Annotated in this window: 161 protein-coding genes, 3 tRNA genes, 1 other RNA gene, 2 pseudogenes and 2 riboswitches; of the genes and pseudogenes, 63 read left to right on the top strand and 104 right to left on the bottom strand. The window is 63.3% G+C overall.

Going from position 1 to position 174,454, the window contains the following annotated elements; translation table 11 throughout:
* Nucleotides 1-475: pseudogene (locus tag ABD059_RS13560) on the bottom strand (hypothetical protein); the annotation flags it as partial.
* 165 nt (nucleotides 476-640) lie between these two features.
* Nucleotides 641-2,344 (bottom strand): dihydroxy-acid dehydratase, encoded by a 1,704-nt coding sequence (ilvD, locus tag ABD059_RS13555; protein ID WP_343880898.1) that lies wholly within the window; start codon nucleotides 2,342-2,344, stop codon nucleotides 641-643.
* Nucleotides 2,345-2,460: 116 nt separating this feature from the next.
* Between ilvD and ABD059_RS13550 the strand changes: the two genes are divergently transcribed.
* A complete protein-coding gene (locus tag ABD059_RS13550) occupies nucleotides 2,461-2,952 on the top strand; it encodes a hypothetical protein (RefSeq protein WP_343880896.1) in 492 nt (163 codons plus the stop codon).
* 34 nt (nucleotides 2,953-2,986) lie between these two features.
* Here ABD059_RS13550 and ABD059_RS13545 read toward each other — a convergent pair whose 3' ends face one another.
* Nucleotides 2,987-3,937, bottom strand: coding sequence for a 2-hydroxyacid dehydrogenase (locus ABD059_RS13545; protein WP_343880894.1), 951 nt, complete (start codon nucleotides 3,935-3,937; stop codon nucleotides 2,987-2,989).
* A gap of 132 nt (nucleotides 3,938-4,069) precedes the next feature.
* On the opposite strand from ABD059_RS13545, the gene ABD059_RS13540 reads away from it, so the two are divergent.
* The 4 genes from ABD059_RS13540 (at nucleotide 4,070) to ABD059_RS13525 (ending at nucleotide 6,046) form a co-directional block, all read left to right on the top strand.
* Nucleotides 4,070-4,204: a hypothetical protein gene (locus ABD059_RS13540; RefSeq protein ID WP_343880892.1), complete on the top strand. Its 135-nt coding sequence runs from the start codon at nucleotides 4,070-4,072 to the stop codon at nucleotides 4,202-4,204.
* A 9-nt stretch (nucleotides 4,205-4,213) separates the two neighbouring features.
* On the top strand, nucleotides 4,214-5,341 hold the full coding sequence (locus ABD059_RS13535) for a PQQ-dependent sugar dehydrogenase (RefSeq protein ID WP_343880890.1): 1,128 nt from the start codon (nucleotides 4,214-4,216) through the stop codon (nucleotides 5,339-5,341).
* 87 nt (nucleotides 5,342-5,428) lie between these two features.
* Nucleotides 5,429-5,504: transfer RNA gene (locus ABD059_RS13530), tRNA-Lys, on the top strand.
* A gap of 113 nt (nucleotides 5,505-5,617) precedes the next feature.
* On the top strand, nucleotides 5,618-6,046 hold the full coding sequence (locus ABD059_RS13525; RefSeq protein WP_343880888.1) for a hypothetical protein: 429 nt from the start codon (nucleotides 5,618-5,620) through the stop codon (nucleotides 6,044-6,046).
* A gap of 47 nt (nucleotides 6,047-6,093) precedes the next feature.
* Here the strand turns inward: ABD059_RS13525 and ABD059_RS13520 are convergent, their stop codons facing one another.
* Entirely contained in the window at nucleotides 6,094-6,603 is a 510-nt protein-coding gene (locus tag ABD059_RS13520) for a MarR family winged helix-turn-helix transcriptional regulator (RefSeq protein WP_377959671.1), read from the bottom strand.
* Nucleotides 6,604-6,744: 141 nt separating this feature from the next.
* On the opposite strand from ABD059_RS13520, the gene bcp reads away from it, so the two are divergent.
* The 7 genes from bcp to ABD059_RS13485 all read left to right on the top strand — a co-directional run bounded on the left by bcp (nucleotide 6,745) and on the right by ABD059_RS13485 (nucleotide 15,838).
* Nucleotides 6,745-7,215 (top strand): thioredoxin-dependent thiol peroxidase, encoded by a 471-nt coding sequence (gene bcp, locus ABD059_RS13515; RefSeq protein WP_343880886.1) that lies wholly within the window; start codon nucleotides 6,745-6,747, stop codon nucleotides 7,213-7,215.
* Nucleotides 7,216-7,272: 57 nt separating this feature from the next.
* Nucleotides 7,273-7,357: transfer RNA gene (locus tag ABD059_RS13510), tRNA-Leu, on the top strand.
* A 328-nt stretch (nucleotides 7,358-7,685) separates the two neighbouring features.
* Nucleotides 7,686-8,390 (top strand): fasciclin domain-containing protein, encoded by a 705-nt coding sequence (locus tag ABD059_RS13505; RefSeq protein WP_343880884.1) that lies wholly within the window; start codon nucleotides 7,686-7,688, stop codon nucleotides 8,388-8,390.
* A gap of 218 nt (nucleotides 8,391-8,608) precedes the next feature.
* The gene (locus ABD059_RS13500; RefSeq protein WP_343880882.1) at nucleotides 8,609-10,333 is read left to right on the top strand and encodes an ABC transporter substrate-binding protein; all 1,725 of its coding nucleotides are present in this window, start codon (nucleotides 8,609-8,611) and stop codon (nucleotides 10,331-10,333) included.
* 96 nt (nucleotides 10,334-10,429) lie between these two features.
* Nucleotides 10,430-11,926 (top strand): malate:quinone oxidoreductase, encoded by a 1,497-nt coding sequence (locus tag ABD059_RS13495; protein ID WP_343880880.1) that lies wholly within the window; start codon nucleotides 10,430-10,432, stop codon nucleotides 11,924-11,926.
* Between the two features lie 49 nt (nucleotides 11,927-11,975).
* Nucleotides 11,976-15,125, top strand: coding sequence for an efflux RND transporter permease subunit (locus tag ABD059_RS13490; protein WP_343880878.1), 3,150 nt, complete (start codon nucleotides 11,976-11,978; stop codon nucleotides 15,123-15,125).
* 239 nt (nucleotides 15,126-15,364) lie between these two features.
* Nucleotides 15,365-15,838 carry a MarR family winged helix-turn-helix transcriptional regulator gene (locus ABD059_RS13485; RefSeq protein ID WP_343880876.1) on the top strand — a complete coding sequence of 158 codons (474 nt, stop codon included), beginning with the start codon at nucleotides 15,365-15,367 and terminating at the stop codon, nucleotides 15,836-15,838.
* Here ABD059_RS13485 and ABD059_RS13480 read toward each other — a convergent pair.
* A complete protein-coding gene (locus tag ABD059_RS13480) occupies nucleotides 15,832-16,635 on the bottom strand; it encodes a transglutaminase-like domain-containing protein (protein ID WP_343880874.1) in 804 nt (267 codons plus the stop codon). The genes ABD059_RS13485 and ABD059_RS13480 overlap by 7 nt on opposite strands.
* 104 nt (nucleotides 16,636-16,739) lie before the next feature.
* Between ABD059_RS13480 and ABD059_RS13475 the strand changes: the two genes are divergently transcribed.
* On the top strand, nucleotides 16,740-17,657 hold the full coding sequence (locus tag ABD059_RS13475) for an oxidoreductase (protein WP_343880872.1): 918 nt from the start codon (nucleotides 16,740-16,742) through the stop codon (nucleotides 17,655-17,657).
* A gap of 13 nt (nucleotides 17,658-17,670) precedes the next feature.
* Here ABD059_RS13475 and ABD059_RS13470 read toward each other — a convergent pair whose 3' ends face one another.
* Nucleotides 17,671-18,453 (bottom strand): hypothetical protein, encoded by a 783-nt coding sequence (locus ABD059_RS13470; RefSeq protein ID WP_343880870.1) that lies wholly within the window; start codon nucleotides 18,451-18,453, stop codon nucleotides 17,671-17,673.
* A 106-nt stretch (nucleotides 18,454-18,559) separates the two neighbouring features.
* Here ABD059_RS13470 and ABD059_RS13465 point away from each other — a divergent pair, with 106 nt between their 5' ends.
* A complete protein-coding gene (locus ABD059_RS13465) occupies nucleotides 18,560-19,486 on the top strand; it encodes an alpha/beta fold hydrolase (protein ID WP_343880868.1) in 927 nt (308 codons plus the stop codon).
* Nucleotides 19,487-19,563: 77 nt separating this feature from the next.
* On the opposite strand, the gene ABD059_RS13460 is transcribed toward ABD059_RS13465, so the two are convergent.
* The 7 genes from ABD059_RS13460 to ABD059_RS13430 all read right to left on the bottom strand — a co-directional run bounded on the left by ABD059_RS13460 (nucleotide 19,564) and on the right by ABD059_RS13430 (nucleotide 26,850).
* Nucleotides 19,564-20,508, bottom strand: a complete 945-nt coding sequence (locus tag ABD059_RS13460; RefSeq protein WP_343880866.1) for a DUF368 domain-containing protein — start codon at nucleotides 20,506-20,508, stop codon at nucleotides 19,564-19,566.
* A 42-nt stretch (nucleotides 20,509-20,550) separates the two neighbouring features.
* Nucleotides 20,551-21,699, bottom strand: a complete 1,149-nt coding sequence (locus ABD059_RS13455) for a cysteine desulfurase family protein (RefSeq protein ID WP_343880864.1) — start codon at nucleotides 21,697-21,699, stop codon at nucleotides 20,551-20,553.
* Complete coding sequence (gene nadC, locus ABD059_RS13450; protein ID WP_343880862.1) at nucleotides 21,696-22,613, bottom strand: carboxylating nicotinate-nucleotide diphosphorylase; 918 nt, start codon at nucleotides 22,611-22,613, stop codon at nucleotides 21,696-21,698. Before nadC ends, ABD059_RS13455 begins: the two co-directional genes overlap by 4 nt.
* Nucleotides 22,610-24,172, bottom strand: a complete 1,563-nt coding sequence (nadB, locus tag ABD059_RS13445; RefSeq protein WP_343880860.1) for an L-aspartate oxidase — start codon at nucleotides 24,170-24,172, stop codon at nucleotides 22,610-22,612. The genes nadC and nadB overlap by 4 nt, the downstream gene beginning before the upstream one ends.
* Nucleotides 24,169-25,467 (bottom strand): quinolinate synthase NadA, encoded by a 1,299-nt coding sequence (nadA, locus tag ABD059_RS13440; protein WP_343880858.1) that lies wholly within the window; start codon nucleotides 25,465-25,467, stop codon nucleotides 24,169-24,171. The genes nadB and nadA overlap by 4 nt, the downstream gene beginning before the upstream one ends.
* Before the next feature lie 16 nt (nucleotides 25,468-25,483).
* Nucleotides 25,484-26,251, bottom strand: coding sequence for an NUDIX hydrolase (locus tag ABD059_RS13435; RefSeq protein WP_343880856.1), 768 nt, complete (start codon nucleotides 26,249-26,251; stop codon nucleotides 25,484-25,486).
* 107 nt (nucleotides 26,252-26,358) lie between these two features.
* Nucleotides 26,359-26,850, bottom strand: a complete 492-nt coding sequence (locus tag ABD059_RS13430; RefSeq protein WP_343880854.1) for an Lrp/AsnC family transcriptional regulator — start codon at nucleotides 26,848-26,850, stop codon at nucleotides 26,359-26,361.
* 298 nt (nucleotides 26,851-27,148) lie between these two features.
* Between ABD059_RS13430 and ABD059_RS13425 the strand changes: the two genes are divergently transcribed.
* The 5 genes from ABD059_RS13425 (at nucleotide 27,149) to ABD059_RS13405 (ending at nucleotide 31,456) form a co-directional block, all read left to right on the top strand.
* Nucleotides 27,149-28,180, top strand: coding sequence for a thiamine pyrophosphate-dependent enzyme (locus tag ABD059_RS13425; protein WP_343880852.1), 1,032 nt, complete (start codon nucleotides 27,149-27,151; stop codon nucleotides 28,178-28,180).
* A 64-nt stretch (nucleotides 28,181-28,244) separates the two neighbouring features.
* Nucleotides 28,245-29,210: an alpha-ketoacid dehydrogenase subunit beta gene (locus ABD059_RS13420; RefSeq protein WP_343881085.1), complete on the top strand. Its 966-nt coding sequence runs from the start codon at nucleotides 28,245-28,247 to the stop codon at nucleotides 29,208-29,210.
* Entirely contained in the window at nucleotides 29,203-29,532 is a 330-nt protein-coding gene (locus tag ABD059_RS13415) for a biotin/lipoyl-containing protein (protein WP_343880850.1), read from the top strand. Before ABD059_RS13420 ends, ABD059_RS13415 begins: the two co-directional genes overlap by 8 nt.
* Nucleotides 29,533-29,557: 25 nt before the next feature.
* The gene (locus ABD059_RS13410) at nucleotides 29,558-30,358 is read left to right on the top strand and encodes an alpha/beta fold hydrolase (protein WP_343880848.1); all 801 of its coding nucleotides are present in this window, start codon (nucleotides 29,558-29,560) and stop codon (nucleotides 30,356-30,358) included.
* Between the two features lie 129 nt (nucleotides 30,359-30,487).
* A complete protein-coding gene (locus ABD059_RS13405) occupies nucleotides 30,488-31,456 on the top strand; it encodes a serine/threonine-protein kinase (RefSeq protein ID WP_343880846.1) in 969 nt (322 codons plus the stop codon).
* Between the two features lie 119 nt (nucleotides 31,457-31,575).
* Here ABD059_RS13405 and ABD059_RS13400 read toward each other — a convergent pair whose 3' ends face one another.
* A complete protein-coding gene (locus ABD059_RS13400) occupies nucleotides 31,576-31,731 on the bottom strand; it encodes a hypothetical protein (RefSeq protein ID WP_343880844.1) in 156 nt (51 codons plus the stop codon).
* 129 nt (nucleotides 31,732-31,860) lie between these two features.
* Here ABD059_RS13400 and ABD059_RS13395 point away from each other — a divergent pair, with 129 nt between their 5' ends.
* A complete protein-coding gene (locus ABD059_RS13395) occupies nucleotides 31,861-32,313 on the top strand; it encodes a PGPGW domain-containing protein (RefSeq protein WP_343880842.1) in 453 nt (150 codons plus the stop codon).
* Between the two features lie 27 nt (nucleotides 32,314-32,340).
* On the opposite strand, the gene ABD059_RS13390 is transcribed toward ABD059_RS13395, so the two are convergent.
* From ABD059_RS13390 to ABD059_RS13375, 4 genes are all read right to left on the bottom strand, one after another.
* The gene (locus ABD059_RS13390; RefSeq protein ID WP_343880840.1) at nucleotides 32,341-33,237 is read right to left on the bottom strand and encodes a DNA-formamidopyrimidine glycosylase family protein; all 897 of its coding nucleotides are present in this window, start codon (nucleotides 33,235-33,237) and stop codon (nucleotides 32,341-32,343) included.
* Nucleotides 33,238-33,329: 92 nt separating this feature from the next.
* Nucleotides 33,330-34,661: an MFS transporter gene (locus ABD059_RS13385; protein ID WP_343880837.1), complete on the bottom strand. Its 1,332-nt coding sequence runs from the start codon at nucleotides 34,659-34,661 to the stop codon at nucleotides 33,330-33,332.
* Nucleotides 34,662-34,799: 138 nt separating this feature from the next.
* Nucleotides 34,800-36,254, bottom strand: coding sequence for a 4-hydroxyphenylacetate 3-monooxygenase, oxygenase component (gene hpaB / locus ABD059_RS13380; RefSeq protein WP_343880835.1), 1,455 nt, complete (start codon nucleotides 36,252-36,254; stop codon nucleotides 34,800-34,802).
* Nucleotides 36,255-36,313: 59 nt separating this feature from the next.
* Nucleotides 36,314-36,865, bottom strand: coding sequence for a flavin reductase family protein (locus ABD059_RS13375; RefSeq protein ID WP_343880833.1), 552 nt, complete (start codon nucleotides 36,863-36,865; stop codon nucleotides 36,314-36,316).
* 131 nt (nucleotides 36,866-36,996) lie between these two features.
* Between ABD059_RS13375 and ABD059_RS13370 the strand changes: the two genes are divergently transcribed.
* Entirely contained in the window at nucleotides 36,997-37,722 is a 726-nt protein-coding gene (locus ABD059_RS13370; RefSeq protein WP_343880831.1) for an IclR family transcriptional regulator, read from the top strand.
* A gap of 96 nt (nucleotides 37,723-37,818) precedes the next feature.
* Here the strand turns inward: ABD059_RS13370 and ABD059_RS13365 are convergent, their stop codons facing one another.
* From ABD059_RS13365 to ABD059_RS13350, 4 genes are all read right to left on the bottom strand, one after another.
* Nucleotides 37,819-39,093: an MFS transporter gene (locus ABD059_RS13365; RefSeq protein ID WP_343880829.1), complete on the bottom strand. Its 1,275-nt coding sequence runs from the start codon at nucleotides 39,091-39,093 to the stop codon at nucleotides 37,819-37,821.
* A 78-nt stretch (nucleotides 39,094-39,171) separates the two neighbouring features.
* Nucleotides 39,172-42,390 carry an AAA family ATPase gene (locus ABD059_RS13360; protein ID WP_343880827.1) on the bottom strand — a complete coding sequence of 1,073 codons (3,219 nt, stop codon included), beginning with the start codon at nucleotides 42,388-42,390 and terminating at the stop codon, nucleotides 39,172-39,174.
* Nucleotides 42,387-43,553 carry an exonuclease SbcCD subunit D gene (locus tag ABD059_RS13355; RefSeq protein ID WP_343880826.1) on the bottom strand — a complete coding sequence of 389 codons (1,167 nt, stop codon included), beginning with the start codon at nucleotides 43,551-43,553 and terminating at the stop codon, nucleotides 42,387-42,389. The genes ABD059_RS13360 and ABD059_RS13355 overlap by 4 nt, the downstream gene beginning before the upstream one ends.
* Nucleotides 43,554-43,628: 75 nt before the next feature.
* Nucleotides 43,629-44,669 carry an aquaporin gene (locus tag ABD059_RS13350; protein WP_343880824.1) on the bottom strand — a complete coding sequence of 347 codons (1,041 nt, stop codon included), beginning with the start codon at nucleotides 44,667-44,669 and terminating at the stop codon, nucleotides 43,629-43,631.
* Nucleotides 44,670-44,850: 181 nt separating this feature from the next.
* Here ABD059_RS13350 and ABD059_RS13345 point away from each other — a divergent pair, with 181 nt between their 5' ends.
* Together ABD059_RS13345 and ABD059_RS13340 are read left to right on the top strand one after the other, a co-directional pair.
* Entirely contained in the window at nucleotides 44,851-45,903 is a 1,053-nt protein-coding gene (locus tag ABD059_RS13345; protein ID WP_343880822.1) for an ADP-ribosylglycohydrolase family protein, read from the top strand.
* A 65-nt stretch (nucleotides 45,904-45,968) separates the two neighbouring features.
* Complete coding sequence (locus tag ABD059_RS13340; protein WP_343880821.1) at nucleotides 45,969-46,889, top strand: SDR family NAD(P)-dependent oxidoreductase; 921 nt, start codon at nucleotides 45,969-45,971, stop codon at nucleotides 46,887-46,889.
* A 39-nt stretch (nucleotides 46,890-46,928) separates the two neighbouring features.
* On the opposite strand, the pseudogene ABD059_RS13335 reads toward ABD059_RS13340, so the two are convergent.
* Nucleotides 46,929-47,925 (bottom strand): annotated as a pseudogene (locus ABD059_RS13335) (3'-5' exonuclease).
* 90 nt (nucleotides 47,926-48,015) lie between these two features.
* Here ABD059_RS13335 and ABD059_RS13330 point away from each other — a divergent pair.
* Nucleotides 48,016-48,612: an HAD family hydrolase gene (locus ABD059_RS13330; RefSeq protein WP_343880819.1), complete on the top strand. Its 597-nt coding sequence runs from the start codon at nucleotides 48,016-48,018 to the stop codon at nucleotides 48,610-48,612.
* A 1-nt stretch (nucleotide 48,613) separates the two neighbouring features.
* Here the strand turns inward: ABD059_RS13330 and ABD059_RS13325 are convergent, their stop codons facing one another.
* From ABD059_RS13325 to clpS, 10 genes are all read right to left on the bottom strand, one after another.
* Nucleotides 48,614-49,300: a hypothetical protein gene (locus tag ABD059_RS13325; protein ID WP_343880817.1), complete on the bottom strand. Its 687-nt coding sequence runs from the start codon at nucleotides 49,298-49,300 to the stop codon at nucleotides 48,614-48,616.
* Nucleotides 49,297-50,217 (bottom strand): ABC transporter ATP-binding protein, encoded by a 921-nt coding sequence (locus ABD059_RS13320; RefSeq protein ID WP_343880815.1) that lies wholly within the window; start codon nucleotides 50,215-50,217, stop codon nucleotides 49,297-49,299. Before ABD059_RS13320 ends, ABD059_RS13325 begins: the two co-directional genes overlap by 4 nt.
* Nucleotides 50,214-50,588 carry a GntR family transcriptional regulator gene (locus tag ABD059_RS13315; protein ID WP_343880813.1) on the bottom strand — a complete coding sequence of 125 codons (375 nt, stop codon included), beginning with the start codon at nucleotides 50,586-50,588 and terminating at the stop codon, nucleotides 50,214-50,216. Before ABD059_RS13315 ends, ABD059_RS13320 begins: the two co-directional genes overlap by 4 nt.
* Before the next feature lie 116 nt (nucleotides 50,589-50,704).
* Complete coding sequence (locus tag ABD059_RS13310) at nucleotides 50,705-51,388, bottom strand: DedA family protein (RefSeq protein WP_343880811.1); 684 nt, start codon at nucleotides 51,386-51,388, stop codon at nucleotides 50,705-50,707.
* A 55-nt stretch (nucleotides 51,389-51,443) separates the two neighbouring features.
* Nucleotides 51,444-52,094 carry an RdgB/HAM1 family non-canonical purine NTP pyrophosphatase gene (gene rdgB, locus ABD059_RS13305; protein WP_343880809.1) on the bottom strand — a complete coding sequence of 217 codons (651 nt, stop codon included), beginning with the start codon at nucleotides 52,092-52,094 and terminating at the stop codon, nucleotides 51,444-51,446.
* Nucleotides 52,087-52,860 carry a ribonuclease PH gene (rph, locus tag ABD059_RS13300; protein ID WP_019481205.1) on the bottom strand — a complete coding sequence of 258 codons (774 nt, stop codon included), beginning with the start codon at nucleotides 52,858-52,860 and terminating at the stop codon, nucleotides 52,087-52,089. The genes rdgB and rph overlap by 8 nt, the downstream gene beginning before the upstream one ends.
* A 91-nt stretch (nucleotides 52,861-52,951) precedes the next feature.
* Nucleotides 52,952-53,755, bottom strand: a complete 804-nt coding sequence (locus ABD059_RS13295) for an MBL fold metallo-hydrolase (RefSeq protein WP_343880805.1) — start codon at nucleotides 53,753-53,755, stop codon at nucleotides 52,952-52,954.
* A complete protein-coding gene (gene murI / locus ABD059_RS13290; protein ID WP_343880803.1) occupies nucleotides 53,752-54,687 on the bottom strand; it encodes a glutamate racemase in 936 nt (311 codons plus the stop codon). Before murI ends, ABD059_RS13295 begins: the two co-directional genes overlap by 4 nt.
* 100 nt (nucleotides 54,688-54,787) lie before the next feature.
* Nucleotides 54,788-55,348, bottom strand: a complete 561-nt coding sequence (locus ABD059_RS13285; RefSeq protein ID WP_343880801.1) for a DUF2017 domain-containing protein — start codon at nucleotides 55,346-55,348, stop codon at nucleotides 54,788-54,790.
* A 50-nt stretch (nucleotides 55,349-55,398) separates the two neighbouring features.
* Complete coding sequence (gene clpS, locus ABD059_RS13280) at nucleotides 55,399-55,707, bottom strand: ATP-dependent Clp protease adapter ClpS (protein ID WP_343880799.1); 309 nt, start codon at nucleotides 55,705-55,707, stop codon at nucleotides 55,399-55,401.
* 69 nt (nucleotides 55,708-55,776) lie between these two features.
* On the opposite strand from clpS, the gene ABD059_RS13275 reads away from it, so the two are divergent.
* Entirely contained in the window at nucleotides 55,777-57,126 is a 1,350-nt protein-coding gene (locus ABD059_RS13275) for a nicotinate phosphoribosyltransferase (protein WP_343880797.1), read from the top strand.
* Nucleotides 57,123-57,746 carry an isochorismatase family protein gene (locus ABD059_RS13270; protein WP_343880795.1) on the top strand — a complete coding sequence of 208 codons (624 nt, stop codon included), beginning with the start codon at nucleotides 57,123-57,125 and terminating at the stop codon, nucleotides 57,744-57,746. Before ABD059_RS13275 ends, ABD059_RS13270 begins: the two co-directional genes overlap by 4 nt.
* Before the next feature lie 97 nt (nucleotides 57,747-57,843).
* Here the strand turns inward: ABD059_RS13270 and ABD059_RS13265 are convergent, their stop codons facing one another.
* The 8 genes from ABD059_RS13265 to ABD059_RS13230 form a co-directional block, all read right to left on the bottom strand.
* Entirely contained in the window at nucleotides 57,844-59,625 is a 1,782-nt protein-coding gene (locus ABD059_RS13265) for a DEAD/DEAH box helicase (RefSeq protein ID WP_343881083.1), read from the bottom strand.
* A 14-nt stretch (nucleotides 59,626-59,639) separates the two neighbouring features.
* Nucleotides 59,640-61,106: an MFS transporter gene (locus ABD059_RS13260; RefSeq protein ID WP_343880793.1), complete on the bottom strand. Its 1,467-nt coding sequence runs from the start codon at nucleotides 61,104-61,106 to the stop codon at nucleotides 59,640-59,642.
* A gap of 69 nt (nucleotides 61,107-61,175) precedes the next feature.
* On the bottom strand, nucleotides 61,176-61,490 hold the full coding sequence (locus ABD059_RS13255; RefSeq protein ID WP_019481196.1) for a DUF3039 domain-containing protein: 315 nt from the start codon (nucleotides 61,488-61,490) through the stop codon (nucleotides 61,176-61,178).
* Between the two features lie 49 nt (nucleotides 61,491-61,539).
* Nucleotides 61,540-62,322 carry a glucosamine-6-phosphate deaminase gene (gene nagB, locus ABD059_RS13250; RefSeq protein WP_343880791.1) on the bottom strand — a complete coding sequence of 261 codons (783 nt, stop codon included), beginning with the start codon at nucleotides 62,320-62,322 and terminating at the stop codon, nucleotides 61,540-61,542.
* Nucleotides 62,323-62,342: 20 nt separating this feature from the next.
* The gene (locus ABD059_RS13245; RefSeq protein ID WP_343880790.1) at nucleotides 62,343-63,914 is read right to left on the bottom strand and encodes a transporter; all 1,572 of its coding nucleotides are present in this window, start codon (nucleotides 63,912-63,914) and stop codon (nucleotides 62,343-62,345) included.
* Complete coding sequence (locus tag ABD059_RS13240) at nucleotides 63,896-64,708, bottom strand: ABC transporter ATP-binding protein (RefSeq protein WP_377959670.1); 813 nt, start codon at nucleotides 64,706-64,708, stop codon at nucleotides 63,896-63,898. Before ABD059_RS13240 ends, ABD059_RS13245 begins: the two co-directional genes overlap by 19 nt.
* Before the next feature lie 87 nt (nucleotides 64,709-64,795).
* Nucleotides 64,796-65,797 carry a tetratricopeptide repeat protein gene (locus tag ABD059_RS13235; RefSeq protein WP_343880789.1) on the bottom strand — a complete coding sequence of 334 codons (1,002 nt, stop codon included), beginning with the start codon at nucleotides 65,795-65,797 and terminating at the stop codon, nucleotides 64,796-64,798.
* 34 nt (nucleotides 65,798-65,831) lie between these two features.
* Nucleotides 65,832-67,553, bottom strand: coding sequence for a DUF8094 domain-containing protein (locus tag ABD059_RS13230; RefSeq protein ID WP_343880786.1), 1,722 nt, complete (start codon nucleotides 67,551-67,553; stop codon nucleotides 65,832-65,834).
* A gap of 313 nt (nucleotides 67,554-67,866) precedes the next feature.
* On the opposite strand from ABD059_RS13230, the gene ABD059_RS13225 reads away from it, so the two are divergent.
* Complete coding sequence (locus tag ABD059_RS13225) at nucleotides 67,867-69,180, top strand: AI-2E family transporter (protein WP_377959669.1); 1,314 nt, start codon at nucleotides 67,867-67,869, stop codon at nucleotides 69,178-69,180.
* Between the two features lie 38 nt (nucleotides 69,181-69,218).
* On the opposite strand, the gene ABD059_RS13220 is transcribed toward ABD059_RS13225, so the two are convergent.
* Both ABD059_RS13220 and ABD059_RS13215 read right to left on the bottom strand, forming a co-directional pair.
* Nucleotides 69,219-70,010 carry an alpha/beta hydrolase gene (locus ABD059_RS13220; protein ID WP_343880784.1) on the bottom strand — a complete coding sequence of 264 codons (792 nt, stop codon included), beginning with the start codon at nucleotides 70,008-70,010 and terminating at the stop codon, nucleotides 69,219-69,221.
* 32 nt (nucleotides 70,011-70,042) lie between these two features.
* Entirely contained in the window at nucleotides 70,043-70,375 is a 333-nt protein-coding gene (locus tag ABD059_RS13215; protein WP_343880782.1) for a hypothetical protein, read from the bottom strand.
* Between the two features lie 128 nt (nucleotides 70,376-70,503).
* Between ABD059_RS13215 and nucS the strand changes: the two genes are divergently transcribed.
* Entirely contained in the window at nucleotides 70,504-71,199 is a 696-nt protein-coding gene (gene nucS / locus ABD059_RS13210) for an endonuclease NucS (protein ID WP_343880780.1), read from the top strand.
* On the opposite strand, the gene ABD059_RS13205 is transcribed toward nucS, so the two are convergent.
* On the bottom strand, nucleotides 71,196-72,212 hold the full coding sequence (locus ABD059_RS13205; protein ID WP_343880778.1) for an NADPH:quinone reductase: 1,017 nt from the start codon (nucleotides 72,210-72,212) through the stop codon (nucleotides 71,196-71,198). The two genes, nucS and ABD059_RS13205, sit on opposite strands and share 4 nt — an antisense overlap.
* A gap of 96 nt (nucleotides 72,213-72,308) precedes the next feature.
* On the opposite strand from ABD059_RS13205, the gene ABD059_RS13200 reads away from it, so the two are divergent.
* Both ABD059_RS13200 and ABD059_RS13195 read left to right on the top strand, forming a co-directional pair.
* Nucleotides 72,309-73,538, top strand: coding sequence for an N-acetylglucosamine-6-phosphate deacetylase (locus ABD059_RS13200; protein ID WP_343880776.1), 1,230 nt, complete (start codon nucleotides 72,309-72,311; stop codon nucleotides 73,536-73,538).
* Between the two features lie 263 nt (nucleotides 73,539-73,801).
* Nucleotides 73,802-74,005, top strand: a complete 204-nt coding sequence (locus ABD059_RS13195; RefSeq protein ID WP_019481284.1) for a cold-shock protein — start codon at nucleotides 73,802-73,804, stop codon at nucleotides 74,003-74,005.
* A 98-nt stretch (nucleotides 74,006-74,103) separates the two neighbouring features.
* On the opposite strand, the gene ABD059_RS13190 is transcribed toward ABD059_RS13195, so the two are convergent.
* From ABD059_RS13190 to ABD059_RS13130, 13 genes are all read right to left on the bottom strand, one after another.
* Nucleotides 74,104-74,535 carry a DUF2550 domain-containing protein gene (locus ABD059_RS13190; protein ID WP_343880774.1) on the bottom strand — a complete coding sequence of 144 codons (432 nt, stop codon included), beginning with the start codon at nucleotides 74,533-74,535 and terminating at the stop codon, nucleotides 74,104-74,106.
* A gap of 11 nt (nucleotides 74,536-74,546) precedes the next feature.
* Nucleotides 74,547-74,831: a F0F1 ATP synthase subunit epsilon gene (locus ABD059_RS13185; protein ID WP_343880772.1), complete on the bottom strand. Its 285-nt coding sequence runs from the start codon at nucleotides 74,829-74,831 to the stop codon at nucleotides 74,547-74,549.
* A 5-nt stretch (nucleotides 74,832-74,836) separates the two neighbouring features.
* Nucleotides 74,837-76,300: a F0F1 ATP synthase subunit beta gene (gene atpD, locus ABD059_RS13180; RefSeq protein WP_019481287.1), complete on the bottom strand. Its 1,464-nt coding sequence runs from the start codon at nucleotides 76,298-76,300 to the stop codon at nucleotides 74,837-74,839.
* Between the two features lie 78 nt (nucleotides 76,301-76,378).
* Nucleotides 76,379-77,272 (bottom strand): F0F1 ATP synthase subunit gamma, encoded by an 894-nt coding sequence (locus tag ABD059_RS13175; RefSeq protein ID WP_196865774.1) that lies wholly within the window; start codon nucleotides 77,270-77,272, stop codon nucleotides 76,379-76,381.
* A gap of 90 nt (nucleotides 77,273-77,362) precedes the next feature.
* Nucleotides 77,363-78,997 (bottom strand): F0F1 ATP synthase subunit alpha, encoded by a 1,635-nt coding sequence (atpA, locus tag ABD059_RS13170; protein ID WP_343880767.1) that lies wholly within the window; start codon nucleotides 78,995-78,997, stop codon nucleotides 77,363-77,365.
* Between the two features lie 100 nt (nucleotides 78,998-79,097).
* Nucleotides 79,098-79,913 (bottom strand): F0F1 ATP synthase subunit delta, encoded by an 816-nt coding sequence (locus ABD059_RS13165; RefSeq protein WP_343880765.1) that lies wholly within the window; start codon nucleotides 79,911-79,913, stop codon nucleotides 79,098-79,100.
* Nucleotides 79,913-80,461 (bottom strand): F0F1 ATP synthase subunit B, encoded by a 549-nt coding sequence (locus ABD059_RS13160; protein ID WP_343880763.1) that lies wholly within the window; start codon nucleotides 80,459-80,461, stop codon nucleotides 79,913-79,915. The genes ABD059_RS13165 and ABD059_RS13160 overlap by 1 nt, the downstream gene beginning before the upstream one ends.
* Nucleotides 80,462-80,511: 50 nt before the next feature.
* Entirely contained in the window at nucleotides 80,512-80,727 is a 216-nt protein-coding gene (locus ABD059_RS13155; RefSeq protein ID WP_019481292.1) for an ATP synthase F0 subunit C, read from the bottom strand.
* Between the two features lie 105 nt (nucleotides 80,728-80,832).
* Nucleotides 80,833-81,654, bottom strand: a complete 822-nt coding sequence (gene atpB, locus ABD059_RS13150; RefSeq protein WP_343880761.1) for a F0F1 ATP synthase subunit A — start codon at nucleotides 81,652-81,654, stop codon at nucleotides 80,833-80,835.
* Between the two features lie 85 nt (nucleotides 81,655-81,739).
* On the bottom strand, nucleotides 81,740-82,081 hold the full coding sequence (locus ABD059_RS13145) for a hypothetical protein (protein ID WP_343880759.1): 342 nt from the start codon (nucleotides 82,079-82,081) through the stop codon (nucleotides 81,740-81,742).
* Nucleotides 82,062-82,565: a hypothetical protein gene (locus tag ABD059_RS13140; protein WP_343880757.1), complete on the bottom strand. Its 504-nt coding sequence runs from the start codon at nucleotides 82,563-82,565 to the stop codon at nucleotides 82,062-82,064. The genes ABD059_RS13145 and ABD059_RS13140 overlap by 20 nt, the downstream gene beginning before the upstream one ends.
* A 127-nt stretch (nucleotides 82,566-82,692) precedes the next feature.
* Nucleotides 82,693-83,700 (bottom strand): MraY family glycosyltransferase, encoded by a 1,008-nt coding sequence (locus ABD059_RS13135; RefSeq protein ID WP_343880755.1) that lies wholly within the window; start codon nucleotides 83,698-83,700, stop codon nucleotides 82,693-82,695.
* A gap of 1 nt (nucleotide 83,701) precedes the next feature.
* Nucleotides 83,702-85,531, bottom strand: a complete 1,830-nt coding sequence (locus ABD059_RS13130) for a polysaccharide biosynthesis protein (protein ID WP_343880753.1) — start codon at nucleotides 85,529-85,531, stop codon at nucleotides 83,702-83,704.
* Nucleotides 85,532-85,699: 168 nt separating this feature from the next.
* Between ABD059_RS13130 and ABD059_RS13125 the strand changes: the two genes are divergently transcribed.
* Genes ABD059_RS13125 through ABD059_RS13115 form a run of 3 tightly spaced genes read left to right on the top strand, consistent with a single transcriptional unit; the run spans nucleotide 85,700 to nucleotide 88,540 of the window.
* Nucleotides 85,700-86,599 carry a glycosyltransferase gene (locus tag ABD059_RS13125; RefSeq protein WP_343880751.1) on the top strand — a complete coding sequence of 300 codons (900 nt, stop codon included), beginning with the start codon at nucleotides 85,700-85,702 and terminating at the stop codon, nucleotides 86,597-86,599.
* A gap of 1 nt (nucleotide 86,600) precedes the next feature.
* Nucleotides 86,601-87,572, top strand: a complete 972-nt coding sequence (locus tag ABD059_RS13120; RefSeq protein ID WP_343880749.1) for a glycosyltransferase — start codon at nucleotides 86,601-86,603, stop codon at nucleotides 87,570-87,572.
* Between the two features lie 2 nt (nucleotides 87,573-87,574).
* Nucleotides 87,575-88,540: an NAD-dependent epimerase/dehydratase family protein gene (locus ABD059_RS13115; RefSeq protein ID WP_343880747.1), complete on the top strand. Its 966-nt coding sequence runs from the start codon at nucleotides 87,575-87,577 to the stop codon at nucleotides 88,538-88,540.
* Here ABD059_RS13115 and ABD059_RS13110 read toward each other — a convergent pair.
* From ABD059_RS13110 to argS, 9 genes are all read right to left on the bottom strand, one after another.
* Complete coding sequence (locus ABD059_RS13110) at nucleotides 88,464-89,186, bottom strand: L-threonylcarbamoyladenylate synthase (protein WP_343880745.1); 723 nt, start codon at nucleotides 89,184-89,186, stop codon at nucleotides 88,464-88,466. The genes ABD059_RS13115 and ABD059_RS13110 overlap by 77 nt on opposite strands.
* Before the next feature lie 4 nt (nucleotides 89,187-89,190).
* Complete coding sequence (gene prmC / locus ABD059_RS13105; protein WP_343880743.1) at nucleotides 89,191-90,084, bottom strand: peptide chain release factor N(5)-glutamine methyltransferase; 894 nt, start codon at nucleotides 90,082-90,084, stop codon at nucleotides 89,191-89,193.
* Nucleotides 90,085-90,098: 14 nt separating this feature from the next.
* Complete coding sequence (gene prfA, locus ABD059_RS13100; RefSeq protein WP_343880741.1) at nucleotides 90,099-91,175, bottom strand: peptide chain release factor 1; 1,077 nt, start codon at nucleotides 91,173-91,175, stop codon at nucleotides 90,099-90,101.
* Nucleotides 91,176-91,325: 150 nt separating this feature from the next.
* Nucleotides 91,326-93,584, bottom strand: coding sequence for a transcription termination factor Rho (gene rho / locus ABD059_RS13095; protein ID WP_343880739.1), 2,259 nt, complete (start codon nucleotides 93,582-93,584; stop codon nucleotides 91,326-91,328).
* 354 nt (nucleotides 93,585-93,938) lie between these two features.
* Nucleotides 93,939-94,949: a homoserine kinase gene (gene thrB / locus ABD059_RS13090; RefSeq protein ID WP_343880737.1), complete on the bottom strand. Its 1,011-nt coding sequence runs from the start codon at nucleotides 94,947-94,949 to the stop codon at nucleotides 93,939-93,941.
* Nucleotides 94,942-96,069: a threonine synthase gene (thrC, locus tag ABD059_RS13085; protein WP_343880735.1), complete on the bottom strand. Its 1,128-nt coding sequence runs from the start codon at nucleotides 96,067-96,069 to the stop codon at nucleotides 94,942-94,944. Before thrC ends, thrB begins: the two co-directional genes overlap by 8 nt.
* Nucleotides 96,070-97,389 carry a homoserine dehydrogenase gene (locus ABD059_RS13080; RefSeq protein WP_343880733.1) on the bottom strand — a complete coding sequence of 440 codons (1,320 nt, stop codon included), beginning with the start codon at nucleotides 97,387-97,389 and terminating at the stop codon, nucleotides 96,070-96,072.
* Between the two features lie 49 nt (nucleotides 97,390-97,438).
* Complete coding sequence (gene lysA, locus ABD059_RS13075; RefSeq protein WP_343880731.1) at nucleotides 97,439-98,887, bottom strand: diaminopimelate decarboxylase; 1,449 nt, start codon at nucleotides 98,885-98,887, stop codon at nucleotides 97,439-97,441.
* A 2-nt stretch (nucleotides 98,888-98,889) separates the two neighbouring features.
* Nucleotides 98,890-100,539 carry an arginine--tRNA ligase gene (gene argS / locus ABD059_RS13070; RefSeq protein WP_343881077.1) on the bottom strand — a complete coding sequence of 550 codons (1,650 nt, stop codon included), beginning with the start codon at nucleotides 100,537-100,539 and terminating at the stop codon, nucleotides 98,890-98,892.
* A 149-nt stretch (nucleotides 100,540-100,688) separates the two neighbouring features.
* Between argS and ABD059_RS13065 the strand changes: the two genes are divergently transcribed.
* Nucleotides 100,689-100,761 (top strand) — tRNA-Arg (locus tag ABD059_RS13065).
* A gap of 44 nt (nucleotides 100,762-100,805) precedes the next feature.
* Here ABD059_RS13065 and ABD059_RS13060 read toward each other — a convergent pair.
* Nucleotides 100,806-101,438, bottom strand: a complete 633-nt coding sequence (locus ABD059_RS13060; RefSeq protein WP_343880729.1) for a DinB family protein — start codon at nucleotides 101,436-101,438, stop codon at nucleotides 100,806-100,808.
* Between ABD059_RS13060 and ABD059_RS13055 the strand changes: the two genes are divergently transcribed.
* Together ABD059_RS13055 and hrpA are read left to right on the top strand one after the other, a co-directional pair.
* The gene (locus tag ABD059_RS13055; protein WP_343880727.1) at nucleotides 101,437-102,405 is read left to right on the top strand and encodes a helix-turn-helix transcriptional regulator; all 969 of its coding nucleotides are present in this window, start codon (nucleotides 101,437-101,439) and stop codon (nucleotides 102,403-102,405) included. The genes ABD059_RS13060 and ABD059_RS13055 overlap by 2 nt on opposite strands.
* Nucleotides 102,406-102,419: 14 nt before the next feature.
* Complete coding sequence (gene hrpA, locus ABD059_RS13050; protein WP_343880725.1) at nucleotides 102,420-106,367, top strand: ATP-dependent RNA helicase HrpA; 3,948 nt, start codon at nucleotides 102,420-102,422, stop codon at nucleotides 106,365-106,367.
* A gap of 13 nt (nucleotides 106,368-106,380) precedes the next feature.
* On the opposite strand, the gene ABD059_RS13045 is transcribed toward hrpA, so the two are convergent.
* Nucleotides 106,381-106,812, bottom strand: a complete 432-nt coding sequence (locus ABD059_RS13045; RefSeq protein ID WP_343880723.1) for an HIT family protein — start codon at nucleotides 106,810-106,812, stop codon at nucleotides 106,381-106,383.
* Nucleotides 106,813-106,933: 121 nt separating this feature from the next.
* Nucleotides 106,934-107,782, bottom strand: coding sequence for a sulfurtransferase (locus ABD059_RS13040; protein WP_343880720.1), 849 nt, complete (start codon nucleotides 107,780-107,782; stop codon nucleotides 106,934-106,936).
* Between the two features lie 135 nt (nucleotides 107,783-107,917).
* Between ABD059_RS13040 and ABD059_RS13035 the strand changes: the two genes are divergently transcribed.
* Together ABD059_RS13035 and ABD059_RS13030 are read left to right on the top strand one after the other, a co-directional pair.
* Nucleotides 107,918-109,012, top strand: coding sequence for a PLP-dependent cysteine synthase family protein (locus tag ABD059_RS13035; protein WP_343880718.1), 1,095 nt, complete (start codon nucleotides 107,918-107,920; stop codon nucleotides 109,010-109,012).
* 32 nt (nucleotides 109,013-109,044) lie between these two features.
* On the top strand, nucleotides 109,045-110,703 hold the full coding sequence (locus tag ABD059_RS13030; RefSeq protein WP_343880716.1) for an alkaline phosphatase D family protein: 1,659 nt from the start codon (nucleotides 109,045-109,047) through the stop codon (nucleotides 110,701-110,703).
* Between the two features lie 21 nt (nucleotides 110,704-110,724).
* Here ABD059_RS13030 and ABD059_RS13025 read toward each other — a convergent pair whose 3' ends face one another.
* On the bottom strand, nucleotides 110,725-111,465 hold the full coding sequence (locus ABD059_RS13025; protein ID WP_343880714.1) for a helix-turn-helix transcriptional regulator: 741 nt from the start codon (nucleotides 111,463-111,465) through the stop codon (nucleotides 110,725-110,727).
* Nucleotides 111,466-111,538: 73 nt separating this feature from the next.
* On the opposite strand from ABD059_RS13025, the gene ABD059_RS13020 reads away from it, so the two are divergent.
* Nucleotides 111,539-112,279: an alpha/beta fold hydrolase gene (locus ABD059_RS13020; RefSeq protein ID WP_343880712.1), complete on the top strand. Its 741-nt coding sequence runs from the start codon at nucleotides 111,539-111,541 to the stop codon at nucleotides 112,277-112,279.
* A 24-nt stretch (nucleotides 112,280-112,303) separates the two neighbouring features.
* Here ABD059_RS13020 and ABD059_RS13015 read toward each other — a convergent pair whose 3' ends face one another.
* Nucleotides 112,304-112,981 carry an MBL fold metallo-hydrolase gene (locus tag ABD059_RS13015; RefSeq protein ID WP_343880710.1) on the bottom strand — a complete coding sequence of 226 codons (678 nt, stop codon included), beginning with the start codon at nucleotides 112,979-112,981 and terminating at the stop codon, nucleotides 112,304-112,306.
* Between the two features lie 111 nt (nucleotides 112,982-113,092).
* On the opposite strand from ABD059_RS13015, the gene ABD059_RS13010 reads away from it, so the two are divergent.
* Nucleotides 113,093-113,527, top strand: a complete 435-nt coding sequence (locus ABD059_RS13010; protein WP_343880708.1) for a Fur family transcriptional regulator — start codon at nucleotides 113,093-113,095, stop codon at nucleotides 113,525-113,527.
* Here ABD059_RS13010 and ABD059_RS13005 read toward each other — a convergent pair.
* The 6 genes from ABD059_RS13005 to guaB1 all read right to left on the bottom strand — a co-directional run bounded on the left by ABD059_RS13005 (nucleotide 113,524) and on the right by guaB1 (nucleotide 120,673).
* Nucleotides 113,524-114,411: a metal ABC transporter permease gene (locus tag ABD059_RS13005; RefSeq protein ID WP_343880706.1), complete on the bottom strand. Its 888-nt coding sequence runs from the start codon at nucleotides 114,409-114,411 to the stop codon at nucleotides 113,524-113,526. The genes ABD059_RS13010 and ABD059_RS13005 overlap by 4 nt on opposite strands.
* 2 nt (nucleotides 114,412-114,413) lie before the next feature.
* Nucleotides 114,414-115,199, bottom strand: a complete 786-nt coding sequence (locus ABD059_RS13000; protein ID WP_343880704.1) for a metal ABC transporter ATP-binding protein — start codon at nucleotides 115,197-115,199, stop codon at nucleotides 114,414-114,416.
* A 105-nt stretch (nucleotides 115,200-115,304) separates the two neighbouring features.
* Nucleotides 115,305-116,345 (bottom strand): metal ABC transporter solute-binding protein, Zn/Mn family, encoded by a 1,041-nt coding sequence (locus ABD059_RS12995; RefSeq protein ID WP_343880702.1) that lies wholly within the window; start codon nucleotides 116,343-116,345, stop codon nucleotides 115,305-115,307.
* A gap of 111 nt (nucleotides 116,346-116,456) precedes the next feature.
* Complete coding sequence (locus tag ABD059_RS12990; protein ID WP_343880700.1) at nucleotides 116,457-117,551, bottom strand: hemolysin family protein; 1,095 nt, start codon at nucleotides 117,549-117,551, stop codon at nucleotides 116,457-116,459.
* Nucleotides 117,548-118,894, bottom strand: a complete 1,347-nt coding sequence (locus ABD059_RS12985; RefSeq protein ID WP_343880698.1) for a hemolysin family protein — start codon at nucleotides 118,892-118,894, stop codon at nucleotides 117,548-117,550. Before ABD059_RS12985 ends, ABD059_RS12990 begins: the two co-directional genes overlap by 4 nt.
* Nucleotides 118,895-119,209: 315 nt before the next feature.
* A complete protein-coding gene (gene guaB1 / locus ABD059_RS12980; RefSeq protein WP_343880696.1) occupies nucleotides 119,210-120,673 on the bottom strand; it encodes a GMP reductase in 1,464 nt (487 codons plus the stop codon).
* A gap of 197 nt (nucleotides 120,674-120,870) precedes the next feature.
* On the opposite strand from guaB1, the gene ABD059_RS12975 reads away from it, so the two are divergent.
* On the top strand, nucleotides 120,871-124,770 hold the full coding sequence (locus tag ABD059_RS12975) for a multifunctional oxoglutarate decarboxylase/oxoglutarate dehydrogenase thiamine pyrophosphate-binding subunit/dihydrolipoyllysine-residue succinyltransferase subunit (RefSeq protein ID WP_343880694.1): 3,900 nt from the start codon (nucleotides 120,871-120,873) through the stop codon (nucleotides 124,768-124,770).
* Nucleotides 124,771-124,914: 144 nt separating this feature from the next.
* Nucleotides 124,915-125,514 carry a GDSL-type esterase/lipase family protein gene (locus tag ABD059_RS12970; protein ID WP_343880692.1) on the top strand — a complete coding sequence of 200 codons (600 nt, stop codon included), beginning with the start codon at nucleotides 124,915-124,917 and terminating at the stop codon, nucleotides 125,512-125,514.
* A gap of 138 nt (nucleotides 125,515-125,652) precedes the next feature.
* Here the strand turns inward: ABD059_RS12970 and ABD059_RS12965 are convergent, their stop codons facing one another.
* On the bottom strand, nucleotides 125,653-126,621 hold the full coding sequence (locus ABD059_RS12965) for a zinc-binding dehydrogenase (RefSeq protein WP_343880690.1): 969 nt from the start codon (nucleotides 126,619-126,621) through the stop codon (nucleotides 125,653-125,655).
* 140 nt (nucleotides 126,622-126,761) lie between these two features.
* Here ABD059_RS12965 and ABD059_RS17775 point away from each other — a divergent pair, with 140 nt between their 5' ends.
* On the top strand, nucleotides 126,762-126,836 hold the full coding sequence (locus tag ABD059_RS17775) for a 50S ribosomal protein bL37 (protein WP_116778527.1): 75 nt from the start codon (nucleotides 126,762-126,764) through the stop codon (nucleotides 126,834-126,836).
* Nucleotides 126,837-126,940: 104 nt separating this feature from the next.
* Here ABD059_RS17775 and rsrA read toward each other — a convergent pair whose 3' ends face one another.
* Together rsrA and ABD059_RS12955 are read right to left on the bottom strand one after the other, a co-directional pair.
* Nucleotides 126,941-127,201: a mycothiol system anti-sigma-R factor gene (gene rsrA, locus ABD059_RS12960; protein ID WP_019483104.1), complete on the bottom strand. Its 261-nt coding sequence runs from the start codon at nucleotides 127,199-127,201 to the stop codon at nucleotides 126,941-126,943.
* Entirely contained in the window at nucleotides 127,198-127,977 is a 780-nt protein-coding gene (locus ABD059_RS12955) for a sigma-70 family RNA polymerase sigma factor (RefSeq protein ID WP_377959668.1), read from the bottom strand. Before ABD059_RS12955 ends, rsrA begins: the two co-directional genes overlap by 4 nt.
* 195 nt (nucleotides 127,978-128,172) lie before the next feature.
* Here ABD059_RS12955 and ABD059_RS12950 point away from each other — a divergent pair, with 195 nt between their 5' ends.
* The 11 genes from ABD059_RS12950 (at nucleotide 128,173) to ABD059_RS12900 (ending at nucleotide 138,392) form a co-directional block, all read left to right on the top strand.
* Nucleotides 128,173-128,751: a DoxX family protein gene (locus ABD059_RS12950; RefSeq protein WP_343880689.1), complete on the top strand. Its 579-nt coding sequence runs from the start codon at nucleotides 128,173-128,175 to the stop codon at nucleotides 128,749-128,751.
* 7 nt (nucleotides 128,752-128,758) lie between these two features.
* Nucleotides 128,759-130,087, top strand: coding sequence for a 3-phosphoshikimate 1-carboxyvinyltransferase (aroA, locus tag ABD059_RS12945; protein ID WP_343880688.1), 1,329 nt, complete (start codon nucleotides 128,759-128,761; stop codon nucleotides 130,085-130,087).
* 58 nt (nucleotides 130,088-130,145) lie between these two features.
* A complete protein-coding gene (gene rsgA, locus ABD059_RS12940; protein WP_343881073.1) occupies nucleotides 130,146-131,222 on the top strand; it encodes a ribosome small subunit-dependent GTPase A in 1,077 nt (358 codons plus the stop codon).
* A 102-nt stretch (nucleotides 131,223-131,324) separates the two neighbouring features.
* Entirely contained in the window at nucleotides 131,325-131,528 is a 204-nt protein-coding gene (locus ABD059_RS12935; RefSeq protein WP_019483099.1) for a cold-shock protein, read from the top strand.
* A gap of 201 nt (nucleotides 131,529-131,729) precedes the next feature.
* Nucleotides 131,730-132,539, top strand: a complete 810-nt coding sequence (gene hisN, locus ABD059_RS12930) for a histidinol-phosphatase (protein WP_343880687.1) — start codon at nucleotides 131,730-131,732, stop codon at nucleotides 132,537-132,539.
* A 53-nt stretch (nucleotides 132,540-132,592) separates the two neighbouring features.
* Nucleotides 132,593-132,706, top strand: a riboswitch (SAM riboswitch).
* A 36-nt stretch (nucleotides 132,707-132,742) separates the two neighbouring features.
* Nucleotides 132,743-134,107: an aminotransferase class V-fold PLP-dependent enzyme gene (locus tag ABD059_RS12925; protein WP_343880686.1), complete on the top strand. Its 1,365-nt coding sequence runs from the start codon at nucleotides 132,743-132,745 to the stop codon at nucleotides 134,105-134,107.
* 83 nt (nucleotides 134,108-134,190) lie between these two features.
* Nucleotides 134,191-134,949, top strand: coding sequence for a class I SAM-dependent methyltransferase (locus tag ABD059_RS12920; protein ID WP_343880685.1), 759 nt, complete (start codon nucleotides 134,191-134,193; stop codon nucleotides 134,947-134,949).
* 48 nt (nucleotides 134,950-134,997) lie between these two features.
* A complete protein-coding gene (locus ABD059_RS12915; protein ID WP_343880684.1) occupies nucleotides 134,998-135,906 on the top strand; it encodes a metal ABC transporter solute-binding protein, Zn/Mn family in 909 nt (302 codons plus the stop codon).
* Nucleotides 135,903-136,712 (top strand): metal ABC transporter ATP-binding protein, encoded by an 810-nt coding sequence (locus tag ABD059_RS12910; protein WP_343880683.1) that lies wholly within the window; start codon nucleotides 135,903-135,905, stop codon nucleotides 136,710-136,712. Before ABD059_RS12915 ends, ABD059_RS12910 begins: the two co-directional genes overlap by 4 nt.
* Before the next feature lie 8 nt (nucleotides 136,713-136,720).
* Nucleotides 136,721-137,650, top strand: a complete 930-nt coding sequence (locus tag ABD059_RS12905; protein ID WP_343880682.1) for a metal ABC transporter permease — start codon at nucleotides 136,721-136,723, stop codon at nucleotides 137,648-137,650.
* Nucleotide 137,651: 1 nt separating this feature from the next.
* Nucleotides 137,652-138,392, top strand: coding sequence for a metal-dependent transcriptional regulator (locus ABD059_RS12900; RefSeq protein WP_343880681.1), 741 nt, complete (start codon nucleotides 137,652-137,654; stop codon nucleotides 138,390-138,392).
* On the opposite strand, the gene ABD059_RS12895 is transcribed toward ABD059_RS12900, so the two are convergent.
* Nucleotides 138,389-138,775, bottom strand: a complete 387-nt coding sequence (locus tag ABD059_RS12895; RefSeq protein WP_343880679.1) for a fluoride efflux transporter FluC — start codon at nucleotides 138,773-138,775, stop codon at nucleotides 138,389-138,391. The two genes, ABD059_RS12900 and ABD059_RS12895, sit on opposite strands and share 4 nt — an antisense overlap.
* Nucleotides 138,772-139,263 (bottom strand): fluoride efflux transporter FluC, encoded by a 492-nt coding sequence (locus ABD059_RS12890; RefSeq protein WP_343880678.1) that lies wholly within the window; start codon nucleotides 139,261-139,263, stop codon nucleotides 138,772-138,774. Before ABD059_RS12890 ends, ABD059_RS12895 begins: the two co-directional genes overlap by 4 nt.
* Nucleotides 139,264-139,286: 23 nt before the next feature.
* Nucleotides 139,287-139,358, bottom strand: a riboswitch (Fluoride riboswitch).
* Nucleotides 139,359-139,486: 128 nt separating this feature from the next.
* On the opposite strand from ABD059_RS12890, the gene ABD059_RS12885 reads away from it, so the two are divergent.
* Nucleotides 139,487-140,587 (top strand): carboxylate-amine ligase, encoded by a 1,101-nt coding sequence (locus ABD059_RS12885; protein WP_343880677.1) that lies wholly within the window; start codon nucleotides 139,487-139,489, stop codon nucleotides 140,585-140,587.
* Here ABD059_RS12885 and ABD059_RS12880 read toward each other — a convergent pair.
* From ABD059_RS12880 to ABD059_RS12830, 11 genes are all read right to left on the bottom strand, one after another.
* Nucleotides 140,584-141,075: a YdeI/OmpD-associated family protein gene (locus ABD059_RS12880; RefSeq protein ID WP_343880676.1), complete on the bottom strand. Its 492-nt coding sequence runs from the start codon at nucleotides 141,073-141,075 to the stop codon at nucleotides 140,584-140,586. The two genes, ABD059_RS12885 and ABD059_RS12880, sit on opposite strands and share 4 nt — an antisense overlap.
* 22 nt (nucleotides 141,076-141,097) lie before the next feature.
* The gene (locus tag ABD059_RS12875; protein ID WP_343880675.1) at nucleotides 141,098-142,825 is read right to left on the bottom strand and encodes an alpha-glucosidase; all 1,728 of its coding nucleotides are present in this window, start codon (nucleotides 142,823-142,825) and stop codon (nucleotides 141,098-141,100) included.
* A gap of 4 nt (nucleotides 142,826-142,829) precedes the next feature.
* Nucleotides 142,830-143,054, bottom strand: coding sequence for a hypothetical protein (locus ABD059_RS12870; RefSeq protein ID WP_343880673.1), 225 nt, complete (start codon nucleotides 143,052-143,054; stop codon nucleotides 142,830-142,832).
* 104 nt (nucleotides 143,055-143,158) lie between these two features.
* Nucleotides 143,159-143,529: a transfer-messenger RNA gene (ssrA, locus tag ABD059_RS12865) on the bottom strand.
* Between the two features lie 99 nt (nucleotides 143,530-143,628).
* Nucleotides 143,629-144,000, bottom strand: coding sequence for a hypothetical protein (locus ABD059_RS12860; protein ID WP_343880671.1), 372 nt, complete (start codon nucleotides 143,998-144,000; stop codon nucleotides 143,629-143,631).
* Nucleotides 144,001-144,003: 3 nt separating this feature from the next.
* Nucleotides 144,004-144,477, bottom strand: coding sequence for an SsrA-binding protein SmpB (gene smpB / locus ABD059_RS12855; RefSeq protein ID WP_343880669.1), 474 nt, complete (start codon nucleotides 144,475-144,477; stop codon nucleotides 144,004-144,006).
* An 87-nt stretch (nucleotides 144,478-144,564) separates the two neighbouring features.
* Entirely contained in the window at nucleotides 144,565-146,076 is a 1,512-nt protein-coding gene (locus tag ABD059_RS12850) for a peptidoglycan DD-metalloendopeptidase family protein (protein ID WP_343880667.1), read from the bottom strand.
* Nucleotides 146,077-146,104: 28 nt separating this feature from the next.
* A complete protein-coding gene (gene ftsX, locus ABD059_RS12845) occupies nucleotides 146,105-147,019 on the bottom strand; it encodes a permease-like cell division protein FtsX (RefSeq protein WP_024476767.1) in 915 nt (304 codons plus the stop codon).
* Complete coding sequence (gene ftsE, locus ABD059_RS12840) at nucleotides 147,016-147,720, bottom strand: cell division ATP-binding protein FtsE (RefSeq protein WP_343880663.1); 705 nt, start codon at nucleotides 147,718-147,720, stop codon at nucleotides 147,016-147,018. Before ftsE ends, ftsX begins: the two co-directional genes overlap by 4 nt.
* A 159-nt stretch (nucleotides 147,721-147,879) precedes the next feature.
* Nucleotides 147,880-148,998 carry a peptide chain release factor 2 gene (gene prfB / locus ABD059_RS12835; RefSeq protein ID WP_343880661.1) on the bottom strand — a complete coding sequence of 373 codons (1,119 nt, stop codon included), beginning with the start codon at nucleotides 148,996-148,998 and terminating at the stop codon, nucleotides 147,880-147,882.
* 58 nt (nucleotides 148,999-149,056) lie between these two features.
* Complete coding sequence (locus ABD059_RS12830) at nucleotides 149,057-150,193, bottom strand: carboxylate-amine ligase (RefSeq protein ID WP_343880659.1); 1,137 nt, start codon at nucleotides 150,191-150,193, stop codon at nucleotides 149,057-149,059.
* A 290-nt stretch (nucleotides 150,194-150,483) separates the two neighbouring features.
* Between ABD059_RS12830 and ABD059_RS12825 the strand changes: the two genes are divergently transcribed.
* Nucleotides 150,484-151,623: an FAD-dependent oxidoreductase gene (locus ABD059_RS12825; RefSeq protein WP_343880657.1), complete on the top strand. Its 1,140-nt coding sequence runs from the start codon at nucleotides 150,484-150,486 to the stop codon at nucleotides 151,621-151,623.
* Here ABD059_RS12825 and ABD059_RS12820 read toward each other — a convergent pair.
* The 5 genes from ABD059_RS12820 to ABD059_RS12800 form a co-directional block, all read right to left on the bottom strand.
* Nucleotides 151,558-153,156 (bottom strand): FG-GAP-like repeat-containing protein, encoded by a 1,599-nt coding sequence (locus tag ABD059_RS12820; RefSeq protein WP_343881071.1) that lies wholly within the window; start codon nucleotides 153,154-153,156, stop codon nucleotides 151,558-151,560. The genes ABD059_RS12825 and ABD059_RS12820 overlap by 66 nt on opposite strands.
* A gap of 80 nt (nucleotides 153,157-153,236) precedes the next feature.
* Nucleotides 153,237-153,713, bottom strand: coding sequence for a pilus assembly protein TadG-related protein (locus tag ABD059_RS12815; protein WP_343880655.1), 477 nt, complete (start codon nucleotides 153,711-153,713; stop codon nucleotides 153,237-153,239).
* Nucleotides 153,710-154,153, bottom strand: coding sequence for a hypothetical protein (locus ABD059_RS12810; protein WP_343880653.1), 444 nt, complete (start codon nucleotides 154,151-154,153; stop codon nucleotides 153,710-153,712). Before ABD059_RS12810 ends, ABD059_RS12815 begins: the two co-directional genes overlap by 4 nt.
* Nucleotides 154,119-154,568, bottom strand: coding sequence for a TadE family protein (locus ABD059_RS12805; protein ID WP_343880651.1), 450 nt, complete (start codon nucleotides 154,566-154,568; stop codon nucleotides 154,119-154,121). The genes ABD059_RS12810 and ABD059_RS12805 overlap by 35 nt, the downstream gene beginning before the upstream one ends.
* A complete protein-coding gene (locus tag ABD059_RS12800; RefSeq protein WP_343881099.1) occupies nucleotides 154,540-154,671 on the bottom strand; it encodes a hypothetical protein in 132 nt (43 codons plus the stop codon). The genes ABD059_RS12805 and ABD059_RS12800 overlap by 29 nt, the downstream gene beginning before the upstream one ends.
* Before the next feature lie 248 nt (nucleotides 154,672-154,919).
* Here ABD059_RS12800 and ABD059_RS12795 point away from each other — a divergent pair, with 248 nt between their 5' ends.
* From ABD059_RS12795 to ABD059_RS12785, 3 genes are all read left to right on the top strand, one after another.
* Nucleotides 154,920-155,492, top strand: a complete 573-nt coding sequence (locus ABD059_RS12795) for a hypothetical protein (protein WP_343880649.1) — start codon at nucleotides 154,920-154,922, stop codon at nucleotides 155,490-155,492.
* 389 nt (nucleotides 155,493-155,881) lie between these two features.
* A complete protein-coding gene (locus ABD059_RS12790) occupies nucleotides 155,882-159,811 on the top strand; it encodes an NACHT domain-containing protein (RefSeq protein WP_343880647.1) in 3,930 nt (1,309 codons plus the stop codon).
* A gap of 126 nt (nucleotides 159,812-159,937) precedes the next feature.
* Nucleotides 159,938-160,711 (top strand): DUF4145 domain-containing protein, encoded by a 774-nt coding sequence (locus ABD059_RS12785; protein ID WP_343880645.1) that lies wholly within the window; start codon nucleotides 159,938-159,940, stop codon nucleotides 160,709-160,711.
* Between the two features lie 409 nt (nucleotides 160,712-161,120).
* Here ABD059_RS12785 and ABD059_RS12780 read toward each other — a convergent pair whose 3' ends face one another.
* Together ABD059_RS12780 and ABD059_RS12775 are read right to left on the bottom strand one after the other, a co-directional pair.
* On the bottom strand, nucleotides 161,121-164,858 hold the full coding sequence (locus ABD059_RS12780; RefSeq protein ID WP_343880643.1) for a hypothetical protein: 3,738 nt from the start codon (nucleotides 164,856-164,858) through the stop codon (nucleotides 161,121-161,123).
* 395 nt (nucleotides 164,859-165,253) lie between these two features.
* Nucleotides 165,254-165,517 carry a hypothetical protein gene (locus ABD059_RS12775; RefSeq protein ID WP_343880641.1) on the bottom strand — a complete coding sequence of 88 codons (264 nt, stop codon included), beginning with the start codon at nucleotides 165,515-165,517 and terminating at the stop codon, nucleotides 165,254-165,256.
* 75 nt (nucleotides 165,518-165,592) lie between these two features.
* Here ABD059_RS12775 and ABD059_RS17770 point away from each other — a divergent pair, with 75 nt between their 5' ends.
* From ABD059_RS17770 to ABD059_RS12765, 3 genes are all read left to right on the top strand, one after another.
* Nucleotides 165,593-165,949, top strand: a complete 357-nt coding sequence (locus ABD059_RS17770; RefSeq protein WP_377959665.1) for a helix-turn-helix domain-containing protein — start codon at nucleotides 165,593-165,595, stop codon at nucleotides 165,947-165,949.
* A gap of 136 nt (nucleotides 165,950-166,085) precedes the next feature.
* Nucleotides 166,086-166,469, top strand: coding sequence for a hypothetical protein (locus ABD059_RS12770; RefSeq protein WP_343880639.1), 384 nt, complete (start codon nucleotides 166,086-166,088; stop codon nucleotides 166,467-166,469).
* 94 nt (nucleotides 166,470-166,563) lie between these two features.
* A complete protein-coding gene (locus ABD059_RS12765; protein ID WP_343880637.1) occupies nucleotides 166,564-166,920 on the top strand; it encodes a hypothetical protein in 357 nt (118 codons plus the stop codon).
* Between the two features lie 372 nt (nucleotides 166,921-167,292).
* Here the strand turns inward: ABD059_RS12765 and ABD059_RS12760 are convergent, their stop codons facing one another.
* The 4 genes from ABD059_RS12760 to ABD059_RS12745 form a co-directional block, all read right to left on the bottom strand.
* On the bottom strand, nucleotides 167,293-170,613 hold the full coding sequence (locus ABD059_RS12760; protein WP_343880635.1) for a type I restriction endonuclease subunit R: 3,321 nt from the start codon (nucleotides 170,611-170,613) through the stop codon (nucleotides 167,293-167,295).
* Complete coding sequence (locus ABD059_RS12755) at nucleotides 170,613-171,851, bottom strand: restriction endonuclease subunit S (protein WP_343880633.1); 1,239 nt, start codon at nucleotides 171,849-171,851, stop codon at nucleotides 170,613-170,615. The genes ABD059_RS12760 and ABD059_RS12755 overlap by 1 nt, the downstream gene beginning before the upstream one ends.
* Nucleotides 171,848-173,398: a type I restriction-modification system subunit M gene (locus ABD059_RS12750; protein WP_343880631.1), complete on the bottom strand. Its 1,551-nt coding sequence runs from the start codon at nucleotides 173,396-173,398 to the stop codon at nucleotides 171,848-171,850. Before ABD059_RS12750 ends, ABD059_RS12755 begins: the two co-directional genes overlap by 4 nt.
* 165 nt (nucleotides 173,399-173,563) lie before the next feature.
* A complete protein-coding gene (locus ABD059_RS12745; protein ID WP_343880629.1) occupies nucleotides 173,564-173,944 on the bottom strand; it encodes a hypothetical protein in 381 nt (126 codons plus the stop codon).
* Nucleotides 173,945-174,050: 106 nt separating this feature from the next.
* Here ABD059_RS12745 and ABD059_RS17765 point away from each other — a divergent pair, with 106 nt between their 5' ends.
* A complete protein-coding gene (locus tag ABD059_RS17765; RefSeq protein WP_377959664.1) occupies nucleotides 174,051-174,392 on the top strand; it encodes a metallophosphoesterase in 342 nt (113 codons plus the stop codon).
* Nucleotides 174,393-174,454 lie beyond the last annotated feature (62 nt).

Genomic DNA, 174,454 nt, shown 5'->3' with positions numbered 1-174,454 from the left:
CGGTCTGCAGGTCCAGGATCCGGGTGACCAGTTTCGCTTCCTGGGCATCAAGCCACGACCGCGCCTCGGCGACATCATTCAAGACCTGGGACGAGTCAAGGCCCGCCGGAGCAGCCAACCCGAGCTGGCCGGTCAAGGCGGGAGGTTCCTCACTGGACCGCACCCGTTCGCCGGGCACAGAGACCAATCCCCAAAAATCCGAGGCCTCATCATCCGCAACGGGCGACCCCTCAGCCCCCGGCTCAGACTCCGAATCCGGCTCCGGGGATTCACTGGTGGGCGGCTCAACAGTGGGTGCTTCCCACACCGCGTCCGCGCCCAGCGGTCCCTCCGGGCCATACCCCGCAGAAGACCCCGCCGAAGCCCCTGCGGGAGTTCCCGTGGAAGTGTTCGCTAGCCCGGAAGTCGTGGCAGAATCAGCGTCGGATTCGGGTGGGATTCCCGCTCCGGTAGCAGAAGCGTTACTGCTTTTCATACCTCCATTCCATCATCGAGCACCGACAGTATCGACAAAAAAGGAGCCCGATTCAGGGCCCCCAGGAAAACTTTTTCAACTATTTTTCAGCACCGGAATTCAGGCACCGAAGACCCAGTCCGGGCCGCCCCTCCCAGGCGTGGGAGAGGCGGCCGGGTGGAGGGGCTAGCCGCAGTACGCACCCTCGGAGGCCGAGTGCACCAGCTTGGCGTACTTCGCGAGCACTCCCTTGGTATAGGTCGCCGGCAACGGCTCCCAGCCGATCTTCCGGCTTTCGAGTTCGGCTTCGTCCACCAGCAGGTCGAAGCTCTTGTTGGGGATGTCAATACGGATCCGGTCACCATCCTTTACGAAGGCGATGGGTCCGCCGTCGACCGCTTCCGGCGCAACGTGCCCGATGCAGAGGCCCGTGGTGCCGCCGGAGAACCGTCCGTCGGTGAGCAGCAGCACATCCTTGCCGAGGCCCGCACCCTTGATCGCGCCGGTGATCGCGAGCATTTCGCGCATTCCCGGGCCGCCCTTGGGTCCCTCGTAGCGGATGACGACGACGTCGCCAGCCTGCACGACGCCGTCGGCGAGCGCTTTCAATGCACCCTGTTCCCGCTCGAAGACGCGGGCAGTTCCTTCGAAGACCTCGGTGTCGAACCCGGCGGTCTTGACGACTGCACCGTCAGGGGCCAGCGAGCCCTTGACGATGGTGATGCCCCCGCTGGCGTGGATGGGGTTGTCGAGTGCGCGCAGGATCTTGCCATCGAGGTCCGGCGGATTGATTGACGCGAGGTTCTCGGCCAGGGTCTTGCCGGTGACGGTCAGGACATCCCCGTGCAGCAGCCCGGCGTCGAGCAGCGCCCGCATGATGACGGGCACGCCTCCCACCTTGTCGACGTCGGTCATCACGTAGCGGCCGAACGGCTTCAGATCGCCCAGATGCGGGATCTTGTCACCGATGCGGTTGAAGTCATCGAGCGTCAAATCAACTTCGGCTTCACGCGCAATTGCCAGCAGATGGAGCACAGCATTGGTGGACCCGCCGAAGGCCATGGTGACGGCAATAGCGTTCTCGAACGCCTTGCGGGTCATGATGTCCCGTGCGGTGATCCCGAGGCGCAGGAGGTTGACCACTGCCTCACCCGACTTGCGGGCAAACTCGTCACGACGGCGATCGGCCGACGGCGGCGCCGCCGATCCTGGCAGCGACATCCCCAGGGCCTCGCCGATGCAGGCCATGGTGTTGGCCGTGTACATGCCACCGCAGGCGCCTTCACCCGGGCAGATAGCCTTCTCGATGCGGGTGAGGTCCGCTTCGCTCATCTTGCCGGCGGCGCAGGCACCCACCGCCTCGAAGGCGTCAATCAGGGTGACTTCTTTCTCGGTGCCGTCTTCCAGCTTCACCCAGCCCGGCATGGTCGAGCCGCCGTAGAGGAAGACACTCGCCAGGTTCAACCGCGCGGCGGCCATCAGCATCCCGGGCAGCGACTTGTCGCAGCCGGCCAGCAGGACCGAACCGTCAATCCGCTCGGCCTCCATGACTGTCTCCACTGAATCGGCAATCACTTCACGCGAAACCAGCGAGAAGTGCATCCCGGAGTGACCCATTGAAATGCCATCGGATACAGAGATGGTGCCGAACTGCATCGGGAACCCGCCGCCCGCATGAACGCCCTCCTTGGCGCTCTGTGCAAGCCGGTTCAGTGACAGGTTGCAGGGGGTAATCTCATTCCACGAACTCGCGACGCCGATTTGCGGCTTCGCAAAGTCGTCATCGCCCATGCCGACCGCACGGAGCATTCCGCGGGCTGGCGCCCGCTCAAATCCATCGGTAACGGCCCGGCTTCGCGGCTTAATGTCAGGGGTAGTTTCCAGGCTCATGGGTCAAAGTCTAGGCGCACCCGCATTCCCCGCAACTCCATATGACCGGCCTGTTACGGGATGCCGGAGTTACACGGACTCTCATCATCGGAGCGATGGCACGTAAACTCGGTCCTATGTCGACGCCTCCACCGGACCCTGTCCCGCCAGAAGTGCCCGACCAGGCTCCCGATAGTGACCAACTCAAGGATGACCTGAGGAAAGTCTTCGACTCACAGATCCCTAACTACGGGGACTACAACCTGGTGTTCGCTGCCAATGAGCGCTACCAGCAGCCGGAAACCGACGGCGCCCGCCTGACCATGCCGAAATATTACGTCCTGGGCTACCGCTGGAAACCAACCGAAATCATGATCGCTCCTGTCGACTCGCATACGTTGGCAGGCACCGGCATCCCGGTGGAAATCAACATGACCAACCTCTCGCACGTCCACCGTCTGGCCAGCGGCCAGTACGAAGTAGGCACGAGCACCGGAAAGACGTTCCAGTTCGGTGTGCAACCGGAGGCTCGCTTCAGCTCAGGTCCACACTCGCAGTTGGTGATCGATCAGCGCGACGATCATCAGGATTTCGACGCGTTCATGGCGGCCTTCATCGCGATGGCCTAGCGCCCACCCTCCAGGCACCCGCCGTCGGGACCCGTTAGCGGTAGAGGGATCCTCGCTGCACCAGGTTGATTGGCTCCTCGCCAGCGGCAAAGCTGACCAGCTGGCGCTGCAACAACTTGATCATCCGCGGCCAGAAGGCGCCGGTGTTGCCGCCGCTATGGGGGGTGATCAGCGCCCCGGACGCCGACCACAAGGGATGTCCTTCGGGGACGGGCTCCGGATCGAACACATCGAGAGCGGCCGACAGGCGACCGGCAGTCACTTCCGCTGTCAAGGCATCGCTATCCACCACCGCGCCACGGGCCACGTTGACGACCAGGGACCCGTCGGGCATCGCTGCCAGCACCTCGGCGTTGATCAGCCCCCTGGTCGTGTCGGTGAGTGGTGTGATGACGATCAGCACTTCGGCTTCCCCAGCAAGCGCCACCAACTCGTCGCTGCCGTGCACGTGCCCCCACTCGTCGTCGCGGGCTGAACTGCCGACCCGGGTCAACACCACCTCAAACGGCTCGAGGCGCCGGGCAATCTCGACGCCGATTCCCCCGACACCCACCAGCAGTACCTTGCGGTCGGCGAGGCCGAGGTAGCGCCCGGGCCGCCACTGACCTAGAGTCTGGTTGCGGACGGCGTCGTCAATGCCTCGGAGCGAGGCGATGGTGAGGCCAACCGCGAGCTCAGCGGTCGCGGCGGCGTGGACCCCCGCAGCGCTGGTGACGGCGACGTCGTCGCCCACCAGCTCGGGGATACCCTCATAGCCGGTGGACTGGGTGTGGACCAGCAGCAGGTTCGGCGCGCTCGTGACCGCGGCACCGAAGCTGTCGGGCGTGGACATGTACGGCAACACCGCAGCGTCGATCTCCGCCAGCTCTGCACCCACCGGATCGGCCTCGAAGTCCCACACCACCACCGAGATTCCCTCCGGCGCTGGCTGCAGCGCATCGAGCATTTCAACACTGGGCACCGACACTGTTTTGATCCTGTCCATCCCGAAAGCCTAGCGTCCAGTTGCAGTCAGCGCCCTCCCACGGCTGTGGACACTCGCGCGGGTTGGTCGTAACGTCGAAGCAGTGGGTATCCCACCAAGTGCGTGTCCCACCAAGTGCGTAAGGATCGTTTCATGGACGTAGTTCTCTGGGTGCTGCTGATCGTCGTCATCGTTGGCGCTGTCTGGTGGTTCCGGTTCCACGGCGCCGCCGCCGTCGTCGACACCCATTCCCGCGCTGATCCACCGACCGCCCGGAACAAGGACTAGACCGTTTCGATGACCGGCCAGCGGCTCCCGCCCACTCTGGCAACCGCCGTCGCCGTGCTCCTGTCTCTCGCGGCGTGCACGGCCGATGAGCCCAGCCCAATTGTCGGCGGCAGTCCGGCGCCACCACCCAACACCTCGGTCGCGTCGCCGCCAGCGACAGCGCCGGCCAGCCCTCAACCCAGCCGACTTCCTAACCTCTCCCCCGGCGACCTGCGCGCGGAAGGGCTCAACATCCCGTGGGCGCTGGCCACGCTGCCCGACGGATCGCTGCTGGTCACCGAACGCGAGACCGGGGACATCAAACGGGTGGCTGACGGTGAGACAACCACCATCGGAACCCTCGGCGCTGAGGTGGCAGCCGCCGGCGAAGGCGGCTTGCTGGGGTTGGCCATCGGCCCGGATTTCGACGCGGACCCGCGCTTGTTCGTGTTCTATACCGGCCCCACCGACAACCGGATTTCCAGCCTTACCTACAGCGAGGAGGGCCTGGGTCAGCCCGAAGAGGTGCTGACCGGCCTGCCGAAGGCCAATATCCACAATGGCGGAAGGATCAAGTTCGGCCCGGACGGATACCTGTATGTGGGCACCGGCGACGCCGCCCAAGCGGACACCGCACAGGACCCCGACAGTCTGGCTGGCAAGATCCTCCGGATCACCGCCGACGGCGAACCGGCGTCAGGCAACCCCATTGCGGGGTCACCCGTCTACAGCCTCGGGCACCGCAATGTACAGGGCCTCGCCTGGGATTCAGCCGACCGGTTGTGGGCCAGCGAGTTTGGTCCCGAGGTCGACGACGAGCTGAACCTCATCGAACCCGGCGGGAACTACGGGTGGCCAGCAGTCACTGGCGCGCCCGGAACTGCCGGCTTCATCGACGCCCAGGTGGTGTGGCCCTCCACTGCCACCTCCTCGCCGAGTGGAATGGCAATCGTCGACGACATCGCCTATATCGGTGGACTACGTGGGGAGCGGCTGTGGCAAGTCCCGCTGATAGCGGGGACCGCCAACACACCGGTAAGCCACTTCGACGGCGAGTACGGACGCCTACGCGATGTGATCCAGGGAACCGACGGGGAACTGTTGATCGCCACCAACCAGGGCACCGAATCCCGGGTGATCACCGTCGACGCCTCATAGCCGTCTAGCGAACCAATTTCAGGTTTCGGCAAAAGTGCTGGTAGAGTTTCATGCTGTTGCGGTTGGCCCGATGGGCCCAGTCAACATGCACCTCTAGCTCAATTGGCAGAGCATCTGACTCTTAATCAGAGGGTTTCGGGTTCAAGTCCCGAGGGGTGCACCACCGCTAAACCGTCCGACCGGCGCCACCGCCGATCGGACGGTTTTTTTGTACCAGTTTGGTTGCGATCGTCGCTCGCTCTTCCCGTTTCGTTCCGCCCAAAGTAGCTTGGCGCCATGGAAGGGATGCCATCCCTCGGGGAAATTCACACCGGAGAAATGAACCGGCGGGTGGCACGCGGTCGATGGGCGTCAATTGCCGCAGAATTCGGCATGCTGACCGGCCCCGAGGTGGACGCGAAGGTGGGCCCAAACTCCCCGCCGGCCGGATGCCTCGCGGCGAAACGACAGATCCTTGGGGTGGTTACCCGAGCAGGGCGGGTCCTCTATCCGGGGTTCCAGTTCGATCCCGAGTCTGGGCGTGCCCGACCCATGATCGCCGTCATCGCCTCGATCGGCCTGGCCGGCGGATGGAAGGACCGGCACCTACTCCAGTGGTTCTGCTCGCCCAACGGGTATCTCAGTGGCGACCGGCCAGTCGACGTCCTCGACGACCCGGACCGTCTCATCTTCGCAGCGCACAGCGATCTGGACCTCGTCTGGTGAATGACTGGTGACAGGCCGGGCCCGTGGGCGGCCAGTCGCGAGTGGTCCTAGTTGTTTGACGGCAGCGGGCCGTCGGCACCCGATGCGTTGGGAACCGTTGTGGCCCACCGGGGGGCTCCGAGTTCCCGGATCACACCCTGCAGGTGGTCACGGAGTTCATCGGAAATCAGCCCCTCACCAGTCACTAGAGTGCGTTCGATATCTTTCGACTGAGCGAGGACGCCCCTGCCAGCATCCGTTATGGAAACCATATGGCTGCGCCGGTCCAGGTCATTTCGAGTCCGTGAAACATGCCCCCGGGTTTCCAGCCGTGACAGTGTCTTTCCCATCGTCTGCGCCTGGACCCGGACTATTTGGGCGAGATTCGCCTGAGTCATCGGACCCTGGTTTTCAAGAACACCCAACGCAATGACTCCGGCGTGGGTGACACCGAGGGTCACCAGTCGCTCATTCCACGCGTGCTCGACCAGTCGGGCAGCGGTGGTCAGCAGTCGGCCGGTGGGCCATTGCTCCAGGTCCGGCATAAAAGAAAGCACTTCCTCTCGCCGCATAGACATGCGGCGTTGATCACGGTAACGCCGACCGGTGTAGTTTCAAACGTATCGACCTTATTTACTTATGATAGCTACGGATTTGCGAAAAGTGTCAGCGCCACCAGGGCCGACTCAACTAACAAACAAGCAGAAGGAATACAGAAAATGGCTGAACGTCTATTGTCGGGCGACGTAGCCCCGGACTTTTCCCTGCCCGCAGCGGACGGTTCCACCGTGTCCCTGAAGGATTTTGCGGGAAGCAATGTAGTGGTCTATTTCTATCCGGCGGCGTCGACTCCCGGTTGCACCACCCAGGCGTGCGACTTCCGCGACAATCTGGCATCCCTTGCTGCTGCGGGGTACACGGTCCTTGGCATCTCACCCGATAGCGTGGCAAAGCTCCGTAAATTTGCCGACGCCGAAGAGCTCACCTTTCCCCTCCTGTCCGACGAAGACCACGCCGTAGCCGAGGCGTGGGGTGCCTGGGGAGAAAAGAAGAACTACGGCAAGGTCTACGAAGGCCTGATCCGCTCGACGGTCGTCGTCGGACCCGATGGCCTCGTGCACCTCGCTCAGTACAACGTCAGGGCCACCGGCCACGTCGCGAAACTTCGGAAGGACCTCGGCGTCCACTAGATTCGCGTACACTGGAGGCTGATGTTTTCGGCAGCTTGGCTGCCCTGGGCATCGAACGCGCGAGTGGCGGAATTGGCAGACGCGCTGGATTTAGGATCCAGTGTCTTCGGACGTGAGGGTTCAAGTCCCTTCTTGCGCACCATTGTTATGAGTCGGGACATGGACTACATGTGAGTCGCGACATCGACGACACCCCCAGCTTCGGCTGGGGGTGTCGTCGTTTAACGCCCCGGCGTGACCATCCAGTTACCCGGACGGGGTCCCAGGACATGCGACGTGGATCACATTCGGGCTCCACAATCCGCGGATCTACGCGGATCGGAAACCACTCGAAATATTTCAGGAATCGCTACCCATCCTCGCCCGGCACACGACCGAAGTACCTATGAGACATCGACACGATGTGTTCGACAAGTTAGTTAGCTGATCGGCAGAATACGCCCGGTCACACCAATGAAGGAGAAAATTCAATGGGAAACATCAAGAGCCGTAAGCTCTCCATCCTCGGTGTTGCTGCAGTGGCCATGTTCGGCCTCGCAGCATGCGGTGGCGGCGACACCGCAGCCGAGTCCACCGGTGAGATGACCAGCGAGGAAATGACCACTACCGAAGCCGCTCCCGAGTCAACTGAGTCGGCAATGGAAGAGGAAATGGGCGAGGACATGGACCCAGCCGCTAACCTGGTTGGCCCAGGTTGCGAAGGCTACGCCGCGGAGGTCCCAGATGGCGACGGCTCAGTTGCCGGCATGGCCCTGGACCCCGTAGCAACCGCTGCGTCGAACAACCCGATCCTCACCACGCTCACCGCGGCAGTCACCGGTGAACTGAACCCGGACGTTGACCTCGTTGACACCCTGAACGGTGACGAGTTCACCGTCTTCGCACCGACCGACGATGCCTTCGCCAAGATCGACGAAGCCACCATCGAAGCCCTCGGAACCGATGCTGACCTCCTCAGCGGCATCCTGACCTACCACGTGGTCCCCGGCCAGCTGTCACCGGACGAGGTCGCCGGAACCCACACGACCGTCAACGGTGCAGAGCTGACCGTTGAAGGCATGGGTGACGAAATCACTGTTGGGGAAGACGGCTCAGCCGTTGTCTGCGGTGGCGTCATGACCCAGAACGCAACCGTGTACATGGTTGACACCGTTCTGATGCCTCCTAGCGAGTAATTGACTCCCTGGTTCGAATCCTCTAACTCGAACCAAGGCGATACAGGCTGGGACCCTGAACACCGCGACGGTGCTCAGGGTCCCAGCCTTTCCTCGTATCAGGGGTCCCGCGACAGATGATGGTCGGGACCTGTCCGAATACCACGGGCATCATCATTTAGACTGGGTATCCTAAACAATTTCCGCCGTGTGCGGGTACGGCTGAGGGGATAATGGCAATGACCGCTGCTGCCAGAGACTCCTATTGGGCCCGCGGGACGCTCAGTGCCGTCGCGATCTCCCTGTGCGTGACTGTCGCTGGCTGCACCGGGGCAACGCCCTTGCCGACCACGACTCAGTCGTCGACTCCTGCCCCCTCGGAGACCAGTCCTGCCCAGGACCCCGACGCGGTCTTCACCTTCGGTACCGCCGCTGATCCGACCGGACTGGACCCGGCACTGGTGGCCGACACCGAGTCGTACCGGATTACCCGCCAGGTTCTTGAAGGTCTGGTGGGCATCGATCCGCTCACCTCCGAACCCGTCCCGCTGCTCGCAGAGTCATGGGATGAGCGCGACGACGGCCGCGCCTACGCGTTTAGCCTCCGCGACGACGTCGAGTTCCACGATGGCGAACCGCTCAACGCCGAGGCAGTCTGCGCGAACTTCGACCGCTGGTACACGTTGCCCGCCGAGACTCGCCCCTCGGATGGCACCGTCGCCTTCGGCTCGGTCTTCAACGCCTACTCGGACTCCCCCGACCTCTCCGTCTACTCCTCCTGCCAGCCCCTGGGCGAGTTCGAGGTCCTGATCCAGCTCAATAGCCGCTTGACCGGGTTCATCCCGGCCTTGGCGATGCCCTCCTTCGCGATGTCCTCGCCCCGGGCGCTTGAGGAACTCGCCGCCGATGAGCTAACCGAGGAAGTCAACGACATAGCGCTATCGAAGTACGCTCTCAGCCCCGTCGGCACCGGACCATACACCTTCGACAGCTGGGAACCAGGGGAAGTGCAATTGTCCTCATTTGAGAACTATTGGGGGGCTCGGGGCGAAATCGGCACCGTCGCGTTTACCACCCTCACCCTCACCGATGAGCGGCTGGATGCGCTCAACAGCGGGCAAATCGATGCCTACGACTTCGTGACCGTCGACAACGCCGGCGCCCTGGTCAGGGAAGGCCAGCAACTCCTGCAGCGCGACCCCTATTCCATCCTGTACCTCGGCATGAACCAGGACTTCCCCGGTGTGGATAATCTGCTGTTCCGCCAGGCCGTAGCCCACGCGATCGACAAACCGGCCATGATCGACGGCCAGTTCCTCAACGGCACGGCGCCCGCCGATCAGTTCATCCCGCCCAAGCTCGCGGTCACCAACGAGGAGATCACGCAGTACGACTACGACGTCGAACTGGCCCAGGAATTGCTGGCGGAATCAGGGTACGACGGCGAACCCCTACCCTTCCACTACCCGACCGATGTGTCCCGGCCCTACCTGCCGGCACCTGAGGGGGTGTTCGCCGTCCTCCAGGAGCAGCTCGAAGCCGCGGGGTTCATCATTGACCCGGTGCCCACTGCCTGGTCAGACGGGTACCTTGAGGCCGTCCAGAATGACGACGATCGGGCGTTCCACCTCCTCGGCTGGAGCGGCACCTACCAGGACCCCGACAACTTTGTCGGCCAGCTATTCGGCTCAACCACAGTCGAGTTCGCCTTCGAAGACAACCAGCTTTTCAGCAAGATCGACCGGGCCCGCACCCTTCCCAACGGCGAGGACCGGGTAGTCGCCTACCAGGACATCAGCGACCAGCTGGCCCGGCGGCTGCCAGCGGTACCCCTCGCCTTCCCGATCTCCGCCCTGGCAGTCTCGGAGCGGGTAGCAAGCTACCCCGTCAGCCCCGTGATGAACGAGGTGTTCAACCTGGTTGACCTGACCGACGTGGACCTGGAAGCCACCGGGAGCGACTGATGACCGACCACCCCCGCCACGACGGCGGACCAATTACCCAAGGAACCCACCAGACGCTACGCTCGAAGCTCAGCGCCCTTGCCACTGGAGATGAAGTTGACTGCTAAGAACCAGGCGGAAAATCCCGCGGAACACACCGACGTTGTCCTGATCGGTGGAGGAATCATGAGCGCCACCCTTGGCGCCTTCCTCAAACAGCTGCAGCCTGACTGGAGCATCTCACTGTTCGAGCGCCTCGACCGGGCCGGACTGGAAAGCTCCGACCCGTGGAACAACGCCGGAACCGGCCACGCGGCACTCTGCGAGCTGAACTACACCCCCGCAGGACCGGACGGGACAGTTGATCCCGCCAAGGCTGTCGCCATCAACGAACAGTTCCAGGTGTCACGCCAGTTCTGGGCCCACATGGTGGAGAGCGGCCAGCTGGGCGATCCATCCGGATTCATCAATCCAGTACCGCACATGAGCTTCGTCTGGGGCGAAAAGAACACCGCCTACCTGCGCCAGCGTTATGAAGCCCTTCGGAGCCAGCCCCTCTTCGAAACCATCGAGCATGCCGAGGACCCTTCGGCCATTGCCGACTGGGCGCCGCTGCTGATGAGCGGCCGCACCGCCGGCCAGCCGGTAGCAGCCTCCCGCGTGGCCGGCGGGACCGACGTCGACTTCGGGTCCCTGACCCGCGGCCTGACCAGTTACCTTGAAACCAACGGCGTCGACCTCAACTACAACCACGACGTCGCCGATCTCTCCCGTGGCTCGAACGGCCGCTGGGAGGTCAAGGTCCGTAACCGCGCCACCGGACAGGCCCGCACCGTCAACGCCCGCTTCGTGTTCATCGGGGCTGGCGGCGGTGCCCTGCACCTGCTGCAGCGCACCGGCATCCCCGAGGGCAAGGGATTCGCGGGCTTCCCCGTCTCGGGTCAGTTCCTGAAGTGCGGCGATCCGGACATCGTCAACCAGCACAACGCCAAGGTCTACGGCCAGGCGTCGGTTGGCGCACCCCCCATGTCGGTGCCGCACCTCGACACCCGGTATGTCAACGGCGAACGGTCGCTGTTGTTCGGCCCCTACGCCGGGTTCTCCACCAAGTTCCTCAAGCGCGGCTCGTTCTTCGACCTACCCGGGTCCATCCGGCCGACGAACCTGGTGCCCATGCTGGCGGTAGCCAAGGACAACGTCCCGCTGACGAAGTACCTGATCTCCGAGGTCCTGAAGAACCGCGACGCGAAAAACACCTACCTCAACGAGTTCATCCCCGACGCCGACGGCGACAAATGGGACCTGATCACGGCCGGGCAGCGCGTCCAGATCATCAAGAAGGCTCCGGGCAAGGGCGGGGTGCTGCAGTTCGGCACCGAGGTCATCACTGCGGCCGACGGATCGGTCGGAGCCCTGCTGGGCGCCTCCCCTGGCGCGTCCACCGCCGCACCGATCATGCTTGAGATCCTGAAGCGTTGCTTCCCTTCCCAGCTCCCGGGGTGGGAGCCGAAGCTCAAAGACATGATCCCCGGCTACGGTGTGAAGCTCAACGAGAACAGTTCCCTCGCCGCTGACATCCTGTCCCATACCGACCGGGTCCTAAAACTCCAGTAACCACCGCCAGAGCCGTCGACCCGGCCGGCAGAAGTAGAAGGCGCGGCATATGTTCCGTCTGGCTCAACTTTCCCTGGGAAACCGTGCACTGATTGCGCTGATCACCATCCTGGCGTCGGTGTTCGGTGTGATCACGATGGGCTCCCTTAAACAGGAACTCATCCCGTCACTGGAGTTCCCGCAGATCACCGTACTGTCATCAGTCCCGGGCGCCTCACCGGAATACCTCGACCAGCAGGTGAGCGAACCGCTGGAGACGGCGCTGAGCGGGGTAGAGGGGCTTGAGTCGTCGTCGGCCACGTCCCGTACCGGGGTCTCGACCATCAACCTGATGTTCGCCTACGGCACCGACCTCGACCGTGCCCGCGGCCAGGTTGACCGTGCGATCTCGACGGTGCGGCCCCTCCTGCCCGAGGACGTTTCGCCACAGTCCTTGGCCGGGAGTATTGCCGACCTCCCGATCGTGTTCATGGCCGTCTCTTCCGATCAACCACTGAGCGAGCTCAGTGGGGACCTCACTCGACTGACCGTTCCCCGGCTGCAGCAGTTGGAGGGGGTCCGCGCGGCAGAGGTCAGCGGTGGGGCCGGGCAATACATCTCGATCCTGCCCGACCAGCAGGAGCTCGCAGCCAACGACCTCACCGTCGCCGATATTACTGCGGCGCTGGAAGACAATGGCGACCTCATCGCGGTGGGGACCCTTGAGGACGGCGACCGTTCCCTCACCATCCAGGCGGGCAGCCCCATTACCTCGCTCGAGGACATCCGGGGCTTGCCCCTCCTGCCGGAGGACGGTTCCCCCGACGCCGGCGCGACACCTCCGACACTCGGCTCTGTCGCCGAAGTGTCAGTGGCCGACGACGACGCCACGTCGGTGACCCGCACCAACGGTGTTGAGACCCTCGCCCTGACCGTGACGAAAATCCCTGACGGGGATACGGTTGCGATCTCCAACCTGGTGGAAGAGCTGCTGCCTCAGCTGGAAGCTGAGTTGGGCAACGGTGCCGAGATCACCGTGATCTTTGACCAGGCACCCTTCATTGAACGCTCCATCAGTGACCTGACCACTGAGGGCATCCTGGGCCTCGGCTTTGCCGTGCTGGTCATTCTGGTGTTCCTGCTCTCGGTGCGGTCCACCCTGGTGACGGCGATCTCGATTCCCCTGTCGCTGCTGATTACGTTTATTGGCCTGTGGGTTACCGGCTACTCGTTGAACATCCTCACGCTGGGCGCCCTGACCATCGCGATCGGTCGGGTGGTCGACGACTCGATTGTGGTCATCGAAAACATCAAACGGCACCTCAGCTACGGCGAAGACAAGCGCGAGGCCATTCTCACCGCCGTCCGTGAAGTGGCCAGCGCGATTACCGCATCAACACTGATCACCGTCGCGGTGTTCGCACCGATCGCCTTCGTCGGTGACCTGGCGGGTGAACTGTTCAGGCCGTTCGCCCTGACCACCACGATCGCACTGCTGGCTTCGCTGGCAGTGTCCCTCACCATCGTCCCCGTGCTGGCGTATTGGTTCCTGCCTGCCGCGGCATCCGATGTGGATCCAGACGTGATCCGCGAGCAGGCACATCAGGCCGAACGGAAATCCTGGCTGCAGCGCGGCTATCTTCCGCTCCTCGGGGCAACCCAACGGCACCCGGTCTGGACCCTGACCGCCGGTGGCCTCGTCCTTGCAGGCACTGCCGCGATGATCCCTCTCCTCCAGACCAACCTGCTGGGGAACACGGGACAGAACAGCTTCAGCATCAACCAGACCCTTGAACCGGGATCCAGCCTGGACACCACTGTTGCTGCTGCTGCGCAGGCCGAGGAAGTGCTCACGGGCTTTCCTGAGGTGGAAGAGATCCAGGTGACAGTGGGTAACGCGTCAAGTGGTTTCGCTGCCCGGCTGTCTGGTGGCACCTCGGTGGCCGCCTTCACCGTGATTACCGCTGAGGACGCCGACCAGGAGCAGCTACAGAACGAGGTGCGGCAGGAGCTGGAGTCGTTGACCGGCGTCGGGACCTTCGCCCTCTCCACCCAGCAGGGCGGGCTGGGCACCTCCAGCACCATTGATGTGAACATCACGGCACCGGGCCCGGAGGAGCTGCAGGCAGCCAATGACGCCGTCGTCGACGCCATGCAGGGCCTCGAGGGCGCCCGCGACGTGACCAGCAACCTCTCCGCTGCCCAACCCCAGATACAGATCAGCGTTGACCGGGCCGCCGCCGTCGCCGCCGGGCTCAGCGAAGGGCAGATCGCAGGCTTGCTCGGTGGAAGCATCAGCCCGATCCCCGGCGGGCAGGTACGGCTGGAAACCACCGACTACCCGGTACTTATCGGTGAGGGCACCGAGGTGACCAGCCTGGACCAGTTGGAGGAGCTGAATCTTCCGACCCCTGCGGGCCCGGTACCGCTGACCTCCATTGCATCGGTGGTGGAAGTTCAGGTGCCGCTGACGATCACCAGCGCCAATGGGGAACGGACCGCCCAGGTCTCCATCACGCCGTCGGGACAGAACCTGGGGGCGCTGACCACCACGGTGACCGAACGCCTGGACGGTGTCGAGCTCCCCGCGGGGACCACGGCGACCCTGGGTGGAGCGTCCGCTGAGCAGGCCGAATCGTTTGCTCAACTGTTCCTTGCCCTGTGGGCGGCTGTGGCGATTGTGTACGTGATCATGGTGGCCACCTTCAAGTCCCTGATTCAGCCGCTGATCCTGCTGGTCTCGGTGCCATTCGCCGCTACCGGCGCCATTGCCCTGCTCGTCATCACCCAGATTCCGCTGGGGCTGCCGTCGCTGGTTGGCATGTTGATGCTGGTGGGCATCGTGGTGACGAACGCTGTGGTGCTTATTGACCTCATCAACCAGTACCGGCGCCCGCACGACGGAAATCCGGGCATGAGCGTGGAGGAGGCGATCATCCAGGGTGCACGTCAGCGACTTCGTCCCATCCTGATGACCGCGCTGGCAACGATCTTCGCGCTGACGCCGATGGCTCTCGGGTTCACCGGTGAGGGTGGGTTCATCTCGCAGCCGTTGGCGATCGTGGTGGTCGGTGGCCTGGTCTCCTCCACAGCGCTCACCCTGATCCTGGTGCCCGTGCTGTACCGGCTGGTGGAGGGGCGCAGGGAGGCCCGGGCGCAGGCCCGGTCACAGAACCGAAGCGGCGAACCCGTCACCGGTCGGCGTGCCCGGGCTCACTGACCTGGAACTGTCTCCCCTGTGAGGAACAGAATGCCAGCCGCCCCGGTTGCACTTATTATAGATGCAGATGCATCTACTTGAAGGGGGAATCATGCAGAACGGTATCCTCACGGTGGGGTCCACGTTCGAAGAGCCTCCGACCTTCCAGCACCGACACTCAACGATGACCGGAGCTCACCGTGACTAAACAAGCCGGGACCGAAAACACCGGGCCTGAAACTACTGTGTCTGAATCAACTGTGTCTGAAACTACAGAACCGGCGATCCGGCTGACTGCCGAAGCCTGGGAATCCCTCTTCAGGGCGCAGGTGGCGGTGATGCGACGGCTGCGCAACGACCCGTCCTTCAAGAAGCTCGCTATTGGCGAGTACGACGTCCTGTTCAACCTCACCCGCTGCCCCACCGGCTGGACCCGCCTCAACGAGCTGAACCGCAACCTGCTGATTTCCCAGCCGAGCCTGAGCCGCATGGTGGAACGGCTAGAAGCCAAGGGCCTGGTCCAGCGAAAACAAGCCCCGGACGATCAGCGCGGTGTCATGGTGGCCCTGACCGATACGGGCCGTGAACTGCAACGCGAGATTGGCGCCGCGCACGTCCGGGTGATCCATACTCTGCTCGGCCCGATCCTGCAGACCGGGGAGCTGAAACAGCTGCTGGAACTGACCCAGCGGATCCGCGAAGGTGTCGACGACGCCGAGCACGCCGACTACTGAAGCTGGATCAGCGCCCCCGGCTGATCGACCGGTAGGGAGTCCACCACGGCTGTCACCTCAAGCGTGTCGAGTTGCAGGCTGCCTCCCACGGTGGAGAGGAAGGCCGTATCCGAGGCGTCACGGCCGGTAGCCACCCGCAGCAGGGACTCCCTGGGAGCCAGGCCGGTGGCGTCGACGACATGCCAGGCACCGTCCACCCAGGCCTCAGCCACGGCGTGGAAGTCCATCGGGCTCAGCCCCGGCGCATATACGGCGGCGAGCCGGGCGGGGACGTCCTTGGCGCGCAACAGGGAGATCACGAGGTGGGCATAGTCCCGGCACACACCGCGCCGCCCCAGCAGGGTTTCGACGGCACCGTCGGTGGGACGGGAGGAACCCGACACGTAGGCGAGTTCCTTGCCCACCCACTCCCGTACCGCGTTGAGCAGCTCTGCTCCTGCCAGGGTGCCAAATTCGGCGTACGCCGTCGGCAGCAGCCGGTCCGATTCGCAGTAACGGCTCGGACGAACGTACCGGATGAGATCCGCTTCGGACGCCTCTTCGGCGGAGGCGGTACCGGTGACCGTGGCGCTGTACTGAAGGGAGATGTTTGCCTCACCCTCAACTCTGAGGGTGTGAAGCCGCCCACCATGGATATCCCCCACCTCGCCTGGGACCACCGGCGCACCATCGACCAGCACCACCAGGTGCTCTTCAAAACTGCTGTACCCGGGGTTTCGCACCGGCGCCAGGGCAAAGACGAGTGACGAAGTGGAACGGGTCCGCGCGGTGATGCGGGCAGTCACTGAGCGCTGCATGAGGGTACTCCTGATTGAGGGTATAGGGTGCCGGGTGCGGTAGGCCCATGGTGCGGACTCTATGCTGAAAGCTACCACCACGTTAGAACAAGGAAGGCCCCTTAGTGAATTCCACTGACCAGCACCAGCTCCAGGACCTTGAGGGTCGCGCCGTCGTCATCACCGGAGCCAACAGCGGTCTGGGCCTACAGACGGCCATAGCCCTGGCACGGCGGGGAGCCTCGGTGACGCTCGCCTGCCGGAACGAGGCACGGGGAACTACGGCTGTGGAGACGGTCAGGTCCCGGGTCCCTGGAGCCACTGTTGAGCTGCGGATCCTCGATCTGTCATCGCTGGCTTCCGTACGGAGGTTCGCCGCCGGTTGGACCGCACCGCTGGACCTCCTGATCAACAACGCCGGGGTGATGGCCACGCCGAGGATCCTCACCGAGGACGGGTTCGAGCAACAGCTCGGCATCAACCATCTCGGCCACTACGCGCTGACGGGCCTCCTGCTGCCGCGCCTCCGCGAAGCATCTTTTCCTCGCGTCGTCTCGGTTTCCAGCCTTGCGCACAAGCGGGGCACCATCAACTTCGACGACCTCAATTCCTCCACGCGGTACCGCCGGTGGACCGCCTACAGCCAGAGCAAGATAGCCAACCTGTACTTCACCATGGAACTCGACCGGCGCGTCAGGGCCAACGGAGAGCAGCTTCTCGCTGTCGCTGCCCATCCCGGTCTGTCCAACACCAACCTCACAGCAGGCATGGGCACCACACCGGTACTGGACGTGCTGGGCGGCTTCTTCAAACTCTTCGGTCAGTCTGATATCGCCGGTGCCCTGCCGATCCTGCGGGCAGCAACCTCTCCTACAGCGAGCGGTGGGGACTACTCGGGCCCCGATGGTCCTGGCGAAACGCGGGGAAACGCCGTCCTGGTGGCACCAGCACCGCGGGTACTTGACCCACTGGTGGCCGGAAAGCTGTGGGAGGTCAGCGCCGCGATGACTGGCGTCACCTTCCCCGATCTTCCAGCTGCCTGAAAAAGGAACCGGGCTACTCCGCCACCTGAAGGGAGGCGATCATGCGCCGAATCTTGGTGAACTGCTCCGCGTCGAAGAACTTTTCGGCGTCGGCGATGGTGTCAAACGAGGCGGTCCCAGAGCCCACCTGTTCGGGGGCCAGGGCTGTCAGCGCGATCGCATCCCCGAAGGAATACAGTCCAACGTGCTCCGGGCCCTGCACGGTGTTGGTCAGCGTGCACGCTGCGCCGCCCGCGCCGCCCAGCAGATCGGTGACACCGTAGGAACTGAAGAACCGGTAGCCCTCGATCAGCCGGACCACCAGCCGCGGCTCGATCGACTGGTCGGAGGCGGCGGTCGACGGCAGATCCACGGGCTGGCTGAGGATCACCGTGTAGGGGCTGGCGTCGTCGGGCGCGCAGTCCTCGTCCGTGGGCGTGATGCCCGTGTGCAGTTCGGCCACCGGACCGCCGTCAGCATTCTCGACGGCAATGTGAACTGATTCCGGCTCGAAACCTTCACCGGGGTCCTCGATCGGCTCGGCGGTCCAGTCCGGTGGCAGCTCAAAGCTCACCAGGGCCTGCGGGTCGGTGAAGACCTGCCAGTCGTCGTCGGGAGCCGGGCGGTCTGCCACCGTGGGCTTCGGCGCCGGTGGGGTGGTCGCGGGCGCTGCGGAGCTGGCGCCCGACGACGGCGTCGCCGACTGAGCGGGCCGGTCGCCGATTTCCACCCCGGTACACCCCGACGCTGCCAGTGCCACGCCCACGGCCAGGACCCCCGCCGCAGCAATCGAAACCGGTGACCGTGATCGACTCATCTGATGTGTCCTCTTATCGTCGGTTGGCGGGCCTCTGATCTGAGTCTAATCAGTGAAGCACCTCACCAGGAGGCATCCACACCGGTCTCCGTGGAGAATTACTGTTATGGCCCCTGATCTGTCCGATGCGATTGTTTCCCCTACGGCACGCGTCTCCACGATGCGGTATCCCACAGCGCTGGGGCCCGTCCAGGTCAGGATCTCGCGGACCGCCGGGGTCGCAGCTCCGCCCTGGGTCCTGCTGCATGGCGCTGCGGGGTCCTGGCGGACGTTCAGGGAGTTGCAGTCAGCGCCGAACTTCCCCACCGGCGTCGACACCGTGGTGATCGACCTCCCCGGTTGGGGCGACTCCCCCGGTGTGGGGACTTTCACGATCAAGTCGCAGGCCGCAGCCGTGATCGAGGTCCTGACCCTCGCGGGCTACAACCGGTGGCGACTCTTCGGTCATTCGATGGGTGCTGTTCCGGCACTGGAGATCGCGGCGCTGGAACCGGACCGAACCTTGGCGGTGGTGGTCCTCTCTCCCACCTCGGTAATCGCTTCCGGTGCGTTCCGTCGCCCCTGGCGGAACCTGCTGACGATGGGACCACTGATCGGAATGAAGGCGATCATGCGGTTTCTGCAACTCACCGGGGTGCTGGCTCCACGCCTGGTGGCGGTTGCCCGGCGCACCGGATTGCTCCGACTGGTGTTGCGGCCCTTCGTCGTCGACCCTGCGGCCTTGACCGGACCAGTTGTTGAAGCCCTCGCCGTCGATGCCCGTCCTGCCGCCTTCGCCGTCGCCGCCCGTGAGCTCAAGCACTATGACTTCTCCCACTGGGCCCTGGCCGGGGGGACCCACCTGGTGCTGCGGGGCGAGCGCGATGTCTTCACGCCTGCCACGGAGATTCGGGAGCTGGCACGGTTACTGCCCCACGCCCGTGCCCACGTGCTGCCGGGGACGGGACACTTCGCGCAGGTGGAAGACCCGGAGGCCGTCGCAGGATTCCTGGCCCGGGAGACCGTGTCACCACCGGGAACGCTGGGGTCCTGAGAGGAAGAGTCGGCGGCGTAAAGGTCCTGGTCGAGTGACTGTTCTGCCCGAGTAACAGTCCTGGCCGCGTGGCGCTCCTACAAGGAAGCTGCCGCCGCGATGCCGCGCCGCTCCCGCAGCCAGAGGAGCAGGACCACTGTTGCCCCGCCCAGAGCGGCAAGGAGCGGGCCGAGCCAGTCGCCGTCGGGCGGGAGCAGTGTCCCGTTGTCCTGCCAGGGCCAGAGCGCCCGCAAGGACCCGAGGATCAGGCCCGTCGCGACCAGCAGCACCGCACGCCGATGCACCCGCAGGAGGTAGGCGAGCAGTTGGACGATTGAGGCGAGTCCCAGGACCGCGCCGCTGGCGAAGAGTGCCAGGTAGCCGAAGTCGCGCTCGCTGACCGCCTCAAGGGTCGGTTCGTACATGCCGAAGGTCAACAGGATGAACGATCCGGAGAGCCCCGGCAAGGCCAGCGCGCACACGGCAGCGGCACCGCTCAGGACCAGCACCCACCAGGCGGGGTCCTCGACCTGCATTGACGGCAACCCCAGCAGCCAGAAGGCGGCACCGGCGACTGCGAGGACCACGAGCGGTCCGGCGATCAGGGTGCGCCGAGTGACTGGTCCGGCTTCCCTGGCCATTGAGATGGGGACCAGCAGGCTGGCCGAAACCATGCCGAGGAACAGGGCACTGGAAAGCGTGGGCTCACCCTCGACAAAGGCGTGGAGCGGACCGGAGAGCGCAAAGAGGGCGAAAAACATGCCGACGAGGAGCGGGATCACCAGCGACCACTCGACCCCGCCGAGGTGATGGGATACGCCCTGTCCGCCACGCTTGAAGGCGAGCCGGACCACACCGCGAATCAGGTGATTTGCCGAAGTAATCAGTCGATCGAAAATGCCCAGCACCAGGGCGACGGTCCCACCGGAGACACCGGGCACCAACTCGACAATGCCAATCAGTGCCCCACGAACGGCGTGGGCAAGACTGGAACGGACGGTGGGGGCGGCGGGCTTCACGGGGAGCGGCGGAGAGGACGTCACCTCGTCAACAATAGTCTGCCGACGGCCAGGGCGGGGACTCCGTTAAGCAGGACGGCCCAGCGCCCTGACCGAGGCAACCGCCGCAGTGACGGCACGGGATGCCAAGGCAATGTCGCGTTCGGTGGTGGCTGCGGTCCATGAGAATCGGACCGCCGTCTGGGCTGTTGCACTGTCGATTCCGAGGGCCAGCAGGACAGCGGACGGCTCGTCGCTTCCCGCAGCGCACGCCGACCCGCTGGAGCACACCACGCCGCGGCGCTCGAGCTCGAGCAACACCGATTCGCCGCTGGTTCCCGGGAAGCAAAACGACGCGAGATTCGGGAGGCGTTGTTCCCGGTCCCCAGTCAGTACGGCGCCGGGCACGGTGTCCAGGACGTGGTTGATGAGATAGTCCCGTTGGGCTCTTGCAGCCGGGACCGCGACCTCCCGCTCGCCCTGCGCGAGGGTGAGCGCCGTGGCGAGCCCCACCGCTCCGGCGACGTTCTCGGTCCCGGAGCGCCGTCCACGTTCCTGGCCGCCGCCATGGATGAGAGGCTCCACCGGGATCCGGCCCTTGAGGTAGAGCAGACCGGACCCCTTGGGCGCACCCAGTTTGTGACCGGACAGCGTGAGTGCGTCCACCCCCAGCTCGGCGACGCTCAGTGGCAACCAGGCGCCCGCCTGCACTGCGTCGGTGTGGAACGGCACCGATGCCGCCGAGCAGAGGTCAGCGAGGACCCGCAGCGGCTGGACCGTCCCGACCTCGTTGTTGGCGTACATGATTGAACACAGCGTGGTGCCCGGCGCCAGGGCCTCCCGGAGAGCCTCCGGCTCAACGAGACCGGCAGCCGACACTGGGACAACAGTGATCCGGAACCCGTGAAACCGGTGCAGGTAGTCGAGGGTTTCCAGCACTGCGGGGTGCTCGACGGCGCTGGTCACGAGGTGGCGGTCGCGGGGGGCGGCAAGCGCCATACCCTTCAGGGCCAGGTTGTTGGCTTCGGTGCCACCCGAGGTGAAGGTGAGTTCGGAGGGGCGGCACCCCAGCACTGTGGCGGCCTGCTGCCGTGCAGCTTTCAGGGCACCCGCTGCCGCCTCCCCCAGCGCATGGTGGCTGGAAGGATTACCGAACTGGGTGCTCAGCAGCGGCCACATCGCCTGCAGCACTTCCTGACGCGGCGGGGCAGTGGCGGCTGCATCCAGATAAATCACTGGGCCACCTCCGGGGCACGCCCGGCGGCGGGTGGCTGAGCGGAGGTCAGATCGAGGTCCAGCCCCAGATCGAGTGAGTGGACGCTATGGGTCAGGGCGCCAGAGGAAATGAGGTCCACCCCGGTGCGGGCAATGGCTGCCACGGTGTCCAGCCGCACGTTCCCGCTGGCTTCAACCAGGGCACGCCCGGCCACCAGCCGCACTCCCTCAACCAACTGGACCAGGCTGAAATTGTCGAGCATGATCGTGTCCACCCCGGCCGCCAGCACCGGCTCGATCTGATCGAGCCGGTCCACTTCGACCTCGAAGTGCACCGTGTGGGGAAGCCGGGCCTTTGCGGCGGCGAGCGCCGCGGTGAGTCCGGTGGTCCCCCCGCGGGTCAGAAGGGCCAGGTGGTTGTCTTTGGCCATCACCGCGTCCGAGAGACTGAAGCGATGGTTGAACCCGCCCCCGCAGCGGACCGCGTAGCGTTCCAGCACCCGCAGGCCCGGGGTGGTTTTGCGGGTATCGACGATCCGGGCCCGTGTACCCTCCACGGCCTCCACGAACTGGGCGGTCAGGGTAGCGATTCCGCTGAGCCGCTGCGCCAGGTTCAGGGCCACCCGCTCAGCGGTGAGCAGGGACCGGGCGGGCCCGGACAGGACGGCCAGAACGGCGCCGACGTCGAACACGTCCCCATCCTTCACCGGGAACCGCACCGTGAGGCGTTGGTCGGTCAGCCGCATGGCAGCCTCGATGACCTGCTGACCGCAGAAGATACCCGCCTCGCGTGCCACTATCGACGCGTCGGCTCGTGCCGACACCGGGATCAGGGTCTCCGACGTGATGTCGCCCCAGGGTGCGTCTTCGGCGAGCGCCGCGGCAACGATGCGGTCGACATCGGTCTGTGCCGGCTGCCCGGTCGGCTGGCTCATGACCGCGCCCTTCGATAGGAGGTGAGGTGCGGGGCGTGGTCCGCCGGGCTGGGTCCCGGGAAATCCGTGCGGTAGTGGGCACCGAGAGACTCCTCGCGCGCACTGGCAGCGTGCACGAGCAGGCGTGCGGCAACGACCAGGTTGGCGGTTTCGCGCTCCGCGACGGTAGCACCGGAGGTGGGGTACTGGTCGAGCTGTTTGGCGGCCACCCGTAGTCCGGCAGCACTGCGCGTCACCGCTGCGTGATCGGTCATCAAACGCTGCAGGGTCCGGCGATCGCAGGCCTCGGACCCGTCGGGGTCGGGGAACTCGAGCCCGACGGCCGAAAACGCGGGCCAGTCGCCGTCGTCGGCTGGTGTGCGCGCGGCGAGGGCGTCAACTGCCCGTGCGGCGTACACGAGCCCTTCCAGCAGGGAATTGGACGCCAGCCGGTTGGCGCCGTGGACGCCGGTGCAGGCGGTCTCACCGACGGCGTAAAGGCCGGGCAGGGAGGTCCTCCCCCAGAGATCGGTCTGGATTCCGCCCATCCAGTAGTGGGCTGCGGGGACGACCGGCAGCGGGTCAGCAGCCCAGTCAAAGCCGTGGGCAGCGGTTTGCCGGTGCAGGGAGGGGAACCGGGTGGCAAGGAAGTCAGCGCCGCCCAGCCCGGTGGCGTCGAGGTACACCCGGTCCTCGCCCCGCTCCCGGAGGTGCAGGGCGATGCTCCGGGAGACGACATCCCGGGGGGCCAGGTCCGCTGCCGGGTGGTACGCGGCCATGAACCGTGCCCCGGACCCATCGAGCAGGATCGCACCTTCCCCGCGGACCGCCTCCGAAATCAACAGGTTGCCGGGGACATCGAGGGCCGTGGGGTGAAACTGGAAGAACTCGAGATCCTTGACGACGGCGCCTGCCCGCCAGGCGGCAGCCAACCCATCCCCGGTGGCGACCAGAGGGTTCGTATTGTGAGTGAACAGCTGCCCGGCCCCACCCGTCGCAAGGATGACCGCATCGGCGTCGACGGCGGTCAGGACCCCGGCACGCAGGATCAGCGCACCGGTGACCGTGGGCGCTGCAGCCTCGTCGGTGCGCAGGTCGGCGAGGAACGCGTGTTCCAGCACCTCGATCCCGGGATCCTGCCGGACCGCGGCAATCAGCGCCTGGGCAACCGCGGCGCCGGTCGCGTCGCCGCCGGCATGCAGGATGCGCGACGCCGAGTGCGCCCCTTCCCGCCCCAGCGCCAGTTCTCCGCTGGCCGTGCGGTCAAAGGGCGTGCCCAGGGCCAGGAGTACCCCGATGTGGTCCGCAGCAGCAGCACAGAGGACCTCGACCGCTTCGGGTACGCACAGTCCATTGCCTGCCAGCTGCGTATCTGCCACGTGGCGGGAAACCTGGTCACTGGCGCCCGGCAGGACCGCCGCGATGCCGCCCTGGGCATGCCAGGTGTTGCTGTCCGCCAGTTCCCCCTTGGTGACCAGGGTAATCGCGGTGCCGGGGAGGGCCTGCCGGAGGCGCAGCGCCGAGTACAGGCCGGCGATGCCGCTGCCCGCAACGAGCACATGCGCCGGCGAGGTGATCATGGCTGGACCGGTCGCGGCTGCACGGCGAGCATGCGCTCCAGCGCAACCCGGGATGGCGACGCAACCGATTCAGCCACGGTAATGCGGTTCAGCACTGTGCCGGCCACCAGCGCCTCGAGGACCCACGCCAGGTATCCCGGGTGGATGCGGTACATGGTGGAGCAGGGGCAGATCACCGGGTCGAGGCAGAAAATGGTGTGTTCGGGGTGCTCGCTGGCAAGCCGGTTGACCATGTTGATCTCGGTGCCGACGGCGAAGGTCGTGCCAGGCGCGGCGGCTTCGATCGCTTTGCGGATGTAATCGGTGGAGCCGGACTCGTCCGCGGCATCAACTACCTCCATCGGGCATTCCGGGTGGACGATGACCCGGACACCGGGGAAATCCGCCCGGGCCTTGTCAATCTGGTCCACGGAGAAGCGCTTGTGCACCGAGCAGAAACCGTGCCACAGGATGACCCGGGAGTCCTGCAGCGTGGCCTCCTCGTTGCCTCCCAGCGGCTTCCGCGGATTCCACAGTGGCATCTGCTCCACCGATACACCCATCGCCTTGGCCGTGTTCCGGCCGAGGTGCTGGTCGGGGAAGAACAGCACCCGCTGGCCCCGTTGAAAGGCCCATTCAAGGACGGCCGCGGCGTTAGAGGACGTGCAGACGATTCCGCCGTTGCGACCGCAGAAACCCTTCAGCGCGGCCGAGGAGTTCATGTAGGTGACGGGGATAACGGGGACGCGGCCGTCGTCGTCGGGTTCTGTCCCGAACAGCTCGGCAAGATCTTCCCAGCAGTCGGTCACCGAATCGATGTCGGCCATGTCCGCCATTGAACAGCCTGCCGCGAGGTTGGGGAGGATCACTGCCTGCTCTGGCCGGGAGAGCATATCGGCGGTTTCGGCCATGAAGTGGACGCCGCAGAAGATGATCGCTTCCGCCCGCGTCTTTTCGGTCGCGGCGCGGGCGAGCTGATAGGAGTCACCGATGAAGTCGGCGTATTGGACCACCTCGTCGCGCTGATAGAAGTGACCCAGGATGACTGCCCGGTCGCCGAGCGTCGCCTTGGCCGCGAGGATGCGGAGATCGAGCTCCTCGTCGGTGGCGAGCCGGTACTCCTCGGGCAGCTCCCCCTGCCGCGGCGAGGACAGCGGCGCCGGGTCGGCCATCGAGGCGCCGGGGCCGTAGGTGGGCTGGACCTCCCGGTCAATCACCCAGGGGTCTTCGGCGAGGGCCGACGAGCACGTGGTGACCCGCTGGTTCTGGGCCTGCTCGCGGGTCACAAGCTGGATCGCAGTGGTGACACTAGTCATGGGAAACTCCTGGATCTTAGTCGGTGGAGGCGCTGGTGGAGACGGAGGTGCTGGCGGCCTGGGCTGGTTGAGCCTGGGCCGGTTGAGCCTGGGCGCCGAGAGTGCCCGCGGCCCCCGTATAGCGGTAGAGCCGGGGTGGCCGGTGACGCACGCCCTGGAGGTAGTCGTCGGTCGGGGTGATGTCGGGCGTGGCCCGAAGCTGGCGGCGGAAATTGGCGGGATCCAGGTGCCGGTCAAGGACCGCCTCATAGACTTCCCTGACCTGCGCCAGGGTAAAGGTCTCGCCGAGGAAGTGGTAGGCGATCGAGCCGTATTCCACCTTGCTGCGCAGCCGCCAGAGGGCGTAGTCCACGATGGAATTGTGGTCGAAGGCGAGAGCCTCGAGCCTGTCGGCGCGAAACCATTTCACATTCTCGGATTCCCGGGTCAGGGCGGCCTCATCGGGTTGCACCAACGCCCAGTAGACGATCGAGACCAGGCGTTGAGTGGCGGCCCGGTCCAAGCCGCCAAAGGCGTAAAGCTGCTCCAGATAGTTGGGGACCAAACCGGTCGTCTCCCGCAGGTTGCGCGACGCGGCGTCCTGGAGCGACTCCACCTGGGCGAGCGGGCCACCCGGCAAGGCCCACTTGCCCAGATGCGGCTGCCTGATCCGCCGGACCAGCGGCAACCACAGGGTGGGCCGACCCGACGTCGCACTCGGCCGGAGCGCGAAGATCACCGTTGAGATAGCCAGCGCAGGAGGCTGCAGCTGCCGCTCGGAGACGTTTGCTGCGTCTGCGTACATCGGATCCCCTCGCCCTGTGCTTCACTTGATCAGTTAATGTCAGATTGACTTTAACTGATTCTAGCGGGTACTCCGCGGTTCTCCAACCCACCCCCTCCCGGGGTGGCTTAGGTACGGGGCCCGGTGGGGGCGTGCTCGGCGGCGGCACGCATCAGTGGCAGAGTCCGACCCTCGAAGTGGGTGTTCAGCACGATGACGGTCGACGAACGCACCACCGTCCGGGTGGCGATGATGGCGTCAATCACCCGCTGCAGGTCCGGGTTGGACCGGGCCGCCACCTTGGCGAGCAGATCGCTCTCCCCCGAGACGGTGTGCACCTCCTGGATTTCCGGAATCTCCGCCAGCGCGGCGGCGACGGCGTCGTGCCCGGAATCTTGGTGGATAGTCAGCGAACAGTAAGCCACCACCGGGTAGCCCAGGCTGCGTGGTTCAATCCTTGGTCCCCAGCCGGCGATTACCCCGTCGCGCTGCATGCGGTCGAGTCTCGCCTGGATGGTGGCTCGGGCAACGGAAAGACGCCTCGACGCTTCGAGCACGCTCATCCGCGGATCATCGGTGAAGAGCTCAGCAATTCGTGAATCGAGCGGATCAACCACCATGAAGGACCTTTCGTGTGCCCGGAAGACGTGCCGGTGTTGTGTCTTAACGAAATAGTGACTACTGTCACAGACGTTGGTCTATTCGACCAAGCGGCAGGGGTGGGTTCGACGGCGCACGTGCTCCTGTCGCTTTTTTTGTGTCGTCTTTTTCCCAGCTTACCGAACACTTTGTCTAGCAATAGCCCGAATGACTCGGCATTTCGAGACATACTGCGCACCTCCGACCAAACAGATTGCAGAGACTGCGTTTTGGACGTAGCGTCGCTCGGGCAGAGTGACTTCGATCATAAGGATGGCAATGAACTCCACGCCCACCCCTCCCGAGGAGGAACTGAAGAGGCTCTACCGGCTTCTGGTGACAGTGCGTCAACTGGATATTGCGGCCGTCCGCTGGCAGCGGCAAGGCATCATTCCCGGCTACGCACCCCTGCTGGGGCAGGAGGCGGCACAGGTAGGCAGCGGCTTCGCCGTCGACACTGCGCTGGACTTCGTTTTCCCCACCTACCGGGAGATGGGAGTGGCTCGGGCCATGAACATCGACATGGTGCAGTACATGGCCACCCACAAAGCCACCTGGCATGGCGGGCTCTATGACCCGGCCGCCACACATCTCGCACCCATCCAGGCGGTAGTCGCCGGATCGGTTCTTCACGCTGTCGGATGGGCCCACGGCCAGACCCTCGCCCGGCACGAGCGTCAGCCCGGCACCGGCAGCGGCGTGGCGCTGACCTACTTCGGCGACGGAGCCAGCTCCCAGGGCGATGTCCATGAGGCCATGAACTTCGCTGCGGTCATGAAGGCTCCCGTGGTGTTCTTCGTGCAGAACAACGGTTGGGCAATCTCCGTCCCCACGGCCGCACAGGTTGCCGGGGGCACCGTGGCAGCCCGCGCCGCCGGTTATGGGATGCCCTCCCTCGCCGTGGACGGCAATGACGTCGTCGCCGTCCTGGCAGCGACCCGCCAGGCGGTGGAGCATTGCCGCGCCGGGAACGGCCCCATGCTGATCGAAGCCACCACGTATCGCCTGGGCCCACACTCCACGAGCGATGACCCGGGCCGTTACCGCTCCCTCGCCGACGAGCAGGCAGCCCGCAGCCTCGATCCGGTACAGCGCTGCGCGGACCTGTTGCGGACCGCCTACGGAATGGAGAGCGACTACTTCGCCTCCGTCCTCGCCGACGCCGAGGCCGAAACCGAGCGGGTCCGGGAGGGTCTGGAAGCCCTCGAGCCGCGACCAGGATCCGACATGTTCACTTATGTCTTCCAGGAAAGCACGCCCGCCCTGCAGCAGCAGGAGAAAACATGGAGAGAGGAATCAGAGCATGTCTGAGCAGACAGCGGAGATCACGGCTCCGGTCACAGTCGATCCCGAGTCGCACCTCGACCACCTCTCCATGCAGCAGGCGCTGAATCGGGCGCTGGCAGAATCGCTGGACGAGAATCCCAAGACCCTCATCTTCGGGGAAGACGTGGGCCAGCTCGGCGGCGTGTTCCGAATTACCGACGGGCTGCAACAGCGGTTCGGTGCGGACCGGGTATTCGATACCCCCCTGGCCGAATCGGGAATCCTCGGCATGTCGGTCGGACTGGCGATGGCAGGTTTCCATCCCATCCCCGAGGTGCAATTCGACGGGTTCGCCTACCCCGCCGTGAACCAGATCGTATGCCAGATCGGACGGATGAATTACCGGAGCCGGGGCACTCTCCCCATGCCGATTACCCTAAGGGTTCCTTCTTTCGGCGGGATCCGTGCGCCCGAGCACCACGGCGAAAGCCTTGAGAGCCTCTTCGCCCACGTGCCTGGGCTGAAGGTGGTCTCGCCGTCGGACCCCCATCAGGCCTACCACCTGCTCAAGCATGCCGCGCAGCGCCCCGACCCGGTGATCTTCATGGAACCCAAGGCCCGCTACTGGCAAAAGGGACAGGTCAACACGGCCGACGGCGGCACACTTGAGGGCTCCCGCGTCGCCCGCAGCGGTCGGCACGTCACCCTGATCGCCTGGGGCGCGATGGTCTCACGCTGCCTTCAGGTCGCCGAGCTCGCGGCCGAGGACGGGATCGACGTTGAAGTCCTCGATCTGCGCTGGCTGAAGCCGATCGATGCTGCAGGCCTCGCAGCGTCAGTGCTGAAGACGAAGCGCGCCGTCGTCGTCCACGAAGCGCCGCGCACCAGCGGACTGGGCGCCGAAATAGCGGCATTGGTGACCGAGCAGTGCTTCAATGTTCTGAAGGCACCGGTGGAACGAGTGACAGGGTTTGATGTCCCGTATCCTTCCGGCGATCTGGAAGACGAGTACGTCCCGAACATCGACCGGATCCTGTTCGGCATTCAACGAGTATTGGAGCATCGCCGTGGCTGAACTGTCCTTTCCGCTACCCGACCTGGGTGAGGGCCTGATCGAGGCGACAGTCCTGGAATGGTTGGTCGCCGTGGGTGACACTGTCGAACGCAATCAGCCGCTGGTTGAGGTGGAAACCACCAAGTCTGCCGTGGAGTTACCCTCACCGCAGGCGGGAACAGTGGTTAGAGTTCATGGTGAGCCCGGAGAGGTGGTGAAAGTGGGGGACCCCCTGATTGTGTTTGAGGTCCCCGACAACACGGCCGGCATTGTGGGGACCGTGCCCGAGGAACGCGCCCCTAAACGGCGGGTGCGTCTGAGCCTCGGATCCGACGACGACTGACACGCCTAATCTGAGGGAGATCGATATGGGACGCCACCGGGACCACCTCGTGGAGGGCATTGACCCGCACCTGTTCGTTGAGGAGCACCGCCCTGCGCAGGAGTCCGGCACACGCCCCGTGCTGTTGCTGCACGGATTTGCGTCGTCGTCGAAGTTGAACTGGCATGATTCGGGGTGGGTCAGGGCGTTGACCGACGCCGGTCGTCGGGTGATCACCGTAGACCTGCCCGGCCACGGGAACAGCGCCTCCCCCGAGGAACGTGATGCGTATGCACCGAGCCGGATCCGCGCCGACCTGTTGCAGCTCCTACTGGACTACCAGGTGACTCCCCTCGACGAGGCCAAGCCCGCGAGCGGCGTGGACATCATCGGCTACTCGCTGGGATCAAGACTTGCCTGGGAGTTTGGCGCCACCCAGCCTGAACTGGTGCACCGGATGGTCCTCGGAGGGCCGGGCGTCACTGACCCCCTGGCTGATTTTGACCTCGCTGCCGCCCAGCAGCACCTGACCGACGGGACCCCGATCGACGACGCCTCGACTGCCGGCCTGTTACGGATGGCACGGTTGGTGCCATCGCACGACGTGTTCGCGCTCCTGACCATGGTGGAGGCGATCAAAGGTGAGCCGTTCAACGCTGCCGAGGCCGTGCCACACATGCCGTTGCTGCTCGTCGCCGGCGACAAGGACGACCGGGCCACCACCATGCCCGAGCTGGCCGCGTTGAGTCCGCGCGCGGAAACTGTATGGCTCCCCGGCCGGACGCACACCAATGCGGTGACCTCCAGGGCCTTCAAAACAGCTGCGATCGACTTCCTCAACGGTTAGCACCCAGCGCTGATCGCCGGATCAGTGCGGCGCGTCACTACTCGCGCCAAAGTACGATAGCGTGGCATAGTCAGCGGGCTTAGTAACAAGTGCTGATCTCTGTCAATCTCTCGTACGGTGAGGACCCCCGTGAACCAACTGCTAGCGCAGCGGTATCAGACCGCTGAGCTCCTCGGCACCGGGGGCGCGGCGGCGGTGTACCGTGCGGTAGATCAGAACCTGGGCCGCGACGTCGCAGTCAAGGTGTTCAATCCCAGCACCTCCGACGACGACGACTACCGCCGCCAGCACACCGAAACACTACTGCTCGCCACACTGAATCATCCGGGTCTGGTCACCCTCCACGATGCGGGGCTGCAGCAGGATGAGTCAGGCCGGACCACCAGCTTCCTCGTCATGGAGCTGGTCGATGGGCGTGACCTGAGGAAGCTGCTGAAGGCCGAACGTCTCGAACCTCTCCAGGTGGCCCAGCTCGGTGCGGACCTGGCCGACGCGCTGGCCTACGTCCACTCTCAGGGGGTCATCCATCGGGACGTCAAGCCTGCCAACATCCTGCTGTATCGTTCCGGCGAGCAGGACACCCGACTGTATTCGAAGTTGACCGACTTCGGCATTGCGCGGATGGTCGACGCCTCGATGGCTACCGCCACCGGGGCGACCATCGGCACCGCCAACTATCTCAGCCCCGAGCAGGCGCACGGCACGGCTGTCGACTACCAGTCCGACATCTATTCTCTCGGCCTGGTACTACTTGAATGCCTGACCGGCAAGAAGGCCTTTCCCGGCGCTGTCGTTGAGGCCGCCGTCGCCCGGCTCCTGCGGGACCCCGAGGTTCCCGACGACCTCGGACCCTTCTGGGCCCCACTCCTGACCAGCATGACGGCGCGCAGCCCCCAGCAGCGCCCGGATGCCCACGAGGTCGCCCTGGCCTTGCGTGAGTACGCCGCGGCCGACGACGACCTGCTGGTGGCGAGGCCCGCCGGGGCTGCACCGACGGATGAGTCTTCCAGCGAATCGCCGGGGGCGATCACCGGCGGGATCACCACTGGCAACGTCTACATTCCAGCGCCTCCGACCCAGGCCCCCACCCTGGGCTAGCTCTCCCGCTCCCCTGCCCGCGGGCGACCCGGACGACCCAGGTACTGGCGCCGCGCAGCGTGCCGCGCGGCGCGGCCCGCTCCGGGGCGCTCAGTACCTGGACCAGTGGTCCCAGTGACCTAGTTGGCCTCGTCCGAGGGTTCCTCGGGCTCAAAACTGGTGGCCTCTTCAGTAACTCCTGCCCCTACCCCGTCCTCGGACTCAGGAATAGTGCCGTCGGGGCCTTTCGACTTTTCGTCGGCGTTCGCGTTTTCGTGATCAGGCTGCTCAGTCATGGCGTTCCTTCTGGTTGCTGTTCAACTCGTCCTGTCATCCTAACGAGGTCCTGGCGGCGCTGACTCATCCGATGACCCAGGCTTCAGGCCTGGACGCAGATTCCCGCCCGAATATGGCAAGCTGATCAAATGATGAAGGCGGACCGCGTGCACCCCTGGATACGGCGAGTCGCCATTGAAGTGGGCGGGTGGACACTCGTGGTGCTCGGTATTGCCGGGTTGGTCCTCCCCGGCCCGGGGCTGCTGCTGCTCGCCTCCGGGCTGGCGGTGCTGTCCTTCCGTTATCCCTGGGCGGAACGGCTGTTGCACCCGGTGATGGCACGGGCCATGCAGGCGGCCGAGTTGGGCATGCTGACCTGGCCCCGCATTGTGCTCAGCGTGCTGGGCGCGCTGACGCTCATGACCACGGGAGTGATCTGGGGATTGCAACCCGATGTCCCCGGATGGTGGCCGCTGGAAGAACGGTGGTGGCTCCCCGGCGGCTGGGTCACCGGTGGCACCATGATCGGCTCAGGCATCGTCGCGCTCGGCCTGATCGTCTATAGTTACCGACGGTTCAGGCCCAGCCGGTCAGAACACTAGGCGCACGGCGCCGGGCAGGCCCGCCGGCTACTTCAGGAACTTCGAGGTACGCCGGTCGGCCAGGGGTTTCCCCCCGGTCTGGCAGGTGGGACAGTACTGGAGCGAGGAGTCGGCGAAGGAGACTTCGCGCACCGTGTCACCGCAGACCGGGCAGGCCTCGCCCGTGCGGGCGTGGACGCGCAGTGCCTGCCGTTTGGTGTCCTTGAGGTCCTTGGCGGGCCGCCCGGACGCCGCGTCAATCGCTGTCCTGAGCAGGTGGTGCATGGTGGCATGAAGGGTGGCGACGGCGTCGTCGTCGAGCTTGTTGGCCAGGGCAAACGGCGAGAGCCGTGCGGCGTGCAGGATTTCATCGCTGTAGGCGCTGCCAATCCCCGCGATCTTTGACTGATCCCGCAGCAGCCCTTTGATCTGGCCACCGTGGACGTGCACCAGCCCGGTGAACGTCTCCAGATCCAACTCCAGCGCGTCCGGTCCCAGCCGGGCAATTCCCGGAACCTCGTCAGGGCTCTCAACCACGTAGGCGGCCAGGGACTTGCGGGTCCCGGCCTCGGTCAGGTCGAACCCCGGCTCACGCCCGGGTCCGGGTTCGGTGCCGGGGTCCGCGAACCGGACCCGCAGCGCGATGAGCCCCTTGCCCGGCTTCAGACGTGCCGTGCTGAGACTGTCGGACCAGCGAAGCCATCCGGCACGGGCCAGATGCATCACCAAAAAGAGCCCGCCGATCTGAAGCACCAGAAACTTGCCGCGCCGGTCAACTGATTCAACCTGCAACCCGGCCAGGGACTGCACCGGAACCTTGGCAGTCTTCAGCACCGAGAAGGACGCTACCTCCAGTGAGGCGACGACGGCGGGCGGACCGTCCTCGGGGATGAGCTTCCGTCGAAGGAAGTCGACGAGTCCCTGCACCTCAGGCATCTCTGGCATGGACTTAGGTTAACACTGCTGTACAACGGGAGGGGCCGGAAACGGCGGGAAACGTCCCGCCGTTTCCGGCCCCTTTGATGCAGTGTGACCCGCTAGTGGTGTGACACGCCCAGTGGTGCGCCCTTGGTCTCCTTGACCAGGCTGACGCCGATGAAGGAGATGACGCACAGCACCATGATGTAGATCGCCACGGAACCGGACCATTCGTACGCCTCAAGGAGCGCCTGCGCCACTGTGGCAGCGAACGCTCCACCGAGGATTGCACCCAGGGCGTAGCCGATCGAGATGCCCGAGTACCGCACCTGGGCGGGGAACATCTCCGCATACATGGCCGACATGGGGCCGTAGGACAGGCCCAACCCGATGGTCAGGACGAACAGTGCCACCCCGTAGAGCACGATGTCGCCGGTGTCGATCATCAGGAACATCGGAATCATCCAGACGAAGACCCAGGCATAGCCGATCTGGAAGGTGCGGACTCTGCCGATCTTGTCGGAGAGCCAGCCGCCCACCATGGTGAAGATCAGCCAGCCGAAGGAGGCCAGCACTGTTGCCAGCAGCACCTGCTGGATGGGAAGTTCCAGACGGCCGGTGGCGTACGAGATAAAGAAGGCGATCAGGAGGTACCCGGCGGCGTTGTTACCAATGAAGATGGCAGCAGACAGCAGCACGTTCTTGGTGTGGTTCCTGAAGAGTTCCCGAAGTGGCGCCTTGCTTTCGGCCTTGCGCTGAGCCATCTCCTTGAACACTGGGCTCTCGGCGACCGAGCGGCGGATCAGGTATCCCACCACGATCAGGAGCACTGACAGCAGGAACGGAATCCGCCAGCCCCAGGCCAGGAACTCATCTTCGGTCAGCACCGTCCGCAGCAACAACAGGAGGCTGGTCGCGAGGATCATCCCGATGGGGACACCGATCTGCGGGTAGGCCCCGAAGAGTCCGCGCCGGTGGACCGGTGCGTGCTCCACGGCCATGAGGGCTGCACCGCCCCATTCACCGCCGGCGGAGAAGCCCTGGATGATGCGGAACAGGATCAGGAGGATGGGCGCCCAGATGCCGATCTGCGCGTAGGTCGGCAGGAGCCCGATCAGAGCGGTCGCCCCACCCATCAGCAGCAGCGTCATCACCAGCACGGCCTTGCGGCCAATCCGGTCACCGAGGTGACCGGCGACGATCGCGCCAAGCGGGCGGAAGAGGAAGCTGATGCCGATCAGGGCGAAGGACAGGATCTGGGCGAGGCCCGGGTTCGAATCAGACAGGGGTGTCAGGAAGAGACCGGCGAGCACTGTTGCGGTCAGCTGGGCGAAAATGAAAAAGTCGTACCACTCGATGGTGGTTCCGACCAGGGTCCCCGCCAGAACCTTGCGTTCCTCGCGGGTCACGCGTTGTTTGGGCTGGCCAACGCTGGTTGAAGAAGACGTCATTGTGTACTCCAGAATGGGACGGACTAATTACTGACAGAACGTTCGGTTTGTGACGCTGATCATACTACCCCGGGAAAGCCAAATAAAGGCTCCCCTGCGCCGACTTTCCGGAAGACCCGCCGGAATGCGTCGGTGCTGCTAGTCCGTCCGAGCCAGGAACTCGCGCACCCGCGCCTGAACGGGGGTGGTGTCGTAGCTTTTGACCAGCGCCCCGGCCATCCGAACCGGGTCGCCGAAAAAAAAGTACTCGTAGAGAGCCTGCCGCCCCGAGAAACCGGAAATTGACGCGTCGTGTGCCAGTTTGAATAGCTGCACCCGTTCAGGCCCGGTGAGCGTTTTGGTCTGGAGATACCGTTCGATATCCGGCAGCGCCGCACTGGCCAGATCGGCCTCCCCCGGGAGCGCCATCAGGCCACTGGCTGACAGTTTGCGGATAATCTGGGGAAAGCGTTGGGCCACCTTCGGATACCAGTTGCGTGCCGCGTTCAGTGTCGCCCACCTCGGCAGCATGACGCCGTCGTCGTTCAGTGTGGCATCGACTTCGGACGCCCGCATCAGGGCTTTGCCGATTTCGACCGTCTGGATGAGTTCGGCGAGATCCTCCTGGATATGCTGAAATCCGCCGATGCCGATGGCCTCCGATAACTCCGCTGCCAGGCCGAGGAAGAACTCGCTCTTGGCTAGGGTCCGCGTGACCACCTGGTGGGTCATCAGCGCCCCGGCGCCGGTTTCGGAGTAGAAGCCGTTGCAGAGCTCGGGGTGCCCGAGCATGAAGATGCGCTCGTTCGGCACAAACACGTTATCGAAGACGACGACGGCATCCATTTCCTCGAACCGCGAGGCCAGCGGCTCGTCGTGGATCGACCCCCCATTGTGGAGGGAGGTGCGGCACAGGTACCTCAGGCCCTCGGTATCGTTGGGGAGCGCGAACGCGAAGGAATACGGCGCATCCTCGGGGGTTCCGCGCAACAGGGTGGACGGAAAGACGAGCAGTTCATCGGCGATGGGGGCGTTGGTGGCCAGCATGCGGGCACCGTTGATGATGATTCCGTCGTCGCGCTCCTCGGTGATGCGGGCCGACAGCTGACCGCCCAGCTGATCCGATCCCGACACCGACCGATTGACCTGCGGAGGAATCAGCGTGTGGGTGGTGAGGAGATCATTCTCCCGGCAAAACTCGTAATACCGGCGAATGTTCTCTCCGAACAGGGGATCCGCCTGGGCAAACCACTGTTCGGCAGCGCTCAGCGCGGTCAGGCACCCATTCATGTAATCCCCGGTGCGGCCCAAAAAGCCCTGCGAGTACTCGGCCCAACAGGTCGTCGCCGCACGACGACGCTCAAGGTCCGCGACAGTGCGCGGCACGAGGAAGGAGGCGTTGACCCGGTCACCGCTCGACGGCGACGGGTACGTCAGCCGATCCGCATACTCGGGATCGTGCTGCAGATCGAATAGCCGGGCGTAGGAGCGCGCCACATTCCTGAATGCCGGATGATCGGCGATGTTCTCGCTGACCACCTGACCGTCGATGACCACGTGCGGTCGCATGGAATTGAGTTTTTCCAGGTACTGCGTGCCGGATCGGATGCCCATTGTTCTTCAGTCCTTGAGGAAGTTGTGCGGTTCAGGTGCCAGGGTGGTGGTGGGCCCGGTCAGAGCAGGTCTTCCATCCCCAGTTGATCTTCCGGGATGGTGGTGAAGCTACTGTTGGCGTACGCCAGTGCATCACCCTTGCGGTAGTTGAAATCCTGGACCTCGCCGAGGTACAGGGTGTGGTCGCCGCCGTCGTACGCCGCCCACGGGGTGCACTCGAAGTAGGCCAGAACGTTTCCCAGACGTGGCGCGCTTACCCCCTCGACCCACAGCGGCTCGTCAACAGGTCGACCAGCGAAGTGCATGGCCAGTTGGCGCTGTTCGGCACCAAGGATATTGACGGTGAACGGCCTGCCAGCCAACTCGTCGTGGGCTGTGGTGCTGCGAGCGATGCTCACCAGCACCAGCGGCGGATCCATGGACACCGAGGTAAACGAATTGACGGTGATCCCGTGGCGCTTGGTGGTTCCGTCGAAGGTGACAATCGCAACGCCGGTAGCGAACCGGCCCAGGCTTCCCCTGAAATGGTGGGACCGCGGTACGTTCAGGGAGCGCCGGCGTGCGGGTGTGCCGCCGCTGGCTGCACCCCCGTGATGCGGTGAACCGGTCATGGTCAAACTCCCTTGACGTGCCGTACTAGCGTTAATGACAGCCTAGCTGTTCTATAGTTGAACAATTCATTCTGATAGTGAAATATTGTCGGAAGTGATGAAGACAACAGCCGCCCACCCGAGAGGACCCGATGGACAGCGTGCAGGCTAGCCCCAGGGTGGCACCGTCCTCACATTCCCAGACCCTTTCACGGGGCATCCGTGCCCTGGAGATCCTGGCCGAAGCGCGCACCCCCTTGTCGATCGCTGAGCTCTCCACGCAACTCGGTGTGCACCGCTCCATCGCCTACCGCATCCTTCGAACCCTTGAAGACCATTCGCTGGTGGTCAGAGATGCTGCGGGTCGAGTCCAGGCTGGCCCCGGCCTCGCGGCGCTGGCTCGCGGCGTCGCGGGCGATCTGCAGTCAGCGGCACTGCCGGAACTGACCCAGCTGGCCAACACGCTCGGCATGACCGCCTTCGTTGCCGTCCTGAACCAACAGGACTGCGTCACGCTGGTCACGGTGGAGCCCCGGCACACCGGTGCCACCGTTGCCCAGCGCCCTGGCACCCGCCACTCGGTGAGCGCCGGAGCGCCGGGAATTGCCATCCAGTCGGCACTGACCGAACAGGACTGGGAACGTTTCGCTCCTGGCCAGCAGTACCGGGAGGCTGCCCGCACCGCGCAGCGCACCGGCTTCGCAGTGAGCCACGATGAGGTGATCGAGGGCGTTTCCTCGGTGGCAGTACCGGTCCGCATCCCCGGCCAGCTACCGGCAGCAGTGGCAGTGGTCTACATCCGAAGCCAGCACACTCCGGCGGAGCTTGGTGCTCATCTCGCGGACTGCGCGCGGACCATCGAACAACAGTTGCGCTAGGGCCGCCCCCACCCCGGATCGAGTCAACAGATATAACAGGTTCGCGCCCGAAAACCCGTCATATCTGTTGACTCGATGAGGAGTGTTGGGTGCGGGCTAGTCGGATTGGTGCTGACGCGGCACCGCTAGCGAAACGAATCCCAGCACCAGCAGCGCACCGGCGGCGGCTACCGGCACCACGAAAGCGGCACTGAAGCCGTTCGCTTCCGCCAGGGTCCCCGCCACCGCGGCCCCGATCGCCGTCCCAGCGACGATTCCGCTGGCCAGCAGGGTCATGACCGTTCCCATCAGCTCCTTCGGGGCCACCAGGGAGCCGATGCTGAAAATGGTGACCATCGTGGGTCCCACCGGAATGCCCAGCACGAACAGCACCAGCAGCATCAGCGGGACCTCCTGCGGAATGAAGAGGAACAGGCTGAGCAGGCTCATGCCGCCCGCTGAGATGATCCAGCGAAACGACGCCGATAATCTGGCTGGCCAGTAGGCCACCGACAGCGCCGCGGCCGCTGAGCTCAGACCCATTACGGCGTACAGCAGCCCCGCTGACGTCGCAGCCCCGAACTCGCCGGCGAACGCGATCAGGGCGGTCTGCGTTGAGCCGAAGAAGGTACCCATTGCAACCATGCCGAGCACCGGGAGCGGAACCAACAACCAGAACCGTCGGCTGCCGGGCTCCCGCCGGTGGACGATGGGCTCCCCCTCCCGGGCAGGGTGAGGACGACGACTGAGCGGCACCACGGCCTGGACCGTGGGGTGAACCGCGAACGCGCTCACCATGATCACGGTCAGGACGGCGGCGAGGGTCAGCGGCAGCCAGGGAGCAATCACACTCGCCAACAGGCCCACAAGTGCTGGCCCGAGGACGAAGGTCAGTTCATCGGCGGTGCTCTCATACGACAGCGCCGTGTCCAGATCGCCCCGTTGGGTTCCGCGAGTCAGGGCGATCCACCGCACCCGGGCCAGTGGCCCGATCTGCGGGCAGGTCAGTCCCATGCCGAAAGCCGCCCCGAGAATCAGTGCGGTGGAGGTCGCCGTGAAGTCAGGCACCGTATAACTGGCGGTGACCACCAGGGCAATGGCAATAGTGTTCAGGATGGCCGAGATCAGCAGCACGGGCCGTTGCCCGGTGCGGTCGGCAAGGTACCCGAGAAGAGGTGCGCCCAGCGCCGAGCCGACGCCGACTGCACCGGCGGCGAACCCTCCGGTTGCTACTGAGCCACTGACCGCGGTGACCAGGGTCAGGGCCCCGACGGTCAACATGGCCAGGGGTAGCCGGGCGAAGAAGCCGATGGTGAGGAAGGAGGGGCCAGCGAGGGCCGGGAGCCGGCCGTAGCGTCCCAACCGGCTAGCGGGTACTGCGGGGAGTGTCATGGTGTGGGTCTTTCCGGATACAGCTGATTGCGCATCGTCCCCCCTCCCGATGCGCCCAACCCGGTGACAATCCCCAATTTACACCGTCTGCAGCCCATCCGTCTGACGCGGGCCGGCGGGCTGGTCCTCGCCAGGTAGTTGATCAACAGGTAGTTGATCAATAATGCGCAGGGTTGATCCGTTTCGTTCCTTGACCACCTGGAGCTGGGCAGTGATGCGCTGCTTGAGTTCGGCAACGTGGCTGACCAGCCCCACCATGCGGCCGCCGTCCCGCAGGCCTTCCAGAGCGTCCATGACCTGTTCCAGGGATTGGTCATCGAGACTGCCGAAGCCCTCATCAACGAAGAGTGTCTCGATCTCGATCCCCCCTGACTCGGCCTGCACGACGTCGGCCAGGCCGAGGGCGAGCGCCAGGGCTGCCATGAAGGATTCGCCCCCCGAGAGGGTTGCCGTGTCTCTGGTGTTTCCGGTCCAGCCGTCAATGACGTTCAGTCCCAGGCCGGACTTTTTGTTGCCCGACAGCGCGTCGCTGTGCACGAGGGCATAGCGGCCATCTGACATGGCCAGCAGCCGTTCGGTCGCTGCCTCCGCTACCTGCTCCAGGCGGGCAGCCAGCACATAGGTGCCAAGACTCATCTTGTACGAGTTGTCTCCGCCCCCGGCCGCGGTGTCGGCCAACGATTTCACGAGTTCATACTCGCTCCGCAGCGGCAGCACCAGCTGCTCCTGGCGGCCGACGTCGGCCGCGTAGCGTTCCAGCTGTGCCGCTGACTCCTCGATCATCCGACGCCTGAGCTCGCTTTTCGCCGCCCGTGCAGCCGACTCATCCTCGGCAGCCGCGGCTGCGTCAAGCACATCCCTGGTCACTGCTGGCAGACCGGTCGCCTCGTCCTGGAGCGCCCCGGCAAGCTCCGGCAGGTCCTGATCAGCTTCGAGCCGGTGCGTGGTGCGCTGATAGCCACCGAGAAATTCCTCGGCGCGGCGCAACTCAGCCGACGGTAGTAGGGCTGCACGCACCTCATCCGGGTCCTCGAATGACGAGTTCGCCAGTTCCTCGACGAGCGAGCCGAACGCCTGGGTGTGGCCGTCGCGGGCGCGGATCAGGCTGTGTAGGGCGTCCCGGCAGGCGATGACAGCTGCGTGCCCCGCTGACAGCTGGGCAATCCGTTCGGCCAGGGTGTCATACCCGTCGCGGAGCGTGACCAGCCGCTCTGCCACTTCCCCTCGCTGTTCCTGCAGCCCTGTCATCAGTGACCCCAGTTCAGCGAGGGACGTCGCTAACTCGTGGTAGGTGGCAGTGAGGTTTTCTTCCCGTTCGGTCAACTCGGCCAACCGGACCGTGACGCGCTCCAGCGCCTCTCGCGCTGCGACTGCTGCCGCCAAGAGGTCAGTGTCCCGCGCCAGGTCCACCCGGACAACTGTGACATCCCGGTCACCACCCTGCGCCTCCAATCTGGCGGCGTCCAGGACTGCCTCGTCCCGCACTCGTCGGATCCGGTCCAACTCCTGCTCAGCGGCGTCCTGCGTCCGGTGTGCAGCCTCCTCCTGGTCGTGGGTGACCAGGGTGTCCAGCTCGGCCGAGGCCGGCCGGGGATGCGACCGGCTGCCACAGACCGGGCATTCACTGTCCTCGGTGAGGCGGTCAGCCAACTCGGCGGCAGCCTGCTCCAGGCGTTGCCGGAGGGTATCCAGCCAGAGACCCTTGAGTTCAAGGAAGTGTCGTTCGGCGGCCGTGTACTTCTCCTCCTCGCTCAGGACCCTCTCACGCGCGGTCTCGAGAGCCGCGATCGTGGTCAGGAGCCGCTTGCCCTCCGCCACCCGCTCCCCCAGGGTTGATTCCTGATTGACCTGCCGTTCAAGCTCACTACGCTCGGCGCGGGCTTCGGCGGCCCCAGCACGGACCGCCGTCTGGGCGCCCGAACAGTCCGCCAGGGCTGCCTCCATCCGTTCCTGCTCGGCCGCCGCTTCGGCGAGCCGGTGCTCCAGTGACTGCAGACGCTGTTCCTCCGGGAGCGCCGAGCGCAGTGCACCGAGATCTGCGGTGGTGCTGGTGCAGGCAGCATCGAGCACGCCGATCGTTGCGTCCAGGCTGCCCCCGGCGCCGTCGACGTCGGCCGCGTTGTCGGCAGCGTCGTCGGCAGCAGCGTTGATTTCGGTAATGACAGCGTCTGGATTGAGGCCGGACACCAGGGATCCGGCCACCTCGGATTCGGCGATCCGGAGCGTTGCGGCCTCCGCCCCTGCGGTGGCGTCGCTGAGCGTCCGCGTTGCCTGATCCAGAGCGCGAAGGCCACCCTCAAGGATGCGGGCCATCCGGTCACGTTCAACTGCAGCCTGGAACGCTGCAGCATCCTCACGCTGGGCGAGATGCGCCGCCTGGGCCGCCCTGAACTTCGCCAGTGCACCCTGGCGCCCATGGAGGGCCGACGTCTCCTGGCGGGCCTGCCGAAGTGCAGCGAGTTCAAGCGAGTCCCTGGCCGAGGTCTGTGTTGCAGCCTCCAGTGCACCGGCGAGACGCAGCTGCAAACCGCTGATGGTCTCCGGCCCGGCTTCCTGGGTTTCCGGGGCAGCGTCGGATCCTGGCTCGGAATTGGCGGCCGGGTCCGAGTCTCCCTCCGGGAGACCATGACGCTCCACCTCGTCCAGGGCCCGACGGAAGATGTGGGTCAACCCGGCTTCGGCGTCGGCGACCCGGCCGCCGAGTGCCCTGGCTCGTTCAGCGAGGACCTGCTCCACCTGTTCGAAACGGTCGGTGGAGAAGAGCCGCTGCAGCAGTTCCCGGCGGGGTTTTGCATCGGAGCGAAGGAATGCGGCGAACTCGCCCTGTGGCAGCATCACGACCCGGGTGAACTGCTCGCGATCCATGCCGAGCAGGGCCTGGATCTCGGCGCCAGCTTCATCGTTTCGTGCGGATTTCTGGACCCATGCGCCGTCGATCTGTTCCCTCAGCAGGGTGCGGGCAGGCTCGGAGGTGGTCCCCTTGCCCCGCTTGGCCGGGCGATTCCATTGCGGGTTGCGGATCACTTCCAACCGGCGTCCGCCCACACTGAACTCGCAGGTCACCTCAGGGGCCAACGACTCCGGTGCGTGGTCGCTGCGGAGCCGCTTCGCCCCCTGTCGGGCGCCGGGCACCGAACCATAGAGGGCATAGCAAATCGCGTCGAGTACGCTCGATTTTCCGGCACCCGTGGGACCGTTCAGGAGGAACAGACCGTGGGCGCCCAATCTGTCGAAGTCAACCTGCTGGCGTGCAGCGAAGGGGCCGAATGCCTGAAGCTCAAGGCGATGGATCCTCACCGTTCGACCTGTGCCGAGCGGACTGCCTCAAGCGCGGTGGTGATGACAGTGCGTTCGCCCTCGTTCGCTGCACGGGAGCGGACGTGGTCAAAGAAGCCACAGCACACCTCCACATCATCAGTGGCCGTGGCGATGCGCTGGCTGTAGGTCTGCGCTGCACGCTGCCGGTCCCCTGCCGGTTCGAAATTCAATACCAGGGTGGTGGGGAAGCGGCTCCGCAACCGCTCCATAGCCTGGGCGGGTCGGTCAGCATCGGTGAGGGTGATGTGGCAATAGGCGTGCTCGGCCCAGTCGTGGCGCGGGTCCACCAGCAGGTCCTCGAGTTCCCCAGTCAATACCGCCAGCTCGCGGTGCCCGGGCCAGTTGATTGCGCTGACCTCGCCCAGCCCGTCGGCGCTGATGTCCAGCAACCAGGCACCCTTGGCCTGGTTGGCTTCCGAGAACGAATAGGGCAGGGGCGAACCGGAGTACCGCACGTTGGGTGCCAATTGCTGCTGGCCATGAAGGTGTCCCAGGGCTGCGTAGTCGAAGGACTCAAAGAGATCGAGGGGCACGGCACCAACCCCTCCCACGCTGAGATCGCGTTCGCTGGCCGAGGTGATACCGCCGCTGGCGAAGGTGTGGGCCATGACCAGGGACCGCACCGTCCCTGCCATCCGGCGATGCGCCAGGTCGGATTGGACCCGCTCCAGGGCTGCCCTGGTGACGCTGGTATGTGTTGGGGCCTCGGCTCCGAGCGCGCCTGCGACCAGCCGCGGCTCAAGGTAGGGCAGGCCATAGACGGCCAGCTCGGCGCCGTCGTCGTCAAGAGGAAAAAGGACCGGCCGCGCAATATCCTCAAGCCGGGTGCGTAGGTGCACGCCGCCGCGTTCCAGGATGCGACCGCCGAATCCCAATCTGGTGGCGGAGTCGTGGTTGCCACTGGAAACCACGACCTGCGCTCCGGCCCCGGTGAGACGATCCAGGGCGTCGTCGAAGAGGCCGACGACGTCCACGCCGGGCAGTGCACGGTCGTAGACGTCGCCAGCGATCAGCACTACATCGACTTCATGCTCGCGAACCGATTTCTCGAGGTGATCGATGAAAATCCGTTGCGCCTGAAGGGTACCCACACCGTGGAACGACCGTCCCAGGTGCCAATCGGATGTGTGCAGGAGCCTCATGATTCCAAGCTACCGGCCCCCACTGACATTCCTGGGGAGGGTTCCCGGCGGTGCGGACTTTGGCCGGGTCTCGGCCTATTTTTCGTCGCGGCGATCGTCGGATCCGTCAAAGAACGTCCGTGCCTCGTCGGTGCCGGCGGATCGGTCAACCTGACCCTCCTCGGCCGTATCACCGGTGCGTGCATGGCCGGCCGGGTAGCGGTCAGCCGACGGCGCCTCGGTGGTCTGCGAGGAAGCGCTCACCCCGGTGGCCGCCGGTGCCTGGGCGGAGTCCTCGTCGGCAGATGCAGCGACGGATCCGTCACCCGACTCAGCCACCCCGGCTTCACTCTTGCGGCCACCGAACAGGTCGGTGCTGCGGTAGATCAGTCCGGCGATCGCTGCGCCAAGCACCGGTGCTACCCAGAACAGCCACAGCTGTTCCAGGGCCCAGCCCTCGGAGAAGATGGCGGCGGCAGTTGACCGGGCGGGGTTCAGCGACCCGTTGGTGATGGGGAGCAGGAAGGTCAGCAGCGCGGCGTAGACCAGCCCGATGGCGAATGGTCCACCGGCGTTGCGCAGCGCACCCGTGGCGGTGCGGGAGGTAGCCCCCAGCACGACAGCGACAAAGATCGCAGTGCCGACCACCTCGGCGAGGAGAGCGCTACTCAGGGCGAACTGGGTGGGCGAATTGTCTGCGAAACCGTTGGCCGAGACGGCGAACAGGGCCTGGACGCTACCGGCAAACTGCTGGTTGGCGCTCAGGAGCAACCAAATGAATACTGCTGCGACAACGCCGCCGACCACCTGCGCCACGATGTAGGGCAGGACCGAGGCCCACGAGGTTTTGCCGGCGATTGCCGAGCCGAGCGTGACCGCCGGGTTGAAGTGACCACCCGACACATAGCCGAACGCGACCATCGCCCCGATCAGCGCCAGGCCGAAGGCGAGAGTCGGTTGGACACCCGTCTGGGTGTTCAGGATGGTGACGCCCAGTCCCGCGAGGACCAGCAGGAACGAGCCTGCCGCTTCGGCGAGGGACCGGGCCACCAGTGGGAAGTCTGTGATCGCGGCTGCGCGCCCGGAGTGTTCCGGATCCGCGTGCAGATCGTGGCTGGGCAGAGATGTCTGCGTCATGGTGAACGTATTCCTTCAAGCTGAGTGGGAGAGTCGAGCTGGGGGTCGACACGATGGTCGGGACCGTACGATCCGGTCGGGCAAACCCATCCAGCGTTCCACTTGTTGCTGGATGCCCGCTGGGAGCGGGCGACGCCGGTGGACGGAGCAGTAGCACCATACCCGACACTAGACTGTTGGGGTGCCTGCTGCCCTCACCTTTCCCGACCGTGTTCATGGCTGTCTGCTGGGCGGTGCTCTCGGCGACGCCCTCGGCTATGCCGTCGAAGAACTCGATCTGCAGTCCATCCGGACAGCCTACGGTCCACCCGGTGTGACCGGCCCCGATGCTTTGCCGGACACCTTCCGGTTTTCCGACAGTACCCAGCTCACGCTGTTTACGGTCGACGGTCTCGTTGATGCCATTCAATGGGCCAACGATGGGGTGGCGGCCGACGAGACCGCCTGCCTGTGGCTGGCCTACCTGCGGTGGCTGGCGACGCAGGGCGAGACGCCGTCGTCGTCGGCGCCTGCTCCCCCGCCCCGCTGGATCGATGCCCAGGAAGTCCTTCAGCACCGCCGCCGGCCCGGCGCGGCGTGCCTCAGCGCACTCCGCAGCGGAGACATGGGCACCCAGGCGCGGCCGCTGAATCCCGACGCCAAAGGCTCCGGCACGGTGATGCGGTCCGCCCCGTTTGGGCTGGTGCCCCATATTCCTGTCGAGGTTGCCGATCGGCTGGCGATGAACGCCGCCGCGCTGACCCACGGTCATCCAACGGCCCAGCACGGCGCTGCAGTGGTCGCCGTGCTGATCCACTCCATCGCGCGCGAGGGGAAGCCGCTCGCTGAGGCGGTGGCCGCCGCCGTCTCCCGGGCAGCCTCTTCGGCAGTACCCGACCTGGTACACCTCCTTGAGACCGCCGTCGAACTGGCTGACGACGGCGGTGTCTCACCTGAGTTGATGACGGCAGCCCTCGGCGGTGGGCGGACAGCTGACGAAGCCCTGGCGATAGCGGTGTATGCGGTGCTGGCAAGCGAGACAGCAGCGGGAGCCGCGGACCACTTCCGCGCTGCGTTATGCCTCGCTGTCAATCATGACGGTGACAGCGACACGACGGGGGCGATCGCCGGCAACATCCTCGGCGCGCTCTACGGAGTGCAGGGGCTACCCGCCACCTGGGTGTCCCTGCTGGAAGGCGCCGAAACCGTCAGCGCGATGGCTCAACTGTTGGTGGACACCACCTCGACCGGCTGAGTGCTCCCTGGGATCGGTCTGGGGCTGATTCTGGAGGTGCGCCCTGCTCTGTTTAGTCTTAGTTCATGGATAACTGGAGTCCCGCTCACCTACCGGATCTGAGCGGCCGCACCGTGGTGGTCACCGGAGGCAACGCCGGGCTCGGCTATTTTGCCTGCGAGCAGCTGGCGGCGGCCGGCGCGAGCGTGGTGATGGCCTCGCGCAATGGGCAGAAGGCCGCGGCGGCCATAGCAGCGATCCGGAGCAGGGTGCCCGACGCGGACATCCAGTCCCAGGAACTCGATCTGGCCCGGCTCGATTCGGTACGGCGGGCCGTGGAGGTGCTCTCTTCACGGGGTCCCCTCGACGCGCTCCTGGCGAATGCCGGAGTTGTGGGCGCGACCGGACGCCAGCACACAGCGGATGGTTTTGAGCTGCAGTTCGGCACCAACCACCTGGGGCATTTTGCCCTCACGGCGGGCCTGCTGCCGGCCCTCACCGCTGCGCGCGGCCGGGTGGTTCATCTGGGCAGCATCAGCCACCGCTGGGTCCGGCTGAACACCGACGACCTGATGCCAGCGAAGTACAATAATCCGCGCTCCTACGCGACGTCGAAACTGGCTGTCATGACCTTCGGTTTCGAACTCGCTGCCCGGCTTCACCTGCTGGGGAGCCCTGTGCAGAGCATCGTGGCCCATCCCGGGCTGGCCCTGGACCTGCTCACCCCACACCGACCCGGCATCGGTGTGGACAACACCCCACCCGCTGTACGACGACGCATGCTGGCACCCATCTCGCACGGCAAGGACACCGGGGCGTGGCCACTGGTTCGGGCGGTGGGTGATCCCGGCGTCGACAATGGTACCTACTGCGGGCCGAGCGGTTGGTTCCAGTTGCGGGGACACCCGACGTCGGTCCCAGCTCACCCGCACGCCCGCGAGCGCAACACTGCTTCCCGGCTGATCGACGCGTCGGAGCAGCTCACCGGGGTCCGGCTCGAACTGTAGATCGGCTGGACCTGAAAAAGGTGAGGGACTGTCGACCGGTCAGGGACTGTCGATGGGCCAGCGGCCCTCGGTCATCTGAAGGAACTCGGCCTCCGAGAGGACTTCGATCCGCTGGCCGCGCTCGTGGAGGTCGAGGACGCGCCGGGCCTTGCCGGTGACGCGGCCGTTACGCAGATCCGAAGCCTCAAAGCCGTCGCCCACCACCAATACTGTGGTGCGCCGGGTAACCGTGCTTGCTGGTTGCGCGCCGAGCCCCGCCGCCCGCTCCTTGGCCTGTGGGCGGGGCATGCCGAGCGTGCCCGTGAACACCACCGTCTGGCCGTAGAGCGGGTTCGCCGGATCGGCCGCGGCATTCGCTGGTGGGTTCACCCTCCTCGGGCCACCCGGAGGGGCCGGTGGGGATCTCCACCGGCCCGCGGGCCAGGGCACCACGCGTCGACTTCGAAACAGCATTGATCCCCGGCACATAGGCATCCTGGATCGAGAGGGGAAGCCGCTGGAGCGCGGCCAACTCTGCCAGCGAGTCCGCACCGTTCAACCTGGCGATGTCAATCATGATGCCGGCACACGCCCTGGCATCCTCAACTGCATCATGGTGGTTGACGAGCGGGACTCCGGCGGCCTCGGCGACGAATGGCAGCGAGTACGAGGGAAGTGAATAGCTGCGCCGGGAGAGCACCACCGTACAGGTGTAGTGGTAGGCCGGACCAGCGATGTTGGACACTTCCTGTCCCGACCGGATGACGCCCAGATCGAAGGCCGCATTATGTGCCACCAGCACGTCGTCGCCAATAAAGGCTCCGATCTCCGGAAAAAGATCCCCAAACCGTGGCTGGGCCGCAACCATCTCCGGGGAGATACCGTGAATCCGGACGTTGCGCCAATCGAAATGGTCGTGCCCCGCTGGCGGGCGCATCAACCAGTGAGCCTCGTCAACGATGATGCCGTCCCGCACCTTGGTCAAGCCCACCGCGCAGGGCGAGCCCCGGAACCCGTTTGCTGTCTCAAAGTCGATTGCTGTGAACTCAATTCCCACCGGGTCAACGCTACGGGTTGAACTGACGGATTTTACCCAACGTTCACCCGCGTGCCGGGAGATACCTGCCACAGTCCCCTACCCTGAGGTATGGGAAAGACACAGTGGTACCTGTTCGACTACGGCATGGTGATCTCCAATGCGCCCACCCCCGAGGACTGGCTGAACCTCGAGGACGCTGCTGGCGCCCAGCTGATGGATCCCGGCTCGCCCTACTGGCAGCACCGCTTGGACTTCGATGCTGGTCTCAAGACCAGCGTCGAGTACTGGTCTCTGGTGACCGGACGCGACGTCACTGAGAGCCGGACGGACCTGCTCGACACGCTGGATGCCAACCAGTGGTCCCACTTCAACCTGGAAACGCTCGATGTCCTTGAGGAACTGAGCAGCCAGGGTGCCCGGCTGGCGCTGCTCTCGAATATGCCGGCCCCGATGGTGGCCCGGTTTGAGCAGGCGGCCTGGACCGGGTACTTCACGAAGAGGTACTTCAGTTCGGCGCTCCAGCTGGTGAAGCCCCAACGGGAAATCTTCGACCACGTGCTACGGGATCTTGGCGCCGAACCACACGAGGTCACTTTCGTTGATGATGCCCCGGTCAACATCGCTGCCGCGCAGGAGCTGGGCATCGACGCACTACTCCATCAGCCGGGGATCGACCTGCAGCGGGAGCTGTTCGCCCCGCGCTGACCTAGGGCACTGCCCGTCGCAGGGTGAGGTAGGACCCGCCCGCCAATGCGAGGCCGACGACGGCCAACCACCCCGCGACGCTCAGCTGGGTCTGGCTACTGAGGAACTGGCCAACCTGTCCCCAGAGTTCCTGGCGAGTGATGTAGTAGACGAGTCCGACCAGCAGGACGGCAGTCCCGATCCCGGTGATCAGGAGTCCCGTGGTCTGCCACCGTTTGTAGATGGTCGCAGCCCAGAAGCCAATCAGGAACAGCGCCATCATCGCCGTGAAATAGAAGACCATCATCGGCAGGCCGGATCCTTCGGCAATCCATTCAAGGGCAAAGAATCTGCCGTTGAGCCCCCACCCGTCAGTTGCTATCTCAATCAGGCCAAGCACGTAATAGAGTGCCGTGGTCACTGCCGCAATGATCGAGAACAATCCGACGGTCCCGAGGAAGAAGGACTTGCGGCTGATGCTCAGTCCCTGGGAGAAGGGGAAGGTCAGGGTGAGCGACTGGATTCCCAGCGCCAGGAAATACCACATGATGGCCTGCGAACCGCCCGAATATTTTGCTCCCTCAAAGGGAATGAAGGACCAGATGACCCAGCTCAACCCGAAGGATCCCAGGAGAATCACCGCTGGAATGCCGATAAAGGTCCATCTGTTGCTGAGCTGCATGCGCATGACGTTGACGACCCGGCTCATGGTGATACCTCCAGCGAGTGGTTGTGCACGGCGTCCAGGTCACCGCTGGTCGCTGCCAGGGTTCGACGGATCACCAGCTGTTGCAGCGAGACCGGAGCGAGTTCCAGGCCCAGCTCTGCGGCCTCGCGTTTCTCCATCGGCGTGAGCACACCGAGGGAAGTCACCGAGGCCAGTGAGGCGAACTTGTCGGTGTGAAGGATTTCCCGGTCGCCCAGAAACGCTTTCACCACGGTTGCGGACCCGACCACCGTGAACGCCGAACCCCTGATGCTCTCGGCGTCGTCGTTCATGATGATGCGGCCTTTGTCGATCACGATCACGTGCTCCAGGAGATTCGCAACCTCATCGATCAAGTGGGAGGAGAGCACTACGGTCCGTGGGTGTAACGCGTAATCCTCAACGAGTCGGTCGTAGAACAGCTGTCTCGCCACGGCGTCCAGACCGAGGTAGGGCTCATCAAAGAACGTCAATTCGGCGCGGGATGCCAGACCGATGATCACTCCGACGGCCGAGAGCTGCCCCCGGGAGAGCTTCTTGATTGATCGCTTGAGGGGCAACTGGAAATCCTCGACCAACCGGTCGGCCAGCCCCTGGTCCCAGTTGGTGAAGAACAACTTCGCCGACCGGAAGGCATGCCTGGGCGTGAACGCATCCGGATACTTTTGCGATTCACGGATGAAGCAGATGCGGCTCAGCACCTGCTCGTTCTCGTAGGGACTCTCACCGAAGACGGCGACTGTCCCGGAGGTTTGAAAACCCTGCGCGGTGAGGATGGACATCAGGGTGGTTTTGCCTGCCCCGTTACGTCCGAGGAGGCCGTAGATTTTCCCAGGCTGCAGGGACAGGCTCACCCCGTCAAGCGCCGTCGAATTCCGGTAGGTCTTGATCAGATCATGTGTCTCGATCACGCTGCTCATGGTGTTCCCCCCGAAACTGATTCGCTGGAGCGGACCATTTCCGCCAGTTCGGAGGAGCTGATTCCCAGCTTCCGAGCCTCTACCGCCAGCGGACGGACGTATTGATCAAAGAAGTGGTCCCGCCGGCGCTGCAGGAGCGCGGCACGGGCACCGGTGGAAACAAACATTCCTATTCCCCGTTGCTTGTAGAGAATGCCTTCGTCCACGAGCCGGTTGACGCCCTTGGCAGCGGTCGCCGGGTTGATGCGATGGAAAGCGGCAAACTCGTTAGTGGATGGAACCTGCGCCTCTTCCGCTAGGGTTCCCTCGACAATCTCGTTTTCGATCTCTTCGGCTATCTGAAGAAAGATGGGCCTACTGTCATCGATCATCGTGGCCCTCCGGTAACCGGTTATGCGGTCAATTGGTTAGTTACTGATGTAACTAACCATACAACCAGATTCAGGCCATGCCAAGCGTTTTTTGGGGAGCCCGTGGTGGCAGAGGGTCAGGCGGGGTCCCGCTCCGCCCGCCTGCGTCGAATCTTCAGGATCCTGCTGACCACAAAGTAGACGAGGAACACGACGACGGCCGCGATCACGATCTTCTGGAACACGTCCGCATAGGCTTCGACAACGTGCCAGTTTTCCCCGAGGTAGAAACCGGCCAGCACGAAGATGGAATTCCAGATGAGGCTTCCTGCGGTGGTAAGGCCGATGAAGATCCAGATCGACATCCGCTCGATGCCCGCCGGGATGGAGACCAGAGATCGAAACAACGGAATCATCCGGCCGAAAAACACTGCCTTGTAACCGTGGCGGTCAAACCAGGCCTCGACGCGGTCCACATCCTCCAGGTCGACCAGAGGAACCCGGGACACGATGGCCCGCATCCGATCGCGTCCCAGCCAGGCGCCCAGCAAGTACAGGATCAACGCACCGACCACTGAACCTACGGTGGTCCAAAAAATGGCTTCGAACAGGGTGAAGCTTCCCCTGCTCGCCGTGAAGCCCGCCAGCGGCAGGATGACTTCGCTGGGCAATGGCGGAAAGAGATTCTCCAGTGCGATCGCCAGACCGGCACCGGGGGCGCCGATGGTTTCCATCATGGAAACCGCCCAGTCGGAGATGGTGTCCAGCACCGACCCGCCGTCGGTCGGGGTGGTCAGCGTGGTCTGTAAGGAAATAGTCATATCCTGACCAATTTTGCCCCACGGACCTGGGCTTTGCTGAGAGCGACGGCGGGTGTCAGCTCAACGCTTCGATCAGGTGGGGCAGCAGAGCCTTGAACGCTGTCGCCCGGTGGCTGATCGAGTTCTTCTCCGCGGGGGTCAGCTCGGCACAACTTACCTGCAGGCCCTGGGGCTGCAGGATCGGGTCGTACCCAAATCCGCCGGACCCGCGGGGTTCGTTGAGCAGGGATCCTCTGAGCTCCCCCAGGGTCACCTGGGCGGTCCCATCCGGAAGCGCTACGGTGGCGGCGCACACGAATGATGCACCGCGCTGTGCCGTCGGAATGTCAGCGAGCTGTGCCAGGAGAAGCTGCAGGTTGGCTTCGTCGTCACCGTGGCGCCCGGACCAGCGTGCCGAGAAGATTCCCGGCGCTCCACCCAGCACGTCGACCGCGAGGCCGGAATCGTCGGCAACTGCCACCAGCCCGGTCACCGCTGCCACCTCCCGTGCCTTGAGCAGGGAATTGGCTTCGAAGGTGGTGCCGCTTTCGACGACGTCGGGAGCGCCAGCCGTCGCAGCGTCAATGACCTGCGTGTCAACGTCAAGACCAGGAACCTGGCCTCGCAGCAGTTCACGGAGCTCCCGGAGCTTGCCCGCGTTGCGGGTGGCAAGCACCAGCCGGGGTGCCGCCGGAGCTGGTCGACCGTTCCCTGTGGGCTCAGACACCGGCACCCTCACCAAGGATGTCGAGCTGGATCTGGGTCAACTGGGAGGTGCCCAGCAGGGCCAGGTCAAGGAGTGCGTCGAGTTCGTCCCGATCGAACGGTGCGCCCTCGGCGGTGCCCTGTACCTCAACGAACTTGCCGCTGCCAGTGACCACCACGTTCATGTCGGTTTCCGCGCGGACGTCCTCGACGTAGGGCAGGTCAAGCATGGGCACGCCGTCGATGATTCCGACGCTGACCGCGGCGACCGTGTCGATGAGGGGCTGCGCCGATGCGGCGATGAGCTTGTTCTCCTTGGCATAGCGGATGGCTTCGGCCAGAGCAACGTAGGCACCCGTGATCGCCGCGGTCCGGGTGCCGCCGTCGGCCTGGAGGACGTCGCAGTCCAGCACAATGGTGGTCTCCCCCAGCGCCTTCGTATCAATGATGGACCGCAGGGACCGCCCGATCAGGCGGGAAATCTCGTGGGTGCGGCCGCCGATCTTGCCCTTGACCGATTCCCGGTCCGACCGGGTGTTGGTGGCGCGTGGCAGCATGGCGTACTCAGCCGTCACCCAGCCCTTGCCCTCGCCTTTGAGCCAGCGGGGTACGCCCTGAGTCAGGGACGCGGTGCAGAGGACACGGGTATTGCCGAATTCGATGAGTGCCGACCCTTCGGCCTGATTGGACCAGCCGCGGGTGATGCTGATGGGTCGGAGCTGGTCCGGGGTTCGGCCGTCCGCCCGGAGGATGGCAGCGATGGGCGAGGACGTGTCTGCTGGAGTCATGGGTTAAGTCTACGGGCCAGCGGAAAAGTGGCCGAGCCGCAGGTGCGCTGTTGGGCAACCGCTCGGGTGCGGGCGCGGCACTATTGTGGGGTCAGATCTCGTAGGACACGCCAGCCACCGCGACAGCGAGATCCCCACGGTAGCTGGTCCTGGCTTCCTCGACGGTCCTGTTGGCGTCATTCCACACCGGGATGTGGGTGAGCAACAACCGGTCCGACGACGCCGCTGCCGCCACCTGCCCGGCGCGTCGGCCGGTAAGGTGGACGCCCTCAATCGCGTCGTCGCGGCCCTCATGGAACGCCGCCTCACACAGGAAGACGTTGGACCCAGTCGCGGCCTCGATCAGGCCGTCGCAGGCATCCGTATCGCCGGAGTAGGTCAGCACCCGGGGCGGATCGCCGGGGTTTTCGCCCGCGACCTCGACCCGTAGGGCATAAGCCTCCTGGACCGGGTGCAGCACCGGGTACGGTGTGACGGTGAAGGGGCCCAGGGTGACCGATCCGCGGGGTTTCCAGATCTGGAAGTCGAAGTCCTCATGCATACCGGGGTCGAGGTCCAGCCCGTAGGCCGTCGCCATCCGGTCGGCGGTACCCTCGGGGCCCCACACCGGGATCCGCGGCCGGTGCCAACCGTTGGGATCCCAGTGCACCGCAACGTGCAGACCGCAAAGATCCATGCAGTGGTCGGGGTGGAGATGGCTGAGGAACACTGCATCGATATCGCGCAGGTCCATGTAACGCTGCAACGCGCCGAGGGCACCGTTGCCCAGATCGAGGAGGATCCGCCAGGTCCGGGTGCCGTCGCCGTCGGGCACCGTCGCGGTCACCAGGTAGCACGACGCCGGCGATTGGGGGCCAGGAAACGACCCGCTGCAGCCCACGATGGTCAGCTTCATGGCTGGAAATTCCCCCTCGCGTCGGCGCGCGCCGTGGCGATCATCTCCGGCGTGATCCGGGCCATGCTTCCGGTGGGATACTGGGCAGCCACATGATCGACGTGTTCCACGCTGAGGACCTCGGGGCCCAGGAACCGGCGTGCCAGCTCGCCGAACCGCTGGGCGTCACCGGTGGCGACGAAGTGATGCCCGGGCTGGGTCTCCCCTAGCCGCTCCAGGTCATGGGAAATCAGCGCACGATAGACATCCTTAGCGGTTTCCTCGGCGCTGGAGACGAGCGTGACCGCATCCCCCATCACATAGGAGATCGCCCCGGTCAGCAGGGGGTAGTGGGTGCACCCAAGAACCAGCGTGTCGACTCCCGCCTCCTTCAGCGGCTGAAGGTACCGCTGCGCGGTCGAGAGGAGTTCGGGACCCGACGTGACCCCCGCCTCGACAAATTCGACGAACTCCGGACAGGCGGCAGAAGTGATGGACAGGTGCGGAGCGGCCGCGAACGTGTCCTCATAGGCACGGGACCCCACCGTGGCTGAGGTGCCGATCACCCCGATCCGACCGCTCCGGGTTGCAGCGACGGCCCGCCGGACCGCTGGCTGGATCACCTCGATCACGGGGATGCCGTAGCGGGCGGTGTAGCGTTCGCGGGCGTCCCGGAGCACGGCCGCCGACGCGGAGTTGCAGGCAATGACCAGGAGTTTGACGCCTGAATCCACCAGTTCATCCATCACGCCCAGCGCATGGGCGCGGACCTTGGCAATGGGCAACGGACCATAGGGGCCGTGAGCGGTGTCGCCGACGTAGAGAATCGACTCGCGTGGGAGCTGATCAATCACGGCGCGCGCGACTGTCAGCCCACCAACGCCCGAATCGAAAATACCGATCGGGGCCTCGGTTCGCTTCACTGCTGAAAATTCGCCCGGGACGGAGGTCATAATCTACCGACCATAAGACCTGTCACCGTGATTAGACGAACCCAACGCCAGTGGAATTAGTCACAGTCTTCGACCACAGCGGCGCGGCATGAACCCTTGGTTACTTGTCTTTCAGCCCAAATAGGGCCTGGACCAGTGACTCCTGAAGCCAGCTCGTAAAGTTGTACACCAGCGCCAGGTAGGTCTCGACGTCGTCCGCGGCGGCGACGTCGTCAATGTCGTGAAGGCGGGCCGCATCCTCATCGGTTTCGATCTTCAGCCGGTCCGCCAGGACCAGCCGGACGTCGTTGAGCGCCCGGGCCAGCAGCCGCGCCTGTTCGGCGGTGAGGGTCAGCGGGCTGGACTCCAACAGCAGGGCACTGCCGCGCAGGGTGCCGATCTTGTCCTCGCGGAGGGACCGTTCGGTCAGCCGGCGGAATTCCAGTGCCTCGTCGTTGTCGTTCCGGACCGCATCGGGCAGCAACCTTCTCACGGCGCTGTCTGAGGGGGTGACCGCGGTGCTATCCACGCCGACCATGGCCGCGAGCGGATCAACATTGGCCGGCTCGGCGGGCTCAAGCAGTTCGATGATGTCCTCGAACAGCTTGCGCAGCAGCTGCCGCTCCCCCGAATCCAGGGTGCCGATGATCCCACGACGGGTTGCCTTGAATGCCTTGGCCAAAAAATCTCCTTAACGCACAGTCTTATCGCACAGTTACCGGGTAGCTCGCCTCAGGGGGCGTCGGACTTCTGGAACGTCGCCCAGAGTCCGTAGGAATGCATGGCCAGCGTGTCCCGCTCGGCCTCTTCCCTGCTGCCGCCAGCGACTACCGACCTACCAGCCTCGTGGACTTCCATCATGAGCTTGTTCGCTTTGGCTTCGCTGTACCCGAAATAGGTCTGGAATACATAGCTGACATAACTCATGAGATTGACCGGGTCATTCCAGACGATCACTACCCAGGGAATATCGCTTGCTGTCAGTAAGTCGGTCTCCGTTTCCTCGAGCCGTTCGGTATCAGGAGCGGTGCCAACAGTCATAGGTCCATTGTAGGACTCAGGTCGGGTGACAATATTCCGGTGGTGTCGGCGCCGAAACGGGTTAGAGTCGTGACTGTGAGCCCCACCAACTCCGCCCCGGTCGTCAGGACCCGGGCCAGCACCGCCCTGTATACGGACCACTACGAGCTGACGATGCTCCAGGCCGCCCTGCATTCCGGGGCTGCGCACCGGAAATCGGTTTTCGAGGCTTTCGCCCGCCGCCTCCCGGAGGGCCGACGCTATGGCGTGGTCGCCGGAACGGGACGCCTGCTGGAGAGCCTCGAAAACTTTCGCTTCGGCGCTGAACAGCTGGATTACTTGTCAGCGGCTGGCGTGGTGGACACCCTCACTCTTGATTGGCTGGCCGACTTCCGCTTCGGCGGGAACGTCTGGGGTTACGCGGAGGGTGAGGCGTACTTCCCGCACTCTCCCATTCTGATCGTGGAGGGAACCTTCGCGGAGGCCTGCATCCTGGAAACCCTGGTGCTCTCCATCCTCAACCATGACAGCGCGATCGCCTCGGCCGCGTCGCGGATGACCGGCGCGGCTGGCAGCCGTCCCTGTATCGAGATGGGGTCGCGCCGCACCCAGGAGGAGGCTGCGGTGGCCGCCGCGCGGGCAGCCATCATTGGGGGCTTCGCCAGCACCTCCAACCTGGAGGCCGGTCGAAGGTATGGCGTGCAGACCGTCGGCACCGCGGCCCACTCCTTCACCCTGCTGCATGACACGGAGCGGGATGCCTTCGCCGCACAGGTCGCCACGCTGGGCGCCGGAACATCGCTGCTCGTGGACACGTACGACGTCGAACGCGGTGTCCGGACCGCCGTCGAGGTCGCTGGACCGGAACTGGGTGCAGTCCGGCTGGACTCCGGGGACCTCGTGGCCCAGGCTCGCTGGGTCCGTCAACTGCTCGATGATCTGGGCAACCACAACACCCGGATTGTGGTGACCTCGGATCTCGACGAGTTTGCCATTGGTTCCCTTGCCTCCGCCCCAGTGGATTCTTATGGCGTCGGCACCTCACTGGTCACCGGTTCGGGCGCCCCGACCGCGGGCCTGGTCTACAAACTGGTGAGCCGGACCGACGACGACGGCGAATTCGTCTCAGTGGCAAAGTCTGCCCTGAACAAGACCTCACGCGGCGGGCGCAAATACGCCCTCCGCCGCCTCAACGACGCGGGCACCGCCACGGCCGAGGTGGTGGGTATTGGCCGCTCGCCCCGCGACGACGGCAATGACCGGCCGCTGCTGCAGCAGTTTGTCAGCGACGGCGACATCCTGCCCGGCTGGACCGGGGCCGCTGGGGTACGCCGCGCCGTTGAACACCACCGGTCATCCATGACCGAGCTGCCGGGCTCGGTCATGCGACTGCAGCGCGGAGAACCCGCCATCCCCACCGAATACGAGGAGGAACCATGACCCGCGCCCTGATCATTGTCGACGTCCAGAACGATTTCTGTGAAGGTGGGTCGCTAGCCGTCGACGGCGGCGCCGATGTCGCCGCCCAGGTCAGCGAACTCATTGACGAGCGGGGCGGCGAATTCGATCACATTGTCGCCACCCAGGACTGGCACATCGACCCTGGAGCCCACTTTTCGGAGACCCCCGACTTCCTTCACTCCTGGCCGGTGCACTGCGTCGCCGACAGCAAGGGATCGAGGTTCCACCCGGATCTGGAGACCGAGAATGTGGAGGCAGTCTTTCGGAAGGGCCAGTTCGAGGCGGCGTATTCAGGCTTTGAAGGCGTCCTCGCCCCCGAGGATGAGGTTCCCACCGGTGAGCAGAAGCTCGGTGCCCTGGATGATCTGACCACCGAGGACCCGGTCACACTCGATGACTGGCTCCGTGAGCGGGAAGTCGATGAGGTGGCAGTGGTCGGCCTCGCCACCGACTTCTGCGTCAAGGCAACCGCCCTGGACGCTGTGGCGGCCGGCTACACCACCTCGGTCCTCGTCCCCTACACCCGCGGGGTCCACTCCGACGGTGTTGCTGCCGCCCTGGAAGAGCTCGAAGACGCCGGCGTCGAACTCATCAACTAGCGTTCACCGCGGTCAACCGGCGCTTCCGGCGGCCGCTCCGCGAATCCAGCCGGGCGGCCGCGAGTCCAGCCGGGCGGCCGGGAGTCCAGCCGGGCGGCTATTTCCTGCCGATGAACCAGTCCTGCAACTTCTTCAGCCGCCGCTGGAGCTGATCCTCGTTGGCCTGCGCCACGGCCGGACCGCCGCAGGCCTTCCGCAGCTCAGTATGCACCACGCCGTGGGGCATACCGGAGCGCGCCGACCAGGCCGATACGTTCTTGGCGAGCTCACCCCGCAGTTCGGTCAGCAGCCGGTGGTCAACAACCAGCGGCTCGGGGGCTGGCGCCACCGCGACGCCCTTGCGTCCCCGCCGGGTCTGTTGTTCCTGCTGGCGTTGGCGCAGCAGCACTCCCACCTGGTCAGCGTCGAGCAACCCGGGAATGCCGAGGAAATCCTGTTCATCCTCGCTGCCCATTTCACCGCCGGTACCGAACTCGCCGCCGTCGAACAATACCCGGTCGAAGGACGCCTGGGATTCCAGCGCCTCGAACTTTTGCTTGGTCAGTTCGTCGGAGGCCTTCTCGGAGCGGTTCGCCTCCTCCATCAACGCTTCCTCGGGGGCGAACCCGTCCTCGTCAGTGGCTGGACGGTCCAGGGCGTGGTCCCGCTCGAGTTCCAGCTGGTTGGCGAGAATCATCAGGTTCGGCACCGAGGGCAGGAAGACCGAGGCGGTCTCTCCCCGGCGTCGGGCACGCACAAAGCGTCCGACGGCCTGGGCGAAGAATAGCGGCGTCGCTGTCGAGGTTGCGTAGACGCCGACGGCGAGCCTCGGCACGTCAACGCCCTCAGATACCATCCGGACCGCCACCATCCAGCGGTGTTCACCGGCCGAGTACTCCTCGATCTTCTCCGACGCCTTGGCATCATCCGAGAGAATCACTATCGGTGATTCACCGGTGATCTTCTTGAGCAGCCCAGCGTAGGCCCGGGCGTCGTCGTGGTCGGTGGCGATCACCATCCCGCCGGCGTCGGACACCGTCCGCCGCACCTCGGAGAGCCGCTTGTCGGCTGCGGCGAGAACCGCCGGGATCCACTCGCCGGTGGGGTTCAGCGCCGTTCGCCAGGCATGAGCGGTGATGTCCTTGGTGACTGACGCTTCGCCGAGCGACGCCGCCATCTCCTCGCCGGCGCTGGTGCGCCACCGCATCTGGCCCGAGTAGGCCATGAAAATGACAGGCCGCACCACGTGGTCCCGCAGGGCTTCGCCGTAGCCGTAGGTGTAGTCGGACTTGGAGCGTCGAATGCCGTCGGCGTCGGCCGCGTACTCCACGAACGGGATGGCGGCGGTGTCCGAACGGAACGGCGTACCGGTGAGTGCCAGGCGGCGGGTCGCGGGCTCGAACGCTTCCCGGATACCGTCGCCCCAGGACAGGGCGTCCCCACCGTGATGGATCTCATCCAGGATGACGAGGGTTCTGGCGGCTTCGGTCTTGGCACGGTGCAGCATCGGTTTGCTGGCCACCTGGGCGTAGGTCACTGCCACACCGATGAAACCCTGGCCATGGCGGCCGTCGGCGTTCCGGAAATTGGGGTCGATCGCCAGGCCGATCCGCGCCGCAGCGTCAGCCCACTGCCGCTTCAGGTGGTCGGTCGGCGCGACGATAGTGATTCGATTGATGGTGCCGCGTTCCACGAGCTCGGTAGCGACGCGCAGTGCAAAAGTGGTTTTACCCGCGCCAGGGGTGGCCACGGCGAGGAAATCCTGCGGGCCGGTAGCAAAGTACTTAGCGAGCGCCTGCTCCTGCCATTGCCGGAGTTTTGGCGCCGTACCCCACGCCGCACGTTCCGGGTAGGCCGGTGGCAGCGATGCACCTGTGGCAGGGGCAACACCAAAGAGCATGTTATTACTCACGCTTAAGAAGAGACCTTTCCATGCCTGTCTGTGTCTGGGTGGGGACTAGCCAGCTCATCGGAGGACCCCAGCACCGCCCTCGAACCGGCAACTATACCGGCAACCGCGAAGAGGCACAGAGCCAGCCAGATCGCAACAAACACGCCCACCTGTCCCGGGTTCGACGGGTCACGTAACAGGGCGAAAAGTCCTCCCGCGATGGTGCTTCCAACCACCCCACCCAGCTGGTCGCTGAGTTGCAGCGAGGAGGAGTTCTTGCCGCGCTCCTGTGCCGGTGAAAGCTTCAGGACCAGCACCGAGGTGCTCGACAGCGTCATGCCCATGGCAAAACCGGCCAGGGTCCACACCAGCACCAGGACCCAGAAAGGCACCATCGGCACTGAAACAAGCGCCAGCCCACCGACACTGATCGACAGCACCGACGCCCCGATGACCAGCAGCCACTGGCGGCGGAAGGTGACCCGAGCCTGCACGAAGGCCCCGGCGCTCCAGCCCAGGGCCCCGGCGCTCAGGGTCAAGCCGGCAGTTGCCGCATCCATGCCCCGTGAGGTGACCAGCATCAGCGGCAGGAACGCCTCGGCACCAAAAAACGCGGCGGTGACCAGACCGCGGGTGGCGATGATGCTCGGCAGCCCGGGTGCCAGGCGCACGGTCCCCTTCGGCAGCAGACGGGGGAAGGTCAGCGCGGCGGCGGCGACCCCCGCCGCGGCAAGGAGCATCAGCGCTACCGACCCGACCGTGTCCCCCAGGCCCTGGGCAGCGAGCCGGTTGATCGCGAACTGGGCGGCCAGAACGCCGCCGGCCAGACCCATCCCGGTGAGCGACCGCCGTCGTCCGTCACCGCGGTTACCGGCACCGGGTTCGGGGATTGCCAGTGACGCAGTTTTCGGCCACACCATGACAAACGCTGCCAGCACAATCGGCACAACCCCAAGAAACACCCAACGCCAGGTGACCTCCTCCGCCAGATAGCCGGCCACGGCAGGGCCAATCAGGGACGGCAGCACCCAGGCAGCCGACAACCACCCGAAGATCACCGGCTGACGGTGCTGGGGGTAGGCTCCACCGATGATGACGTAGACAGCCACCACCATGAAGCCGCCGCCCAGCCCCGAGACTGCCCGGCCCGCCGTCACTTGCCAGAACTCGCCCGCCGCACCTGAGACCAGCAAACCCGCGATCATCAGCATCAGGCCGACGGCGAGCGCGGGCCTGGGACCTACCCTGTCGCACCAGGTACCGGCAATGACCGTACCCAGCAACGACGCTGTCAGGTACATCGAGAAGGCCAACCCGTAACCGGACACCCCACCGAGTTCCTCGACCACCGCCGGCATGGCAGTAGTGACCGCCATCGCCTCGAAAGCGGCGCAGGTGATGATGGAGATGATCCCGATGGTCAGGGGACGCAGGCTGGCTGGTTCCCCGGTAGCGGGGTCTGCCGTATTCGGAGCGGGGCGATCTGTCATGAATCCTTAGTCAACCTGCGACGACGCGGCGCGGTGCCGCGGCGCCACCTAGTTCAGCCGCGCCAGCACCTATTTGTCTTTGTCGTCCTTGCCGGGACGCATTCCGTTGTAGATGTCTTTGCACTCTGGGCAGACCGGAAACTTCTGGGGGTCACGGCCCGGTGTCCAGACCTTGCCGCACAGCGCAATGACCGGGTCCCCGGACAGGGCGGACTCCATGATTTTTTCCTTGCGCACATAGTGGGCGAGGCGTTCGCGATCTCCGGGTTCCAGTTCCTCGCGCAGCTCTTCGCGTTCCAGCGTCGCGGTGGACCCTGATCGTTGCGGGTCGCTCCGGGGGTCGCTGCGGGGGTCATTGTCATAGGGATCTGCAGGCGTACTCATGGTTTCCATCCTATCGTTGCTCGGATCGTTCGGCCTGTCACGGGGTCGGCTAGATTCCCTGCCAGTCAGGCTTGTTCGCGTAAGTATGGCGATAGTAATCGGCCAGTTTCAACCCGGATGCGGCGGCCTCATCGATGAGAACAGTGGTATGAGGATGCATCTGCAGAACGGAGGCCGCGCAGATGGCGGCCACCGGCCCCTCCACAAAGTCGCGGACCGCCCGGGCTTTCTGCGCCCCGGTCGCGATCAGCACCACGTGACGAGCATCCATGATGGTGCCCAGCCCCTGAGTCACCACGTGGTGGGGCACCTCATCAATGCTGTCGAAGAAGCGGGCGTTGTCCTTGCGGGTCTGATCGATCAGGCTCTTGATCCGCGTCCTTGATGCCAGGGAACTGCCCGGTTCATTGAAGCCGATATGTCCGTCCGTCCCTACCCCGAGTAGCTGAAGATCGACTCCCCCGGCCTCCCGGATCGTCTCCTCAAAGGCGGCGCACGCGGCAGGAATGTCGTCTGCGGCGCCGTCGGGGCCATGCACGTTGTCCGGGTGAATATCGATCCGATCCGTGAACTCCCGCCGAATCACCTCCCGGTAGGACTCGGGGTGGCCAACAGGTAGGCCCACATACTCGTCCAGGGCGAAGCCGTGGACGCCAGCGAAGCTCAACGAACCAGTGTGGTGCCGGCGCGCGAGCTCGTCATACACCCCGAGTGGAGAGGAACCGGTGGCGAGGCCCAGCACCGCGTGCGGCTTGCGCCGGACCAGATCCTCGATCGCGTCGGCTGCCACTGCTGCAATTGCCGCGGGATCGTGGAGGATTACTACTTCCATCAGCTGTCCTATCGTCTGAGCTATTTGTTGACGGCCACCGCCTGCAGCAGTTCAGGGGCCCTCCGGTCGTACCACTGTCCGCCCAGCTTCACGCCGCCGATCAGCAGCACGGCGCCCAGGACGCAACCCACTACCAGCGTAAGCCAACCGAAGAGGCTGTTGCCGGTGACATAGTAGGCGATGGCGAGTCCGAGTTCCGGCAGTACCAACACCGTAAGGACCAGCCAGCCAATGATCTGGACGGCGAACATGGAGAACCCCGTTCCCGGCGGCGTTTTCAGCGGGCTCTCACCCGGGAGTGGCACGTTGTAGGTGTACCGTGCCGAGACCACACTGGAGAACCCGATTCCGGTCAGCAGGACACCCGCCGACAGGCCCAGCATCACCGGCAACTGCTCAAGGCTGCCGGAAATCCACAGCGGCCCCACGGTGAAGGCCAGCACTGCGGGGGCAGCGATGACAGCCACTGCCAGGGCTCGGCCCGCCCGGTCTGCCCACCCGCTGACCCCGGTGGAAAGGTGCAGCCAGAACGCCGTGTTGTCATAGGAAATGTCCGCCGAAATGGACCAGGCGAGAAGGAACGCGATGATCGGGCCCACGAAATTCAGCATCGTGAAGTCGCCGGACTGGTAGGCGAAGAACAGCATGAGCAGGGGAACCAACGGGACAATGACGATGGACCCCAGGTAACGGGGGTCCCGTGCCCAGTAGGTCAAGGCACGGGCGGCGACTGCCCCGGTGGGAGTCGCCGGGAACCGGCTGAAGAAGCCCAGGTTGCCTGCCGCTTTGCGGGTCACCGCGTTGTGGGCGGGAGTCACCAACGCCCGGGCCAGGCTGAGCTGCCAGAGCCAAGCCAGCAGGGCGAGGGTAGCGAGGCCGAAGACGAACCGCAGCGCGGCGGTCAGATAGGCGCCGTCGGCCACATCCGCCGGAACCGCCCAGAAGACACCCAGCGGCGTCCATCCCAGGATGGCTGCCAGCTCGCTGGCGAATCCGACCGACTGTTGAAACCCTGCCGCGATCCCGGCGATGATGGGCCCCAGCAGGATGATCGGCACCAGCACCACCATGGAACTGACGTCCTTGAACGTGCGCGACGAGGTCAGCGACGTGACCGCCGTGGCCGCCAACCGCGAGGCGACGACGCACAACAGGGTGGCCAAGATAGCGCACACCAACGCCATGACTGCTGCTGCTGGGTAGAGCCTCCACGTACCCACCTGACCCAGCGCTGCAAACAAGGTGATGATCCCCGGGATGCCGATGATTCCGCCCAGCGCGAGCCCGGCGATCAGTTGCGGCATCGGCACGGCGAAAGTAACGAATCGCGCCGGGTCGAGGGTCATATCGATGCCCGACGAGACCATCGGCACCACAACCCAACCCAGGACGACCACTGACCCGGCAATCACCACGACGTTGCGAATAGTTTCCGGTTCAGCTGTACCGAAGGCGAACAACCCCAGGATCAGGAGGCCCAACATTCCGAGTCCGTACAGGCCGCCCAGGATCACGCCGATCAGGGCCCAGGTGCTGCGTCTGAGGGAGTTCCGGAGGAGGGTGAGTTTGAGCCTTAGGAGGTGCGCAACCATGTCAGTCCCTCCGCGGTGTTGCGTCCGCCCACCAGTTCCACGAACCGGTCCTCGAGACTGGAGTCGCCGCGCACCTCATCGACGGTGCCAGCAGCCAGGACGGTGCCAGCAGCGATCACCGCCACGTGGTCACACATCCGCTGGACCAGGTCCATGACGTGGCTCGAGACGATGACCGAACCGCCGGAGCTGACATAGCTCTTCAGGATGTCGCGGATGTTGGCTGCAGATACCGGGTCCACCGATTCAAACGGCTCATCAAGGACCAGCAGGGACGGCGCGTGGATCAGCGCCGAGGCAAGGGCGATCTTTTTGGTCATGCCAGCCGAGTAATCGACCACCAGGGTGCCGGCGTCGGCCGTCAGATCGAGCGCACGAAGCAGATCCGCGACCCGTTCCGCCACCGTATCGCGGTCCATGCCGCGCAGCAGACCCGCGTAGGTGACCAGCTGTTCACCGGTCAACCGGTCGAACAGCCGCACCCCGTCAGGGAGGATCCCCATCAGCTTTTTCGCTTCGAGCGGGCGCTCCCACACGTCCACTCCGTGCACCCACACCTGACCATGGTCCGGACGCAGCAACCCCGTGGCCATCGACAGCGTCGTGGTCTTACCGGCACCGTTCGGACCGACCAGTCCGTAGAACGAACCGGCGGGGACATCGAGGTCGACGCCGTTCACGGCGATCTTTTCGCCGAACCGTTTGGCGAGTCCCCGGATGACCAGCGCTGGACTGTCAGGAAAAACGGGACCGACGGCTGGCCCCGGGGATAGGGGCATAGATGGTGTACTCATCCCTCAAGGTTAACAACGTCAAGAGCAACCCACCCTCATCCAAAGGGACCAATTACCGCCAACGGACTCCGTCCGTCGGATGAAAAGCTAGAACAGGGCGCGTGCCAATGCCCCTCGCGCCTTGGCGACACGCGGGTCGGCGATCCCGACGACGTCGAACAGGTCAATCAAACGCACCCGGGCAGCTTCACGGGGTTCCCCCGCGGTCCGGCCAATGAAGGAGATGATCCTGGCGAACGCATCCTCGACGTGGCCTCCTGAAAGGTCCAGATCCGCGACGGCGAGCTGGCTCTCCGCCGAGTCGGGCTCGTCCGCTGCGCGCTGCCGGATCGTCTCCGCGTCGACTTCCTTGAGCCGCTGCATCAGTTCCACCTGGGCCAGCCCCGCTTTCGCCTCGGCGTCCGCTGGTTGCTCTGCCAGCGCCTGCCGGTAAGCGGCGGCGGCGGAGAGGTAGTCGCCGGCCTCGATGGCGTCGAAGGCTGCCTGGTGCAGGGGCGGCAGCGGAGGCTCTTCGGGAGCCGCTTCTTCGCCGTCGGCACCTTCCCGCAGCGACCCTGAGACGCCGTTGGAGCCCGCCACCTTCAGCAGTTCGTCAATGAAGGACCGGATCTGGGCTTCGGGCAGTGCACCCTCGAACAGCGGGACCGGCTGACCCTTCAGGACGGCCACCACGGTGGGCACCGTCTGGGCCTGGAAGGCCTGGGCTATCTGGGGTTGCGTCTCGACGTCGACCTTGGCCAGCAACAGCCGCCCGTCATGTTCGACCGTCACCGCTTCCAGCACCGCTGTGACGCGCGCCGATTCCTCGCTCCAGCCGGCCCGCAGGTCCACAATGACCGGAACCTGCGATGACAGCTGAACCAGCTGAGGGAAGCTCTGCTCGGTGACCTCAACGACATACGGACTGCCGGCCGCGGCGTTGACCGCACCGGGGCCCTGGTCAGCAGGAGGTGCCGCAGCGGCAGGAGTCCCGCCCTGCTGGGCGTTCCGCGCGGCGTCGGCTCGTGCCTTCAAAGCCGACAGATCCACGGCTCCGTGCAGGTTCATTGACGACGGCGGGAGGGGCCCGCGGTTGTTTGGAATACTCATGGTTCCGCCTTTCAAGGGTGGTCTCTGGTGGAAGTTACCGAAGTTCGGCGGAGAGCAACTGCTGGGCGGCACCGATGACCCGGATGCGCTCATCGCTGCCGGCCGCCGGCACATACATCATGACCGCTTCGCCGTACCGCACGTCAATGCCCTCGTCTGTCGAGGTCTCGCCGGTGAGGGACTCGTAAACGGTGCCGTCGAGGTCAATCGAATCGCCGGCGCCGCGCGGGACACTGGAATAGGTGTGGTTCAGGTAGCCGAAGACCATCGCGCCGCCATCGCTGGTGGACAGTGCGTGAGTGAATTCCTCCTCGGACTCATGCACGAAGGTGATATCCGCCGAGTCGTTACCCGGATCGGCCACGACGTCGGCCTGGAAGGAGGTGATGGCATCCGCGAAGGAATTCGCCTCGAAGGTTTCGGCATTGTCGCCGTCGGGCTCCGACAGGAAGTCGGCGATCGCGTCCATCGCGGCCTGGGGTGCCAAGGCGAGCTCCCCGGCGTCGTCGACCGGTACTTCGTCTACCCCAGCGGCACCGTCGGAGGCTGGGAAGGTGGTGCCGGGCAGCATCTGGATTGCGGCGCTGAGCTGGTAGTTCGATCGGGGGTCCGCCTGGACCAGGACCAGTGCGTGCGGCACGGGGTTCTCGTCGGACTGGGTCAGGGCGACGACGGTGCGGGGCCAGCTGGTCTCCGCTGAGACCATTGTGGTCAGGACGGGCTCGGCGGCCACCGGGGTGGGCTCCGGGACGTCGCTGGCCTGGGACCTGACGTCGTAGTTGGCGGTCCGGAGCGCAAGGGCGGCCTCCGCGACCCGCGGCTCAAGCAGCTCCGCATCGGATGCCGCGTCACCTTCCGCAACGACAGTCGCCACCGAGGCCAGAATTCGTTCCAGCTGGCTTTCCAGCAGGACCGGTGGGGCCGTTTCGTCGGCCGCTTCGGCAGTTTCGTCGGTCACTTCGGCGGTCGCTGACGCGGTGGAGCTCGGGTCCGAGCTCGGTGCTGGGCTTGGATCGGAGGTGCTGGCGTGGGCCAGCCCGGCACCGGAGACAGTCAGTCCTGCAGCGACGACGGCCACCCCGAAGTATGCTCCACCTGCCCGGTTCGGCTTCTTCCGGGTTTCCAGGCGGCGCTGGTGGGCCCGCGATCCCTCGGCGGCCCGCCGGCTGCGCTTCGGTGTGACAAAGAACAGGGCGATGCCCAGCACAATGGCCAGTGCGCCAATCACGATCAGGGGTACCGCCCAGCCAGTGGTCGCCTCGTTGGGCCAGGTCACCGAGATGTCGGTGGGTGCCGGGTTCTCCCCGTCGGCTGCCAGCAGGATTGACCACTCGCCCTCGGCTGGGTCGAGCCAGCGGTAGGTCACACTGCCGTCGGCGGTTTCCTCGCTGGTCCAGAGGTCGGAGCCGCTGGGATTCGGCACTGTCTCTTCGCCCTCGGTGAAGGTAGTGTCCAGCCCGTCCTCGGCGATCGCGGTCACCCGGAGATGCGCGGCGTCGCCCACCCAGGCGTCGACATCCCCGGCGCGTCCTACTGCGAGAGTGAAGGTACCTTCACTGCGCACCGTAATGTCGACGTCGTCGGCGTCTGCAGCCTTCGCCCCGGCGTCGATCACGGTGACCGGACCGGCTTGGGACCCCGCGGGCACGGAGGCCGTGACGGTTTCCGGCGGGGACCAGAACGTCAGCTGGCCGATGCCCAGGAGCATCAACAGCGCACCGATCACCAAAGCGGGAACTGCAATCTTCAAACGCACTGGAGATACCTATCGTTGCTCGTGCGCAGCACGGCCGCGCGTCATACGCCGCCGGAGGCCCGACGACGCGATGTCTTGTGCAATACCTTGATCTAACGTCCTATCGTAACGAACTTCGGCCGCACGGCGGGATTTCTATGGGGGCGGTCACTATCGGGATGGGCGGGGACCTGGCGCACGACGTCGGACCCGCGGCACCGCGCGCCACCGCGCGGCACGCCGACAGTAGGCTGTTAGTGTTCCGCTAACCTTGCTTTGGCGGTCTCGAACCTCATTGCCCGCCGCATGCACTACCGGGAAAGCAGAATACAGCGTGAGTGATCATCAGGATGTTCCGGCAGGCGAGCCGCTCCCCCGTCCCGCCGCCTCAAGCACGGGGCAGGGCGGTGCACCCGCCGCTCCCCCCGCCAGCCCCGCTCACCGCCGCATCATCGATGCTGTTTTTCGCGGGCTCCGTCGGCCGATACCCGGCGCCCAGCCGCGGCTGCGGTTCGAGTTCCCGCCCGAGCGGATCCCCGCCCCCGTGCCGACCGACGAGGACGTTTCGCTGGGCGACGACCGGCTGAAGTTCGGAAATGCCCAGCCCCAGTCCATGCGTCATCACCCGATTCACTTCGGTTTCATGGGCACGGTGGGCGTGGGGCTGGCTCTACTCGCCTACTTCATGATCACCAACGTGGGCCAACTGCTGCTGTGGATTGGCGCGGCCATGTTCATTGCCTTGGGGCTCGACCCCATTGTGCGGTGGCTGGAAAAGAAGAAGGTGCCCCGCCCGGCAGGAATCGCCGTGGCGCTTCTGCTGCTGGCCGGCATCATCGCGGCCTTCTTCGCCACCCTGATTCCCACCATTGCGAACCAGACCAGCCAGTTCGTGGACCGGGCGCCCGGTTTCGTCGATGATTTCCTCAACTCCGAGTTCTTCAGGACTGTTGATGAACAGTTCCAGGTCAGGGAGCGGGTCACCGAGGAAGTCAACAAATTCTTCAACGATTCGGAGGCGGTAGGCGGCATCTTCGGCGGAGTGCTGGGTGTTGGCACGGTCATCATCAACAGCCTGTTCGGGACCCTGATTGTTCTGGTCCTGACCCTCTACTTCCTGTCCTCGCTGCCTGCAATGAAGAAGTGGGCCTACCGGTTGGCGCCGCGCTCACGCCGACCACGGGTGGAGTCGCTGGCGGAGGAGATCACCAGCAGCGTCGGCAACTACGTGATCGGGCAGGCCTGTGTGGCCATCCTCAACGCGACGTTCGCCTTCATCTTCATGACGATCGCGCAGGTGCCCTTCTCGGTCCTCCTGGCCTTCGTCGTCGCACTGCTGGCCTTCATCCCCCTGGTGGGTGCCCTGATTGCGGCAGTGATCGTCACTGCGGTCGCGATGACCGCCGGCTGGCAGACGGCACTCCTCTTCGCGGTGCTGTACCTCGCCTATCTGCAGGTCGAGGCATACTTCATCTCCCCGCGCATCATGCAGCGTGCCGTGGCGGTACCCGGTTCGGTTGCAGTCATAGCCGTAATTGCCGGCGGAAGTCTCCTGGGTGTGTTGGGCGCACTGATTGCCATTCCGACAGCCGCAGCGGTGATGCTGCTGCTCAAGGAAGTCTTCATTGCCCGCCAGGACAGTCAGTAACGCCAGGACAGTCAGTAACGCCAGGTCAGGATACTAGGTCAGGAGGCTGTGGCTGCGGCTCCGGTCCAGCTCGTGGGCAGCGACTGCGATGCCCCAGGCAGCACGGCGTCGGTGATTTCATCAAGGACACGCGCCGCGTACTTCTCCCCCACCCACAGGTGCTTGGCGCCGTCGACGCCGATCACCTCGGCCTGGGGTATCCGGGCGAACCGCTCGGTCGCTGCCGCCGGCTGCAGGTAATCGTCGTGTTCGGGGACCAGTACCTTCAGCGGCAGGCCTGACGCGGCCCACGCCTCCAGATCTTCTTCCCCTGCACGGTGCAGTGGCGGCGACAAAAGTACCGCCCCCTGGATCAGCGGGGCGATCGGGTCAAGAGCACCGTATTTCAGGCACAGCTCGGTGCCGAAGGACCACCCCACCAGCCAGATGTTGCCAGCGCTATGCTCGGCCGCCCATGCCACGGCGGCCTCAATGTCGGCGCGCTCAGCAGCCCCACCGTCGAACTCGCCCTCGCTGCAGCCCCGCGGCGAGCAGGTACCACGGGTGTTGAACCGGAGCACCGCAATGTCCGCGAGTGCGGGAAGCCTGAAGGAGGCCTTGCGGAAGACGTGGGAGTCCATGAACCCACCGGCAGTCGGCAGCGGATGCATCGTTACCAAGGTGGCACGTGCCGGCCTGTCCGCCGGCTCGGCGAATTCGCCCACCAGACGCAGTCCGTCGGCGGTGCGCAGCTCGATCTCGGTGCGTCGCGCCGGCAGGACCGTTGACGCCCTGATGTCCCGCGGCCCGTCGGACTCGGTGAACTCATAACTGGGTAGGGTGGAAGTCATCGTTTTAGTCTAGGGGAACTGCAGCGGGCGGCTCAGTACCGGTAACTGCGGGTCCGCCAGCAGCTCACGTGCCAGTGCCTCCGGCCAGCGAGCCCGGCCGCTGCGCCGAACAGTGAGTCCTCCTGCCAGACCACCAGGTGCGCAAGACCGGGTGGAATGACCCGGTGGCATCCGGGACAAATATAGTCCTTCGCCGCGTTGCGCTCAGTGATCCGCCGGACGGACCATTCGCCGTCGGGAGCGCTTTCCCGGGTCGGTATCCCAGCCCGAGCCCGCTCCAGGTCGATGTCCGGCACGGGTGCTGCCTTCCTCCCGGGCTGCGCTGACGGCTTCGCGGGACGGCGAGGGCGGTTGGAGCGGGGCATAGCTCAAGTCTGCCTGAAGAATCGCCGGCCCGCCGCACCACCGGCGTCCGGTGGGGCGGCGGGGTCCAGCCGCGTCCTGTGGGACGATTTAGGTACTCCCCACCACACAAGTTCCCTGGAAGGCTTTCGTGCGTTTAGTCATAGCCCAGTGCTCAGTCGATTACATCGGGCGCCTCCGCGCCCATTTGCCCCTCGCCACCCGGCTGCTGATGGTGAAGGCCGACGGGTCGGTGCTGGTGCATTCCGACGGTGGTTCCTATAAACCGCTCAACTGGATGAGCCCGCCGGCCTCGCTGCGGATCATGACCCCCGAGGAAGCCGACACTGAACTGGGCGTCACCGAGGTGTGGAACGTTCAGCATGCCAAGAGCGATGACCGCCTGGTGATCAACATCCACGAACTGCTCCATGAGTCTTCCCATGATCTGGGTGTTGACCCCGGGCTGGTCAAGGACGGGGTCGAAGCGGACCTCCAACGACTCCTCGCCGAGCAGATCCACCTGGCCGGCACTGGTTTCACCCTGATTCGCCGGGAGTACATGACCGCCATCGGACCGGTTGACATCCTGGCCCGCGATGCTGCCGGTGCCACAGTAGCCATCGAGCTCAAGCGCCGCGGCGACATTGACGGCGTGGAGCAACTGACGCGCTACCTTGAGCTGCTCAACCGGGACCCGTTGATGGCACCGGTCCGCGGGATCTTCGCCGCACAGCAGATCAAACCACAGGCCCGGGTCCTTGCCCTGGACCGGGGTATCGACTGCCTGACCCTCGACTACGACATGATGCGGGGCGTCGACGACGTCGAGTCGCGCCTCTTCTAGGCCTCGGACACACGGATCAGTACCTTGCCGGTGACACCGTTCTCGACCGCGTCGTGGGCGGCGGCTGTGTCCTCAAGGGCAAACCAGGTGATGGGCAGCCCTGCGGACTCTCCAACGGGCAGCGCGCCCGCGCGGAGGGCAACGGTGATGTCCTCCGCCGCTGCGTGGAGCGCCTCAGCTCCCACCGTGTAGAGGAGCAGCCCCTGCCACCGAACATTCTTCGCGAAACTCGGGACGATCTCAGCCGTGAAACTATCCCCGTTGTTATTCGCGTAGTAGGCAATGCTGCCGTGGTTGGCGATGACCTCGACGTCAAGCTCCGCGTTCTGGCCGGGAGCGACCTCGACCACCTGGTCGACGCCGTCGGGAGCGATAGCGCGGATCTGGTCGGCAAGCGAGTCATCCGGGTAGCGCACCACATGGTGGGCGCCAGCGGCGCGGGCCAGCCCTGCTTTCGGTTCGCTGCTGACCGTCGCGATGACCGTCGCGCCAGCCCAGACGGCAAGCTGGATCGCTGCGTGGCCAACAGCCCCGGCACCGCCCTGGACCAGGACGACCCGGCCGGTCAGTGCCTCCGGTGCGAGCCGGGACGGTCCGTTCTCATGGACTGTCAGTGCACGGTGAGCCGTCATCGCTGGAACGCCCAGGCTGGCGGCGACCTCGAAGCTGACGCCCTCGGGAAGCGGAACCACACGGTCTGCCGGGAGCACCGCGAATTCCTGGGCAGTTCCGGTCGGGCGGCCGTGGGCGGCAAGGTAGACCCACACCCGGTCGCCCGCCGTCAGAGCGGTGACACCCTCCCCGACGGCGTCCACCAGCCCGGCGCCGTCCTGGTTCGGAACCACTTCGGGGAAGCCAAGATCGCCCGCAGCGCGGGCCTTCCAGTCGGTCGGGTTGACGCCGGAGGCCACAATCCGGACGCGTACCTCCCCGGGGCCGGGGACGGAGACCTCACGGTCAGCGAGGGCGAGAACTGAGGATGCTCCAGTGTTGGAGTAGACGATTGCTTTCATGGCTGATGGAACAGGGAATGCCAGCGCCCTATTCCCGACCCGGGCCGACTCTGACGGACCCAAGCCCTTTTTGTCCGCTGCACATAGAATCGGGTGATGGCCAGCAGCGAGAATTCAGGACCTTCACCCGTGAACTACCTCCGAGGACGCATCGCCACTGAGTCGGGCATCATTGAGGACGGCGTCCTCGCCTACGACGGCGACCGCATCGCCTACGCCGGACCAGCGGCTGGGTTCCCCGGCGGCGACACTGGGCCCGAGCGGACCTTCCCACCCGGAAGCCTGATTCTCCCGGGCCTCATTGATACCCACTGCCATGGCGCCAACGGTGGGGACTTCGCGAGCGGCGATGCGGCCGAGGCCCGGAGGGCGGTCGACTTCCTGCAACGGAGCGGAACCACAACCTCCCTCGCCAGTACCATGACGGCACCCCCCGCAGATCTGCTGAAGGCACTCTCAGTACTGGCGGGGTTGGCAGAAGAGGGGGTGATCGCCGGTATCCATGCCGAAGGCCCGTTTGTCTCATCGGTTCGCTGCGGCGCCCAGAACCCCGACCACATTGTCGCCCCCACCCCCGAGTACGTAGCAGCGCTGATCGATGCGGCTCAGGGACGGATGAAAACGATGACCTATGCTCCGGAGCTTCCCGGAGCGGACGCCCTGATCGATGAGCTGACCACCCACGGCATCACCCCCTCACTCGGGCACACCGACTGCGACACCTCAACCGCTGCCGCGTCCCTTGCCCTGGCCTGGGAGGAGATGGACTCCACGGGATTCGACGGGTACAGCGGACGCCCAACCGTCACTCATCTCTTCAACGGCATGCCGCCCCTGCATCACCGCTCCCCTGGCCCGGTTGCCGCCTGCCTGCGGATTGCGAAGGCTGGCAACGCCGTCGTCGAGCTGATTGCCGACGGCGCCCACCTCGACCCTCAGACCGTGCTCACCGTCTTCGAACTGGTCGGCGCCGAGAACATCGCTTTGGTCACCGATTCCATGGCGGCTACCGGGCTCCCCGACGGGGCTTATCACCTCGGGTCGTCGGCGGTCACGGTCACCGACGGGGTTGCCACCCTCGACCGCACCGGGTCCCTCGCCGGTGGCACCGCAGTGCTCCTCGACGTGGTGCGCCGCACCGTCGCCGCCGGGGTACCGCTCCTCGACGCCATCACGTCGGCGACTGTCGTGCCCGCCAATGTGCTGGGGCTTGCCGACGAGCTCGGCAGCCTTCGCCTCGGGCTGCGGGCGGACGCGGTGGTGGTTTCCGCCGAACTGCGCCTGCTCGCGGTACTTCGCGAAGGCCTCTGGCTCGCTCCGCTCTAGGCGATTGGAAGGACACTTCCCCGCTGTGGGATCAATAAATTTACCGGACAAAGGGCGAAAGTCCGTTGACCAGCACTGGGCGTTATGTGATGCTTACTTCAGTCTTTGTGTACGTGTTTTATCATGCTCGCAAGACAACGTTGCGAGCGTGTGACATCCGAACGGAGCCGGGCATCCCGGGTGCCGATAGGTTGTTTCCGTGAAGTGACCCCGGCTCACATGCACTGTGTGGGTCTGAACATTTCATTATGGAGGAGAAACAAATGGCACAGGGCACTGTGAAATGGTTCAACGCCGAAAAGGGCTTCGGCTTCATCACCCCGGATGACTCCGACGGCGATGTCTTTGTACATTACTCGGAGATCCAGACCGGTGGATTCAAGACCCTCGACGAGAACCAGCGTGTTCAGTTCGAAATCGGTCAGGGTGCCAAGGGCCCCCAGGCTACCGGAGTGACCGCACTCTAGCGGCTGAGCTGTCCGCACGACAGCATATGGTTCAAACGAAGGGACCTCCACGCAGTTGCGTGGAGGTCCCTTCGTTTGAACGCTGTTTCGGGCAAACGCTAACGCCAGGTTCCTATGCCAATCACCGGGCCAGCTTCAAGCCACGATGACAGCCCGGCATAGACGTCGAACTTCATGGCCAACAGCACTTCCTGACCTTCATAGTCCAGGCATACCACCACCGCACCGGGCTGAATCCTGCTCTTTTCAGCCTCAGTTGGCTGTCGCCACCCCTTGAGCTCCAGGGAACTGCGCAGGTAGCGGTAGCGGGGCCGCGGGCTCAGGGACGCCATCCTGAGCCATTCAAGGTGACGGTCCGTATAACGACAAACCCCCATCCGCCATCCCTCGGGAGGGAAGCAGATGGAGGCGTCGAAGGTGCCTAGCGCTCCGCGAAGCTGGAGGCGACGCAGGCCGAAGGCAAGAATGGAAAACACCAGCAGCAGGAAGACTGCTGCGAGCGTGATGAACGCTATTCCGAGACCGTCCATCGCCGAATCTGTCAGCGAGTCTCCGCGGACACTGAGCCGCCGATCTTCGCGTTGTCGGCCACGATCACTACTCGGTTGCTGTCGACGGAGAAGAACCCACCGTCAACCGAAACCAGCAGTCGTTCGCCGGAGACCGGTTCAATTGCCATTTCCCCTTCAGCCAGGATGGCGAGCATCGGAGCGTGCCCAGGCAGGATGCCAACTTCGCCATCGCTGGTGCGGGCCCTGACCATGGTCGCCGCACCGGACCACACAAAGTGGTCCGCCGCGACGATTTCTACTTCGAGTTCAGCCATGAACGTTACTTTCCGGTCTGCTCTTGGATCTTGGCCCACTGGCGCTCGACGTCGTCGAGTCCGCCAATGTTGAAGAACGCCTGCTCAGCAATGTGGTCAAGGTCGCCGTTGGCGATGGCGTTGAAGCCCTCGATGGTGTCCTTGATGCTCACGGTGGAGCCTTCGACTCCGGTGAACTGCTTCGCCGTGTAGGTGTTCTGCGACAGGAACTGCTGGATGCGGCGTGCCCGCGAAACAACAATCTTGTCTTCTTCGGAGAGCTCGTCAACACCGAGGATGGCGATGATGTCCTGCAGTTCCTTGTTCTTCTGGAGGATCTGCTTGACGCGCACTGCCGTGTTGTAGTGATCGTGGCCGATGTACTGGGGATCGAGGATTCGCGACGTCGAAGTCAGCGGGTCGATCGCCGGGTACAGACCACGTGAAGCAATTTCACGTGACAGCTCGGTGGTGGCATCAAGGTGGGCGAAGGTTGCTGCCGGTGCCGGGTCGGTGTAGTCATCAGCAGGCACGTAGACGGCCTGCATCGACGTGATCGAGTGGCCCTTGGTCGAGGTGATGCGCTCCTGAAGGAGGCCCATCTCATCGGCAAGGTTCGGCTGGTAACCCACTGCCGAAGGCATGCGGCCGAGGAGGGTCGATACCTCGGAACCGGCCTGGGTGAAGCGGAAGATGTTGTCAACGAACAACAGCACGTCCTGCTTCTGGACATCCCTGAAGTACTCGGCCATGGTCAGTGCCGACAGGGCAACCCGGAGGCGCGTTCCTGGTGGCTCATCCATCTGGCCGAACACCAGCGCGGTGTCCTTGAGGACGCCCGCCTCTTCCATTTCAACCCAGAGGTCGTTTCCTTCACGGGTCCGCTCGCCAACACCGGCGAATACCGAGGTACCACCGAAGTTACGTGCCACACGGGTGATCATTTCCTGGATCAGCACGGTCTTGCCCACACCGGCACCACCGAAGAGGCCAATCTTGCCACCCTTGATGTACGGGGTGAGCAGGTCGATGCTCTTGATGCCGGTTTCCAACATTTCCGTGGAACCCTCAAGCTGGGCGAAGGCCGGCGGCTTGCGGTGGATGGGCCACCGTTCGGTGATCTCCAGCTGGGACTCTTCGACGTCGAGGGGCTTACCCAGGACGTTGAAGATGTGACCCTTGACGACGTCGCCGACGGGCACCGAAATGGCGCTGCCGGTGTCGTGGACAACGGTTCCACGGACGAGGCCGTCGGTGGCCTGGAGCGAGATTGCACGCACCAGGTTGTCACCGAGGTGCTGCGAGGTCTCGAAGGTGATCATGTGCGTCTCACCATTGAGAGTGATCTCAGTGGTCAGCGCGTTGTAGATTGCGGGAATGGCGTCAGCCGGGAACTCGACGTCGACAACCGGGCCAATGACACGGGCGATTCGACCTGTGCCGCCGGATGCAACTGAGTCACTACCATGCTCAATAGTCTGGGCAGTCATCTCTCTCACTTCACTTACGTAGATGGCGTGGGGCTAAGTCTAACTAGGGTGGAGCAGGTTCAAGAATTTGCGGGGAAGCTAGGATGCGCTGAGCGCGTCCGCACCTGCCACAATCTCCGAAAGTTCCTGGGTGATCTCCGCCTGGCGCGCAGTGTTGCGGAGCCGGGTGTACTTCTTGATCAGATCAGTTGCGTTGTCGCCTGCGGACTTCATTGCCCGCTGACGGGCGGCGAGTTCGCTCGCTGCTGCCTGCAACAGGGCCGCGAAGATCCGTGACTCGATATAGCGGGGAAGCAATGCGTCCAGAACCATTTCGGGCTCCGGCTCATACTCGTAGAGCGGCAACAGATCTGATTCAGATGCTGCTTCCTCTTCGACGACCTCGAGTGGAAGCAGGCGGATTACCGTTGGTTCCTGCAACACCATTGACCTGAAGCGGGTGTAAACCACGTGGATCTCGTCGACGCCGCCGTCTTCGAAGTCCGTATTGAACTCGGCCAGGAGTGCCTTGCCGATCTCGCGTGCGGTTTCAAAATCTGGCGCGTCAGTCCCACCGATCCACACGTTCTCGAACGCGCGGTCCCGGAAGTCGAAGTAGGCCTGCGCCTTCCGACCGACAAGGTAGGTTTTGACTTCCTTGCCTTCTTCCCGCAGCAGCTCGATCAGTGATTCGGCCTGCTTCAGCACGCTCGCTGAGTAGGATCCCGCGAGTCCGCGGTCTGAGGTCATCACGAGAACCGCCGATCGCCGAATCTGCTCCGGCTCGGTGGTGAGCGGGTGATCGATCTCTGACTGCGATGCCACTGCTGAGACGGCACGGGTGATCGCATTGGCGTAGGGCAGGGACGAGGATACTCGTGCCCTTGCCTTGCCGATGCGAGAAGTCGCGATCAGCTCCATCGCCTTGAAGATCTTCCTCATCGACGTGGTCGACGTGATCTTCTGGCGGTAGACCCGGATCTGGGCTCCCATACATGTCCTTTCCTTCGTAGTCCACCTGGGGATTACGGCTAAGGCCGCGGGTGGTGCCGGGGCGCTTGACGCACCCCGGCACCGGTATCCCTAGCGCTTCTGCTTGACGATCTTCTCCTGGTCGACCTCGTCCTCGGAGAGGGCGCTGTACTCTTCGTGACCGGCTACCAGACCATCGTGGCCTTCGCCGAAGAATCCCTTCTTGAAGTCGTCGATCTGCTTCTTCAGCTCGTCGACGGTGGAGTCCTCAAGGAGGTTGGTCTCGGCCAGAGTGGTCAGGACCGATGACTTGTGCCGCAGGTGCTCGAGGAACTGGCCCTCGAACTTGCGAACGTCCTCAACCGGTACATCGTCGAGGTAGCCGTTGGTGCCAGCCCAGATCGAAACGACCTGATCCTCCACAGGGAACGGCGCATACTGACCCTGTTTGAGCAGTTCCATCAGGCGTGCACCACGGGTCAACTGCTGACGCGATGCTGCATCCAGGTCCGAGGCGAACATGGCGAACGCCTGCATGTCCCGGTACTGCGCGAGGTCGAGCTTCAACGTGCCCGAGACCTTCTTCATGGCCTTGACCTGTGCTGAACCACCGACTCGTGACACCGAGACGCCGACATCGACTGCTGGACGCTGGTTGGCGTTGAAGAGGTCCGACTGCAGGAAGATCTGCCCATCGGTGATCGAGATAACGTTGGTCGGAATGAACGCCGAGACGTCGTTGGCTTTGGTCTCGACGATCGGCAGACCGGTCATCGAACCCGCACCGAGCTCATCGGAGAGCTTCGCACAACGCTCCAGCAGACGGGAGTGCAAGTAGAACACGTCGCCTGGGTAGGCTTCGCGTCCTGGCGGACGACGCAGCAGCAGCGACACCGCGCGGTAGGCTTCAGCCTGCTTGGACAGGTCATCGAAGATCACCAGGACGTGCTTGCCGGCGTACATCCAGTGCTGGCCGATGGCCGAACCGGCGTAGGGTGCCAGGTACTTGAAGCCTGAGGGATCGGATGCAGGTGATGCAACGATCGTGGTGTACTCCAGGGCGCCCTTGTCCTCAAGGGTCTGGCGTACGGCAGCGATGGTTGAGGCCTTCTGTCCAATGGCGACGTAGATGCAGCGAACCTGCTTCTTCACGTCGCCGGACTCCCAGTTGGCCTTCTGGTTGATGATGGTGTCGACGGCGATGGCTGTCTTGCCGGTCTGACGGTCACCAATGATCAGCTGGCGCTGGCCACGGCCGATCGGGATCATCGCGTCGATCGCCTTAAGCCCGGTCTGCATGGGCTCGTGGACCGACTTACGCTCGGTCACGCCCGGCGCCTGAAGCTCCAGTGCGCGCCGCGCTTCCGCCTTGATCTCGCCAAGGTCATCGATGGGCTGGCCCAAAGGGTCAACTACGCGGCCGAGGAAGGCGTCGCCCACTGGCACGGAGAGGATCTCTCCGGTGCGGTGAACTTCCTGGCCTTCTTCGATACCGGTGAAGTCACCAAGCACGACGACGCCGATTTCACGGGTGTCGAGGTTCTGGGCGAGGCCCAGGGTGCCATCTTCGAAACGCAGCAATTCATTGGCCATCACCGAAGGCAGACCCTCTACCTTGGCGATGCCATCGCTGGCGGTACTTACGCGGCCTACTTCAACGCGTTCGGCGTTGCCGGGCTCGTAGGATGCCGCAAACTCGTTCAACGCATTACGGACGTCTTCGGCGTTGATGGTCAATTCGGCCATCTGCAGTCCCTGCTCTCCTGTGTTGTGATCGCCGCTGCTTCACGGCGACCGGTGTGTGATTGAAGTCTGTTGTGTGTCTGGGATAGGACGGTTGCCCGTCCTACACCGCTAGCTTTCGCCGCAGTTCAGACAGCCTGGCGATCACTGTGGAATCAACCACTTCATCGCCAACCTGGACGCGGACCCCGCCGATGAGCGACGGCTCCACTGTGACATTGGTCCTGAGCTCGCGACCGAACAGGGAGTTCAGGCCCTGCTGCAACCGTGCGAACTGTTCATCGGTCAGCGGACGGGTAACGCTGACGTTCGCAATCCAGCGGTCATGCCGTTTGGCCACGAGCTCCACGAACCGCTTCACCAAGTGAGTGGGTTTGATGCCGCGGGGCGCCTGTACTGCCTGACGCACCAACAGCTGCGCTTCGGCTCCGGCGTGAGGCACCAGTTTCAGTGCCAGGTTCACCCTTGCCTCGTCGGTGGCTTGCCGCTCGGACAAAGCACGCTGCAATTCGTGGCTTGATTCAACGGTCCTGATGAAGTCGAAAAGGTCGTTTTCCAGACCCTCAAGACTCGCCGCACCATTGTCCCGGTTCTCCGCTACAGCGATTGCAGCGGTTGCGCCGAGGGTTTCCAGCGCGTCCCCGAGGTCGCGGGCCACTGCCCAGCGCATGGAGACCAGATCCCTGACCACCGACGCTGTCTGCTCCGAGACCTTGCCAGCTACCAGGGTCGAAACCAGTGCGGCTTTGTCCCTACCTTCGCGGGAAGGATCGGTCAGTGCACGACGGAGTCCGGCGTTGCTGTCGAGCATCTCGAGGACCCCGAAGAGTTCCTCGGCGAGCGACAGGGTTGCGCCGGGCAGACGGGTTTCTAGATCTTTGAGTGCCGTTGCCAGGGACTGGCTGGATACACCTGCCATTACTTCGATGCACCTGCGCTCTGAGTTTCGAGGTCGGCCAGGAAGCGGTCGACGACCCGCGCGGACCGCTGATCATCAGAGAGAGACTCTCCAACGATGCGGCTGGCGAGTTCGGTTGCCAGCGTGCCAACTTCGGCGCGCAAGGACACAACAGCTGCCTGACGTTCTGCTTCAATCTGGACGTGTGCCTGCTCGGTGATACGAGCTGACTCAGCCCCGGCCTTTTCCTTCAGTTCCGCGAGGATCTGCGCACCTTCGGCGCGTGCTTCCTCTCGGATGCGGTTGGCTTCAGTGCGTGCATCCACCAGCTGCTGCTTGTATTCGTCAAGCGCTGCGTTTGCTTCAGCCTGTGCCGCTTCAGCCTTGGCAATGCCGCCTTCGATGGCTGCAGTCCGCTCCGCGAACGTTTTCTCAAACGCTGGCATCACGAACTTGATGACGATGAACATCAGCACCGCGAAGCCCACCAACGTAACGAGCAGTTCCCACAGATTCGGGACCAGAGGACTTGTGCCCTCTTCTGCCGCCATTATCGCTGCGTTAAGCATGTTTCACCCGTCTTTCTCTAGCTAGTCTATGGACCGTGGCGGACGCGTAATTACGCGCCGATAACGAACGCGAAGACCAAGCCGAGGATGGCGAGTGCTTCAGTCAAAGCCAATCCGAGGAAGGCGATGGGCTGGAGGACCCGCTGGGCTTCTGGCTGACGCGCTACACCGTTGATGTATGCGGCGAAGACGAGTCCTACACCGATGCCACCACCGATTGCGGAGAGACCGTATCCAACGAGGTTGAGGCTACCCTGTACTTCCATTGTGTTCCTTTCAAGATGCCGCTTGCTGCGACAGGTTGTTTGGGATCATCCCCGACGGGGAAGTCTGTATTTGTTAGTCGTGAAAATTAGGCTATTCGTAAAGAATTAGTGAGCGTCGGCGTGGAGTGCGCCTTCAATGTAGATGGCTGCCAGCAGTGTGAACACGTACGCCTGAAGGATCATGATCAGCACCTCAAGCATGTACATGGAGACAGCACCTGCCAGGACCAGCACGCTCGTACCCTGCAGCAGGATGTTTCCCGTCAGCACCATGTATTCGATGGCCGAACCGGCCAGGGTGATGATCAGGTGGCCTGCCAGCATCGTGGCGAAGAGTCGGAGTGAGTGGGTTACCGGCCGAACGAGGAAGTTCGAGATGATCTCGATGGGGACCACGATCGGCAGGATGTACCAGGGAACCCCCGACGGGACAACTGCCAGTTTGAAGTAGCGCAATCCGTGCTTCTTGATGCCAATGCCAACCCAGAGGAGGTAGAAAATCGCCGCAATGGCGTAGGCGCTACCTGGATGGGAGAAGCTCGGCAGCTGAAGGAACGGAATCGCGCCGAAAATGTTGTTCACGAGGACGAAGAAGAATGCGGTGAAGAGCCACGGCACGTACTTCATGAAGTCCTTGCCGCCGATAATGTCCTTACCGATGGAGTTCCTGACGAATCCGTAGGCGGACTCCCCCAGGAACTGCATTTTGCCGGGGACCAGCTTTCCCTTGCGGGAGGCAATGATAAAGAAGATGGCAATAAAGATGACTGACAGGATGATCATCAGCATCTGCTTGCCGAAGCCACCCTCGAACCAGACGCCGTATTCACCGCCCCACGGGAAAATATCCCGGTAGTGGGTGTCGTCAATTGTGGGGGCTACGAAACCCTCATCCGTTGTAGTGGCCGGGAGCGCAAGCGCGATCAACGCGTTTCCTCTCTGCAGTGTCCATCGTTGGGCAGGTTCTGATCGGGCATGGAGTTACTGCTCCGACTCATTAAGTTTTCGACATTCACTTAGGGTTCTCCCCAGCCTTCCCGCTGCTGTCCCGCGGCGTCGAACCGGGCTCAGCTTGTGTAGTGCGGGTGAGGTTATGCATATGGGAGAGGTAGAAACCCCCGACTGCACCCAAGAGACCTCCAACGAGCACTATCCATTGTGTTCCCAGGAGGTTGTCCAGCCCCCACCCTATCAAACTCCAGACGAGTATCCCGCCAATAATGTAGCTGAAGACAGCGATACCAGCGTTGTATCCGCCCTCACCGTAAGGGCCTCTCGCGTCGTCGCCGGCATCGGCTCGAGAGGAGCCCTGCCGGGGCTCCTGAGGATGGGATTCAGCCACGGTCGAACTCATTTCCTGGTACTGGCGCTGTCGGCGCGGGGTCGTTGTAGAGCTGGTGCCGGGCCTTGGAGAAGACGTAGAGCTCCACGCTCTGCCACAGGATCACGGTTCCCACCGCTCCCCCGAAGAACCAGTTCGGCTCAAGCCAGGGTGGAGTGCCGAGCACGAAAAGGACAACTGCGAAGCCAACGACCTTGATCGCGTACGTTACGGCGAAAAGGCCGATTGCACCTGAGGGGTTGTTGCGACCCGCGAAGTGGCCGACCGCGAGGCTAATACCGAAGAAGGCGACGACGACCGCGAACCCGAACAACGTGCTCAAGGCAGCGCCCGGCCCGGTGACGAAAACCGCGACCGTAGCTGCCACGGCAATGGCTGAGGTAGTGACCAGAACGCATTTTTTTAGGATTCCCAGCCAGAGGGATCCTGATGGATCAGCTGCGGGATGGGTAGTGCCTCGACGGGCACCGACGCCCGGGGCGTCAGGTGTGCTCATAGGGAATCCATCCGTAGATTCGATGTGAGGGAAGTCCCCGACTCAGGCCACGGGAGGAATGCCGCGGACTGCGCCTCAATTCTACCGTACCTAGAATTGGCTCCGTGATGCCTGAGAATGTGGGGTCTTACGGCACGCGGTTGGCCCGCGCCCGGCCAGCAAAGATTCGCGGGGAATAGAGATAGAGCGTCACTACTGCGGCAGCCAGCAGCGAGAAGGCTACCGCTCCGAGCGGCGGTGCCGTAGCAGCCACGAACCCGGCTGCTCCGGTAAGCACCGATGCGCCGGTCACCACCAGGGCCGCCTGCACATGGGTCAGGCCCACATCGGTCAGGCGCTGGTAGACATGCTCACGGTGGGAGGCGTACCAGCGGTCACCGGCCCGGACGCGGCGCAGGAAGGTGGTGAAGGTGTCGGCGAGGTAAATCAGCACCGGTGAGAACAGATACTCGAGGTACACCCCAGCGAGTAATCCGGTGACAGCTATCGCCGCGATGGACGCGCCCAGTAGGTAACTGCCCACATCGCCGAGGAACACAAATCCCCTACCCAGATTCCAGGGCAGGAACCCCGCAAAGGCTGCCGCCACCACCAGGCCTGCAACAACGAGCCAGAGCTGGTCGCTGAGCATCCCGGCGATCGCATAGAAGGCGCCTACCGCCACTCCATGCATACCGGAGATCCCGTTGATGCCATCCATGAAGTTGGCCGCGTTGATGTACGCAGCCACGGCTAGCGCACCCACCGGAACCCACCAGAAGCTTTGGCCGATGGTCCAGGCCAGAGCCGCCGTGCCCAGCGCGCCGATGGCCAGCTGCAGCGCTGCCCGCACCTGGATCGAGATGCCGCGGTAGTCTTCGACCCAGCCGAGGAGAGCTGCTGCCGAAAGCATCCCCAGGATGATCAGGATCAGCGACCGGTCAACAGCTACCAGGCCGGTAACCAGCGCAAGGACCAGGCCCGCCGCGATTGCCACGGCAACGGTAATCCCCACCCCCCGAATGACCACTGTGGTGTGGGAGGAGCGTTCATTGGGGATGTCGAGCACACCCAGCTTCACCAGCAGGGGTTTGAGGACAAAGGGAAGCACCGCACTCAGCACGAGGGTAGCCCCGACCACCGCCGCCAGCTGCACGCTATACACCTTCGATTCCGCCCTTGCGCTTCCAGTCGACCAGGTTGAGATTCACTGGGTCCAGTGTTGACACTGACGTGTGGGAAATCTTGGGATGCAGGGGCCGCGCGCCGTCTTCGCCGAACCCCACCAGTTCCTCATGCATTTTTTCCCCCGGCCTCAGCCCGGTGAACACCACTTCAATGTCCTTCCCGGACATGGCAATCATTCGCTGGGCGACGTCGAGAATTTTGACTGCCTCACCCATATCCAGGATGAGTACCTCACCGGGGCGTCCGATCGCCCCGGCCTGGATGACCAGTTGACACGCCTCGGGGATGGTCATGAAAAAGCGGGTCACCTCGGGGTCCGTCACAGTGATCGGTCCACCGACCCTGATCTGCTCGGTGAAGAGGGGGAGCATCGAGCCCCGGCTCCCAATGACATTTCCAAACCGGACTGAGACGTAACTGTTCGCGGTCTGGCTGGCTTGCCAGGCTGTGAGCTTCTCAGCGACACGTTTGGAATGCCCGAGCACACTGGTGGGGTTCGCCGCTTTGTCGGTCGAGATGTTGACAAAGTGCTTCACCCCGGCTGCCTTGGCCGCGACCAGCACATTATGCGTGCCCAGTACATTGGTCTTCCAGGCTTCCTCCGGGTACTGCTCCAGCAGCGACACGTGCTTCAGCGCTGCTGCATGGAACACCACCTCGGGCCTGCGCTCCTCGAAAATTCCGAGCAGCGTATCGGCATCACGGATGTCTGCCAGCACGGTGTCCCTGCCGGTGAGCAGGCCGCGTCCCGTCATGGATAGCTGGGTGGTTTGCAGCCCGGTTTCGTCGCGGTCCAACATGATCAGTTCGGCGGGGCTGAACTGCGCCAGTTGGCGGCACAGTTCGGAGCCGATAGACCCGCCCGCTCCGGTGACCAGCACCTTCTTCCCGGTGATGTACCCAGCCACCTCATCTGCATGGATATCCACGGGCCGACGGCCGATCAGGTCCTCGACCGCAACTTCCCGGAAATCGGAGAATCCTGCCCCGGATCCCCCGGTGGCCAGCATGTCGCGCAGCGGTGGGAGGACCAGAACCTTGATATTCATCCCAGCTACCAGGTCCGACACCTTGCGCACCTGCGCCGCCTCAACATCAGCGAAGGCGATCACGAGAACTGAGGCACGGGTACGGGCAATGATGCTGGGGAGGTCTTCCAGCCGGCCCAGTACAGGCACCGTCGCCAGCCTGAGGTGCTTCTTCGCCGGGTCGTCGTCGATCAGCCCCACCGGAAAATACGGGGATTCCCGGTCCTGGATCATCCGGCCGACAAGTGAGCCGCCCAGGAACCCGGCGCCATAGATCAGGGTCCGCTGTGCGTCTTCGCCAGGTTTGGCTTTGCTTTCGACGAACATGCGCTTGAGGTAGCGGGTGGACGCCATGAACATGCAGGCGAAAGGGAAAGCGATAATGCCGATGCTGCGGGGGATTTCAATAATCGAGAAGAACACCACACTGACCAGCAGGAGGATCACCGACACAATGACCGTCACGATGACCAGCAGCTTGGCTTCGTGAAAGCTGCCGAAGCTGTACCGTCCTCGGTACAGGGCAAAGCTCAGGCCGACCGCGAGCTGGGCGGCAAGCGCCACGGCGCAGAACACCACCACTCCGGTCATATTGATCTGGTTGATCAGCAGTTCATACCGAAGCACCAGAGCCAGCAGAATCGCGACAATCCAGGCGACCGAGTCGAAAATATACTGTGACCAGAGCCAGAGTGCTGGCTTCTCCGATCGGGGCGTGGCGTGGTTTCCGGACCCGTCCCGGGCTGGATCCACGCTGTCAGCGAGTTTCATGGTTCCTAACAACGGCTCGGCGAATGTTCAAACGTGCGCTTGGAGTCCTCACGGCAGAATCTCAGCTCGTGCTGGTGTAATAGACTCTCTCTACCCGAGAATACTAACCGCACTACCCGGCCCCGACCGCCTCCGAGGCGTGTTGTGAGTGGACCGGAAAGGACTGTTTTGCAGGATACCGTGGCCGTTGCGGCAGTAACTTTTGACCGCCCCGACGACCTTCGTACCCTCCTGCTGGCGTTGTCCCAACAGAGTGTGCCGCTCGCCTCGGTCGCCTTGGTCGACTCCGGGACGCAGGATATCGAAGGCATTGCCCGCGAATCCGATGCACCCGTGAACTACATCCGTTCCCTGAGTAACCTTGGCGGCGCCGGCGGTTTTTCCCTGGCGATCCTCTCCGCCATGGCCAGTGGTGCCGAGTGGGTCTGGATCATGGACGACGACGCCCACCCCGAGGACCCCGAGGCGCTGGAAACTCTCCTGGCGGCCGCCAAAGCCGAGGGACTCGACGTCGTCGTGCCCTTGATTGTGGCACCCGGTGAACCCACCAGGCTCTCCTTCCCTTTCCGGCTGGCGGGGCGCTCCGTGCATGACCGGGCCGAGGTCGAGAAGCTGGGGATCATCAAGGATGTTGGCCAGTTCTTCAATGGTGCGCTGATTCGTTCTGACGTCTTTTTCAGGGTCGGGCTCCCTGACCTGCGCCTGTTCATCCGCGGGGATGAGACGGACTTCATGCTGCGCCTGCGGCGGGCCGGGATCCCCTTCGGCACCGTGACCACCGTTGCGCTCAGCCATCCTCCCGGGTGGGCCGAGACGCAGCAGGTACTCGGTGACCGGCTGCATGTCCTGGTCCCTGAGACCGCGTTCAAACGCTACTTCTATTACCGCAACCGCGGGTACCTCACCCGCCGGTATCTGAGGCTCAAGTCGCTCGTCGCCGATGGGGTGGGGTACCCGCTGTATTTCCTGAAGCACCGCGACCTTCGGGGCTTCGCTGAGTGGTTCACTGCCTATTCCGCCGGTGTTCGCGGGCGTGGCTTCGGGCCGCCGTCGGATCAGGGATATTGAGGTGGCTTCGTCCACCCCGGCGGTGACGGTGGTTGTCACCACTTTCAACCGCGCCGGTTACCTGCGCGTCCTGCTGGAGACGATTGCACGCCTGGATCCCGCACCGAGCAGCGTCATCGTCGTGAACAATGCGAGCACCGACAACACCGACGAGGTGATCGCGGCCGCGAACCTCCCCATGCCGTTGATCCACCATCGGTTACGGAAAAACGTTGGCGGATCCGGTGGCTTCTCGGTGGGGGTTGAGCGGGCCCTCGCCGAGGGAGCCGAATGGCTGTGGCTGATGGACGACGACGTCGAAGCCCTCCCCGGAGCGATCGCCGCCTTTCAGCCCTGGATGGGAACCTATCGGTGTCTTCACGGCCGCCGCTACGACTACTCCGGTCAGCCGTTTTTCTGGCAGCACCACTTCAATGCGTTCCTGGGCGTGCACTTCCCGGTCCGCGGCAACGTGTTCAGGCACCGTCCGGTGTTCCACACCAATGTTGGCTGTTTCGAAGGGATGCTGGTCCACGCCGACGTGGTACGCCGCGTGGGGCTGCCCGATCCCCGGTTTTTCCTCAACGGAGATGACACCACCTACGGGTGGCTGATCGCCCAATCCGAACCGGTCGCCTACATCAACGAATATGTCCTGAAGAAGGCCAGACCGCAGAAGCAGATCGATCTTGGCGTGCGCCATCTGAATGACTCCAACGACCTGGGCCGCTATTGCGGGATGCGCAACCGCGGTCACCTGGCGCGGTATCTGCGCGTCAAGGGCAGCTTCAACCGGTGGGGTTTTGGTCTGGGAACCCTGCTGACTGCTGCGAAGGAGGTACTCCGGCTGGTGGCCGTTGAGCATTCGCTGTCCGGTCTCGCTCCCCTGTGGCGGGGCTGGATCGAATCGCGCGGTATCCTCAGGGACCCCGAGTGGCAGCCAATGCCACCGGTCGAAACCAACCCTACCGACCCTGTGAAGGAAACCCGCTGACCATGTCCTGGCTGATTCTCGGCGCCACCGGCTTTGTCGGATCGGCGATCCTGCACGCCGTCGAGGCCGCGGGCCTCGACGTGACTGGCGCTCCGGCGCCCAGACTCAGCAGTGAGGCTACGACGGTGGCCGAACTTGCTACCGAGGGAGCCAACCATCCGGCCCTCGAGGGGCTAACCGCCGCGTTGGCAGGGGTTTCGGTGGTGGTGAACGCAGCAGGCCTGGCAGCACCCCGCAGCGGCGATACCCCCGAACTGCGTGGAGCGAACGCCCTGCTGCCAACAATTCTTGCGCAGGCCTGTGCAGCGGCGGGGGTCGATCGTCTGATCCACCTCAGCAGTGCGGCCGTCCAAGGGCAGCGGGACCAGCTGGACGAGTCCCTGGACCTCGCCCCGTTCTCGGCCTACTCCCGGAGCAAGGCCCTCGGCGAGCAGGCTCTTCAGGCGGCGGCGTCTACCACACGCCTCGTCATCGTCCGCGCCACCTCGGTTCAGGGCGCCAACCGGCCGACGACGACGGCGCTGGCCCGGTTGGCTGCCTCGCCCCTGGCGTCGGTTGCAGCACCGGGCACCGCCCCGACGCCGGTCACGTCCGTCGAGTCACTGGCCGATTTTGTCGTGTTGGTGGGCACCTTTGAGGGACCGGTTCCGTTGGTTGTCCTCCAGCCGAGCGAGGGGATGTCTGTCCGCTCGGTCCTGGAGGCTGCGGGTGGCACGCCCATCGTGCTGCCCCGACGGCTGTGCCTTGCGCTGCTGCGCGTCGGCTACGCGATATCGACACTCGCCGGCGAACGGCTCCACGGCAGTCTGCGCCGGGTGGAGCTGATGTGGTTCGGCCAGGGCCAGGAGCCCGGGTGGGCGGCGGCCCAGGGTATCCGGGTCGAGCACCGGGTCAGCGGGGTGTTGGAGAGTGCGGCGTCCCGGCGTCGTCAGGGGCGGTCGGGCTGGCAGTCTCCGGCGAACCGGTAGCCTCAGCCTGGTCTCTCAGGCCCGGCACCACGACCTGTAGCTGGTCCAGACTGATGCTGCCTGCACGAACCAGGCGCAGTTCATCACCCGTTGCATCAATGATGGTTGAGGCGGTGGCACTGCGCGGGCCGCCCTCCAGATATACCTGCACGGAGCCCGCCAGCTGATCGAAGGCGTCCGCGGCAGTGGTTGCCGCCGGTGCTCCCGTTCGGTTGGCTGAGGAGACGGCCAGTGGGCCCGTCAAGGCCAACAGGTCCAGAGCCACCCGATCCTCGGGCACGCGCAGTGCCACGGTGCCGAGAGTGTCGCCAAGATCCCAGGTCAATGAGGGCTGCGCGCGGAAGATCAGCGTCAATCCGCCAGGCCAAAAAGCCTCCACCAACTTCCTCGCATCAGGATGAATCTCGGCGGCAAGACCATCCATAGTCTGGACGCGGGGAATCAGGACGGGAGGCGGCATGCTTCTCCCCCGCCCCTTGGCTGCCAGCAAGGTGGCAACCGCCTGCGGCGAGAAGGCATCGGCGGCAATGCCATAGACGGTGTCGGTAGGCACCACAACACACTGGTTGGCCGCGATGGCACGTTGGGCGTGGGCTAAACCGTCGCTGCGCTGGGCGGGATCGGAGCAGTCATAGCTGGTGGTCACAGAACTATTCTTTCACTGGTGCGTCAGGGTGGGCGGGGTGGCTGCGCACAGCCGACGTCGAGCGGTCTCGTCCGGTGAGGTCCTGGTGGGTCTGAACTGCGGTCCAGTGCTGGTCTGCTTTCAGGTATGCGGCAATCGCTGGCGCCTGGACCTCCGCGTGCTCCATGACGAAGTAGCCGCCAGGGACCAGCAGCCGGGCAGCGCTGAGCGCCGCCGCTTTGGGGAGTTCGAGGCCATCAGCGCCGCCACCGTACAGCGCGATCTGTGGGTCGTGGTCCGCCACTTCGGGTTCCCGGGGGACCGCTGCCGACGGAATATAGGGCGGGTTGGACACCACCACATCGAAGCTACCGTCTTCCTCCCCCAGCGCATCCCGCAGGTCACCGAGGATCAGCGTCACGCCCCGGCGCACCAGATTGCGTTCTGCCCAGGCGTAAGCCAGCGGGCTGAACTCCACCGCGTACACGTCGGCGCCAGGCACCTCGTCGGCGATAGCGGCGGCGATCGCCCCACTCCCGGTGCCCAGGTCGACCACCCTGGGCCGGGTCAGCGTCAGCGCGTGATCGATGGCGAGTTGCGCCACCGATTCGGTTTCCGGGCGCGGAATGAACGCTCCCGGTCCGACTGCCAGCTCCACCCGCCGAAAATGGGCGACGCCGGTAATGTGTTGGAGCGGCACCCGCCGCTCACGCTCCGCCACCAGATCAAAAAACCCGGCAGGCGCCGTCGCACCCAGCAACGCCAGGGTTTTCACACGCCCCACTGGCTCCCCCAGCAGGTGGGCGGCCAACAGATGCGCATCAACGCTGGGACTGGGCACGCCGGCGTCGTTCAGGAGACCGGCGGCCCGCACCAGGGCGGCCTCGAGGGACTGATCGGAGCGGGGTTGTTCGTTCATCAGTCAGCGGACGTTCAGTCGTCCTCGCCAATCGCGTCCAGCCGGGATTGCTCATCCATTTCGATGCCCGCCTGGACGACCGCTTCAAGGTCGCCGTTCATCACCGCGTCAAGGTTGTACGCCTTGTACCCGGTGCGATGGTCAGCGATACGGTTCTCGGGGTAGTTGTAGGTGCGGATGCGCTCAGAACGGTCCATGGTACGGATCTGCGACTTGCGGATATCCGAGTTTGCGGCGTCGATCTGCGCCTGTTGGTGGGCGAGGATGCGGGACCGGAGCACCCGCATACCCGCTTCACGGTTCTGCAGCTGCGACTTCTCGTTCTGCATGGCCACCACGATGCCGGTGGGGAGGTGGGTGATGCGCACCGCCGAATCGGTGGTGTTCACCGACTGGCCGCCCGGCCCGGAGGAACGATAGACATCAATCTTGAGATCGTTCTGGCTGATCTCCACTTCCTCTGGCTCGTCCACCTCGGGCAGAATGAGCACACCTGCTGCTGAGGTGTGGATCCGGCCCTGTGATTCGGTGACCGGGACCCGCTGGACCCGGTGCACGCCGCCTTCGAACTTGAGGCGGGCGTAGACGCCCTCCCCCGGCTCGTTGGAGGAACTTTTGATCGCCATCTGGACATCCTTGTACCCGCCAAGGTCGGATTCGTTGGCTGAAATGATCTCGGTCTTCCAGCCACGCGACTCGGCGTACCGGGTGTACATGCGCAACAGATCACCGGCGAACAGGGCTGCCTCGTCGCCGCCCTCACCGCCCTTGACCTCAATGATGACGTCGCGGCTGTCGTTGGGGTCACGCGGGATCAGCAGTCGGCGGAGCCGTTCCTGGGCTGCGGCGAGCTGTTCCTCAAGGACCGGTACTTCAGCGGCGAACTCCGGGTCATCAGCCATCTCCTGGGCTGCCTCAAGGTCGTCCTTGAGCGCCTCCCATTTGGTGTGCGCGTCGACAATCCCGCTCAGCTCGGCGTACCTGCGGCCAAGTTTGCGGGCCAGCACCTGGTCGGAGTGCACAGCCGGGTCGGAGAGCCGTAGCTGCAGCTCGGCGTGCTCGTCGAGCAGGTTCTGGATCGACTCAAACATCTGGGCAATTCCTCTTTCGAACGGATTCCATTCAACAGATATAACCGAATTCGGGCGGTTTTCCCGTCATTTCTGTTGACTCGATTGGTTAAGCACAGCCGCCCACGCACCGTCCGGCGAACCGGTAGGGCGTGGGCGGCGGGTAGCTTGCTAGTCGTCGTCGTTCTTGGAACCCAAGGTGGTCTTCTGGACCTGCATCAGGAACTCGACGTTCGACTGGGTTTCCCGGATCTTGTTGGTCAGCAGCTCAAGTGACTGCTGTTCGCCCAGTCCGGAAAGGACACGGCGCAGCTTCCACATGATCTTGACCTCGTCCGGGGACAGCAGCTTCTCTTCACGGCGGGTACCCGACGCGTTGACGTCGACTGCCGGGAAGATCCGCTTGTCCGCGAGGTTCCGGGACAGGCGCAGCTCCATGTTGCCGGTGCCCTTGAACTCCTCGAAGATGACCTCGTCCATCTTGGATCCGGTCTCCACGAGCGCGGTAGCGAGGATGGTGAGCGAGCCACCGTTCTCGATGTTGCGTGCCGCACCGAAGAAACGCTTCGGCGGGTACAGCGCAGCCGAGTCGACGCCGCCGGAGAGGATGCGCCCGGACGCCGGGGCGGCCAGGTTGTAGGCACGGCCCAGGCGGGTCATGGAGTCGAGGAGCACCACAACGTCCATTCCCATCTCGACCAGGCGCTTGGCGCGCTCGATGGAGAGCTCGGCGACCGTGGTGTGGTCATCAGCGGGACGGTCGAAGGTGGAGGCAATGACCTCACCCTTGACCGTGCGCTGCATGTCGGTGACTTCCTCGGGCCGTTCGTCAACCAACACCATCATGAGGTGGACCTCGGGGTTGTTGATGGTGATCGCATTGGCGATGGCCTGCAGGATGAGCGTCTTACCTGCCTTGGGCGGGGAAACGATCAGACCACGCTGGCCTTTGCCGATCGGCGCCACCAGGTCGATGACGCGGGGTCCGATCTTCTTGGCCTCGGTCTCGAGGCGCAGGCGTTCGGTCGGGTACAGCGGAACCAGCTTGGCGAACTCGACGCGGTCCTTGAGGTCCTCGGCTGGCTTGCCATTAACCGAGGTGACGCGGATCAGTGCATTGAACTTCTGCCGGGTGTTGTTCTGATTCTCGCCGTCGCGGGGGGCACGGATGGCACCCACCACTGCGTCACCCTTGCGCAGGTTGTGCTTCTTGACCTGTGCGAGGGAAACGTAGACGTCGTTGGGACCGGGCAGGTAGCCGGAGGTCCGCACGAACGCGTAGTTTTCCAGGACGTCGAGGATGCCCGCGACGGGCAGCAAGACGTCGTCCTCGGTGACCTCGACGTCGTCAACCTCGGGGTTCTGATTGCGGTTCCGCCGACGATCGTTCCGGTCGTTGCGGTCACGGAAGCGGTTGCCACGATCATTGCCTCGATCGTTGCTGTTGCCACGGTCGTTGCTGTTGCCGCGGTCGTTGCCGTTGTCATCACGGGAGTTCCGGTTACGGCGGTTGCGGTTGCGCCCCCGGCCGTCGTCCTCCCGGTTGTCGTTGCCGTCGTTGCGGTTGTTGGTCCGGTTGTCGTTGCCGTCGTTCCGGTTGTCGTTCCGGTTGCGTCCGCCACGGTCATTGCGGCTGCCCGAGTCGTTCTGGTCGTTGGAGTCATTCGACTCCGCTGCGCCCTGGGCGTTCCGGTCGGTGTTGTTCCGGTCGGTGTTGTTCCGGTCAGTGTTGTTCCGGTCAGCTCCGCGCGAGGTGTCATCCGACGACGTCGTCTCGGATGCCTCGTTCGCGGTGCTGTCGGCTCGTTCTTCGCCACGTCGTCCACGCCGGTTCTCCCGGGGCGCGCGGCCACGGGTACGTTCGCCACCGTTATCGCGGCTACCGTTGTCGCGGCCACCGTTGGTGCTGTCCGCGGTCTGGGCGTCGTCGCCGGTTGACGGGGCAGCTGCGTCAGGCTGTGCTGTCTCAGCGGCGGGCAGGCTCACGACTCCGTCGGAGCCGGCGCGCCGGTTCCGGTTCCGGGTGCGCGATGGACGCTCGGTCTGCTCTGGCGCAGTGCCCTCGCTGTCCTGTGACGTCTGGGCTGCTGTGTCAGCGTCGCTGCTGGTGGCACGGCTGGAAGAACGTCGCGAGGACCGGGTGGAGCCGTTTGACTGGCTGGCTTCCGACTGTGCGGCGCCGTTCCCCTCGGTCGGGGCGGCGTCCTTGGGACGATCCGCTACCGCCGAACCACGCTGATGGTCTGAAATGGCCGATACCAGGTCGCCTTTGCGCATCCTGGAACCGCCGGTGATGCCCAACTGACCGGCAAGAGCCTGGAGCTGGGCGAGCTTCAGCCCGGCAAGGCCGGAGCTTTTGGAAGCGGGAGCGTCGGCTGTGCCGGCGTTTGATGTGTCCACACCTGATAACAGGTCAGTGGTTTCAGTCACGAAGGATCCTTCCCCCTCGTCGGGCGGTCCACCTCTGATGTGGACCGCGTTTGGTTAGCCCCGCCGCCGTTATACATTCTGGTCGGATGGGGTTCGGTCCTGCCGGAAGAGTCCGACCTGGCCGTGCGTGCTGGGAACCTTCGGAAGTAAGTAGGCTGTCGGTTTATCTTCGAACCGCTAGCACTCTGTACATTCGTGGGAGGTTACACCGGAGGTGATGCGACTGCTGATAACCATGCAGCTTTGCGGCGGTCAAAAGAAAATGACGGCCAGATCAGCAGAAGCACTCAGGTGAACAATTAACCATCCTGCCACAATGCGACTGTTTGAAACAGTAACGACAGTTACGACGGGTCACAGCTCGTTCCGTTGGTGCACCACCAGTTTAGCACCCTCGGGGGCCACGGTCAGCTTTAGGACGCGCCATCCGGTCGAGGAATTCTTATCGGTGGTCTCGTCAGCCAACGAATGAATGAGCTGTTCAACAGTCCTGGCCTCGGCGTCGCTGGTTGCGAAGGTCATCACCGTGGGACCGGCCCCCGAGATCACCGCCGGAAAACCCTGGGCACGCAGCTGCCGCATCAGGGTGGCGCTGGGCAGCATTGCCTGGGCCCGGTACTCCTGGTGCAGTGCATCCTGGGTGGCGTCCAGCAAAAATTCAGGTTCCCGTGACAAGGCATGAACCAGCAGGGCCGCGCGGCCCGCGTTCGAGGAGGCACTTGCATGCGAGACAGACGCGGGGAGCAGCGCCCTCGCTGTCTCAGTCGACAGGCTGGTGGCAGGAACGGCAGCTATCGGAATGATGGAGGGGTGCACCGCTACCCGGGTACTGCGGAAGACTCTTCCGGTTTCCCAGGAGATGGCTAGCGCACCCAGCAGGGCCGGCGCCACATTGTCGGGGTGACCCTCCAGGGTGGAGCACAGCTGGAGCAGACCCGCCGAGTCCATTTTTTCGTCGTCCGGCAGGAGGAAATTGGCAGCCAGCACCGCCGAGACGATCGCTGCCGCCGACGACCCGAGTCCCCTGCCGTGCGGGATCAGGTTCTGCGTCTCCAACTCAAGCCCCGGGCAGCCGAACCCTGAGCGTTCCAGCGTCTCAAGCAGCGTGCGGGCCACCAGATGGGTTTCATCGCCGGGGAGCTCCCCTGCGCCCTCGCCGGTCACCGTGACGGTGACGGTGCCGGTGGTGGTGGTCCGCACCGTGACAGTGTCAAACAAAGAAACGGCAAGACCGAGGGTGTCGAATCCCGGCCCCAGGTTAGCGCTCGTCGCGGGGACGCTGATCGTTGCCTCCTGGCCCGCCGCCACCATCCTGGTGCCGGTGGAGCGCCGCTCGACCGCTGGTGAGGGCACCCGTTCACTCACCGGCAGTACCCTCAAGGCCCAGCGCTGTGGCTACGCTGACGACGTCGAAATCGACCTTGGTGGGCTCGACATCGGACCCGTCGGCAGCTTTCAACGCCCACTGGGGGTCCTTGAGGCCATGGCCAGTCACAGTGATCACGATGGTCTTGTCGACTGGAGCGAGGCCTGCCGCGTGCTTCTTCAGCAGGCCAGCCACTCCGGCCGCCGACGCTGGCTCCACGAAGACACCCTCACGCGCCGACAGCCAACGGTGCGCCTCAAGGATTTCCTGATCGGTGACGGCTTCAATCAATCCACCCGACTCGTCGCGTGCTGCAATCGCCTGATCCCAGGAGGCCGGGTTACCGATCCGGATGGCCGTCGCAATGGTGTCCGGCTCCGTGACCGGGTGGCCCTTCACCAGGGGGGAAGCACCCTCGGCCTGGAAACCCCACATCACTGGACGCTTGGTGGCGACCGGCGGCAGCACCGTGCTATCGCCGACGAGATGGGGGTTGGAGTAGGGCTCGGAGTATTCCTTGTACCCCTTCCAGTAGGCGGTGATGTTGCCAGCGTTGCCGACCGGCAGCAGGTGATAGTCGGGGGCATCACCAAGAACGTCGACCACCTCGAAGGCACCGGTTTTCTGCCCCTCGATACGTGCGGGGTTGACCGAGTTGACCAGGAATACCGGGTAGGCCTCGGCGAGCTTCCGTGCGACGTCCAGGCAGTTGTCGAAGTTGCCGTTGACCTGGAGCAGTTCGGCACCGTGGGCGATGGCCTGGCTGAGCTTGCCCATGGAGATCTTGCCGTCCGGGACGAGCACGGCACAGGTGATGCCCGCCTGGGTGGCGTAGGCAGCAGCCGAGGCCGAGGTGTTTCCGGTGGAGGCGCACACCACTGCCTTGGCGCCGGCCTCGATCGCGGCCGTCATGGCCATCGTCATGCCGCGGTCCTTGAAGGACCCGGTGGGGTTCATGCCTTCGACCTTGAGGAAAACCCGTGATCCGGTCAGTTCCGAGAGTGCCTTCGCCGGGACCAAAGGTGTCCCACCCTCGCCGAGGGTGATGACCTGGGTGGATTCTGTCACGGGCAAACGATCTGCATATTCGCGGATAACGCCGCGCCACTGGTGAGCCACTTAGGCTCCTTCCACTCGGAGGACACTGGTCACCGAGTTGATCACGGCGAGGTGCTGGATCTGTTCAACTGTTGCGGCAAGGGCCGCTTCGGTGGCGCGGTGGGTGACAATGCGAATTTCAGCCGTCGCCTGGCCAGGATCACCCGCGGGATGGATGCTCTGCCGCAGGGTTTCAATGGACACGCCCTGCTCGGCGAACAGCTGCGCGATCCGCGCCAGGACCCCTGGCTGGTCAGCGACGTCGAGCCCGATGGAGTAGCTGGTGCGGACAGCGTCGATACTCATGGACGGGACATGGCCGGTGGTGGTTTCGGTCCGACCGGGGCCGCCCAACACCATGCGGCGCGCAGCGCTGACGACGTCGCCCAGCACCGCTGACGCGGTGGGGGTACCGCCGGCACCCTGACCGTAGAACATCAGTTCGCCCGCGTTCTCGGCCTCGATGAACACCGCGTTGAAGGCACCGTGGACTGCGGCCAGCGGATGATCGCGGGGCAGCAGGGTCGGGTGCACCCTGACGCTGACGCCCTCAGCCCCGGCCCCGTCGGCGTCGTCCCGCGGCAGCAACTCGGCGATGGCCAGCAACTTGATGACAAACCCTGCGTCCTTGGCCGCGGCGATGTCCGCAGCAGTCACCTGGGTGATGCCTTCGCAGTAGACGTCGTCAAGGGCGAACCGGGTGTGGAAGGACAGGGACGCGAGAATGGCGCCCTTGGCCGCGGCGTCGTGACCCCCGACATCGGCAGTCGGGTCGGCTTCGGCATAGCCCAGGCGCTGGGCTTCGGCCAGGGCGTCGTCGAACTGGGCGCCGGTGGTGTCCATCTGGTCAAGGATGAAATTGGTGGTGCCGTTGACGATGCCCAGTACGCGGGTGATGCGGTCACCGGACAGGCTGTCCCGGATGGGACGCAGAATGGGGATCGCACCAGCCACCGCCGCCTCGTAGGACAGCTGGACCTTTGCGGCGTCTGCCTTCTCGTAGAGGGTGGGACCGTCGAGGGCGAGCAGCGCCTTGTTGCCGCTGACCACCGTAGCGCCGTGTTCGATCGACCGCAGGATCAGTGACCGCGCGGGTTCAATTCCGCCCATCAGCTCGATCACGATGTCGGCGCTCTCGACCAACGCCTCGGCATCGGTGGTGAAAAGCTCGCGCGGCAGGTCCACGTCGCGGGGCGCGTCAATGCTGCGCACTGCAATTCCGGTCAGTTCAAGCCGGGCGCCGGTCCGCGCTGCCAGCGCGTCAGCATCCTCCAGCAGGATGCGCGCCACCTGGGATCCCACGTTGCCGCAGCCCAGCAAGGCGATCCGAAGTGTCGACATGGTGCCGGTGTTCGAAGCTGTATCAGGTGAAATAGTGTCGCTCCTGCAATCAGTTGTTGGTGCGGGGGATGTCGCGGGCCAGGATGTCGTCCTCGGTTTCGCCGCGCACAATCAGTCTGGCCTGGCCGTTCCGGACTGCTATCACTGGCGGGCGGGGCACCCAGTTGTAGTTGCTGGACAGCGCCCAGCAGTATGCGCCGGTGCCCGGCACAGCAACCAGGTCACCGGCATCGGTGTCCGCAGGGAGGTAGACGTCCCTGACCACGATGTCGCCGCTCTCGCAGTGCATTCCGACCACGCGGGACAGCACACCGGTGGCATCCGACGAGCGGGAGGCCAGGACCGCCGAGTAGTCGGCGTCGTAGAGGACCGGGCGGGGGTTGTCACTCATCCCACCGTCCACCGACACATAACGCCGGGGGGCAGTGTCACCGCCCTCGACGTCGACCCTCACGGTTTTGGTGGTGCCCACCCGGTACAGGGTGAACGTTGTTGACCCTACGATCGCGCGGCCAGGCTCGATGGAAATCCTGGGGACGCGCAGTCCGAATTTGGCGCAGGTGGAGCGGACGACGTCGGCCATCGCCATGGCGATCTCTGCCGGTGGGCGGGGTGTGTCGGTCTCGATGTAGGCAATCCCATAGCCGCCGCCGAGGTCGAGCTCGGGTAGCTCGACGCCGTGGCGGTCCCGCACGTCCGCCAGGAAGGCGAGCAACCGGCGTGCCGCCAGTTCGAAACCCTCGGACTCGAAAATCTGCGACCCGATATGGCAGTGGACACCCAGCAGGTTGACCGCGTCGTGGCCCAGCGCCGCGGCGACAGCCTGGGCGGCGGGTGAGGACTCGCCGTCGGCCAGGGACAGCCCAAATTTCTGGTCCTCGTGGGCGGTGGCAATGAACTCGTGGGTGGAGGCGTGCACACCGGGGGTCAGCCGGAGCATGACGTTGGCGATCGTGCCGCGGGCGGCGGCCAGGGCCGCCACCCGTTCAAGTTCGGGGAGGCTGTCCACCACGATGCGTCCGAGCTTCAGGTCAAGCGCACGGCCCAGTTCGGCGTCGGACTTGTTGTTCCCGTGCAGGCCGAGGTGTTCGCCGGGTATTCCCGCGCGGATGGCGATGGCGAGCTCCCCGCCGGAACAGGTGTCGAGGCGGAGGCCTTCCTCAGCCACCCAGTGCGCGATTTCTGTGCACAGGAACGACTTTCCCGCGTAGTAGACGTCCACTCCCCCGCAGAGGTCGGCAAAGGCGGCGTCAAACGCGTCCTTGAAGCTCCGGGCGCGGGTGCGGAAATCGTCTTCGGACACGACGAACAGCGGCGTACCGTACTGCTCCGCCAGGTCACTGACTGTCAGACCACTGATGGTGAGCTCGTCAGCGGGGCGGTCGACGTCGCGAGCCCACAGTGCGGGGTTCAGCCGGTTGACGTTGTCGGGGTAGCTGAGCCAGCCGGGGGCCAGCGGCGACGGGTGGTTCAGGTTCACTTCAGCTCCGGTTCCCATCGTCACATCCGCTCCGGTGCCGACACACCCAACAGCCCCAGGCCGTTGGCGAGAACCTGCTGCGTGGCGTTGTTAAGCCAGAGCCGGGTGCGGTGCAGATCGGTGACCGGTTCGTCGCCCAGCGGCGCGATCCGGCACGCGTCGTACCAGCGGTGGTAAGTGCCGGCGATGACCTCGATGTGGCGTGCCACCCGGTGCGGTTCGCGGAAGGCCGCGGCCTGGGCCACCATCCCGGGGAACTGGCCGAGCGCCGCCAGCAATTCGCCCTCGGTGGGGTGGCTGAGTTCGGAGGCGTCAAACGCGCTCGTGTCCACGCCGGCTGCGGCCGCATTGCGCTCCACCGCATGGGTCCGGGCGTGGGCGTACTGGACATAGAAGACCGGGTTGTCGTTGGTCCGCCGGGTGAGCAGATCAAGGTCGATGTCGATGTTCGAATCCGCCGAGAAGCGGGCGAGGGTGTAGCGGGCGGCGTCAACCCCTACGGCGTCAACCAGGTCTTCGAGGGTGACTACCGTGCCGTTCCGCTTGGACATCCGGACGGGGGCGCCATCCTTCATCAGGTTGACCATCTGGCCGATCAGCACCTCGACGGTGTCAGGATCGTCGCCGAGCGCAGCAGCTGCGGCCTTGAGCCGGGCCACATAGCCGTGGTGGTCGGCGCCGAGCATGATGATGTTCAGGTCGAAGCCCCGGCGGCGTTTGTTGACGAAGTAGCCGATATCGCCTGCGATATAGGCGGGGTCGCCGTCGGACTTGATAACGACCCGGTCCTTGTCGTCACCGAATTCGGTGGACCGCAGCCACCACGCGCCGTCTTCGAGGTAGAGATTGCCGGAGGTCTTCAGCTTCTCCAGCAGGCCCTCCACGAACCCATCCTGGAACAGCGAGTGTTCGTGGAAGTAGACATCGAAGTCGACGCCGAAGTCATGCAGCGACTTCTTGATGTCGCCGAACATCAGGTCGACGCCGAGCTCGCGGAACCGTTCGATCGACTCGTCCTGCGACAGGTCCAGGATCGCGGGGTCAAGAACCAGCACCCGGGCGGCGATGTCGTCGATGTAGGCTCCGCCGTAGCCGTCTTCGGGGGAGGGCTCACCCTTGGCGCTGGCCCACAACGAGCGGGCGAACCTCTCCACCTGGGCACCGTGATCGTTGAAGTAGTACTCCCGGGTCACCTCCGCGCCCTGGGACTGGAACAGCCGGGCCAGTGCGTCGCCGACGGCCGCCCACCGGGTACCGCCGAGGTGGATGGGGCCCGTGGGGTTCGCCGAGACGAATTCCAGGTTGATCTTGGTGCCGGCCATGAGCCCGCTGGTGCCATAGCCGGACCCGGCGTCGACAATTGAGCGGGCCAGCTCACCTGCGGCGGCGGCATCGAGGGTGATGTTCAGGAAACCGGGACCGGCGATCGCTACGGTCTTGACGCCGTCGAGCTGTTCCAGCCGTCCGCTGAGGATCTGGGCGAATTCGCGCGGGTTCATCCCCGCCTGCTTGGACAGCTGCAGGGCAATGTTGGTAGCCCAGTCTCCGTGGTCCCGGCTCCGTGGTCGCTCCACCCGCACCTCAGAAGGAAGCTCGACGTCGAATTCGCCCGCGGCGACGGCGTCTTTCAGGCATGCGGAAATGGCGGCAGAGAGTTCTTCAGGAGTCACCAGTCCAGCATAACGGCGCACGCCGCTGCGGCCATTTCCATGACGCAGCGGCGCCCACCAGGCGAGGACAGGCCAGGGGTTTTCGTCAAGGGCTGCTTCCCTGATAAGCTCAGTGAGTCCCATTTCGGGGCCGGTCCGACCGGCATCCAGCCTTCGTAGCTCAGGGGATAGAGCGTCTGCCTCCGGCGCAGAAGGTCGTAGGTTCGAATCCTATCGAGGGCACAGAACAACCCCCAGATTTCAGTGAAATCTGGGGGTTGACTGCTTTAAGAAGCCGATCCCGGCTTGGTGCGCCACACGTAGAGGTCCCGGAGCAAGGCGATTTCCGCCAGGTGATGAATCATCTCCCGGTTGACGTGCAGTATCAGCGCGCCCATGGGGGCGGCCGCAAAGTCGTGCTCTGCGGGACCCACCGCCCGATCCAGTGCCGCCGGATCCAGCCCCGCGACCCCGGCACTCCACTGCTCATACAACCCGTCCAACCGCTTGAGCGCCTCTGCAGCAGTACCCGGATAATCGAAGGTTTCATAATCAATTGGCTCGCCCCCGAAGTGTGAGCCCACCCGGGCACCCAAAACCCCGACCATCAGGTGGCCCATCCGCCAGGCAATCGTGGTGACCGGAGCTGGCACCGGCTCCGGATACGTGAAGTCAATGGTGAGGGCGCCGCTCCCCACCTGAAGGTCCGCCGCTCCGGTCCCGCGGGGACGCACACTCCAGCAACCGCCCACCGGTTCCCAGAAGTATTCCGCATCCGTCAAACTGGCCAGCCGGGGGCGCGCCTGATGATCCCAATGCCACCGAAGTTGGTCGGTCAATTCCTTGATGAGGTCCATCCCGTCAGAATAGGGGCTATTCAGGACAGCTACTGACCTGATCAGGGAGTATTTTGGAGCCATGTTGGAAACCTCAGCGCGGCTGCTCCACTTGCTTTCCCTGCTTCAGCTGCGCAGGGAGTGGACCGGCTCCGCGCTGGCAGACCGGATGGAAGTCACCGAGCGCACTGTCCGTCGCGACATCGGCAAACTCCGCACCCTGGGCTACCCCATCCACGCCTCGCCCGGCGTCGCCGGTGGCTACCAATTGGGCGCTGGCGCGCAGTTGCCTCCGTTGTTGCTCGACGACGATGAGGCGCTCGCTGTCGCCCTCGGACTCAGCGCCGTCACAGCCAGCCCGGTCGCCGGAATCGGCGAGGCATCGGTACGGGCGCTCACCAAGCTGGAGCAGGTTCTTCCCAGCCGGCTCCGGCCGCGGTTCGCCGGGCTGCGAAGCGCCGTCACCAGGATGGCGGCCGTGAGCACACCGGTCCGACCCGAAATCCTCACCGCACTGTCCTCAGCCATCACCGAACGACGCACCGTGGTGTTCCGGTACTCGCGCCAGGATGGCGAGTCTTCCCGTCGACTTGTTGAGCCTTACCGGCTCGTGGACACCGGCAGGCGCTGGTACCTGGTGGCATGGGACACTCTGCGTGAGGATTGGCGGACGTTCCGGGTGGACCGGTGCCAGAGCGTTCCGGCACAACGGGAGCGCTTCACCCCGCGCCCGCTTCCGGCACGGGATCTTGCCCTCTATGTACAGCAGTCAGTGACGCGTTCCCCCTACCAGTACGACGTCGTCGTGCGGCTGACCGGCACCATCGACGAGGTGTCGCAAAAAGTGTCCCCGGATACCGCCGAGCTCCAGAGCGACGGCGAGGGGCACACCCTGATGAGGGCCGGCTTCGATTCGCTCGACTGGCCGCTGATGCATCTGGTGGCGCTGGAGCTCGAGTTCGAGATCCTTGAACCGCCGCAGATGCGGGAGCGGGCCCGGTTGGCGGCAGCCCGGTTGACCAGGGCATCGGGAGATAGTCCTACCGCCTAGAATTGGAAGCAATCATGGCACTGACTATCTCCTATCCCCCCGAACTGCCGGTTTCCGAGCGACGCGCTGACATTATGGCCGCGATCGCCGCGAACCAGGTGACGATCATTGCTGGCGAAACCGGCTCCGGCAAAACCACCCAGATTCCGAAAATGTGCGTGGAGCTGGGACTCGCCGAGAACGGCCTGATCGGGCACACCCAACCACGACGCCTGGCCGCCCGCACCGTTGCAGAACGTATCGCCGAGGAATTGGATGTCAAGGTGGGAGCCGAGGTCGGTTTCCAGGTGCGGTTCACCGGCGAGGTCAGCCGCAGCACGAAGATCAAACTGATGACTGACGGGATCCTGCTCGCGGAGATCCAGCACGACCGGCTGCTGAAGAAATACAGCACCATCATCATCGATGAGGCCCACGAGCGGAGCCTCAACATTGACTTCATCCTCGGGTATCTGAAGCGGATCCTCCCCCAGCGCCCCGACCTGAAACTCATCATCACCTCCGCCACCATCGATCCGGAACGCTTCGCCGCGCACTTCGCCGCCGATGAAGCTGTGAGCGTCAAGCAGCCGGCCCCCATTATCGAGGTCTCCGGCCGCACCTACCCGGTGGAGATCAGGTACCGTCCGCTCAGCCAACCGGCCAGCGAAGCTGATGACAGCGCCGACCCTGGTGACCAGGAGGAGGACCGCGACCCCCTCGATGCGGTGTGTGACGCCGTCGACGAACTCGCCACCGAAGCACCCGGGGACATTCTGGTGTTCTTCTCCGGCGAGCGCGAGATCCGTGACGCTGCCGACGCCCTCCGCGCACGGGTGCAGGTCAACCCGCGGCTGAAGGGCACCGACATCCTGCCGTTATTCGCCAGGTTGTCGCTGCAGGAACAGCACCGGGTCTTCAGGCCCTCCGGTCCGGGACGCAGGATCATCCTCGCCACCAACGTCGCTGAAACCTCCCTGACCGTTCCCGGAATCAAGTACGTGATCGATACCGGCACCGCCCGGATCTCCCGCTATTCGCACCGCACCAAGGTGCAGCGGCTCCCGATTGAGCGGGTGTCCCAGGCTTCCGCCAACCAGCGCTCTGGCCGTTGCGGCAGGGTCTCGGATGGTATCGCCATCCGCCTCTATTCGCAGGAGGACTTCGAGGCCCGGCGCCCGTTCACCGACCCGGAGATCCTGCGCACCAACCTGGCGGCGGTCATCCTGCAGATGAGCGCCATGGGAGTCACCCGCGGGCCCAAGGACGTCGCCGATTTCCCTTTCGTCGAACCACCTGATTCCAAGGCCATCAACGACGGCGTCACCCTGCTCAAGGAGCTCGGCGCGCTCGACCCGTCGGGCAGCATTTCGAAGGTCGGCCGGAAGCTCGCGCAGCTCCCCGTGGATCCGCGCCTGGGCCGGATGATCGTCGAGGCCGGGGAACGTGGATGCGCCAAGGAAGTGATGGTCCTCGCCGCGGCCCTGACCATCCAGGATCCGCGCGAGCGCCCACAGGCCGACCAGGGCGCCAAGCTGCAGACCGCGACAGCGATGCACAAACGGTTCCTCGACGAGAATTCGGATTTCACCGGGTATCTGAACCTCTGGCGGTACTTACAGGAGCAGCAGAAGGAACTGTCCTCGACCCAGTTCCGCAAGCTGTGCCGCAATGAGTTCATCAACTACCTGCGGGTGCGTGAGTGGCAGGACCTCTTTGCCCAGCTCCGGCAGCTGGCGAAACCGCTGGGCATCACCCTCTCCCCTGACCCGGTGGATCCGGTGGGCAACGACACCCCGATTCACATCAGCCTGCTCTCAGGCCTGCTCAGCCACATTGGCCTCTACGACCAGCGCAAGCGGGAGTACGCCGGTGCGCGGGGCACGCGGTTCGCGGTGTTCCCCGGCAGTGCCCTCTTCAAGAAATCGCCGGACTGGGTGATGGCCGCCGAACTGGTCGAGACCTCACGCCTCTGGGCGCGGGTGGCCGCGAAATTCGATCCCCTCTGGGCCGAAGAGGTGGCACCGCACCTGGTCAAGCGCAGCTACAGCGAGCCACACTGGTCCCGGAAGATGGGTGCGGTGATGGCCCATGAGAAGGTCACTCTGTATGGGGTCCCGATCATCCCCCAGCGCCGCGTCAACTATGGGCGGATCGACCGCGAGGTTGCCCGCGACATGTTCATCAGGCATGCCCTGGTGGAGGGCGACTGGAAAACCCACCATAAATTCTTCCATCGCAACAAGGCACGCCTCGCCGAGATTGAGGAGCTGGAAAACCGGCTGCGCCGCCGCGACCTGATGGTCGACGACGAGACCCTCTTCGAGTTCTATGACGCCCGTGTGGGTCCAGAAGTGGTGTCCGAACGGCACTTCGACTCCTGGTGGAAGGACACCCGCCACCGTCAGCCGGACCTGCTCGATTTCCTACCCGGTGACCTGCTCGCCGGAAACAGCGACCTGGATGAATCAGCGTTCCCCAAAACCTGGCACCAGGGAAGCTTCGAGCTGCCGCTGGGCTACGAGTTCTCCCCCGGTGTGCAGGGCGCGTCTGACGGCGTGACGGTACAAATTCCCGTGGTGTTCCTGAACCAACTCGACGCCCGGCCGTTCCACTGGCAGATTCCGGGGCTCCGGGTGGAACTGGTGACAGCCCTGATCAAGTCGCTGCCCAAGCAGATCCGCAAGAACTTCATTCCAGCCCCCGATGTGGCACGCAGCGCCGTCGCCGCGCTGCACACCGACTTCGATCCGGCACGCGACGACCTTGAAGAGTCCCTGGAACTGGTACTCCGCCGGTTGAAGGGCCACGTCATCGCCCCCGGGTCGTGGAACCGGAGCGTCCTTCCCGAACATCTCCTGATGAGCTTCCAGGTGATCGACGGACAAGGCCAGATCCTCGACGAGGGCACCGACCTTGCCGCCCTGCAGGAACGTCTGGCTCCGCAAACACGCCGCGCGATCGCCGAATCCCTCGGCGCCACACCCGCTACCACCCGCCCGGCGAAAGCACCCGCCCACGCGAGGTCAGGTGCCAACTCCCAACCGACGACCCCCCAGCCGGCGCATCCCGTGGACATTGGGATCACCGAGCGGTCCGGCCTGACCTCGTGGACGTTCGGCAACCTTCCCCGGCAGGTGACCCGGCTGGTGAACGGCCACACGGTGACGGGCTACCCGGCGTTGACCGACGAGGGCACCGCCGCCGGTATCGCCGTCTTCCCCACCGCTGCCGAGCAGGGCGCCTCCATGCGCGATGGAGTCATCCGGCTCCTCGTGGTGCGCGTCCCCAGCCCTGCCAAGTATGTGCTGGAGCATCTCAGCAACGCCGAGAAACTCACCTTCAGCCAGAACCCGCATGGCAGCGTTGCGGGACTGATCGAGGACTGCACGCTGGCAGCGGTCGACAAGCTGACCCCCGAGGCGCTGCCCTGGACCGAGGCCGAGTTCAACTCGCTGTACGAAACCGTCAGGGCCGAGCTCATCGACACGGTCTTCACCGTCACCGCCACAGTCGAAAAGATCCTGTCCAGCACGCGCAGGATCGAAAAGCAGCTCAAGGGCTCAACCAGCCTCGCCCTGATCACCGCGCTGAACGACGTGCGGAGCCAGCTGGAACAGCTCGTCTACCCTGGTTTTGTTGCGAAAACCGGGTACACGCAACTCAGCCACCTCCCCCGTTACCTGACCGGCATTGAGACCCGGGTCGCCAAACTGGCCGGCAACGTGCAGCGCGATTCGCTCGGCACGGCGGTGGTCCAACGCCTGGAGGACGAGTACGACGACGCCGTCGCCGCCCTCGTTCCCACGGGCCGGACAACGCCCCCGGCATTGCTGCGCGTGCGCTGGATGCTTGAGGAGCTGAGAATCAGTCTGTTCGCGCAGGAGCTCGGCACCGCGTACACCGTTTCGGAGAAGCGGATCCGCGCGGCCATCGGCGAGGCGATGGCCGCGCAGCGCACCGGGGTGGGTTCGACCGGGTAGCTAACGACGGCGGCTACCCATCAGTGGGCACCTGCTCGCCGAGCCCGGCCGACCGCAGGGCTGCCCGCAGCGCAGCAGCGTTGGCGTCGAGCCTGGCCGGATCCGGGTTGTGGTCGACCGCATGAACGTCGAAATCCTTGGCGCTCTGCGTCGGCCAGACATGGACGTGCAGGTGTGGCACCTCGTACCCCTCCACCAGCACACCCACCCGTTTTGGCGCGAACGCGGTGGTCTGCGCCTTCGCGATGGTCTGGGCCACCGCCATCACCTTGCCCAGCAGCTCGGGTTCCGCGTCCACCCAGTGCGCCACCTCCTGCCGGGGCAGCACCAGGGTGTGCCCGTCCGTGAGCGGAGCGATCGTCAGGAACGCGACGACGTCGTCGTCCTTCCAGATGAAGCGCCCCGGAATGTCGCCGTCGATGATCTTGGTGAACAGGGTACTCATGCAAACTCCTTCAATCCGGGATCGAGTCACCACACATAACGGGTTTCATGTCGAAAACCGGTTATTTGTGGTGACTCGATGGTGGGGTGTGGGTCATTCGGTGGGTTGGGTGTGGGTCAGGTCAGGCACCGGTGGCGACCGGCAGGCCCGAGCGGGATGACCACTGGGACCAGGACCCCGGATAGAGCGCCGCCGGATAGCCGGCAATCTCCAGGGCAGCAATCTGGTGGGCTGCCGTAACGCCCGATCCGCAGTACACCGCGACGTCGACGGCGTCGGACACGCCGAATGCCTCAAAGCGCCGGCGGAGATCGGCGGGTGTCTTGAACCGCTGGTCCGGGGCAAGATTGCCGGTGGTGGGCGCACTCACCGCACCCGGAATATGGCCGGCTTTGGGGTCGAGTGGTTCCACCTCACCGCGGAAACGCTCTCCGGCTCGCGCGTCGAGCAGCACCCCGTGCTCGGCGATGCCCTGGACACCCTCGATGTCGGCGACCGGCATTGCACCACTGCCGGACGTTTCGTCGAGGCTCAGTTCCACCTCGCCGAGGCAGTGCTGTTCCTCGCCCCCTTCAGTCTCGTAGCCGGCATCGACCCAGGCGGTGAGGCCGCCGTCGAGCAGCTGGACCGTGTCGAGACCGGCCCACCGCAACAACCACCAGAGCCTGGCGGCCGAGGTATTGCCTGAATTGTCATAGGCCACCACCACGTCGCCGTTGTTAATGCCCCACTGCCGGGCTGCTTCCTGCAGTTGATCGAGGGCAGGGAGCGGATGCCTGCCCTCCCGCACTGACGGTTCACCGCTGAGCGTGGCTTCGAGGTCAACGTACACGGCGCCGGGGATGTGGGCTGATTGGTAATGACCGTGGCCGTGGGGATCGCCCAACGCCCAGCGGACATCCAGCAGAACCGTCTGCAGGCCGGAGGTCATCCGGTCCCGCAGGGTCTGCACGTCCATCAGAGTCTTCATCAAGATCTCCTTTTAATGTGACCGGCAACACTGCCGGACCTGATGTAATCCAGTCCACCACAGCCCGGGCCGGTACTCCAACCTCACCGCCAACCACTTTCCGTGCCTCCGTTGGGAGGCCGGTAGGCTGAACCAGTGAACATCCTGAGCCCCCTCTCCGACCGGTCCTGGGCTGCTGAGGCCATCCGCCGCATCGAGGCCGAAAACAACCGGTCTGCTGACACTCATCTCTACGCAGTCCCGCTGCCTGAGCACTGGGGAGTTGACCTGTTCCTGAAGGATGAGTCGACCCACCGGACGGGCAGCCTCAAACACCGGTTGGCTCGATCACTCTTCCTGTTTGGACTGGTGAACGGCTGGATCAAGGAGAATACGACGGTCGTTGAGGCGTCCAGCGGGTCGACAGCGGTTTCCGAAGCGTACTTCGCGCAGCTTCTGGACCTGCCGTTTATCGCTGTGATGACCCGCACCACCAGCAAGGAAAAAATCGACCAGATTGAACAGTATGGTGGCGCCTGCCACTTCGTTGACCATGCCTCCGAGGTCTATGCGGCCGCAGCAGGCCTTGCCGCCACGACTGGCGGCCATTACATGGATCAATTCACCTACGCTGAGCGGGCGACGGACTGGCGTGGCAACAACAACATCGCCGAGTCGATTTTCGGTCAGCTGGCCCTGGAACAGCACCCGGTTCCCGACTGGATCGTGGTGGGCGCCGGGACGGGCGGCACCAGCGCCACCATCGGGCGATACATCAGGTACCAGCGCCACCACACCCGGCTGGCCGTGGTCGACCCCGAGAACTCAGCCTTTTATCCGGCGTGGCGTACCCCTGGTACCGCGGCGGCGGGGAGCCCCTCCCGCATTGAGGGCATCGGACGGCCGAGGCTGGAACCGAGTTTTGTACCCGGCGTGATTGACCACATGATCCAGGTCCCCGACGCCGCATCGGTCGCGGCGATGCGGCACCTCCGTCAACTCACCGGCCTGCATGCCGGCCCGTCAACCGGCACCAACCTGTGGGGAGTCTGGGGCCTGATCGCGGACATGATCGGCCAGGGTCGCCGCGGCAGCATTGTCTCACTGATGTGCGACGCCGGCACCAGATACACCGGATCCTACGACGACGACGCCTGGCTGGCAGCGCGTGACCTGGATCCGACCCCCCACACGGCAGTGCTGGACCGCTTCTTTGACACCGGGATCTGGCCGGAAGAACCTGCCAAATAGCGGCCGCCCCAGTAACCGGGTAGAACTGAAGGATGACTGATTCCCTGGTACTAGGTCCCATGATGCGTTACGTCGATCTGACCTCCGCCAGCATCTGGGTGGAAACCCGTCAGGCTGCGCGGGTCACAGTGACGGCCGGTGACCAGTCCTGGACCGCCCGGACGTTCGGTGTGCATGGCCACCACTACGCCCTGGTGGAGGCAAACGATCTGGAACCGGGATCCGTCACCGCCTACACGGTGGCGATCGATGGGGAGCAGGTGTGGCCCGAGGAAGGGTCTGCCTACCCGCCGTCCATGATCGCGACGCTGACCCCCGACAAGCCCATCAAGATGGCGTTCGGGTCGTGCCGGACCAGTGTCCCCCATAACGAGGCGGGAAACAGTAAACACGGCGTCGATTCGATGCGTGCCTACGCCCTGAACATGGCCGCCGGAGTGGACGATGTCGCCTGGCCCGATCTGGTGGTGTTCCTGGGCGACCAGGTGTACGCGGACGTGACGAGCGAGGCGATGCAGGAGTTCATCAAGTCGCGCCGGGACATCGAGGAGGAGCCCGGGGAAGAACTCAAGGACTATGAGGAGTACGCCCACCTGTACAACCTGGCGTGGTCCGACGATGCCAACCGCTGGCTCCTGTCCACCCTGCCCAGCGCAATGATTTTCGACGACCATGACATTCGGGACGATTGGAACACCTCCCTGGCCTGGAAGCACGCCATGGAGGCTACCTCCTGGTGGCAGGGCCGGATCGTCTCGGGGCTGGCCTCCTACTGGGTGCACCAGCACCTTGGCAATCTCTCACCCGAGCACCGGGACCAGGACGAAATCTGGCAGGTGATCAGTTCCCACGACGGCGAGACGGAACTGGACATCAGCAGTGTGCTCGACCAGTTGGCTGACCGTGCCAACCAGGAGCCGGCCACCTACCGGTGGAGCTTTGCCAGGGAGATTGGTGACGTCCGGCTGGTGGTCCTGGACTCACGTGCGGGCCGGGTGCTCGACCCCGCCCGGAGATCAATCCTCGACGACCGGGAAATGGAGTGGCTGGATGGACAGATGCAGGGCGGCTTCCGGCATCTGCTGATTGCCACCTCGCTACCGTTCCTGCTCCCTGCCGGCCTGCATCACATCGAAGCCTGGAACGAGGCGCTCGCCGACGGCGCCTGGGGAAAATTCGGGGCGAAGATCGGCGAGAAGATGCGGCGCACGGTGGATCTGGAGCACTGGGGCGCGTTCCAGCGAAGCTTCCGCCGAGTGGCGCAGATGGCGGTTGAGGTGGCAGATGGGAAGCGCGGCAAGGCACCCGAAACTGTCACGTTCCTGTCCGGCGACGTGCACTTTTCGTATGTCTCCGAGGTGGAACGCACCTCGGGGAGCCGGATCATCCAGGCGGTCTGTTCGCCGATCCGCAACCCGCTCCCCCGCGCCATGCGCTTTGCTACCGCCATCCTGTCCTACGGCGTCGCAAGCCCGGTGGGGGCGCTGGTAGCCCGGTCGGCGAAGGTGCCGAACCCGCCCTTCCGCTGGTCCGGTCTGAAAGGCCCCTGGTTCGACAACAACCTGGCCGGTCTCGAAGACAGCCCAGCTGGTCTGCGGTTCTGGTGGGAGCGTGGCGTAGTGGTCGACGGCGACCACCTCTCGCCCCGGTTGGACGAGGTCTCCACGGTAACCGTCTCACCGCGGAACTAGCCCAACACCCGCTTGGAACCGTCACTGCGTTGAAGGTACTGACCGCGGGGTTTGAGTAAGGGACTCCCTCCCCCCACAGTGCACCGGTCTGGCGTTCACTGGGGGTTCTCCGACCTCGTGGATGGTGTGCCCGCTGCACGCCGTCTTGGTTGCATTGGCCCGCTCGATGCGGGACACAGTGAACCACCGGATGGCGTTGCGCAGTAGGCACCAGCCCACCAGGTACCATTGCCCGTTCGTGGAGGCGAACAGCACCGGCTCCACATCGCGGGTGCTAGTGGTCCCGTCTCCCGAGGTGTAGCGAATGCGGATCACCCGCTGCTCAGCCATCGCTTCCTCCAGCGCCGACCTGATGGCGCGCGACGAGGGGGGAGGCGCATTGACCCACACGCGGTGGGCCAGCTTGTCGGCTCGTGCTCTGGTTGTGGGATCAAGGACGTCCAGGATCTTCTGGATACCTACTCCTGCCAGATCGGCGTAGGGGGCATCGGGTGCAGCGGACACGGCTGCCATCAGCGCCACGGCCTGCGCTGGGGACAGGCTGACAGGCGGCAGGGACGCACCTATTGCCAGTCCGTAGCCACCGCCGGGTCCTGGGCGAGACCAGATCGGCGCACCGCTGCTCTCCAACGCGTCGAGGTCTCTCTTAATGGTGCGCACGGATACCTCGAACTCTCTCGCCAACCGATCGGCGGAGACTCCCCGTGCGCCGCTGCGGCGCAACATCTCGGATAGAGCATGGAGCCGTTCGACTCGCTTCACAGGTCAGGTGCCGATGAATTCATGCCATAAATAGTGACATACCCTTGTCCCAGGTGCCTGCAAGGGTGGAGGCATGACAACAACTACCAGCAGTCCGACCATCATTCTCATCGCTGGCCACTGGCTGGGTGCCTGGGCGTGGGATGAAGTCGTTGAGCACCTGACAACCGAGAACTTCCGTGCAATCGCGATGACCCTGCCCGGTCTCGACGGGGACGATCCCGGGCGTGCCGAGAGGACTCTCGACGATCAAGCCTCAGCGGTACTGGACGTCATCACTGAACATGGGGTCTCTGCGGATCAGCCCGTAACACTTGTCGCTCACAATGGGGCGAACGCCCCGGTCAGCCTCGTCCTTGACCGACACCCCGAGCTTGTCCATCGGGTGGTGTGGGTCGATTCCGGCCCGGTGGCGATGGGAAGCGCGGTCGCACCAGGCATACCGGAGGAGCTGGCGGAACTTCCGCTGCCGTCTTTTGAGCTCCTCGCACAGCAGGCGAGCCTCGAAGGGCTGAGCACGGAGTACCTTGCGCGTTTTCGGGCCCGTGCCGTCCCTCAACCCGGCCCTGTGCTTCGCCAGCCCATCGAACTCACGAACGATGCCCGACGTAGGGTCCGGACCACCCTGGTGTGCTGCTCGATCCCGAGCGCGCAGGTGCTGGAGTTGGCCCGCGCAGGCCATGCTCTGTTTGCCGAAGTTGCGAACCTCGAGCACCTGGACGTCATTGACCTCCCCACGGGGCATTGGCCCATGTGGAGCCGCCCACGGGACCTCGCCAGGGCCATTCAGACCGCAGCTTCCCGAGCCACCTGAACTCCACCGTGGATCCACACTGCGCTAGATCGTCACGCTCTCACCGAGGGCAAGATGACGGAACTCAGTACCATACAAGCCTCCAATCCGGGCCACATGGCCTTCAACCAGCTGCACACCGGTCTCATTCAGCAGTGCATCATGGATCTGGAATGCCCGGGCCGCCCGCACCGACGTGACGAAATCGATCACTTCGGCCGTCTTGGACCACGGCGCGTGCACCGGCACCAGAACCGTCGATACGTCGACGCCATGCGGGACGATGAACGAATCTCCTGGGTGGTAGAGAGAACCATCGATCAGGTAGCCAATATTGGCCACCATCGGAATGTGCGGGTGGATCAGCGCATGCTGACCACTGAAGGTCTGCACCTCAAAACCCGCGACGCTGTATCGCTGCTCGGGTTCGGCCGTGTGCACCCGGTCCAGGCCATCGGCGTCGAGCCGCTCAGCCAACATACCGGCCACCTTCGCTGGCGCATAAACCAGCAGCGACTGGTCCAGTTGCAGCGCCGCCACCACCTTCTCCTCGTCAAAGTGATCGGCATGCTGGTGGGTAATCAGTAGCGCGTGTGCCCCCGCCAGCGCCGTCTCGGTGCCGGTCTCGCCCTCGCTCTCACTGAATGTCCCCGGGTCGATCACGAGCACGGCACCGTCCTTCTCCAACCGGACACAGGAGTGAGTGAATTTGGTGAGCTTCATCGCGTCAGCCTACCGCCGACCAGCCCAGCAACAACAGGACCTGGGGCCAAGCGCTGGTAACCTTGTTCGCGACAGTCAGTAACACCCGAGCCGTCAGGAGGCGATCCGGCAGTGCCACCAACAGCAGAACCGACAGCACGCAAAGGACCGGAACAACGGGTCACTAAGCAGCGGCTGGCGGTAAGCGCGGCGCTGGACGAGCTCGACGACTTCGTCAGCACCCAGGAGCTTCACCGGCGCCTGCACGAAACAGGCAACGCGGTCTCACTGGCCACCACGTACCGGATTCTCCAGTCGATGTCCGAAGACGGGTTGGTTGACGTGCTGCGCAACGGCGAAGGCGAAGCCGTCTACCGCCGGTGCGACGCCCCACATCACCATCACCACCTGCTCTGCCGAAGCTGCGGCCGCGCTGTCGAGATCGAAGCTCCAGCCGTGGAGAAATGGGCTGCACGAATTGCTGAAGAGCATGGCTACACCGAGGTAGCCCACACCGTTGAAATCTACGGCCTGTGCCCGGCCTGCACAGCTGGGGCTGCAGGTTAGGCTGGGCGCACTGTCGCAGGGGTTGAAGTGGTGGAGGCGGTGCGTCTCCCGCGCTGCCAGCTAATCCCGCGGCAGACGAGGTAGATCACGAAGGAAATTGTGGTCACGTACGGACTGATGGGAATCCGGCCACCCAGGGCCAGGAGGATCCCGCCGACCACTGACACGCACGCAAAAATCACACTGAGCAACACCACGATCCGTGGCGAGGAAGTCACCTTCAGCGCCGCCGCCGCTGGGGTAATCAGCAGGGCCAGGACGAGCAGCGCCCCCACCACCTGAATGGACAACGCAACCGATACGCCCAGCAGGAACATGAACATGATGGAGAGTCCCCGCACGGGCACTCCACGGGCTTCGGCGAGGTCGGCGTCGGCGCTCGCGAAGGTGAGAGGCCGCCAGATGGCGAGCAGCGCCACCATCACGGCCACTGCGCAACCTGCCAGCAGCGACAGCTGGACATCATCAACCGAGACGATCTGCCCCGTCAGCAGGCCAAACTTGTTGGCTGCGCGGCCTTCGTACAGCGCCAGGAACAGGATGCCGAGGCCGAGGCCGAAGGGCATAATCACGCCAATAATCGAGTTCCGGTCCCTCGCCCTGATCCCCATGGCTCCGAGGACGACCGCCGCGAGCACTGAACCCACCAGGGATCCGTAGATCACATTCGCCCCGATGAGGAGGGCGAAGGCAGCTCCGGCAAACGACAGCTCGGCAATGCCGTGGACGGCAAAGGCAAGGTCCCGCATCATCACAAAAGTACCGATCAACCCGCCGAGGAGTCCCAACACTGCGCCCGCCCACAGCGAATTCTGCACCAGGGGAAGCAGATCTGAGTAGTTCTCGAAGTTGAAAATTGCGGTCAGGATTTCCTGCAGGTCCACTGTCAGTGTCCTTCCGCGTGATGGTGGGTGGTGTCATCCGGCAGCCCGACGACAATGATCCGACCCTTGCTGTGCAGGACCTCGACGTTGCTCCTGTAGAGCTCGGACAGTACCTCACTGGTCATCACCTCGTGGGGTGGGCCGATCCTGAACTGGCCGTCGGCCAGATAAAGCACCCGGTCGACATAGTCGATGATCGGGTTGATCTCATGCGTCACGAACACCACTGCCGATTCGTTGACCCGGCACTGCGCGTTGATCAAACCGCTCACTGCCTGTTGGTGGTGCAGGTCCAGGGAGAGCAGCGGTTCATCACAGAGGAGTACCTGCGGATTGGTCGCGAGGGCCTGGGCCGCGCGCAGCCGCTGTTGCTCTCCCCCGGAAAGCCGCCCGACGGGCGCGTCGGCATAGGCGGAGGCACCTACTTTTTCCAGCAGGGCATCGACAGTGGCCTTGAAGTCCCGACCCCTCCATCTGAGCCCCCAGCGATGACCGTCGACGCCGAGCCCCACCAGATCACGGGCCCGCAGCGGAGTTTCCGGTGGAAAGGACTTCTGCTGGGGGATGTAGCCAATGTCGCGGCTGCCGCGGCGCACCGCTGCACCATTGATGGTCGCCGTGCCCGAGTCAAGTTGCTGCAGACCCAGAAGCACCTTCAGGAGACTGGTTTTCCCTGAACCGTTCGGTCCGAGGACAGCGAAAAACTCACCCTTGCGGATATCAAGGTCGAGATTCTGCCAGAGAACGCGGTCACCGAAGGAGAGCGACGCTGACCGGAGCCGAACCATAGGGTCTGTTTCCGGCCGCTCGGCCATGCGGTGGTCTTGAGTCAAAGCCAGTAGGTTCATCTCCAGCGAAAAAGTAGGTGGCGTGGCGTTTCCACCATCAGTTGATCAGGGGGCGAGGACGCTCTCGATACCGTCCACATTGGAAGTCATCCAGCTCAGGAAGTCTTCCCCCTCAGGCACTGTCTCCGTGAAGTTGACGATTTCCACCCCGGCCGCGTCCGCTGCGTCGCGAACGGTCTGGGTCTGGGGACTTTCTGTTTGCTCATTATAGGCAAGGAACGCCAGCGACTCGTCCTCCATGAGGTTCATCATTTCGTTCAGGACGGCGATTGAAACATCCGATCCCTCTTCAATCGCCTCACTGTAGCCATTCGGCGTGACGTTCTCCAGCCCGGCCGCTTCGAGCAGGTAGACGGGGACCGGTTCGGTGATTGCGACCGTTTGGCCTGCGGAGACCTCGCTCAGTTCCGAGAGCCGCTCGGTCAGGGCGGTGATGCCCGCGTCAAACTCATCGACATTGGCGCTGTACAGCCCGGCGTTGTCGGGATCGAGCGCGGTTAGCTTCTCGCCAATCGTCGCGGCTACGGCCCGCATGGTGTCCAGGTCATACCAGACGTGCTCATTCGCCGAGCCGTGGGCGTGCTCGGCATGTTCTGCTTCTGACTCACCAGCATGCTCATCCTCACCAGCATGCTCGCCCTCTTCCTCGTGCTCTTCCTCACCAACATGCTCGCCCTCATCCTCATGCTCTTCCTCGAAGCCCTCGAAGCCTGACTCACTGACTGCCGAAATCAGGTAGTCATGGTCCATCTCCACCTCGTCGGCCAGGAGGTGCAGGAACGGATCATAACCGCCACCGTTCTCGATCAGCAGGTCAGCCTCGGAAACCGCCAGCTTGTCCTGGACGGTAGCCTCGTAGGAGTGCGGATCCTGCGCCAGGCTGTCAACAATCGAGGTCACCGAAACATTGTCGCCACCGATGGTCTGCGCGATGTCTCCGTAGACATTGGTGGAGGCAACCACCTGGATCTGATCCTCGGCGGTGTCAGCAGCATTATTGCCGCTCTCCCCCTGACCGCAGCCGGTCAAGGCCAACGCCATTGCCGCTACTCCGATGAAGCCGGTTGAGGTGGAAAGACGTCGCATGTATCCCTCGATCTACGTAATTGGAACCCGGATCAATAACTCCTGACCGCAAGTCTAACGCAAACGCGAATCATTCGCATATCGAGGGATACCTCGTCGGGCACAGGGTACCTAGCTGATGCTGCGGTCGAGACCGAGCTCGTCCACACTGGAGCCAGTCCGTCGGTGTCCCTGATTCTGCGTGGCATCCCGGATTTCTCCGATCAGCTGCTCAATAACATCCTCAAGGAAGAGGACTCCGTGGGTGGCGCCGTCGGGACCCAGCACCCGAGCCAGGTGGGACCCGGTGCGTTGCATGGTGGTCAACGCCGTCTCGATCTCGTCATCCATTCTCAGGTTCGCAAGGGTGCGGACCTTGTTCTCGGTAATGGGTTTGGAGTACATTTCCTCGGAAATCGACATGATGTCCTTGAGGTGCATGTACCCGGTGAGGACGTCGTTTTCATCCATCAACACGAACCGCGAAAACCCGGTTCGCCCCACGGTTTTCTCGAACTCTGCTGGGGTGGAGTCCGTCCGGACGCTCACCAGCTCGTCCAAAGGCACCATGACCGTACCGGCGGTTTGGCCCGAGAACTCGAGCGCGCCGGAAATCAGACCGGAGCCGTCGTCAACCAGCCCGTGGCGCGTGGACTCCTGAACGATCGACTGCACCTCCTCCAGGGTGAACGAAGAGGTCACCTCGTCCTTCGGCTCAACGCGCATAGCCCGCAGGATATGGTTCGCCAACCAGTTCAGTGACCCAATGATGGGATTCACCACACGCGCAATCATCACAAGGGGTGGTGCCAGGAGAAGCGCAGCCTTGTCAGCGACGGATACCGAGATGTTCTTCGGGACCATTTCGCCAAACGTGACGTGCAGGAAGGTCACGATCAGCAGGGCAATCGCGAAGGCGATGATGTCGGCGGGCCCAGCAGGAATTCCCACTGATTCAAGCGGAACCACCAGGAGGTGATGGATCGCGGGTTCAGCGACCTGCAGGATCAGCAGCGAGCACACGGTGATCCCCAGCTGCGCACAGGCGAGCATCAACGAGACGTGCTCCATCGCCCACAGCGTGGTTTTGGCGCGCTTGGAACCTTGGTCGGCCAGCGGTTCAATCTGGCTGCGGCGCGCTGACATGACAGCGAATTCGGCGCCCACGAAGAAGGCGTTTCCGATCAACAGGACAATCAGCCATACGATTCCGGCCCAGTCGCTCATCGTTGACCTTCCATTGCGGCGTGTGGTACTCCGCCAGTTTCATCTTCAGGGGGCCGCGGAATGAAGCTGACCCGGTCGATCCGACGACCATCCATGCGTTCCACCTCAAGGATCCCCTCGGGGACATCGACCCGGTCACCTGGGGCAGCAATCCGACCCAACTGGGCCATGATGTACCCGGCGACCGTTTCGTAACCAGCCTCGTCGGGTACCGAGAGGTGCGGAATCTGCTCGGTGACCTCGTCCGGACGCATCAGGCCCGGAAAGAACCAGTTGCCCGAAGCGCTCTGCAGCACTCCGGGTTTCAGTTTGTCGTGCTCATCCGAGACCTCGCCGACGATCTCCTCGACCAGATCCTCGAGGGTGACGACGCCAGCCGTGCCGCCGTACTCGTCGAGGACCACCGCCAGCTGAAGGTTCGCTTCCCGCAGCTCTGCCAACAGGGAATCCAGGTGGACCGTCTCGGGCACCCGGAGGACCTCGGTCATGATGGTCCCGGCAGGGAGCCCTGCACGCTTGCTGCGCGGAACTGCCACAGCTTTCTTGACGTGAACCACGCCGCGAATGTCGTCTGGTGAGTCTGCAATCAGGGGGAACCGGGAGAATCCGGTCCGACGGGCCAGGTCGACGACGTCGGCCACTGTTTGATCCGAATCGATCGTTTCCATCCGGATCCGCGGGGTCATGACGTCGGCGGCGGTCCGTTCGGAGAAGCTGAACGTCCGGGCCAGGAAGTTGGCGGTACCAGCGTCGAGAGTGCCCATCTCAGCCGATCGCCGGACCAGGGAGGAGAGCTCCGAGGGTGTGCGGGCGCCGGAGATTTCTTCCTTTGCTTCCAGTCCAAAGAGGTTCAGGACGCGGTTGGAAAACCCGTTCAGCACCACAATCGCGGGTTTGAACACCCCGGTGAAGATCAGCTGAGGCCGCGCCAGCAGCTTGCCGATTTTAAACGGAAGGGCGATCGCCAGGTTTTTGGGGACCAGTTCGCCGATCAGCATTGAAAGGAGGGTGGCGAGTGTCATCGCAATGACCAGTGAAACCGTGCCGAGGATCGCGTCGGGGATGCCGATCGTGCTCAGCGGGCCCTGGATCAGGCGGCCGACGGACGGTTCCATGACATAACCGGTCAGCAGCGTGGTGAGGGTAATCCCCAGCTGGCAGCTGGAGAGCTGGGTGGAGAGCGATTTCAGACATTTGAGGAGGGGCACTGCCCCTTTGTCGCCGTTGTCAACGGCCCGCTGAACGTAGGTCTGATCCAGCGCAACGAGCGAGAATTCGACTGCGACAAAAAACCCTGTTCCGAGGATCAGCAGCAGGCCTGCTATCAGGAAGTAGAGTTCCACGGTGCACTCACCGCCAGCCCGGGTAGACGGAGCGAATCATCCTGGTGGCATAGAAAAGATCCGGCCTGAACCGGTCTGGAAGGCTCCGATTGGGTTTCCGCTGAGCTGGCACAGGAAACGCTTGGTCCAGTGGGATCTGGTTCGATGGGTCCCAATACTGCCTCGAGTTGGCGATGGGCATATGTGCGGGGTCTGCCGGCGCATGTCGACCGTTTGGCGGAAAAATGCCGCGAACGCATCGAGGGCCGGCCCCTAGAGGAACTGTCCATAAGAGTTTCAGTTTACATCAGGGGCCGGAGCGCGCCAGTTCCGGTTTTACCAGCTCTGGGGCAGCGGCCTGCCCTCTTCGTAGCCTGCTGCTGACTGAACGCCCACCACTGCGTTGTCCCGGAACTCTGCGAGGCTACGCGCCCCCGCGTAGGTCATTGAGCTGCGCAGTCCGGCGGTGATCATATCTAACAGGTCCTCAACCCCGGGCCGGGCCGGGTCCAGGTACATTTTCGAAGTGGAGATACCCTCCTCGAACAGTCCTTTCCTGGCACGCGCGAACACGTCGTCGCGCTGGGTCCGGTTCTGGACCGCACGGGCTGAGGCCATGCCGAAGCTTTCCTTGTACTGCCGGCCGCTGCTGTCCGTCTGCAGGTCACCCGGGCTCTCATAGGTGCCGGCAAACCAGGATCCAATCATGACCTGGCTGGCGCCCGCAGCCAGCGCCAGGGCAACGTCGCGTGGATACCTCACGCCGCCGTCGGCCCAGACCTGCGCCCCGAGCTCGCGCGCCGCCTCAGAGCATTCCTGGACAGCCGAGAACTGGGGGCGTCCCACCGCGGTCATCATTCGGGTGGTGCACATGGCACCTGGGCCGACTCCCACCTTGACGATGTTGGCGCCAGCCTCCACCAGGTCACGCACACCATCGGCGCTCACCACGTTTCCCGCCACGATGGGCACTGGCCGCCCGAGTCCGTTGACGACACCTCTGACAGCCCGCAGCGCGTCAATCATCTTTCTCTGGTGGCCGTGGGCGGTGTCCACCACCAGTACGTCCACGCCGGCGTCGAGCAGGTCAGCAGCCTTCGCCTCAACATCGCCGTTGATGCCCACCGCTGCTGCGACGCGCAGGGAGCCGTTCGCGTCGAGCGCCGGCCGATATATTGTCGACCTGAGCGCACCGGTGCGGGTCAGGACGCCGAGCAATTCACCGTCCCGTGAGACGGGTGCAAGATTGGTACCCGCCGCATCGAGTTCCTCGAAGGCGAGTTGCAGCCCCGCCGCGGTGTCGGCCTCGAACCGGGAGGACTCGAACTTGATGAAGCTGGTGCGCATCACCGACTCCAATGACGCAAAACGGTCGACTCCTTCGCAGTCGGAGGACCGGACTATCCCTACACAACTGTTGTGCTCGTCCACGACCATCACTGCGCCATGGGAGCGCTTGTTCATCAGGTGCAGCGCATCGATGACCGTGTGACCCGGCGTGAGGCGCAACGGGGTCTCGTACACGGAGTCCCGGCTCTTCACCCACTGGGTCACCTCGGCGATGACCGCTGAGGGAATGTCCTGGGGCAATACCGCCAGCCCTCCTCGACGCGCCACCGTTTCCACCATCCGGCGTCCGGTGACAGCCGTCATGTTGGCCACCACCAGGGGGATGGTGGTTCCAGTCGAATCGTCGCTCGCCAGGTCGACGTCAAACCGGGAGACCACTTCGGAAGCGGAGGGGACCAGAAAAACGTCCGAATAGGTGAGGTCGGTGGCTGGCTGATTGATAAAACGCATGGGGGTTGCTCCTGGATCGGCTTCAGCAAAAAGTCTATGTGCTGCCTAGGACACTTCGAGCATTCGAGGGATTGGCTTGTTACCTCAGACTGTCATTAGACTGACTGCGGGTCTGTATACAGTTTTATCTCGCTCTAAAACACGCTGCAGGCGACTGAACCGGGCTCAGGGCAACTTACGGAAGAGGCGTATTACTAGTGCCAGAACAACCCAACCACCGTTTACCTGAAGAATTCGGCGGAAACGAGTGGCTTGTCGACGAGTTATACGAAAAGTTCCAGCAGGACCGGAACTCGGTGGACAAGAAATGGTGGACCCTGTTCGATTCCTTCGCGGCCGACGACTCAAAGTCCGAGAACGGCCGCCACACGGCCCCCCGCGCCGAGAACAGCAGTGTCAATAACAGCAGTGGCGATCTGGGCCACAACCCCTCCACCCGGGAGCTGCCCGTGGTGAACGCCGAATCCAGCTCCCCCAAGTCGTCGGGCGAGTCTCCGGCCAGCTTCGAGGAGTCGGCAAAGCCGCCGGTTCCCAAGGAGACCCATTCCAAGGCCGAGGTTAAAGCCGAGGACAACGCTGACCGGGCCATCGAGAAGGCAGCCCAGGAAAGAGCCGAGAAGCCCGTGTCCAGGCAGTCAGACAACGCCAAGGCTGAGAAGCCCTCCACGACGCCGATTCCTGCCCAGCTGCCCAAGTCGGACCGGACCACGGACATGGACGAGGACACCGTCAAGGTGCTGCGCGGCCCGGCCAAGGCCATTGCCACGAATATGGACGCCAGCCTGACCGTTCCCACCGCCACGAGTGTTCGTGCCATTCCCGCCAAGCTTTTGATCGACAACCGGGTCGTCATCAATAACCATCTGGCTCGGGCCCGCGGCGGCAAGGTGTCCTTCACCCACATCATCGGCTACGCCATCATCCGGGCGCTGGCCCAGTTCCCGTCCCAGAACGTGTACTACGACGTCGTCGACGGCAAGCCCTCGGCGGTGCAGCCAGCTCATGTCAACTTCGGTCTGGCCATCGACATGCCGAAGCCCGACGGGACCCGCCTGCTGGTGGTGCCCAACATCAAAAAGGCCGAGTCCATGAATTTCTCGGACTTCTGGCATGCCTACGAGGAGTTGGTCAAGAAGGCCCGCGGCGGAAAGCTCGGCGCCGACGACTACGCAGGAACCACCGTTTCGCTGACCAACCCGGGCGGAATTGGCACCGTCCACTCGGTGCCGCGTCTGTCCAAGGGCCAGGCCTGCATCATCGGTGCTGGAGCCCTCGAATACCCGGCCGAGTTCCAGGGCTCCAGCGAGAAAACCCTCGCTCAGCACGCGATCAGCAAGACCATCACCTTGACGTCAACCTACGACCACCGAGTCATCCAGGGTGCCGGGAGCGGCGAGTTCCTGCGAATCATCCACCAGTTGCTGCTGGGCGAGCAGAACTTTTACGACGAGATCTTTGAGGCCCTGCGGATTCCCTACGAGCCGGTGCGGTGGAGCGCCGACATCCAGGTTGATCCGATGGATGAGATCAACAAGGTTGCCCGCATCCAGCAGCTGATCCACGCCTACCGGGTCCGCGGCCATCTGATGGCCGACACCAACCCGCTGGAGTATGTGCAGCGCAAGCACGCGGACCTCGATGTACGGACCCACGGCCTGACGCTGTGGGATCTGGACCGTGAATGGCCGACCGGCGGGTTCGGCGGCAAGCCGATGCTCAAGTTCCGCACCATTCTCGGTGTGCTGCGTGACGCCTACTGCCGCACCACCGGCATCGAGTACATGCACATCCAGGATCCCGAGGAGCGTCAGTGGTTCCAGGATGAGCTGGAACACTCATACTCAAAGCCGAGCCGCGAAGAACAGATGCGGGTGCTGCACCAGCTCAACGCAGCAGAGGCGTTCGAGACGTTCCTGCAGACCAAGTTCGTCGGCCAGAAGCGGTTCTCCCTGGAGGGCGGCGAGTCGCTGATTCCGCTGCTCGATTCGATCATCTCCAACGCGGCCGACGACGGCCTCGATGAGGTAGCGATCGGCATGGCCCACCGTGGCCGGCTGAACGTGCTGACGAACATCGCTGGAAAGACCTATGGTCAGGTCTTCCGCGAATTCGAAGGCACCCAGGATCCCCGCTCGGTGCAGGGATCGGGCGATGTGAAATACCATCTCGGCACTGAGGGCACCTTCACCTCGGACAGCGGCAATGAGACCAAGATCTATCTGGCCGCGAACCCGTCCCACCTTGAGGCAGTCGATTCCGTGCTGGAGGGCATCGTCCGGGCAAAGCAGGACCGCCTCGACCTGGGCGACGCGTTCCCGGTTCTCCCGATCCAGATCCACGGCGACGCGGCTTTCGCGGGCCAGGGTGTTGTTGCTGAGACCCTGAACCTGTCACAGCTTCGGGGCTACCGCACCGGTGGCACCATCCACATCATTGTGAACAACCAGGTGGGTTTCACCACCTCCCCCACCTCGTCACGGTCCTCGGTCTACTCCACCGACGTCGCGAAGATGGTGCAGGCACCGATCTTCCACGTCAACGGAGACGACCCTGAGGCAGTGGTTCGGGTAGGCCAGCTGGCGTACCAGTTCCGGCAGAAGTTCAATAAGGACGTTGTGATCGACATGGTGTGTTACCGCCGTCGTGGTCATAACGAGGGCGACGATCCGTCGATGACCCAGCCCATGATGTACAACCTCATCGAGGCGAAGCGCTCGGTGCGCAAGCTGTATACCGAGGCGCTCATCGGTCGCGGCGATATCAGCCAGGACGAGGCGGAGCAGGCATTGCGGGATTACCAGGAACGCCTGGAGCGGGTCTTCGCTGAAACGCATGCTGCCCAGACCTCCCCCATCCCGATCGTCACCAAGGACGCCGCAGCAGTATCGGACATTGAGCGTCCGCTGTCGCAGCAGTCCGACACGGGGGTCGGCGTCCCGGCCAGCACCGCAATCACTCCGGAAACCCTCGCCCACATCGGCAAGGTCCACACCTCAATCCCCGAGAACTTCACCGTGCACCCGAAGCTGAAGGCGCTGCTCGACAAGCGCGAGCTGATGTCCCGCGAAGGCGGCATCGACTGGGGCTTTGGCGAACTGGCGGCGTTTGGCTCGCTCCTCATGGAGGGTGTGCCGGTCCGGCTGGCAGGCCAGGATTCGCGCCGTGGAACCTTCGTGCAACGCCACGCGGTCTTCCACGACCGGGCGACCGGTGAGGAATGGTTGCCGCTCGATGACCTCAGCGATGCCCAGGCGAAGTTCTGGATCTACGACTCGCTTTTGTCCGAATATGCTGCCATGGGCTTCGAGTACGGTTACTCGGTTGAACGTCCGGATGCCCTGGTGCTCTGGGAGGCCCAGTTCGGCGACTTCGTCAACGGCGCCCAGACCATCATCGACGAGTTCATCAGTTCGGCAGAGCAGAAGTGGGGTCAGCGCTCCTCACTGGTACTGATGCTGCCGCACGGCTACGAAGGGCAGGGCCCCGACCACTCGTCGGCACGCATTGAGCGTTTCCTGCAGATGTGCGCCGAAGATAATATGGTTGTTGCCAATCCGACGTCCGCGGCCTCCCACTTCCACCTGCTGCGCCGCCAGGCCTACACCAGGCCGCGGAAACCGCTGATCATCTTCACGCCAAAACAGTTGCTTCGGCTGAAGGCTGCCGCCAGCTCGGTTGAGGACTTCACCAACGGCACCTTCCTTCCGGTCATCCCGGACAAGCAGGAACTCAATGCCAACGACGTCGACCGCGTCATCCTGGTCTCCGGCCGCCTGTACTACGACCTGCTGGCATCGCGCCAGAAGACCGATGACCAGAAGACCGCGATTATCAGGGTGGAACAGCTGGCACCCCTCCCCGTTGAGGAGATCAAGGCGGCCGTCGGAAAGTACCCTCAGGCTGACCTCGTCTGGGCCCAGGACGAACCGGCGAACCAGGGGCCGTGGCCGTTTATCGGTCTGAACCTGCCGGAACACCTTGACCGGCCATTGCGCCTGGCATCGCGTCCAGCCTCGGCATCGACCGCCACGGGCTCGGCCAAGCGCCATGCAGTGGAGCAGGAGATCCTGGTGAAGAAGGCCTTCGAACGGCGGTAACCACCGACCCGAAGGTAGTTACGTATGATGTTGGGTGGGGTGCCGTGCACCCCACCCAACAGTTTTTTTGAGCTCGGTTCGAAACACGGATCGCAGTGGTGCAACCAAGTGATGAAACAATGAGCGGACAAAGGTAACCAACCAGTGGAACAACGCAGAATCAGGCTCGCAGCCGTAGGTGACGAACTGCTCGCAGGCCTGGGTGATCCTCGTGCCCTGGGCTGGTTTGGCCGCGTCCTCGCCCGGACGGCTCCCGACGGCGTCGCCCTGCAGGCGTTCACCCTGGCCGCCCCGCAGGAGGGCACTGAGGCACTCGCGAACCGGTGGCTGCAGGAAACTGGACGCCGTTTCGATGACGGATTCGAGAACAGGCTTGTTATTGGTCTTTCCGATCGGGACCTCGATCTGGATCTGTCAACGGCGCGCAGCCGGCTCAACCTTGCCAACATCCTCGACGGCGCCGCGCAGATGAGCGTTAAGGTGCTGGTGGTGGGGCCTCCCCCCGGTCTGGATGCCGAGCGTAACCGGAGGCTGGCTGACCTGTCGGCGGCCTTCGCCGATGTCACCACGCGTCGGAAACATGTCTACGTGGACACGTTCACTCCCCTGCAGGCCCATGAGCAGTGGCGCAACGACCTGGCGGCGAATGGCGGAGGGCCGGGCCAGGCTGGCTACGGTCTGATGGCCTGGCTGGTTCTCCATCGCGGCTGGTTCCAATGGCTGGACGTCCCGGCACCTGAGTAAACCGGTTAGCCGGTACTTGCGCTGCCCGGCCGAACAGTGTCACGGACGAGCGGAGCTTCTGCGCGTCAGGTAATCCAGGGTCATCCCCTCTCCCGTGCCCTCCCGCGTGCCCTCCCCCGTGTGCCCAGGTACTGGGACCTAATGACTGAAGACGATTTTCCCGAAGACCTCGCCCTCAAGCATTCTCCTGAAGCCTTTCTCGGCCTGCTCGAGGGGGAACACCTCGTCGATTTCTGGGCGTACACCCGTGGCGACCAGAAAGCGGGTGAGCCGGATCAGTTCCTCACGGGTCCCCATGGTGGAACCGAGAACCTTGAGTTGGAGAAAGAACACCCGGTTGAGGTCGGCCCCTGGTGCGGCTCCGCTCGTGGCACCACAGGTCACGACCGCGCCGCCGGGCTTCAACGACTTCAAGGAGTGGGACCAGGTAGCCTCGCCGACTGAATCGAAGACCACATCAACCCGCTCAGGCAGGCGTGCGCCGTCGTCGAACACTGCAGCAGCACCCAATTCCAGCGCGCGCTGCTGCTTGGCTTTGCTCCGGCTGGTCACCCAGACCCGAAAACCAGCCGCGCTGGCCAACGAAATGAGTGAGGTGGAAACCCCTCCACCCGCCCCCTGCACCAGAATGGTGGATCCGGGTGCGGCGGGTGAGACAGTGAACAACATCCGATAGGCGGTCAGCCAGGAGGTGGGCAGACAGGCGGCCTCCTCAAAGCTCAGCTCCGGCGGCTTCGGAATCAGGTTACGTTCCGGGACCCACACGACGTCGGCCATCGCGCCGGGAAGCTTCTCGGACAGAAGCGAACGCCGCGGGTCAAGGGTTTCATCACCCTCCCAGCCGGGTGACGAAATCACCCCATGAACCAGTACCTCGTTGCCGTCGTCGTCAATTCCCGCCGCATCACACCCGAGGACCATCGGAAGTTTGTCGGCGCTGAGGCCCACTCCGCGGAGCGACCACAGGTCGTGGTGGTTTAACGCTGAGGCTTTGACCGTGACCCGCCGGTATCCTTCGGGCGGATCGCTGGCAGTGAGCTCGCCAATCACCAGACCGTCCAATGGGTCCTCGGTGGAAAATGAGTCTACATAAACGGCGCGGGTCACCTGGTGCTCCTTCGGTTCGACTGTCCTACCATCCTAGGACCGCTGGCCTTGGCCAACGACGATCCCCGGTTGACTGCTGACACGGCGAAGTGTGGGAGACTGGATGGTAGTCCAAATACTTTAGAAGCAAGGAGGCAGCCATGAGCAAGCGAGCACGCAAGAAGCGCGACCGCAAGAAGGGCGGCGCTAACCACGGTAAGCGCCCCAACGCCTGAGCAGTCGGGCTAATAGCAAAAAAGGAGCCTCCGCGCCGACTATCGGCAGCGGGGGCTCCTTTTTTTTACTGGGCTTTTTTGGCTGGGCTCAGGTGATGCCGGGCCTAGTGCTCGGCTGTCTTGATCTGACTGATCCGGTCCAGGATGCTTGTCTTGAGGGTAGTGGGAGCTACCTCGGTGCAGGACCGCTTGACCACCGAGCGAATGACGCACTCGAGATCGTGTTCCTCGGCACACTCAGGGCAATCCTCGAGGTGATTCTTGATCTCGACCAGGTCGTCGTGGGACAACGCACCGTCCAGATAGTCGTACAGACGCTCGATGCGGGAATCGGCGCAGTCGCCAAGGCTTTGGCAGTCGCTCATTTTCCACTCTCCTTTGTCTTCGCCGTGCCGCTACCCGCTGTGGCCTTCGCGGCGCCAAGGCCCCGATCGTGAGCATATTCGGCGAGCAGTTCACGCAACAGCTTGCGCCCCCGGTGCAACCGCGACATTACAGTGCCGATGGGGGTATTCATGATCTCTGAAATTTCCTTGTAGGCGTACCCCTCCACATCGGAGAAGTAGACAGCCAACCGGAATTCCTCCGGGATGGCCTGCAACGCCTGCTTCACGTCTGAATCAGGAAGATGATCCAGCGCCTCTACTTCCGCCGACCGTAGGCCGGTGGGGGTGTGTTCAGCTGCTTTGGCGAGCTGCCAATCCTCGATCGTGTCCGAATTAGACTGCAGCGGCTCACGCTGACGCTTGCGGTACAAGTTGATGTAGGTGTTCGTGAGAATGCGGTACAGCCAGGCCTTCAAGTTGGTGCCCGGCTTGTACTGATGGAACGCCGAGAAAGCTTTGGTGTAGGCCTCCTGCACCAAGTCTTCGGCATCGGCCGGGTTCCGTGCCATCCTCATGGCAGCCGAATAGAGCTGATCCACATACTGCATAGCGTCCCGTTCGAAGCGGATCTTCCGATCCGCTTCCGATTCCGTCGACACATCCAGTTGATCGTCTTCGGCTGGGGCAGTGCCCGCCGCGGCTGTTGTCTTCATTGAAGAAAAGTCTACGCGCCCACGACCGGAAGGGCGCACTGGCGCTACCGCCAGCTGGAAATCGGGCGTCTTACTGACTGTTGCGGTGGTCGCCGTCATCATCCGCCTCTCATTAGTTCGGTTGGTTGTCTACTGCTCATAACCGACGGCACTGATTGGTTATTCCACTGCAGTGCACCAGCCGGGCCAGCGAACACCCCGGGAAGGGCTCACCGGAGTTACCCGTGTCGCCTTACCAATTTAAAAGTGCAAAACTAGGACTCAAGTGCCCAATCAGTCAATAGCCAGGAGGCAATCATGACCCTTGTTCGCGTAGTAGCCCGCCCAATGCTTGCAAGTTCGTTCGTGGTGGCCGGGATTGACCGGCTGCGAAACGCCGAATCCGCCGGCGCACAGCTTCGCCCCACGCTCGATCGGATCAACAAGGCGGTTCCCTCGGCCGCATCGGTCACCGCCAACGAAAAAGTCGTTGCCCAGGCCCTCGGCGCCGCCCAGGTAGGAGCCGCAGCTCTGCTCGGCATCGGGCGTTTCTCGCGGGTCGCCGCACTGGTGCTGGTGGGCACAGCGGGGCTCAACACCCTTGTCGATTTCAAGTCCGCGGATTCCTCAACGGCCGAGGCGCGCAGGAGCCGGCGCAACCAGCTCCTGAAGAACGTCTCACTGCTCGGTGCGGTACTGCTCGCGTCAGTGGACACCAACGGCCGCCCGGGCCTCGCCTGGCGGGCCGAGCACTTCGCGTCCGACGCGAAGCGCAACGCCAAGGCCCTGGGAAACGACACCCGCAAGAGCGCCAAGACCATCGCCAAGGACACCGAGAAGCAGCTGAAGAAGGCTAACAAGTCGGTCCGCAAGACCGCATCCGAGCTGGTGGGTTAGCAGGTCGATGACCCCCGTGGAACTGTCGCATTGGCCCGCACCCTTCACGACCTCGCCCGTCAATGCGACAGTTCAGGTGCCCGGCTCCAAGTCGCTCACCAACCGGTTCCTGATCCTCGCGTCGCTCGCTGACGGGCAGTCGAGGTTACGGGCCCCGCTGATCTCCCGCGATTCGGCCCTGATGGTGGAGGCGCTTCGGACCCTTGGCGCTGAAGTGACCGAAGTTGCCGGCGACGGCGCGTTCGGTCCCGACCTGCTGGTGACACCCCTAGACCTCTCAGTCGGTGGTGACTCCGCCATCGACTGCGGCCTTGCCGGCACTGTGATGAGGTTCGTGCCCCCGCTCGCCGCACTGCGGCAGGGAAGGACTTCCTTCGACGGTGACCCCCACGCCCGCCAACGCCCGATGCGCACCGTTATTTCCGCACTGCGCGGGCTCGGTGTGGACGTGGAGGACGACGGCGACGGGCTGCTGCCCTTCACCCTCACCGGTACTGGCTCCGTCACCGGCGGCAGACTGGTGGTCGACGCCAGCGCGTCTTCCCAGTTCGTCTCGGCGCTCCTCCTGGTCGGCGCACGTTTCACCCATGGGCTCCACCTGGAACACGTGGGCCCACCCGTGCCCAGCCTCGACCACATCGCCATGACCGTCGACGTCCTGCGCGGGGTCGGCGTCGTCGTCGACGATTCAGTGCCCAACCAGTGGCGGGTGTCGCCCGGGCGGATCCGTGCCTTCGACCTCCGCATTGAACAAGATCTCTCCAACGCGGGACCGTTCCTCGCCGCGGCCCTGGTCACCGCGGGCACTGTCCGCATCCCCAATTGGCCGGAAGGGACCTCCCAGGTCGGCGACCAGTGGCGACAGATCCTGACGCTCCTCGGCGCCGATGTCTCCCTCGCCCAGGGAACGTTGACGGTCACCGGCGGCGAGACCATCCGCGGCGCGAACCTCGCCGACACCAGCGAACTCGCGCCCACCGTCGCGGCGCTGTGCGCCCTGGCGGATAGCCCATCAACCCTGACCGGGATCGCCCACCTGCGCGGCCACGAGACCGACCGGCTGAAAGCCCTCGCCACGGAGATCAACCGGCTGGGCGGCGACGTCACCGAAACCGCGGACGGGCTCACCATCACTCCCGCACCGCTCCACGGCGGCGTGTTCAGGACCTATGAAGATCATCGGATGGCAACGGCTGGCGCCATCCTTGGTCTGGCTATCCCCGGGGTGGAGGTCGAGAATATCGGCACCACCGCCAAGACCATGCCCCAGTTCCCGGAGCTCTGGGCCGACCTCGCCGCCACCGGAAAACCGGTTGACTCCGGGTCCGGTCTCTGACGTGGCAACCGGGGGAAACCGCGGCGCAGCGCGGTCCTGGGACGAATCCGATATCAGGATGCGGCCCAACAAGAAGGGCACCCGGCCCCGCACCAAGGACCGGCCAGCCTACGACGATGCCGTCACCGGGCGGATTGTCACAGTGGACCGCGGACGCTACACCGCGGTCGTGGATGAGGACGGCGACGGCGAGCGGGTAGTCATCGCGGCCCGTGCCCGTGAACTCCGACGAACTCCGGTGGTTGCCGGTGACCTGGTCGCCCTGGTGGGTGACCTTTCCGGCGGCCCGGACGCACTGGCGCGGCTGGTCCGGGTTCAGGAGCGCCGAACCCTGCTGCGCCGGAGCGCCGATGACACCGATCCAGTGGAACGCGCCGTCGTGGCCAATGCGGACCAGCTGGTGATCGTGGTGGCTGCGGCGAACCCTGAACCCCGCACCGGTTTCATCGACCGTGCCCTGGTGGCAGCCTACGACGCCGGCATCCAGCCCATCCTCTGCGTCACCAAGGCAGACCTCAAAGACCCCACCGAGTTGCTCGACAACTACCGGCACCTGGATCTCCCGGTCATCATCAGCCGAACAGCCACCGACGATGAAGGAGTGGACAGTACCTCGGACGACGGCCTGTCCGCCCGGCTCCTCGGCGGCGCCGTCAACCAGTTACGGTCCCATCTCGATGGGAAAGTCAGCGTGCTGCTGGGACACTCGGGTGTCGGTAAATCCACGATGGTCAATGCGCTGACCGGATCCAACCGGGCAACCGGCGGAGTGAACGCGGTGACCGGCAGGGGAAGACACACGTCCTCGTCAGCGGTCGCTTTGAAAGCGGGGGACTCCCTGCCGGGCACCTGGATTATCGACACCCCGGGTATCCGCTCGTTCGGTCTGGCCCATGTTGACCCGGATCGCATTCTCCAAGCCTTCCCCGACCTCGAACCGGGCACCGCCGATTGCGCCAGGGGATGCCGTCATGACCGGCTCGCCGTGAAGTGCGGCCTGGACCCCTGGGTGAGCGAGGGACGGGCTGGCGTGTCGGGACCCGTCCGGCTGGCATCGCTCCGGCGGTTGCTCGGTTCCAGCGCCCCCGAACCAAAGGGAAATACGCAGGAAGCTAAAGAGCTCGGCGAACAGTAGACCTGATAGGCTTAAAGCAGTTGTGGTGTTAAGCACTTGTTTTCATCTCAACGAGAACCCCGAAGCACGGGGGGATTCTCACACACAAGGAATATGAAAAAAATGGCAACAGGTACAGTCAAATGGTTCAACGCTGAAAAGGGCTTTGGATTCATTGCTCCTGACGACGGCGGCGCGGATGTATTCGCCCACTTCTCAGCAATCAACTCCAGCGGATTCCGCGCCCTCGAAGAGAACCAGAAGGTGAACTTCGAGACCACGCAGGGCCCCAAGGGACCGCAGGCCGAGAACATCACCGTTATCTAATAACCCAGATACGTAGCCCGTCCCACTGGACGGCTCCCCACAGGACACCGACGCGGCTCACCGCCGCCGGTGTCCTGTGGCGTTTAAGGCGCCCAATGCCTAACGTATCCGGGCATTCACTGGGCATCTACGGAACAGGACTAGAGCCACGGGGCCGAGCATATCCCGCACTATCCCGGGCATAGGCGATAGGTTGAAGGTATGAACCACCGCCAAAGCTATAACGATGATCTGCGCCTTGCCCACGTCATGGCCGATTCTGTAGACGACCAGACCATGTCGCGATTCAAGGCCCAGGATCTGGTGGTGGAGACCAAGCCAGACCTGACCCCGGTAACCGATGCCGACAAGGCTGCCGAGGAGTCGATTCGTGGCCAACTCTCCCGCGCCCGTCCCCGCGACGCGGTCCTCGGTGAAGAGTTCGGGAGTAGTGGTGCCGGCTCGCGCCGCTGGATCATCGATCCCATCGACGGCACCAAGAGTTTCGTGCGGGGCGTCCCGGTTTGGGCCACCCTGATCGCCCTGATCGACGACGGGCAGCCCGTCGTGGGCCTGGTCAGCGCGCCGGCCCTGGGTAAGCGCTGGTGGGCCGCCACCGGGACCGGCGCCTACATGGGCAAATCCCTTGCTGCGGCAAGCCGGCTCAAGGTATCGAATGTTTCTCGGCTTGAGGACGCCTCAATGTCTTATTCAAGCCTCTCGGGCTGGAAGGAAAGAGGAAACCTGCCAGAATTCCTCACGCTGACCGACTCAGTGTGGCGCAGCAGGGCCTACGGCGACTTCTGGTCTTATTGCCTGGTTGCGGAAGGCGCAGTCGACATCGCCTGCGAACCCGAGTTGAACCTGTACGACATGGCGGCCCTGGTGCCGATCATCACCGAGGCCGGAGGGCGCTTCACCTCGCTGGAAGGCACCGATGGACCGTTCGGTGGAAACGCTTTGGCCACCAACAGCACCCTCCACAACGACGTGTTGCAGATCCTCAACCCCGATGTTGATGACCTGCTGTAGGACGCCGTAACAAAAAGCCTGGGGCACCCACCGTGCCCTAGGCTTTTTCTATTGGTCACGAGTGCCAGCGCTAAACCCCGGTTTGCTGGCCGGCAACCCTCCTCTTCGCGGCGGGGTGCCCCGGGTGACGACCTGGCCGTCCCTGACTGGGCTGGCAAGCGCGGACACCCCGCTGTGGGGTCCACCACCGTTGGAGATCCAGCATGACTATTGCAACCATCGAACCGTTCGACCCTTCCACCTCAACCGTGAATCCGTTGGCGAAGGTGGTAGGAGCTGACCTGGTGGTGCCGCTACTGGGGGGCGGCGAGCTACGCTACGTCAATCTCGACTACGCCGCGTCCGCTCCGGCACTGGTCGAGGTCCTCGACTTCGTCAACACGATCATCCCCTTCTACGCCAGCGTCCACCGTGGCGCCGGCTACACCTCCCAGGTCTCCACCTCGCTCTACGAGAATGCCAGGACGACAGTGCGGCGCTTTGTCGGTGGACGCAGCGACGACTCGGTGATCTTCACCCGCAACACCACCGACTCGCTGAACCTGCTGGCCGGCTGCGTGCCCGCGACCGGGGAGGTGCTGTATCTGGATCTTGAACACCATGCCAACCTCTTGCCCTGGCAGCGGCTCCCCCACCGCAGCCTCACGGCCGCCGTGACACTCGCCGAAACCCTGGAGCGGGTCCGAGCCGAGCTGTCCACCGGAGGAATCAGTCTGCTGGCGGTCACCGGCGCATCCAATGTCACCGGTGAGCTCCTCCCGATCAGTGAACTCGCTGACCTGGCCCACGCCCACGGGGCGCGCATCGTGGTGGATGCCGCCCAGCTCGCGCCCCATCGTCGGATCGACATCAGCCGCGACGGTGTTGACTATCTGGCCTTCTCAGGTCACAAGCTCTACGCACCGTTCGGTGCTGGTGTGCTCGTGGGCCGACCGGACTGGCTGGACGCCGGGACCCCGTACCTGCCCGGCGGTGGGGCCGTACGGCGGGTTAAGGTCGATTCAGTCTCCTGGGCCACCGGACCGGCCCGCCATGAGGGGGGCTCACCCAACCTGGTGGGCGCTGCCGCCCTTGCCCATGCTGCCGAGGTACTGGCGTCGCTGGACGTGGATGCCTGGCACACCCATGAACAGGCCCTCCGCTCCGCGTTGGTTTCCGGACTCGCAACGCTACCGGGAGTCACTGTGCACCAGCTTTTCCAGGACAGCGCTGACCCCATCGGGGTGGTGAACTTCTCGGTATCCGGTTACGACGCCGGACTCGTCGCCGCGTATTTGGCAGCCGAACACGGGGTGGGTCTCCGCGACGGCAGGTTCTGTGCTCATCCCCTGCTCCAGCGGCTCGGACTGCCGTCTGGATCGTTGCGGGCCAGCGTAGGTCTAGGATCGCGGCTCGCCGACGTCGACCGACTCCTGGGCGGCCTCCGGTCTCTCCTCTCCGATGGCCTCACTGCTGACTACGTGGTAGACGAGGAACGCTGGGTGCCGGCCGCCGAGACACGGACCTTTCCGGTGTGGGCTCCCCACACGCCGGGAACGGCGGGCGCAGCGCCCTGCTCCATCGACTAGCCTCAGCATCCCGTAGGCCCAGGAGGCAATTGTCCGGGGCGGGATAGGCTTGGATTGCACCCATCGAGAACAGGAGCACTCCCATGCCCCGCGGCGGCCCACGTCTGCACAACACCCGGCGAATCCACCTCGCTGGCGGCTACCTCGACGGGGGTGCGCAGTACGACCGGGTCCGGCCCGGGTATCCCCCCGACATTGTTCACTGGTTGATTCCCGCCAGCGCGTCTGCCGCAGCCGACGTCGGAGCAGGCACCGGAATCTTCACCGCAGAGCTCCTGAAATGCGGCCTGCAGGTGACCGCCGTCGACCCCTCGGCGGACATGCTGGGGGTCCTCGCCGCCAAGCTCCCCGCGGTGGACGTTGTGGTCGGGACCGCCGAGGCGACCGGCCTGCCACCTTCCACGGTCAACCTGGTAACCATCGCTCAAGCCTGGCACTGGGTCGATCCAGTGGCAGCCACCACGGAGGCGGCACGGATCCTCACACCGGGCGGACGACTCGGCCTGATCTGGAATCAGTTGGATGTTTCACTTCCGTGGGTGCACCGGCTGAGCCGGATCATGCACGCCGGGGATGTCTACAAACCCGACTATCGGCCGGCGATTGGACCTGAGTTTGGGGCCCTTGAACAGCGAACGATCCAGTGGGCGCAGCCGCTGACCACCGCCGAGATCGTCGACCTGGCCAAATCCAGAAGCTACTACCGTCGGGCCGGCCCGGAGATTCGGGCCAGGGTCGAGGCCAACCTCGACTGGTATCTCCACGAGCATCTGGGATTTACCCACGACGCCCGGGTTGAGTTGCCGTACTTCACCCACTCCTGGCGGGCAGACCGCCGGTAGATGGCCGGAACACTGTTGCTCAGGCATTCCGATACGTTAGATTTAGGTATGCCGAAACTTTTGGTTCAGTGGGTTCTTCTCCTCGCACTCGCCCTCACCGGGTGCGGGGCCAGCCCGGCCGCTCAGACGAGGCCAGCCGACGAGGATGACCGCCCACTGGTGCTGACCACCTTCACTGTGCTCGCTGATCTCGCAGATCAGGTGGGCGGCGGGCACGTCCGGGTGGAATCCATCACCAAGATCGGCGCCGAAATCCACGGCTACGACCCGACGCCGTCGGACCTGGTCAATGCTCAGGACGCCGACCTGATTCTCGATAACGGTCTGGGCCTTGAGCGCTGGTTTGAACGCTTCCTGCTGTCGGTGGATGCCCCGCACGCGGTCCTCTCCGACGGCGTCGAGCCAGTCGACATTCGCTCAGGCGCCTACAACGGGTTGCCCAACCCCCATGCCTGGATGTCCCCCGCCGCTGCGCAAATCTACGTCGACAACATCGTGGCGGCCCTGACGGACCTCAGCCCATCCCATGCCGACGAGTTCGAAGCCAACGGATCCCGCATCAAGACCGAGCTGCAGTCCATGCTTGATGAGTTGACCGCTGCCTTCTCCGACACCGCGACCCCTGCCCTGGTGACCTGCGAGGGGGCCTTCTCCTATCTGGCCCGGGACGCGGGACTCGACGAGGCATTCATCTGGCCGGTCAACTCCGACGCCGAGGGCACGCCGCGGCAAATCAGGGAGGTGATCGGTTTTGTCGAATCCAACGACGTGCCGACCGTCTTCTGCGAATCGACTGTCAATCCGTCCGCGCAGGAGCAGGTTGCGCTGGCCACCGGCGCGGAACTGGCCGGGCCGCTGTACGTCGACTCGCTGTCCGGCCCGCAGGGCCCCGTTCCCACCTTCCTCGACCTCCTCAGGTACGACATCAACATGATCACTGAAGGGTTGGCCCCGTGACCTCGTTCGTTCCACCACAGTCCGCCACACTGGGAACCGGGACGGTTGCGGCCATCTCGGTCTCCGGCCTCACCGTCAGCTACAACGAGGTACGGGCGCTGACCGACGTCGACCTCAAGCTGGCGAGAGCACGCATTTGCGGGCTGATCGGCGTCAACGGGTCAGGCAAGTCCACCCTGTTCAAATGCCTGATGGGCCTGGTCCAGCCGCAGTCCGGCACAGTGGAGATTTTCGGCAAGGACCAGCGCGCCGCCCGGCGAAACAACCTCGTGGCCTATGTCCCCCAATCCGAGGACGTCGACTGGACCTTTCCCCTCTCAGTGGGAGACGTCGTCCTGATGGGACGCTACGGCCGAATGCCGCCGTCCCGCCGTGCCAGCCGCGCGGATCGCGACGCGGTCGACGCCGCACTGGAGCGGGTCGGTCTGACCCAGCAACGTCACCGGCAGATCGGCGAGCTGTCCGGTGGACAGAAGAAGCGCGCCTTTGTTGCCCGCAGCATCGCCCAGGACGCGCAGCTACTGCTCCTGGATGAACCGTTCGCGGGAGTGGACAGGACCAGCGAGGCCACGCTGATCAGTCTGCTCCAGGAACTCAGGGATGAGGGACGGACCGCTCTCATTTCCACCCACGACCTCGCCGGGATTCCCGAACTCTGCGACGAAGCTGTCCTGCTGCACAACCGGGTCCTCGCGCATGGGCTGCCTTCCGAGGTTCTGACCCATGAAATGTTGGCTCTCGCGTTTGGGCCGCTACCTGCGGACGGTGGCGCCTCCCGTCCCCGACCCGCTTCCAGAGAAAGTTAGGCTGCGTCATGGAAATCCTCAATTTCCTCACCGAGCCACTGCAATACGGTTTCTTGACCCGCGCCCTGATCGTCACGGTCTGCGCGGCGGTCGTCGCGTCTGTGCTGTCCTGCTGGCTCATCCTGATGGGCTGGTCGCTGATGGGCGACGCCGTGTCCCACGCGGTGCTGCCAGGCGTGGCCTTGGCCTACATCATCGGCATTCCCTTCTCCATCGGAGCTTTCGTGTTCGGAGCCGGGGCGGTTGCGTTGATTGGGTTGGTAAAGTCGACCACCAAGCTCAAGTCGGACACCGTCATTGGCGTGGTCTTCACCGGACTGTTCGCCCTGGGGCTCGCAATTGTGTCCCGAACCCCCTCCCAGGTTGACCTGATGCATATTCTGTTCGGGAACGTCCTGGGTGTAACCAACGGAGAACTGTGGCAGGTGGTCATCCTCGGCGTGCTGACCCTCGCCATCGTCCTGTACAAACGCCGCGACCTCACACTCTTTGCCTTTGACCGCACGCATGCGCACGTGATCGGGCTGAATACCCGTGCGCTCTCCACCCTGCTGCTGGGCCTCCTGGCGCTGAGCGTCGTCGTCGGTCTGCAGGCCGTGGGAATCATCCTGGTGGTGGCCATGCTCATTACCCCCGGCGCCACAGCGTTCCTGCTGACCCGCAGCTTTGACCGGATGCTGCTGATCGCCTCGGGTATCACCGCGGCCGCCTCGGTGGCCGGCATCTACGCCAGCTACTACCTGGACATCTCGACCGGTGCTGCCGTGGTGCTGTCCCAGTCGCTGGTCTTCGTCCTGGTCTATCTTTTCGCGCGGCGAACCGGAGTCCTCTGGCAGGTAGCCAGTCGGCGTCGGTTGCGCCGCTCTGCCTCGCAGGACACACCCCCGCTGGCAGTAAGCGATAGCCCCCGTGGCACCCCGATGGGAAGTGAGGCCTGAGATGGCAGGACGAACCGCTTCGGCGCTGAGCGCCGGGTCAACGAGCGTTCAGGACTACGTGAAGGTCATCTATACCTTCACTGAGTGGCAGGATCGACCCATTACCGCCTCGCAGCTGGCCGCTCGGCTGTCGGTCGCCAATTCCTCCGCCTCGGAAATGGTCCGCAAGCTGGTGGATCTGGGTCTGGTGAGCCATGAGCCCTACAGCTCGGTCGAGTTGACCGCCGATGGGCTGCACCTGGCGTTGGCGATGGTCCGCCGCCACCGCCTCCTGGAGACGTTCCTGGTGAACGAGCTGGGCTATCGGTGGGACGAGGTTCATGACGAGGCGGAACTTTTGGAGCACACGGTCTCCGACATGTTCATCGAACGCCTCGACCAGAAGCTTGGGCACCCCTCAAGAGACCCGCATGGGGACCCGATCCCCACCGCCGACGGAAGGATCACCCTGCCGAACGCCCACACGCTGGAGGAGCTCGACGACGGGCACCGGGGCCGTATCACCCGGATCAGCGACGCAAATCCGGAGCTGCTCCGGTTCCTCGCCGCTGAATCCATCACCCTTGACTCCCCCGTGCAGGTCCTCCAGCGAAAACCGTTCGGAGGTCCCTTGGTGGTCAACGTCGGCGCTACGGGCACCGCAAGGACCTTCGACTTTGGCGAGGAGCTGACCACTTCGCTGTGGATTGAAACTGATCAGGTCCATTCCGGGTGCCGCCTGCCTGAAGCGGCGGACCGCTAACCCCCGATCAGGAGTACTCCGATGGCGACGCCCGCCGCGGCAGCGAGGAGCGCCAGCGCGGCTGTCCCCAACCCGTTGACGACGGCGCGCCACAGCTGGCCGCTTTGGATCAGCCGGGCTGTTTCAACACTCGCTGTGCTGAAGGTGGTGAAGCCGCCGAGAAATCCGACGCCCGCGATGAGCTCAATCGCCAGGGGCATTTGCGCACCGAGGGCCAGGCCGCCCAGCAGCCCCAGCAACCCCGACCCCAGAACGTTGATAGCTACGGTGCTCCAGGGGATCGTCGTCGCGAACCAGGACCGGAGGGCGCCGTCGAGCACGAACCGCGCGGCGGCGCCGGTGCCACCAGCGACACCAACCAGCAGGATCAAGAGCACGCTCATGGGGGGTCCTCCTCCGACGTCGCGTCTGGCTGGCCCTGCCTTCTTCTGGCAACCGCTGCACCCACGCCAATCCCAGCGAAACTCAGCAGGACGCCCCCCAGGAGACTGATAGCCACGTAGGCGGCGGCGAACCCACTGGCGCCGGCAGCGGCCAAGGCAATAGCTTCCAGGGCAAACGCACTGTAGGTGGTGAATCCCCCAAGAAACCCTGTTCCCAGCACGAGCCGCACTATCCGGTGACCGCCGCGGTCCGGACCGGTCCGTAGCAGAACCTCCAGCAGGAGGCCCAGCAGAAATGACCCGGTCAGGTTGATCGCCAGGGTGGGCAGCGGTAGGTCCTGTGGGGATGGGACCACCCCATTCAGCCAGGCCCGGCACAGAGTTCCCGCCGTGCCTCCGGCGAAGACCACGGCAATGAGGGTGAGGCGCCGGTAGGGCCGTCGCTCCAGCGGGGCCGTGGACGGCTCACGCCGATGTGGTGTGGACACAGCTCTCCTGCCTCTATTGAGTGTCAAAGGCAGGAACCATCAGCCATGGTGGCGGTTCGGGCAGCGCCCGGGCGGGATCCATCGCCGTAGCCTCGACTATATCGGATTGCCGGCTGGCCCCGGAGAGCGGTCCACCATTAGCCGTCAGCAATTCGAGGGTGCAATGATCACTATCAGCACAAGTTGTTCCACCTGCCCAAGCCCATCTAGCCAAAGGTTCCACATGACAACACTGGGGATCGAAGAAGAGTACCTTCTGCTGGACCCGATTTCGGGGTTCCCGGTTTATCGGGCGAACGAGGTACAAGCCCTGTTGGAACAGTCGCCCACGATTGAGGCGGAGGACGTTCAGCGTGAACTCCTCAGTTGCCAGCTCGAGACAGCCACCCCTGTCTGCGACACCCTGACCGAGGCCGAAGAGTCCTTGCTGCACTTCCGCCGTCGGATCTCCGCCGCTGCCCGGAAGGCAGGCGTGCGCGCCACCGGCTCGGCAACGGCTCCGCGTATTGAATCGGCGTACCCCACCCTGACCGATGACCAGCGATATCACCAGCTGCGTGAAAGCGCCCGGGGCATTGTGGCAGACCAGTTTGTCAACGGACTTCATGTGCATGTGGGAATCCCCGACAGGGAAAGCGGTGTGCAGGCGCTCAACCGGATCCGGCCGTGGCTGCCGGTCATTACAGCCCTCAGCACCAATTCGCCGTTCTGGCTGGACCGGGACAGTGGTTTCGCCAGTTGGCGGGTGGTCCACTACCGCAGGTGGCCGATCCAGGGATGCCCACCGGTGTTCGCCGACGCGGCCGATTACGAACGCCGCATTGAACGGCTAGTGGCGACCGGGGTGATCATCGACCGCGGGGTTCTGACCTGGATGGCACGCCTGTCGGATGCGTATCCCACCCTGGAGGTCCGGGCCGGTGATGCGCAGCTTGAGGCGCAGGATTCGGTATTGCTCGCTGCCTTGGTCAGGGGTCTCGTGTCGACGGCGGTCCGCGAAGCCGAAGCCGGGCTGGCCTTCCTGGATCCCGACCCGGAGCTGCTCGACGCCGCCATGTGGCAGGCGGCCAGGCATGGTCTCGCCACAGACCTGGTCGATCTCGAAACCGGAACTTTAATTCCTGCCCGCGAACAAATGGACCGGCTGCTGGCCTACACGGCGGATGCCATTGAGGCTGAGGGCGATACCGAGTGGGTTGCTGCGGGTTTGGCCACGGTCTGGGCGCGCGGCACGGGTGCCGAACGTCAACGCCAGGCCATGGAAACCGGCGGCATGGCATCCCTGCTGGACCTTTACAGCGCAGCCCTGACCGCCGAACGCTAACCCGGTTTCTGGTTTGCTTTGCCCTCCGCCAACCGTTGCAGTGTCCTGGTGATCCGCGCCTCACGGGTTGCCTGACGCTTCGCTGACGCGATCCACAGCGCATACTCGCGCTGACGTGAATAGGAGAGGGCCCGGAATGCGTTCTCTGCCCCGCCGGCTGTGAGGGCTGCTGACACATCATCGGCAAGTTCCACGACCCGTTCACTGGTGTCGAGTGTGAGCGACACTCTCACCGTGTCGCCGATGGTTTTGCCGATTTCCGTTTGCACGTCCGACCGGACCAGGAGCAGATGCCCGTCACTGGAGGTGACCAGCGAACCGCGGTAGCCGACGCCGTCGAACACGGCCCTGACCGGGATCCTCCCGCTTGCGCCGAACGTTTCCGGCACGCTGTGGGGGAACTGCACAAACGATGCCGAACCAGTCACGGTTGAGCGCTGGATGACGGCATCGAACTCGATGGGGCCGGGATCTCGAAAGTGGGCCATTCCAGAAGCATAGCGAACTCGTCTAGGGGCCAGCGGTTTGAAGTACCCGCGCCTCCCACGGCCGCAACCGTCCGGTGTCACCGGCGCCCGAATCCGGGTAGTTGCTCAGTAGCCGTTTTCCCTGGCCAGCGCCCTGCGGCAGGATCAGGTTCTCCCCCGATACGTTGGCTACCACGGTGAGAGTCTCACCCCCGTGGGTCCGGGTGAACGCGTACAGGGTGGGGTGGTGGTCTTCGAGGAGGGTGAACCGCCCCAGCCTCACCACGGCGCTGTCGTGGCGCAACCGGATCAGTCGCTGATAGTACTGGAAAATGGAGCGCTCCGAAGCCCGGTCCGCTTCGGCGTTGATTGTGGGGTAGTTCGGGTTGACGCTTAGCCAGGGCTCGCCGGTGGTGAAGCCTGCCTGGGCGGCGTCCGACCATTGCATGGGTGTCCTGGCATTGTCGCGACTCATGACACGGATCGAGGACAGCACCTGATCCGGGTCCAACCCGAGCGCAGCTGTCGCCTCGTTGAAGTAGTTGATGGATTCGAGGTCGCGGTAATCCTCGATCGAGGAGAACGGCACATTGGTCATGCCGAGTTCCTCACCCTGATAGATATAAGGGGTTCCCCTGTGCAGGTGGAGCAGTGTCGCCCACAGGGTCGCGGACTCGTACCTGAATCTGGTGTCATCCCCGAACCGTGACACCAGCCGCGGCTGGTCATGATTGTTCAGGTACAGGCTGTTCCACCCGGTCTCCGCCATGCCCGTCTGCCAGCGGTTCCAGGAGGCCTTCAGGTCAGCCAGGTCGAGACCCTGGTAATCCCATTTGCCGCCCGGCCCGTAATCCAGGCCCACATGCTCGAACTGAAAAATCATGTCCAGCTCGCGGCGGGCAGGATCGGTGAATAGCCGGGCCTCCTCAATCGTTGCACCAGGCATCTCCCCGACGGTGATGAGCTCGGCGTCCCTCCCGGCGAAAACCTCACGGTGCATTTCCTGGAGGTAGTCGTGGATCCGCGGACCCGAGATGAAGTGCGGTGCACCGTCGCCCCATAGGCCGCCAGCTGGCACCTTCCCGTCCGGGAGGGTCTGGTCCTTCGAAATGTAGTTGATGACGTCCATCCGGAAGCCATCGACACCGAGGTCGAGCCACCAGTTCATCATCTCGTACACGGCGGCCCGAACTTCGGGGTTCTCCCAGTTCAGGTCGGGTTGCTGGGAAGCGAACAGGTGCAGGTAATACTGCCCGGTTGCTGGATGGAGGGTCCAGGCAGGCCCGCTGAACGCGGACCCCCAGTTCGTCGGCTCGGCCCCTTGCTCCCCAGCGGCGAAGCCATCGCGAGGGTCCCGCCACCAGTACCAGTCACGTTTGGGGTGATCGAGAGAGGAGGAGGATTCTCTGAACCACTCATGTTCGTGAGACGTGTGATTGACCACCAAGTCCATGACCAGCTTCATACCGCGGCGGTGCACTCCATCGAGGAGCTCCCGGAATTGTCCAAGATCTCCGAATACCGGATCGATGAGCCGGTAGTCGCTGATGTCATAGCCGTTGTCGTGGTGCGGGGACTGGTACACCGGAGACAGCCAGAGAACATCCACGCCCAGCTCTGCGAGATAGTCGAGTTTCCCGATGATGCCGCGAAGATCGCCGACGCCGTCGCCATCGGAATCGGCGAAGCTACGAGGATAAATCTGGTATACCACCGCTCCGGTCCACCAGGCCGGCTCACTCGGTGTCGACTCTGTCTTCGCTTCGCTCACAGGGTTAACGCCCTTCGTTCCGGCGGACCATTCCAACAATGAGGCAGATCAATCCCACTGCCAAGGGGATCAGGGTGTACAGGGTGTGGGTGCCACCGACAAAGCTCATATAGAAAATGAAAATGAAGGATCCGATCACCAGAATGAGGCCGGTATTGACCAGCAGACGACCTCGGTTGGGCGGCGGCAGGGGAGGAAGCCAGGGTGGAGGATCGTCCGTCCAGTTCATACCGTCAGTCTACGTCCGACTGGCGGTGCCACTGCGCGCCTGCCCGGGTTAACGACAAAACGTCCCTCCCCCAAAGGGTAAGGACGTTGTGCCGTAGGACGGTCTTGTGGAGATGGCGGGAATTGAACCCGCGTCCGATGCAGTGTAGTCAGGGCTTCTCCGGGCGCAGTTTGCGTCGGTTTTTCTCAGCTTCAGCAGTTCTGCAAACAGACTGCTGCCAAGCTCAGTTACATAAGAGTCCCCCCGAAACCTGTAACGAGTTTCAGGAGCAGTGGCCCTCTAAATGACGCCAGGATCCGGGACGAGAGCATTCCCGGGCTGACGGACTTGGTCTTACTGCTTAGGCAGCGAGAGCGAAGTCAGTGCGTTTTTGTTCGGCACTTATATTTTTACAAGGAGCGTTTACGAGATAACCTTGTAAATCCTCGGCCCGCTTCCCCTGTCGCGACTAACATCGTCGAAACCTGTCATCCCCATGTGTAGTTATCAATGCACTTCACCCAGGATTGCTCCGGGTCTACTAGTGTAACGCACCCTCGCTGGCGATGTATTCCCCTGTCGGCCCGCGATTGCTCTAGAGGGTAATCCCGAACATGACTATCGGCGACTGCCACAGAGTGACGACAACAAACGACACAGCCACGAAGGCGAGACCGAGCGCGGCGAGGGCCGTCGTCGCCGCCTGCTTGCGCTTGAAACTCCACCAAAACACCAGGACGTTCATCAGTACCAGCAACGGCGCCACCCAGATGATCAGTTGGGCCAGATACAGGTAGATCAGGAAGAAAAACGGGATCAAAGCAAAAATGCCCACCGGGACGATTGCCAGGAGGAGCAGCAGATCGATCAGGGCGACCAGGGTCACCCACCAGGGTCGCCGGTAGCGCAGTTCTGACGTGTCGGGATCCTCCCTGGGTTCCTGCGCATCCCAGAAGACGTCACTCATACCTTAGCTGCCCCGGTTCTTGTCGCGCATGTCCCGTAGAGCTTCACGGTTGTCTTGTTTTTCCCGTAGGGTCTGACGCTTGTCGTAGTCCCGTTTGCCGCGGGCGACAGCAATCTCGACCTTCGCGCGGCCGTTCAGGAAATACAGCTGAAGCGGCACCAGGGTGAATCCGCTCTCCCTGATGCGCTGGGAGATCCGGATCAGCTCGTCCCGGTGCAACAATAGTTTGCGACGGCGGCGTGCTGCGTGGTTGGTCCAGCTACCCTGCGTGTACTCGGGGATATGGATACCCTCAAGCCACAGTTCGTCATTGTAGAAAATGGCGAACCCGTCCACCAGGGACGCCCGGCCGGCCCGTAGCGACTTCACTTCGGTGCCCATCAGGGCGATACCGGCCTCGTAGGTGTCCAGCACCTCGTAATCGTTCCGGGCCTTCCGATTGGTGGCCACTACCTGACGGCCACTTTCCTTGGGCACGGTACAACTCCTTCATGTCTTGGGGTCTTGCTCTTGGCTCACTCCGAGGAGCCGATGAGCTGACCCCTCAGTCTACGGCGTCGATGACTACAGCAGGCCCAGCGGGTCGACCAGGCTGCCGTTGAGCACCGTTTCGAAGTGCAGGTGGCAGCCGGTGGAGTTGCCGGTGGTTCCGGTGCGACCGATCAGCTGACCAGCACTGACCTTCTGCCCCGGTGAGACGTCGAAGCTGGACAGGTGGTAAAAGTTGGTTGCCAGCGCATTACCCTGCACCACCCCATGGTTCAGGACAATACGGTTTCCGGCGCCGGAGAGCGCGTTGGAATCGGCAAACCAGACTTCTCCTGCCGCGGGAGCGTAGAGCGGGGTGCCGCAGCCCACACCGTAGTCGAGGCCCGTATGGGTATATCCGCCCGACCCGTTGAAGTCGATGGTGCCAACCGGGGTTGCACGCCAACCGAATCCTGAGGAGATGGGACCGCTGACAGGCGCACGGAGACCGAACGCTGAAGGACTGCCGGATTGAACTGGCGCGACCGGCCGGGGCGCGGCCGGGACGATTGGCTCAGGCTCGACTGGCTCGGGCGCCGGCCGTTGCGCGGCTGCGGCTGCGGCAGCCGCAGCGGCGTTGGCTGCTTCGGCAGCAGCTGCTGCCTCCGCGGCGCGACGTTCGTTCTCGATGCGGGCCCGCTCTTCGGCCTCAGCCTTGAGCCGTGCTTCTTCCCGCTTCCGCGCCTCTTCAATCAGACGTGCCTGGCGTGCAGCAATATCGGCGGTGACCTGCTCGTGGGCGGATTCCACCTCGGCAAGCTGAGCCTCAATGACCGGCTTCTGTTCCTTAAGCTCAGCCGACAACGCCGACGTGTCGGCGACCAGGGTGTCAACCTTGCTCTTCTCGGCAGCCGCATCATCGCGGGCTATCTGCTCGGCCGCGAGAGCCTGTTCCGCCTGGGCTTTCAGGTCAAGGATTTCCGCCTCGACCGACTCAAGGCGTGCCCTCGAGTTCACATTGGTCGCGTTCTGCTGCGACAACTGGTCCATGGCAGCGTTCTGGCTCCGAAGAGCCTGGTCCACCATGTCCATGGAATTGGTGAGGCTGCCAGTACCCTCGGAGCCGAAGAGCAGGGACAGATTTGAGGGTACTCCCCCATTCTTATAAGCCTGGGTAGCGATCTGCCCGATCATCTCCCGGGTTTCTCCCATCGCTTCCCGGTCGAGATTCATCTGTTCGCTGATCTTGTTTCTGGTCTCCTGCGCCAAATCGACCCGTTGGGTGAGTGCAGTGACCTGACCGGTGGCCGTCTCGACCCGGCCTTGCGCGTCGGCCAGAGCCTGCTGGGCGCCGGGCAGCTGGCCCTGGAACACACGGAGCTGCGCAATCGTTTCGGAAATATCGGCGTCGAGATACTCAATTGACTGTTGGACGTCCTCAATTTCCTGCTCGAGGGCGTTCTGACGGTTATCCAATTCATCGGCGAACACCGGCGCGCTGAACCCGAGGGCGAGCGCGACAATCACTGCAATCGACGTGCCCGCGACGGTCTTGGTCACGACTGATTGTTTGGCCGACCTAGTCGACCAAGAATTTACGGCAGGCATATGCTCTCTTTCATTCCTGGTCATTACTCTAAACCCTCAGGTAGCGTCTGAGGGTCAGGAGTGACGACACTCCAGCCAGCACTCCACCCAGCAGAATGAGCAGGGGCGCAAGGAGCAAGACCTCAGTCGAGGAGATGAAGGCTGTTTCCGGGTACATTTCGGCGAGTACACCGTTGAGGGCGAAATGGGCTACCGCCCACAGCGTGCCGGTCGCCAACAGGCCCCCGACCACCGCCGCGATGACCCCCTCCAGCACGAACGGGAGTTGGATGACCGCCTTGCTGGCGCCGACCAACCGCATGATTCCGGTTTCACGGCGGCGGCTAAACGCTGAAAGTCTGATCGTGGTTGCCACCAGCAACACCGCGCACAGCAACATCACCCCCGCTATGGTCAAGGCGATCGCCGACGCAACATTCATATAGGTGAAGAGGCGTTCCAGTAACTCCCGTTGGTCGCTCACGACGTCAACGCCAGGGGTCGAAGAGAAGGCTTCGTTGATAACTTCGTATTTTTCGGGGTCAACCAGATTGACTCTGAATGATTCGGGCAGCTGGTCAGCGGTCACCGAATCGACGATTGGAGAATTCGCGAATTGGTCCTGGAAATGGCCCAGGGCTTCTTCCTGGGATTCGTATTCAACCGTCGACACATACTCGCTAAAAGAATCGGATTCGAGGATGGCCTGGATATCGTCACGTTGCTCGTCGGACACGGGTCCCGCAGCGCAGCTCGGTGAGGTGGAATTGTCCACGCAAAGGAAGACAGCTACCTGAACGCGGTCGTACCAGTACCCCTTCATCTGGTTGATCTGCAGCTGAAGGAGTCCTGCGGCCCCGACGAAGGTGAGGGAAATGAAGGTGACCAGGACGATGGAGATCACCATGGCAAGGTTCCGGCGGAGACCAGATCCCAGCTCGCCGAGAACAAACGCGAACCTCATTGCGCCGACACCTCGGTCTCGCCAATGTAGATGCCCTCAGCGTCGTCACGCACCACTGAACCGTTGCGAAGCTCGACCACCCTTTTGCGCATCGTGTTGACGATGTCGTCATCGTGGGTTGCCATCACCACCGTGGTGCCGTTCGAATTGATGCGGTCCAGCACTTTCATGATTCCCATCGACGTGGTGGGGTCCAGGTTGCCGGTCGGCTCGTCGGCCAGCAGGATTCCGGGCCGGTTGACGATGGCGCGGGCAATGGCCACACGCTGCTGCTCGCCACCAGAAAGTTCATGGGGCATCCTGTTGTTTTTACCCTCCAGGCCCACTGTCTGCAGTACGTCAGGCACTGTCTCCCGGATTACCGCACGGCTCTTGCCGATCACCTGCATGGCAAAGGCAACATTGGCGAAGACGGTCTTGTTGGGCAGCAGCCGGAAGTCCTGGAACACCACGCCGATGCCGCGGCGCAGCTTGGGCACGCGCCAGCTTGGGATGTTGGCAACGTTTTGCCCTGCGACGTAGACGGCACCCCGGGACACCCGGTCCTCCTTGAGGACCAATCGGATAAACGTTGATTTACCGGAGCCTGAGGCTCCGACCAGGAAGACAAATTCTCCACGATCGACTTCGAGACTTACGGCGTCGAGAGCGGGTCGAGAGTTATTGTCGTAGACCTTGGTGACAGTGTCGAATCTAATCATGACTACTTTGCGCCCATATGAGACTGCCAGTGCACGGGCATTTGCTGGGGGGAAGAAAGTACCGGCCACTAGACTATAGCCACGCCGATGCGCCTTGCTGGCTCACCGTCGCGGTGTGTCGCAGAGCGTTTGATAGGTCTGCTGGACCGAAAGGTGCGCCTATTCCGCGGGTGCGGCCCTGTTATTGGCCCGCCACCTGATGCCAGCATCGATGAAGTCGTCGATCTCGCCGTCGAACACTGCTGAGGTGTTGCCGACCTCGTGGTCGGTGCGAAGATCCTTGACCATTTGGTACGGGTTGAGCACATAGGAGCGCATTTGGTCGCCCCAGGAAGCCTTCACATCGCCCGCCATTGCCTTCTTCTCAGCGTTCTCCTGTTCCTGCATTTGAAGCAGGAGTCGTGATTGGAGGACCCTGAGCGCGGCGGCCCGGTTCTGGAGTTGGGATTTTTCATTCTGCATGGACACGACAATGCCGGTGGGGATGTGGGTCAGCCGCACCGCCGAGTCGGTGGTGTTCACCGACTGGCCGCCGGGCCCCGATGACCTGAAAACATCAACTTTGATCTCGTTGTCGGGGATCTCTACCGAGTCGGTCTGCTCGATCAGCGGAATCACCTCAACTGCGGCGAAGGAGGTCTGGCGTCGACCCTGGTTGTCAAAGGGGCTGATCCGGACCAGACGGTGCGTTCCGGCCTCCACTGACAGGGTGCCGAAGGCGTAGGGCGCCTTCACCTCGAACGTGGCGGACTTCAGGCCGGCTTCTTCTGCATAGGAAGTGTCAAGGACCTGGGTGGGGTACCCGTGGCGTTCGGCCCACCGCAGGTACATACGGAGCAGCATCTCCGCAAAGTCGGCGGCGTCTACTCCGCCCGCGCCGGAACGGATGCTGACGACTGCTTCCCGCTCGTCGTACTCGCCTGCCAACAGGGTCACTACTTCGAGCCGGTCCAGGGAAGCGCTCAGGGACGACAGTTCCTTCACTGATTCCTCGCGGGACGCTTCGTCATCCTCGTCCTGAGCCAATTCCACCAGCACCTCGAGGTCTTCGATCCGCGAGTGAAGGGTTTCGAGGCGTTCGAGCGCCGACTGGCGGTGCGAGAGTTTCGAGGTGATCTTCTGGGCGGCGGCAGGATCATCCCACAGGTTGGGTTCGCCAGCCTGTTCACTCAGCTCCGCAATGTCGGTGCGGATCGCTTCAACATCGGCAACCTGCTCGATGTTGGCGTATTTGGTGCGGAGCGCGCGGATTTCTGCGGGAAAATCGATGTTTGCCATGATTGAACCAGCCTACGTCATGGCGCCGACAGCGACCGCTGGCTGCTGGCGCCCGCTGCTAGTAGTAGTCAAGAGGGTCCTGCTGTGTCCGCTCCACTGCATCGGTGACGACGGCGGCGGCACCTTCGTGCATCATGGCACGCTGATAGTCGGCGCCGGTGCCTCGGCGCTCGATCTGGTGGAGGAGCCGAAGCACTGTCGCTTCGTCGTCGTAGTCGCGCAGTACCGGGAGGACCCGCTCAATCAACAGGTGGACGGCTTCGGCCGACTCGCACAGCCCACCGAGGACCGGGTTCACCAGAGGTCCCCCCAGCCCATACCTGCTTGCCCTCCAGCTCGCCGCCCGGAGATCGGCGGCCGTGGCGACCGGTGCCGGTTCGCCGGCCCGCCAGGCTCTGGCACTCTCCTCCACGAGGGCCCTGGTCAGAGCGGCAATCAGAACGGCGTCGGCGCTGAGCAGGCAGACATCGCAGACCCTGACCTCGACCGTTGGGTGCTTTTGGGCGAGCCTCGCATCAAGGTAGACCATTCCTTCGTCGAGGATGACCCCGTCATTCAGCCGGGCGCGGATCATCGTCTCGTACGAGGAGACCGATCCAAAGGCCTCATAGGTCCCGGAGGTGGGCCACCGCAGATTCAGGGGGTACCGGTAGCTGGCGTACCCGGTATCCACTCCATTCCAGTACGGAGAGTTGGTGCTGAGGGCCAGCAGGATGGGCAGCCACACCCGGATCCGGTCCAGAACGGCGACCCCCTCCTCGGGGGATTCAATCGAAACGTGGATGTGAAACCCGCAGGTCAGGTGTTCAGCGAGCGCAAGCCCGTAGAGGTCCCTCATCCGGGCGTACCGATCGTCTGGTGCCAGCCTGAGGGCCGTCGGGTGGATACTGGTGGCCAGTGCGGCGACCCGCGCGCCGACCTGTTGGGCCGCGCGGTCGGCCTGACGCCTGCCCCCTTGGATTGCCGCCGCCAGGTCCTCCAGAGCGGAATAGGGCTTGCTGATGACCTCTAGTTGCTGTTGCTGCAGTTCCAGCGTTAGTTCGCTGACGTCGTCGTCGGCCGGGACGGGGTCGGACAACGCGAGGGGTGCGAGCGGCGCAGGCCGACCGGTGTGTTCATCCAGGATCAGCAGTTCCTCTTCCACCCCGAAGGTTCTTACCGCGGAACCGGTGAAGCTAATATCTGCTGGCTGCACTGCCTGCCCCCTTCTGGGCGTCAGCTTTGCCGATCATCCTCGGATTCGAGGATGAGAGCCTAGTCAGAAGGGTCCTCAAATCTGAAAATGGTGTCAAGGGTCAGGAGGAGCAATCGGTTGTCCAGCGGTGGCGGGTCCTCCTCTGTCGCACCCACCACAGCTGCGCACGTGCACAAGTCCGTGACCCCGTGCCCTTGGTGCTGGATGGGGTGGAATAAGCCAGGCCCGAGGCCAGTTTTACCGGAGGAAGACGATCCGCACGGGTGAGTCCGCAGGGCCGAGAGGGCAGGATGCTGAAGACGGTGGTGATCGGGGCCGGGCAAGCTGGCCTGTCCGCGGCCTACCATCTGCGACGCCAGGGGCTTGAACCTGAGGAGGACTTCGTGGTCCTGGACGCCAATGACGGCCCCGGTGGCGCCTGGCGTCACCGCTGGCCGTCGCTCACCTTCGGCTCTGCCCACACCATTCACGACCTGCCGGGCCTGAAGGTTGGCATCCCCGATCCGACCGAGCCCGCGTCATCGGTGGTCAGCCGCTACTACGGTGACTATGAAGAACTTTTCGACCTCCCGGTGCATCGCCCTGAGGCAGTCACCGAGGTGGTGTCCCCCACCCCAGCCGGTCCATTGCGAGTAGCCACCACCTCCGGCAGCTGGGATGCCGAGCTGATCATCAATGGAACCGGGACCTGGGACCGGCCCTACTGGCCGTTTTACCCCGGCCGGGAGCTGTTCCTAGGGAACCAGCTGCATACCCACGATTTCCAATCTGCGCGGCACTTCCGCGGGCTGCACGTGGTGGTGGTGGGGGCCGGGACGTCAGCGGTCCAGTTCCTTCTTCAACTCGCCGATGCCGGTGCCACCACTTCCTGGGTCACCCGACGTCCGCCATCCTTCACCGGGCGGGAGTTCAATGCACAGTGGGGCAGGGAAGTCGAAGCCCGGGTCAACGAACGGACGGCGGCCGGACTCCCTCCTGCGAGCGTGGTGTCGACCACTGGCCTGCCACTGACCGCCCAGTATCAGGACGGGATAGCGGCAGGGATTCTCGTCTCCGCGGGTCCGATGCGGGCCATCACTCCAGAGGGCGTCCTGTTGCGAAACGGAACAGAAATCCGTGCGGATGTCATCCTGTGGGCTACCGGGTTCCGCCCTGCACTGGACCACCTCGCACCGCTGAAACTGCGGGAGGCCGGGGGCGGAATCCGGATGGAAGGGGTGCGTGTGCTCAAGGATCCGCGCGTGCTGCTGGTGGGCTACGGCGCCTCCGCATCGACGCTTGGCGCTACCCGCGCGGGCAGAGCCGCCGCGATCGCCGCTGTGAAGCGACTGCAGAAGGTGGGGAGCCGGGCTGCTGGCATGGCATCAGAAGATCAGGTTCAGCCCGTTCCACCCGGTACCCACCTGCACGCGGGGCAACCAACCCCCTGAGCCGTTGCCTGGATACAGCCACAGAATCCCCTGGCTGTCACGAGCAAGGACATCAGCTGTCCGATCCCCATTGAAATCGCCGGGGCTCATCACCGCTGTCATCGAGTTCCAGCCGTGTCCCACCCGCGAGCGCGGCAGCCATCCCCCTGTGCCGTTGCCCGGATACAGCCACAAGTAGCCGGTCGCTCTGTCACGGGCCAGCACGTCCACCCGGCCGTCGCCGTTGAAGTCCCCCGGGCCCACAATGGCGTTAAAAATGTTCCAGCCACTGCCAACCCGGACCCGCGGCAGCCAGCTCCCGGTTCCATTCCCCCGATACAACCAGAGGTAGCCGGTGGACCGTTCCCTGGCGAGTACATCGACAAACTGGTCACCGTTGAAATCCCCTGGCCCCACAATCGAACTGAACACATTCCACCCATGGCCCACCCGGGTGCGTGGCAGCCAACCACCGACACCATTCCCCCGAGACAGCCACAGGTACCCGGTAGCCGTTTCGCGGGCCAGCACGTCAGTGGGACCGTCGCCGTTGAAGTCGCCCGGGGTTTCAAGAACGTCAAATCCGTTCCACCCCGCCCCGATCCGGACCCCACCCCACGCAGTGCCATCTCCCTTTCCGGGGTACATCCGGAGATCACCGGTCGCTGTGACACGAGCCAGGATGTCGTTGTTCCAGTCCCCGTTGAAGTCGGCGGTGGAGCGGGACAGCGTCGATGCGGGGATAGCCAAGGGAGTGAAGGCATAGGGCTCGCAGGTCAGGTCGTAGTCGCGTGTGTCGTCGTACCACTGAGACAAATAGACCCGGCCGCCGGAGAAGCTCGGTTGCCAGCACCGATCCAGCGCCTCCGTCGGATAGTCCAGCCTGCCGGCTGTGGCCCACACCGGCACCCCGGGAAGCCACCAGGATCCGGTGATCTCTGCCCACCCCGACGTATAGGAGTAGAGGCCGTAAGAGAACCCAGCATCGCGGAGCCCGCGCATCAGACCCTCGATGATGAGCCTGTTGTCGCGTTGCTGCGCTGTGGTGCTGGCGGGCCACGGCTGGGCCGGCCTGGGTTCGACATCGATCCACACCACCGGTGGCCGGAAGCCGATCCGGTTCATGCTGGCGACGGCGAACCGTGCTTCGGAGTACCCCACGTTCGATAGCCGACCCGCACGGGTGTTGCTCCCCCACGGCCCCCGCGAACCATAGGTACTCAACTGGGTGGCTGTGGGATACCCTGCCATGGTGTAGCCGTGGGTCGGCTTGTTGTTGGTTTTGGTCCAGGCGACCTGACTCGCCAGGCAGGGGTTTTCGGTGAACGGAAGCCCTTTGGTTAGTCCGACCACGACGAACTGGGTTGAAGCCGGCGGCAGGGGCAAACCGAAACCACCCACTGCTGATGGGCATTGGGGCCAGGAGATATCGTGACCGTACAAGGGAGCAGCCTGCGCGGGAGGTGCAACGGTGATGAACCCGAAGAGTAGCGCGAGCGATGTTCCAATCGCCAATGCCAGCCGTCTAAGCGAACGAGCCATCATCTGAACCACCTCATTCAACGAGATCATTTTACCGCCGATCAAAGCTTTGGGAGGGGCCAGGCCCCCACCAATTTGATCGTTCCGAAGCCTCAGCGGGTCAGCTCGGACCGGGCCTCGGCGGTCACGACGATGGGTATCCCCTCCGGTACGAGAAAGTTCACTACGGGTGGGTGGACCACCGCAGTCAACACCACCTGCGCCGTCCTGTTATCGGGTGCCCCGGTCCCCGGGTCCACCGCCAGCCCATCGAAGCGCGCACTGGCACCGGTCAGGTCAAGGTAGTCCTGCACCGTCGACCGGACCAGCATGGAATCCAGCGCTGGCAGAGGGACCGCCGTACCAGGAGCTGGCTCGGCCAGTCTGAAGGTGTCCGCGGCAGTCAGGGCTGCGCCGTCGGCGACTGACAAAAGCTTCTGCCGGTCAAGGTAAACAGCCGATGCGGCCAGCACCACGGTCAGAATCAACAGGGACAAAAGCAGGTATCCAATCACCATGACCATGACCTGCCCCTCCTCGGATCCGGACGGAAGATCCTGCCGGGTCAGAGGAGACCTGGGGATGGTCACCTGAACCGCTCCACCAGCTGTGTCGCCGACGACTCGACGACCATCACCGAACCGTCCACGCCGCGTCCGGGCGGCATGAACGGCAAGTTGATGCCGAGCCGGACTTCTACCGTCACTCCGGAACCGGGGGTGAGGCATTCGCCGTCGCAGTTCACCTCGATCTCCGCTTCCGACGCGTCAAAACCGAAATCCTTCAGGACGAGGATCGCTGCCTGCTGCGCCTGGGCGGTGGCATCGGGCGGCGAATCTTCGGTTACGTAAATCTTGGCTGCCTGATCAGCGGCCCCGACCACGGCGAAGGAACCCGCCTGCAACCGGCCGATGGTCAGGATGAAGTAGATAACCGGCACCAGCAAAACGAGTCCGAGGAAGACAAATTCGACGACGGCGCTCCCGCTCTCCCGTTCAGCTGTCGTTGGGTTCGCGAGGAAGCACCGCATGACCAGTCACCTCCAACACTCCCGCGGGACCGATGAGGCCGATCACTGGCAGCGGCGCCCGGACAGTCACGGCCAGCACCGACAATCCGTTCTGATTGACTTCGACGACGGATATTTCTTCGGCGTAACCATCACTGAGCGCCGTGGAGATGATGGCTCCAGTGCGCTGTTGCGCGTCGGCTGCGGTCCGATCAGCCAGCGTTCCGTAGCGCGCTCCTGACGACGCCGCATCAATCAGGGTATTCCGCACGTGAAGCACCAGGGTGAGCTGGATGACCGCAACGAACATGACGGTGAGGAGCCCGCCGATCAGAGCGAAGTCCACCACCGCCGCCCCACGCTCGTGGCTGGTGTTTCCGCCCGGTGGCCTCCGCACCAGTGGCCGATCAGGGGCTGACGCGACTGATCGCGTCATTGAAGAGGTTCTCCAATGCCGGACCGGCCAGTGCGAGCAGCGCTGCTACCAGTACCGCAGACATCAGGGTGATCATCACCCAGCCGTTCTTTGCAGTGTTCACCGGTGTTTTCGATACCCGGCCACTACTTTGGAATGGCGCCGGGATTCAGCCGCAATCGACCGAGGAAGACGGACCCTGAACTGCGTTCGTAGATGCAAGATTTACGCGGAAACGGTTGTTATGCAGACACCTACTACTCCCAGGAACGCCCGCCCCCATTAGAGAGAACACAAAATCGTTTCGGGCACCACGAATCCATAACTGGTGGATACTTGAGGAATAGTCACTGATTAGTTATTGGGGTCTAGATGTATGACGAGGCGATGCTCACGCCGCATGAAAAAGTAGAGGTGTTCGCTGCGTATGCAAGCGACGTAGTCAACCTTCTAGTTCACCGCATCACCCACGGATGTGATTCACGACCTTTCTCGATGAGCAAGAAAGACCTCGATTCGGTGGAGGAGGCACACTTCACACAACTATTAGTCTATATTCGCCCACTTGCACTTCTCAAAAGTGAATTCATTCATATCGCCAAGGTCGCGAATGCAATCAGCGAGCTTAGTCCTTCGTCTGCACCAAGATGCCGGGAAATTCGAAAGAAACTGACATCCATAGAGAACAGTGCAAAGAAGGATTTCAGAGTGATAACTGATAGCGATGCCAATACGCTCTGGGCTGGCACTGCCTACGATCTGCTCAACGTCTACCTTCATGGGAGACTCCTCCACGCGAATGCGAGTCAAGTTCGCCAATGGCAAGGTTTTGACAGATCTGTTCAAATCTACGCGGTAGGACACGCAAATTCGTATGTGTTAGATCACGCCAATGTAGTTTGTGAGACTTTGCGCTTGATCAGGGAACTGAAGCTTCTGCGCTGACCTAGTTGCTGTGACCCTACAGCGAAGACGAATCCGTTCCCTGACGACATCCAGAACTACATGCTGGTCCGCACGTCACTCGCCCGCATCGCCGGCAGCGAGCGGACTAAGCATCTACGCGGTGAAGCGCGATCGAATACGCAGTATTTCCACTTATTCAGGCTCTTTCGATCCAGTCATAGGATAGGAGAATGGCTCCAAGTCCGCGTACCGCACCTATCCGACCCATTGAACGATATTGGCTGCCATCGGACCGCTCCTACATCCTCGACCGACAGGGATGGCTGCTCGATAGAGACGCAGGCTCATACCGTGCCACAAATTCGGACTTAGTCACCACGCGTGAACTATGTACCAAGAGGTGCTTAGTTCTGCTTGGAGAGCCTGGCATGGGCAAGTCCACCACTATTACGGCTGCAAGTCCCCTCGTGGCTGAAGGGTTTGCGGCTCAAGAAGTACTTATAGATCTAGCTCCTTACTCGAGCGAAGACCGTTTGGTCCGGAACGTTCTCGAAGGTCCAGAGATAAGAACCTGGCTTGGAGGCAAGTCTCAGCTCTGCCTGACCTTGGATAGTTTTGACGAGGCTCAAACCCGGATAGATAACCTCCACCAACTCCTGGCTGGGTACCTCAATGAATGGGATACCGACCGGCTGCTGCTACGAATCGTTAGCAGAACATCAGAGTGGCCTGCTTCACTGGAAGATAGCCTCAACAAACATTTTGACGAAGTGACACCACATGAACTTCTTCCTCTGCGGAAAGAAGATGCGGCGAATCTAGTTGACTCCTTTGGCCTTGATGCCAACAACTTCCTTTCAGCAGTGGAGGCGTCCCATGCCGTCCCTCTGGCCTCCAGACCGCTCACGCTTAGGCTGTTGGCCACCACCTATCTGAGAGAAGGCAGCTTGCCTGAGCGAGCAGCAGATCTGTATGAGAAGGGGCTCCTAGGTTTATGCGAGGAGATGAACCAACCGCGGCGCGATTCAAGCAGACGACGCTATTTTGGTGCCGCTCGACTTGAAACCGCTAGTCGGCTCGCTGCGATGTCGGCATTTGTAGGCAGGCAGACCTTTTGGCTTGGTCCTTCTGTCGAAGCGGAACCCGAGGACTTCACCATAGAAGAGTGCAGTTCTGACCCGGTCACTGCCGAGGCAATAGAGTCGGCGCTTCAAACTGGCTTATTCACAGGCAGCGGCAGCCGCCGTCTTACATGGGCTCACGCCACTTTCGCTGACTTTCTAGCAGCTCGTTGGCTGACCAAGCAATCACTAGCCCCGCACCAGGTGGCTTCATTACTCAAGTCGGACTCCGGTAGGTTGCACCCTCGGGTAAGGCAGATTGCTGCTTGGCTCGTCGCCATTTCCGCGGACTTCGGCTGGCTTATTGAGGTGGATTCAGAAGCATTCCTTCTGGGTGTGGAGATAACCGATGATGGCTTACGTCAGCGCATCGTATCGGCCGTATTGGCTGAAGCTGAGATTGGCCGCCTTCACCATGACTACCGGCATGAATTCTCTGGATTAGCTCATCCGGGGATAGCAGACCAACTCCGCGATTCTTTGGGAGACGGCTCTTCCGAGGCCAAACGCATCGCCATCGAAATTGCGCGGCGGTGCCATACCCAACCAGCAAGGCCGGAGTTGGTACGCATCGCTTTGGATCACGATGCCGCGCTGGGCCTCCGGACCGCCGCTGCTTGGGCAGTATACGAACTGTTCATGGAGAGTCCTGATGATTCCCTGTTACCGCTGCTGCAAGCTCCGGTTCTAGATAGGGGCGATCCGGTGCAAGCAGAGGAGTTAGTTGCCATCGGTCTACTGGCCTCCTGGCCGCACGCCATCTCCACTACGGAAGTGTTCTCCCTGATTGATCCGCAGCATCCGAAGAACTTCGTTGGCATTCATTCAATCTTCATCACCGAGTTTGCAGGGGCGCTAACTTCAGAAGATCTTGAGCCGGCCTGCGCCTGGCTCATCTCGAAAGAACAACTGATAGGAGACTCAAGGATTGCACCCCTAGAGGATGCGATATTCACCCTATCCTTGGCTCGCCTAGACAACGACGTCGTGCTGCAAGCCGCAACCCTAATGGCTACACCGCGCGTCCGAAATTTCGAGCCTCTATTTAAGAACGAACCAAGTGCGGCAATACGCCGGACTATAGCCCTGTCCGTGTTGGAGTATGACGATCTGACGTTGGCAATAGCCGCTACCGGTCGGATGGGATCGAGCAGTTACCTACTGCGTTCGGACGACTTTGAGTGGCTGATGGACGAGTACACATCGTCGGAGGCGGCACTGCGTACAAACTTGGCCAGAGCTCTACTGCGAACGGCTAATCCTAATGACCGATCGCATGTCGAGTACGTGCTCGGGCTGCCAAACGATCATCCTGCAGCCGCTGTGTTCTCATCGTGGAGAGACCCTATCGACCTTCGCTCGGAGGAAGCAGACGCAGAGCGCGAGATACTGCGGATCTACCAGGAGACTGCGCAAAAGAGGGCGGCCCGCGAAGAGGCCACCCGGACCGCGGACGAAGAAATCCAGGTAAAGATTCCCGTGTTGTCATCGTTGGCGAAAGACGGTGACGTCACAGCATTTTGGGAAGCGTCGAAACTTATCATGGTCCCTCCGAGATGTTCCTCAATAGAGAATCCACATCAACCGGACCTGACCAAACATCCCCGGTGGCAATGTTTGACACAGGATTGCCGGGAGGACTTATTGGCCGCCGCAGGAGTGTACGTCCGTGCGGGGCGGTGCTCGCCGGGCGAGTGGCTGGGCACGAACCGCCGCTATTTCCCCGCTACAGCTGGCTATTCCGCCCTGGTGCTTCTTCTCCGGGAAAGCCGAGACACTCTTGCCGGGTTGGAGCCGGCTGTATGGTGCGAGTGGGCACCCATCATTATTGCGTGGGGAGTGATGGCCGACGACCGAGCTTATCAGGACAGACACCACCTTATTAGGCAGGCTCTACCCCATGCCCGGATTGAGTTGACGAACGCGTTGCTGCAGGTTATCGACGGAGCTATTGCCGGAGATTTGCCTGTAGTACTAAGGGATGAGTTTGAACTCCTCCAGACTGAAGCTCTGGTCGCCACGCTCGTCGACAAGTTGAGACTTACTCTCGTACCAAGCAAACCGTTAATCGATCTCACCGACCTCTTATGGAGTAAATATCCAGAGCTGCTGCGTCCGCTGTTGACGGAGTGGCTCGAGCCAGCACAGCGTGTGGCAAATCCTAACCGAGCATGCGTGGCCGTTCTGAAGCTGCTCTACGGAAACGGGAAATCCGATTGGGACGAGCTGTCTAACTTGATCCGAAAAGATCCAGACTGTCTCAAATCCGCCTTGCTCGCAATGCCTTTCTCAGATAGGCGGAAAGCACCAAATCTTCCGGACGAAGGGTTGGCATCTTTATACGAATGGCTCTTAGAAGTATTCCCGCCGGAGATGGACCCGTGGAATGAAGAGGGCGGTATTATCGGTCCCCTAGAGACGGTAGCCCTGTGGCGAGACAGCGTGCTTGACGCTCTAGCAACACGCGGGAGCTCGACCGCTGTGGCGGTGATCCAGCGTATCGCCAGCGCCCATCCCGACATGCCTTGGCTGGAAACCACTTTGCTACGGGCAGAGCGAACGCAGCTCGAAAGAAGCTGGCAACCTCTGACTCCCGATCAGATCGACAGGCTGGCGGCCAATGCTCAATCGCGCGTTGTGCGCTCTGAAGAAGACTTACTCGGCGCATGCCTCGAAGGGCTGTCACGGATCCAGGACCGGCTGCAGGGCGACACACCATCATCACCGCTTCTCTGGGACACCTATTCGAAAAGACCGAAGTCAGAAGATGAAGTCTCTGACTATCTCAGGAACGAACTCCAAGCGGTATTACTAGGCCGTGGCGCCATTGTGAATCGCGAAGTTCAGATCAGGCGGGTTAGTTCTTCGGGCATGGGTGAGCGTACAGACATACGAGTAGACGCCATAGCGCCCCCAGGATCTCCTGACGAGCTGGTCACCATCGTAGGCGAGGTCAAGGGTTGCTGGAATGCGGACCTTCTCAGCTCTATCAAGAGTCAGCTCGTGGATAGGTACATGGCTGACCTCCACACAAACTACGGCTTATACGTCGTTATTTGGTTCGATCCGGAGATGTGGACGGATACCGACTACCGCCGGCAGCGGGTGGCAAGAATCAGCGGACTCGATAAACTTCGCGCAGATCTAGGAGACACAATCGCTGAACAAGAAGCCGCCGGTCGTCACATCGCCCTTATAGTCCTTGACGCGTCGCTCCATAGGCCCTCAACCGAATGACGAACGGATTTGGGCCCAACCCGGAATCGGCCATCCCAGGTGTCATGCCACTTCAACTGCTCTTCCTCGCAATATGCTGTCATTGACGGGGCGAGTGGCTCTGTAGCCGTTGACAGGGAAGAGATGATGATCAATACCCACCTCCAGGTTCTAAAGAGGTTCGATGAGGAGATTGAGCAAGGCACGTTGTGGCCGCGCCCGCATTGCCGAATTTGCGGAGAAGGGTATGTCTCGTGGGAAAAGCCTGTAACGGCTCGCAACGAGAAATCCATGAACGACATGAATCACCCTGGCTGGGAGCCCGAATGGATTACGGGGACGATGCATGTGATCGGGCATTGCGATTACAGCGAATGCAAGCAGACGGTAATCGGGGTTGGGAGATTCAGAGTTGACTACGCCACCTCAGATTTGGGCAGTGACTACCAAGGAATTGCATACTCGGAGTTCTACAAAGTCGAGTATTTCAACCCGCCGCTGCCCCTACTACCGCTGCCTGAGTCCGTACCGCAGGACATCCGCGATGCCATAGACCGCGCCGCGCCTATCATTTTCGTTGATCCCAGTTCTGCCGCGACAGTGCTTCGCGCCGCGATAGAGTTGTTCCTCACCGACTGGGGGATACCGGCATATGACCCGAAAAACAGACGCATTAATCTTCACAAACGAATTGAGCTTTGGAAGGCAGCAACAGAGAATCATCAAGTGGGCGAACAGCTCCTCGCTGTGAAGTGGATTGGGAATTCAGGATCTCACGAAGGGGAACGGCTCAGCGTCCGTGCCGTTGTGGACGGTTTAGAGTTTATTGAAGCGGCATTCAACGAACTATTGGTTGCTCCCGAGCTCAAAGAGCGTGTGCGTGCCGTGAACGAAGCCAAAGGTCGGATATACGCAAAGTGATCGGCCGCCTGGAAACGGTTAGCAGTAAGCCTCCGAAGCAACATTCCGCAGAACGGGGTACTCACCGCAGTGACCCTAACGCGGTCATACGAATAATCTAGCCACGAGCATGGGGATTTTATTCGTCACAAGCAACGCCTGCTCCATGCGCTTTTCTTACGAGCGCCGTGTCTGGAATAGACAGAGTAGCGTCGAAGTCCCACGGACGCTCACCCGCAGTCCTCTTCTGTCCCGTGAGCCCAGGTTCCAGAGTCGCGCACGATTGTGCGCTGCACGGTCCCATGTTCAGAAGCGCCGACAGCCATCTTCGGGGTAGCACGGTAATGGGAATGGTGCTACGAGGATGAGTAGGCGCCTACCGACTCTATCGGTTGGCGCCCGGGCAACACATCGACCGTTGTCCTCAATTCTAGGTGAATTCTTGAGCGATCTCAGCAACCGTAAAAAAGGGAAACACGCTCGGAACATACGCCGCAGGAACCGGCCGGCGGGTCACGAAGGCCGCCCTAACCTCGTACGCATCAGACTGGTGCCGCTCTGGCAACTTCAACGCAGCAGCCACCTCCGGGGCATGTGGTGCCAAATCGTCAAGCTTCCGTTGCAGCTGCGCCTCGTATGATCTCTTCTTTCCATCCAGAAAGAAGGTGTCCAAATGTCGACGAACTTCTGGTGTCGCATGAACACTGACCGGGTCCTTCGCTTCAAGGAGCCAAATCGTCCGATCACCTGGCCGACCAGCGACGACATCGATTTCTGTCGCAAGGGAACGAAGGTTTAACCGCTCGGCCTTCGTCTCTTTAATGTTACTTTCGACGCTCCACCCGTGCTGAATCAAAAGCATTGCGAGGTCAGTCTCGAGCGCCGAATTTTTAGCGTCTCGGTAACGAGACAACGCCGTGTCAAGGGCCCTTGGCGGGGGTGGTTGGCTCCAGGGTAATTGGCCTTGATCGAGATACTGATTATAGACGCCTAATGAGGCGAGCAAATAATGGGGTGCAACCACGTATTCTCCTGAACTTAGGACAGGAAGTGGTTGGATCAGCAGCCTGCTTTTCCTTGTCCTGGCATGCCACGGCCGCCATTCTTCGTTCTCAAACGAGCCCTGAAGGCTAGTGAGCACGGTCAAAGCCGCGGAAATACGGGCTGGACCGTCGGTTTCGATACCCAGCGTCGACAACTCAACAACCATGTCGACGATCTGTTGTCTAGAAGCTCGGGCTACATCTACGTTCTTATCGTCCAACTCCCAATGGGCAAGAGCGAAAAGGACCGAGTAGATGTCCTGGGATGAAGCGCCAAAAGCGATCAACATCTGCTGTTCCAGAACCGCGTGCAGGGCCGCGTCAGGTTCTGTTTCTGGCCAGCTATCTTCGGAAAGGCGTTGCCGTGCTAGCGCGTCGCTGTAAGAGCGAACATCCATGTCGTATGTGTGGCGAACGACAGATTGAGCGGACGTGCCCGGAGCATAGGCCTCAACAGTTATCTCGAAAGAGTCGCTAATCTTGATGGCTGATGGCGCCAGCTGATTATGCACATTTTCGCTGCGCATAGTGGCTTCCAGATACGCATTGGCGGCAGCGAGTATCTCACCCCAAGCTACATCACCCGGCACCGAAGACCCGGTCGGATTGAACCGCAAAGCTGCCTCAACCGCTATCTCATTACAGCGTCGTATCGTGACACTCTCAGCCAGAGTTTTGGTTGTTAGTTCGAGCGGATCCCAGTCCAAATCCAAAGATCGGGCAGATTCGTTGATGTCCCTGAACCGGCGATTGTAATGATCTACCGATCGACTTAGCTGCTCCATTCCGAACAGCACGAGTCGGTCGGCAGCGTATGCGCTGAGTCGAGCTTCGAGCAGTTGCAGAGCAACCACCGCGAGAACGTCACGATCCAAAGCCTTTGCTTCGTCACCGCTATATAGACCGGGCTTCACTCTCTGCTGATGTACGCCTTCGGCGATCAGTCGATCCACAGCGGAAAGATAAGCGTGATCGACGCTTACGGGCGCCCGCAAATTATTCCTAGTCGTCGGAGTATTCGCGACATGCAAGGTCATGGTCGGCTTTGCCGCGCGCCACTGCTCTGCCACACGAGTTGCTTCATCCTCGGGGACTTGGCACGCGATGAGCAGGTCTTGGATGGCTGCTGCCATCTCGCTTTTTATTCTGTTGGGATCGTTGTTTCCAAGGTCAATAAGCCTTTCGAACGAAATCTCTACTGTGGAATGGGCGATCGTGGTTTGGTCGTGCTTTTCAATACTGACCCCAGACGGCCAGATGAACCGATCTCCTGGCTTCTCGCTGTCAGCGATTTGGAGAATCACTATATGGCCATCAAGGTTGGTGTTGGCATGGGCGGCGAGCCACGCATCATCGACTCCGCGTATGCCAAAAGTCAGCGAGCCGGCAACGTCGCTGAGGATCTGCCGGTGGTCCCGGGTGTCCCAAGCCTCATCCGCCGAGGAGATGGCGACAGGAACGGCTCCCAGATGAAGCGACCAGCCTTTGGCAGAAGGGCGTTCGTGCTTTGAACCGCTAACTGGCTTCTTGAAGAAAGAGCTGCCGGGCGGGGACTTCGCTGCCGTCCAAGAATGGACCTCTGTCGGGCCCCCCGCCCGAACGCGATCAAGACCAACAGTTTCCCTCAAGGCTGGAAGACCTAAGGTAGCCAAGGATTCTTCAGTTGGTGTCCACGTGGCAGCTCTGAGCCACTCCTCCTCCCCCGAATGGGGTGCTAGTGACATGAACGACGGCGCCTTGCCCCCAGAGAAGAAGCTCTTTCCGTTAGCTCGCCACCACTCCCAATAGTTGATCGTCTCGAAACCAAACATCTCAGGGAGGTCCGCACGGATCAGGTCCCGGCAGAAGTTAAGCAAATCGCCCTCATGATCAGCGGAGGTTGAGATCCATCTCAAATCGTCCAACGCCATCGAGGCTATTCCGGGAACCTGCGGAGTCATGATGTGATGCGATGTGGCGACTACAAGTAGCGGAATCAAAACTACAGAGCCGGGCACACGCGCCCTTCCGAGAGGTAGGGCTATCTCTACGTCGTCGTCACCGGACATTGAATCTTTCGCCGCTTTCAATGCCGCAGGAATATCTGGAAAATTCAATCGATGCACATCGATTTCTGACATAACCTGCACTAGCAGAGCTAGATTCTCTCCAACAGGAAGTATCCACTGGACAACGTTGGCAGGCGTCACCACTGGTAATCCGTTTGAGTCTGGGGATCCCTCTAAAAGGTCTGTGAAGCGCCATAACTGTTGACGCACATCGGCCGCTACGGACTGCGCGAACTTGCGCCGTATAGATGGCTCGTTCGCAACCATTTCCACTAACTCACCCACTGCAAGACCGAGAGCTTCGGGCAGGAAGGCTAACGGTAGCCACCGGGGATCCTCGCCCCCGCTGGGCCTGTAGCGAACGTACCGCCCGAAGCAGCTTTGGGGATTGGCGAGCTCATACTCGAGATCAGATGCGTCGCAAGTTAACCAATCTAGAGCCCGGCGTAGTTCCTCGCTGGACACTAGAGCATCGGGAGTTCCCAGTTTGACGAGGACCGAAGCGGCTTCAATCTCGGCCGTTGAAAGCCTCGGTATATTGTCTTCATTATCGACAACTCCGTCCCACGCAGGGGCGAAGCGCTGGATCGCGATGTCTGCGTAGCCCAGCACCACCTGAAGAAGATGTGAAACACCAAAACCCATTCTCGTGACAAGTTCATCATCTACGACCGAGGCTAGAAGATGAGCTCGGTCCACATCCGCAACTGGGCGCTCAACACAACCAGGGAATAGCCGAACAGTTGAGTCCCCCAAACGAACTCGAACGTTCATCCGTGGATCCGCCGGAAGAAAATCTTCATTCTGCGAAATTGCTGGGTATTCCGACTGAGCAGCAGTGATCAGTTCGTTTATCGAGGCTGGATTGACGTCACGCGAGCCGCCGAGTGGCATCTTCGAAATCTCATGGACGAGACTTGAAATAGAGATCCAGCGCCGGCGGAGAAAGGGGCTGGCACCTCCAGCCACTACTAAGGCCCACAGCTGGTTCGAATCATAGGCGCTTAAGGTTGCGGACAAGCTCACCTTCGGGTACTTCTTTTGTCTCTTCGGCTTTTTCGCTTTATTCCGACCCATACCTTTTATTAGATCGCAAACCGCAGTGTTTCATGAGCTTTTTCATGATCGACATGCCGGATTCCATCCGCGAGACCAAATCGGGGATTTCGAGCGATAAGTTCCGCGTATGTCCACGGAGCATAGATGGAGACATACCGCCGGGATAAAGGTCGCGCAGGGGCAATTCCGGGCACGACGGAGGCTTGGCGGAGCTTCCCGCGGACGGTTCGGAGTTTCAAAGTCGATCCTGCTTTTGAGGATTAGCAGGTCCCGCCTCCTCTATACCTCACCGTATGACGCACACCTGGCTACCTAACTGTTTTGAAACCTTGGGGAAAGCACCAGCGAGACGGACGGTACAACTAAGACATCCCTGGCATGCAACGTCCGTCTGACCCTACTAGCCACCGGATCTAGTCCTCGGGACCGCTTTCGAAGGAAGTGCAAACTTCCAGCTGAGGGCTTCTTATAGGCGACACCGGCTTACCTGTTTCAATTGCGGCCGTAGGCAACGGCATCTTTAAGAAGTCCGGTAATCCTTCGGAACGGAAGCGGTCGGTGGATGCGACTCGCAGGTCTCTCTGCGAGTCAAAACCCTCCGGAACGAAGTCGAGAAATTTTTCCAGATCCTTAATAGAGACCGCTCCGGTCAGATCAAGGATGACAGAGACGGCCATGTTGGTTCCTTCCATGTGGATTATGATCTGGCTCTCATGTCGCACTAGTGCGACAGACAACAGTGACTCACTATAGTGCCATTGGGTGTGCCTATCCGACCTTCAGAAACTTCGCCAACCAGGCTGCAAGCGTGGCAAAACCGGCGTGAGCAGGTTGGGGCGCGCATCCGAGAGCTACGCATCGCACGAGATCTCACTCAAGAGGCGCTCGGCCTGGAGGCGGGGCTGCACCGGAGCATGGTGGTCAGCGTCGAATGGGGACGTCGGACCTTGGCTTACGAGCGTCTTTGGGATGTCGCTGAAGTCCTCGGGGTGGACGTTCTTGATCTATTCACCAAGCCGTCTAACCTTCCGACGGTTGCGCCGCACCGTCGCGGTCGTTCAAAAAGCAACACGAGGACAAGGCTTTCCTCTGAACCCGATCCGAAGTGAGTGGCACGTTTTTACCCAAATGAACGCTCACCGTCGACCCCCGGGACTGCAGACAGAATGGCAAATGCAAATTCCTGCATCCGCCGCCCGTTCGATTACCAGCTCAGCAGTTTAGCTAAGCAGCTATTCTGATGTCATGGGCATCGAAGACGGTATAGCACAGGACCATGGGCACACCGCGCTCCCCGCTGTCCACGAGATGATTCAACGCCTCAACAGCCACCTGGGAATGCTGCTGGTTGCTACCCTAGCTGGCTCGAAGGACGCCAAGCTCCCCCATAAGTGGGCCCTGCCAAATGGAACCGTCCCAGAACCTGCTATACGGAAGCGCCTCGAGCTTGCGCACCACACCTGGGTCATATTGATGGATGCCGAGACCCCCGACCTTGCCCGGGCGTGGTTCATCGGGGGCAACCCTTTCTTGAAAGGAGACACCCCGCTGACCGCGATCCGGGAGGACCGGCACCAGGAGGTGGCCGTTGCCCTAGAGGCCTTCCTCGAAGACCGACAGGACGTTTGAGCAAGTTGAAAGACATGATAATCGCGGCGAAAGGCCTTCAGCCCCGATCTTATACGTGCGATCGGGCTATGTTCGATTCATATTCGGGAGCCCGATGGGGGTGAATGAAACGGGCGGAAAAATAGAAGCATCCGACTTCGTCAAAGTATTCAATCGATACGGCGTGAGTCTGACCGATATTGCTGAGGTAGTTCACGAGGACTTGACAGTGGTGTCGGGGTGGGAGGCAGGCGGTACAAGGCCCGGAACCAAGGTACAGACCAAGCTTATCGGACTGCGCGACATTATTATGGTGCTGTCTGATTCGCTCTCGGCGCCTGGAGTCGGGCAGTGGCTGCACGCCAGTAACCGGATATTGGATGACGAGCGGCCACTGGATGCCCTGAGTCAAGGACGGGATCAAACGGTAATGGAAGCGGCGAACGCCTTCGTTGATGGGTCCTACGTTTAGCGGTTTCGACATCGGGGCGAGCTGCCTAGACCCGTCCGGAACAAGAAGGCAAGACCACCGAGCCAGCTGCACGCTGGACTCCCTTGCATTCATCGTGTGGGATAAACGTGTATTGGTAGGCTTCGCCTCCCGTTCCCCTGAGACGGTTGCTGTACCGAGCGCTTGGTACAGCAACAGGAGGGGCTCCGAATGGGCGACTGAGGCGGCAGGCCAATCGCAGCGCAAATTGGCGGTGGTTTGGAAGTCTTATGCACCGTTCGGTGATTACTTGTGAGCCGCTTAGCAATTGCTCGCTGTCGCGCCAAGCGAATGGTCGCCATCATGAAGGTGTTCTATGAAATACCTGGCCTGAGCATCAGAGCAATCGGAAGCTCATGAGACGTCGGTAGCGCCCAACTGCTCCGCAACGTAAGCGGCAAAAACGGGGTCATCATGGATGCGTGCCACAACATCATCAGCGATCTTGCTCACATCTAGCCTTCCGGCGTACTGGGGGCTCTCTTCTGATGCCTGAGAATCGACCCGAGTGGTATAGGCGCTCTTGCCATCGTCGCCGTAAGCGGTGAGGACGTGGTCGAAGACGAGTTGAACCTTCGAGGTGAAGATGTCGAGAGTGTAAGGCAGCTCGGGCAATCCTAGGTCCAGCACCCGGCGGATTGTGCTGTCCACGTCATTCATCACGTCAACTTTCCGACGCCAGTCCTGAACGAGCTTGGCGTGAAGATGTTCCAGGAGCCTTTTCGCGCTGTCCTTCACTGTGTCGCGCTCGACGTCGGTCAGCACGGGATCGGGCTGGGTCAGCAGATCAAAGATCGCGAGTTCCTCCTCTGTCATGCCCTCTTGAGCAGACCGTCTCTCCTCTTCGGTAAGGGTCTGCGACAAGTCGATTAGGCGTCTGAGGTACTCGTCGATGTTCACGCTTCCGGCGTTGTACTCCGAGATCAACCGTTCGATGCGCTCGACGAGTTCGTACCGAGTTGGGTTTCGGGTCGCTGCTCCGATGGCCTGCTCACGGAGTAGTTGGGCCAGCCGGTCCGTCTCGGCTCGCTTGCGACCTGCGAACTTGGCTGCCAATCCCTCGAAGTCAATCAAGGAGAGGTCGATCAAGGGGTCGGGATTGGTCCCCTCTGCAGCCGCCCTGATGACGTACTCCTCCGCACCTACCGATCGGTCGAGCAAGGCGTCGACCGCATCGGCGACCACTCGTAGGTCGGCTCTGGGCGATCGCGTGACATCTGCGATGCGTTCGGCAAGGACACGGATCGCGACTACGTTGCGCTGTTGGGCGGCTGCTTTGGGATCCGGGAGGAGTGCCTTGAAGAGCTTGCGTACTTGACGGGCCTTCTGCTGGAAGTCAGTCCTGGTGTCTTCGTCCACCAGCAGTGCCTCGACTGCGGCGTCGCGCTTTGCGATGTGATCGAACCCTTCCGCGTCACGCATCACGGCAAGATCGAACCCGACGTCGGAGCAGAACTGGAACAGCTCGGCCACTGCGGCCTCCAGCTCGCCCGAGAGCGCGTCAATGATCTCGATGGGCGGCTGTCCGGTCTCTGCGGCTCCGTAGATAGCGAGAGCCTTCTCAAGATTCCTGAAGACGCCGACGTAGTCGACGATCAGACCGTTGTCCTTCTCTGGGAAGACGCGGTTGGCGCGAGCGACGGTCTGCATCAGAGTGTGGTTCTTCATGGGTCGGTCGAGATAGACGGTTGAGACGCTGGGCGCGTCGAAGCCGGTCATCCACATCGCGCAGACGAACACCAAGCGCAGCGGATCCGTTGAGTCCTTGAACTTCTCGGCAAGATCCTCACGATTCATTCGCTCGCGGTGTGGCCGGATGTCGAGTCCGAGGTCATCGAGCATCTTGAGTTCGTTCTGGCTCTGCGACACCACCACCGCCATGTCAGTGGTTTCCATCAGTTCGATCCGCGATGCGAGCCAGGGACGCTCCAACTCAGGGAGCGCATCATGCTTAGCCCGTAACTCGTACAGATGTTCAACCCAGGCTTCCTTAACAAAGTTGTACATCCGCACTCCCGCGGCTTTGTCGAGCCCGACGTACATCGCCTTGCCGGTGAAGCCGCGGCCCACGAAGTGAGTCACGAGATCCTTGGCGATGGTCCTCAGACGCTCAGGACGCGTCAGGAGCGTGTACTGCGTACCAAAGGCGCGAGCCAACTGGCCCTCAGCGTCCTCGTCGAGCTCGGCTTCTTCGAGAAGCGCGTCAAGTTCGTCTGAGAAGTTTTCGTTGACAAGCTGGAGTTCGGGGATGCGGTTCTCGTAGTAGAGCGGGACAGTCGCACCGTCCTGCATGGCATCGCGGAAATTGTAGATACTGACGTACTCACCGAACTGCTCGCGGGTCGCCTGCTCCTCGCCAGCGATCAACGGGGTGCCGGTGAAGCCCATCATCGAGGCATTCGGCAACGCCCTGCGCATGTTGAGGGCCAACGTGTCGTACTGGCTTCGGTGCGCCTCATCGGTAATGACGATGACATCCCCCCGGCTTGAGAGGACGGGCATCTGCTGCTCCCCCAGACCCTTGGACGGCTGAAACTTTTGAATCAGGGTGAACACGTACCGATGATCTGCAGCCAGCAGTTGGCGCAGGTGCGCGACGGACTCTGCATGCACCCGAGCCTCCGGCGAGATCGCCCCGGCGTCGGCAAACTCTCCATGAAGCTGGGTGTCGAGTTCGGTGCGGTCTGTAACCATAACGAACGTCCACTTGCCTGGCACCTGGCGAAGCACTTTCTGAGTAAACCACAACATCGACAGCGACTTGCCCGAACCTTGGGTGTGCCAGAAGACACCGAGGCGTTTATCCTGCTCCACGCGCGCATGGTGAAGGTTCTCAATCGCTGCATTTACTCCGAGGTACTGGTGCGAACGCGCCAAGACCTTGATCAGTCCACCCGGGCGCTCCATGTAGGCGACAAAGTTCGCGAGGAGGTCAAGCAGCACTACTGGGTCACAGGTGCCGCGCAGGGCTGTCTCCAAGGCGATCACGCCACGGGCCCCGAGGGCGTCTATGACCATCCAATCGCTGAAAAACTCCCACGGCGAGTACGTCGAACCAACTTTGGCGACACTGCCGTTGGACAACAGTACGAAACAGTTCGGAACGAAGAGTTGTGGGATGGTGTCGCGATAGTCGGTCAGGTTGTCGTCGTACGCGGACTTCACCGGCTCGTTGGGTTCCTTGAACTCCATCAGAACCAGGGGTATGCCATTGACAAATAAAGCGACGTCGAGGCGCCGACTGTGCAGGTTGCCCTTCACCCACATCTGTTGCACGGCCAACAGGTCATTGTCGTGAGGATTCGCAAGATCCAGGTACGAAAGGGTTTCGGCTCGCTTGTTACCGTTATCTTCGGTCCACTCCGCACGGAAACCATTACGCAGCAAGTCATGGAACTCGCGGTTGGCGCGAACGCGATCCATGATCGAGCGATCCTTGGTGAGCACGTCGATGGCCTCGCTGATGGACGCGTCGGGCACGTCTTCGGAGTTGAACTTGCGCATCGCGAACCGAAGTCGGTGCGAGAGTACGACGTCTCGTTGGGAATCACGTCCAAGGGTGCCCTGAACTCCAAAGATCTCGTGAAAAGCATCCACGGGAGTCCAGCCGAGATGGGCCAGCAACTCGATGCTCGGCTTCTCGACGTAGAGGTACTCAGGCCCTGTGGGGGTCATCACGCTGCCTGTTCCGCGAGCAATGCATGAAGATCGAGCGTTGACACGTCGATCTCCCCCGTTACCAGCTTTGGCAACAGGACGTCACGCAGGGTCATCAGCGATCGGTTCTCAAGCATGAGCCGCTCGGCCATCCCTAACTGGTCCCGAGCCATCCCCGTGAACGCCTCGGCAAGAGAGCCCGGAGGCACAACAACGGGCCACTGACCGATGACCTTCCAGTCCGCGCGTGGCATCTTGGTTCCGTTGGACGTACCTGTTGCATTAGCAACGAATTCCTTGCTCGACACCACCGCGACCACTTGGCCCCAATACGCCTCACTTGGACGAATGATGATGGCATCCGTCGAACAAATGCCGTCTATTGGAGCAATGCTGACCTTATGGAAATAGGGACGAATCTTGCCGAATAAGATGTCACCCCTCGCAAAAACACCCTTTCGGCTGCCTTGGTCAGACGCTGATCCCCAGTCATCGAGAGTAACTCGTTGCCGTGGAATATGTTCCAGGCCAACGGCAGGAGTATCAGGGTCGATAGTGGAGGGGGCGACAGTCGCCCTAACTATCGACAAAAGATCATCAATCACGCCAACTGCCCACCCCTCCGGAATTGGACCGAGGGCAGAATCAACCATGCGCACGTGGCCGTGACCGGGGTAGCGATATTTTACGAACCACTCGCAGTAGACGGCCCGCACCATCTCCTCCAGAACCTCGACTCGGCGCCGATTATTGGCGATCAGGTCGTCGATAGAGTCGAGAACGCCCCCTATCTCCTCCTGAGCGGGCCGCGTCAAGAGAGGGACTTCAAGGGCCCTGAGTTCGGGTTGCCGTATGCCGCTAACGGTAGTTCCGCTGGAACGGCGCTTCAGAGCGGCCTGCGCTTGCGGCGACCGCAAGTAGTGAAACATGAAACTCGGATCGACCTTATCTGGGTCAGGGCGGAGAAGAATGACGCGCTGGGCTAGGGCGATCCGAGATTCGGTCCCGACTCGCGCCACTTCCCCGAGCGGCGCCTCAGTGGTGATGAGAATGTCGCCACTAGCGGGCAAACCTCGTCTCATCCAGGCGTCGTAATTGTCTTCCGCAATGTACTCCCGCGGCTCGTCCAGAATGATGCCACCTTTGATCACCTTCGCGGTGATCAAGGGAACTCCTGAGATCGTTTTGGAAGGCGTCTTGCCCCGGTAGTCGATCAGCGTGTTGATCAAATCGCCGATCGTGGATCCTCCAATCATGCGTCTAGTATCCCTTGAACGGCGGCATCCACCTTCGAGCGAAGCGCCTCAGCCTGATCGTTCAACATCGTGAACTCCTCGTACAGCGCTTCGAGATCTCCCATGAAGTCAACGTCGCTCTCGTCAACCGCTGCGGTACCTGTATACCGTCCGGGGTTGAGGCTCCAGCTCTGGGCTTCGATCTCGGCGCGCGTCGCGACCTTGCACAGACCGCTGACGTCGGCGTACTTCCCGTCGGGAAAGTTCTCCTTGAGTAGTGTGTTGCTGCCTCCAACGGTCTCGACTTCCTCGCCGCGGTAGAGCCGCACGATGTTGGCCAGGAACTCGATCTGGCCGGGCTTGAAGTCGCGGTGGGCACGGTCGATCTGGTTGTAGATGTGCCGGGCGTCGAGGAACAGCACGGTGTCCTCGCGCGGCGTACCGATCTTGGCCTTGTCGAGGAACCAAAGCGTCACCGGCAGTGTAACGGTGTAGAAGAAGTTGGAGCTGATCGCGACCATGACGTCGACGGCGCCAGACTCGATCAGCTGCTTCCGGATCTCCTTCTCAGAGTGGCCCGCATCGCCGGCCGAGTTCGCCATGACGAAGCCGGCACGGCCTTTTGGTGTTAGCGCCGCGTAGAATTGCTGGATCCACAAGAAGTTACCGTTGTCGGCCTTCGGTAGACCGAACGGGAATCGCTTGTTGCCGGCAAGCTGTTCTTTCTTGATCTTGTCGACGTTGAACGGCGGGTTGGCCATCACATAGTCGAAGGCGCCAACCGCGCCATGCGGGTCCTCGTAGTAGCTGTTGGCTTGGCGGATGTCGCCCGAGAGCCCATGGAGCGCGAGGTTCATCTTGGCTAACGGAACTGTGTCCTCGGTCTTTTCCGCTCCGAAGACCGAGAGTTTGCGGCTCGCTGGCTCGTGGTGCCGCTGTACGAATTTCGCGCATTGGACGAACATGCCACCCGAACCGCATGCCGGGTCGAAGACCCGACCTTGGAACGGTTCCAAGATCTCGACAATGAGGCGGACGATGGAGTAGGGCGTGAAGTACTCTCCACCACCTTTGCCTTCTTGCGCTGCGAAGTTGGAGAGGAAGTCCTCGTAGATGAAGCCGAAAGCGTCACCTTCGAGCTGTGTGGGCAGCGGCGCAAATAGCCGCAGCAGCTCGATGAGGGTCGAGCGTTCCAGCTTCTGGTAACCGCGAGGCAGGATGTCCTTGAGCTCGGGGTTGTGCTCCTCAATGGCCTTGATCGCTTCGTCAATGGCCTTGCCGACGTCATCTCCTTCGGGCAGGTCAACAAGACTCGACAGCCGTGCCTTATCGGGGACATAGAGCACGGACTTTGCCTTATAGTCCGCGATCGACGCGGGGTTTCGAGCGCTGGCGTTCGCCTCGACCTCGCCACGGACAGCCTCAAATCGGTTCTCGGCATAGGCGAGGAATACCAGCCCGAGCACCGGGTCGCGGTACTGGCCCGGCGTTAGTTTCGAGTTAGCTCGCAATTCATCGGCAGCAGCCCAAAGCGTGGCCCGTACCCGGGCGAGATCGGAAGTTTTCACTATTAGAGAATATCGGCAAAGAACCGACCCCGAGGGCACGTTGACGATCGGTCACATATACCTGGAAATTCTTGGCAGCTTCTGCGCGGACGCGACGGATAGATCGGGAGCTGTCTTGAATCGTTTATTCGTCCGACGATGCACCTCAGACACCAATTGCGGCTTTCAGCCGTCGTAGGCTTCCTCCAGCAGTGCCTGTACAGCTGCCTTCGTCTCGATGAAACGGCCTTCCCGAATCGCTTTGACCGGTGTCGAGTAGTACAGACGCGGGTTGATGGTTACTGCCCATGCTTGCGCGACGCTCGTGCGCCGCGCTGCCTGTATTTCCCCGAGCACGCTGTGTGCAAATCGCAACCTCAATTGAGCAGGTTCCGTGGGAGCAGATTTACCCGCTTCCCACTCACAGACCTGCTGAGGATCGGTGATGCCCGCGATACCAGCAACGATTCGCGGCGTCAGAACTTCGCTAAGCTCGCGGACTATGACCGCGATTTTTACAGCTTCTGAGTGACTTTCATCCTCTGAGCTATTTGAGCGTGGTCGCATGTGACTCCCTTCGCGGCGACGTCCCTCATTCTATGCTTCAGGGTCCTGCCGTATACGCTGCGGATCCAATAGATGGTTTGTCACTTCGTCGAACTACGCTGGGGAAATGACAGCCGACCCATCGCCTATCGCAATCTATGGTGACTGGCATGGGCACCTGGGATGGGCGCTCGGCAGCCTCGATTCAGCGGCTAAAGCCGGCGTGCGAACCCTCATCCATGTCGGAGATCTTGGCTTAGACTTTCCGGGCCGGAACCGCGGAAGGTTTGAGAAAAGGCTCAACCAGACCCTGGTTGATCTCGGGCAAACCCTTGTCGTCTCCGTAGGAAACCATGACAACCACGACTCTGTTGCAAAGCTGAAGGTAGAGGACGATGGCCTGGCGACCTTTCGCTCTAACATCAGAATCCTCCCCCGTGGGGGCCGGACTGGTTGGGTCCCCGTGTAGAAGTCCAGTGTTTGTGTGAGTTTCGTGTCCGAGAATGGACACAGGAGGAAATTCACGAATCA

This window comes from Arthrobacter flavus (assembly GCF_039526005.1).
Classification (GTDB): domain Bacteria; phylum Actinomycetota; class Actinomycetes; order Actinomycetales; family Micrococcaceae; genus Arthrobacter_D; species Arthrobacter_D flavus.
Note: the sequence above shows the minus strand (reverse complement) of the source record. Positions and strands in the feature narration are given on the sequence as shown.

Bases quoted from the DNA above. Each gene is read 5' to 3' on its own strand.
- ilvD (WP_343880898.1), bottom strand. From the start codon at position 2,344: ATGAGCCTGGAAACTACCCCTGACATTAAGCCGCGAAGCCGGGCCGTT.
- ABD059_RS13550 (WP_343880896.1), top strand. From the start codon at position 2,461: ATGTCGACGCCTCCACCGGACCCTGTCCCGCCAGAAGTGCCCGACCAG.
- ABD059_RS13545 (WP_343880894.1), bottom strand. From the start codon at position 3,937: ATGGACAGGATCAAAACAGTGTCGGTGCCCAGTGTTGAAATGCTCGAT.
- ABD059_RS13540 (WP_343880892.1), top strand. From the start codon at position 4,070: ATGGACGTAGTTCTCTGGGTGCTGCTGATCGTCGTCATCGTTGGCGCT.
- ABD059_RS13535 (WP_343880890.1), top strand. From the start codon at position 4,214: ATGACCGGCCAGCGGCTCCCGCCCACTCTGGCAACCGCCGTCGCCGTG.
- ABD059_RS13525 (WP_343880888.1), top strand. From the start codon at position 5,618: ATGGAAGGGATGCCATCCCTCGGGGAAATTCACACCGGAGAAATGAAC.
- ABD059_RS13520 (WP_377959671.1), bottom strand. From the start codon at position 6,603: ATGTCTATGCGGCGAGAGGAAGTGCTTTCTTTTATGCCGGACCTGGAG.
- bcp (WP_343880886.1), top strand. From the start codon at position 6,745: ATGGCTGAACGTCTATTGTCGGGCGACGTAGCCCCGGACTTTTCCCTG.
- ABD059_RS13505 (WP_343880884.1), top strand. From the start codon at position 7,686: ATGGGAAACATCAAGAGCCGTAAGCTCTCCATCCTCGGTGTTGCTGCA.
- ABD059_RS13500 (WP_343880882.1), top strand. From the start codon at position 8,609: ATGACCGCTGCTGCCAGAGACTCCTATTGGGCCCGCGGGACGCTCAGT.
- ABD059_RS13490 (WP_343880878.1), top strand. From the start codon at position 11,976: ATGTTCCGTCTGGCTCAACTTTCCCTGGGAAACCGTGCACTGATTGCG.
- ABD059_RS13480 (WP_343880874.1), bottom strand. From the start codon at position 16,635: ATGCAGCGCTCAGTGACTGCCCGCATCACCGCGCGGACCCGTTCCACT.
- ABD059_RS13470 (WP_343880870.1), bottom strand. From the start codon at position 18,453: ATGAGTCGATCACGGTCACCGGTTTCGATTGCTGCGGCGGGGGTCCTG.
- ABD059_RS13465 (WP_343880868.1), top strand. From the start codon at position 18,560: ATGGCCCCTGATCTGTCCGATGCGATTGTTTCCCCTACGGCACGCGTC.
- nadC (WP_343880862.1), bottom strand. From the start codon at position 22,613: ATGAGCCAGCCGACCGGGCAGCCGGCACAGACCGATGTCGACCGCATC.
- nadB (WP_343880860.1), bottom strand. From the start codon at position 24,172: ATGATCACCTCGCCGGCGCATGTGCTCGTTGCGGGCAGCGGCATCGCC.
- nadA (WP_343880858.1), bottom strand. From the start codon at position 25,467: ATGACTAGTGTCACCACTGCGATCCAGCTTGTGACCCGCGAGCAGGCC.
- ABD059_RS13435 (WP_343880856.1), bottom strand. From the start codon at position 26,251: ATGTACGCAGACGCAGCAAACGTCTCCGAGCGGCAGCTGCAGCCTCCT.
- ABD059_RS13430 (WP_343880854.1), bottom strand. From the start codon at position 26,850: ATGGTGGTTGATCCGCTCGATTCACGAATTGCTGAGCTCTTCACCGAT.
- ABD059_RS13425 (WP_343880852.1), top strand. From the start codon at position 27,149: ATGAACTCCACGCCCACCCCTCCCGAGGAGGAACTGAAGAGGCTCTAC.
- ABD059_RS13420 (WP_343881085.1), top strand. From the start codon at position 28,245: ATGCAGCAGGCGCTGAATCGGGCGCTGGCAGAATCGCTGGACGAGAAT.
- ABD059_RS13410 (WP_343880848.1), top strand. From the start codon at position 29,558: ATGGGACGCCACCGGGACCACCTCGTGGAGGGCATTGACCCGCACCTG.
- ABD059_RS13400 (WP_343880844.1), bottom strand. From the start codon at position 31,731: ATGACTGAGCAGCCTGATCACGAAAACGCGAACGCCGACGAAAAGTCG.
- ABD059_RS13395 (WP_343880842.1), top strand. From the start codon at position 31,861: ATGATGAAGGCGGACCGCGTGCACCCCTGGATACGGCGAGTCGCCATT.
- ABD059_RS13390 (WP_343880840.1), bottom strand. From the start codon at position 33,237: ATGCCAGAGATGCCTGAGGTGCAGGGACTCGTCGACTTCCTTCGACGG.
- ABD059_RS13385 (WP_343880837.1), bottom strand. From the start codon at position 34,661: ATGACGTCTTCTTCAACCAGCGTTGGCCAGCCCAAACAACGCGTGACC.
- hpaB (WP_343880835.1), bottom strand. From the start codon at position 36,254: ATGGGCATCCGATCCGGCACGCAGTACCTGGAAAAACTCAATTCCATG.
- ABD059_RS13375 (WP_343880833.1), bottom strand. From the start codon at position 36,865: ATGACCGGTTCACCGCATCACGGGGGTGCAGCCAGCGGCGGCACACCC.
- ABD059_RS13370 (WP_343880831.1), top strand. From the start codon at position 36,997: ATGGACAGCGTGCAGGCTAGCCCCAGGGTGGCACCGTCCTCACATTCC.
- ABD059_RS13365 (WP_343880829.1), bottom strand. From the start codon at position 39,093: ATGACACTCCCCGCAGTACCCGCTAGCCGGTTGGGACGCTACGGCCGG.
- ABD059_RS13355 (WP_343880826.1), bottom strand. From the start codon at position 43,553: ATGAGGCTCCTGCACACATCCGATTGGCACCTGGGACGGTCGTTCCAC.
- ABD059_RS13350 (WP_343880824.1), bottom strand. From the start codon at position 44,669: ATGACGCAGACATCTCTGCCCAGCCACGATCTGCACGCGGATCCGGAA.
- ABD059_RS13340 (WP_343880821.1), top strand. From the start codon at position 45,969: ATGGATAACTGGAGTCCCGCTCACCTACCGGATCTGAGCGGCCGCACC.
- ABD059_RS13330 (WP_343880819.1), top strand. From the start codon at position 48,016: ATGGGAAAGACACAGTGGTACCTGTTCGACTACGGCATGGTGATCTCC.
- ABD059_RS13325 (WP_343880817.1), bottom strand. From the start codon at position 49,300: ATGAGCCGGGTCGTCAACGTCATGCGCATGCAGCTCAGCAACAGATGG.
- ABD059_RS13320 (WP_343880815.1), bottom strand. From the start codon at position 50,217: ATGAGCAGCGTGATCGAGACACATGATCTGATCAAGACCTACCGGAAT.
- ABD059_RS13315 (WP_343880813.1), bottom strand. From the start codon at position 50,588: ATGATCGATGACAGTAGGCCCATCTTTCTTCAGATAGCCGAAGAGATC.
- ABD059_RS13310 (WP_343880811.1), bottom strand. From the start codon at position 51,388: ATGACTATTTCCTTACAGACCACGCTGACCACCCCGACCGACGGCGGG.
- rph (WP_019481205.1), bottom strand. From the start codon at position 52,860: ATGACTCCAGCAGACACGTCCTCGCCCATCGCTGCCATCCTCCGGGCG.
- ABD059_RS13295 (WP_343880805.1), bottom strand. From the start codon at position 53,755: ATGAAGCTGACCATCGTGGGCTGCAGCGGGTCGTTTCCTGGCCCCCAA.
- murI (WP_343880803.1), bottom strand. From the start codon at position 54,687: ATGACCTCCGTCCCGGGCGAATTTTCAGCAGTGAAGCGAACCGAGGCC.
- clpS (WP_343880799.1), bottom strand. From the start codon at position 55,707: ATGACTGTTGGCACCGCTCCTGATACCGAACGGCTCGAGGAAACGGAG.
- ABD059_RS13270 (WP_343880795.1), top strand. From the start codon at position 57,123: ATGACCCGCGCCCTGATCATTGTCGACGTCCAGAACGATTTCTGTGAA.
- ABD059_RS13265 (WP_343881083.1), bottom strand. From the start codon at position 59,625: ATGCTCTTTGGTGTTGCCCCTGCCACAGGTGCATCGCTGCCACCGGCC.
- ABD059_RS13260 (WP_343880793.1), bottom strand. From the start codon at position 61,106: ATGACAGATCGCCCCGCTCCGAATACGGCAGACCCCGCTACCGGGGAA.
- ABD059_RS13255 (WP_019481196.1), bottom strand. From the start codon at position 61,490: ATGAGTACGCCTGCAGATCCCTATGACAATGACCCCCGCAGCGACCCC.
- nagB (WP_343880791.1), bottom strand. From the start codon at position 62,322: ATGGAAGTAGTAATCCTCCACGATCCCGCGGCAATTGCAGCAGTGGCA.
- ABD059_RS13245 (WP_343880790.1), bottom strand. From the start codon at position 63,914: ATGGTTGCGCACCTCCTAAGGCTCAAACTCACCCTCCTCCGGAACTCC.
- ABD059_RS13240 (WP_377959670.1), bottom strand. From the start codon at position 64,708: ATGAGTACACCATCTATGCCCCTATCCCCGGGGCCAGCCGTCGGTCCC.
- ABD059_RS13235 (WP_343880789.1), bottom strand. From the start codon at position 65,797: ATGAGTATTCCAAACAACCGCGGGCCCCTCCCGCCGTCGTCAATGAAC.
- ABD059_RS13220 (WP_343880784.1), bottom strand. From the start codon at position 70,010: ATGACTTCCACCCTACCCAGTTATGAGTTCACCGAGTCCGACGGGCCG.
- ABD059_RS13215 (WP_343880782.1), bottom strand. From the start codon at position 70,375: ATGCCCCGCTCCAACCGCCCTCGCCGTCCCGCGAAGCCGTCAGCGCAG.
- ABD059_RS13205 (WP_343880778.1), bottom strand. From the start codon at position 72,212: ATGAAAGCAATCGTCTACTCCAACACTGGAGCATCCTCAGTTCTCGCC.
- ABD059_RS13200 (WP_343880776.1), top strand. From the start codon at position 72,309: ATGGCCAGCAGCGAGAATTCAGGACCTTCACCCGTGAACTACCTCCGA.
- ABD059_RS13195 (WP_019481284.1), top strand. From the start codon at position 73,802: ATGGCACAGGGCACTGTGAAATGGTTCAACGCCGAAAAGGGCTTCGGC.
- ABD059_RS13190 (WP_343880774.1), bottom strand. From the start codon at position 74,535: ATGGACGGTCTCGGAATAGCGTTCATCACGCTCGCAGCAGTCTTCCTG.
- ABD059_RS13185 (WP_343880772.1), bottom strand. From the start codon at position 74,831: ATGGCTGAACTCGAAGTAGAAATCGTCGCGGCGGACCACTTTGTGTGG.
- atpD (WP_019481287.1), bottom strand. From the start codon at position 76,300: ATGACTGCCCAGACTATTGAGCATGGTAGTGACTCAGTTGCATCCGGC.
- ABD059_RS13175 (WP_196865774.1), bottom strand. From the start codon at position 77,272: ATGGGAGCCCAGATCCGGGTCTACCGCCAGAAGATCACGTCGACCACG.
- atpA (WP_343880767.1), bottom strand. From the start codon at position 78,997: ATGGCCGAATTGACCATCAACGCCGAAGACGTCCGTAATGCGTTGAAC.
- ABD059_RS13165 (WP_343880765.1), bottom strand. From the start codon at position 79,913: ATGGCAGGTGTATCCAGCCAGTCCCTGGCAACGGCACTCAAAGATCTA.
- ABD059_RS13160 (WP_343880763.1), bottom strand. From the start codon at position 80,461: ATGCTTAACGCAGCGATAATGGCGGCAGAAGAGGGCACAAGTCCTCTG.
- ABD059_RS13155 (WP_019481292.1), bottom strand. From the start codon at position 80,727: ATGGAAGTACAGGGTAGCCTCAACCTCGTTGGATACGGTCTCTCCGCA.
- ABD059_RS13145 (WP_343880759.1), bottom strand. From the start codon at position 82,081: ATGAGTTCGACCGTGGCTGAATCCCATCCTCAGGAGCCCCGGCAGGGC.
- ABD059_RS13140 (WP_343880757.1), bottom strand. From the start codon at position 82,565: ATGAGCACACCTGACGCCCCGGGCGTCGGTGCCCGTCGAGGCACTACC.
- ABD059_RS13130 (WP_343880753.1), bottom strand. From the start codon at position 85,531: ATGAAACTCGCTGACAGCGTGGATCCAGCCCGGGACGGGTCCGGAAAC.
- ABD059_RS13115 (WP_343880747.1), top strand. From the start codon at position 87,575: ATGTCCTGGCTGATTCTCGGCGCCACCGGCTTTGTCGGATCGGCGATC.
- prmC (WP_343880743.1), bottom strand. From the start codon at position 90,084: ATGAACGAACAACCCCGCTCCGATCAGTCCCTCGAGGCCGCCCTGGTG.
- prfA (WP_343880741.1), bottom strand. From the start codon at position 91,175: ATGTTTGAGTCGATCCAGAACCTGCTCGACGAGCACGCCGAGCTGCAG.
- ABD059_RS13080 (WP_343880733.1), bottom strand. From the start codon at position 97,389: ATGTCGACACTTCGGATCGCCTTGCTGGGCTGCGGCAACGTGGGATCC.
- lysA (WP_343880731.1), bottom strand. From the start codon at position 98,887: ATGGGAACCGGAGCTGAAGTGAACCTGAACCACCCGTCGCCGCTGGCC.
- ABD059_RS13055 (WP_343880727.1), top strand. From the start codon at position 101,437: ATGTTGGAAACCTCAGCGCGGCTGCTCCACTTGCTTTCCCTGCTTCAG.
- ABD059_RS13060 (WP_343880729.1), bottom strand. From the start codon at position 101,438: ATGGCTCCAAAATACTCCCTGATCAGGTCAGTAGCTGTCCTGAATAGC.
- hrpA (WP_343880725.1), top strand. From the start codon at position 102,420: ATGGCACTGACTATCTCCTATCCCCCCGAACTGCCGGTTTCCGAGCGA.
- ABD059_RS13045 (WP_343880723.1), bottom strand. From the start codon at position 106,812: ATGAGTACCCTGTTCACCAAGATCATCGACGGCGACATTCCGGGGCGC.
- ABD059_RS13040 (WP_343880720.1), bottom strand. From the start codon at position 107,782: ATGAAGACTCTGATGGACGTGCAGACCCTGCGGGACCGGATGACCTCC.
- ABD059_RS13030 (WP_343880716.1), top strand. From the start codon at position 109,045: ATGACTGATTCCCTGGTACTAGGTCCCATGATGCGTTACGTCGATCTG.
- ABD059_RS13020 (WP_343880712.1), top strand. From the start codon at position 111,539: ATGACAACAACTACCAGCAGTCCGACCATCATTCTCATCGCTGGCCAC.
- ABD059_RS13015 (WP_343880710.1), bottom strand. From the start codon at position 112,981: ATGAAGCTCACCAAATTCACTCACTCCTGTGTCCGGTTGGAGAAGGAC.
- ABD059_RS13000 (WP_343880704.1), bottom strand. From the start codon at position 115,199: ATGGTTCGGCTCCGGTCAGCGTCGCTCTCCTTCGGTGACCGCGTTCTC.
- ABD059_RS12995 (WP_343880702.1), bottom strand. From the start codon at position 116,345: ATGCGACGTCTTTCCACCTCAACCGGCTTCATCGGAGTAGCGGCAATG.
- ABD059_RS12990 (WP_343880700.1), bottom strand. From the start codon at position 117,551: ATGAGCGACTGGGCCGGAATCGTATGGCTGATTGTCCTGTTGATCGGA.
- guaB1 (WP_343880696.1), bottom strand. From the start codon at position 120,673: ATGCGTTTTATCAATCAGCCAGCCACCGACCTCACCTATTCGGACGTT.
- rsrA (WP_019483104.1), bottom strand. From the start codon at position 127,201: ATGAGCGACTGCCAAAGCCTTGGCGACTGCGCCGATTCCCGCATCGAG.
- ABD059_RS12955 (WP_377959668.1), bottom strand. From the start codon at position 127,977: ATGATGACGGCGACCACCGCAACAGTCAGTAAGACGCCCGATTTCCAG.
- ABD059_RS12950 (WP_343880689.1), top strand. From the start codon at position 128,173: ATGACCCTTGTTCGCGTAGTAGCCCGCCCAATGCTTGCAAGTTCGTTC.
- aroA (WP_343880688.1), top strand. From the start codon at position 128,759: ATGACCCCCGTGGAACTGTCGCATTGGCCCGCACCCTTCACGACCTCG.
- rsgA (WP_343881073.1), top strand. From the start codon at position 130,146: ATGCGGCCCAACAAGAAGGGCACCCGGCCCCGCACCAAGGACCGGCCA.
- ABD059_RS12935 (WP_019483099.1), top strand. From the start codon at position 131,325: ATGGCAACAGGTACAGTCAAATGGTTCAACGCTGAAAAGGGCTTTGGA.
- hisN (WP_343880687.1), top strand. From the start codon at position 131,730: ATGAACCACCGCCAAAGCTATAACGATGATCTGCGCCTTGCCCACGTC.
- ABD059_RS12925 (WP_343880686.1), top strand. From the start codon at position 132,743: ATGACTATTGCAACCATCGAACCGTTCGACCCTTCCACCTCAACCGTG.
- ABD059_RS12920 (WP_343880685.1), top strand. From the start codon at position 134,191: ATGCCCCGCGGCGGCCCACGTCTGCACAACACCCGGCGAATCCACCTC.
- ABD059_RS12915 (WP_343880684.1), top strand. From the start codon at position 134,998: ATGCCGAAACTTTTGGTTCAGTGGGTTCTTCTCCTCGCACTCGCCCTC.
- ABD059_RS12905 (WP_343880682.1), top strand. From the start codon at position 136,721: ATGGAAATCCTCAATTTCCTCACCGAGCCACTGCAATACGGTTTCTTG.
- ABD059_RS12900 (WP_343880681.1), top strand. From the start codon at position 137,652: ATGGCAGGACGAACCGCTTCGGCGCTGAGCGCCGGGTCAACGAGCGTT.
- ABD059_RS12895 (WP_343880679.1), bottom strand. From the start codon at position 138,775: ATGAGCGTGCTCTTGATCCTGCTGGTTGGTGTCGCTGGTGGCACCGGC.
- ABD059_RS12885 (WP_343880677.1), top strand. From the start codon at position 139,487: ATGACAACACTGGGGATCGAAGAAGAGTACCTTCTGCTGGACCCGATT.
- ABD059_RS12880 (WP_343880676.1), bottom strand. From the start codon at position 141,075: ATGGCCCACTTTCGAGATCCCGGCCCCATCGAGTTCGATGCCGTCATC.
- ABD059_RS12870 (WP_343880673.1), bottom strand. From the start codon at position 143,054: ATGAACTGGACGGACGATCCTCCACCCTGGCTTCCTCCCCTGCCGCCG.
- ABD059_RS12860 (WP_343880671.1), bottom strand. From the start codon at position 144,000: ATGAGTGACGTCTTCTGGGATGCGCAGGAACCCAGGGAGGATCCCGAC.
- ABD059_RS12850 (WP_343880667.1), bottom strand. From the start codon at position 146,076: ATGCCTGCCGTAAATTCTTGGTCGACTAGGTCGGCCAAACAATCAGTC.
- ftsX (WP_024476767.1), bottom strand. From the start codon at position 147,019: ATGAGGTTCGCGTTTGTTCTCGGCGAGCTGGGATCTGGTCTCCGCCGG.
- ftsE (WP_343880663.1), bottom strand. From the start codon at position 147,720: ATGATTAGATTCGACACTGTCACCAAGGTCTACGACAATAACTCTCGA.
- prfB (WP_343880661.1), bottom strand. From the start codon at position 148,998: ATGGCAAACATCGATTTTCCCGCAGAAATCCGCGCGCTCCGCACCAAA.
- ABD059_RS12825 (WP_343880657.1), top strand. From the start codon at position 150,484: ATGCTGAAGACGGTGGTGATCGGGGCCGGGCAAGCTGGCCTGTCCGCG.
- ABD059_RS12810 (WP_343880653.1), bottom strand. From the start codon at position 154,153: ATGCGGTGCTTCCTCGCGAACCCAACGACAGCTGAACGGGAGAGCGGG.
- ABD059_RS12805 (WP_343880651.1), bottom strand. From the start codon at position 154,568: ATGACGCGATCAGTCGCGTCAGCCCCTGATCGGCCACTGGTGCGGAGG.
- ABD059_RS12795 (WP_343880649.1), top strand. From the start codon at position 154,920: ATGTATGACGAGGCGATGCTCACGCCGCATGAAAAAGTAGAGGTGTTC.
- ABD059_RS12790 (WP_343880647.1), top strand. From the start codon at position 155,882: ATGGGCAAGTCCACCACTATTACGGCTGCAAGTCCCCTCGTGGCTGAA.
- ABD059_RS12785 (WP_343880645.1), top strand. From the start codon at position 159,938: ATGATCAATACCCACCTCCAGGTTCTAAAGAGGTTCGATGAGGAGATT.
- ABD059_RS12780 (WP_343880643.1), bottom strand. From the start codon at position 164,858: ATGGGTCGGAATAAAGCGAAAAAGCCGAAGAGACAAAAGAAGTACCCG.
- ABD059_RS12775 (WP_343880641.1), bottom strand. From the start codon at position 165,517: ATGGCCGTCTCTGTCATCCTTGATCTGACCGGAGCGGTCTCTATTAAG.
- ABD059_RS12770 (WP_343880639.1), top strand. From the start codon at position 166,086: ATGGGCATCGAAGACGGTATAGCACAGGACCATGGGCACACCGCGCTC.
- ABD059_RS12765 (WP_343880637.1), top strand. From the start codon at position 166,564: ATGGGGGTGAATGAAACGGGCGGAAAAATAGAAGCATCCGACTTCGTC.
- ABD059_RS12760 (WP_343880635.1), bottom strand. From the start codon at position 170,613: ATGACCCCCACAGGGCCTGAGTACCTCTACGTCGAGAAGCCGAGCATC.
- ABD059_RS12755 (WP_343880633.1), bottom strand. From the start codon at position 171,851: ATGATTGGAGGATCCACGATCGGCGATTTGATCAACACGCTGATCGAC.
- ABD059_RS12745 (WP_343880629.1), bottom strand. From the start codon at position 173,944: ATGCGACCACGCTCAAATAGCTCAGAGGATGAAAGTCACTCAGAAGCT.
- ABD059_RS17765 (WP_377959664.1), top strand. From the start codon at position 174,051: ATGACAGCCGACCCATCGCCTATCGCAATCTATGGTGACTGGCATGGG.